Annotated in this window: 150 protein-coding genes and 1 tRNA gene (1 of these 151 cut by a window edge); 51 read left to right on the top strand and 100 right to left on the bottom strand. The window is 66.7% G+C overall.

Annotation, left to right across the window (positions count from 1 at the left end; all coding sequences use genetic code 11):
- Window positions 1–133: 133 nt before the first annotated feature.
- On the bottom strand, window positions 134–2,356 hold the full coding sequence (gene pbpC / locus CYD53_RS18100; RefSeq protein ID WP_425428317.1) for a penicillin-binding protein 1C: 2,223 nt from the start codon (window positions 2,354–2,356) through the stop codon (window positions 134–136).
- A 73-nt stretch (window positions 2,357–2,429) separates the two neighbouring features.
- Window positions 2,430–7,682 (bottom strand): alpha-2-macroglobulin, encoded by a 5,253-nt coding sequence (locus CYD53_RS18095; protein WP_103719465.1) that lies wholly within the window; start codon window positions 7,680–7,682, stop codon window positions 2,430–2,432.
- A 250-nt stretch (window positions 7,683–7,932) separates the two neighbouring features.
- On the opposite strand from CYD53_RS18095, the gene CYD53_RS18090 reads away from it, so the two are divergent.
- A complete protein-coding gene (locus CYD53_RS18090) occupies window positions 7,933–9,372 on the top strand; it encodes a S1 family peptidase (protein WP_103719464.1) in 1,440 nt (479 codons plus the stop codon).
- Window positions 9,373–9,396: 24 nt separating this feature from the next.
- Here the strand turns inward: CYD53_RS18090 and CYD53_RS18085 are convergent, their stop codons facing one another.
- The 10 genes from CYD53_RS18085 to CYD53_RS18040 all read right to left on the bottom strand — a co-directional run bounded on the left by CYD53_RS18085 (window position 9,397) and on the right by CYD53_RS18040 (window position 18,296).
- Window positions 9,397–10,602: a CaiB/BaiF CoA transferase family protein gene (locus tag CYD53_RS18085; RefSeq protein ID WP_103719463.1), complete on the bottom strand. Its 1,206-nt coding sequence runs from the start codon at window positions 10,600–10,602 to the stop codon at window positions 9,397–9,399.
- A gap of 1 nt (window position 10,603) precedes the next feature.
- On the bottom strand, window positions 10,604–11,128 hold the full coding sequence (locus CYD53_RS18080) for a GNAT family N-acetyltransferase (protein WP_245928302.1): 525 nt from the start codon (window positions 11,126–11,128) through the stop codon (window positions 10,604–10,606).
- Window positions 11,125–11,955: an IclR family transcriptional regulator gene (locus tag CYD53_RS18075; protein WP_245928301.1), complete on the bottom strand. Its 831-nt coding sequence runs from the start codon at window positions 11,953–11,955 to the stop codon at window positions 11,125–11,127. Before CYD53_RS18075 ends, CYD53_RS18080 begins: the two co-directional genes overlap by 4 nt.
- A 5-nt stretch (window positions 11,956–11,960) precedes the next feature.
- The gene (locus CYD53_RS18070) at window positions 11,961–12,719 is read right to left on the bottom strand and encodes an enoyl-CoA hydratase-related protein (RefSeq protein WP_103719462.1); all 759 of its coding nucleotides are present in this window, start codon (window positions 12,717–12,719) and stop codon (window positions 11,961–11,963) included.
- 14 nt (window positions 12,720–12,733) lie between these two features.
- On the bottom strand, window positions 12,734–13,690 hold the full coding sequence (locus CYD53_RS18065; RefSeq protein ID WP_103719461.1) for an NAD(P)H-dependent flavin oxidoreductase: 957 nt from the start codon (window positions 13,688–13,690) through the stop codon (window positions 12,734–12,736).
- Between the two features lie 11 nt (window positions 13,691–13,701).
- Complete coding sequence (locus CYD53_RS18060) at window positions 13,702–14,418, bottom strand: ABC transporter ATP-binding protein (RefSeq protein WP_103719460.1); 717 nt, start codon at window positions 14,416–14,418, stop codon at window positions 13,702–13,704.
- The gene (locus tag CYD53_RS18055; protein ID WP_103719459.1) at window positions 14,411–15,124 is read right to left on the bottom strand and encodes an ABC transporter ATP-binding protein; all 714 of its coding nucleotides are present in this window, start codon (window positions 15,122–15,124) and stop codon (window positions 14,411–14,413) included. Before CYD53_RS18055 ends, CYD53_RS18060 begins: the two co-directional genes overlap by 8 nt.
- Window positions 15,111–16,064 (bottom strand): branched-chain amino acid ABC transporter permease, encoded by a 954-nt coding sequence (locus CYD53_RS18050; protein WP_103719458.1) that lies wholly within the window; start codon window positions 16,062–16,064, stop codon window positions 15,111–15,113. Before CYD53_RS18050 ends, CYD53_RS18055 begins: the two co-directional genes overlap by 14 nt.
- Window positions 16,065–16,075: 11 nt before the next feature.
- Complete coding sequence (locus tag CYD53_RS18045; protein WP_103719457.1) at window positions 16,076–16,948, bottom strand: branched-chain amino acid ABC transporter permease; 873 nt, start codon at window positions 16,946–16,948, stop codon at window positions 16,076–16,078.
- 181 nt (window positions 16,949–17,129) lie between these two features.
- Window positions 17,130–18,296, bottom strand: coding sequence for an ABC transporter substrate-binding protein (locus tag CYD53_RS18040; RefSeq protein ID WP_103719456.1), 1,167 nt, complete (start codon window positions 18,294–18,296; stop codon window positions 17,130–17,132).
- Between the two features lie 264 nt (window positions 18,297–18,560).
- Here CYD53_RS18040 and CYD53_RS18035 point away from each other — a divergent pair, with 264 nt between their 5' ends.
- The 7 genes from CYD53_RS18035 (at window position 18,561) to CYD53_RS18005 (ending at window position 28,083) form a co-directional block, all read left to right on the top strand.
- Window positions 18,561–20,642, top strand: a complete 2,082-nt coding sequence (locus CYD53_RS18035) for a 3-hydroxyacyl-CoA dehydrogenase NAD-binding domain-containing protein (protein ID WP_103719455.1) — start codon at window positions 18,561–18,563, stop codon at window positions 20,640–20,642.
- Window positions 20,639–22,336 (top strand): AMP-binding protein, encoded by a 1,698-nt coding sequence (locus CYD53_RS18030; protein WP_103719454.1) that lies wholly within the window; start codon window positions 20,639–20,641, stop codon window positions 22,334–22,336. The genes CYD53_RS18035 and CYD53_RS18030 overlap by 4 nt, the downstream gene beginning before the upstream one ends.
- Window positions 22,337–22,350: 14 nt before the next feature.
- Window positions 22,351–23,538, top strand: coding sequence for an acetyl-CoA C-acyltransferase (locus CYD53_RS18025; RefSeq protein ID WP_103719453.1), 1,188 nt, complete (start codon window positions 22,351–22,353; stop codon window positions 23,536–23,538).
- A gap of 165 nt (window positions 23,539–23,703) precedes the next feature.
- Entirely contained in the window at window positions 23,704–24,903 is a 1,200-nt protein-coding gene (gene pimC / locus CYD53_RS18020) for a pimeloyl-CoA dehydrogenase large subunit (RefSeq protein ID WP_103719452.1), read from the top strand.
- Window positions 24,904–25,055: 152 nt separating this feature from the next.
- On the top strand, window positions 25,056–26,219 hold the full coding sequence (locus tag CYD53_RS18015; RefSeq protein WP_103719451.1) for an acyl-CoA dehydrogenase family protein: 1,164 nt from the start codon (window positions 25,056–25,058) through the stop codon (window positions 26,217–26,219).
- Window positions 26,216–27,004, top strand: a complete 789-nt coding sequence (locus tag CYD53_RS18010; protein WP_103719450.1) for a 2-keto-4-pentenoate hydratase — start codon at window positions 26,216–26,218, stop codon at window positions 27,002–27,004. The genes CYD53_RS18015 and CYD53_RS18010 overlap by 4 nt, the downstream gene beginning before the upstream one ends.
- A gap of 83 nt (window positions 27,005–27,087) precedes the next feature.
- Window positions 27,088–28,083 (top strand): DUF808 domain-containing protein, encoded by a 996-nt coding sequence (locus CYD53_RS18005; RefSeq protein WP_103719449.1) that lies wholly within the window; start codon window positions 27,088–27,090, stop codon window positions 28,081–28,083.
- A 116-nt stretch (window positions 28,084–28,199) separates the two neighbouring features.
- Here the strand turns inward: CYD53_RS18005 and CYD53_RS18000 are convergent, their stop codons facing one another.
- Window positions 28,200–28,883 carry a nitroreductase gene (locus tag CYD53_RS18000; RefSeq protein ID WP_103719448.1) on the bottom strand — a complete coding sequence of 228 codons (684 nt, stop codon included), beginning with the start codon at window positions 28,881–28,883 and terminating at the stop codon, window positions 28,200–28,202.
- Between the two features lie 115 nt (window positions 28,884–28,998).
- Window positions 28,999–30,708, bottom strand: a complete 1,710-nt coding sequence (locus tag CYD53_RS17995) for a lysine--tRNA ligase (RefSeq protein WP_103719447.1) — start codon at window positions 30,706–30,708, stop codon at window positions 28,999–29,001.
- A 167-nt stretch (window positions 30,709–30,875) separates the two neighbouring features.
- Here CYD53_RS17995 and CYD53_RS17990 point away from each other — a divergent pair, with 167 nt between their 5' ends.
- On the top strand, window positions 30,876–32,051 hold the full coding sequence (locus CYD53_RS17990) for an amidohydrolase (RefSeq protein ID WP_103719446.1): 1,176 nt from the start codon (window positions 30,876–30,878) through the stop codon (window positions 32,049–32,051).
- A gap of 80 nt (window positions 32,052–32,131) precedes the next feature.
- On the opposite strand, the gene CYD53_RS17985 is transcribed toward CYD53_RS17990, so the two are convergent.
- The 9 genes from CYD53_RS17985 to uxaC form a co-directional block, all read right to left on the bottom strand.
- Complete coding sequence (locus CYD53_RS17985; RefSeq protein WP_103719491.1) at window positions 32,132–32,965, bottom strand: transporter substrate-binding domain-containing protein; 834 nt, start codon at window positions 32,963–32,965, stop codon at window positions 32,132–32,134.
- A 132-nt stretch (window positions 32,966–33,097) separates the two neighbouring features.
- The gene (locus tag CYD53_RS17980) at window positions 33,098–34,570 is read right to left on the bottom strand and encodes a mannitol dehydrogenase family protein (RefSeq protein WP_210202368.1); all 1,473 of its coding nucleotides are present in this window, start codon (window positions 34,568–34,570) and stop codon (window positions 33,098–33,100) included.
- On the bottom strand, window positions 34,567–35,847 hold the full coding sequence (locus CYD53_RS17975) for a TRAP transporter large permease (RefSeq protein ID WP_103719444.1): 1,281 nt from the start codon (window positions 35,845–35,847) through the stop codon (window positions 34,567–34,569). Before CYD53_RS17975 ends, CYD53_RS17980 begins: the two co-directional genes overlap by 4 nt.
- Window positions 35,848–35,850: 3 nt before the next feature.
- The gene (locus CYD53_RS17970) at window positions 35,851–36,381 is read right to left on the bottom strand and encodes a TRAP transporter small permease (protein WP_103719443.1); all 531 of its coding nucleotides are present in this window, start codon (window positions 36,379–36,381) and stop codon (window positions 35,851–35,853) included.
- A gap of 160 nt (window positions 36,382–36,541) precedes the next feature.
- Window positions 36,542–37,525, bottom strand: coding sequence for a TRAP transporter substrate-binding protein (locus CYD53_RS17965; RefSeq protein ID WP_103719442.1), 984 nt, complete (start codon window positions 37,523–37,525; stop codon window positions 36,542–36,544).
- A 94-nt stretch (window positions 37,526–37,619) separates the two neighbouring features.
- Window positions 37,620–37,961: a cupin domain-containing protein gene (locus CYD53_RS17960; protein WP_103719441.1), complete on the bottom strand. Its 342-nt coding sequence runs from the start codon at window positions 37,959–37,961 to the stop codon at window positions 37,620–37,622.
- Window positions 37,958–38,722, bottom strand: a complete 765-nt coding sequence (gene kduD, locus CYD53_RS17955; protein ID WP_103719440.1) for a 2-dehydro-3-deoxy-D-gluconate 5-dehydrogenase KduD — start codon at window positions 38,720–38,722, stop codon at window positions 37,958–37,960. The genes CYD53_RS17960 and kduD overlap by 4 nt, the downstream gene beginning before the upstream one ends.
- The gene (kduI, locus tag CYD53_RS17950) at window positions 38,722–39,573 is read right to left on the bottom strand and encodes a 5-dehydro-4-deoxy-D-glucuronate isomerase (RefSeq protein ID WP_425428315.1); all 852 of its coding nucleotides are present in this window, start codon (window positions 39,571–39,573) and stop codon (window positions 38,722–38,724) included. The genes kduD and kduI overlap by 1 nt, the downstream gene beginning before the upstream one ends.
- Window positions 39,570–40,973: a glucuronate isomerase gene (gene uxaC / locus CYD53_RS17945; RefSeq protein WP_210202367.1), complete on the bottom strand. Its 1,404-nt coding sequence runs from the start codon at window positions 40,971–40,973 to the stop codon at window positions 39,570–39,572. Before uxaC ends, kduI begins: the two co-directional genes overlap by 4 nt.
- A 171-nt stretch (window positions 40,974–41,144) precedes the next feature.
- Here uxaC and CYD53_RS17940 point away from each other — a divergent pair, with 171 nt between their 5' ends.
- Together CYD53_RS17940 and CYD53_RS17935 are read left to right on the top strand one after the other, a co-directional pair.
- Complete coding sequence (locus CYD53_RS17940) at window positions 41,145–41,888, top strand: GntR family transcriptional regulator (protein ID WP_245928300.1); 744 nt, start codon at window positions 41,145–41,147, stop codon at window positions 41,886–41,888.
- 219 nt (window positions 41,889–42,107) lie between these two features.
- A complete protein-coding gene (locus CYD53_RS17935; protein ID WP_103719438.1) occupies window positions 42,108–43,493 on the top strand; it encodes an amidase in 1,386 nt (461 codons plus the stop codon).
- Window positions 43,494–43,637: 144 nt separating this feature from the next.
- Here the strand turns inward: CYD53_RS17935 and CYD53_RS17930 are convergent, their stop codons facing one another.
- The 12 genes from CYD53_RS17930 to CYD53_RS17875 form a co-directional block, all read right to left on the bottom strand.
- Complete coding sequence (locus tag CYD53_RS17930; protein WP_103719437.1) at window positions 43,638–45,035, bottom strand: FAD-dependent oxidoreductase; 1,398 nt, start codon at window positions 45,033–45,035, stop codon at window positions 43,638–43,640.
- Entirely contained in the window at window positions 45,032–45,646 is a 615-nt protein-coding gene (locus tag CYD53_RS17925) for a cysteine hydrolase family protein (RefSeq protein ID WP_103719436.1), read from the bottom strand. Before CYD53_RS17925 ends, CYD53_RS17930 begins: the two co-directional genes overlap by 4 nt.
- A gap of 3 nt (window positions 45,647–45,649) precedes the next feature.
- Complete coding sequence (locus CYD53_RS17920) at window positions 45,650–47,710, bottom strand: hydantoinase/oxoprolinase family protein (protein ID WP_103719435.1); 2,061 nt, start codon at window positions 47,708–47,710, stop codon at window positions 45,650–45,652.
- Window positions 47,707–49,401: a hydantoinase B/oxoprolinase family protein gene (locus CYD53_RS17915; RefSeq protein WP_103719434.1), complete on the bottom strand. Its 1,695-nt coding sequence runs from the start codon at window positions 49,399–49,401 to the stop codon at window positions 47,707–47,709. Before CYD53_RS17915 ends, CYD53_RS17920 begins: the two co-directional genes overlap by 4 nt.
- Window positions 49,398–50,300 (bottom strand): isocitrate lyase/PEP mutase family protein, encoded by a 903-nt coding sequence (locus CYD53_RS17910; protein ID WP_103719433.1) that lies wholly within the window; start codon window positions 50,298–50,300, stop codon window positions 49,398–49,400. The genes CYD53_RS17915 and CYD53_RS17910 overlap by 4 nt, the downstream gene beginning before the upstream one ends.
- On the bottom strand, window positions 50,297–51,739 hold the full coding sequence (locus tag CYD53_RS17905) for an MmgE/PrpD family protein (protein WP_103719432.1): 1,443 nt from the start codon (window positions 51,737–51,739) through the stop codon (window positions 50,297–50,299). Before CYD53_RS17905 ends, CYD53_RS17910 begins: the two co-directional genes overlap by 4 nt.
- A gap of 7 nt (window positions 51,740–51,746) precedes the next feature.
- On the bottom strand, window positions 51,747–52,448 hold the full coding sequence (locus tag CYD53_RS17900) for an ABC transporter ATP-binding protein (RefSeq protein ID WP_103719431.1): 702 nt from the start codon (window positions 52,446–52,448) through the stop codon (window positions 51,747–51,749).
- Window positions 52,441–53,196, bottom strand: a complete 756-nt coding sequence (locus tag CYD53_RS17895; protein WP_103719430.1) for an ABC transporter ATP-binding protein — start codon at window positions 53,194–53,196, stop codon at window positions 52,441–52,443. Before CYD53_RS17895 ends, CYD53_RS17900 begins: the two co-directional genes overlap by 8 nt.
- On the bottom strand, window positions 53,196–54,221 hold the full coding sequence (locus CYD53_RS17890) for a branched-chain amino acid ABC transporter permease (RefSeq protein ID WP_103719429.1): 1,026 nt from the start codon (window positions 54,219–54,221) through the stop codon (window positions 53,196–53,198). Before CYD53_RS17890 ends, CYD53_RS17895 begins: the two co-directional genes overlap by 1 nt.
- Window positions 54,218–55,090: a branched-chain amino acid ABC transporter permease gene (locus CYD53_RS17885; protein ID WP_103719428.1), complete on the bottom strand. Its 873-nt coding sequence runs from the start codon at window positions 55,088–55,090 to the stop codon at window positions 54,218–54,220. The genes CYD53_RS17890 and CYD53_RS17885 overlap by 4 nt, the downstream gene beginning before the upstream one ends.
- Window positions 55,091–55,327: 237 nt before the next feature.
- Window positions 55,328–56,548, bottom strand: coding sequence for an ABC transporter substrate-binding protein (locus CYD53_RS17880; protein WP_245928299.1), 1,221 nt, complete (start codon window positions 56,546–56,548; stop codon window positions 55,328–55,330).
- Window positions 56,549–56,616: 68 nt separating this feature from the next.
- Complete coding sequence (locus CYD53_RS17875; RefSeq protein WP_103719427.1) at window positions 56,617–57,390, bottom strand: GntR family transcriptional regulator; 774 nt, start codon at window positions 57,388–57,390, stop codon at window positions 56,617–56,619.
- Window positions 57,391–57,516: 126 nt separating this feature from the next.
- Between CYD53_RS17875 and leuC the strand changes: the two genes are divergently transcribed.
- Together leuC and leuD are read left to right on the top strand one after the other, a co-directional pair.
- Window positions 57,517–58,974, top strand: coding sequence for a 3-isopropylmalate dehydratase large subunit (gene leuC, locus CYD53_RS17870; protein WP_245928298.1), 1,458 nt, complete (start codon window positions 57,517–57,519; stop codon window positions 58,972–58,974).
- The gene (leuD, locus tag CYD53_RS17865) at window positions 58,971–59,591 is read left to right on the top strand and encodes a 3-isopropylmalate dehydratase small subunit (protein WP_103719425.1); all 621 of its coding nucleotides are present in this window, start codon (window positions 58,971–58,973) and stop codon (window positions 59,589–59,591) included. Before leuC ends, leuD begins: the two co-directional genes overlap by 4 nt.
- Before the next feature lie 236 nt (window positions 59,592–59,827).
- On the opposite strand, the gene CYD53_RS17860 is transcribed toward leuD, so the two are convergent.
- Together CYD53_RS17860 and CYD53_RS17855 are read right to left on the bottom strand one after the other, a co-directional pair.
- The gene (locus CYD53_RS17860; protein ID WP_103719424.1) at window positions 59,828–60,388 is read right to left on the bottom strand and encodes a DUF4337 domain-containing protein; all 561 of its coding nucleotides are present in this window, start codon (window positions 60,386–60,388) and stop codon (window positions 59,828–59,830) included.
- Between the two features lie 224 nt (window positions 60,389–60,612).
- The gene (locus CYD53_RS17855; protein ID WP_103719487.1) at window positions 60,613–61,560 is read right to left on the bottom strand and encodes a tyrosine recombinase XerC; all 948 of its coding nucleotides are present in this window, start codon (window positions 61,558–61,560) and stop codon (window positions 60,613–60,615) included.
- A 137-nt stretch (window positions 61,561–61,697) separates the two neighbouring features.
- On the opposite strand from CYD53_RS17855, the gene CYD53_RS17850 reads away from it, so the two are divergent.
- Window positions 61,698–63,884, top strand: a complete 2,187-nt coding sequence (locus tag CYD53_RS17850; protein WP_103719423.1) for a primosomal protein N' — start codon at window positions 61,698–61,700, stop codon at window positions 63,882–63,884.
- 20 nt (window positions 63,885–63,904) lie between these two features.
- Here CYD53_RS17850 and CYD53_RS17845 read toward each other — a convergent pair whose 3' ends face one another.
- Both CYD53_RS17845 and CYD53_RS17840 read right to left on the bottom strand, forming a co-directional pair.
- Window positions 63,905–64,240 carry a hypothetical protein gene (locus CYD53_RS17845; RefSeq protein WP_103719422.1) on the bottom strand — a complete coding sequence of 112 codons (336 nt, stop codon included), beginning with the start codon at window positions 64,238–64,240 and terminating at the stop codon, window positions 63,905–63,907.
- Window positions 64,241–64,399: 159 nt separating this feature from the next.
- Window positions 64,400–64,840: a hypothetical protein gene (locus CYD53_RS17840; protein WP_103719421.1), complete on the bottom strand. Its 441-nt coding sequence runs from the start codon at window positions 64,838–64,840 to the stop codon at window positions 64,400–64,402.
- A 419-nt stretch (window positions 64,841–65,259) separates the two neighbouring features.
- Here CYD53_RS17840 and CYD53_RS17835 point away from each other — a divergent pair, with 419 nt between their 5' ends.
- The 5 genes from CYD53_RS17835 to CYD53_RS17815 all read left to right on the top strand — a co-directional run bounded on the left by CYD53_RS17835 (window position 65,260) and on the right by CYD53_RS17815 (window position 70,356).
- A complete protein-coding gene (locus tag CYD53_RS17835) occupies window positions 65,260–65,832 on the top strand; it encodes a F0F1 ATP synthase subunit delta (RefSeq protein ID WP_103719420.1) in 573 nt (190 codons plus the stop codon).
- A complete protein-coding gene (atpA, locus tag CYD53_RS17830) occupies window positions 65,832–67,361 on the top strand; it encodes a F0F1 ATP synthase subunit alpha (RefSeq protein ID WP_103719419.1) in 1,530 nt (509 codons plus the stop codon). Before CYD53_RS17835 ends, atpA begins: the two co-directional genes overlap by 1 nt.
- 44 nt (window positions 67,362–67,405) lie before the next feature.
- Entirely contained in the window at window positions 67,406–68,275 is an 870-nt protein-coding gene (locus CYD53_RS17825) for a F0F1 ATP synthase subunit gamma (protein WP_103719418.1), read from the top strand.
- A gap of 73 nt (window positions 68,276–68,348) precedes the next feature.
- A complete protein-coding gene (gene atpD / locus CYD53_RS17820; RefSeq protein ID WP_103719417.1) occupies window positions 68,349–69,836 on the top strand; it encodes a F0F1 ATP synthase subunit beta in 1,488 nt (495 codons plus the stop codon).
- A 106-nt stretch (window positions 69,837–69,942) separates the two neighbouring features.
- Complete coding sequence (locus CYD53_RS17815) at window positions 69,943–70,356, top strand: F0F1 ATP synthase subunit epsilon (protein ID WP_103719416.1); 414 nt, start codon at window positions 69,943–69,945, stop codon at window positions 70,354–70,356.
- A gap of 51 nt (window positions 70,357–70,407) precedes the next feature.
- Here the strand turns inward: CYD53_RS17815 and CYD53_RS17810 are convergent, their stop codons facing one another.
- The 3 genes from CYD53_RS17810 to CYD53_RS17800 are packed head-to-tail and all read right to left on the bottom strand — an operon-like array spanning window position 70,408 to window position 71,696.
- The gene (locus CYD53_RS17810) at window positions 70,408–70,791 is read right to left on the bottom strand and encodes a VOC family protein (RefSeq protein WP_103719415.1); all 384 of its coding nucleotides are present in this window, start codon (window positions 70,789–70,791) and stop codon (window positions 70,408–70,410) included.
- 17 nt (window positions 70,792–70,808) lie between these two features.
- Window positions 70,809–71,339, bottom strand: a complete 531-nt coding sequence (locus CYD53_RS17805) for an RNA pyrophosphohydrolase (RefSeq protein ID WP_103719414.1) — start codon at window positions 71,337–71,339, stop codon at window positions 70,809–70,811.
- Window positions 71,340–71,390: 51 nt separating this feature from the next.
- Entirely contained in the window at window positions 71,391–71,696 is a 306-nt protein-coding gene (locus CYD53_RS17800) for an ArsR/SmtB family transcription factor (protein WP_103719413.1), read from the bottom strand.
- Between the two features lie 93 nt (window positions 71,697–71,789).
- Here CYD53_RS17800 and CYD53_RS17795 point away from each other — a divergent pair, with 93 nt between their 5' ends.
- Window positions 71,790–72,890 carry an NADH:flavin oxidoreductase/NADH oxidase gene (locus tag CYD53_RS17795; RefSeq protein ID WP_103719412.1) on the top strand — a complete coding sequence of 367 codons (1,101 nt, stop codon included), beginning with the start codon at window positions 71,790–71,792 and terminating at the stop codon, window positions 72,888–72,890.
- 153 nt (window positions 72,891–73,043) lie between these two features.
- Here the strand turns inward: CYD53_RS17795 and putA are convergent, their stop codons facing one another.
- Window positions 73,044–76,163 carry a bifunctional proline dehydrogenase/L-glutamate gamma-semialdehyde dehydrogenase PutA gene (gene putA, locus CYD53_RS17790; RefSeq protein ID WP_103719486.1) on the bottom strand — a complete coding sequence of 1,040 codons (3,120 nt, stop codon included), beginning with the start codon at window positions 76,161–76,163 and terminating at the stop codon, window positions 73,044–73,046.
- 131 nt (window positions 76,164–76,294) lie between these two features.
- Here putA and CYD53_RS17785 point away from each other — a divergent pair, with 131 nt between their 5' ends.
- The 3 genes from CYD53_RS17785 (at window position 76,295) to CYD53_RS17775 (ending at window position 80,090) form a co-directional block, all read left to right on the top strand.
- On the top strand, window positions 76,295–76,750 hold the full coding sequence (locus tag CYD53_RS17785) for an Lrp/AsnC ligand binding domain-containing protein (RefSeq protein WP_069693100.1): 456 nt from the start codon (window positions 76,295–76,297) through the stop codon (window positions 76,748–76,750).
- A 558-nt stretch (window positions 76,751–77,308) separates the two neighbouring features.
- Entirely contained in the window at window positions 77,309–78,373 is a 1,065-nt protein-coding gene (locus CYD53_RS17780; protein WP_181011923.1) for an ABC transporter substrate-binding protein, read from the top strand.
- 100 nt (window positions 78,374–78,473) lie between these two features.
- Window positions 78,474–80,090, top strand: a complete 1,617-nt coding sequence (locus CYD53_RS17775; protein WP_103719484.1) for an acyl-CoA synthetase — start codon at window positions 78,474–78,476, stop codon at window positions 80,088–80,090.
- Here the strand turns inward: CYD53_RS17775 and CYD53_RS17770 are convergent.
- From CYD53_RS17770 to CYD53_RS17750, 4 genes are all read right to left on the bottom strand, one after another.
- Window positions 80,059–81,201, bottom strand: coding sequence for a GNAT family N-acetyltransferase (locus tag CYD53_RS17770; protein ID WP_103719411.1), 1,143 nt, complete (start codon window positions 81,199–81,201; stop codon window positions 80,059–80,061). The genes CYD53_RS17775 and CYD53_RS17770 overlap by 32 nt on opposite strands.
- A 123-nt stretch (window positions 81,202–81,324) precedes the next feature.
- Window positions 81,325–82,458 (bottom strand): CobW family GTP-binding protein, encoded by a 1,134-nt coding sequence (locus CYD53_RS17765; RefSeq protein ID WP_103719410.1) that lies wholly within the window; start codon window positions 82,456–82,458, stop codon window positions 81,325–81,327.
- Window positions 82,459–82,476: 18 nt separating this feature from the next.
- Window positions 82,477–83,379 (bottom strand): DMT family transporter, encoded by a 903-nt coding sequence (locus CYD53_RS29975; RefSeq protein ID WP_181011922.1) that lies wholly within the window; start codon window positions 83,377–83,379, stop codon window positions 82,477–82,479.
- 10 nt (window positions 83,380–83,389) lie between these two features.
- Window positions 83,390–85,003: a D-alanyl-D-alanine carboxypeptidase family protein gene (locus CYD53_RS17750; protein ID WP_181011921.1), complete on the bottom strand. Its 1,614-nt coding sequence runs from the start codon at window positions 85,001–85,003 to the stop codon at window positions 83,390–83,392.
- Between the two features lie 187 nt (window positions 85,004–85,190).
- On the opposite strand from CYD53_RS17750, the gene CYD53_RS17745 reads away from it, so the two are divergent.
- The 3 genes from CYD53_RS17745 (at window position 85,191) to CYD53_RS17735 (ending at window position 88,756) form a co-directional block, all read left to right on the top strand.
- Window positions 85,191–86,096 (top strand): DMT family transporter, encoded by a 906-nt coding sequence (locus tag CYD53_RS17745; RefSeq protein WP_103719407.1) that lies wholly within the window; start codon window positions 85,191–85,193, stop codon window positions 86,094–86,096.
- A gap of 271 nt (window positions 86,097–86,367) precedes the next feature.
- Window positions 86,368–87,537 (top strand): acetyl-CoA acetyltransferase, encoded by a 1,170-nt coding sequence (locus CYD53_RS17740; RefSeq protein ID WP_103719406.1) that lies wholly within the window; start codon window positions 86,368–86,370, stop codon window positions 87,535–87,537.
- Between the two features lie 25 nt (window positions 87,538–87,562).
- Window positions 87,563–88,756 (top strand): MFS transporter, encoded by a 1,194-nt coding sequence (locus tag CYD53_RS17735; protein ID WP_103719405.1) that lies wholly within the window; start codon window positions 87,563–87,565, stop codon window positions 88,754–88,756.
- A gap of 33 nt (window positions 88,757–88,789) precedes the next feature.
- On the opposite strand, the gene CYD53_RS17730 is transcribed toward CYD53_RS17735, so the two are convergent.
- Window positions 88,790–89,062, bottom strand: a complete 273-nt coding sequence (locus tag CYD53_RS17730; RefSeq protein ID WP_425428314.1) for a BolA family protein — start codon at window positions 89,060–89,062, stop codon at window positions 88,790–88,792.
- Window positions 89,063–89,159: 97 nt separating this feature from the next.
- Between CYD53_RS17730 and CYD53_RS17725 the strand changes: the two genes are divergently transcribed.
- Complete coding sequence (locus tag CYD53_RS17725) at window positions 89,160–89,774, top strand: J domain-containing protein (protein WP_103719403.1); 615 nt, start codon at window positions 89,160–89,162, stop codon at window positions 89,772–89,774.
- 139 nt (window positions 89,775–89,913) lie between these two features.
- On the opposite strand, the gene CYD53_RS17720 is transcribed toward CYD53_RS17725, so the two are convergent.
- The 5 genes from CYD53_RS17720 to CYD53_RS17700 form a co-directional block, all read right to left on the bottom strand.
- A complete protein-coding gene (locus CYD53_RS17720) occupies window positions 89,914–91,923 on the bottom strand; it encodes a protein meaA (protein ID WP_103719402.1) in 2,010 nt (669 codons plus the stop codon).
- A 343-nt stretch (window positions 91,924–92,266) separates the two neighbouring features.
- The gene (locus CYD53_RS17715) at window positions 92,267–93,184 is read right to left on the bottom strand and encodes a cell wall hydrolase (RefSeq protein WP_245928297.1); all 918 of its coding nucleotides are present in this window, start codon (window positions 93,182–93,184) and stop codon (window positions 92,267–92,269) included.
- A 437-nt stretch (window positions 93,185–93,621) separates the two neighbouring features.
- Window positions 93,622–94,101 (bottom strand): DUF1178 family protein, encoded by a 480-nt coding sequence (locus CYD53_RS17710; protein WP_103719400.1) that lies wholly within the window; start codon window positions 94,099–94,101, stop codon window positions 93,622–93,624.
- 136 nt (window positions 94,102–94,237) lie between these two features.
- Entirely contained in the window at window positions 94,238–94,495 is a 258-nt protein-coding gene (gene grxC, locus CYD53_RS17705; protein ID WP_103719399.1) for a glutaredoxin 3, read from the bottom strand.
- 311 nt (window positions 94,496–94,806) lie between these two features.
- A complete protein-coding gene (locus CYD53_RS17700; RefSeq protein WP_103719398.1) occupies window positions 94,807–95,568 on the bottom strand; it encodes a ComF family protein in 762 nt (253 codons plus the stop codon).
- A 288-nt stretch (window positions 95,569–95,856) separates the two neighbouring features.
- Between CYD53_RS17700 and CYD53_RS17695 the strand changes: the two genes are divergently transcribed.
- A complete protein-coding gene (locus tag CYD53_RS17695; protein WP_103719397.1) occupies window positions 95,857–96,966 on the top strand; it encodes an alkene reductase in 1,110 nt (369 codons plus the stop codon).
- Between the two features lie 137 nt (window positions 96,967–97,103).
- A tRNA-Glu gene (locus CYD53_RS17690) sits at window positions 97,104–97,178 on the top strand.
- Window positions 97,179–97,324: 146 nt separating this feature from the next.
- Here CYD53_RS17690 and CYD53_RS17685 read toward each other — a convergent pair.
- Entirely contained in the window at window positions 97,325–98,584 is a 1,260-nt protein-coding gene (locus CYD53_RS17685) for a deoxyguanosinetriphosphate triphosphohydrolase family protein (protein WP_103719396.1), read from the bottom strand.
- Window positions 98,585–99,710: 1,126 nt separating this feature from the next.
- Between CYD53_RS17685 and CYD53_RS17680 the strand changes: the two genes are divergently transcribed.
- The 3 genes from CYD53_RS17680 (at window position 99,711) to CYD53_RS17665 (ending at window position 102,550) form a co-directional block, all read left to right on the top strand.
- A complete protein-coding gene (locus tag CYD53_RS17680; RefSeq protein ID WP_103719395.1) occupies window positions 99,711–101,456 on the top strand; it encodes an SIR2 family protein in 1,746 nt (581 codons plus the stop codon).
- Window positions 101,457–101,890: 434 nt separating this feature from the next.
- Window positions 101,891–102,112, top strand: coding sequence for a hypothetical protein (locus CYD53_RS17670; RefSeq protein ID WP_103719393.1), 222 nt, complete (start codon window positions 101,891–101,893; stop codon window positions 102,110–102,112).
- Between the two features lie 222 nt (window positions 102,113–102,334).
- Window positions 102,335–102,550, top strand: a complete 216-nt coding sequence (locus CYD53_RS17665; RefSeq protein ID WP_146055946.1) for a hypothetical protein — start codon at window positions 102,335–102,337, stop codon at window positions 102,548–102,550.
- Between the two features lie 212 nt (window positions 102,551–102,762).
- On the opposite strand, the gene CYD53_RS17660 is transcribed toward CYD53_RS17665, so the two are convergent.
- The 22 genes from CYD53_RS17660 to CYD53_RS17555 form a co-directional block, all read right to left on the bottom strand.
- Window positions 102,763–103,470, bottom strand: coding sequence for an ABC transporter ATP-binding protein (locus CYD53_RS17660; protein ID WP_103719391.1), 708 nt, complete (start codon window positions 103,468–103,470; stop codon window positions 102,763–102,765).
- Between the two features lie 10 nt (window positions 103,471–103,480).
- Entirely contained in the window at window positions 103,481–104,221 is a 741-nt protein-coding gene (locus CYD53_RS17655; RefSeq protein ID WP_103719390.1) for an ABC transporter ATP-binding protein, read from the bottom strand.
- Entirely contained in the window at window positions 104,218–105,273 is a 1,056-nt protein-coding gene (locus CYD53_RS17650; RefSeq protein ID WP_103719389.1) for a branched-chain amino acid ABC transporter permease, read from the bottom strand. The genes CYD53_RS17655 and CYD53_RS17650 overlap by 4 nt, the downstream gene beginning before the upstream one ends.
- The gene (locus tag CYD53_RS17645) at window positions 105,266–106,156 is read right to left on the bottom strand and encodes a branched-chain amino acid ABC transporter permease (protein WP_103719388.1); all 891 of its coding nucleotides are present in this window, start codon (window positions 106,154–106,156) and stop codon (window positions 105,266–105,268) included. The genes CYD53_RS17650 and CYD53_RS17645 overlap by 8 nt, the downstream gene beginning before the upstream one ends.
- 69 nt (window positions 106,157–106,225) lie before the next feature.
- Window positions 106,226–107,407 carry an ABC transporter substrate-binding protein gene (locus tag CYD53_RS17640; protein WP_245928296.1) on the bottom strand — a complete coding sequence of 394 codons (1,182 nt, stop codon included), beginning with the start codon at window positions 107,405–107,407 and terminating at the stop codon, window positions 106,226–106,228.
- An 82-nt stretch (window positions 107,408–107,489) separates the two neighbouring features.
- A complete protein-coding gene (locus tag CYD53_RS17635; protein WP_103719387.1) occupies window positions 107,490–108,293 on the bottom strand; it encodes an enoyl-CoA hydratase/isomerase family protein in 804 nt (267 codons plus the stop codon).
- A gap of 38 nt (window positions 108,294–108,331) precedes the next feature.
- Window positions 108,332–109,870 (bottom strand): AMP-binding protein, encoded by a 1,539-nt coding sequence (locus CYD53_RS17630; RefSeq protein ID WP_103719386.1) that lies wholly within the window; start codon window positions 109,868–109,870, stop codon window positions 108,332–108,334.
- Window positions 109,863–110,387 carry a (2Fe-2S)-binding protein gene (locus CYD53_RS17625; protein ID WP_103719385.1) on the bottom strand — a complete coding sequence of 175 codons (525 nt, stop codon included), beginning with the start codon at window positions 110,385–110,387 and terminating at the stop codon, window positions 109,863–109,865. Before CYD53_RS17625 ends, CYD53_RS17630 begins: the two co-directional genes overlap by 8 nt.
- Window positions 110,375–111,202: an FAD binding domain-containing protein gene (locus CYD53_RS17620; RefSeq protein WP_103719384.1), complete on the bottom strand. Its 828-nt coding sequence runs from the start codon at window positions 111,200–111,202 to the stop codon at window positions 110,375–110,377. The genes CYD53_RS17625 and CYD53_RS17620 overlap by 13 nt, the downstream gene beginning before the upstream one ends.
- Complete coding sequence (locus tag CYD53_RS17615) at window positions 111,199–114,159, bottom strand: xanthine dehydrogenase family protein molybdopterin-binding subunit (protein WP_103719383.1); 2,961 nt, start codon at window positions 114,157–114,159, stop codon at window positions 111,199–111,201. Before CYD53_RS17615 ends, CYD53_RS17620 begins: the two co-directional genes overlap by 4 nt.
- 135 nt (window positions 114,160–114,294) lie before the next feature.
- Window positions 114,295–115,140, bottom strand: coding sequence for an AraC family transcriptional regulator (locus CYD53_RS17610; protein WP_103719382.1), 846 nt, complete (start codon window positions 115,138–115,140; stop codon window positions 114,295–114,297).
- Between the two features lie 163 nt (window positions 115,141–115,303).
- Window positions 115,304–116,590 (bottom strand): Zn-dependent hydrolase, encoded by a 1,287-nt coding sequence (locus CYD53_RS17605; protein WP_103719381.1) that lies wholly within the window; start codon window positions 116,588–116,590, stop codon window positions 115,304–115,306.
- Window positions 116,591–116,656: 66 nt separating this feature from the next.
- Window positions 116,657–118,051: an amidohydrolase family protein gene (locus tag CYD53_RS17600; RefSeq protein WP_181011920.1), complete on the bottom strand. Its 1,395-nt coding sequence runs from the start codon at window positions 118,049–118,051 to the stop codon at window positions 116,657–116,659.
- Between the two features lie 28 nt (window positions 118,052–118,079).
- On the bottom strand, window positions 118,080–119,657 hold the full coding sequence (locus CYD53_RS17595; protein WP_103719379.1) for an ABC transporter substrate-binding protein: 1,578 nt from the start codon (window positions 119,655–119,657) through the stop codon (window positions 118,080–118,082).
- A gap of 210 nt (window positions 119,658–119,867) precedes the next feature.
- Complete coding sequence (locus CYD53_RS17590; protein ID WP_103719378.1) at window positions 119,868–120,767, bottom strand: LysR family transcriptional regulator; 900 nt, start codon at window positions 120,765–120,767, stop codon at window positions 119,868–119,870.
- 87 nt (window positions 120,768–120,854) lie between these two features.
- Window positions 120,855–122,285, bottom strand: a complete 1,431-nt coding sequence (locus CYD53_RS17585; protein ID WP_103719377.1) for an amidohydrolase family protein — start codon at window positions 122,283–122,285, stop codon at window positions 120,855–120,857.
- Window positions 122,286–122,525: 240 nt separating this feature from the next.
- Window positions 122,526–123,401, bottom strand: a complete 876-nt coding sequence (locus CYD53_RS17580) for a polysaccharide deacetylase family protein (protein WP_103719376.1) — start codon at window positions 123,399–123,401, stop codon at window positions 122,526–122,528.
- Entirely contained in the window at window positions 123,398–124,231 is an 834-nt protein-coding gene (locus CYD53_RS17575) for an ABC transporter permease (protein WP_103719375.1), read from the bottom strand. Before CYD53_RS17575 ends, CYD53_RS17580 begins: the two co-directional genes overlap by 4 nt.
- A complete protein-coding gene (locus tag CYD53_RS17570) occupies window positions 124,228–125,118 on the bottom strand; it encodes an ABC transporter permease (RefSeq protein ID WP_103719374.1) in 891 nt (296 codons plus the stop codon). Before CYD53_RS17570 ends, CYD53_RS17575 begins: the two co-directional genes overlap by 4 nt.
- Window positions 125,115–126,242 carry an ABC transporter substrate-binding protein gene (locus tag CYD53_RS17565; protein ID WP_181011919.1) on the bottom strand — a complete coding sequence of 376 codons (1,128 nt, stop codon included), beginning with the start codon at window positions 126,240–126,242 and terminating at the stop codon, window positions 125,115–125,117. Before CYD53_RS17565 ends, CYD53_RS17570 begins: the two co-directional genes overlap by 4 nt.
- 33 nt (window positions 126,243–126,275) lie before the next feature.
- Entirely contained in the window at window positions 126,276–127,349 is a 1,074-nt protein-coding gene (locus CYD53_RS17560) for an ABC transporter ATP-binding protein (protein WP_103719372.1), read from the bottom strand.
- Between the two features lie 190 nt (window positions 127,350–127,539).
- Complete coding sequence (locus CYD53_RS17555) at window positions 127,540–127,965, bottom strand: Lrp/AsnC family transcriptional regulator (RefSeq protein ID WP_103719482.1); 426 nt, start codon at window positions 127,963–127,965, stop codon at window positions 127,540–127,542.
- 112 nt (window positions 127,966–128,077) lie between these two features.
- Between CYD53_RS17555 and CYD53_RS17550 the strand changes: the two genes are divergently transcribed.
- Window positions 128,078–129,142: an ornithine cyclodeaminase gene (locus CYD53_RS17550; RefSeq protein ID WP_210202366.1), complete on the top strand. Its 1,065-nt coding sequence runs from the start codon at window positions 128,078–128,080 to the stop codon at window positions 129,140–129,142.
- 4 nt (window positions 129,143–129,146) lie between these two features.
- On the top strand, window positions 129,147–130,088 hold the full coding sequence (gene ctlX / locus CYD53_RS17545) for a citrulline utilization hydrolase CtlX (RefSeq protein WP_103719370.1): 942 nt from the start codon (window positions 129,147–129,149) through the stop codon (window positions 130,086–130,088).
- Between the two features lie 29 nt (window positions 130,089–130,117).
- On the opposite strand, the gene CYD53_RS17540 is transcribed toward ctlX, so the two are convergent.
- The 19 genes from CYD53_RS17540 to CYD53_RS17450 all read right to left on the bottom strand — a co-directional run bounded on the left by CYD53_RS17540 (window position 130,118) and on the right by CYD53_RS17450 (window position 151,167).
- Window positions 130,118–131,755, bottom strand: a complete 1,638-nt coding sequence (locus CYD53_RS17540; protein WP_103719369.1) for an ABC transporter ATP-binding protein — start codon at window positions 131,753–131,755, stop codon at window positions 130,118–130,120.
- A complete protein-coding gene (locus CYD53_RS17535; RefSeq protein ID WP_245928294.1) occupies window positions 131,752–132,678 on the bottom strand; it encodes an ABC transporter permease in 927 nt (308 codons plus the stop codon). Before CYD53_RS17535 ends, CYD53_RS17540 begins: the two co-directional genes overlap by 4 nt.
- Complete coding sequence (locus CYD53_RS17530) at window positions 132,675–133,616, bottom strand: ABC transporter permease (RefSeq protein WP_103719368.1); 942 nt, start codon at window positions 133,614–133,616, stop codon at window positions 132,675–132,677. Before CYD53_RS17530 ends, CYD53_RS17535 begins: the two co-directional genes overlap by 4 nt.
- Before the next feature lie 26 nt (window positions 133,617–133,642).
- Entirely contained in the window at window positions 133,643–135,226 is a 1,584-nt protein-coding gene (locus CYD53_RS17525; protein ID WP_103719367.1) for an ABC transporter substrate-binding protein, read from the bottom strand.
- Between the two features lie 193 nt (window positions 135,227–135,419).
- Window positions 135,420–136,556, bottom strand: a complete 1,137-nt coding sequence (locus tag CYD53_RS17520) for a M20/M25/M40 family metallo-hydrolase (RefSeq protein WP_103719366.1) — start codon at window positions 136,554–136,556, stop codon at window positions 135,420–135,422.
- Between the two features lie 2 nt (window positions 136,557–136,558).
- On the bottom strand, window positions 136,559–137,719 hold the full coding sequence (locus CYD53_RS17515) for a M20 aminoacylase family protein (RefSeq protein ID WP_103719365.1): 1,161 nt from the start codon (window positions 137,717–137,719) through the stop codon (window positions 136,559–136,561).
- Between the two features lie 23 nt (window positions 137,720–137,742).
- Entirely contained in the window at window positions 137,743–139,242 is a 1,500-nt protein-coding gene (locus tag CYD53_RS17510) for a M81 family metallopeptidase (RefSeq protein WP_103719364.1), read from the bottom strand.
- 228 nt (window positions 139,243–139,470) lie between these two features.
- On the bottom strand, window positions 139,471–140,706 hold the full coding sequence (locus CYD53_RS17505) for a metal-dependent hydrolase family protein (RefSeq protein ID WP_103719363.1): 1,236 nt from the start codon (window positions 140,704–140,706) through the stop codon (window positions 139,471–139,473).
- A 29-nt stretch (window positions 140,707–140,735) separates the two neighbouring features.
- Window positions 140,736–141,224 (bottom strand): GAF domain-containing protein, encoded by a 489-nt coding sequence (locus CYD53_RS17500; RefSeq protein WP_103719362.1) that lies wholly within the window; start codon window positions 141,222–141,224, stop codon window positions 140,736–140,738.
- Window positions 141,225–141,236: 12 nt separating this feature from the next.
- On the bottom strand, window positions 141,237–142,151 hold the full coding sequence (locus tag CYD53_RS17495; protein ID WP_103719361.1) for a branched-chain amino acid ABC transporter permease: 915 nt from the start codon (window positions 142,149–142,151) through the stop codon (window positions 141,237–141,239).
- Window positions 142,151–143,014 (bottom strand): branched-chain amino acid ABC transporter permease, encoded by an 864-nt coding sequence (locus CYD53_RS17490; protein ID WP_245928293.1) that lies wholly within the window; start codon window positions 143,012–143,014, stop codon window positions 142,151–142,153. The genes CYD53_RS17495 and CYD53_RS17490 overlap by 1 nt, the downstream gene beginning before the upstream one ends.
- Before the next feature lie 15 nt (window positions 143,015–143,029).
- On the bottom strand, window positions 143,030–144,235 hold the full coding sequence (locus tag CYD53_RS17485; RefSeq protein WP_103719479.1) for an ABC transporter substrate-binding protein: 1,206 nt from the start codon (window positions 144,233–144,235) through the stop codon (window positions 143,030–143,032).
- A gap of 64 nt (window positions 144,236–144,299) precedes the next feature.
- A complete protein-coding gene (locus tag CYD53_RS17480) occupies window positions 144,300–145,031 on the bottom strand; it encodes an ABC transporter ATP-binding protein (RefSeq protein ID WP_245928292.1) in 732 nt (243 codons plus the stop codon).
- Window positions 145,032–145,033: 2 nt separating this feature from the next.
- Window positions 145,034–145,798 (bottom strand): ABC transporter ATP-binding protein, encoded by a 765-nt coding sequence (locus CYD53_RS17475; protein ID WP_103719360.1) that lies wholly within the window; start codon window positions 145,796–145,798, stop codon window positions 145,034–145,036.
- Window positions 145,795–146,388 carry a TetR/AcrR family transcriptional regulator gene (locus CYD53_RS17470; RefSeq protein ID WP_103719359.1) on the bottom strand — a complete coding sequence of 198 codons (594 nt, stop codon included), beginning with the start codon at window positions 146,386–146,388 and terminating at the stop codon, window positions 145,795–145,797. The genes CYD53_RS17475 and CYD53_RS17470 overlap by 4 nt, the downstream gene beginning before the upstream one ends.
- Before the next feature lie 195 nt (window positions 146,389–146,583).
- Window positions 146,584–147,315, bottom strand: coding sequence for a maleate cis-trans isomerase family protein (locus tag CYD53_RS17465; RefSeq protein WP_103719358.1), 732 nt, complete (start codon window positions 147,313–147,315; stop codon window positions 146,584–146,586).
- Between the two features lie 147 nt (window positions 147,316–147,462).
- Window positions 147,463–148,266 carry an SDR family NAD(P)-dependent oxidoreductase gene (locus CYD53_RS17460; RefSeq protein WP_103719357.1) on the bottom strand — a complete coding sequence of 268 codons (804 nt, stop codon included), beginning with the start codon at window positions 148,264–148,266 and terminating at the stop codon, window positions 147,463–147,465.
- A complete protein-coding gene (locus CYD53_RS17455) occupies window positions 148,266–150,143 on the bottom strand; it encodes a TRAP transporter large permease (protein WP_103719356.1) in 1,878 nt (625 codons plus the stop codon). Before CYD53_RS17455 ends, CYD53_RS17460 begins: the two co-directional genes overlap by 1 nt.
- A gap of 10 nt (window positions 150,144–150,153) precedes the next feature.
- Window positions 150,154–151,167 (bottom strand): TRAP transporter substrate-binding protein, encoded by a 1,014-nt coding sequence (locus tag CYD53_RS17450; RefSeq protein ID WP_103719355.1) that lies wholly within the window; start codon window positions 151,165–151,167, stop codon window positions 150,154–150,156.
- Between the two features lie 248 nt (window positions 151,168–151,415).
- On the opposite strand from CYD53_RS17450, the gene CYD53_RS17445 reads away from it, so the two are divergent.
- Both CYD53_RS17445 and CYD53_RS17440 read left to right on the top strand, forming a co-directional pair.
- Window positions 151,416–152,294 carry an IclR family transcriptional regulator gene (locus CYD53_RS17445; RefSeq protein ID WP_103719354.1) on the top strand — a complete coding sequence of 293 codons (879 nt, stop codon included), beginning with the start codon at window positions 151,416–151,418 and terminating at the stop codon, window positions 152,292–152,294.
- A gap of 35 nt (window positions 152,295–152,329) precedes the next feature.
- A complete protein-coding gene (locus CYD53_RS17440) occupies window positions 152,330–153,967 on the top strand; it encodes an acyl-CoA synthetase (RefSeq protein WP_103719353.1) in 1,638 nt (545 codons plus the stop codon).
- A 92-nt stretch (window positions 153,968–154,059) separates the two neighbouring features.
- Here CYD53_RS17440 and CYD53_RS17435 read toward each other — a convergent pair whose 3' ends face one another.
- A complete protein-coding gene (locus CYD53_RS17435) occupies window positions 154,060–154,308 on the bottom strand; it encodes a twin-arginine translocation (Tat) (protein ID WP_103719352.1) in 249 nt (82 codons plus the stop codon).
- A 237-nt stretch (window positions 154,309–154,545) separates the two neighbouring features.
- Between CYD53_RS17435 and CYD53_RS17430 the strand changes: the two genes are divergently transcribed.
- Together CYD53_RS17430 and CYD53_RS17425 are read left to right on the top strand one after the other, a co-directional pair.
- Window positions 154,546–155,400, top strand: coding sequence for a PCC domain-containing protein (locus CYD53_RS17430; protein ID WP_103719351.1), 855 nt, complete (start codon window positions 154,546–154,548; stop codon window positions 155,398–155,400).
- A 180-nt stretch (window positions 155,401–155,580) separates the two neighbouring features.
- Window positions 155,581–156,459 carry an alpha/beta hydrolase gene (locus CYD53_RS17425; protein ID WP_181011918.1) on the top strand — a complete coding sequence of 293 codons (879 nt, stop codon included), beginning with the start codon at window positions 155,581–155,583 and terminating at the stop codon, window positions 156,457–156,459.
- 82 nt (window positions 156,460–156,541) lie between these two features.
- Here CYD53_RS17425 and CYD53_RS17420 read toward each other — a convergent pair whose 3' ends face one another.
- Window positions 156,542–158,188, bottom strand: coding sequence for an acyl-CoA synthetase (locus CYD53_RS17420; RefSeq protein WP_103719349.1), 1,647 nt, complete (start codon window positions 158,186–158,188; stop codon window positions 156,542–156,544).
- Window positions 158,188–158,637, bottom strand: coding sequence for a MaoC/PaaZ C-terminal domain-containing protein (locus tag CYD53_RS17415; protein ID WP_103719348.1), 450 nt, complete (start codon window positions 158,635–158,637; stop codon window positions 158,188–158,190). The genes CYD53_RS17420 and CYD53_RS17415 overlap by 1 nt, the downstream gene beginning before the upstream one ends.
- Before the next feature lie 208 nt (window positions 158,638–158,845).
- Between CYD53_RS17415 and CYD53_RS17410 the strand changes: the two genes are divergently transcribed.
- From CYD53_RS17410 to CYD53_RS17385, 6 genes are all read left to right on the top strand, one after another.
- Window positions 158,846–160,075 (top strand): MFS transporter, encoded by a 1,230-nt coding sequence (locus CYD53_RS17410; protein WP_103719347.1) that lies wholly within the window; start codon window positions 158,846–158,848, stop codon window positions 160,073–160,075.
- Window positions 160,076–160,143: 68 nt separating this feature from the next.
- Window positions 160,144–160,416, top strand: coding sequence for an AbrB/MazE/SpoVT family DNA-binding domain-containing protein (locus CYD53_RS17405; protein ID WP_103719477.1), 273 nt, complete (start codon window positions 160,144–160,146; stop codon window positions 160,414–160,416).
- Window positions 160,413–160,808 (top strand): type II toxin-antitoxin system death-on-curing family toxin, encoded by a 396-nt coding sequence (locus CYD53_RS17400; protein WP_103719346.1) that lies wholly within the window; start codon window positions 160,413–160,415, stop codon window positions 160,806–160,808. Before CYD53_RS17405 ends, CYD53_RS17400 begins: the two co-directional genes overlap by 4 nt.
- On the top strand, window positions 160,805–161,686 hold the full coding sequence (locus CYD53_RS17395; RefSeq protein WP_103719345.1) for a beta-keto acid cleavage family enzyme: 882 nt from the start codon (window positions 160,805–160,807) through the stop codon (window positions 161,684–161,686). Before CYD53_RS17400 ends, CYD53_RS17395 begins: the two co-directional genes overlap by 4 nt.
- Window positions 161,687–161,827: 141 nt before the next feature.
- Window positions 161,828–162,976, top strand: a complete 1,149-nt coding sequence (locus CYD53_RS17390; protein ID WP_103719344.1) for a hypothetical protein — start codon at window positions 161,828–161,830, stop codon at window positions 162,974–162,976.
- Between the two features lie 115 nt (window positions 162,977–163,091).
- Window positions 163,092–164,462 (top strand): ABC1 kinase family protein, encoded by a 1,371-nt coding sequence (locus CYD53_RS17385; protein ID WP_103719343.1) that lies wholly within the window; start codon window positions 163,092–163,094, stop codon window positions 164,460–164,462.
- Between the two features lie 136 nt (window positions 164,463–164,598).
- Here the strand turns inward: CYD53_RS17385 and CYD53_RS17380 are convergent, their stop codons facing one another.
- Window positions 164,599–165,618 (bottom strand): zinc-dependent alcohol dehydrogenase family protein, encoded by a 1,020-nt coding sequence (locus CYD53_RS17380; RefSeq protein WP_103719342.1) that lies wholly within the window; start codon window positions 165,616–165,618, stop codon window positions 164,599–164,601.
- A 92-nt stretch (window positions 165,619–165,710) separates the two neighbouring features.
- Between CYD53_RS17380 and CYD53_RS17375 the strand changes: the two genes are divergently transcribed.
- The 7 genes from CYD53_RS17375 (at window position 165,711) to CYD53_RS17345 (ending at window position 171,668) form a co-directional block, all read left to right on the top strand.
- On the top strand, window positions 165,711–166,571 hold the full coding sequence (locus tag CYD53_RS17375; protein WP_181011917.1) for a LysR family transcriptional regulator: 861 nt from the start codon (window positions 165,711–165,713) through the stop codon (window positions 166,569–166,571).
- A 302-nt stretch (window positions 166,572–166,873) separates the two neighbouring features.
- The gene (locus CYD53_RS17370; protein WP_103719340.1) at window positions 166,874–167,161 is read left to right on the top strand and encodes an aa3-type cytochrome c oxidase subunit IV; all 288 of its coding nucleotides are present in this window, start codon (window positions 166,874–166,876) and stop codon (window positions 167,159–167,161) included.
- Between the two features lie 38 nt (window positions 167,162–167,199).
- Window positions 167,200–168,339, top strand: a complete 1,140-nt coding sequence (locus CYD53_RS17365; protein WP_103719339.1) for a Re/Si-specific NAD(P)(+) transhydrogenase subunit alpha — start codon at window positions 167,200–167,202, stop codon at window positions 168,337–168,339.
- A 27-nt stretch (window positions 168,340–168,366) separates the two neighbouring features.
- Window positions 168,367–168,798: an NAD(P) transhydrogenase subunit alpha part 2 gene (locus CYD53_RS17360; protein ID WP_103719338.1), complete on the top strand. Its 432-nt coding sequence runs from the start codon at window positions 168,367–168,369 to the stop codon at window positions 168,796–168,798.
- A 6-nt stretch (window positions 168,799–168,804) separates the two neighbouring features.
- Window positions 168,805–170,211, top strand: coding sequence for an NAD(P)(+) transhydrogenase (Re/Si-specific) subunit beta (locus CYD53_RS17355; RefSeq protein ID WP_103719337.1), 1,407 nt, complete (start codon window positions 168,805–168,807; stop codon window positions 170,209–170,211).
- A 90-nt stretch (window positions 170,212–170,301) separates the two neighbouring features.
- Window positions 170,302–170,781: a GNAT family N-acetyltransferase gene (locus CYD53_RS17350; RefSeq protein WP_181011916.1), complete on the top strand. Its 480-nt coding sequence runs from the start codon at window positions 170,302–170,304 to the stop codon at window positions 170,779–170,781.
- Between the two features lie 41 nt (window positions 170,782–170,822).
- Window positions 170,823–171,668, top strand: a complete 846-nt coding sequence (locus CYD53_RS17345; protein WP_103719475.1) for an alpha/beta hydrolase — start codon at window positions 170,823–170,825, stop codon at window positions 171,666–171,668.
- Window positions 171,669–171,676: 8 nt separating this feature from the next.
- On the opposite strand, the gene CYD53_RS17340 is transcribed toward CYD53_RS17345, so the two are convergent.
- Window positions 171,677–172,192 carry the 3' portion of a tetratricopeptide repeat protein gene (locus CYD53_RS17340; RefSeq protein ID WP_245928290.1) on the bottom strand. 357 nt of this gene lie beyond the right edge of the window, so the window shows 516 of its 873 coding nt (coding positions 358–873); its start codon lies beyond the right edge, outside the window; its stop codon occupies window positions 171,677–171,679.

Genomic DNA, 172,192 nt, shown 5'->3' with positions numbered 1-172,192 from the left:
CGCACCAACAGGCCGGACACATGACCGCAAGCGACCAGATCAACCAGACGCTTCCATCTTGCAAACAACGGGCCGTCCACACATGGATTGCTTCGTCGCTTCGCTCCTCGCAATGACGAAAAGCGGCGAGCCCTTACTGCAGCCGCACCGACACACTCTCGCTCGCACCCGTTCCGTCGATCACCGAGATCCGGACGAAGCCTTTTCCGGGCGGCTGCCAGGCGGCTTCGCGGCGGCGGGTCGGCTCCAGCACGGGTGCGCCGTCGACGAGCCAGGTATAGGGCGGCGCGCCGCCCGCGACCTTGAGGTTGAGCTGGCTGCGGCCGTCGAGCGCCGAGGCTGCGAGATCGATCCGCGCGCCCTCCGGCGGGAAGGCGAGCTTCAGCACCGGCGTCGTCATCGCGGCGATCGTCTTGGGCACGTCCTGGCGCAGATGGCGCAAGGGCGGCGGCAGATGGGCCGCGGTCGCGATGATCGCATTGGGCGGTTGCGGGAAGGGGCGGGGATCGATGCCGGCCCGAGCGAAGGCGTCGAACAGGATCGGCGCTGCGACCATACGGCCGACAAGCCCCGGCACCGCGCCATTGTCGGCCCGTCCGACCCAGACGCCGATGGTGTGCTTGCGGTCGAAGCCGACCGCCCAGGCGTCGCGATAGCCATAGGATGTCCCGGTCTTGTAGGCGATGCGCCCTGGCAGGGCGTTCTGCGGCGCGGGCGCGCCAAGCAGCGTGTCGGTGACGTACCAGGCCGCGACGGGGTCGACGAGGCGGGGCGAGGGCTCGCTCGTTTGGCTCTCGGTCTTTTGGCTCTCGGTCTTCAGCCGCAGCGGCGTCATCTCGCCGCCGCGCGCGAGCCCGACATAAAGCCGGGTCAGATCCTGCAGCGTGATCCCCAGGCCGCCCAGACCGACGGCCAAGCCCGGTGCGCCGCCCTCCTTCGGCATGGCTATGGCCGCGCCGGCGTCGCGCAGGCGCGACAGGAAGCGCTGCGGCCCGAGCGCGGACAAGAGCTCGACAGCAGGCACGTTCAGCGAGAGCTGCAATGCCTTGCGAGCCGAGACCATGCCCTGGAAGCTCAGGTCGAAATTTTCCGGCACATAGATGCCGTAGCGCGCCGGCCGGTCCTCCAGCATCGTCTCGGGATGGGCGATGCCGTTGTCGAAGGCGAGCGCATAGATGAAGGGCTTCAGCGCCGAGCCGGGCGAACGCAGCGCCCGTGTCAGGTCGAGCGAGCCGGCGCGCTCGGCGGCGAAATAATCGACGCCGCCGACCGAGGCGCGGATCTCGCCGGTCTCATTGTCGGCGACGAGGATGGCGATCGAGACCTGGGGTGCGAGCCCCGCGCTGCGCTCGCGGGCGAGGTTCTCGAGATTGGCCTGGAGGCGGCCGTCGATGGTGAGCCTGTGGGCGTGTGCGTCCGGGACCTCCGCCACGACCTGCTCGGCGACATGGGGGGAGAGGTTGGGAAACGGCCTGCGCGTCGTCGGGATCGGCTCGGCCCGGGCAGCTGCGACCTCCGACGACGTCGCCAGCCCCGCCGCCTCGACACGCGCCAAGACCCGTTCGCGGGCCTTGCGGGCGGCCTCGTTGAGACGGTCGGGCCGGCGCGTCTCGGGCGATTGCGGCAAGGCGACGAGCAGTGCGGCTTCCGCTGTCGAAAGGCGCTTCGGCTCCTTGCCGAAATAGGCGAAGCTCGCGGCGCGGACGCCCTCGAGATTGCCGCCGAAGGGAGCGAGCGTCAGGTACAGGTCGAGAATGCCTGATTTGTCGAAGCGGCGCTCGAGCTCGATCGCACGGATGAGCTGGCGCAGCTTGGCGGAGAGCGAGCGCTCCTCGCGCGGTTCCAGCAGGCGCGCGACCTGCATGGTCAGGGTCGAGCCGCCGGAGATCACGCGCCCGCTCATCAGCATCTGGCCGGCGGCGCGGACAAGCCCGAGCGGGTCGATGCCCCAGTGAGTGTCGAAGCGCTTGTCCTCATAGGCCTTGAGCATGGCGAGGTAGCGCGGGTCGACATCCGCGGTGGTGACGGGGAGCTTCCAGCGCCCGTCATCGGTCAGGAAGGGCCGCAGCAGCTTGCCCTCACGGTCGAGCACGACGGTCGAGCGATCCGAGGCGGCGGCGAGGTCGAGCGGCGGCAGGGAGGTGGCGTAGGCGAGGAGGGCGGCGGTGGCGGCTGTCGCTAGGAGGCCTAGAGCGGTGGCGGCGATCTTCAGTCTGCGGAGGCGCTGCGGCGCACGCCCTTCTCCCCTCGGGGGAGAAGGTGGCAGCGCGAAGCGCTGACGGATGAGGAAAGGAAGCAAGCGGTCGAGGTGATGGCGCAGTTGGTGGAAGCGCGGAAAGGTTTCACCTTCCCTCACCCCAGCCCTCTCCCCCGAGGGGAGAGGGGGCTCTGTCGCGGCCCGTCTTTCGTCCCGCGTGCCCATGGCCAGGTTACCGCGCCGACGAAATATCCACCGTTCCGAACGCGGTCCGTCCGAAACGATCTGGCCTGTACATGTCCTCGACCACGCCCGCCGGCGCGACATAGCGGCCGGGCGAGACGGCTCGGACGATATAGGCGATGGTGAAGGCGAGCTTCTGGCTGCTCGAGCCATCGCGATCGAAGGCCGCGACATAGCGGTCGTCGCGGGCTTCCGTGTGGACCGGCGTCACCTCCTGCTTCAGCCAGTCGAGCCCGGCAACGGAAGCGCCCTCGGTCAGGTTGGCGTTCTCGATCTCGAGCCCGGCGGGCACGGGATCGACCAGCAGCACCCGGCCATAGCGCAAACTGGGTTCGGTGACGTTCAGCGCCACGACATAGCGCTCGTTCTGGCGCAAACGCGCCGGATCGGCCTTCTCGCCCTTCATGGTGTAGATCACCCGCTCCAGGCCGAAGCCCTGGTTCAGGGCCGGCTCCGCGCCGGTTGGGATGCCCGAGACGGTGATCACGGCCTGCGCCGAGGCGGCGCCTGGATTGGCGACGGTCAACGGCTTGGCCTCCAGCGCTTCGGCGGAGATGGTGCGGTAGAGCGGCCCCTTGCGCTCGGCGCCGTCGACCGTGAGCGTCATACCCTCGGCGTCCTTGGCCAGCGCCTGGGCGGCGACGACCATCCACATCTGCTCCTGCGTCGAGGTGTAGCGCGCGCTGCCGCGTGCCGTGTCGACGATCGCGGCGGCGCGGGTGATGTCGGCGCGCTCGCCATTGGCTTCGGCGATCAAGGCGAGCACGCCCGCCCCGTCGCGCAGGCGCGTGCCGTAATCGGGCCGCGACAGGCCGTCGTCGCGCGCGTCCTGCAACAGGCCGAGCGCACTGGTGAAGGCGGCGCGACCACGGCCGCGATCGCCCAGCGCCGAGAGCGCGGCGCCGATCTGCCCGCGCGCCAATGGCGTCGCGAAATCGGCCAGCTTGTTGTCGGCGAGATAGCGCAGATCGCCCATCACCGGCCGGCCGTTGCGGGCAAGCACATAGAGCGCATAGGCGATGCCGGCCGCCTCCTCCTTGTTGATCTCGCTGGTGTTGACGACCTGGTTGCGCAGGCGGTCGAGAGCGAGGTTGAAGGCGATCTGCGGCACCTGGAACTGGCGCTCGCGCGCCCGCGTCAGGAAATCCGCGACGAAGGCGTCGAGCCAGAGATCCTCGCCGCCGACGCCCCAGAGCCCGAAGGAGCCGTTGGCGCCCTGGCGGGCGAGCACGCGCTCGATCGCGCCATTGACCCGCTCATCGGCATTGGCGTCGAGCGCGAGGTTCTCCAGCGTGGCGAGCTTGTTGACCGAGAGCAGCGGCAAGGCGCGGCTCACCGTCTGCTCGGTGCAGCCATAGGGGTAGCGGTCGAGCGCCTTCAGCAGCGCCGGCACGTCGAGCGAGGCGAGCGGCGAGACCGAGACGGAGACCTGCCCGGAATTGGGCACGAGATCGGCCATCAGGTCGGATGAGACCGTGATCGAACCGCCATTGCCGGGGATCGGCCGGACGATGCGCCGCGCGATCGTATTGGCGGAGGGCTGCACGCGCACGGCCAGGTTCTGCACCGTTCCGATGCCGCCGGGTCCGGTGATGCGGACATCGAATTCGGCGCGGCCGAGACCCGCCGCCGTGACCGGGATGGTGAGCTCGCTCTTGGCGCCGGCCGCGAGCTGGAGCGTTTTGCGCGTCGCTTCGGCGGCAACCAGCACGGGGCCCCTCACATCGAGATCGACGACATAGGGGCCGGCGGGGCCCTCGACATTGCTGATCGCGAGATGGAAGCGCGATTGGTCGCCGATGGCGAGGAAACGCGGCAGTGTCGCCTGCGCGACGACCTGGTCGCGGATGATGACGTCGGCGCTGGCCTGCCCGGTGCGTCCGGCCGACCAGGCGACCGCCATGACGCGGACCGAACCGTTGAAGGCCGGCAGGTCGAAATCGACCTTGGCCATGCCGTCGGCGCCGACCTTGACCACGCCGGAATAGCGCGCGAGCGGCTCCTGCGTCGGCTTCTCGCCGCCAAGCGCAGGCGCGCCGTCGCCGCCGGTGCGGATCGCGCCGCGCACGCCCTGCATGCCGTCGATCAGATAGCCGTAGAGATCGCGCAATTCATGGCCGATCTGGCGCTGGCCGAAGAAGAACTTGCTTGGATCAGGCGATTCGAAGCGCGTCAGGTTGAGGATGCCGATATCGACGGCCGCGACCGTGACGAAGGCGTCCTCGCCCGCCCGCGCGCCGGTGACCTTGACCGGCAGCGAGAGCGTCGTCAGCGGGCGCACCAGATTGGGCGCGCCGAGATCGATGGCGAGCGTGCGGTTCTCCTTGCCGATGGCGAACCAGGACAGGCCGATGGCGCGGCCGGGCAGGCGCTGGGCGGCGGTGTCCATCGGGCGGTGCGCGAGCACGACGAGATAGGCGCTCGCGCCCCATTCAGCCTTGACGGGGATGGAAGCCGTCGAGCCGCCGGCGGCGACATCGATGGTGCGGATCTCGTTGACGCGGTCGCTGATCACGGCGAGCGTCGCCTTGCCGGCGAAGCGCGGCGCCAGGCGCACCTGCATGGTCTCGCCATCGGCATAGGCGTTCTTGTCGAGCGCGACATCGAGGACATCGGGCGTATCGGCGGTCTTGTCGGCCTCGTAGCCGACGGTGAAGGACAGAGAGCTCTCGGTGGAATCGGGGCCGTCGGCTGCGACGTCCAAGCGATAATTGCCCCATTGCACCGGGGCCGAGATCGAGGCGGCGGCATCGGCCCTGACCGCGACCTCGCCATCGGCGACGCGACGGGTCTGCTTCACGCCCTCGAAATTCCAGCGCCCGTCCTGGAAGAACCACTGATAGTTGCGGGTGACCTTGGACAAGGTCCATTTCACGCCCGGCCGCGCGAGGCGGCGGCCGTCGCCATTGGCCATGATGACCTCGAAGCCGGCGGTCTGGCCGTTGCCGAGCTCGCCATCCTTGAACAGCGGCTTGATGCCGAGCGCGGCGCCCTTGGGCACGATTGGCAGCGTCACCGAGCGGGCAATGGCGCGCCCGCCGGGTTCGCCGACGCGGATGGTGAATTCGGCCTCGAGCGGTCGGTTGGTCTCGGGCTGGGCGACCGGGTTGGAGACCGTGACCTTGCCGGAAGCGTCGGTCGTGGTGCTTTCCTCGAAATCGGTCTGGACCGGCTGGAATTCCTCGTCGGTGAGGCCGACCTGATAGCCGGCGAAGCCGGGGATCGCGCTTTGGGCGGCGGCGCGGATCGTCATCGAGCCGTTGACGTCGAGCTCGGAGCCCGGCGCGCCATAGAGATAGCGCGCATTGACGTCGATCTCGGCCGGCTCGCCCGCCTGCAGCACCGGTGCCTTGGGCGTGAGCGTCAGTTCCAGGCGCTCGGGGACATAATCCTCGACCAGGAAGGAGGCCTCGCCGATCGCGGGGCCTTTCGGGTCGGCATAGGCCTGGACACGCCAGGTGCCGGTCTGTGCGCCCGACAGCAGGGGAATCGAATGGGCCCTGCCGCCGGCGCCCTGGTCCTCGACCTGGCGGCGGCGATACTCGACGCCGTCGGGGCGCTTGACCACGATGGTCAATGGCAGGCTGGTCACGGCCGCGCCCTTGGCGTCGCGCAGGAGGCTGGTCAGGTACACCGTCTCGCCGGAGCGGTAGACGCCGCGCTCGGTGTAGAGATAGGCATCGAGGCCTGAAGGCGCGACGCGGCCCTTGACGCCGCGATCGGAGAGATCGAACGCGGTCTGCTTCAGATCGAGGAAGCCGTAATCTTCGCCCAAGAGCACCGTGACGAGGCCCGGCGCATTGCCGCCCTGGCCCTTGCCCAGGCCGGCATCGAAGCGGGCATAGCCATTGGCGTCGGAACGCACCGTCCCCAGCACCTCGTTGTTGCGGGCGAGCAGCCTGAGTTCGGCATTGGCGACGGGCGAGGCGTCGGCGAGCGAGCGCACCAGCACATGCACGCCGTCAGGGCCCGAGAAGGAGGTCAGGCCGAGATCGGAGACGACGAACCATTGCGTCGCGCGCGTCGTGCCGTCGTCATAGTCGCTGTCGGAATCGGTCTGCGGCGCTGTCGCGTTGCCGCCGGCGGGCTTGGCGAACATCACATAGACGCCGGGCTGCAGGCGGCCGACCGCCTCGATCACGGGGAAGGCCGTGATCACGTCCTTGTTCAATTCGGTCTTCACCTCCATCGAGCCGGTCCAGACGCTCTGGCCCTTGTCGCTGGCGATCTGCTTCGAGGCGTAGGAGCCGAGCTGGCCAAGGAAATCGTCGGAATGCACCGAATTGATCAGGTTGCGGTCGCCGATCCGCATGACCTCGAGGTCGAGCCGGTTGGCATTGACGGAGACGACGGGGATGCCTTGCTGGCCGGTGCGCGGTAGCACGTAATTCTTGCCGGTGAAGCGCACCGAAGGCGTGCGGTCGCGGACATAGACCTCGTAATCGGCCGATTTCAGCAGCTTCTCGTCGGGGATCGCCGAAGGCACGCCCTGGCGGATGACGAAGGCGTAGCGCTCGCCATGTCGCAGTCCGTCGACGCAGATCTGGCGCTCCTCGGCCGAAACAGCGAAATCACCTTTTCCGCCGGAGACCGCGACATAAGGCGCGAAATCGACGCGGCCGCGCGCCAGCGGCTCGGAAAACTCGAAACAGGCGCGCGGCGAGGCGGCGTCGGCATCGACCTTGTTGGAGAGGATGCGGAAGCCGCGCTTCTCGCGAAGGCTCTCATAGGCGGTGCGCAAGCCGGCATTATCGGCGAGGTCGAGGCTCAGCCGATAGGTCGTCAGGGCCGGCCGCCAGAGCTCGTTCTTCTCGAAGATGCGGGCGAGCACGCCAAGCGATGCGGCCTCCTCGGGGCGCGAGCTGGCGCGCTGATAGGCGAGATAGGCGGCCGAGATCGCGCGCTCGCGCAACTCCCAGCGCTCGCGATAGTCGCGCGGCTCGATCGCGTTGGCCGCATTCGCCATCAAGCGCCATGCGGCGGCGTTGTTGGGCTCGGCGACGACGGCGGCATTGGCCTGGGGCAAGGCGGAGCGGGCATCGCCGCGGGCGAGTGCGGAGGCGCCGATCCGCAGGGCCTCTGTCGCCTGCCTGCCGCTGACCGAAACCTCGCGCTTCAAGCGCTCCTCCAGCCGCTGCCCGTCTGCGGCGAGGTCATTGCGAACGTAGGCCTTCTGGGCCAGGGCGGGCTGCGCGGCGAGCGCCAGACCGAAAAGCAACGCGAGACGGGCGAGCATGGTCATGGTCTTACGTCCTCTTCGGTCGAGCCTGCGCGCCAATCTCGGTGCGATCCGCGTCCGCCCGATGACAGCTTTGAGCCCGCGGGCAAGCTAGCATCAGCGCTTGCCGGCGCAATACGAAAGGTGTGGGCTGCCGGATGAGGCGGGCCCTCAACCTGATCTTGCGCTTGATCCTGTTTCGCTTCGTCATCGCAGTTGCGGGCGCGCGCGATCTGACGCTCAATGCGGCCTCTTGCAGGGGCGGAGGCACGCGATGGCGAATGCGATCAGAACCCGTTTCGGGCGGGCCGTGGGGTTGCGGCTGGCTCTGGCCGCCCCTGCTTTTGCGTTCTTGCCGTCGATGGTGCTGGCGCAGGCTCCCGCGCCGGCGTCCAATCCCCAGCTTGCCGCGGCGCAGGCGAGCTTCGAGGCGCTGCCCGAGGCCGAGCGCAAGGCGATCCAGACCGACCTGATCTGGGCCGGCCTGTTCAATGCGGCGGCGAGCGGCTCTTACGGCCCGCTGACCTTCCGCGCCATCAATGCGCTGAAGGCCGGGCGCGGCGAGCCCAATGGCGTGCTCTCGCCAGCCGAGCGCGTGGCGCTTGCACAAGCGGCCCGTGGCGCGCGCGAGGCGGCGGGGTTTCGCCTGATCGACGACGCGCGCACCGGCATGCGGATCGGCATTCCTGAAAAGGTCTTGCCCAAGCGCGAGGCGACGCCGACCGGCGGCAGCCGCTGGCAGAGCGCCGACGGCAAGATCACGCTCGACGCGACCACCAGTCCGCCGGGAGAAACGCTGGACTCGGTCTTCGAGAAGGCGACCCTGGTCAATCCCAACAATCCCGGCCGCAAGATCACCTACAAGCTGCTGCGCCCGGATTTCTTCGTGGTCACCGGCGAGACCGCCACGGGCAAGTTCTACCGCCGGCTGGCATCCGGGCCGCAAGGCCTGCGCGGCTTCTCGATCGGTTACGACAAGGCGCTCTCGGCCAGCGTCGACAAGCTGGTCATCGCCATCGCTGCAAGCTTCGAGCCCTTCCCGACTGGACCCGCGCCGGCGAGCCCGGCGAGTGCGATCGCCAGTGTCGCGGGCTCCTCGCTTTCCGCTGTTCGCCCGGCCGCCCCTCCGACCGAGCGCTATGGCGTCGGGCTGCTCGTATCTGACAAGGTCGTGGCGACAGCGGCTTCCGCGATCGAGGGCTGCCGCTCGCTGCGGGTCGGCGGGCGTCCGGCGCGGCTGCGCGGCAAGGATGATGCCAGTGGGCTCGCATTGCTCGATCTCGATGGCGGGCCGGCGCTGACCGCGCTCGGGGCCCGCCCCGAGGCGCTGGGCGAGCGCGAAAACCTCGTCCTGGTGGCGTTCGGCGATGATGCCGGCAAGCGTGCCGCCCTCGCCTTGCCGGGACAAGCCGTCCGGGTCGGGGCGACCGCTGCCGTATTCGCGCCGCTCCAGCCGGGCCAGGCCGGCAGCCCGGCCTTCGACCGGCAAGGCCGCCTGGCGGGGCTGGTCACGGCCAACCCTTCCGACAAGATCCTGATCGCCGGCGTCGCGCCGCAGCGGGCCTATGCGGTAGCGGATGCGGCGACGCTCCAGGCCGTGATCGCGAAGGCGGGGCTCTCGCTTCCCGCAGCGGCTGCCGGCGGCGAGCTCAGCACCGGCAGGATCGTCGAGAAGGTCGGCAAAGCGGTGTTGCCGGTGGTGTGCGGCCTTTGATGCGCGGGACCCTAAGGCCTCGGACTACCCGATCACGCCGTTGCCCTTGAGCGTGGCGATCCGCTCCGCGCTCAGGCCGAGATCGGCCAGCACCGCGTCCGTATCCTGGCCCAATCCGGGCGGGCGGTGGCGCAGGGGCACGCGCTCGCCGTCGAGGCGGTAGGGTGGGGCGAGCACGGCGGGCGTGTCGGCATTGCCGGCGTCGTCAGAGACCATGCCGGCCTGCGTTGCGCGCGGCGAACGCAGCGCCTGGTTCAGGCCCAGCACCTCGCCACAGGGAATGCCGTTGGCGGCGAGCCGCTGCAGCAGCAGCGCGCGCGGCCTCGCCCTCAGCTCCGCCTCGATCATCGGCAGCAGCTCCGGGCGGTTCTGGGTGCGCAGCAGGTTGGTGGCGAAGCGCCCATCCTCCGCCAGATCCGGCCGCTCGATCACGGTCCGGCAGAAGCGCTCATACTGGGCGTTGTTGCCGACGGTGATGACGAGCGGGCCGTCGGCGGCGTCGAAGACGCCATAGGGCACGATCGAGGGATGCGCATTGCCGTAGCGCGGCGGGTTCTCGCCCAATGCCAGTGCTTCCAGACCGTAATAGGAGGTGACCGAGAGGCCGCAATCGAACAGCGCCATCTCGATATGTCGGCCCTTGCCGGTGCGTCCACGCTGGATCAGTGCGGCGAGCACGGCCTGGGCCGAATATTGCCCGGTGAAGAGATCGACGATGGCGACGCCGAATTTCAGCGGCGGCTGGTCGTCATTGCCGTTCATCCCCATCAGCCCGGATTCGCCCTGGATGACGAGGTCGTAGCCGGGGCGCGAGGCTTCCGGCCCATCCGAGCCGTAGCCGGCGATCGAGCAGTAGATCAGGCCGGGGTTGAGCGTGCTCAGCGCCTCATAGCCGAGGCCGAGCTTGTCGGCGCCGCCGGTCTTGAAGTTCTGGATCAGCACGTCGCTCCTGGCGGCAAGGTCGCGGACGATCGCCAGCCCCTCGGGCTTGCCGACATCGACGCCGATCGAGCGCTTGTTGCGGTTGACGCTGTTGAAATAGCAGGTGTTGCGCTCGCCCAGCCGAAAGCCCCAGTCGCGCGTGTCGTCGCCGCGCAGGGGGTGCTCGACCTTGATCACCTCGGCGCCGAGATCGGCCAGCACCTGACCGCACCAGGGGCCGGCGAGGATGCGCGAGAGATCGAGCACGCGGATGCCGGAGAGAGGGAGGTCGAGAGTGGTCATCGGCATGTCACGCTGCTTGTTGGGGCTGCTCAGGCACGAGATAAGCCATCAGATCACGGTCCTCGTAACCGTCCTCGGTCATGATCGCGTTTCGCTGGCAGCCTTCAGGCGCGAAGCCCAGCCGCGCATAGAGGGCTATGGCGCGCCGGTTGGAGCTGCGAACGGTCAATTCTATGCGCTTGAGCCCGGATGCGGCAGCGCCTGCCATCGCCTGTTGCATCAGCAAGCGACCGAGCCCCAAACCGCGATATTGCGCGAGGATGCCGATGCCGAGCGTGCCGCAGTGGCGCCGGGTCGGTCTGCTGACGTCGCGGACGATGTCGCACCAGCCGACGATCATATCGTCTACGAGCCCGACAAGATGTGTGTTTCCCGTTGCAATATTGGCTTCGACAAAAACCGCGATGCGCTCGATCGGCGGAGCCTCTTCGAAGGCCAGGTAGCGCCGCTCACGCGCAACCTCATCGAGCACCTCCCGGAAACGCGGCACGTCAGCAGCGGTGATAGGACGGGCTGTCACAACCTGCCTCACGAACCCATTACTCCCTCCAGGCTTGCTGCGAGCGCGATCAGCCTTGGCCGGACCTCGTCCATCAGGAAATTCCGGTCGAGGATCACGGTCGGCGCACCGCAATTGATCGACATCGGCGGCAGGCCGCCGCCGGGGTGGAAGGCGACCGCGATGGCGCTCACCGTCGGCTGCCATTCGCCGAAGGAGCGGGCGCAGCCCCAGGTCGCGTAGTCTTCCAGCGCCCGGTCGATGCCCTCGCGCAGGCGCGGCCAGGCCGCGTCGTCGACCGAGTGGATATCCTCCATGATCGCGCGCCGCTCGGCTTCGCTGCAGACGGCGAGATAGGCGCGGCCCATGGCGCTGCGGGCGAGCGAGAGCCTGGAGCCGGTATCCATGTTGAGCGCGATCGCGGCCTCGCCGCGGCAGCATTCGATATAGCGCATGCTGAGCCGCTCGCGCACGCCGAGCCCCACCGTGGCATTGGCGAAACCTGCGAGGTCGCGCATGCCGACCCGCGCCAGGCGACGGACATCGAGCCCGGCGAGCGCATTGGCGCCGAGCGCGATCAGCGCCGTGCCGAGCCGGTAGCTGCCGGATTCCGGAACATGGTGGAGATAACCGAGCGTGGTCAGCGTATGGGTCAGGCGCGAGACGGTCGAGCGGGCGAGGCCGCAGCGCGCGGCGATCTCGGAATTGGCGAGTGCCGCCTCGCCGCGCCTGAAGCAGGCCAGCACCTCGAGACCGCGCGCCAGCGCCGTGACGAAATGGCGGTCCTCCTTGGGACCGGCGAGATCGTCGGTGTGCGCGTCAGCGTCGGAATGGGAGCTTGCTCGCAGGATCGCCTCCACCGGCTTCAGCGCTTCAGGAAGGCGGCGAAGGCGGCCTTGGCTTCGGCCGACAGCAGCCGCTCGCCGAAGAGCCGGCCTTCGGTGGCGATCGTCTCGGCGACATGGGCCGCGTTGCCGCGCTTCAGCAGCGATTTCGTCAGCGCAACCGATTCCGGCGGCAGGGCGGCGAGCGCCCTGGCCTTCTCCAGCGCCATGGCGAGTGCGCCCCCCTCCGCGGTCACGGCGTTGACCAGACCGGCCTCAGCGGCGGTTTCAGGTCCGAAAGCCTCGCCCAGCATCAAAAGTTCGGCGGCGCGCTTGCTGCCGGCGACCAAGGGCAGGAGATAGCTCGATGCGCCTTCGGGGCTCAGGCCCAGCGCGACGAAGGGCAGGCGGAAGCTCGCGCCCTTGGCCGCGTAGGCGAGGTCGCAATGCAGCAGCATGGTGGTGCCGATGCCGACGGCAAAACCCTCGACCGCGGCGACGATCGGTTTCTTCGCGGTCGAGATCGCGTTGAGGAAATCCATGGCGACGCGCGGGCCGCTGTCGCTGACCGCGGCGAAATCCTTGATGTCGTTGCCGCTGGTGAAGCAGCCGCCGGCCCCGGTCAGCACGATCGCGCGGATCTGCGGATCGGCTTCCGCCGCCCCGATCGCATCGATCAGCCCCTGATAGCTGGCGCGGTCGAGCGCGTTCTTGCGCTCGGGCCGGTTCATCGTGATCTGAACGATGCCGGGCAAGACAGTTTGACTCAGGACGGTTTGGCTCAGGATGGTTTCGGTCATGGTCTCATCCTCGGTCAGCGGCTGCAGAGAGCGGCTTTCGCCTGCTCATATTCGGTCTTGAGGCGTTCGATCACGGTGGCGGCGGAGGGGGCGTCGTCTATCAGTCCGACCCCCTGGCCCGAGCCCCAGATGTCGCGCCAGGCCTTGGCGGTTCCCGAGCCGAAGCTCATCTTGCTCTTGTCGGCATGCGGCAGATCGTCGGGGTCGAGCCCCTGGGCCGCGATCGAGGGCTTGAGATAGTTTCCGGGCACGCCGGTGAAGAAGGGCGTATAGACGATGTCGGCGGCGGCGGCCTCGACGATCATCTCCTTATAGCCCTGTGCCGCATTGCCTTCCTCGGTGGCGATGAAGCGGGTGCCGATATAGGCAAGATCGGCGCCCATCGCCTGGGTGGCGAGGATCGCCGAGCCGGTCGCGATCGCGCCCGAAAGGATGATCGGTCCGTCGAAGAAGCGCCTGACCTCGCCGACCAGCGCGAAGGGGCTGAGCGTCCCGGCGTGGCCGCCCGCGCCGGCGCAGACCAGGATCAAGCCGTCGACACCGGCTTCGAGCGCCTTCTGGGCATGGCGGATGGTGGTGACGTCGTGGAAGACGAGTCCGCCATAGGAATGGGCGGCCTCGACGACCTCATTGGGCGCACGCAGCGAAGTGATGATGATCGGCACTTCGTGGCGGACGCAGACTTCCATGTCATGCATCAGCCGGTCGTTCGAGGCATGGACGATCTGGTTGACCGCGAAGGGCGCGATCTTTCGCGCCGGGTCGGCCGCCTTGGCGGCGGCGAGCTCTGTCTTGACCCGGGTGATCCAGAGGTCGAGCTGCTCGGCCGGGCGGGCGTTCAGCGCCGGAAAGGAGCCGACGACGCCGTTCAGGCATTGTGCGATGACGAGCTCCGGCCCCGAGACGATGAACATCGGTGAGCCGATGACCGGGAGGCTGAGCGTGTCGGCGAGTGAGGCGGGCAGGGCCATTCTGGTCTCCGTCAGAAGCTCGCCGCGCCGGTTTCGCGGGCGAGGTAAAGATCGTGCAGGCGCTCCAGATCGACCTTGTCCGCCTTCTGGCTCATGAGCAGCTTACCCGAGCGCATGAGATGGACATGGTCGGCGACCGAGAGTGCGATATGCGTGTTCTGCTCGATCAGCGCGATGGTGACGCCTTCGCTCTTGAGCCGGCGGATGATCGAGAAGACCTCTTTGACGATGACGGGAGCGAGGCCGAGCGACGGCTCGTCGATCAGCAGGATTCGCGGCTCGCTCATCATGCCGCGCCCCATCGCCACCATCTGCGCCTCGCCGCCCGAGAGCGAGCCGGCGAGCTGGCGGTGGCGCTCCCTCAGACGCGGGAAGAGATCGTAGACGCGTTCGAGATTGCGGGCGCAGGCATTGCGACAGCGGCGCGGATAGGCGCCCAGCGACAGGTTCTCCTCGACGCTCATATCCTTGAAGACCATGCGGCCCTCGGGAACCATGACGAGGCCGGCCTCCAGCAGATCCCAGGTCCGGGCCTTGAGCGCGCGCCCGTCGAGCCTGATCTCGCCCTGATGCGGGATCAGCCCCATCAGGGCGCGAAACAGCGTCGTCTTGCCGGCGCCGTTGGGACCGACGATCGCGGTGAGCTCGCCCTGGGGAAAGCCGAGCGAGACGTCCCAGAGCACGTTGATGGCGCCGTAGCCGGCGCGCAATTGCCTGACCTCAAGCATCGGCGGCTCCCGTATAGCTCTCGACCACGGCGGGGTTGCGGAAGACCTCGGCCGGCGTGCCGTCGGCGATCATCTGGCCGAAATTCAGCACAACGGCGCGCGAGCACAATGTCGAGATCGTTTCGATGTCGTGCTCGACGATGACGATGGCGAGCTTGTAGCGCTCATGCAGCTCGCGCAGCTTGTCGACGAAGCGGCGCTTGGCGTTGCTTTCCAGCCCCGCCAGAACCTCGTCGAGCAGCAGGAGCTTCGGGTTGGTGGCGAGCGCCTTGGCGATTTCGAGGCGCTTCAATTCCTGCAGCGCGAGCTCGGTCGCGGCGTTGCGCTCGGCATGCTGGCCCAGCTCCATCACCTCGAGGATCTCGTCGACGCGGGCGGTGTCGGCTTTTCCGGCGCCAAAGACCTGCGCGACCGTGAGGTTCTCGCGCACGGTGAGGTGATGCATCGGCTGCGGGATCTGGAAGGTACGTCCGAGCCCGAGCCGGGCGCGGGCATGTAGTGGCAGCCGGCCGATCTCGCGCTCTGCGAACAGGATGCGTCCGGTCTTCGGCCGGACCAGCCCGGAGATGGTGTTGAACAGCGTGGTCTTGCCGGCGCCATTGGGGCCGACGAGGCCGAGGATCTCGCCGGCGCCCATGGCGAAGGAGACATCCTTCAATGCGGTCAACCCGCCGAAGCGGACAGTGACGTCCTCAAGCCGCAGCATGGGCGGCTCCCTTGGTTGCCTTGCGCTGGAACATTCCGAAGAGCCCGTTGGGCGCAATCAGGATCATGCCGGCAAGCAGGACGCCGAGCAGGATCTCGTGGCCCACCGGCAGCAGTTCCTTGGCGATGATCTGGTCGAACAGATAGATCAGCACCGCGCCTGCGACCGGCCCCAGGATGGTGCGGTAGCCGCCGAAGATCGCGGCGATGATCGGCAGGATGCTCCAGCTTGCCGAGAAGGCGTAATCCGGCTCGAGGAAGTTGATGATGTGAGCGTTCATCGCGCCGAACAGTCCGGTGATGAAGGCCGAGAGCAGCAGCATCCAGGCTTTCAGCAAGGTTGCGTTGACGCCGACGACGCGGGTCGCATCCTCGCTCTCGGCCATGGCGCGCAAGGCCGTGCCGACATGGCTGCGCTTCACCGCAAGATAGATCGCAGCGCAAAGCGCCACCAGGACCACGAGCAGGCCGTAGCTGCCGACGCGGCTCGACAGGTCGAGCCCCAGGACTGTCGGCAGGGGCGGGAAGCGCTGGAAGCCGGCCGAGCCGCCGGTGATCGAGGTCGCCTCCGTCGCCAGGATCTTGAAGATATGGGCGTAGGCCAGGATGGCGAGCGCGAAATAGGGGCCCGACAGCCGGAGCGCCGGCAGCATCACGATCGAGCAGAGTGCGGCTCCACAGGCGCCCGCCAGCAGTGCGAGCGGTACGGGCAGGCCGAACTTCGCCGAGAGGATCGCCGAGGTATAGGCGCCGACGCCGAAGAAGGCGGCGTGGCCGAAGGAGACCATGCCGCCGAGATTGCCGAGCAGCGCCCAGGCGAGTGCGACGCCGGCGACAATCAGGGCGGAGACCATCAGCCCCATGACGTAGGAATTGCCGCCGAAGGCGATGGGCACGGCGATCGCGACGGCGAGGATCAGGAGAGCGGGAAGGCTGCGCATCTTCGGGCTCCTCAACCGCGCCTGGCACGTGCGCCGAACAGGCCGTTGGGCATGAAGAAGAGCACGAGCAGGAAGAGCACCATGCCGACGAGCTCCTGCAATGCCGAGCTTGCCAATGTCACCGTCATCGCCTCGGTGACGCCCAGCAGCAGCGCCGCGCAGAACACGCCGGGAATCGAGCCGACGCCTGCCAGCACGGCGACGATGAAGGCCTTGATGGTGAGCCCGGGCCCGAGCGCCGGCTGCACGACGCTCATCGTATAGAGCGCCACGCCCGCCACGCTGGCGAGGATGCCTGCGACGATGAAGGCCGCGAGCTCGACGCGGCGCGGATCGATGCCCATCAGCTTGGCGGCGTCGCGGTTGGAGGAGACGGCGCGTACGGCGCGGCCATACCAGCTGTTCTTCAGCCACCACCACAGGCCCGCCATCACGGCAAGGCTGATGATGAAGGCGGTGATCTCGCCCTTCATCGCGTAGACCGGGCCGAAGGAGACGGCGTCCTGCAGGAAGGGCGATCCGGTCGAGCGCACATCGCTGGCGAAGACCAGGAGGATCGCGTTGGTCAGGATGATGCCGATGGCGAAGGTCAGGATCAGCGAATTCAATTCGCGGTGCTCGCGGATGCGCTCGATCAGCAGATAGATCACGACGCTGACGATGCCGGTGAGAGCGAAGGCGAGCGGGATCGCGGCGTAAGGGTTCCAGCCCGTCCGGCTCTCGATGACATAGGCCATATAGGCCGCGAGCAGCACGAGTTCGCCATGGGCGAGGTTGATGATCTTCATCGCGCCGAAGGTCAGCGCGATGCCGAGCGCCACCAGCGCATAGACCGAGCCGACAAGCAGGCCGGAGAAGAGGGATTGCTGGAGGAGTTCGAGCATGAAGCGATTGGGGGCCTGTCGTCTTTCAGTCGTCGGCTGTTCTCCTCAGCCCTCATCCTGAGGTGCGCTCCGCAGGAGCGCGTCTCGAAGGATGGTTCCAGTTCTCGCTGGAGCATCCTTCGAGACGCCGCTTCGCGGCTCCTCAGGATGAGGGCTGAGGGATGGCGAAACTCTCGTCACATCACCAGGGCACTGCGGGGTAGGCGAGCTTGCCGGTGGCGAATTCGGCCGGCGAGACCAGCGGGATCTTGCCGTCGCGGTGCTGGCCCATGCTGAGCGCGAAATTCGGGTTGTCGCCGACTTCGTTGAAGGTGATGCGGCCGAGCGGCGAGGGCCGGTTGGTCGTCTTCATCTCGGCGAGCAGGCCCCCGCTCTTCAGCGTGCCGGCATCGGCGGAGCGGGCAAGCGCCTCGCTGAGCACCATCGTCTCGACGAAGGCGAGCGTCGAGGCGTATTCGATCTCCTTGCCGAACATCTCCTTGTAGACGGCGGCGAATTTCCGGCCCTCCTCGTCCTTCACCTCGACGGGGAAGGGCAGGAAGGTGGTGCCGATGACGTTCTGCATCAGGTCGGGGAAATCGGAATACATCTTCGGCGTCGCCAGCGACCAGGCGCCGACGATGGCCTTCACCGGGGGCTTGAGGACCTTGGCGGCACGGATGATGCCGACATAGTCGTTCTCATAGGCCGACATGAAGATGATCTCGGACTTGTCCTGAAGCTTCACCTTGTTGATGATCGGCTTGAAGTCGGTGATGGCCGGGTCGAACGGATGCAGCGTGACCTTGTAGCCCTTCTTGGCGAGGCTCTCCTCGAGCCCTTTCGCCAGCAGCATCGGCGCTTCCTTGGTGGAGGCGATGATCGAGACGCCGTTGGGCTTCACCTCCTCGATCAGACCCTCGACGCCGCGCTGGTAGCCGGCATTGTTGTTGATCCGGAAGAAGTTCTTGTTGCCGCGCTGGACCAGCTCGTCGGAGACCGCGCCGCCGGTGATGTAGACCTTGCCGAGGCGGTTGGAGGTGTCGGAGGCGGGGCCGACGATGTTGGAGCCGTAGCCGCCGATGATCGCAGCCGCGCCGTCGGAAGAGAGCTTCTCGACAGCGGTGACGGCCTTGGCCGGCTGGCTCTCGTCATCGATGACCGTGACCTTGATTCTGTGCTTGCTCTGGCTCTCGTTGAAGACCCTGAGCGCGACCTGCATGCCCTCGTTGAAGGCCTGGCCCGAGCGGGCGAGCGAACCGGTCAGCGGCATATGCGCGCCGATGGTGATGTCCTCGGCACGGGCGCTGGCGGCAAAGGCGAGGGTCGCGGCGAGGCAGGCCGTTGCAAGACAATTCCTGCGGATCATGAATTCCTCCGAAGTGCTTCTTCACCGGGCCGTTTCGCGGCATGATGTGGCGTTGCCAATGGCATGGCACGGGGTTTTGGGAGCGGTCAAGCGGCGGGCATCAATTCCGCATTGCAGCATGATGTGGGCGCGACACCGGCTCGACTTCGTTCAGCCTCGAGCCGGCATCTTGACAAAGCGGCGGCTAGCCACTTCCTAGGGACCATAAATGCAGACTGTCGTTCTGCAATGCAGAACATAAATTTCGTCTAGAGGAAAACGCTCATGGAGTTGGTCCAGCTTGCCCTTCGCGGCAGGGTCGCGGTCGCGACGATCGCCAATCCGCCGGTCAACGCGCTGAGCGCAGGCGTTCGCGCCGGGCTCGCCGAGGCCGTCGCGAAGGCCGGCTCCGACCCCGCGGTGGACGCGATCGTGATCGCGGCCGCCGGCAAGGCCTTCATCGCAGGCGCCGATATCAGCGAGTTCGGCAAGCCGCCGGCGGCGCCGATCCTGCCCGATGTGCTCGAGGCGATCGAGACCAGCGCCAAGCCGGTGGTCGCGGCGATCCAGGGCGTGGCATTGGGCGGTGGCCTGGAGGTGGCTTTGGCCTGCCATGCCCGCGTGGCCTCGCCTGCGGCCAGGCTTGGCCTGCCCGAGATCAAGCTCGGCATCATCCCGGGCGCCGGCGGCACGCAGCGCCTGCCGCGCCTGATCGGTGCGGCGAAGGCGTTTCCGATGATGCTGAGCGGCGAGCCGGTCTCGGCCGACAAGGCGGCGGAGTACGGGCTCGTCGATATGGTCGCGCTCGGCGATGTCGTCGAGGCGGCGGCGGCCCTGGCGCTGGATCTCGCGAGCAAGGGCGCACCGCCCCGGACCGCCGACCGCATGGAGGCGTTGACCCCGGCCGATCGCGAGGCTTTCGAGGCGCTGGCAGCCGACGCGACCAAGAAATCCGGCGACATGCCCAATGCGATGGCGCTGATCGAGGCCGTGCGCGGCGTGTTCACGCTGCCCTTTGCCGAGGGCATGGCGGCCGAGCGGGCCCTGTTTCGCACGCTCGTCGCCGATGAGCGCTCCAAGGCGTTGCGCTATGCCTTCTTCGCCGAGCGCGAGGCGGCCAAGGTGCCAGGGATCGAGGCGAGCGTGAAGCCGCGCCCGATCGCGAAAGCGGCCGTGATCGGCGCTGGCACGATGGGCGGCGGCATCGCCATGTGCTTCGCCAATGCCGGCATTCCCGTGACCTTGATCGAGACCGAGCAGGGGCAGATCGACAATGGCATGAACCGGGTCGCGGCGATCTACGAGATGTCGGTGACGCGCGGCTCGCTGACGGCGGAGAAGCGCGACGAGCGCATGGCGCTGATCACCGGGGCGGTCGGGCTCGCGGCCGCTCATGACGCCGATATCGTGATCGAGGCGGCCTTCGAGGAGATGGGCGTCAAGAAGCAGATTTTCGGCGCGCTCGACGGCATCGCCAAGCCCGGTGCGATCCTCGCCAGCAACACCTCCTATCTCGACATCCCGACGATCGCGGCCGCGACCAAGCGGCCGCAGGATGTGATCGGGATGCATTTCTTCAGCCCGGCCAATGTCATGAAGCTCCTGGAGGTGGTGCGGCCCGCCGGTGTCGCCGATGATGTCGTGGCGACTGCGGTTGCGCTCGGGCGTACGCTCGGCAAGGTGCCGGTCGTGGTCGGCAACTGCTTTGGTTTCGTGGGCAACCGCATGCTGGCGCAGCGCACGCGGGCGGCCGAGCGTTTGCTGATCGCCGGAGCCTTGCCCCATGAGGTCGATGCCGCCGTGACCGCTTTCGGCTTCAAGATGGGGCCCTTCGCGATGTCGGATCTCGCCGGCAACGATATCGGCTGGCGCACGCGCAAATCACTGGGGAAGAAGGCTGCGGTCGCCGACGCGCTCTGCGAAGCCGGGCGCTTCGGCCAGAAGACCGGCAAGGGCTATTATCTCTACCCGGCAGGTGCGCGCGCGGGCCAGCGCGACCCCGAGGTCGAGGCTCTGATCGCGCGCGTCTCGGCCGAGAGGGGCGTGACGCGGCGTTCCTTCACGGCCGACGAGATCGTGGCGCGCTTGATGGACCCGATGGTCAATGAAGGCGCGCGCATCCTCGAAGAGGGCATAGCGGCGCGACCCGGCGACATCGATATCATCTGGCTCAACGGCTACAACTGGCCGGCCTGGCGCGGGGGGCCGATGCATTGGGCTGATACGGTCGGGCTCGACGTGATCGTCAAGCGGCTCGAAGCTCAGGCGGCCGAGAGCGGCGACGCGACGCTCGAACCGTCGCCGCTGCTGCGCAGGCTCGCCACCGAGGGCAAGGGTTTCTCGGAGCTGAAGGCGCAGGCCGCATGAGCGCGGCCGGGAATTCCGGCCCGCGGCCGGTCTGGCAGCAACGCTTTCCCAAAGCCTGCGACTGGGAGGCGAGCGTCGAGACCGGCATCGTGCCGGATCTGCTGGCTGCCGCCGTGGCGGCGCGCCCGGATGCGCCCGCGATCGAGTTCCGCGAGCGCCGGGCGCGCTTTGCCGAATTGGACGCGATGGTCGCGCAGCTGGCGGCCGGACTGATCGCTGACGGCGTCAAGCCCGGCGACCGCGTCGCGCTGCTCTTGCCCAACACGCTGTGGCACCCGGTCGCCTTCTTCGCCATCGCGCGCTGTGGGGCGAGCGTGGTGCATCTCTCGGCGCTCGATGCGCCGCGCGAACTGGAGCACAAGCTCAAGGTGACGAAGCCGGGCCGGTTGATCACGACCAATCTGCCGGGTTTCCTGCCGAACGCGCTGAAGCTGCTGGAGGCAGGCGCCGTGCCGCGCCTGCTCGTCGGCGAGGATGGCCGCTGGGGGCCGGGCGAGGCCGCGCCGCTGGCGATCCCGAACCAGGCGAGCGTCGCCCGGCTCGACGATCTCATGGACGCGGCTCCACCGGCGTCATGGCCTGTCGTCTCGCCCGATGACGTCATGCTGCTGCAGTTCACCGGCGGCACCACCGGCCTGCCCAAGGCGGCGATGCTGAGCCATGGCAATCTCGTCTCCGCGGTGAACATCTATCGGCTCTGGACCGATGGCGAGCCGCTGGAGCCCGGCGCGCAGAAGACGATCTGCGTGTTGCCGCTGTTCCACATCTACGCGCTGACGACGCTGCTGCTGCGCCATATCCGCGACGGCAACGAGATCCTGCTGCGCCAGCGCTTCGATGTGGAGACGCTGATCGCCGATATTTCGGTGAAGCGCGCCACGCTGTTCTCCGGCGTGCCGACGATGTGGTTCGCGCTGTTGAACCGCGAAGGGGTCGAAGCTGTCGACTTCTCCTCGCTGCGCTCCTGCGTCTCCGGCGGCGCGCCGCTGCCCTTCGACGTGCAGACGAAGCTCGAAGGCATTCTCGGCGTCCGGCTCAATAATGGCTGGGGCATGACCGAGACTGCGCCGGCCGGCTCGCGCGTACCCCGCGACGCCAAACCGCGCCCGGGGCTGATCGGCGTGCCCTTGCCGGGCATCACCATGAAGATCGTCTCGCTCGAGCCCGAGCGCGACGACTTTCCGCCTGGAGAGATCGGCGAGATCGCGATCAAGGGCCCCAATGTCTTCAAGGGCTATCTCGATGACGAGGCCGCGACGCAGGAGGCCTTCCACGAGGGCTGGTTCCTGACCGGCGATCTCGGCCGGATGGACGAGGACGGGCTGTTCGAGATCGTCGACCGCCGCAAGAACATGATCATTTCAAGCGGCTACAACGTCTATCCCGTCGCGATCGAGAGCGCGATCTACGAGCACCCGGCGGTGCAGGAGGTCGTCGTGATCGGCGTCGATGACGCCTATCGCGGCCAGGCCGCCAAGGCCTTCGTCAAGCTGAAGGCCGGCCATGCGCCGTTTTCGCTGGAAGAGCTCTCCGCCTTCCTGAAGGACCGGCTCGGGCGGCACGAAATGCCGCGCGCGCTCGAATTCCGCGAGAGCCTGCCGCGCAGCGCCGCCGGCAAGCTGCTGGCCAAAGTGCTGGTGGCCGAGGAAAAACAGAAACAGGCGGCCTCGGCCGCCACCGATTCCGTCGCATAGGACAAGCTCAGCCCATGACCGAAGCCGTCATCGTCTCCACTGCCCGCACCCCGATCGGCAAGGCCTATCGCGGCGCCTTCAACCAGCTCCGCGGCGCCGATATGGCCGCCCATGCGATCCGTCACGCACTCGCCCGCGCCAAGGTCGAGCCCGAGGCGATCGAGGAGGTGGTGCTGGGCTGCGGCTATCCGGAAGCCGCGACCGGCGGCAATGTCGCACGCCATGCGGCGCTCGTCGCCGGCATCCCGGTGCAGTCGGCCGGCGTCACGGTCAGCCGCTTCTGCGCCTCGGGTCTGGAGGCGATCGCCCATGCGGCGCGGCGCGTGATCCTGGACGGCGTGCCGGTCGCGGTCGGCGGCGGCGTCGAGTCGATCAGCCTCGTGCAGCCGGTGGTCAGGCGCGACCTGACCCAGAACGACTGGCTGATGGCCAACAAGCCGACGATCTACACCTCGATGATCGAGACCGCCGATAATGTCGCGCAGCGCTACGGCATCTCGCGGGAGCGCCAGGATGAATTCTCGCTGGAGAGCCAGCGCCGCACGGCCTCGGCCCAGCAGCGCCAGCTTTTCGACGACGAGATCGTGCCGATGAGCGCGGTCATGGCGGTGACCGACAAGGCGAGCGGCGAGGTGCGCCAGGAAGAGGTGACGCTGTCCAAGGACGAGGGCAACCGGCCCGATACGACGCTGGAAGGCCTGCTCAAGCTCAAGCCCGTGCGTGGCGAGGACCAGTTCGTCACCGCCGGCAATGCCAGCCAGCTCTCGGACGGGGCCTCGGCCAGCGTGGTGATGTCGGCCAAGGAGGCGGCGCGGCGCGGTCTTGCGCCGCTCGGCACCTTCCGCGGCTTTGCCTCGGCCGGCTGCGAGCCCGACGAGATGGGCATCGGTCCGGTCTTCGCCGTGCCGCGCCTGCTGGAGCGCAACGGCCTGACCGTCTCCGACATCGATCTCTGGGAGCTGAACGAGGCCTTCGCCTCGCAGTCGCTCTATTGCCGCGATGTGCTCGGCATCGATCCCGAGAAGGTCAACGTCAATGGCGGCGCGATCGCGATCGGCCATCCCTTCGGCATGAGCGGGGCGCGCCTCGTCGGCCATGCGCTGCTGGAGGGCCGCCGCCGCAAGGCGCGCTATGCCGTCGTCACCATGTGCGTCGCGGGCGGCATGGGCTGTGCCGGCCTGTTCGAAATCAATCAGGGCTGATGAGTTTGCGCTCGAACCACGCCGTCATCCTGGGCGAGCGAAGCTCGTCCCGGGATCCATCATGGGGCTCCGTCGAGTCCTATGATGGATTCCGGAGCTGCGCGGCTTCGCCGCTTGTCCTGGATGACGGGGTGTTTCTGAGCGCAGCGACAAGAGGAAACTGAGATGGACCTTCGCTTCACGCCTGAGGAGATCGCGTTCCGCGACGAGGTGCGGCAGTTCTTCCGTACCGAAGTTCCGGCCGAGATCCGCAAGAAGGTTTCCGAAGGCCGCGGCATGACGCGCGAGGATTACATCACCTCGCAGCGCGTGCTGAACGCCAAGGGCTGGGCCGTGCCGCATTGGCCCAGGGAATGGGGCGGGCAGGACTGGACGCCGATCCAGCGCTATATCTTCACCGAGGAGATGCTGCTGGCTGCCGTGCCGCTGCCGCTGCAGTTCAACTGCTACATGGTCGGCCCGGTGATCGCCGCTTTCGGCAATCAGGCGCAGAAGGAAAAGCATCTCGCCAAGATCGCCAATCTCGATGAGTGGTGGTGCCAGGGCTTCTCCGAACCCGGCGCGGGTTCCGACCTCGCCTCGCTCAAGACCAAGGCGGTGCGCGAGGGCGACCACTACATCGTCAACGGCCAGAAGACCTGGACGACGCTTGGCCAATATGCCGACTGGATCTTCTGCCTGGTGCGCACCGACCCTGCTGCCAAGAAGCAGGCGGGCATCTCCTTCATCCTGATCGACATGAAGACGCCGGGCATCACGGTCAGGCCCATCATCACGCTCGAGGGGCGCCACGAGGTCAACGAGGTCTTCTTCGACAATGTGAAGGTGCCGGTCGAGAACCTGGTCGGCGAGGAGAACAAGGGCTGGGATTACGCCAAGTTCCTGCTGGCGAACGAGCGCACCGGCATCGCCCGCATCGGTCTGTCCAAGGAACGGCTGGCGCGGATCAAGCGCCTGGCGAAGGAGATGCCGGCGGGCGAAGGCACGCTTTGGGACGACCGCGATTTCCGCGAGCGGGTGGCCGAGGTCGAGATCGAATTGAAGGCGCTGGAGATCACGCAGATGCGGGTCGTCGCGGCGCAAGGCAAGCGCGATCCCAACAAGCCCGACCCCGCCTCCTCGATCCTGAAGATCAAGGGCTCGCAGCTCCAGCAGGCGACGACGGAGCTTTTGCTCGAGGTGGCCGGGCCCTTCGCGCTGGCTGCTCCGGTGCGCTCGGGCGACCTGACCAATGACTGGCCGTTCGACTATGACTGGGCGGATGCGGCGGCGGCGAGCTATTTCAACAACCGCAAGGTCTCGATCTATGGCGGCTCGAACGAGATCCAGAAGAATATCATCGCGAAAGCGGTGCTCGGACTGTGAGACAGCTCGATAATTCTACCAGCGAGGCCGTCTGACGCGGCCTTCTGCGCTTCCGGTGCTCACGGACACATGTCCGCTCCGTTCCGGTTCTCGAAAACCACGCCAGCCGACTCACGCTGGCGAATTCTCAAGCTATCTCACGCGGGTGCGCCATGGATTTCGATCTCTCTTCCGAACAGACGCAGCTCAAGGACGGTGTCGAGCGGCTCGTGGCTGCGACCTATGGCTCGCTCGAACAGCGCAAGGCGCAAGGCACTGGGCCGCTCGGCTTCAGCGAGAAGAGCTGGGCGCAATTCGCCGAGATGGGACTGCTCGGCATCCCCTTCACGGAGGAGGAGGGCGGCTTCGGCGGCGGGCCGGTCGAGACGCTGGTGGTGATGGAGGCGCTGGGCAGGGGGCTGGCGCTGGAGCCTTATCTCGCGACCGTCGTGCTCGGCGGCGGCGCGGTCAGGTTGGGCGGCTCGGATGAGCTCAAGCAGCGCATCATTCCCGGCATCGTCGAGGGCAGCTCGAGGCTGGCGCTGGCCTTCACCGAGAAGCAGTCGCGCTACGACCTCAACGACGTCGCGACCACGACGCGCAAAGCGGGCGACGGCTTCGTTCTGGAAGGCGCCAAGAGCGTCGTCATCAATGGCGACAGCGCCCAGCATCTCGTCGTCAGTGCCCGGACATCAGGCAACCGGCGTGACCGCGAGGGCATCAGCCTGTTCCTGGTCGCGGCCGACGCGCCCGGCGTGAAGATCCATGGCTATGCGACGCAGGATGGCGGGCGCGCGGCCGAGATCGCGCTGTCGGGCGTTCAGGTCGGGGCCGCCGAATTGATCGGTCCGCTGGACCGGGGCCTGCCGATCCTGGAGCGCGTCTGCGAATTCGCCATCGCCGCGCTCGCGGCCGAGGCTGTCGGCATCATGGAAGCCCTGCATGGGCTGACGGTGGAGTATCTCAAGACGCGCCAGCAATTCGGCGCGCCGATCGGCAATTTCCAGGTGCTGCAACACCGTGCCGTCGATATGCTGATCGCACTGGAGCAGGCGCGCTCGATGGCGGCCTATGCGGCGATGATGGTGGAGCACGACGACGCCGCCGAGCGCGGCGCGGCGCTCTCGGCCGTCAAGGTGCAGATCAACCGCTCCTGCCGCATCGTCGGCCAGGAGGCGGTGCAGCTCCATGGCGGCATCGGCATGACGATGGAGTATCTCGGCGCGCATTACTTCAAGCGCCTGACCATGATCGAGAGCCTGTTCGGCGATACCGCGCATCATCTGCGCCGAGTTGACGTAGCGGGAGGGCTGGCGGCGGGCGGGTTGGCGGCATGAGTCCGGACGACAAGCTGCCGGCGGCGACGGCTTTCCTGCTCGCGCATTGGCGCGGGGGAACGAAATGCGCGGAGATGCCGGAGGTTCTGCGCCCGGCGGATCTGCGCGAAGCCTATGGCATGCAGGCGCTGCTGGAACAGAGCAGCGCGTCGCCGCTGTTCGGCTGGAAGATCGCCGCCACCAGCAAGGCAGGACAGGCGCATATCGGTGTTGGCGGACCGCTCGCTGGACGGATTCTTGCCGAGCGTGTGCTGGCGGATGGCGCGACCACCTCGCTCAGCGGCAACGCCATGCGCGTGGCTGAACTCGAATTCGCTTTCCGGATGGGTCGCGATCTGGCGCCGCGCGAGACGGTCTATTCGCAGGACGAGGTTTTGGCGGCGGTCGAGAGCCTTCACCCCGCGATCGAGCTGCCGGATTCGCGCTTCGTAGATTTCGCCGCGGCTGGCGGCGTCCAGCTCGTTGCCGATAATGGCTGCGCCCATGAATTCGTGCTTGGGGAAAGCACGGGAGCGGCGTGGCGTGGGCTTGATCTCGCGGCATTCCGGCCGGTCGCGCGCATGCCGGGCCGGCAGGATCAGGAAGGACTTGGCGCCAATGTGCTGGGCGATCCACGCATCGCGCTGACCTGGCTGGTCAACGAACTCTCCGCCCTTCGCGTGGTGCTGAAAGCAGGCGAGGTGGTGACGACGGGAACCTGCCTCGTGCCGATCGCGATTTCACCCGGAGACAGGCTCGACGCCGATTTCGGCGTGCTTGGGCGGGTTGCGGTGGCTTTCTCCTAACCGATCTTACCCCGGCGCTGTCATATCAGGGCCATTCGTGCTTGTTTCGCTGCATTGCGGCAGAAGCGGCATGGGAGGCCTCCGTGAGTTCAGGTCTGTTTGCCCTGCTCGACGATATCACTGGATTGGCGAATGTCGCGGCGGCTTCGCTCGACGATGCCGCCTCCCAGGCTGCCAAGGCCTCGGCCAAGGCGGCCGGCATCGTCATCGACGATGCGGCCGTGACGCCGCGCTATGCGGTCGGTTTCGCGGCCGATCGCGAATTGCCGATCATCTGGCGGATCGCACTCGGTTCGCTCAAGAACAAGCTCCTGATCCTGCTGCCCGCGGCGCTGGTGCTGACGCTCGTCGCGCCCTGGGCAATTCCGCCGCTGCTGATGATCGGCGGCGTCTATCTCTGCTATGAGGGCGCGGAAAAGCTGATCGAGCGCGTCCTGCCGCATGCCGGGCATGGCGAAGCGGCGGCGGATGGCGAACCGCTCGACCCCAAGGCGCTTGAGAACCAGAAGATCAGCGGCGCGATCAAGACCGATCTCATCCTCTCCGCCGAGATCATGGCGATCACGCTCGCCAGCGTCTCGGAAGCGTCGTTTGGGACGCAGGCGGTGGTGATGGCCGTAGTCGGCCTCGGCATGACCGCCTTCGTCTATGGCATCGTCGCGCTGATCGTGAAGGCGGACGATGTCGGCGTGGCGCTGGCGAAGCGGCGCCTTGCGCCCGTGCGCCTGCTGGGGCGCGGCCTCGTCGTCGGCATGCCGTATTTCCTCAACCTCCTCGGCGCGGTCGGCACGATCGCCATGCTCTGGGTCGGCGGAGGCATCATCGTTCACGGCTTTGCCGGCTATGGGCTGACTGGCCTCGAACACGTCATCCACGATCTCGCGACGGCCGGTGGCCGTGTCGTGACCATGTTCGCGGCTGCGGTCGAATGGCTGGTGACGGCGGGGCTTTCGGCGGTGTTTGGATTGCTGATCGGCGCGGTCGCGGTCCTTGCGACGCATTTTGGTGTCGCGCCGCTCCTGAAGAGCATCAGGAAGAGCACGCCGAAGGCTTCGCTCGATGGCCGGCCCGGCGCCTGAGCCTGCTCAGATCCCGTTGCATTCGGAGGGAACCGTCCGAATGCAACGGGATCGACTCTTAAAGTTTGAGAGCATTGCTCACGCGAAAACCGGTACCCACTTTTTCGCGCAATGCTCTAAGCGAGCCAGGTCGTGAAAGCCTCGACCGGTTCACGCTCCGGCACGAGGGCATTGGCGGGAGCGTCGGGATCGACCTTGCCGATGGCGATGCCGCAGACCACCACCTCGTTCTCGGGGATGGCAAGTTCGCGCCGCACCACCGGGTGGAAGCGAGCGAAGATCGCCTGCGGGCAGGAGTTCAGCCCATGCCCCTGTGCCGCGATCAGGATGTTCTGGACGAACATGCCGAGATCGAGCCAGGAGCCGATTTCGAGATCGCGGTCGATCGTCACCATCAGCGCGACCGGCGCGTCGAAGAAACGTAAGTTTGCCGCGGTCTGGCGCCGCATGCCCGCGACATCGCCCTTCTTGACGCCGAGCAGGCCGTAGAGATCCCAGCCGACCTTGCGGCGCCGCGAGAGATAGGGCTCGCGGAAGCTCTCGGGATAATAGCGATACTCCTCCGCCGCCGGCAGATCCGGCGAATCCAGCGCTGCGAGCAGGGCGGCCTCCAGCCGGGCGCGGCTGTCGGGGCCGATCACCCGAACCTTCCAGGGCTGCATGTTGGTGCCGCTCGGCGCCTGCGCCGCGACCGCCAGGATGCGCCGGACGAGTTTGGGCTCGACAGGATCGGGCAGGAAGGCGCGGACGGCGCGGCGGGAGGCAATGGCGCGTTCGACGGCTTCGGCGGCGTCGCTCATTCAAGGTCCTCCCGCTGCACTGCTTTCGTCATTGCGAGAAGCGACAGCGACGAAGCAATCCAAGGCTGGGCGAACCTTCCTGGAATGCTTCGGCTCACGCTCGCAATGTCGAATGTCACCCCGCCTTGCGCGCCTCGACGAAGGCCGCATGTTCGCTCACCAATTCGCCGGCAAGCGCCTTGGCGATCAGCGCGCGCGTCTCGGGAATGCCGTAGATCGCCACGAATGAGCCGAAGCGCGGGCCCTGATCCTCACCGAACAGCACCTGGTAGATCGCCTTCCACCAGTCGCCGCTGACGCCGGGCCGCTCGGGCGTCGCGCCCTTGGCGGTGAGGTTCTGGTAGCGCGGAACCGCGCGGGCGACGTCGAGCGCCGTGTCCTGGACCATTTCGGCGGTGGCGTCCGGCGGCAGGGCTGCGAGCGCAGCGTCGAGCGCGAGGAAGGCCGCGCGTTCGGTCTCGTCGGCGGCGCGGTAGCTCTTCGCCGGCTTCACGAAATCGCGGAAATAGGCGATCGCGTAGCCGACCAGCGCGTCGAGGCGCGGATGGGTGGCAGGCGAGATCGCAGGCGAATAGCGCTGCAGGAAGCCCCAGAGCACGCCCTTGTCCTCGGAATTCGCGACCGCGACGAGGTTCATCAGCAGGCCGAAGGTAATCTGCGTCCTGGTCGCGTTCTCGCCTTCGCCGGTGGCGATGATTTCCGGCTGGGGAGGCTCGCCATTGTGGATGTGCCAGACCGGGTTGCCGAGGCGATTTTTCCAGTCCTGGCGCTCATAGCCGCCGAGGAACTGCAGATATTCGTCGACCGCGCGCGGAATGACGTCGAAATGCAGCTTCTTGGCCTCGCGCGGACGCGAATACATGAACAGCGACAGGCTCTCGGGGCTGGCATAGGTCAGCCACTCGTCGATGGTCAGGCCGTTGCCCTTCGACTTCGAGATCTTCTGGCCCTGCTCGTCGAGGAAGAGCTCGTAGTTGAAGCCCTCGGGCGGGGTTGCATCGAGCGCGCGCGTGATCGCCGAGGAGACCTTGACCGAGTCGATCAGATCCTTGCCGGCCATCTCGTAATCGATGCCGAGCGCGGTCCAGCGCATCGCCCAATCCGGCTTCCATTGCAGCTTGACATGGCCGCCGGTGACGGGCGTCACGAAGCGCTCGCCCGTGGCCGGATCGGCCCAGGCGATGGTACCGGCAGCGACATCGACCTCGTCGATCGGCACCTGCATGACGACGCGGGTCCTGGGGTGGATCGGCAGGAAGGGCGAATAAGTCGCGGCGCGCTCCTCGCGCAATGTCGCCAGCATGATCTTCATCACCGCATCGTAGCGGGCGAGGATCTTCAGCAGCGTCGCGTCGAACTCGCCGGCCCTGTAGGCATCGGTCGAGGACTTGAACTCGTAATCGAAGCCGAACTGGTCGAGAAAGGCGCGCAGGCGGGCATTGTTGTGGCGCCCGAACGAGTCATGCGTGCCGAAGGGGTCGGGCACCTCGGTGAGCGGCTTGCCGAGATTGGCGGCGAGCAGCTCCTTGTTGGGCATATTGTCGGGCACCTTGCGCAGCCCGTCCATGTCGTCGGAGAAGGCGATCAGGCGCGTGGGAACGGAATCGCCCGTCAGCACGCGGAAGGCATGGCGCACCATCGAGGTGCGCGCGACCTCGCCGAAAGTGCCGATATGCGGCAGGCCCGACGGGCCGTAGCCAGTTTCGAACAGCACCTCTTTCTTGCCCGATTTCTCGATCCGCGCGACGAGCTTGCGTGCTTCCTCGAACGGCCAGGCGGCCGAACGCTGGGCGGCGTCAACAAGAGCGGGGTCGAAGGCGGGCATGATCAGGGCGGTCCTCTCCAGGAATTGGAAAAATGAGCCTCGGGCTTTGGCAGATCGCCAAGGGGGGCGTCAATGCATGTCGCTGGGACGGGGCATCCGCTGCGGCGGCTTGTCGATGCCCCGAGCGGGTATAGGCTAACACCTGCTTCGCCTGAAAGGACACCGCCTTGGATCGTGATCTCCTCGACAAGCTGACCGCATGGCGGCGCCATCTGCATGCGCATCCCGAGCTTTCGCTCCAGGAAAGCGCAACCAGCGCCTTCGTGCAGGCGAAGCTCACCGAGCTCGGCGTGCCATTCACCGCCGGTGTCGGCGGCAATGGCGTGGTGGCGACGCTGACGCGTGGAACCTCCGACCGCTCGGTCGGCCTGCGCGCCGATATGGATGCGCTGCCGATCAACGAGGCGAACGACCTGCCTTACAAATCGGGCACCGCGAATGTCATGCATGCCTGCGGCCATGACGGCCACACCGTCTCGTTGCTCGGCGCGGCCGCCCTGCTGGCGAAGGACGAAAGCTGGAGCGGCACGGTGCAGTTCCTGTTCCAGCCCTCGGAGGAGAACGGCCAGGGGGCGCGCGCAATGATCGCCGACGGCGTCTTCGAGCGCTTCCCGATGGAGCGCGTCTTCGGCCTGCACAACTGGCCAGGGCTGGAGGCGGGCGCGGTCGCGGTGCATCGCGGCCCGGTGATGGCCGAGCCCGGGCGCTTCAAGATCACGCTGCACGGGGTCGCCGGCCACGCCGCCAAGCCTGATCTGACGCGCGATCCCATCACCGCCATGGGCCATCTCATCGTGGCACTGCAGACCATCGTGGCGCGCAATGTCGATCCGATGGATTCGGCCGTGGTCTCGATCGGGCAGGTGCATGGCGGCCTGGCGTCGAACCAGATCCCGACCAGCGTCTGGATCGAGGGCACCTACCGCACCTTCAAGCCGGCGGTGCGCGACCGGGTCGTGCAGCGCCTGCGCGATATCTCCGCGAACATTGCCGCAACCTATGAGATGACGGCGGAGGCTACCTTCATCACTGGCGGGCTCGCGACCATCAACACGCCGCTGGAGGAGGAGATCGCCGCCACCGCCGGCAAGGCTGCCGGCCTGACCGTCCGGCGCGACATGCCGGCCAGCACGACGGGCGAGGACTTCACCTATTTCCTGCAGCACCGGCCCGGCGCCTATGTCTGGGTCGGCAACGGCCCGGCCAGGGATGGCGGCGAACTGCACAATGATCGCTACGACTTCAACGATGCCATCCTGCCGGCGACGGCCGGATGGCTGGCGGCGGTCGCGAAGCAGTCGCTGGAGGGCGAACTCTCCAACGCGCCGGTCAGTCGAACCTGACCAGGTTGTGGATCGGCAGCGGGCCGCCAGGGAAACTGGACAAGGTGCGCGCCGAGCGCGAGTTGGCCGGGTAGAGCCTGTCAAAACGGGCTCACCGGGAAGAACCGGAGATAGAGCCTCGCATAGGTGCCGTCGTCCCAGAGCGATTGCAGCGCGTAGTCGAGGCCGCGCTTCAGAGCGAGGTCGTCCTTGCGCGTGAGGAAGCCTACGCCCTCGCCGAAATAGCGGCTTTCCAGAAATGGGCTGCCGGTGAAAGCGAGTTCGGCGCCGCCGGTCCCGGCCAGCAGGAGCGAGAGCGCGATGCCGTCGGCGAAGACGAATTCGGCCTCGCCGCTGCGCAGCGCAGCGATCGCGCCGGCAAGCGTGCCGGTCTCGCGGCGCTGCACGAAGGGCAGGAGCCGCTCGAGGAAGGCCTGATGTGCGGTGCCGCCGACGACCGCGACGCGCTTGCCCTGAAGCGTGCGCGGATCGAGATCGGCCCGGGCGTTGCCGCGCGTGGTGACGAGGCGGGCGGTGCTGCGGAAATAGAGATGGCTGGCGGCGAAGCGGCTGCGCAGCTGCGGGGTGAGGTTGAGTGCCGCCGCCAGCACGTCGCCACGTCCCTCAGCCAGTGAATCGAGCAGGGTGTCGAAGCGGCGCGCCTGCACGGTGCAGGTCCAGCCGAGCTTTTCGCAGGCGGCGCGCGCGAGTTCGACCGAGAAGCCGGTCAGCGTGCCGTCGGCCGCGGAAAAATGCAGTGGCGGGTAGTCGTCGTCGGTGAGGAAGCGGACGATGCGGGGCGGACCGGGCTCGGGCCGATCGAGCCTGATGCGCTGATCCCAGAAGTTGGGCACGACGACGCGCGATTGCGCTACAGCCTGGCCTGCGACCAGGTTCGAAATGGCAAGAGCGAGGATGGCGAACAGGCGCATCATCGGCACATCTGGCGCGAGCTTGGCGGCGCGAGCAAGTCTCTTTCGGAGCAGCGGATGCTCGCACCGATGCACGCCGTCATCCTGGGCGAAGCGCAGCTTCGTCCCGGGACGCTGTGGTTCCGTGTGAACCTGTCAGCGCGCCAGCGCGGCCGCCGTCGCCCTGGCGCCATGCTCGAACAGTTTCGCAAGCTGAGCCTCGACCGCTTGGGTGAAGGCGGCTTCGCGTGGCAGTTCCGTGCCGAAGATGCTCTCGATCCCGAGCAGCGCCCCGCTCAGAGCCTTTGCGTCGCGGCCGGCCGAAGCGGCGCGCTTGGCGAACTCGGTGGAGAGCGGGTCGCGCACGTCGATCGCGCCGCCCTTTTCGTCGGTGCCGGTGACGTAGCGCATCCAGGCCGCGACGCCTAGCGCGAGATGGTCGATCGGCGCGCCGGCCTTCAGCCGGTCGCGGATCGTGCCGAGCAGGCGCTGCGGCAGCTTCTGCGAGCCGTCCATGGCGATCTGCCAGGTGCGGTGGCGGATCGCCGGATTCTGGAAGCGCGCGAGCAGGGCCGAGGCGTAATCGGCGAGCACGACGCCTTGCGGCGCCGGCACGGTCGGGATGACCTCGCTCCAGAGGCCCTGCAGGAAGCGGGCGAGGACAGCATCGCCGCTGGCTTGCGCTACCGTCTCATGCCCGGCGAGATAGCCGAGATAGGCCAGGCTCGAATGCGCGCCGTTGAGCATGCGCAGCTTCATGAATTCGAAGGGCGCGACCTCAGAGACTGGCTGCGCGCCGACCTCGCCCCAGTCCGGGCGGCCGATAGTGAAGACGTCTTCAATCGCCCATTGCCGGAAGGGCTCGCCGATAACGGGGGCGGCGTCGTGCAATCCGAGCAGGCTCTCGACCTCGGCGATGTCGGCTTCGGTGGTCGCAGGCACGATGCGGTCGACCATGGTCGAGGGGAAGGCACCGTTGGCCTCGATCCATCGGGCGAGCGCGTCATCGCGCAAGGCAGCGAAGTCACGGATGAGGCCGCGCAGCACCTTGCCGTTATGGGGGAGGTTGTCGCAGCTCATCGCGGTGAAGGGAGCAAGGCCTTCCTTCTTGCGGATCGCAAGCGCGGCGGTGATCAGGCCGATGGCCGAGCGCGGCGCATCGGGATGGTCGAGATCGTGCAGGATGTCGGGATGATCCTCCCGGAGCCGGCCGGTCGCGGGATCGTGGCAATAGCCCTTCTCGGTGATTGTCAGCGAGACGATGCGCGTTTCGGCGGAGGCCATGCGGGCAATAAGGGTAGCAGGATTCTCGGGCGCGACGAGCACGTCGAGGACGGAACCGATGACGCGCAGCTCCGGACCGGCAGCGGCGCGCTTCAGGAAGCTGTAGAGCCCGTCCTGCGGTTTCAGCCGGTCGCGCTGGTCGGGCCGCTGCAGGCTGGCTCCGATGATGCCCCAGTCGCCGAAAACCCGCTCGATCGCGTCTTCGGTATAGTCGGCAAGATGGGCGCGGGCGAAGGCGCCGAGACCCAGATGGACGATGCCGGGCTTGAGCTGCGAGCGATCATAGGCCGGGCGGCGAATGCTCGCGGACAGGCCGGCGAGGCTTGTGGTCGTCAGTCTCGTCAACGGAATACACCCGGCAGCCAGAGGGACACGGCCGGGACATAGGTCACCAGCATCAGCACGGCAATGCTTGCGCCGTAGAAGGGCCAGATCGTCTTCATCGACTGCCCGATCGAGATGCGCCCGATGGCGCAGGCGACGAACTGCACCGAGCCGACAGGCGGGGTGTTCAGGCCGATGCCGGCATTGAGGATCAGGATCACGCCGAAATGGACGGGGTCGACACCGAAGGCCTTGACCACGGGCAGGAAGATCGGCGTGCAGATGATGATCATCGGCGCCATGTCCATGAAGGTGCCGAGCACCAGCAGGATGAGGTTGATCATCAGCAGGACAACGATGGGATTATCGGAGATCGCCTTCATCGCGCCGATCGTCGCCTGCGGCACCTGCAGAAAGGCCATCAGCCAGCCGAAGGAGCCGGCCGTGCCGATCACGAGCAGCACCATTGCGGTGGTGCGCACGGCGCCCAGCGTCGCCTCGACGAAGCCGTTCCAGCTGAGCTGCCGGTAGACCAGGACGGTGACGAGGAGGGCGTAGACCACGGCCACGCAAGAGGACTCTGTCGCGGTGAAGACGCCCGAGCGCACGCCGCCGAAGATGATGCCGATCAGCAGGATGCCGGGCAGCGCCAGCACGACATAGCGGCCGACCGCCCTGAAGCCCGGAAAGGCCTCGGCGGGATAACCACGCCGGACCGCCACCGCCCAGGCCGTCACCATCAGCGTCAGGCACAGCATCAGACCTGGGATAACGCCGGCAGTGAAGAGGTCGGCGATGGACAGATTGCCGCCGGCCGAGAGCGCATAGATGATCATGTTGTGCGAGGGCGGGATCAGAAGCGCGATGATGGCGGCGTTGGCCGTGACGTTCACCGCATAGTCGGCGTCATAGCCGCGCTTGACCATTTGCGGGATCATCAGCCCGCCGATGGCGGAGGCGTCAGCCACTGCCGAGCCCGATATGCCCCCGAAAAGCGTGCAGGTGACGACGTTGACCTGGCCGAGGCCGCCGCGCAGATGGCCGACCATGCTGGAGGCCATCTGGACGAGCTTCTCGGCGATGCCGCCGCGGATCATCAGGTCGCCCGCGAAGATGAAGAACGGGATCGCCATCATGGCGAAGGCGCCCATTCCCGAGCTCATCTGCTGGAAAACCACCACCGGCGGCAGGCCCATATAGACCACCGTGGCGAGCGAGGCGATGCCGAGACTGAAGGCAACCGGAGTGCCGACGAGCAGGAAGAGGCTGAAGACGCCGAACAGGATCCAGAGTTCCACGGGTCACTCCTGCGCGGCGGCGAAATGGGAAAAGCCGATCGAAGCGCGACGCTCGCCGGTCAGGAACAGCATCAGTTTCTCAAAGGAAAAGATCGCGATCAGCGCCCCGCCGGCCGCGATCGGGACATAGTCCCAGCCGCGCGAGATGCCGATGATCGGCATGCGGTCGCTCCAGGTGCCGGCGGCGAGCTGCCAGCCATAGCCGAGCATGGCCAGCCCGAAGAGCAGCACGGTGACCTCGGTCAGGATGATCAGCGCCTTGCGCAGCAATGGCGGCGACATGGCAAGGCCGACCTCAAAACCGAGATGGTCGCTCTCGCGCACGCCGACGGCCGAGCCGAGCAGGATGAACCAGGCCATGAGGAAGAGCGAGCCGGCCTCGACCCAGATCGGCGTGTCGTTCAACACGTAGCGGCCGAAGACACCCCAGGCGACCATGACGGTCATCAGGACGAGCCCGGCGCCCGCGAGCAGGAGCGCGGCGATGCAGAGCTTGGCTCCCAGGCGCGTCAGGATTTGTGTGAAGGCGTGCATCGGGGCTCCGGGCGTCTGTTTCGCGGGCAGGCTGGATCGTCATGGCGGGCGAATCGAAGCAATCCGGGAGGATTCACGCGACGGCTCCTGGACCGCTTCGTCGCTTCGGCTCCCCGCAATGATGGGTTTTGCGTCCGATCCGGAGATCGGACGCAGGGCCTCACTTCACCGCCTGGATCGCCGCGACCATGTCCTTCAGCTTCGCGTCGGTGACGAATTTGTCGTAGACCGGCTTCATCGCGTCGATGAAGGGCTGCTTCTCCAGCGTGTTCACCTGGGCGCCGCCAGCTTTCACCTTGGCTTCCGATTCCTTCTCGCGCGCATCCCAGAGCTCGCGCATCTTGAGGACGGAGTCCTTGGCGGCGACGCGGATCAGCTTCTGGTCCTCGGGCGAGAACTTGGCGAAGCTGCGCTTCGACATCACCAGAACCTCGGGCGAGAGCGAGTGTTCGGTGATGGAGTAGAATTTCGAGACCTCGAAATGCCGCGTCGATTCATAAGACGGCCAGTTGTTCTCGGCTCCGTCGATGACGCCGGTCTGGAGCGCCGAATAGACTTCGCCGAAGGGCATCGGAGTGGCGTTGGCGCCGAGCGCCGAGACCAGGGCGACGAACATGTCCGACTGCTGGACGCGGATCTTCATGCCCTTCATGTCGGCGGGCGTCTTGATGGCGCGCTTGGAGTTGTAGAAGGAGCGCGAGCCGGAGTCGTAGAAAGCGAGCCCGATCAGGTCGTGCTTGTCGAATTCGGAGAGCAGATTGTCGCCGATCGGTCCGTCCATGACCTTCCGCATGTGGTCGACGGAGCGGAAGATGAAGGGCAGGGATGGCACATTGGTCGCCGGGATCAGATTGTTGAACGGCGCCATGTTGATGCGGTTCATGTCGATCACGCCGAAGCGGGTCTGGTCGATCGTGTCCTTCTCCTGACCGAGCTGGGCGGAATGGAAGACGTTGATCTTGATGCGGCCGTTGCTGCGCTGATCGAGCAACTGGCCCATATACTTGACCGCTTCGATCGTCGGGTAACCGTCGGGGTGGATGTCGGTCGAGCGCAGGGTGACGTTCTGGGCGCTTGCAGCGCCGGTGACGGCGGCGAACATGGCCGCGCCGGCCAAGGCCGCGAAGGTGCGTTTGGTCAACATTGTCGATTTCCTCTCCCATTGTCGTACGCCGGTTTTCCCCGGTCGTTCTTGCCCGTGATGGGCGGCCAGCCGGCCCCTGCCGGTCAGGCGAAGATCAAAGAAACTCCTCTCGCATCGGCGTGAAGGAATCGACGAGTTGCCCGGCCTCGACCGCGACGACGCCATGGACGAGATCGGCCGGCACGAAGAAAGTGTCGCCTGCGATCAGGCGCTCGGTCCGGCCGTCGATGGTGACGTCGAAGACGCCGCTCTCGACATAGGACGCCTGCCGGTGTGGGTGGCTGTGCGCCTTGCCGACCGCGCCGGCGTCAAAAGCGACGCGTACGACCATCAGATCGGGGCCATAGGCCATGATCTTGCGCTTCACGCCGGGTTCGGTCGGCTCCCAGGCCAGGGCGGCGTCGTGCTGGAAGAAGGAATTGAGACGGTTCGTCATCGCGCCAGCCAGCCTCCGTCGACGGGAAGGATCGCGCCATGCATGTAGGTCGCTGCATCGCTCGCCAGGAACACCGCCGCACCGCCGATGTCCGAGGGCTGGCCCCAGCGCGCGGCGGGAATGCGGGCGAGGATCGCGGTGCTGCGCTCCGGGTCGGCGCGCAGAGCCTGGGTGTTGTTGGTTTCGATATAGCCGGGTGCGATCGCGTTGACGTTGATGCCTTTGGCCGCCCATTCGCAGGCGAGCAGTTTGGTCAGCCCGGCAAGCCCGCTCTTGCTCGCGGTGTAGGAGGCGACGCGGATGCCGCCCTGGAAGGAGAGCAGCGAGGCGATGTTGACGATGCGGGCGCCGCGACCGGCGGCAAGAGCCGCCTTGGCGAAGGCCTGGCTGAGGAAGAACGCCGCCTTGAGATTGAGGTTCATCACCTCGTCCCAGTCGGCTTCGCTGAACTCGAGCGCATCCGAGCGGCGGATGATGCCGGCATTGTTGACCAGGATGTCGAGCGGGCCGGCAGCAGCCACTGCGCCTGCGATTGCCTCGGCTGCGACGCCGGGCTGCTGCAGATCGAGTTGAAGCGGTACGGCGTTTGCGCCCGCCGCCTCGATCAGCCCCAGCGTCTCGCCCATATCCGAGCGCCCTGCCGCGACGATCGTCGCTCCCGCCTCAGCCAGCGCCAGCGCGATGCCCTGGCCGATGCCGGTATTGGCGCCGGTGACCAGCGCGGTACGGCCTTCGAGCGAGAAGGGCGAGCGGCGGGCCATCAGCGCAGCATCTCCACCGGGGCCGGATCCATGTCAGTGAACTCGACATTGTCGCCGGCCATGGCCCAGACGAAGGCGTAGTTCGAGGTGCCGCAGCCGCAATGGATCGACCAGTTCGGTGAAATCACCGCCTGTTCATTGGCGACCAGGAGGTGGCGGGTCTCCTGCGGCTCGCCCATGAAATGGAAGACGCGGTGGGCGGGGTCGAGGTTGAAGTAGAGATAGGCCTCCATGCGCCTCGTATGGGTGTGGCAAGGCATGGAGTTCCAGACCGAGCCCGGCTCGAGCGCCGTCATGCCCATCACCAGCTGGTTGGTGCCGGTGGTGTTGGGCATGATGTATTGCCGGATGGTGCGCTTGTTCGATGTCTCGGCCGAGCCGAGATGGATGGTGTTGGCGTCGCTCTTCCGGATCAATTGATGCGGCGCCTCACGATGCGCCGGCGCGCTGGTCAGGTAGAATTTCGCCGGGTTGGCGGCGTCCGCGCTGGCGAAGGAGACCTCCTTCGCGCCGAGCCCGACATAGAGCGCGTCGAGATTGGGGATGTCGAAGCGCTGGCCGTCGACGGTGACGCTGCCGGCGCCGCCGAGATTGATCACGCCGAGTTCGCGCCGCGCCAGGAAGAACGGCGTGCCCGTCGGCGCGAAGGGCTCGAGCGTCAGCGGCTTTGCCGCAGGCGTCGCGCCGCCGACGATCATGCGGTCGTAATGGCTGTAGGTCAGCGTGACCTCGCCGGGCACGAAGATGCGCTCGATCAGGAAGTCGTCGCGCAGGGCTTGCGTCTCATAGCGCTTCACGTCGCGCGGATGGGCCGCCTGGCGTTCGTCGATCGTCTTCGTCGCGGAGGTCACAGCTTGTAGGCCTCCTTGGCCAGGCGGTAGGCGAGGTCATGGGCGACTTCGGCAGCCTCGTCCTCGTCGAGCCGGTGTTCGGCGACGAGCTTGGCGAGATAGGTGCAGTCGCAGCGGCGGGCGACGTCGTGGCGCGCCGGGATCGAGAGATAGGCGCGGGTGTCGTCGTTGAAGCCGACGGTGTTGTAGAAGCCGGCGGTCTCGGTGGTCAGCTCGCGGAAGCGCAGCATCGCCTCTGGTGCATCGAGGAACCACCAGCCAGGTCCGAGCTTCAGCGCCGGGTAATGCCCGGCGAGCGGCGCGAGCTCGCGCGAATAGCTGGTCTCGTCGAGCGTGAAGGCGATGACGGTGAGGTTGGGCTCGTTGCCGACAGCGTCGAGCAGCGGTTTCAGCGCCGTGACATAGTCGGTCTGGCGCGGAATGTCGGCGCCCATGTCGCGGCCGAACGCCGCGAACAGGCTGGCGTTGTGGTTGCGGAAGGAGCCGGGGTGGATCTGCAGGACAAGCCCGTCATCGAGGCTCATCTTGGCCATCTCGGTCAGCATCTGGCCGCGGAAGAGGTCGGCATCCTCGGCCGAGGCCTTGCCCTTGGCAACCTTGGCGAAGAGCTTCTCGGCTTCGGCCTGCGAGAGGTTGGCGGTGCGCGCCGTGGCATGGCCGTGGTCCGAGGAGGTCGCGCCGCGCTCCTTGAAATAGGCCCGGCGCTTGCGATGGGCCTCGAGATAGCCGGTCCAGGCGAAGACGTCCTCGCCGGTCAATTCGCCGAGGCTGGCGAGGTTCTCGGCAAAGCCCTCGAATTCGGGATCGACGACGCTGTCGGGCCTGTAGGCGGTGACGACCTTGCCGCCCCAGCCGGAGGCGCGGATCATGTCGTGCCATTTCAGATCGTCGAGCGCGCCTTCGGTGGTCGAGATCGCCTCGATGTTGAAGCGCTCGAACAGGGCGCGCGGCCTGAATTCCGGCTGGTCGAGCTTCCCGGCGATGATGTCGTAGATCGCGTCGGCATTGGCGGGAGTAAGCCGCTCGTTGACGCCGAAGATGCTGGAAACGGCGTGCTCGAACCACAGCCGCGTCGGCGTGCCGCGGAACAAGTGCCAGTGGCTGGCGAAGAGCTTCCAGACGGCGCGCGGATCGCTCTTGGCCGGCTTGCCGCCCTTGCGGGCGATGCCGAGCTGCTCCAGCCGGACGCCTTGCGAATAGAGCATGCGGAAGATGTAATGGTCCGGCTTGACGAAGAGAGTCGCGGGATCGGGAAAGGCCTTGTTCTCGGCGAACCAGCGTGGATCGGTATGGCCATGCGGCGAGATGATCGGCAGATCGCGAATGCCCGCATAGAGCCGCCGCGCGATGCCGCGCGTCACCGGATCGGCAGGAAAGAGGCGATCATCGTTCAACAACATCAAGCAGGACTCCAGCACGCACCGGCCAGGACAAGCCGAGCAGCGTCGGATAAATATACTAATATACTAGCGTGTCAAACCGCATCATGTTATCGCGATTGAATGCCGCGCCAAGATTGCCGCGGCTCTGTGCAAAGGGGAGTTTCGCCGGGCGTGGATGAGACGAGGGCGATGTCGGAGATAGCGAGTGCGCCGGCGGCGGTGGTCGATGCCACGCGCCGCGAGCGCCGGCCGATGCGCGGCACCGGGACATCCTCCGGCCGCTCGACGGCGGCCTCGCTGGTGCAGGATGAGATGCGGCGCGCCATTCTCGCCATGCAGATCGTGCCGGGCGCGGCTCTCGTCGAGAAGGAGCTGACGGCCCGTTTCGGCATCAGCCGCACGCCGGTGCGCGAGGCGCTGATCAAGCTGAAGGAGGAGGGGCTGGTCGAGGTCTTTCCCCAGGCCGGCACCTTCGTGGCGCGGATCCCGATCGAGGCGATTCCGGAAGCCGTGTTCATCCGGCAGGCACTTGAATGCGCCACCGTCGACCTTGTCGCCGGCATCGCGACTCCGGAGATCGTGGCGCGGCTCGATGCGGTGATCGCGCGCCAGCATGAGGCCTTCGACGAGGGTGACCAGGAGCGCTTCCACCTGTTCGACGAGGCTTTCCACGAGACCATCGCGATCTGCGCCGGCTATCCCGGCATCTGGAAGCTGGCGCATGCTGCCAAGAGCCAGATCGACCGCTGCCGGCGCATGACGCTGCCAGTGCCGGGCCGGATGGAGATGGTGATCCGCGAGCATCTCTCGATCGTCGATGCGGTACGGCGGAAGGACGGCCCGGCGGCACAGGCGGCCATGCGTAAGCATCTCGGCACATTGCTGCCGGACCTCGTCCATCTGCGTGCGACGCATCCCGACTATTTCGTCTGACCGCCCTGCGCGGCGCGGAGCTTGCTAGAGGCGGGGATGACGCGCGACGCTAGAGCCGGATGATTTCAAATGGGCTCACGAAGTGATCCCATCTGAAATCTGAATCCGTCTCTCATCTAAAAGTGAGAGCAGGATCAATGCGAAAAACCGGTTCCCACTTTTTCGCATCCTGCTCTTGCGTCGCCTGTCGAAGCCAAATCCAGGACGAGGACTCCCCCGATGACCAACCCCGCCGATCTGAGCGCGGCCGATCTGCTCGATGCCTATCGCGCCAAGACGCTCTCTCCCGTCGAAGTGACGGAGGCCGTGATCGCCCGGATCGATGCGTATGAGCCCAAACTTAGGGCGCTCTATGCCTATGATCCGACTTCGGCCCTTGCCGCCGCCAGGGCTTCCGAGGCGCGCTGGTTCAAGGGCGAGGCGCTGCCGCTCGACGGCGTGCCGGGTACGATCAAGGAGAACATTGCGACCAGGGGCGTGCCGATGCCGATCGGGACGGCGGCGCGCGATCTCGTGCCGGCGACAGAGGACGCACCGGTCGCGGCCCGGCTGAACGAGGCGGGCTTCATCACGCTCGCCAAGACGACCATGCCCGATTACGGCATGCTCTCTTCCGGACTCTCCAGCTTTCACGAACTCGCCCGCAATCCCTGGAACCTGGCGATGAACCCCGGCGGCTCCTCGGCTGGCGCGGGAGCAGCGGGGGCCGCAGGTTACGGCCCCCTGCATGTCGGCACGGACATCGGCGGTTCGATCAGGCTGCCGGCCGGCTGGTGCGGGCTCGTCGGCCTGAAGCCCAGTTTTGGGCGGGTGCCGATCGATCCGAGCTATTACGGCCGCGTCGCCGGCCCGATGACGCGCACGGTGACCGACACGGCGCTGATGATGCGGGAATTGTCCAAGCCCGATGCGCGCGACGGCATGAGTTTGCCACCGCAAGAGATCGACTGGCTGTCGCTCGATATCGATTTGAAGGGTCTGCGGATCGGCCTGCAGCTCGACCCCGGCATCGGCATCGAAGTCGAGCCGGAGACGAAGGCCGCGATCGAGGCGGCGGGCAAGGCCTTCGAGGCTGCAGGCGCGATCGTGACCTCCGCTCCGGCCTTCATGACGCGCACCATGCTCGACGGGCTCGACGATTTCTGGAGCCAGCGCGCCTGGGCCGATATCGGCGCGCTGACGCCGGAGAAGCAGGCCAAGGTGCTGCCCTATATCTTCCAATGGGCGGAACGCGGAAAGGCGCTCTCGGGCGAACGCGTTTATCGCGGCATGAGCCAGATGCTGGCGATCAAGGACGCGGCGCTGAAGCAGAGCGCGCCGTTCGATTTCGTGCTGTCGCCGGTTTCGCCGGTGCCGAGCTATCCCGCCGAACTCGCCTCGCCGATCCATGATCCGGATCGGCCCTTCGAGCATATCTGCTTCACGCTGCCCGCCAACATGTCCGACCAGCCTTCGATTTCGGTGCATGCCGCAATGACCAAGGGCGGTTTGCCGATCGGCTTGCAGATTACCGGGCGGCGCTTCGACGATCTCGGCGTGCTGCGGATGGCGAAGGCCTGGGAGGAGATGCGCGCGCCGATGCCGGCCTGGCCGTCGTTTTCCTAAGGTTTTCCCTGCGGAAACATACCGTCATCCTGGGCGACCGCAGGTCGACCCGGGATCCATCGGAGGGCGCTGAACTCTACGATGGATCCCGGCGCTCCGCTTCGCTACGGCCAGGATGACGGCGGCGGTTCTCGAACTCGATCGTCAGGCGGAGGCCATTGCCGCCACCCTGCCTGCGATCTCGCCCAGCGCGACGGCGGTCAGCAGGCCGTTGCCGGAGAGGTAGCCAGAGGCCTGCGCGCCGGAGACGCCGACCGCCGCGCCGCCGCAGGCGTGGAGATTGGGGAAGGCCCAGCCGTTCTTATCCAGGACGCGGGCGGCATCATCGACGCGCAGCCCACCCTGGGTATGGAATAGTGCGCCAGTGACGCGAACCGCATGGAATGGCGCTGCCAGGGGCGGCACATTTGAGAAGTCGCGGCCGAAGCGATCCTGTCTCTCGCCACGCTTCAGCGCCGCGACCTCGATTGCAGTGGCCGCGAGTGCGGCTTCCGGCAGGCCAGTCTTTGCTGCGAGGCCTTCGATCGAATCTGCACTGACGATTGCGCCCTGCGCCTCGGCGTTCTGGAAATCCTCGAACTGACGGGCGATGCCGGCGATGCGGGCATCGAAGATCGTCCAGGCCTTGCCTTCGGGTTGGCGCAGGACGGTGGCGGCCTGTTCGGAATAGCCCTGGCTCTCGTCGGAAAAGCGCTCACCCAGGGCGTTGACCTGAAAACCGCCCTCCATGATCGTCGCCCAGCTGATCAGGATGCCATGCGGCTGGGCGACCGAGCCATGGCCCTGATGGCCCGACATATCGACAAGCTCCGCGCCGAGCTGCTCGCCCCAGAGCACGGCGTCGCCTTCATTGCCGGAATGGCCGAACCAGAGTGCGTCAGCCATTCGCGGGATGTGGCGCGCCACCAGAGCGCGGTTGCCGCCATAACCGTTGCAGGCGAGCACGAGCGCCTTGCAGCCGATCCTCTCCTCGCCGCCATCGGGGCGCGTGCCGGCAATGCCCGCGATTAGGCCGTCCACGGCCCGGAACAGGGTGGTGGCGCGAAACCCGGTCAGGATCGGGATCTCCTGGGCCTCCACGGCCTCGCGCAAACGGTCGACCAGCTCCGAGCCGGTGCGCTTGGGCAGGCCGTGCATGCGCCTGGCGGAATGGCCGGGATAGGAGAAGTTGGTGATGACGTCGAACGGCAGGCCATGACGGTCGGCGAGCCATTCGAGCACCGGGCCGATGCGCTCGACCAAATGCTCGACCATGGCGGGATCGGGCTCGTGATGCGCCTTTTCGAGGATGTCCTGGGCGAACAGAGCCGGGCTGTCCTCGATACCGGCCTGCCGCTGGAAGCGCGTGCCCGCGGCCGGGATGAGCCCGGCCGAAAGCGCAGTCGAGCCCGAGGGCACTGCGTCGCGCTCGACGATGACGACCTCGGCACCGGCCTCCTTCGCGGCGAGCGCGGCGACGAGCCCAGCTGCCCCCGCGCCGATGATCAGGACATCGGCCTCCGCCTCGAAGGCGATGCCGTCGACTGGGCGGACAGCGTTCATGGCGCGGCGATCTCCGCCATCACGCCGGCGATCGTGGCGATACGGGCGACGGGCTTGAGCGCTGCGATGGCCTCTGCATGCATGGCCTCGGTCGGGGCGGCGCAGCCATCTTCCAGCACAGTCACGTCGATGTCGCGGACATGGGCGTCGCGCACGGTGGATGCGACGCCGCCATTGGTGACGATGCCGCAGACGATCAGGTGCTCGATGGCGAGCTTGCGCAACAGCCATTCCAGCCTGGTCTGGTAGAAGGCGGAATAGGCGATCTTCTCAACCGCGATATCGATGGGCTGCAGGGTGTCCACCACCTGGTGGCCCCAGCCGCCGGGCAGGAAATCGCCCTTGCGCAGGAAGGGCCGCATCTGCAGCAGATGCGGCGAGATCAGCGGCTCGCCGCCGCGCCCCGGCACCAGGGTGAACTGGGTGGCGGCGACGAGCCCGCCCTTGGCGCGGATGAGCTCGGCCAGCGGCTTGAGCCTGACCGGCAGCGCCTGTGCCTGCGGGGAGGCGGCCTTGCCGCGCGCATAGGCGCCGTCGGGATGGATGAAGTCGTTCTGCAGATCGACGATCAGCAAGGCGGTGTGGGCGATCGAGGCGATGGAAGCCGCCATGGCTCAGCTCCTGAGGATCACGAGGTTGCCCAGCGCATCGACCTCCGCCGTCAGGCCGGGATCGAGCAGGATCGTGGCGTCGGATTGCTCCAGCATCGCCGGCCCCTCGATCCTGGCGCCGGCCGGCAGATCGAGCCGCGACCAGATCGCCGTCTCGCGCCACTGGCCCTCGAGATAGACCTGGCGGCTGCCACGCCGCGCTGCTTCCAATGTTGCCCCAGTGGCAGGTGCCAGCGCCGTCAGGTCGAAGGCCGGGCGGCGGCCGATCGCGGCCGTGCGCAGCGTGACGATGCGAACGGGAATGCCCGGCAGCAGCCTGCTGAAGGCAGCGCCATAGGCCTTGTCGAAGGCCTCGCGGATGATGGCGCCGGTCACACCGGTGCGCCCCTCAGAGAGCGTCACCGGCAAGGGTACCGCGACCGTGTGGGTCTGCCCGAGATAATGCATGTCGAGCTCGTAGAGCACGTCGATGCGCTCGACGCTTAAACCGGCATCGCTGACGATCGCATGGGCTTCTGCGCCCGCCTCGACCATGCGGGCGTCGAGCGCGGAGGCATCGAGACCGTCGAGCATCAAATTCACCGTCTGCACGCCGTCATGGCGAATATCGGCGATGACGCAGCCGAGTGCCGAGGTGACGCCCGGAAAGCGTGGCACCAGCGCACCACGCAGGCCGACCTCCTTGATCAGCGCGCCTGCATGGAGCGCGCCGCCGCCGCCGAAGGGCATGGCCAGGAATTTTGCCGGATCATGGCCGCGCTCGATCGAGACCAGCCGGATCGCGCCGGCCATGCGGGCATTGGCGATCTTCACGATCGCTTCCGCCGCCGTCATCACGTCGAGGCCGAGCGGCTCGGCGATCTTGAGGCGGATCGCCTCGCGCGCCGCCGCGACATCCAGGCTCTGCAAGGTGCCGAGCGGCTTCGAGCCGTCGATGCGGCCGAGCACGAGATTGGCGTCGGTCAGGGTCGGGCGGTCATTGCCCCCGCCATAGCAGACCGGGCCGGGGCGCGAGCCGGCACTTTCCGGCCCCACTTCGAGCAGGCCGCCGGCATCGACGCGGGCGATCGAGCCGCCGCCGGCGCCGATGGTGGTGATCTCGATCATCGGCGTGCGGATCACCATGCCGAAATCGATCGTGCTCTGGGCGGCGAGTGCGGCCTCTCCGCCCGCGATCAGCGAGACGTCGAAGGAGGTGCCGCCGAGATCGCCGGTGATGACATCGGGGAAGCCGGCGGCGCGCGCGATCGCGGCGGCGGCGATGACGCCCGCCGCCGGGCCCGAGAGCGCGGTACGGACGGGGAGCTTGCGGGCGGTCGTGGTCGACATCACGCCGCCATTGCTCTGGACAATGTGGAAGCGGCCGGTGAAGCCGTCCCCCGCTAGTGCAGCCTCCAGCCGGCCGAGATAGGAGCCGACCAAAGGCTGCAATGTGGCATTGAGCGCGGTCGTCGAGGCGCGCTCGAATTCGCGGATCTCGGGCAGGATCGCGCTGGAGCAGGCGAGGTGCTCGTTCGGCCAGACCGCACGGGCCGCCTCCAGCGCAGCGCGTTCATTGGCGGGGTTGGCGTAGGCGTTGATGAAGATGATCGCCAGCGCCTCGCAGCCTTGCGCGGCAAGGGTGCGGGCAGCCTCGCGCACGGCGTCGAGATCGACAGCCGTGCGGATCGTGCCGTCGGCAAGCGTCCGCTCGGGCACCTCCAGCCGGTTCTCGCGGCTGGCGGCGGGTGTGAAATCGCCCCACAGCCCCCAGGTCTGGCGGCGGTCGCGGCGGCGCATTTCCAGTACATCGCGGAAGCCCGGCGTGGTGATAACGCCGACCTTGGCGCCCTTGCGCTCGAGCAAGGCGTTGGTGCCGACGGTGGTGCCATGGACGATCGAGGCGAGGCTGGAGACGGGGCCGAAGGTGGTGAGGCCGGCGATGAAGCCCTTGGCCTCGTCGCCACGCTGCGACGGCACTTTCGCGACGCGGAAGCGCTTTTCCGCCTCGTCGAACCAGAACAGATCGGTGAAGGTGCCGCCGACATCGACGCCGACGACGGCTTTGGGGGAGGGGGAGTTCATCGTCCGGCCTCCAAATCCAGGCCATACTGTGCTTGCGCGGCCTCCGCACTCACATATCCGTTGGCCACATCGCGCCGCACCGCGGCCGCATCGCGCTCCCTTGGCTCGCCATAGCCGCCGCCGCCGGGGCTTTCGAGCCGGACGCGCTGGCCCTTGGCGATGTGGATGTCGGTGATCTTGGTGACGAGCGGCGGCGATCTCGGGCCGTCCGGGCCGTCATAGATGAAGCGGTTCATCGCGGCCGGGCCGCCCCCGGCGACGCCGAAGGGCGGGAATTTGCCGCGCTCGCCGAGCAGGAAGACGTCGGCGCCCGACTGCGCCAGCGCCTCGATCTCGTAGATCGCGCCGCAGCCGCCGCGATGACGGCCGGCTCCGCCGGAATCGGGCCTGAGCGCCCATTGCGTGAACATCACGGGATAGGCGGCCTCCAAGATTTCGGCCGGCGGGATCGTCGCGGTCGAGATCGGATTGTTGCCGTGGTTGAGGCCGTCGCCTTCGGGATTGCCGCCCAAGCCGCCGCCGAAGAAGGAGAACATCACGAAGCGCGAGCCGTCGTCGCGGTGGCCCGCCAGCGAGAGCGCGTTGATCGTGGCATAGGGCGAGCCGTTGGAGCGCTCGGGCGCGATCTGGGCGAAGACGCCGAAGACGGTGTCGATGACGCGCAGGATCGTCTCGGTATAGCCGCCGACGGGCTTGGGCGCCTTGACGCCGAGCAGCGTCGTGTCGGGGATGATGAAGCTGATCGGCTTGAGGACGCCGGCATTGGCCGGGACATGCGGGAAGATGTGCTTCAGCGCGACATAGCAGCAGGCGACCGCGGTGGAATAGGCGATGTTGAGCGGGCCCTGGCAGGGCGGGGCGGAGCGCGAGAAATCGAGCGTCATCGCGTCGCCCGCGATCGTCAGGTCGAGCGCGATCCTGAGCGGGGTGTCAGTGATGCCGTCATTGTCGAGGAAATCGTCGAAGGAATAGCGGCCATCCGGGAGGGCTGCGATTTCGGCGCGCATCAGCGCCTCGGCGCGGGCGCTGAAGGCGTCGAGCGCGGCATCGACTGTCGGCACGCCATAGTCCGCCAGCAGCGCATCGAGGCGCTGCTCGCCGAGATCGAGCGCGTTCAACTGGCCGTTGAGATCGCCCCAGTTCGATTGCGGCAGGCGCGAATTGGCATTCAGGATCTCGACGATGTCGTGCTGGAACTCGCCCTTGCGCACGAGCTTCACCGGCGGGATGCGGAAGCCCTCCTGAAAGCTTTCCGTCGCCTTCGCGTTGAAATTGCCGGGCACATTGCCGCCGACATCGAGCCAGTGGCCGACCGAGGCCAGCCAGCAGAACAATTTGCCGTCGCGGAAGATCGGCCGCACCAGGCGCATGTCGTTGAGATGCGTGCCGCCCTCATAGGGATCGTTGAAGAGCCAGGTGTCGCCGGGGTCGTTGGCGGCGCCGGCCTCGACCCGGTCGATCACGGCCTTCACCGCGAAGGCCATGGCGCCGACGAAGATCGGCAGGCCGGACGTGCCCTGCACCAGGGTCGCGCCGGTTGTGGCGTGGTAGAGGCCGTGGCAGGCGTCATGCGCCTCGGCGATGATCGGGTTGAAGGCGGAGCGGTAGAGCGTCGCGTCCATCTCGTTGGCGATCTGCTCCAGCCGGCCCTTCAGCACGGCGAGCGTGACGGGATCGAGCGTCATCGTCATGCCCGCTTGCTCTTTTCTGCCGCCGCGATGATCTGCTCGGCTTCATAGCTCCGGCCGGCTGCGATCATCTGCGGCGTGCCGATCACGGCGTTGAGCTGGTCGAAATCGAACATCTGGTTGCGGAAGGCGTCGGTCGAGCCGTCGCGCTTCAGCGTGCCGTAGAAATCCTGGGCGGCGCGGGCGAGCGCCCGGACGATGCCGCCGGGGAAGATGACGAGCGAGAAACCGAGCGCCTCCAACTCCTTTGCCGATTTGATCGGCGTGCGCCCGCCCTCGACCATATTGGCCATCAGCGGAGCCAGGCCCTTCAGCTCGGCGGTGACGCGGCCCAGCTCGTCGGCGGAACCCGGCGCCTCCACGAAGAGCATGTCCGCGCCGGCCTGGGCGTAGAGATGGGCGCGTTCGAGCGCGGCTTCGAAGCCCTCCACCGCGATGGCGTCGGTGCGGGCGATGATCAGTGTTTCCTGCGAGGCGCGGGCATCGGCGGCGGCCTTGATCTTGCCGACCATCTCGGCGGCCGGGATCACGCTCTTGTCGGCGAGATGGCCGCAGCGCTTGGGAAAGCTCTGGTCCTCGATCTGCAGGGCGTTGGCGCCGGCGCGCTCGAACAGGCGCATGGTGCGCTGCATGTTGAGCGCATTGCCATAGCCGGTATCGGCATCGACGATCAGCGGCGTCGCGATGCGGTCTCGGATCATGGTGATGGTGTCGGCGACCTCTGCCATCGAGACCAGCCCGATATCGGGCCGGCCGAGGCGGGTATAGGCGATCGAGGCGCCGGAGACGTAGAGGGCCTCGAAGCCGGCTGCCTCAGCCAGCGAAGCGGTCAGTGCGTCATAGACGCCCGGCGCCAGCACGATCTCCGCCTGAGCGAAGCGTGCCTTCAGGGAGAGGGTCATGATTGGTGTCCGTTCAGGGTAGCGGGCGCGGCGGCGAGCAGGGCGTTCAGCGCGTCGAGTGTTCCGGCCTGCGGCAGGGCGTCGGTTTGGGCGAGGATCGCGGCGGCATGAGCCTCTCCCCAGACCGGGCCGGCGAGATCGAAGAATTTCTCGCGGATCTCGGCTTCGCTATAGGGATCCTCGGTGTCGCCGCGATTGGTCAGCGCTTCCGCTTCCAGCACGCGGCCATCGGCCAGGGTGATCGTGACCTTGGCCGGGCGCAGCGCCGGCAGTTTGGCTGTCGCGGCCTCGTCCTCGCGGACGAAAACGCGGCGCGCGAGGTCGCGGGTGACGGGTTCGAGCCGCGCCGGCTCGCGGAAGGCTTCGACGGTCGCCGCGCCGTGGACGATCGTGGTCGCGATCGAGAAGGGCAGCGAGAACTTCGCCGCCAGCATGTTGTGCGGCTCCTGGCCGGCCAGCTGCGCCGCCCAGATATAGGTGCCGACATCGATGCGGTCGATCTGCTCCGGGGCGATCCGGCCGCCCTCGCCGGCCACGATCCGGCTGAGCGCATCGAGCGCGCCGTGATTATAGCGGCAGCAGGCATGGCGCTTGAAATAATTGCGTGCGATTTCCCAGCGCTGCCCCAGCGCCTCGACCATGACGTCAGGCTGCCAATGATCGGCGATAACCGAGCCATAGACGGTGCCCAACCCGTCGGCCTCGCCGGTGAAGCCCGAGGCGACCAGGCCGTCGACCATCAGGCCGATCTGGTTGGAGAAGCCCGCGAATGTGTTGCGGACCGTGCCCCCCTCCAGCATCGTCCGGCGGCTGGTGGTGAGGCCGAGCGAGGAGGCGACGTTGATCGTCTCGATCATCGCCTTGGCGTCGCGCCTGTGCAGCCAGGCGATGGCGACGGCAGCGCCGACCGTGCCCCAGGTGCCGTGCGGATGCATGGTGATGCGCAGTTTCGAGGCGATGCCGATGCGGGCACCGATCTCATAGCCGAGCGCGATGGCGGTGATCACATCCTTGCCGCTCGCCTTGGCCTGGACAGCAGCTGCGAGCACGGCCGGCACGACATGGATGCCGGGATGGCCGCGGGCGAACTGGTTGCCCTCGTCGAGCTCCAGCATGGTGCCCGCCGTGCCGTTGAGAAAAGCGGCGAGGCTCGGCGTCGCCTTGCGGCCGCTGCCGATGACGGCGGCGCCCAAGGCGTCGTCGGAGGGGGCGAGCCGGTTGGAGAGCGCGATCGTCTCCGGCTCCTGTGCGCCGGCGGCGATGGCGGCGACCGAGTCGGCAAGGACCTGAACGGTGCGTGAAACGACCTCGGGCGGCAGATGCTCGAAGCGCAGATCGGCGCAGAAGGTGGCGAGCTCGCTGAGCCAGCCCGGCGTGGCGGGGCGCTGCATCACGGGTTCGGCGCGGGGCTCGGCGCTGACGGCGGCGTTTGCGTTCATGACGGCCTCACAATCCGAGATAGGCGTGTTTCAGGGCCGGGTCGGCGGCGATCCGGCTGGAGGGGCCGGCAACGACGATGCGGCCGTTTTCGAGCACATAGGCGCGAGCAGCGAGTTCGAGCGACTGCACGACGTTCTGCTCGACCAGCAGTACGGCCAGGCCCTCGCCGGCGATGCGGGCGATCAGCGCAAACATCTCCTCGACCAGGAGCGGGGAGAGGCCGAGCGACGGCTCATCCAGGATCAGGAGCTTGGGCTCGCCCATCAGCCCGCGCCCGATGGCAAGCATCTGCTGCTCGCCGCCCGAGAGCGTACCGGCGGCTTGCGTTGCGCGTTCGCGCAGGCGCGGAAAGAGCTGGAACATGCGCTCCAGATTGGCCTCGCGCGCCGGTTTGCCACGCCGGTAGCTGCCGAGCACGAGATTGTCGCGCACGCTCATATTGGGAAAGATCCGGCGCCCCTCCGGCACATGGATCAGCCCGGCGGCGACGATGGCCGAAGCCTTGAGGCCGGCGATCTCCTGGCCCAGGAAGCGGATCGTGCCGGAGCGCGGCTTTATCAGGCCGGACAAGGCCCGGTTCAGCGTCGTCTTGCCGACGCCGTTGGCGCCGAGCACCGCGACGATCTCGCCTGGTTTTACCTCCAGGCCGATGCCGCGCAGGACATCTGCGCCGCCATAGCCGGCGATCAGGTTCTCGACCTCAAGCATGGTTTTCTCCCATGCCCGCCGACCTCTGCAGCCGCTTGGCCGCGCCCTGGCCGAGATAGGCCTCGATCACCGCGGGATCGCCGGCGATCTCGCTCGGCGTTCCCTGCGCGATGATGCGGCCCTGGGCCAGCACATGGATGTCCTCGCACAGGCTCATCACGGCTTGCATGACATGCTCGACCATCAGGATCGTGACGCCCTGGTCGCGGATCTGGCGGATGACCGGGATCATGTCGCGGATTTCCGAGGGGTTGAGCCCGGCGAGCACCTCGTCGAGCAGCAGAAGCTTGGGCTCGGTCGCCAGGGCGCGCGCCAGTTCGAGCCGCTTGCGGCCGGAGACCGTGAGCGAGGAGGCAGGCTGATCGAGCATGGCGCCGAGGCCGACGAGGCTTGCGACCTCGCGCGCCCGGCCTTGCGCCTCGGCGCGCGCCGGATGGCGCAGATAGGCGCCGACGGCGATGTTCTCGACGACGCTGAGGCCGGCGAAGGGCTGGACGATCTGGAAGGTGCGGGCGATGCCGGCCTGGGCCCGCAGATGCGCGGGCTCAGCCGTGATGTCCTGGCCGGCAAAGAGGATGCGGCCTTCGCTGGCCTTCTCGAAGCCGGCGATGACGGCGAACAAAGTGGTCTTGCCGGCGCCGTTGGGGCCGATTAACCCCGTGATCGAGCCGGCATTGACCTTGAGGCTTGCAGCATTGACCGCGATGAGCCCGCCGAAGCGCTTGGTGATGGTCTCGACGGCGAGCATCAGGCAGCTCCTTCCGTCCTGGCGCCGGTGGTTTTGGCGTCTGTCGTCGTGGATGCGGTCGTGTTGGGCGTGACCTTGCCGCGGCCCAACCGCTGCAACAGCCCCATCATGCCGTCGGGGGCGAAGGCGATCGCGGCGACGAGCAGCGCGCCATAGATCACGAGATCGATGCCGGGGATGCCGCCGGCGAAGAGCTTCGTCAGTTCGCCCAGGCCATGCAGCGTCACCGCGCCGACGATCGGTCCAAGCGGCGTGCCGATGCCGCCGATGATCGGGGCGATCAGCGCCTCGATCGAGATCCAGGAGCCATAGGCGATGTTGGCGTCGAGATAGAGGTAATATTGCACATAAAGCGCGCCGGCCGCGCCGGTGATGCCGGCCGAGAGCGTGATCGCCTTGAGCTTCACGGCAAGCGTGTCGACGCCGAGTGCGCGCGCCGCGTCCTCGTTTTCGCGCACGGCGGCAAACCAGGCGCCGAGGCGCGAGCGGGTGATTGCCGTCGTCAGCAGCAAGGTGAAGCCGACGAGCGCAAGCGCGATCCAGACGAAGGCGGCGCGGCTGGCGAACTGGAAATTCTCGGGCCGGATATCGAGCTTGATCAGCGTGCCGGCCGCCCCGCCGGTGAAGGCCGAGGCATTGGCGAGGATGCGGAAGACCTCGGCGAAGGCGAGCGTCACCAGGGCGAAATAGGAGCCGCGCAGCCCCGAGCGGAAGCTGAGATAACCGATGATCCAGCCGACCAGCGCCGCGAATGCGATGGCGGCGGTGAAGGCTGCCCAGGCGTTGACGCCATAGCGCGCCTGCAGCAGTGCGGCCGCATAGGCGCCGCTGCCGAAGAAGGCGGCGTGGCCGAAGGAGAACTGGCCGCAGAGCCCGCCGAGCAGATTCCAGCCCTGGGCCGCCAGCGCGATGATCAGCGTGAAGACGATGAAGTTCAGCACCGTGTTGGCGGTGACGAAGACCGGGATCAGCGCCGCCAGCAGGAGTAGGACGAGCGCGGGGGCAAAGGCGCGCGAAGGGCTCATGCGCGCGCACCGAACAGGCCGGTGGGCCGCACCAGCAGCACCAGGATGAAGATCAGGAAGATGCCGATCTGGCCCAGGCTCTCGCCGAAGAACAAACCGCACAGACTCTCGACGACCCCGATGAAGAGGGCGCCCAGGAGTGCGCCGGGGATCGAGCCCATGCCGCCGAGCACGACGATGGTGAAGGCGACCAGCACGAAGGCGTTGCCGGCGCGGGGCGTGACATAGAAGGTGGGCATCAAGAGGCAGGCGGCGATCGCCACGCAGGCCGCGCCCAGGCCGAAGGTGACGGCGTAGATATGGGCTACGTCGATGCCGGCCAGAGCCGCCCCGGTCTTCTCGCGGGCAACGGCGCGGATCGCCTTGCCGGTGTCGGTGCGGGTGAGCAGGAGGCCCAGCAGCAGCGCGACCAGCAACGCCACGCCGAAGGCGAGCACGCGTGGCAGCGCCAGAAAGGTGAAGCCGAGATCGATCGAGGAGAAGGCGTAGGGCACATCGATCGAGCGGGTATCGGAGCGGAAGATCGCGAGCATGGCGTTCTCGATCAGGATCGAGAGGCCCAGCGTCACCAGCAGGATGTTGCGGTCTTCGCCATGGCTGGCCGGGCCGATGATGAAGCGCTGCACGCCGTAGCCCAGCCCGAAGAACAGCGGCGTGACGATGAAGAGCGCGATGTAGGGATCGAGCTTGAAGACGGTGTGCGCGACATAGACGGCGAACATCGCCGCCGTCAGCGTCGCGCCATGGGCGAAATTGATGATGTGCAGCACGCCATAGACCAGCGTCAGGCCCAGCGCGATCAGCGCATAGACCGAGCCGGTCATCAGGCCGTTCAGCACGGCTGCGAAGATGATGTCTGGTGCGAACATGAGGTCTCCCCTTCTCCCCTCGTGGGAGAAGGCGGCGCGAAGCGCCGGATGAGGGGGCGCCGTGCCCTTTGACATGCGAGGATGTGGAAAGCGCACGGCGCCCCCTCATCCGTCTCGGCTGCACCGAGCCAGCTTCTCCCCGTCAAAGTCGGCTGTTGCCGACTTTGACGCTCTGGGTTGCCCATCTCGGGCGAGCCCGAGATGGGTGGGGAGAAGGGAAGCTGCGGCCGCAACGCTTCACGCCGGCACGGGGAAGATCGGCTTGGCGTCGGCGAAATCCGTCGGGAAGATCACCTTGATGTCGGCGCCCTGCACCTGCGTGTTGACCGGCGCGCCGCCCTCGTTCTGGCCGTTGACGAACTTGGTCGGGCCATAGGGCATGATGTGGCCGGCGAAGGTCGAGGCCATGAGTGCCTCGGTCAGCTTGGCCTTGTCGCCGGAGCCCGCCCTCTCCAGCGCGTCGGCGAGAAGCAGGACGCAGGAGTAGTTGAGCGGGATGTTGTAGGTCCAGAACTTGCCCGACGCCTCGACCTGCTTGCGCAGAGCCTCGGCGACAGGCTTGCGCGGATCATGCCAGTGGTTGCAGTCCATCACGTACTGGGCGGCGTCCTGGAATTCCTTGACGAAGCGGAAATTCGAGGCCGCGCCGTTGAGCACGGCATAGATGCCCTTCGGGCGGATGCGCTGCTGCTGCATGGTGCGGGCGAGCAGGGCGAATTCGCCGTAATAGCTCGAGGGAATCACGAGGTCGGGGTTCTTGGCGCGGATCTGGAGCGCGACGTTCGACATGTCGCGCGACGGCGTCGGATGGGCGATCGTGTCCAGCACCTCGAAGCCGCGCTTGGGCAGTTCTGCCTGCATCAGCTTGGCCATGCCCGAGCCGAAGAGCCCGTCCTCATGCACCAGCACCACGGTCTTCGCCGGCTTGCCGGCGGCGTCGTTGAGCTTGGAGAGATTGTCGAGCGCGGTCCTGGTCACCGTGCCGAAGCCGGGGCCGAAGCGGAAGGTGTTCTTCAGGCCCCGCGTGACGATCGAATCGGCGACGCCGACATCGACGATATAGGGCAGGTCGTAGCGCGCGGCGGCCTGAGAGGCGGCAAGGCAGATCGGCGAGGCGAAGCCGCCGACGATCGCGACCACGCCCTCGGCCTGCATGCGCTCGACCTCGGCCGTGCCGCCTTCGGGCGTCGAGCGAGCGTCGCCGAAGACCATCTGGAGTTTGGCGCCGCCCATCGACTTGATGCCGCCGGCCTCGTTGATCGCCTTGATCGCGGCCTCCGCGCCGATCTGGCCCTGCTGGCCGTCATAGGCGAGAGCGCCGGTGACGGGCTGCAGGATGCCGACCTTGATGGCGGGGGCCTGTGCGCGCAGCAGGCCGGGCATGGCGATGGTCGCCGCTCCGCCGATCGCCGCTGTCGTTAAAAGCGTGCGGCGGGAAAGCTCGGTTGTCTTGGTCACGTCACGTTCTCCTCTGTTCTGTTTGCAGTGCGTCGGGCCCGGTCTCGCGCCGGGCTTGTCTCGAGCGATCAGCCGGCCTTGGCCGGCACGGGCGACCAGCGCCTCTCGCCGGCCTCGCCGGCGCGGTGGAGTTCCATCTGGAAGGAGTAGCGGTCGGGCCGATAGAGCGCATGCAGATGCTCGACGCCGCTGCCGTCAGGCCCGAGGACGACGCGCGTCAGGGACAGGAGCGGCGAGCCGATCTCAAGGCCGAGCGCCTCGGCGACATCGGGGCCGGCCAGGGTCGCGCTGATCGCCTGGCTGGCGCGCTCGACCAAGGCGCCGGAGCGTTCGAGCAGCGTCAGCAGCGGCACGGTCGCGAGATCGGCTTCCGAATAGGTCAGGCCGATGCGCTCGGGCACATGCGTCGTCAGATAGGAGAAGGGCTTGCCGTCGATCAGGCGGACGCGGACCGAGCGCTGGGTGCGCTCGCCCGAGCCAAGCGCGAGCGCCTGGGCCACGGCCTCGGGCGGCTGGACATAGGAGAAGGCGAGCAGGCGCACGCCGGTGCGGCGACCCATCTCGACCAGATGGGTCAGCATGTTCGAGAAATCCGCAACGATCGGCCGGGGCGCCTCGGGCTCGCGCACGAAGGTGCCGGCGCCGACGCGACGATCGATCAGGCCGTCCGTCGCGAGGCTGTCGAGCGCGCGACGGATGGTGACGCGCGAGACACCGTGCTGCAGTGCCAGGGCGGGCTCGCTCGCCAGGCGGGTGCCGGGCGAAATCTCGCCGCTGGCGATGCGCTCACGCAGCAGCAGATAGATGCGTCGCGCCTTGAGGGGTTCGAGCGAAGCGTCCACGCGCGGCCTTTCAATGGCGAATGATCTGACTGCCCATCAGGACATCTAGCTGTATAGCGTATAGGACAACTTGCTTGCGTCAAGCGTCGTGTGGCCGCTATCATCGGCGTGGAGAGGGTGGGTCCGATGACAGCCGCAACCATGACCGCGGGAACGCCTGGGAGCGTAAGCAGGTCCGAAGCCGGACCGCGTACGCTGTTCGACAAGCTCTGGGACGCCCATGTCGTCGTCGAGCGGCCGTCAGGCGATGCGCTGATCTGGATCGATCGGCATTTCGTGCATGAAGGTTCGTTTCACGCCTTTGCGCAAGTCGCGGGCCGCAACGGGGTGGTGGCCGAGCCCGGCCTGACCTTCGGCATCGCCGACCACTACGTGCCGACGCGCGGCCGCGATCACATCGCCAATCCTGAGATCGCCCGGATGATCGACGATCTGGAGGCGAATACGGCGCGCCATGACGTGACGCTCTTCGGGCTGAACGATCCGCGCCAGGGCATCGTCCATGTCGTCGGCCCCGAGCAGGGGCTGACGCTGCCGGGGCTGACCATGGTCTGTGGCGACAGCCATACCTCGACCCATGGCGCCTTCGGGGCCTATGCCTTCGGCATCGGCGCCTCGGAGGTCGCGCATGTGCTGATGACGCAGACGCTCTGGCAGAAGAAGCCGCGGCGCATGCGCATCAGCATAGACGGCACACCTGCTCCCGGCGTCGGCGCCAAGGACTTCATCCTCAGCATCATCGCGAAGATCGGCGCGGACGGGGCGCGCGGCCATGCTGTCGAATATGCCGGCGAGGCGGTGCGGGCGCTCTCGATGGCGGGCCGCATGACCATGTGCAACATGTCGATCGAGGCAGGCGCACGCTGCGGGCTGATCGCGCCCGACGAGACGACTTTCCGCTGGATCGCGGGCAAGCCTTACGCACCCAAGGGAGCAGCGCTGGAAGCTGGCATCGGCGCGTGGCGCGAGCTGCCGAGCGATGCGGATGCCGTCTTCGATCACGAGATCAGGATCGATGCAGGCGCGATCGCCCCCATCGTCACCTGGGGGACGAGCCCGGAGGATGCGCTGCCGATCGGCGCCAGCGTGCCCGATCCCGCTGCGCTCGCCGATGACGGTCGCGCCGCCGCCATGCGCGATGCACTCGCCTATATGGGGTTGCGGCCGGGGCAGAAGCTGAGCGAGATCGCGGTCGACCGCGTCTTCATCGGCTCCTGCACCAATGCCCGCATCGAGGATCTGCGCGCGGCGGCAAGCGTGCTCGCGGGCCGCAAGGCGCGCGTGCCGGGCTTGGTCTCGCCGGGCTCGAGCCAAGTGAAGCGGCAGGCCGAAGAGGAGGGGCTCGATCGCATCTTCATCGCGGCCGGGCTCGAATGGGTCGAATCCGGCTGCTCGATGTGCGTCGGCATGAACGGCGACAGCGTGCCCTCCGGCGAGCGCTGCGCCTCGACGACGAACCGTAATTTCCGCGGCCGGCAAGGGCCGGGCGCCCGCACCCATCTGATGTCGCCGGCCATGGTTGCCGCTGCGGCGGTGACCGGGCATCTCACCGATGTCCGGCCGATGCTGGAGGGCCGGTCGTGAAGCCCCTGACCCAGGTCAGCGGCCCCGCTTGCCCGCTCGGCCTCGCCGGCGTCGATACCGACCAATTGATCCCGGCCCGTTTCATGAAGCGGCCGCGTTCGGAGGGCTATGGCGGCTTTCTGCTGCACGACCTGCGTCGCGACGAGGCCGGGGTCGAGAAACCCGATTTTCCCCTCAACCGTCCGGTCTGGCGCGGTGCCGAGATCGTGGTGGCGCGGCGCAATTTCGGCTCGGGCTCGTCGCGGGAGGCCGCCGTCTATGCGCTGGCCGACCATGGCGTCCGCGTCGTGCTGGCGCCGACCTTCGGCGACATCTTCGCGTCCAATGCGGTCAAGAACGGGCTTTTGCCGGCTGTGCTCGACGAGGCCGATATCGAGGATCTGCTGGCGGCCCTGAGCGCGACGCCAGACCTGCCGGTCAGCGTCGATCTCGCGGAGCAGACGGTTGCCTGGGGCAATCGCGCGGTCACCTTCGCGATCGACCCGGTCTGGCGCGAGCAATTGCTCAATGGCTGGGACGATATCGACGTGACGCGGTCTTTTGCTGGTGAGATCGCGCGATTTCGCGACGCCGACGGCGCCAAGCGGCCATGGGCGCGGCCGTCAGCGAAAGCCTGAACCCGGTGGAAATACGCCGTCATTCCGGACAAGTGCGAAGCCGCGCCGATCCGGGATCCATCGCAGAGCGTCATTCTCGGGCTTGTCCCGAGAATCTCATGACCAGAGTGCTCTGGTTTACGAGATGGTCGGGTCAAGCCCGACCGGGACGCGCTTCAGATCCCGGGTCTCCGCGGAGTTTATCCCCCGAGGGCTCCGCCCAGGATGCCGGCGCGGATGGGCGGTGAAACTCTGCCTCAGAACAGCAGATGCGGGGCGAACATCGCCAGGCCCATGAAGCCAAGGGCCAGGGCGCCGAGGCCGCCGCCGACGAAGGCGAGGATGACGACTCCGGTGATGATCGAGGCCGAGGCGACGACGATGCCGATCTGCAGCAGGCCCGAGGCGATCTCGAAATTCTCGTTGCGCGCCTTCAGATTGTCGCGCTCGTGCTCGGCAGCCTTGGCGCGGACCGTCAGCTCCTTTCGGCCTTCATTGGTCGAGGGCTCGCTGTCATAGCGCGCGACCGTCTTCTTCCAGTCATCGATGCGCTTTTGCATGCGCTCGCGCATGGCCGCATCCGTCGCGGCGGCGAGGTCTATCTCCATCGCGTCGGCCGCCGTGCTCAAGGTGGTGCTGCGGATCGTCTTGGCCTGGAAGAAGGACCACAGATTCGAGGCCTCGATGTTCTTGGCGACGGCTTCGTTCTCGGCCTGCTTGCCGCCGATTTCGGCCAGCGCCAGCATGAGCGCGAGCACTGCGATCAGCAGCGCGACCTTCTTGTTGCCGCCTTCCGGCGGCTCGAAATGCTCAGACATGAATTATCCCCCGCGTCCCGCGATTCGCGGTTGAACGCCATGTCCTTCCTCCAAGGCGATAGGTGAATGTCGGCTGAACGGCTTCGCGCTTTTTCCGCGTCAGAACCGTATGATTTCAGAAGGGGTCACTTCGTGATCCCGTCTGAAATCTGAATCCGGCTCTCATCCAAGAGTTAGAGCCGGATCAATGCGAAAAACCGGTTCCCATTTTTGCGCATCCTGCTCTAGCGCCCGGCGCGGGGATGGGCGGCGTCATAAGCCGCCATCAATCGCGTCGAGTCGATGCGGGTGTAGATCTGCGTCGTCGAGAGCGAGGCGTGGCCGAGCAGCTCCTGGATGGCGCGCAGATCGCCGCCGCGACCCAGCAGATGGGTCGCGAAGGAGTGGCGCAGGGAATGCGGCGTCGCCGAGGAGGGCAGGCCGAGTGCGCCGCGCAGACCCTCGACCGCGAGCTGGATGATGCGGGGCGAGAGCGGCCCACCCTTGACGCCGAGGAAGAGCGGACCATCCGGCGGCAAGCGCCAGGGACACAGCGCGATGTATTCGGCGATGGCCGTGACCACGACCGGGAGCACGGGCACCATGCGGGTCTTCTGGCCCTTGCCGATGACCGTCAGGGTGTCGCCGGCACTCGTCGGTGCCTGGGCGCGGGTCAGCGACAGCGCCTCCGAGATGCGCAGGCCGCAGCCATAGAGCAGCGACAGCACGGCGGCGTCGCGCGCCAGCACCCAGGCCTCGCGTTCCTCGCCGGCACGGATATCGACCTGGGTCACGGCCTTGGCGGCGCGGGCGTCGAGCGGGCGCGGCAGCGATTTGCCGATGCGCGGCCCGCGCGTTGCGGCGAAGGCTGCGGCTTTCAGCTTGCCGGTGCGCTCGCCGAAGCGGGCGAAGGAGCGCAAGCTCGCGAGTTGGCGCATCAATGTGCGATTGCCGACATTCTCGCGCCTGCGCTGGCCGAGGAAGGCGCGCAGGTCGAAGGGCTTCAGCGCCGCGATGTCGGTCAGCGAGGCCGGGCCGCCGAGATGGCCTTCCAGAAAGGCGGAGAACTGGCCGAGATCGCGGCCATAGGCCTCGAGCGTCTTGGGCGAGAGCCGGCGCTCATTCGCCAGATGGGCGAGCCAGTCGCGGCGCAGGGTGTCGAAATCGCTCACGTCTTCAAGCCTTGCCGTCATGGTCGGGCCTGGCCCGACCATCCGCGTCTTTTGAACCCCGCCTATTCCGTCGAAAGGCAAAACGTGGAGGCTCGCCACAAGGGCGAGCATGACGCTCCCGCCTTAACAGGTTGCGAATCGATGCTAGACACGCGGCCATGAATGACGAGCCAAACAGCGGGGAAGGCGGCGGCACGGTCGACGTGCTGATCCCGCTCGGGCTCGACCAGGCCTATAGCTATGCGGTGCCGGAGGGGCTCGCGCTCAGACCCGGCGATGTCGTGCAGGTTCCGCTCGGCCCGCGCGAGACCGTGGGCGTGGTCTGGAGCCTGGGCTCCGGCCGCGGTGGCAATCTCAAGCGAGTGACGGGCCGGGTCGATATGCCGCCGCTCGATCCCGCCTTGATGAAGCTGGTCGACTGGGTCGCCTGGTACACGCTCGCCCCCAAGGGCTCGGTACTGGCGCTGGCGCTGCGTCGGCAGCCCGACGATACGCCGGAGCGGCCCAAGCTCGGCGTCCGCCTCGTCGGCGCGCCGCCCGCCCGCATGACGCCTGCCCGAGCCCGCGCCATCGCCGCCGCCGAGGGCGGCCTGCTGACGGGCAAGGCAGCACTGGCGGAGGCAGCCTCGGTCAGCATGGCGGTGATCGATTCATTGGTCGATGCCGGCACCTTCAGCGTCGAGGCGCTGCCGCGTGACGCTGTTGCGGCGATGCCCGATCCCGATCACGCGCAGCCGGTCCTGTCGGAGGGGCAGGCGGCGGCGGCCAAAGAGCTCGTGGCGTCGGTTCAGGCTGCGGCTTACGGCGTGACCCTGCTCGAGGGGGTCACCGGCTCGGGCAAGACCGAGGTCTATTTCGAGGCGGTGGCGCAAGCGATCCGGCAGGGCCGCCAGAGCCTGATCCTGATGCCGGAGATCGCGCTGACGGCGCAGTTCATCGACCGTTTTGAGGCGCGCTTCGGGGTCAGGCCTGGCCTCTGGCATTCGGCCGTGACGGGCCGCAAGCGCGAGCGGTTGCAGGCGGCGATCGCGAGCGGCGAGGCCAGGGTGGTGGCGGGTGCACGCTCGGCCCTGTTCCTGCCCTATCGCGATCTCGGCCTGATCGTCGTCGATGAGGAGCACGAGGCGGCCTATAAGCAGGAAGACGGCGTCAGCTATCATGCCCGCGACATGGCTGTGGTGCGCGGGCGCATCGAGAACGCGCCGGTGATCCTGACCTCGGCGACGCCTTCGCTGGAGACGCGCGTCAATGCCGAGCGCGGGCGCTACACGCATCTCAAGCTGCCCGAGCGCTTCGGCGGGCGCGAATTGCCGACGCTGGGGCTGGTCGATCTGCGCCAAGACAAGCCCGAGCGCGGGCGCTGGATCTCGGCGGCGCTGATCAAGGCGATCGGGGATAATCTGGAGGCCAAGGAGCAATCGCTGCTCTTCCTCAACCGTCGCGGCTATGCGCCGCTGACGCTGTGCCGCGATTGCGGACACCGTTTTCAATGCCCCAACTGCTCGGCCTGGCTGGTCGACCATCGCTTCCGGCGCGCGCTGGTCTGCCATCATTGCGGCCATGTCGAGCGCCGGCCGCATGAATGCCCGGCCTGCCATGCGACTGAGAGCCTCTCGGCCTGCGGGCCGGGTGTCGAGCGCCTGGCCGAGGAGGTCGCGACGCTGTTTCCGCAGGCGCGGGGCATCGTGCTCTCCAGCGATTTTCCCGGCGGTACCGAGCGCTTGAAGCAGGAGCTGATGGCGGTCGCATCGGGCGAGTTCGATATCGTCATCGGCACGCAGCTCGTCGCCAAGGGCCACAACTTTCCGGGCATGACCCTGGTCGGCGTGGTCGATGCCGATCTCGGCCTGACCTCGGGCGATCCGCGTGCGGCCGAGCGGACCTTCCAGGTGCTGCGGCAGGTGACGGGCAGGGCCGGGCGCGGCGAACGGCCCGGCCGCGCCCTGCTGCAGACGCATGATCCCGGGCACCCCGTGCTGAAGGCGCTGATCTCGGGCGATCCGGAGCGGTTCTACGCCGCCGAGACCGCGTCACGCGAGGCGGCTGGCCTGCCGCCTTTCGGAAGGCTCGCCGGCTTGATCGTGTCGGCCAATACGGCAGCGGAGGCGGAAGGGCATGCGCGTGCGCTGGCGCGCTGTGCCGATGCGCCCGATGGTGTCTCGGTGCTGGGGCCGGCGGAAGCACCGCTCGCAGTGCTGCGCGGGCGCCACCGCGTGCGGCTGATCGTCAAGACGACGCGCGAGGTCAATCTGCAGGATTATCTGCGGGCCTGGCTCAAGCGCGGGCCGAAGCCGAAAGGCTCGGTCAGGGTTGCGGTCGATGTCGATCCGCAGAGCTTTCTGTAAGGAAAGGCCGCAAACTCGGTCTACTGAACGTTCAAATGCACCCGAATTTGCGCATTGCCGCCCCAATAAATAAAGGCCTCATCTGGCCCCCTGTAGCCTGGATGACGCGTGTAATCAGCGACCACGGCCCTCTGCGTTCGATTTCCGCAGCGATACTGCGTCACTTGCCTTGTGCTGATCGAGCCATGCGAGGCAGTACCCGACACGGCTTGGATGGCATCGGTTTGACAGTTGAAGAAACTGCGTATGGGTGTCGCCTTGCCGGCGTTGACGTTAAGGCGCGGCTGCACGAACTGCGCTTGCGCAAGCTGTGCTCCGGCCAAGAGCAGCATGAGCGCGTAAATAGCTTTGATCATCGAAATCCCCCGGCTGATGCCGCAGAGAACGCTACCTTTACCCTAGGTTGAGTCAAGCGAGGGCAAGCCTGTTTCAAATCATGAGAGCCCGGCGGGTGAGCGGCCGAGACAGGTCAGGGCTCGGCGCGATCCGCTGAGCCCCCTGGCGCGGCCCAGCCCCTATCTTAGCGGCGTGATATTGAGGATGAGGTCGCCATAGTTCGGCACGCCGCCGGTCACCGTGCGCAGATAGAGCTTGTGGCCGATCTTGAAGAAGACCGAGGCGCGGGAGGAGGCGTCCTCCATCGTCACATAGAGGGTGTTGCCGTAGCGGACCTCCCATTTGCCTCGCGTCGGCTTCTTGCCGCCCGATTCATAGAAGCCGACATGGAGCGGGCCGGAGATGGTGTAGTCGTGGTTCTTGTAGAGCGAGATCACGGTCTTGTCGCGGAAGGTGAGCCGCCTGCCGCCGACGGTCTCGTCACTCAATTGCATGTAGCGGATTTCCGCTCCGCCCTGGGCGAAGGCCGGTGGCGGCGCGAGCAGCCAGGCTGCGGCAAATGCGCCGACCAGGACATGAAGGCCCGTGACGAGCCCGAGACCGATCCTGTTCCTCGCCATCTCGATCTCCGTATCCCGGCTTGAGCCGATGCTTCGGCCGGCATCGGGCGGGCGGGATCGATCCAGCCCGTGTCGAGGGCCGATACATTCGATCCTCCGGCGAAGTTAGAGCATGGCGTCGAAAAGTGGAAACCGGTTCTCGCTTGGTGACGGGCTCCAATTCGGGAGGGAGAGTCGACGGATGGTTGATCGCGGGGAGGCGAAAGCCCGCCCGGCGCCATCCCCAGATTGAGACCGAACTGTGGCGTTCTTCGGGTTGCGCACCCCCGGATCGCATGCTAGTGCACCGCCGCATTCTCGGTGTTAAGTGCGCTTGCCAGCGCGCATTTCGCCTGATCGATACATCGCAGCGCTAGGACGATGCACTCCGCCCTCGCAGGGGGTCGCCGGTGTGGTCCTTTGAACGAGAGACGTGACGCGTGGCTGAAGGCGGATCGCAGGATCGAGTACTGGTTTCGGGCGTCGCCGGGCGCTACGCCACGGCGCTCTTCGAGCTGGCGAGCGAGGCCAATGCCATCGACGCCGTTTCCGCCGACCTTTCCAGCTTCACCGCGATGCTGGCCGAGAGCGCCGATCTGCGCCGGCTGGTCGAGAGCCCGGCCTTCTCGGCCGAGGACCAGGTCGCCGCAATCAAGGCGATCCTCGCCAAGGCGGGCATCTCCGGCATCGCCGGGAACTTCATCGGGCTGGTCGCCAGCAAGCGCCGCCTGTTCACGCTGCCGGGCATGATCCAGGGCTATCGCAACCTCGTCGCCGAGGCCAAGGGCATCGTCAGCGCCGAGGTCACGGTTGCCGAACAGCCCACGGCCAAGCGCGTCGAGGAAATCCGGTCCGCCCTCAAGGGCGTCGCCGGCAAGGATGTCGATGTCGCGATCAAGATCGATCCGACGCTGATCGGCGGGCTCATCGTCAAGATGGGCTCCCGCATGGTCGACGCCTCGCTGAAAACCAAACTCAATTCAATTCGTCTTGCCATGAAAGAGGTCGGCTGATGGAAATCCGCCCCGCTGAAATCTCCGCGATCCTGAAGGCCCAGATTTCCAACTTTGGGTCCGAAGCCTCCGTCACCGAGGTCGGCCAGGTTCTCTCTGTCGGCGACGGCATCGCCCGCGTCTACGGCCTCGACAAGGTCCAGGCCGGCGAGATGGTCGAGTTCGAGAGCGGCGTGCGCGGCATGGCGCTCAACCTCGAGAGCGACAATGTCGGCGTCGTGATCTTCGGTTCCGACCGCGAGATCAAGGAAGGCCAGACGGTCAAGCGCACCGGCGCGATCGTCGACGTGCCGGTCGGCAAGGAGCTGCTCGGCCGCGTCGTCGATGCACTCGGCAACCCGATCGACGGCAAGGGCCCGATCAAGGCCAAGGCCCGCGCCCGCGTCGACGTGAAGGCCCCCGGCATCATTCCGCGCAAGTCGGTGCATGAGCCGATGGCGACCGGCCTCAAGGCGATCGACGCCCTGATCCCGATCGGCCGCGGCCAGCGCGAGCTGATCATCGGCGACCGCCAGACCGGCAAGACCGCCGTGGCGCTCGACACGATCCTGAACCAGAAGGCCAACAACGAAGGTACGGATGAGAGCCAGAAGCTCTACTGCGTCTATGTCGCCATCGGCCAGAAGCGTTCCACCGTCGCCCAGTTCGTGAAGGTGCTCGAAGAGCGCGGCGCGCTGGAATATTCGATCATCGTCGCCGCGACCGCGTCCGACGCTGCCCCGATGCAGTTCCTGGCGCCCTTTGCCGGCTGCGCCATGGGCGAGTATTTCCGCGACAACGGCATGCATGCCGTCATCATCTATGACGACCTGTCGAAGCAGGCCGTCGCCTACCGCCAGATGTCGCTCCTGCTGCGCCGCCCGCCGGGCCGCGAAGCCTATCCCGGCGACGTGTTCTATCTCCACTCCCGCCTGCTCGAGCGCGCCGCCAAGATGGGTGATGCTGCCGGCAACGGTTCGCTGACGGCGCTGCCGGTCATCGAGACCCAGGCCAACGACGTTTCGGCCTATATCCCGACCAATGTGATCTCGATCACCGACGGCCAGATCTTCCTCGAGACCGACCTGTTCTACCAGGGCATCCGTCCCGCCGTGAACGTCGGCCTCTCCGTCAGCCGCGTCGGTTCGGCCGCGCAGACCAAGGCGACCAAGAAGGTTGCCGGCAAGATCAAAGGCGAGCTCGCGCAGTATCGCGAGATGGCCGCCTTCGCGCAGTTCGGCTCCGACCTCGACGCGGTCACCCAGCGCCTGCTCAACCGCGGCGCCCGCCTGACCGAGCTCCTGAAGCAGGCGCAGTTCTCGCCGCTGAAGATGGAAGAGCAGACGGTCGTGATCTATGCCGGCGTCAACGGCTATCTCGACCCGCTGCCGGTCAACAAGGTCCGCGCTTTCGAGGACGGGCTGCTGGCGCTGGTGCGCGGCAAGCATATCGACCTGCTCAACGCAATCCGCGACAGCAAGGATCTTTCGGACGCGAATGCCGCGAAGCTGAAGGATCTCGTCACGGACTACGCCAAGTCGTTCGCCTGAGGCCGCGCGGGGCGCTCAGCGCTTCGCCAATATGAGGATCGTCGATGCCTTCCTTGAAGGATCTACGAAACCGCATCGCCTCCGTGAAGGCGACGCAGAAGATCACCAAGGCCATGCAGATGGTCGCGGCCGCGAAGCTGCGCCGGGCGCAGGCCGCGGCCGAGGCGGCGCGTCCCTATGCCGAGCGCATGGAGACGGTGCTGGCCAATCTGGCCTCCGGCGTCTCGGGTTCGAGCGCGCCGAAGCTGATTGCCGGCACAGGCGCCGACAAGGTGCACCTGTTGGTGGTCTGCACGGCCGAGCGCGGGCTTTGCGGGGCCTTCAACTCCTCGATCGCGCGCCTGGCGCGCGACAAGGCGAATGCGCTCAAGGCCGAAGGCAAGACGGTCAAGATCATGTGCGTCGGCAAGAAGGGCCATGACGTCCTGAAGCGCCAGTTCGAGAAGGACATCATCGAGCTGATCGACCTGCGCGCCTTCAAGCAGGTCGGCTTCGTCAATGCCGAGGCGATCGCCCAGAACATCCTGGCGCGCTTCGCCGAGGGCGAGTTCGACGTCGCGACGCTGTTCTTCTCGAAGTTCAAGTCGGTGATCTCGCAGATCCCGACGGCGCAGCGCATCATTCCCGCCGAGATCCCGGCCGGTACGAAGGCGACCGAGGCCGTCTACGACTACGAGCCCGACGAAGGCGAGATCCTGGAAACGCTGCTGCCGCGCAACCTCACGGTGCAGGTGCTGCGCGCGATCCTGGAGAACGCAGCCTCCGAGCAGGGCGCGCGCATGTCGGCGATGGATTCCGCCACGCGCAATGCCGGCGAAATGATCAAGAAGCAGACGCAGCTCTACAACCGCTCGCGTCAGGCGATGATCACCAAGGAACTGATCGAAATCATCTCCGGCGCGGAAGCGCTATAACCGCCTGAAAGGCCTGTGCGGCTCAAAGCCCGCAGGCTCGTCCGACAAGCTGAACGCGCATCGAGGTTTCACCATGGCCAAAGCCGCAACCAAGACCACCAAGACCAAGACCGACGAGAAGCCCGCCAACACCGGCACGGGCCGCGTCGCGCAGGTCATCGGCGCCGTCGTCGACGTGCAGTTCGATGGTGCTCTGCCGGAGATCCTGAACGCGCTCGAGACGGACAACCTTGGCAACCGCCTGGTTCTCGAAGTCGCCCAGCATCTCGGCGAGAATACGGTTCGCGCCATCGCGATGGACTCGACCGAGGGTCTGGTTCGCGGCCAGTCGGTCACCGATACAGGCGCGCCGATCTCGGTGCCGGTCGGCGACGAGTGCCTCGGCCGCATCATGAACGTCATCGGCGAGCCGGTTGACGAACTCGGCCCGATCGGCGCGGCCACCACGCGCGGCATTCACCAGCCGGCTCCGTCTTATTCCGAGCAGTCGACCGAGGCGCAGATCCTCGTCACCGGCATCAAGGTCGTCGACCTGCTGGCGCCTTACGCCAGGGGCGGCAAGATCGGCCTGTTCGGCGGCGCCGGCGTCGGCAAGACCGTGCTGATCATGGAGCTGATCAACAACGTCGCGAAGGCCCATGGCGGCTATTCGGTGTTCGCCGGCGTCGGTGAGCGCACCCGCGAAGGCAACGATCTCTATCACGAGATGATCGAGTCCAAGGTCAACGTCGATCCGAAGGAACATGGCGGTTCGGCGAAGGGCTCGAAATGCGCTCTGGTTTACGGCCAGATGAACGAGCCTCCGGGCGCCCGCATGCGCGTCGCCTTGTCGGGCCTGACCGTCGCCGAGCATTTCCGCGACCAGGGCCAGGACGTGCTGTTCTTCGTCGACAACATCTTCCGCTTCACGCAGGCAGGCTCGGAAGTGTCGGCTCTGCTCGGCCGCATTCCTTCGGCGGTGGGTTACCAGCCGACGCTGGCGACCGACATGGGCAACCTGCAGGAGCGCATCACCACCACCAACAAGGGCTCGATCACCTCGGTGCAGGCGATCTACGTGCCCGCCGACGACTTGACCGACCCGGCGCCCGCGACCTCCTTCGCTCACCTTGACGCCACGACCGTGCTCTCGCGCTCGATCGCGGAAAAGGGCATCTATCCGGCGGTCGACCCGCTCGACTCGACCTCGCGCATGCTTTCGGCCGCGATCGTCGGCGAGGAGCATTACGCCATCGCCCGCCAGGTCCAGCAGATTCTCCAGCGCTACAAGGCGCTGCAGGACATCATCGCGATCCTGGGCATGGACGAGCTCTCGGAAGAGGACAAGATCTCGGTCGCCCGCGCCCGCAAGATCGAGCGCTTCCTGTCGCAGCCGTTCCACGTCGCGGAAATCTTCACCGGCTCGCCGGGCAAGCTGGTTGCGCTCGAGGACACGATCAAGGGCTTCAAGGGCCTGGTCGAGGGCAAGTACGACCACCTGCCGGAAGCCGCCTTCTACATGGTCGGCTCGATCGACGAAGCGATCGAGAAGGCGCAGCGCCTGGCCGCCGAAGCGGCGTAAGGGGCGTCAGTCTCGGGCTCGTCCCGAGAAACTCTGGACGAGTGCACACTGGTTTTCGAGATGGTCGGGTCAAGCCCGGCCATGACGAGCCCGGAAGAGAGTAGCAATGGCAACCTTCAAGTTCGAACTCGTCTCGCCTGAGCGCATCCTGTTTTCGGGCGACGTCGTCAGCGTCATCGTTCCGTCCGTCGAGGGCGAGATCACCGTGCTCGCAGGCCATGCGCCGCTGGTCGCGACATTGAAGGCGGGTATCGTCTTCGTCCAGACGACGGACAGCAACGGCAAGGAATTCTTCGTCAATGGCGGCCTCGTCGAGGTCAACCAGGCTGCGACGACGATCCTGGCCGAGCACGGCCGCTTCATCGAGGACGTCGATTCGGCCGTCCTCGATCAGGAAATCCTGACGGCCGAGATGAAGTATACCGGCTCGCATAACGACGACGAGAAGAAGCGCCTGCACGACACGCTCGTCCAGCTCCGCGAGTTCAAGCACGTCTTCGAGCAGCGTAAGGCGGCGTAGGCGTCAGCCTTTACCTCAGAGGCTGTCGAAAGGCCGCGCTAGCGGCCTTTTTCATGCGGAGTAGCTGATGAACTCCAGCAGCGAGCCGTCGGGATCGCGGAAATAGACGCTGGTTCCCGGGCCGCCACGGCCGAAGCGCGGAACCGGGCCGAGTTCGATCGCGACCTTCCGTGTCTCCAGATGCGCGATGGCGTCGGTGATCGGCCCAGCCCAGGTGAAGCAGAGATCGCTGCCGCCGGGCGGCACGGGCAGGCGCGCGACCGGGGTCGGGTTCAGGCCCGGCCCATGGCAGTTCAATTGCGCTGCGCCGATGCGATAGACGAAGCCCGCGCCGTTGCGCAGAATCTCGGCTCCGATGACGTCGCGGTAAAAGGCATTCGAACGCTCCCAGTCCGAGACGTGAATGACGCAATGGTCGAAGCTGATCGGGCTCATCGCAGTCTCCTGGGCGGTCAGAGTGATGTCGGGACACCTGGCGTGGCAAAATGATGGGGCGTCGCGAAGCGCGAGAAGGCCTGCACGACCCGCTCATAGACCGGGCGCTTGAACGGCACGATGCGCCGCGGCATCTCGGTTAGCGGCAGCCAGGCCCACTCGCTGAACTCGGCCGGTTCGTCGCCATTGGGGCGCGTGATGTCGATCTCGCTGTCCGGCCCTTTGAGGCGGAAGGCGACCCAGCGCTGCCGCTGGCCCCGGAAGGCGCAGAGCTTATGGGCCGGGCCGTGATAGGGCGGGAAGTCGTAGGTCCACCAATCCTCGGTCACCGCAAGGACCGTGGTGCTCGTCACGCCTGTCTCCTCAGCGAGCTCGCGGCGCGCTGCCGCGATGATGTCCTCGTCGGGATCGATGCCGCCTTGCGGCATCTGCCAGTCGAAGCCGGGCTGCACGATTTCGGGGCCGGCGCTGCGCGAGCGGCCGGCGAAAACCAGCCCGTCGGCATTGAACAGGGCGATGCCGACATTGGGGCGGTAAGGGAGATCCATCCGGTGAGCTTAGGACACCGTGTCTGCGAACGAAACGGGCGGGCGCGAACCTCAGGAGTTGCGGGCCGAGAGAACACAGGACAGCAGCCCTGGGAAACGGCGGTCGATGTCCTCCCGACGCAATGCGTTCATCCGTGTCGCGCCTTCATTGCGTGTCCGGATCAGCCCGGCCTCGCGCAGGACGCGGAAGTGATGGGAGACGCTGGATTTCGGACGGTCGCCTTCGAGCGCCTGGCAGCTCGCCTCGCCTTCGACTGCCAGCCTGCGGACAATCTCCAGCCGAAACGGATCGCTCAGCGCGTGAAAGACGTCCTCGATCGCGATCTCTTCGGAAGCAGGCAGGCGGGCATGTCGCATGGCGAAGAGCCTATCACAGTGTTTTGATATTGCCAAAGTTCGAAAAATATCGAACTATCGAATAATAGAATCCCTTTAGCGCGGAGCCGCTCAATGCCCGGTCTTTTCGACCCCTTCAGCCTCAAGAACGTCACGCTGCGCAACCGCATCGTGACCTCGCCGATGTGCCAGTATTCGGCGCAGGACGGCGTCGCCAACGAATGGCACAGCGCCCATCTCGCCGGGCTGGCGCGGGGCGGTGCCGGCCTCGTCGTCATCGAGGCGACGGGCGTCTCTCCCGAAGGGCGGATCACGCCCGCCTGCCTCGGATTGTGGAATGACGCGCAGGCCGAGGCGCTAGCGCCGATCGTCGCCGAGATGCGCAAGGCCGGTGCGGTCGCCGGCATCCAGATCGGCCATGCCGGCCGCAAGGCGAGCGCCAACCTTCCCTGGGAAGGCGACGACCATATCGCGGTAGGCGATCCGCGCGGCTGGGAGACGATCGCGCCGTCCGCGGTGGCTCAGGGCGGCGGCCTCTGGCGTGTGCCGCGGTCCATGACGCTGGCCGAAATCGAGCGCGTGCGCGGCGACTTCGTCGCGGCGGCGGAGCGGGCTCGCGATATCGGCATGCAGTGGCTGAAACTGCATTTCGCCCATGGCTATCTGGCGCAGAGCTTCCTGTCGCGCCACGCCAACAAGCGCGACGACGCCTATGGCGGCAGCTTCGAGAACCGCGCCCGCTTCCTGATCGAGACGCTCGTGGCGGTCCGCAAGGTCTGGCCGGAGGATCGCCCGCTTTCGGCCCGGCTCGGCGTCATCGAATATGACGGGCAGGACGAGGAGACGCTGGCCGAGGCGATCGAACTGGTGAAGCGCCTCAAGGCCGAGGGGCTCGACTTCATCGATGTCAGCCTCGGCTTCTCGACCAACGAGGCCAAGATTCCGTGGGGGCCGGCCTTCCTGGCGCCCGTTGCCGAGCGCGTGCGGCGCGAGAGCGGCCTGCCGGCCTCGACGAGCTGGTACATCAGCCAGCCCGAGCAGGCCGATGCGCTGGTGCGCGAAGGCAAGGTCGATCTCGTCACGCTCGGCCGGCCGCTGCTGGCCGACCCGCACTGGCCCTATGCGGCGGCGAAGGCGCTGGGCATCGAGGACGCGGCCTGGAAGACGCTGCCGGCACCCTACGCCCACTGGCTGTCGCGCTACCGCGCGGTGTGATGCAAGGGCATGTCTGCGCTTCTCCGAAGCGCGGACATGCTCTTGCGCCTTGTTCCATCGGGTTTTCTCCGCGCAAACGCTTTGCGTTTATCGAGGGGGAACGGATGTCCACTTCGCTCGAAAACGCTCTGGAGGGGCCTGTGGCCCCTCCGATCATTCCCCCATGGCGATCAAGCTGGCATTGCCGCCGGCGGCGGCCGTGTTCACCGTCACGGTCTGCTCGGAGGCAAAGCGCATCAGGTAGTGCGGGCCGCCGGCCTTGGGGCCGGTGCCGGAGAGGCCATGACCGCCGAAGGGCTGCACGCCGACGACCGCGCCGATGATGTTGCGGTTGACATAGATGTTGCCGGTCGAGAGGCGGCTGACGACCTCCTCGACCGTGGTCTCGATGCGCGAATGCACGCCCAGCGTCAGGCCGTAGCCGGTCGCCTCGATCGCTTCGATGACCTTGTCGAGCTGACCCGATTTCCAGCGCACGACATGCAGGATCGGGCCGAAATGTTCGCGATCGAGCTCCGCGATGCTGTTCAGCGCGACGACATGGGGAGCCACGAAGGTGCCGCCCAGCGCTGGCGTTTCGCCGGCCCAGACGATGCGGCCGAGCTTGCGCATCGCCTCGACATGGCTGTCCAGCCGCTGCTTGGCGGCGGCGTCGATGACCGGGCCGATATGGGTCTCGATCCGGCGCGGATCGCCGAGCTTCAATTCGCTGCCGGCGCCGGTGATCATCTCGACCATCTTGTCGGCGACGTCCTCCTGCACCACGAGCAGGCGCAGGGCCGAGCAGCGCTGGCCGGCGGAGCGGAAGGCCGACATCACGACGTCGTCGGCAACCTGCTCGGACAGCGCCGTCGCGTCGACGATCATGGCGTTCAGGCCGCCGGTCTCGGCGATGAGCGGGACGATCGGCCCGTCCTTGGCGGCGAGAGCGCGGTTGATGGCGCGGGCGGTGGCGGTCGAGCCGGTAAAGGCGACGCCGGCGACAGCGGGATGCGCGACCAGCGCCGCGCCGAGCGCGCCGTCGCCAGGGGTCAGGTGCAAGGCCGAAACAGGCACGCCGGCCTCGTGCAGCAGGCGCACGGTCACAGCGGCGATCAGCGGCGTCTGCGGGGCCGGCTTGGCGACGACGCTGTTGCCGGCGACGAGCGCCGCCGCGACTTGCCCGGCGAAGATGGCGAGCGGGAAGTTCCACGGCGCGATGCAGAGGAACGGACCGCGCCCGCGCAGGATCAGGCGGTTTTCCTCGCCGGTCGGGCCGGGGAGGATGATAGGTGCCGCGAATTTAGCCTCGGCCTCGGCTGCATAATAACGGCAGAAATCGACGGCCTCGCGGACCTCGGAGATGGCGTCGTCGAGCGTCTTGCCCGCCTCGGCCTGGAGCAAGGCGAGCAGCAGGCCGCGCTTTGCCTCCATCAGGTCGGCGGCCTTGCGCAAAGCCGCGGCGCGTGTGCGGGCGGGCGTGCGGTTCCACTCGTCGAAGCCGGCCTTGGCGGCGAGCATGGCGCGACCGGCCAAGGCGGCGTCGGCTTCCGCGACAGTGCCGATCGCCTTGCCGTCGATCGGCGAGAGCACCGGGCGGGGCGTGCCGCCCGCTGCCTTGCCGTCGATGATCGGGCTGGCGTCCGGGAACGGCTTGGCGGTGGCTGCCGCGATCTCGGCCAGCAGGGCGTCCAGGCTCTCGGCATGGCCGAGCTCGACGCCGGCCGAGTTTTTCCGCGACGGGCCGTAGAGGTCGGCCGGCAATGGGATGCGGCGATGCCGGGCGGCGCCCGCATTGCCGATCAGGTCGGCGGGCGGCACCAGCAGTTGCGCGACAGGCACGTCGGGATCGCCGGAGATGCTGACGAAGGAGGAGTTGGCCCCGTTTTCGAGCAGGCGGCGCACGAGATAGGCGAGCAGATCCTGATGGCCGCCGACCGGCGCGTAGGTGCGGCAGGCATAGCCCGCCTTGTCCGCCAGCAGCTTCTCATAGAGCACCTCGCCCATGCCGTGCAGGCGCTGGAACTCGAAATTCTCGGCATTGCCCGCCATCTCGGCGACGCTTGCAACCGTCAGCGCGTTATGCGTCGCGAATTGCGGGATGATGCGCGGCCGCAGACGCAGCAATTGCGCGGCGCAGGCCTCGTAATTCAGATCGGTCATCGCCTTGCGGGTGAAGACGGGATAGTCGGGCAGACCGCGCTCCTGGGCGCGCTTCAACTCGGTGTCCCAATAGGCGCCCTTGACGAGGCGCACCATCATGCGACGGCCATGGGCCTCGGCCAGCGCCGCGACATGGTCGATCACGGCCGAGGCACGCTTCTGATAGGCTTGGATGGCGAGGCCGAAGCCGTCCCAGCCGGCGAGCGAGGCATCGGCCACCACGGCGTCGATGACGTCGAGCGAGAGTTCGAGCCGGTCGGCCTCCTCCGCGTCGATGGTGAAGTTGAGATCGTAGGATTTGGCCTGCTGCGCGAGCTTGATGACCTTGGGCGTCAGTTCGGCCAGCACGCGCTCGCGATTGGTCGCGTCATAGCGCGGATGCAGGGCCGAGAGCTTGACCGAGATGCCCGGCCGGTTCGGCAGCGGCTCATTGCCGGCCGAGCGGCCGATGGCGTCGATCGCGGCGCTGTAGGAGGCGAGATAGCGGTCGGCGTCGGCTTGCGTGCGCGCGCCTTCGCCCAGCATGTCGAAGGAATAGCGATAGAGCTTGCCAGTCTTCGAACCGGCGCGCTTCAGCGCCTCCTCGATGGTCTGGCCGAGCACGAAATGATTGCCCATCACGCGCATGGCCTGGCGCGTCGCGGTGCGCACGGTCGGCACGCCGAGGCGCTTGGCGAGGCTGCCGATGATGCCGGTGGGCGTTTCACCGGGCTGGATGACGCGTGCGGTGATGCCGAGCGCCCAGGCCGAAGCCGAGACCAGGAAGGCGTCCGATTTCGACTCGTGATGGGCGAAGTCGCCCTGGCCGAGCTTGTCCTCGATCAGCCGGTCGGCGGTCGCCGCGTCGGGCACGCGCAGCAGCGCCTCGGCCAGCACCATCAGGGCCAGCCCCTCCTTGGTCGAAAGCGAATATTCGCGCAGCAACTCCTCGATGCCGCCCAGCCCGACCTTGCGGGTGCGGATCGCCTCGATCAGTTCGGTGGCGCGGGCGTCGATGCGCGCCTTGGCGGCGGGTTCGCGCCGCGCCCCGGCCAGCAGCGTCGCGGCGATCGCGCCATCGTCTTCCGCATAGGGAACGCGGAAAGCGGACAGGGCTGGCGCTTCGACGAAACGCGGGGCGACGGTGGCCATGAAACGGCTCCAGATGAGCGAGGCGGGATGATCTGAAGGATCGGGCCTCTTGGGCCGCATATCAATTGGCTATTTTCCGATATCATCCGTATTAGTATCGCATATTGGCGTTGATTATAGAGAATAATCCCGTGCTGGATCGTACTGACCGCCGTATCCTCTCTCTCCTGCAATCCGATGGCCGTATTGCCGGCGTCGAGCTTGCCGAAAAGGTCGGGCTCTCGCCGACGGCGGTGGGCGAACGGCTCAAGCGCCTGTCGCGCGAGGGCTACATCACCGGCTATCGCGCGACGCTCGATCCGCTGAAGCTCGGGCTCAACCTGCTGGTCTTCGTCGAGGTCTATTTGGACAAGACGACGCCCGACGCATTCGAGCGCTTCGCGGCGGCCGTGAAGCGTGCGCCCGAGGTGCTGGAGTGCCACATGGTCGCCGGCGGCTTCGACTATCTGGTCAAGACGCGCGTCGCCGACATGAATGCCTATCGCCGTTTCCTCGGCGAGGTTCTGCTCGCCCTGCCGGCGGTGCGCGAGACGCGCACCTATGCGGTGATGGAGGAGGTCAAGACCGACGGGGCGCTACCGCTTTGATCCTTTCAGAGCCTTGCGTGAAAAAGTGGCTACAGGTTTTTCGTCGGAGCAATGCTCTCAATTTTTAGAAGTGATCAGGCTTTTCGCATTCGGACGATGCCGTCCGAATGCGAAAAGCCTGATCGAGCGGAACGCCGCTTTTTTCTTCGCGTTCTGCTTGCGCAAAGGGCGCTTTGTACTTGACCTGTCGTGTGGCTCGGCCAGTTTGGAGGCATGATCGTTCGGCCCGCCGGTCGCTGGTTCGATCTCTATGTTCAGCTAGAGGCTGTTATGATCCATGGGGTCGATTTGACGCAGGCGATTTTGCGCGAGTGCCAGGAGTTCGAGGACGCAAGCCTTCCGGCTTGCTACGAAGAACGACGCCGCAGTCGCGCAAAAGCGCCGCGCCCTGCGGGTGAGGTGAAAACGGCGGAGCTGCAGCGTCGCATCGCTTGCCGATACCCATGGTATCGCCTGCGCAATGCTCCTCCCATCTCCGCCGTTTTGACCTCATCACATCGGCCCCATGGATCATAACAGCCTCTAGGTCCGCACCCGTCCGTTCCTCCGGAGTTCGAGATGCCCAACCCTTCGCATGCCCCGGCCGTGGCGCTGTCCCGGCGTGGCATCGCCCGCCTCGGTGCAGCTTTCCTGCTCGCGGCGACCGCGCCCATGGCGATGATCGGACCAGCCCGGGCGCAGACAACCGTGCGCTTCACGCTGGACTGGCGGTTCGACGGGCCGGCCGCTCTGTTCCTGATGGGGATCGAGAAGGGGTATTTCAAAGCCGAGGGGCTCGATGTCGCGATCGAGCCCGGAAACGGCTCGCGCGAAGCGGTCCCGCGTGTGGCCTCGGGCGCCTATGATGTCGGTTTCGGCGACGTGAATTCGCTGATCCGCTACCGCGACGAGAACCCCAGCGTCGATCTCAAGGCCGTGATGATGGTCTATGACAAGCCGCCTTTCGCGATAGTCGGGCGCAAGAGCCGGGGCGTGAGCGCCGATGTGAAGAGCCTGGAAGGCCGCAAGTTCGGCGCGCCCGCGGCTGACGCGGCTTTCGCGCAATGGCCGATCTTCAAGACGATCAACAAGCTCGACGACAGCAAGATCCGGCTGGAGAATGTCGGCTTCCCCGTGCGCGAGCCGATGCTGGCCTCGGGCGAGGTCGACGCCGTGTTCGGCTACGCCAACTCGTCCTATATCAACCTGAAGTCGCGCGGCGTCCCGGTCGACGACATCGTCGTCCTGCTGATGGCCGATTACGGCGTCGAGCTCTACGGCAACGCCATCATGGTCTCGCCCAAATTCCTGGCGGAGAAGCCCGAGGCGGTGCGCGGACTGCTGCGGGCGCTCGCCAGGAGCTTCAGGGATACGGTCGCCGATCCCGATCTCGGCGCGCAACTGGTGATCACGCGCAACGACGTCGCCAGGGTCGAGGTCGAGCTGGAGCGCCTGAAGATGACGCTCGACCAGAATGTGGTGACGCCCTTCGCCAAGGCGAACGGGTTCGGCGGCATCGACAGGGCGCGCTGGGAGCGCGCACTTGACCAGACCAGCCTGACCTACAGCTTCAAGGACAAGGCAAGGGCGGGCGATGCGTTCACGGACGCGTTCCTGCCGCCGGTCGCGGAGCGGCATTTCTGAGCAGTCCTTGCCGTGGTAACCGGCTGACCTAGCGCCATGGTGACAGAGCAAGGCGCTCTGCCTATCGTGCCGCGCCTTTTCGCCGGACCCCATCGCCTTGATACTGCCCGATCTGCGCGACTTTGACGGCTTGCGTGCGGCCTTCCGCTGGCGCATCCCGGCTCGCTACAACATCGCCGTCGACATCTGCGACCGCTGGGCGCAGGCCGAGCCGCAGCGTACGGCGATCATCGAGGTCTCACAGGACTGGCGCGTGAGCCCCGTGAGCTTCGGGCATCTGCGCGAGCAGTCGAACCGGCTTGCCAATGCGCTGCGGGCACGCGGCGTCGAACGGGGCGACCGGATCGCGATCCTGCTGCCGCAGGGGCGCAGCGTCCTGACTGCCCATCTCGCCGCCTACAAGCTCGGCGCCATCGCGGTGCCATTGGCGGCCCTGTTCGGGGTCGATGCGCTGGCCTATCGGCTGGGCGATGCCGCCGCCAAGGTCCTGATCACCGATGCGGCCGGGCTCATCAAGCTCGGGCAGATCGCCGAGCCGCTGCCCGAACTCGGCCTGGTGATCTCGACCGATGGCGCGCAGGGGGCTGCGCAGGATTGGGGAAGCCTGCTGGCCAGGGCGAGCCCTGACTTCAGAGCCGTCGATACCGGTCCCGACGACCCGGCCCTGATGATCTACACCTCCGGCACCACCGGCAATCCCAAGGGCGCGCTGCATGGCCACCGGGTCCTGCCGGGCCATCTGCCGGGCGTGCAGATGCCGCACGAGTTCCTGCCCCAACCAGGCGATCTCGCCTGGACCCCGGCCGATTGGGCCTGGGCCGGCGGGTTGCTCAACATGCTGCTGCCCAGCTTGCATTTCGGCGTCGCCGTGGTGGCGCGGCCGGTGACGCGCTTCGAGCCGGAGGAAGCCTATCGCCTGATCGCCGATCTCGGCATCCGAAACGCCTTCGTGCCGCCGACCGCGCTCAGGATGCTGCGCAGCGTCGACAGGCCGCGCGAGCGCTTCGCGCTCAAGCTGCGCACGATCGCCTCGGCCGGGGAGGCGCTGGGCGCCGAGACCCTGGCCTGGGGACGCGAGGCGCTGGGGCTCACCGTCAACGAGGCCTATGGCCAGACAGAGTGCAATCTCGTGCTCGCCTCCTGCGCTGCGATCGGCGTCAGCAGGCCGGGCAGCATCGGCAAGGCGGTGCCGGGCCATGAGGTCGCGATCATCCGCCCCGACGGTTCGATCTGCGCGGCTGACGAGGAGGGGCAGATCGCGGTCAGGCGGCCCGACCCGGTGATGTTCCTGGGCTATTGGCGCAAGCCCGATGCGACGGCGGAAAAATTCATCGGCGACTGGATGACGACCGGCGATCAGGGCGTGCAGGATGCAGACGGCTATGTCCGCTTCATCGGCCGCGACGACGACGTCATCACCTCGTCGGGCTATCGCATCGGACCGGGCGAGATCGAGGATTGCCTGCTGAAGCATGAGGCGGTGTCGCTTGCGGCCGTCGTCGGCAAGCCCGATGCGCTGAGGACCGAGATCGTCAAGGCCTTCGTCGTGCTGAAAGCCGGCCGCGAGCCGTCCGAGGCGCTTGCCGCCGAGCTTCAGGCCTTCGTGCGCAAGCGGCTCTCCGCGCATGAATATCCGCGCGAGATCGCATTTCGCGACGAGTTGCCGCTCACCACCACCGGCAAGATCATCCGGCGGCTCTTGCGGGCGGAAGCCTGAGGCCGCGCCGCAGCGCCGCGCGCGCCCGGCCGGCAAGATCGCGCGGCTTGCGCGCGACACGCGGCGCAAGCCGTACTTCGCCAAAACCGACGGCGGCCGGTCCGCTGGCTGGCGGCAGCGGTTGCAGGATCGTCCGCTCCGGCGCCGCCTGCTGCATCAATGCGAGCAACACCTGCCCGGGGAAGAAGGGCGCTTCGCTCTCGTCCCGCGCGGTCATGTAGAGCAAACCGTCTTTCGCCCGCCCGATGACCAGCGCCCCGGCGATCGGCCGCCCATCCAGCGTCAGCAGGGCGACGCGGGTTCGCCTGGAACGGGCGAGCGCCCGCGTCATCGCGCGCAGGAAGCCGACCTCGCGCGTGTCCTGCAAGACCGCCTTGCCGGCGCGGCCTGCCGGGCCGGAGGCTTCCATCGCCAGCAGGATCTCGACGGCGTCGCGCAGTTCCGCGCGCGATGTGGCCTCGACCAGTTCGAGTTTGCCGCGCCGCGCCAAAGCGTGCTGCATCGCCTCGATATCACTGGGCGTTGCTGCGCCATGTCGCCGTGGAAGCGGCAGGTTCGCAGGGCTCAACGTCGCGTTCAGCCTGAGCGCTTCGGCCGCACGCCGGATCGGAGCGATCAGGGGGCTCGCCATGTCGATCCGGCGCAGAACAAGCCCGCGCCCCTCGAGCACCCAGCCCTGGCGCAGGCTCAGCACGGCGGCGAGGACGGCTTGCGCCTGCGCGGCATCGAGCAGGGGCGCGCCGTTCAAGATGCGCGGGTCGGAGAAGCCGATCAATTCGTCGGGCACGAATAGCCGGTTGCGCGGAAAGCAGGGGATCAGGCCGAGCAGGCGGCGCTGCGGGGAGCCGGCTGGTCCCTGCCAGGCGAGCAGAACCGCGACGTCGCGGAAGGCGATGAGGTGTTGCGCTGCCGCGAGCGCAAAATCCGGCTCGAAGAACAGATTGGGCTCGATCGCCCGCGCGGCGAGCTCCGTCCAGGCCTGCCGGATCTCGCCGCAGGCGGAGAGCGGGCGGATCTCGGTCGTGATGGCCGCGTCCCGGGTTCGGCTCGGCGCGGCATAGGCTGTGGAGCTGCCTGGGGAGACGCCCTTCAAAGCGATGATCTGGTTCATCCGATCCTGCCCGTCGCTGTGCTGGATCGTTCCGGAGCGGGCTTGTACCGGAACGGCACGGCGCGACGTCGGGAGCGATCCCTGGCAGGGAGGACTTCAAGAACGGGGCCGGGCGCCCTCGTTTCAGGCCGTGAGTTTGTGGCTGGGGGCAGCAGCCTTGGCGTGGGGTGTCTGTCCGAGAAAGGCGGCCCAGAGCCGCTCCACCACGCTTGGGTCGATATCTTTGACGATGAGCACAAGCCGGGAGCGATGGTCGGCGTCCGGCCAGGCCTCGAGCAGGAGCGGCGGGTGCAGGATCTGCTGGACGGCATGGACCAGCAAAGGCTGCCCGGGATGCTCGGCGAGGTTCACCAGCGCCTTCAATCGCAGGAGCTTGGGGCCATGCGTCGAGCGCAGCAGGGTCCAGAACAGATCGAAGGTCGCCTGTGCGATCGGTGCATCGGCGGTGAGCGCGAAGGCGCGGATGCTGGCGTCGTGCCGGTTCACGTCGTGATGATCGTGCCCGTGATGATGATGGCCGTGCCCGTGATGGCCGTCATGAGCATGGTCGTGGCCATGATGGTGATCGACCTCGTCCAGAGCCTCATCGGCGAGCCATTGCCGCAGCATCTGAGGGCGTTCGGCGAGATCGTAGAGCCCGGAGCCGACGAGTGCTTCGGCCGCCGCATCCGGCTGCAGCAGGATGATGCCGGGGTTGAGCGCAGCCAGCCTGTCGCGCAGCGGTGCGAGCCCGGCCTCGTCGGCGACGAGGTCGGCCTTGGTCAGGATGAGGCGGTCGGCCGCGACGACCTGCTTCACCGCCTCCTCATGGGCATCGAGCGTCGCCATGCCGTTGACGGCGTCGACCAGCGTCACCACGCCGTCGAGCTTGAAGCGCATGGCGAGATAGGGGTGGTTGATCAGCACGTTCAGGATGGGCGCGGGGTCGGCAAGGCCTGTCGTCTCGATCACCACGCGCTGGAACGGCGCGATCCGGCCATTGTCGCGGCGGCGCAGCAGATCCTCCAGCGTGACGATGAGGTCGTCGCGGATCGTGCAGCAGAGGCAGCCGGAGGCGAGCAGGATCATGTTCTCCTCGACGCCCTCGATCATCAGATGGTCGAGGCCGACCTCGCCGAATTCATTGACGATGACGACGGTCTCGGCGAGCGCCGGGTCCTTGAGCAGGCGGTTCAGCAGCGTCGTCTTGCCGGCCCCGAGGAAGCCGGTCAGCAGGGTCAGCGGGATTGGCGTGGGTCTGGTGTCGGGGCCGGTCATGCGTCTGGACTTCTGGCTTCAGGCCGGCGCCAGGAGGCGTCGCTTTTGTTCTAGTATTACATTAGCCATGATCGCCGCCACGACAAGGGCGCCGCCGGCATATTGCAAGGCGCCGAGGCGCTCGCCGAGCATGAGGGAGGCGACCGCGACGGCAAAGACCGGCTCGGCGCAGAAGGCAAGGCCGGCATTTCCGGGTGCGACACGCATCAGGGCCAGGACCTGGAGCAGGAAGCCGATCAGGTAGCCGCCGATCGTCACCGCGATCGCGCCGGGCGCCAGCGCCAGCGCGCCGGGCGGCAGGAATCCGCCCATCAGGACAAGGATGCCGGCGGCGATCGGCAGGATCATCAGATGTGACCAGAACAGCCTGGGTAGCAGCGGGGTCGTGGGGCTGGCGTTGGCAGCGAAGAACTGCGTCGCGGCGAGCACGCTTGCCGCCAGTGCGAGCATGAGCCCGCGCGGGTCGAGGCCGTGCAGGTCCGGCCCAACCACCATCGCGACCCCGGCAAAGGCGAGCAACGCCACCGCAAGCCGGTCCGGGCTGAAGCGGGCCGAGGTGAGCAGGGGCTCGGCCAGGATGATCAGGATCGGGAAGGTGTAGAAGACGACGGCGGCGACGCTGACCGGGACGAAGGCGACCGAGGAGAGATAGGCGCAGCCGACCCCGGCGCTGGCGAAGCCGAACAGGGCCAGGGCCCGGCGCTCGCCGCGTGGCACGAAGAGCGAGGCGCGCCAGAGCAGGGCGGCCAGGCTGGCGAGCGCCAGCATCAGGAAGACGCGGTAGAACACCAGCAAGGGCCCGCTGAGGCCGGCTTGCCCCGCGATCTGGGCGCTGACGATATTGGTGCCGTACGCGGCCGCCGAGCCGAGGGCAAAGAGGAACCCGTGCTGCCTGGCGGCGCGGTCGCGATCGGCGGTCAAGGCATCCGGCTCAGGCGTCGTCGTTGGGCTTGGACTTGGGCGCAGGCGTGGCCTTGGTCTTCGCCGGCGGCCTGGCGGGCTGGAGCTTGGCTGCGGTCGGGCCGGGCTTGGCCTTCTCCGCCGCGCTCTTGGAATCAGTCTTGCTGTCGCTTTTGGATTTGGCGAGCAGGGGCTTGGCCGGCGGGCGGGCTGCGGGCTTGATGCCGGCAGCCGCACCGGGGCGCAGGCTCGCGGCCGTCGCCTTGCCCGGCTGCACGGCGCCCTGGAGCTTGAGAGGTCCGGCCTCGAAGGCATCGGCCGACGGTTGCGCCGCGCCACCCGTCGGCGCGAAGGCGGTGGTCGCGCCCGGAATGCCGCCATTGCCGGAGGCCGTGCGCGGCCGTGAGTCGCTGAACAGGCCCGGCGTGCCGCCGCCGAACAGGCTGGCGGTGACAGGCTTGTCGGGCGCGATCACCGGTGCCGCGCCGCGCGCGAACTGGCTGTCGGCCCGGCCCGTGGCATTGGCCGCAAGCGGGGCGGAAGCCGAGCCTGCCGTGCGGCCGAAGGCGACGGGAACGGGCGTGGTCTCGGCGCGCGGACCCAGCACGATGCGGCCCGACGGCGCGCGCGACAGCATGGCCCCGGTCGCGCGCGGCTGCGGGCTCATGGCCACGAAGCGGTCGCCGGCGCCATCGGCATTGCCGCCGACCCCGCCCGCCGTCGTCAGGGCCGAGATCGACCCGGACACATCGACGTCGTCGGCGAGCGCAGCCCCGCCGCCCTTGCGGCGGACATCGTCGCAGATATTGGGGGCGCGGGTGCCGCTGGCGGGAAGGGAGGCGACGTCGTAGCCGAGGCCGCCCCATTTGCCGAAGCCTTCATCCAGCAGCTGGGCGGCCTTTACGGTGCGCTCGGCGCCCGAGAGCGCGCCCAGCACGACTGCGATCAAGGTGCGACCGCCGCGCGTCGCGGTTGCGACCACATTGAAGCCCGAGGCGCAGACGAAGCCGGTCTTCATGCCGTTGATGCCGGAATAGCGGCCGACGAGTCCGTTGGTGTTGTTCAGCACCTGCTTGCCGAGCTGGACCGAGGCCGTGTTCCAGTAGTCGGCGTAATCCGGGAATTCGCGCATCAGCGCCATGGCGAGAATGGCGAGATCGCGCGCGCTGACCTGCTGGTCGGGGTGGTGCCAGCCATTGGGATTGACGAAATGGGTGTCGCGCATGCCCAGCCGCGCGGCTTCCGCATTCATCATGCCGACAAAGGTCTCGACATTGCCGCCGACGCCCTCGGCGATGACATAGGCGATGTCGTTGGCCGACTTGACCAGCATGATGCGCAAGGCGTTGTCGAGCGTGATCTCCTGCCCGGCCTTGATATAGACCTTGACGCGCGGTTGGCTGGCCGCAAGCTTCGAGACCGGGATCGCGGTCTCCAGGCCGAGCCGACGCTCGCGCACCGCCTTCAGGGCGAGATAGGTCGTCATCATCTTCGTCGTCGAAGCCGGGTGCCAGGCCTGGCTCGGATTCTCGGCGGAGAGAACCGCGCCGCTCGAGGCGTCGATCACGAGGCTGGTGCCAGCCGCGGCGGGGCCGGCGAGAACAAGGCCAAAGGCGAGGACGGCGGCAAGGCGGGATGAGATCATCGTGCGGTCTTGAACCTGTGGGGACGCGGAGACGGAAGCTGGCGGGTTCAACGCGACGCGTGCGGCATTTTCGAGACGGCGGACGTTTTTGTCCGCCCGCAGACGCATACCTACCCGGAGCGGAGCGATTTGCCTAGTCGCGGCCTGGGGTCCAAAAGGCCTCTGCCCTTGTGATGGATTACGCCGCGTGAGCCTCGCCCTTCTCTGGATTCCCGCGACGATCGCGGCCTCGCTCCTGCAGACCGCGCGCAACCTGACGCAGCGCTCGCTGACCGACATCATCGGCGTGGTCGGCGCAACGCAGGTGCGCTTCCTGTTCGGCCTGCCCTTTGCGCTCTTGTTCCTGGCCCTGGTCTGCCTCGTCACGGCGCGTTTGCCGCCGGCGATCGACGGCAAGGTGCTTGCCTTCGCGCTCGGCGGCGCGCTGGCGCAGATCGCCGCGACCGCGCTGATGCTGGCGGCGATGCGCACGCATTCCTTCGCCGTGACCACCGCCTACACCAAGACAGAGCCGGTGCAGGTCGCGATCTTCGGGGCGCTGCTGCTGGGCGATCCGCTCGGCTGGGGAAAATTCGCGGCGATCATCGTCGCGACGATCGGCGTCATCGTCGTGTCCTGGAAGCCCGGCCAGAAACTGACGGCTGCCGGCATGCGCCCGGCCGTGCTCGGCATCGGGTCGGGAGCCTTCTTCGCACTGTCGGCGATCGGCTTCCGCGGCGCGATCCAGGCCTTGCCGGAAGGTGGCTTCTTCATCCGCGCCACGACGATCCTGGCGCTTGGCCTGACGCTCCAGACCGTGCTGCTGACGGTCTACATGCTAGCCGCGAACCGCCCGGCCCTGGTCATGAGCCTGCGCAACTGGCGCCGCTCGCTCTCGGCGGGCTTCCTGGGCGCTGCCGCCTCGCAATGCTGGTTCCTCGGCTTCTCGCTGACCAGCGCCGCGAATGTGCGCACGCTCGCGCTGATCGAGGTGCCTCTGGCGCAGATCGCCTCGCGCCGCATCTTCGCGGAAGGCACGAGCCGGCGCGAGCTGGTGGGAATGGCGCTGATCGTTCTCGGCGTCGGCGCGTTGCTGCTGCTGGCGATTTCCTAAGGCGCTGCCGCAGCCGGTTTCGATCGGCAATGAGACGGGAAAACCCGCGGCTGGAGCAGTTTCCGATCCAATTGGATCGGAAACTGCTCCAGCTCTTTATTTTGACGCGTTTTCTTCACGCGAACCGGTGCCCACTTCGCTCGAAAACCCGTCTGAAGGTCCGCATCGTGGCCCCTCTTTCCGCGCACGGTAGAAATGCGCTTCTGCCGGCTTGCAGGGTGCGCTTGCGAAGCGCAATTAGACTGAAAAGCTGGTTTTCAGGGAGAACGTCATGAGCGCTGCGATCGTCGGCTGGGCCCACACGCCGTTCGGCAAGCAGGATGCCGAGACCATCGAAAGCCTGATCGTGCGGGTCGCCACCGATGCGCTGGTCGATGCCGGGATCACGGCCGACCAGGTCGATGAGATCGTGCTCGGGCACTACAATGCCGGCTTCTCCGCACAGGACTTCACCGCCTCGCTCGTGCTGCAGGCCGATCCGGCGCTGCGCTTCAAGCCGACCACCCGAGTCGAGAACGCCTGCGCCACCGGTTCTGCCGCCGTGCATCAGGGCGCGCGCGCGATCAAGGCGGGCGATGCCAAGATCGTGCTCGTCGTCGGCGTCGAGCAGATGACCAAGACGCCCTCCGCCGATATCGGCAGGTTCCTGCTCAAGGCCTCCTATCTCAAGGAGGAGGGCGAGACGACCGGCGGCTTCGCCGGCGTCTTCGGCCAGATCGCGGCCGCTTATTTCCAGCGCCATGGCGACCAGTCGGACGCGCTGGCGATGATCGCCGCCAAGAATCACAGGAACGGCGTCGACAACCCCTATGCGCAGATGCGCAAGGATTTGGGCTATGCCTTCTGCCGCGAGGAGAGCGAGAAGAACCCCTACGTTGCCGGCCCGCTGAAGCGCACGGACTGCTCGCTGGTTTCCGACGGCGCGGCAGCCATCGTGCTGGCCGATACGGAAACCGCGATGGGCATGCGCCGCGCCGTCGGCTTCCGCGGCATGGCCCATGTCCAGGACTTCCTGCCGCTGTCGCGGCGCGACATCCTGAAATTCGAAGGCTGCACCCTGGCCTGGAAGCAGGCGCTGGAGCAGGCCGGCGTCACGCTCGACGATCTCTCCTTCGTCGAGACGCATGACTGCTTCACCATCGCCGAGCTCATCGAATATGAGGCGATGGGCCTGACCCGGGAAGGCGACGGCGCGCGCGCGATCAAGGAAGGCTGGACCCAGAAGGACGGCAAGCTGCCGGTCAACGTCTCCGGCGGCCTCAAGGCCAAGGGCCATCCGATCGGCGCGACCGGCGTCTCCATGCATGTGCTGAGCGCGATGCAGCTCGTCGGCGAGGCGCCGGAGGGCATGCAGGTGCAGGACGCCAGGCTCGGCGGCATCTTCAACATGGGCGGGGCGGCGGTCGCCAACTACGTCTCGGTGCTCGAGCGGATCAAGTGATTCAGCCGATGCGCCGGTTCGCCCTGTGACCGTCTTCTTCGCGCTGCTGCCGGCCTATTTCCTCTCGATCTTCTACCGGTCGTTCCTCAGCGTCATCGCCAACCCGGTGATGGCGGATCTGGGGATAGGGCCGCGCGAGCTCGGTTTTCTCGGCGCGGCCTGGTTCATCGCCTTCGCCGTCTCGCAATTCCCGATCGGCTGGGCTCTCGACCGGCTCGGGCCGCGGCGAACGGTTTCGGTCGCGATGGCGGTCGGTTCGGTCGGCGCCTTTCTCTTCGCCATGGCGAGCAATGCCCTGGCGGGGACGTTTGCCATGGCGCTGATCGGCATCGGCTGTGCGCCGATCTTCATGGCCTCGCTGTTCCTGTTCGCACGAACGGCGGAGCCGGCGCGCTTCGCCTTCCTGACCTCGGTGCTGATCGGCCTCGGCTCGCTCGGCAATATCCTCGCGGCCGGGCCGCTGGCGCTGGCTTCGGCGCATTATGGCTGGCGGTCGGCGATGCTGGCGATGGCGGCATGCTTCCTGGTCGCGACGCTGCTGGCCGCCGTTCTGCTGCGCGATCCGCCACGGGCCGAAAGCGCTTCCGGCAAGGCTGAAGGCCTGGTCGAGGGGCTCGCCAGCATCCTGCGATTGCGGCCGCTCTGGCTGCTCGCGCCGATCACCTTGGTCGGCTACGCCATCGTGGCGACGGCGCGCGGCTTGTGGATCGCTCCCTTCATGGGCGACGTCCATGGCCTCGACGCCATCACCGCCGGCAATGCCGCGACCGCGATGGCGCTTGCGATGGTCGGCGGCGCTTTCCTTTATGGCGGGCTCGAGAAATTTGTCGGCCGGGTCAAGCCGCTGGTGCTCTGGGGCACGGTCGCGACGGCGGTCGCCTTCGCCTTGCTGGCGCTGAGGGGAGGCTCCTCGGCGGCGCTGGCCGTGGTGCTGTTCTCGGTGATCGGAGCCGTCGGCTTCACCTATGCGGTGCTGATGGCGCATGCGCGCATCTTCTTCCCGGCCCATCTGCTCGGGCGCGGCATGACGGCGGTGAACTTCCTGTTCATCTCGGGCGCTGCTCTGCTCCAGTCCGGCTCGGGCTGGTTCATCGCGACGCAGCGCGCCTCAGGTTTCGATGCGGCCGCGACCTTCGCCAACCTGCATTGGGGTTTTGCGGCGTTGCTGCTGGGAGCGGCGGTGATCTATGCGTTCACACCGGAGCGGGCGGAGGGGTAAGGGTCTTGGACCCGCGTTGCGCCGTGAGCGGGCTCAGCTCTCTCCGGGACCGCGCGCCACGATCGCCAGCGCATGCACGCCATCCGCCAGTTCCTGCGCCAGCGCGGCGTTGACCATGCGGTGACGCTCCAATCGGCTCTTGCCGGAAAAGGCTTCCGATACGATATCAACCCTGAAATGCGTCTCGCCGCCTTCGCGCCAACCCCCATGGCCCTGATGCTGGTGCGACTCATCGATCACCTTCAAGCGCTGCGGCGACAAGGCGCTTTCCAGCTTCTTGGTAATCCGTTCAGCCATTGCGGTCATGATCGCGACATTCTTCCGGTCGTCATAGGGGGGATCGGCTGGTGCATGTTGCGCCGCACTTGCCGGTTCCGATTGCGCGTCTCATAACCATTCGAGCATGAACTTCAACTCACGCCTTTTCGACCGTATCAGGATCGGCCCTTCCGAGGCGGAAGCGGTCGAGGAATCCGATGCGCCCCGCTGCGACCATGCCGGCTGTGCCCGGCTGGGCGAATTCCGCGCGCCGCAGGGGCGTGGCCGCGAGGGCAAGTTCTTCCTGTTCTGCATGGAGCATGTGAAGGCCTACAACGCGACCTATAATTATTTCGCCGGCATGGACGACGCGGCGCTGGCCGCCTACGCCAAGCAGGAGGAGATCGGCCATCGGCCGACCTGGAAGCTCGGCGTCAACTCCAAGGCGGCGCGGATGGCGCAGCGCGGGCGCGTGGCGGGTGGTGGAGAGGCCGACGTACAGGACGGCTTCAACATCTTCGGCTCCCGCCGCACCCAGGAGGCGGCCAATCCGGAGCCGCGCGTCGGCGTCGTTGCCCGCAAGGCGCTCGAAGCTCTCAATCTCGACATCACGGCCGATTCCGCAGCGATCAAGGCGCGCTACAAGGAACTGGTGAAGCGCTTCCATCCTGACGCCAATGGCGGCGACCGCTCGCGCGAAGGCACGCTCCAGGAGATCCTGAAGGCCTATCAGCAGCTGAAGAGCGTGGGGATGGTGTGACCTGTCATTCCGGGGCGGCCCGTAGGGCCGAACCCGGAACCCACGACAGGGTGCGGCCTTCTATACCCAGTCGATCGCGCTCACCCGGTCGTGGGTTCCGGGTTCTTCGCTGCGCGAAGCCCCGGAATGACGCTGCGGCTCAGCCTCGCCCCTTCGCCGCCAATCCCGCGACATCGGCGATAATGCCGTCGAGCGCGAAATCCTTCGGCGTGTAGACCGCGGCCACCCCCATATTGCGCAGGGCGTTCTCGTCGTCGGGCGGGATGATGCCGCCGACCACGACGGGCGTGGTCATGCCGGCGACGCGCAGGCGCGCGGTGACGTCACGCACCAGCGGCAGATGCGAGCCCGAGAGGATCGACAGGCCGATGATGTCGGCGTCGGTCTCCCGGGCCTGCGCCACGATCTCCTCGGGCGTCTGGCGGATGCCGCCATAGCTCACCGCCATGCCTGCGTCGCGGGCGCGCACGGAGATCTGCTCGGCGCCGTTGGAATGGCCGTCGAGCCCCGGCTTGCCGACAAGGAAGCGCGGCGGGCGGCCGAGCTTTTCGGTGGCGCGGGCGACCGCTGCCTTCACCGTGGCCAGGCCCGCATCGTCACCGAGCTTGGTCGTGTCCACGCCTGTGGGGGCGCGGTACTCGCCAAAGATCTCGCGCAGGGTCTGGGCCCATTCGCCGGTGGTGACGCCGGCCTTGGCGCAGGCGATCGAGGCCGGCATGACATTGCGCGTTTCCTTCGCCGCGGAGGCGAGCTCCGCCAGCGCGGCTTCCGCGGCCTTGGCATCGCGGACCGAGCGCCAGGCCTTGAGTCGGCCGACGGCTTCCAATTCGACCGAATCCGGCACGGTCACGACATTGCCTTCGCCGGCCGAGAGCGGGGAGGGCTCGCTATTGGTGAATTTGTTGACGCCGATGACGATCTGCTCGCCGCGCTCGATCGCCTCGATCCGGCGGGCGCCGTTCTCGACCAGCGCCTGCTTCATATAGCCGGTCTCGATCGCCGCCAGCGCACCGCCCATATCGGCGATCTTCGCCAGCTCCTCCAGCGCGGCGGCCTTGAGATCGGCGACCTTGGCGTCGATCACCGTGGAGCCGTCGAAGATGTCGCCGAATTCGAGCAGATCGGTCTCATAGGCCAGCACCTGCTGCATGCGCAGCGACCATTGCTGGTCGAAGGGGCGCGGCAATCCCAGCGCCTCGTTCCAGGCCGGGAGCTGGACGGCTCGGGCGCGCGCCTTCTTGGAGAGCGTCACCGCCAGCATCTCGATCAGGATGCGATAGACATTGTTCTCGGGCTGGGGCTCGGTCAGCCCCAGCGAATTGACCTGCACGCCATAACGGAAGCGGCGCATCGCCTCATCCGCGACGCCATAGCGGCCAAGCGTGATCTCGTCCCAGAGCTCGACGAAAGCCCGCATCTTGCAGAGCTCGGTGACGAAGCGCATGCCGGCATTGACGAAGAAGGAAATGCGCCCGACGACCTCGGGGAACTCCGCGGCCGAGACCTCCGGCCGGGCCCGGATCGAATCCAGCAGCGCGATCGCGGTCGCCAACGCGAAGGAGAGCTCCTGCACAGGCGAGGCGCCGGCTTCCTGCAGATGATAGGAGCAGACATTGGTCGGGTTCCATTTCGGCAATTCGCGAGCCGTGAACACGACGATGTCGGTGGTGAGCGCCATCGAGGGGCGCGGCGGGAAGACATAGGTGCCGCGCGAGAGGTATTCCTTGACGAGGTCGTTCTGGGTCGTGCCCTGCAGCGCGTTGCGCGGTGCGCCCTGCTCATCGGCCACCGCGATGTAGAGCGAGAGCAGCCAGGCCGCCGTCGCGTTGATCGTCATCGAGGTGTTCATCTGGGCGAGAGGGATATCGGCGAAGAGAGCCCGCATGTCGCCGAGATGGCTCACGGGCACGCCGACCTTGCCGACCTCGCCGCGCGCCAGCACATGGTCGGGATCGTAGCCGGTCTGCGTCGGCAGGTCGAAGGCGACGGAGAGGCCGGTCTGCCCCTTGGCGAGGTTGTTGCGATAGAGCCTGTTGGATTCCGAGGCATCGGAATGGCCCGCATAGGTGCGGAAGATCCAAGGCTTGTCGCGGGGCGTGGGCTTGTCGCGCTGCGCCGTCTGCTGGCCGTCGGGCTTGGTCGCGGTCATGGCGTTTCCCCGTATTGCAGAGCAATCTGAATGTTGCACTGCGGCGAAGATAGCGCCAGAGCCGCGGCGATGTCCCCCTCGACGTTAGGCTGACGAAAACGCGGCGCGAGCGCGCCCGGTTCTCATGGACACGCGGAATCTCCCGGTGTCCCAAGATCCGCGCCGGCCGGATGTCGAGCGCTTGGACATCGTTTGGAAACTCCAGCCCTCATCCTGAGGAGCTGCGAAGCAGCGTCTCGAAGGATGCTCCAGATGGTTCCCGAGCCTCCTGGAGCATCCTTCGAGACCCGCTCCTACGGAGCGCTCCTCAGGATGAGGGCTGTAGGAATTCCCAAACGAGCGCTTATCGCGGCGAAAGGCTGCCCCTGATCTCGGTGGATGACGGGAAAAGCGCCGCCAGGCGCCGGTCGACCTTGGGCGGAGCAACGAAAGCGCGCTTGACCTTGGGCAGATCGAGATCGAGCGGCCGGTCCGGCGGCAGCCGCACATTCCTGACCAGCATCACCGCGGGGGTGTCGAGCGCGAGCGTCTTGGGCGCGGGCGTCTCGAAGGCAGGCGTCTGGGGCGCGAAGGCCAGCGGTGCAGATGCGAAGGAGGCGGAGGCGACGGGCGAGACCGCTGCAACAGGCGCCGGCGCGGCGGCTTCCGCCACCTGGAATGCCGGCTCCTCGATGCGCCGCCGCTCGGGCCGCTCGCCCTTCACATAGAAGGCGTTGCCGCCGGCGACCGTCATGTAGTGCATATTGGTGTAGCCGAAGCGCAGCCCGGCCGTGTGGAAATGCTTGGCCGGTCCGATCGTCTCGTTGCGGCGGCCGTTGAGGATGTCCTCGGCAATCGCCTCGATCTTCGGCAGGGTCTTCTCGGTCATCGGGCGCGTCAGGACGCCGGAAGCGAACTGGCGGGGCGCTCCGACGACGCCGCAGATCGTCTCGGGATATTTGGGGGCTTCGACCCGGTTCATCACGACCGTGCCGACGCTGAGCAGTCCCGCTTCGCTCGACCGGTTCGACTCGAAATACATCGCGCGAACCAGGCATTCCTTTTCCCGGGGGTCGGCCTTCGCCAGGGCGACGGCGCGCTTGCGCGCGGCGGTCGGCTCCTTCGTCGCCGGTGCGGAGACCGCGGCCGTCTGGACGGGCGAGACGCTGCACGCCCCCAGAGCCGGCGCCAGCAGCGACATCAGAAGCGGGATCGATCTACTGCCGCGGCGGGCAACTCCGTTGGAACGGAGACCATGGGCAGCGATCACGAGCCGCTTCATGCGGTAACCTCCTGGGTTCGGGATCCCGAATTGCCGTGTGCGGCGCGGCGGGATCGCGGGCAAGGAAACCCATAACCCTTAACAGAAAGTTAATCCGGAAAGGAAGGGCAGGAGCCGGAAAGGGAGCTCCGGCGGATGTTTCCGCCCGGCGACGCCTCGGGCAAGGCATTGTTCTATAAAGGAAAATAAGTAAGCGTCGGGCGACGGAATTTCGCCTGGGAGGCCACGAATGCCCCGTTGGAAAGGCGTGTCATTCCGGTCGAAGCGGAACGCCGAGCCGGATTCCAGGGCTGGTGCTTCGCCGAAAACGCCCCGGGCTTTGTGCGAAAGACAGCGTGCCGGTTCTTCACGCGAGCCATGCTCTGGGGGAGTGATTTAGCCTGGACCGCAGCGTGATGGCAGGCCTGCTGCGCGCGCTCCTGGCCATGAAGAGCGTTTCAATTCCCTGCGCGAGGCAGGCGGGGCAGGGGCATGAAGGCGACGCCCTCCTCCTGCAGCATCTTGGCGTCGTCGGGCGTGGCCTCGCCATAGATGGCGCGGCTGTCGCTCTCGCCGTGATGGATCTTGATCGCCTCCTCGGCGAAGCGCTTGCCGACATTCTCGGCGTTCTCGGCGACATGCTTGTGCAGGGCCACCAGCATCTCCCGGAAGGCGATCTCCTTCTCGCCCATCAGGGCGACAGGCGCCGGCACGGCCGGGACCAGCGCGGCTGCCTCCGCTCCGGTCTCGGCCGGAGCGGCCCGCTCGCGATCGGTGCGTGCGACATTGGGCGCCATGATCGCGCGCTCGACCTTGGCGCTGCCGCAGAAGGGGCAGGTCACCAGGCCGCGCCCGGCCTGCTCCTCGAAGCTCGCCGAGGTCGAGAACCAGCTCTCGAAATCGTGGGCGTTGTCGCAGATGAGGGCGTAGCGGATCATTTCAAATCAAGGTTCGGGGCCGCAGGACATCAATCCAACAGGTAAGTCCTGACGAAAGCTTTGCAAGGCAAAGGATTTCCCGAAAACGTGGCTCGGTGACCGCCCGAAGGATCCGGCCTTGCCGGCCGGAGGAGCCTCAGGCCGCCAGCAGCTTGTCGAGCTCGCCGCGCGAGTCGAGCGCGTGCAGGTCGTCGGAGCCGCCGACATGGGTGGCGCCGATGAAGATCTGCGGCACCGAGGTGCGTCCGCGCGCCTTGGCCGTCATCGCCTGGCGCAGCTCCGGCTTGCCGTCGACATCGATTTCCTCGAAGGCGACGCCCTTCTTGCTCAGCAGCGCCTTTGCCGACTGGCAATAGGGGCACCAGGAGGTGGTGTAGATCGTGACGGGAGGCATGGAGTGACCTTCGTGGATAATGCGCTGCGCTTTATTTAGTGCATCGGCCCGAAATGTGGAGTCCGGCTTTCGGAAGAAGCCGATGCAAAATCAAGGAGCTACGGCATCGGGCTGAATACGGTATTCGGTTCGATGCTGTAGCGCGCTCAGAGCCCGTTTGGAAACTTCGCGAGCCCTCATCCTGAGGAGCCATTCCCCTGGGAATGGCGTCTCGAAGGATGCTCCAGGAGGCTCCCGAACCATCTGGAGCATCCTTCGAGACGCTGCTTCGCAGCTCCTCAGGATGAGGGCTGGGGTTTCCAAACGGGCTCTCAGGCATCCGTCACCACCCGGGCGAAGGTCAGCACGTCGACCTGGGCAGCACCGGCGCGCAGCAGGGCGCGGGCCGAGGCGTTGGCGGTCGAGCCTGTGGTCAGCACGTCGTCGATCAGCAGGATGCGCCGCCCCTCGATCCGCGGTCGCGCCGCGAGCGGAACCTTGAACGCGCCCTGCAGATTGTCGCTGCGCTGCGCCCGCGTCAGCCCGACCTGCTGCTTCGTGCGCTTGACCCGCGCCAGCAGGCCAGGCGCGAGCGGGACCCGGCTCTGCCTGGCGACGACCTGGGCCAGCGCCGCGGCCTGGTTGAAGCGCCGGCTCCAGAGCCGGGTGCGATGCAGCGGCACCGGCACGATCATCTCGGCCTCCCACAGCAATTCGCGCCCGGCCTGCGTCATCATCCGGCCCAGTGTCAGCGCCAGTTCGAGCCGGTCGTCATATTTCAGCCTGTGCACCAGTTCGCGCGCAGCGCCCTCGAACCGGCAGACCGCGCGCGCCCTGCGGAAGACCGGTGGATCGGCGATCGCGGCCGGCGAGAGCAGGCCCGCGCCGAGATCGACCGCAAAGGGCGTGCCGAGCCGCTCGCAGAAGGGGCGCTCGATGAAGCCGATGCCGGCCCAGCAGGCGGGGCAGAGCGCCTGCGCCTCCCCGGTCGCGGCATGGCAGGCGATGCAGCTCGGCGGATAGACGATGCCGAGCGCGGCGTTGAGCCCGGCGCGCAGCGCATGGCGGCCTCCAGCGAGAAGGCGGGTGTGCAATCCCGGTCTCCCCGAGGCGGGCTCGGCAGTATCGATCGTCTCCAATCAGGCCTCCGCGGAGGGCATCCTTTCGGGCATGGCCGAGGCGCTCCCCACGCCCCTGCCATTCCATTGTGTCATGCCTATCTGAGCCTTGTCGAATGCCGATGCCGCCGGGCGCAGACGCGCTGCCGGGCGTTCGCTGGCTTTTGTCTGAACGCGTTTTCCTCGCGCGAACCGGTGTCCACTTCGCCCGAAAACGCTCTTGTCAATCATGCGGCGCCAGCCGCGATCCTGAGGATCACTCCCATGAGCCAATCCAGCTCTGCCAAGCCTGCCCTGTTCACGCCGTTTCGCCTCGGCGATATCGAACTCAGGAACCGCGTCGTCATGGCGCCGTTGACGCGCAATCGCGCGACGCGCGGCAATGACGCCCCCAATGCCCTGAATGTCGAATATTACCGCCAGCGCGCCGGCGCCGGGCTGATCATCACCGAGGGCACGCAGGTGTCGCAGCAGGGCCAGGGCTATGTCTGGACGCCGGGCCTCTACAGCGACGCGCAGATCGCCGGCTGGAAGGCCGTGACCGACGCCGTCCATGCGGAGGGCGGCAAGATCATCGCCCAGCTCTGGCATGTCGGCCGCGTCAGCCATGTCTCGCTGCAGCCGGGCGGCCAGGCCCCGGTCAGCCCGTCGCCGATCACCGCCAAGACCAAGACCTATATCGAAAGCGGTTTTGCCGAGGTCTCGCCCCCGCGCGAACTGGCGCTGGCGGAAATCCCCGCGATCATCGGCGAGTTCGTCACCGCCGCCGAGAACGCCAAGGCCGCCGGCTTCGACGGCGTCGAACTGCATGGCGCCCATGGCTATCTGATCGACCAGTTCCTGCGCGACGATTCCAACAAGCGCAGCGATGCCTATGGCGGCTCGATCGAGAACCGCGTGCGTTTCGCGCTCGAGGTTGTCGCCGCTGTGTCGAAGGTGTTCGGCAAGGGCCGCGTCGGCATCCGCATCTCGCCGGTGAGCCCGGCCAATGATGCGCGCGATTCCGATCCGCAGGCGCCGTTCACCCATCTGGTGACGAAGCTCAGCGAGCAGGGCATCGCCTTCATCCATGTCGTCGAGGGCGCGACGCGCGAGGCGCGCGACTATCTGCCCTTCGACTATGGCGCGCTACGCCGTGCCTTCAAGGGCGCCTATATCGCCAATAACGGCTTCAACCGCGAGCTCGCCATCGAGACGGTCGATAAGGGCGAGGCCGACGCCATCGCCTTCGGCCGGCTCTTCATCGCCAATCCCGACCTGGTCGCACGATTGGAGCGCAACGCCCCGCTGAACGAGCCGGATGTCGCGACCTTCTATGGCGGCGATGCCAAGGGCTATACCGACTATCCCGCCCTGGCCGACAAGGCGGCCTGAGCCGCCGGGCTTCGCGGCTTCTAATGTGGTGCTGCGGCGACGGCCTTCGGCTGTCGCCGCGAATTCCTTGCGGGCTTTGCGCAAAAAGCTGTTGCAGAGCGGCCGCAGCCCGATTACACAGCAGCCCTTGCCGCGCTGCTCCCATCGTCTAGCGGTTAGGACGTCGCCCTCTCACGGCGAAAACTGGGGTTCGATTCCCCATGGGAGCGCCATTTTTATTCAACTAGATCAACGGTTTAGCGCGTCGACCCGAGTGGGGCGTGTAATATCCGTGTAATAAGACCTCTATGAACGTTGGTGGATGGTCGCGCCAGGCAGCGCGCGCCTCATGCTTTTCCGGCCGAATCGGATGGCAGGGCTAGCGCACAATTGGATCGAGCACCGATCCACTGGCAACTCCCCGGAGCCTCGCGTGCAAAGCAACGGCCTCGCCTTCCGTTAGGCTTGCGATACAATCCGATACGATACGCGCAGGAGTCGAGTCGAATTCATAAAGATAGCTTAGGCGTTGCGGCAAGTAATTTGGAGGGGACCCGCTCTTCGTATCGCTAAGTAAATCTTCGAACAGCTCTCGAATTATCCGTTCTTGGCCCTTCTGTTGAGCTGCTAGAGAAGGGTTGCTTATTATGTAGTCGCGGGTTATTTGCTTTAGGACTAGCACCTGATCTGACGCGTCCGGCTCAATGTGCAAGCATTTCCCCTCTGCGTCAGGCTCTCTCAGTTCGGCGGCCCTGATGTATCGTCCGATTAGACCGGAGGTTAGGTTGCGGAGTTCCTGCCTCTGATTTCGAGCGCCGACATAAGGCTCGTTTATTATGCTACCGAACGAGCCCTCGATAAAGTCATTGAGGCTGCGCATGGCTTCACGCAATCGGCCGGTCGCATCCGGCGGTGCGTCAAACCATTTTGCCGCTGCCCGCTGAATGATCTGGTCGCTCTGATCGCCCTTTGGTAAAATGCGGCGCCATGGGATTAATCCGCAGCGATGAAAATCCTCAAGGTCATGGACGGAATAAGCGATGTCGTCCGCCCAATCCATAAGATCGGCTTCTGGGGTCTTGGCGTTGTGATCCAACCCCTGCCGAGCGAATGCAAAGTCGTCAGCTTCGGCTCGATAAGCATTCCATTTGGTGCTGCGAGCAGGGATACTTTTGTCCCGCATCCACGGGTATTTCAGCGTCGCGGCCAACGTCGCTCTGGTCAAGTCGAGCCCGACACATTCCTCAAAACGGACGGCGAGTTTTGTTATAATTCGAAAGGTTTGCGCATTCCCCTCATAGCCATCAGGGTCGCCGGCCTGCTCAACAAGGTCGTTCAGCGCATACTCGCCCCTATGCCCAAAGGGTGGGTGTCCTAGGTCGTGTGCAAGGCACGCCGCTTCGACCACATCCGGGATAAATCCGATTGCAGCTGCGAGCTTTTGATTTGCTTTGTAGCATTTTTCGGCGAGGCGACGGCCGATCTGTGCGACCTTGAACGTGTGCTGTTGGCGAGTGTGAAACACATCGGCTTCACCGGCGCGCACGATTTGCGTTATTCCTGCAAGCCTACGGAAGGCGGAGGAATATAGAATGCGATCCGCATCCCGCTGAGCCGGGTTGCGCTGATCGTCGGCCATGACGGCATGACGACGACTGAGCCGATCTTTGTCGCTCAAAGCCAATTACGTTGATTGCGACTGTTAAGCTGCGGCCATCTCGCGTACAACATAAAGCCTCAGTTTAGGCCCGAGTTCTAAGCGGTTCGCGTTCAACGCACGTTGGATTGCTCGCTGCACGTCGTGAGCGGGATAACGCTCTTCGCTTGTGAAGTGCTTCAGCAAATCGAGCGCTGACATGCCATCGGCTTGATTGCTAACAACTGCAATAAGTTCGCTCTCGGTGGGCCGACCGTCTTGCGAGTGCGGTTGCACGTTGTGCTCCTGATGTGATTTGCGAATGTTCCGACTGCGTGCTCGGATTATCACCTGCAGTCACCGTGCCTCATTCAAATCCGGTTAGCAATTCCTATGCAGCGCTTGCTGCAAAAAATGCTGACGGTCATTAACGCTCCTTGCGAGTTAATGATCCGTGCAACGCCTTGCAGGTGTCTGCAAATAAGTTGTTGCACGATCAAGCTGCGCGTCAAAACGGCGCAGCCCTACGCACATTGTTTTGCGCTTAACGACGAGCGGGAGGGTTGAACCGCAATCGACGTGCCTCACTCGCCAACGAGAACAGCGCGTTCTCGGAAGCATCGCGGCATCCCAGGTCGTAGACAGCTTCGGGTCCTTGGCCACCAAGTGGTCGCCGAATGCCACCGCACGCCGCAGATCGTCCATGCCCTTGGGCTGCCGCTCGAAGAACCACCGGACCTCGACCAGCGGCCTCAATGCCGGCTTCGCCCTGGCTGATGGCGCTGGCCGCCGCGAAGGCGCGCGGCGCGAAGCTTGGTGGCCACCGGGGCTCAGTTCTATCGGAAGCCGCTCGAAAGCTGGGAATCGAAACCCGCGCGCTCGCCGCCAACGGTAGGGCGGCCGGCCTCGTTTCAGCGATCGACGCCGTGCGGGCAGACACCGGCGCATCATCGGCTGGTGCCATCGCGCGCGAGGTATCCAATCGCCGCGTGCCGACACCTTCAGCGGGTTCTTCGCCGCGCTTAATTCGATTGCGTTCCCAAGGATAGCGGCATTTGAATCATGCACGCACAGCGAGCGTAGGGAATCGTGATAGCCCTATTCGAAGTGTTCTTCGCAGGGTGCCACCATGATTGAGCTTCCGCCGTTCGATGCTCTTGCTCTCTCGCTCCATCATAGTCCCGGCGTTCACGCCATCCTTGTTGGCTCCGGCCTGTCACGGGCGGCCGGCATTCCCACCGGCTGGGAAATCACGCTCGACCTGATCCGCCGCTTAGCCGCCCTTGACGGCGCGACCGAGCGTGAAGGCTGGGCGACGTGGTACCGCGACAAGTATGGCAAAGAGCCAAGTTATTCGGAAATTCTGGACGCGCTTGCCTCAACGCAGGCTGAGCGGCGCGCCATCCTTCACGGCTATATCGAGCCGGCTGAAGGCGAAGAAGCGCGCAAGCCGACGAAAGCACACCACGCCATCGCCCAATTGGTCGTATCAGGTGCTGTGCGCCTGGTCATCACGACGAACTTCGACCGGCTGATAGAGAACGCACTTCGCGAAGCCGGCATTGAGCCTACCGTGATTGCCGGCGATGACGCCATCGCGGGTGCAACGCCGCTGGTCCATGCGAAATGCACCGTCATCAAGGTCCATGGCGACTATCTCGACGCCCGGATCAAGAACACCGATGCAGAGCTGGAGGGCTACTCGCCCGCCATGAATACGCTGCTGGATCAGGTCTTCGATAATTTCGGACTGCTATCGGTCGGCTGGTCTGGCGAGTGGGATACGGCATTGCGGTCAGCCATTCTTCGCGCTCCGTCCCGGCGATATCCCTTCTACTGGGCAGCGCGGGGCAAGGCGGGCGGGCTGGCGCAAGATCTTCTGGACCAGCGCGGCGGGCGGAGCTTTTCGATCACTGATGCCGACAGCTTTTTCGTGAAGCTCGCCGAAACGCTAGAGGCGCTAAATCAGGCATCCCGGCCGCACCCGCAGAGCGTCGAAATGGCCGTCGCCTTGGCAAAACGGTACTGCCGCGACGACAAGTTCGCCATGGAGTGGGCCGAGTTCCTGCATGCCGAAGTCGAGAAGGTGCGGCGCTATGTGACCGGCCCTGACTACCCCAACGACGGAAGGCCAGGCGAGCCACTGAACGATACCATGAACGCGATCGTCAGTGACCTCATGGCCAGGACGGAGATTATCCGGAGGGCAGTCTTGGTTTGCGGACGCTGGGGGACGACGGCCGCAAATCGAGCGGTAGTCCGGGCAATACAGGAGTTAAGTTCCGCCGGGGACGCCAGGAGCGGAACGGTACAGCTTTTGTCGTTGCGGGATTTTGGCGCGAGTATCTGCTTCTATTGGAACCTGGCTGGTCTGCTAGACCTAGGCGACTGGTCAATGGCCAAAGCGCTGTTGCACGCCGAGATCAAGGGAGGCCATTCAGTTGAGCCGATGTTCAATGCGCTTCCATTTGTATCATATGAGCACGTCGACTGGAAATTTCTGAAAGGCCTCGGCGATAAGATAGTTCCCATTAGTGAGTTTCTCTTCGACGCATTTAAACGCGAAGCTCGTGACATAGCCCTGATGATGGATAGATCTGACGAATTATTCGATGCAACGGAGTTCGCTGCTGCGCTTGAGTTCGCGAATTATCGCGCCCATGGCGGCGGAAGCTGGTTTTGGATGCCGGCCGGGCGGTTCATCTGGAAGAGGCGAGGCCAGTTCCTGAAAGATACTTTTGCAGAAATCGAACGCCGTGACGACAGTCATCCGGCTTTCAAGGCCGGATTGGTTGGTGGCAGCAAGGCCAAAGCGACGATCACGCTGAAGGCGGCGGGCGAGTTCGTGGAGAAGCATTTTAGCCGCTACCACTGATGGCAGGCTGACCAGGGTGGGACGGCTCGGCGCGCAGGCTCGCGAACCGAAGGGGACGGGCAAATGGTTGCAATCATCATGGCCGGGCTGACATGCATCACCGGATGCGTTTCCGCCTGGCTCTGGTTCGCCGCGAGCCGAGTGCAGATCATTCCGACATGGGCACAAGGCACTAGGCCGTTCGAGCCCGTAGATCAGCAGCAAGCCCAAGCCGGCTGGACGGTTGGCATACTCCAGGCTGCAGAGCGAGGAGCGCGGCTCAACGCGCGGGCCGCTCTGTGGTCCGGGATTACCGCGCTACTCTCAGCGCTCTCCGTCTTTGTCGGGAGCCTGACGGGCTGAGGCGCGCTATAGCGAGGCGTGTTGCCCACGCTCGCGGATGGTCGGGCGCCGGTGACCGTGCTACCGCGCCCCCTCAGCGATGGGGGACGGGAATGAGTTTGATAAAAGCATTTCAGATCGAAGTGACCTCGACCACTCAGACCTTGAAGCAGGTCTTCTTTGTCGAAGCGGACTCGGAAGACGCTGCGGTCCAGGCCCTGGCTGCCCATTCGGGCTTGCCGCCAGATCCGGTCTTCAAATTGCAGCGGCGCCTGAGCGATTCAGAACTTGATCTGCACCAGATCGGCCCTGGCACAATCAGTCAGTGGATTTAGGCTAGCTGCGGTGTGGGTGGATTAGGCTTGCCGCCGGCCAGAGCCGGCCGCGGCCTGCAGTGCCGAGCCAACAGCCCTGCTGACGCAGCCTCTGGTGCAGCCGACCCGTGGCCACCATCTACCGTCCGAGGGCGCCATCGCGTCCGTGGGCGGGTGTGTGCGATGTGTGAGGGACTCTCCGATTCTGAACTGCAACGGCTCGGGCAGTTGATCTATCTTGAGATGGCCAAGCAGCTCGGTCGCGATGCGCGCAGCATGATCGACGCCGATCACGATCTCCGCGCTGTTGTCGTCGATGGCTCTGTCGATCTGGTCAAGGTCGCGGCCGTGGTGGCCAAAAGGTGCTGTGTGAGCTTGCCTGACGCCGAGATCGTCGCGGACGAGGCGCCGGTTGCGAGCCCGCGCGAGCGTCGCTCAAGAGCAGCGGGAGCCGCGTGAGCACCGGCGATGGATCCCGGTGCCGTGCACCATCGCGCTGAGCCGCTCGTCCGGCCTGAGCCATCCGATCCAACGTCTCCCGGGGGAAGCGCCCGTTTCTCCTTTTCGATAGGGCTTGCCCTGTTCTCGAAGCCGGCAGTCGCCGTAGTCTCGCTTCCTGCTTTATCGCATCGTCTTCACGCGAACCGGTGCCCACTTCGCTCGAATAGGCTCTAGACGGCGATGAGCCGCAGCAGTTGCTCGCGATCCGGCTGGGACTCGGCTTCGCCGCTGAAGACGATCCGGCCGCGCTCGACGACGTGGAAACGGTCGGCGACGGACAGCGCTTCATGCAGGTTCTGCTCGACCAGCAGGATGATCGCGCCCTGGTCGCGCAGTTCGCGCACGATCGCGAAGATCTCGGCGACGATCATCGGGGCGAGGCCCTCGCTCGGCTCGTCGATCAGGACGAGGCGCGGCTTGCCGACCATCACCCGGGCCATGGCCAGCATCTGCTGCTCGCCGCCCGAGAGGGTCGTGCCGAGCTGGTGGCGCCGTTCGCCCAGCCGATGAAACCGGTCATAGATGCCCTCGATCGTCCGCTTCTCCTCCTTCGACGAGCGGTTCCTGACCTGGAGCAGGCCGAGAGAGAGATTTTCCTCCACGGTCAGCCCGGGAAAGATGCGCCGGTCTTCCGGCACGAAGCCGACGCCGGCATGGCAGATGCGGTCGGGCGTCAGGCCCGCCAGCGTCGCGCCGTCGAGCATGATCGCGCCTTCGCTGGGGCGCACCCAGCCTGCGATGGTCTTGAGCAGCGTCGTCTTGCCGACGCCGTTGCGGCCGAAGATGCCGATGACCTCGCCCGGGCCCGCCGTGATATCGACGCCCTGGATGATGTGGCTATGGCCGTAATGGCTGTGCAGTCCGCTGATGGCGAGCATGGCCGGTTCCTCAAGCATGTCCGAAATAGGCGGCCTGGACGGCAGGATCGGCCCGCACCAGATCGGGTGGGCCTTCGGCCAGCTTGCGGCCCTGATGCATGACCACGACATGGTCCGACAAGTCCATGACGAGGCCGATATCGTGCTCGATCAGGAGTATGGTGACGTCGTCGGTCAGGCTGCGCACGAGCCTGGCCGTCTGCGCCGTGTCGCCATGGCTCATGCCCTGCGTCGGCTCGTCGAGCAGCAGGATCTTCGGTTCCGAGGCGAGGCAGACCGCGATCTCGAGCCGGCGCTGGTCGCCATGAGAGAGGTTGCCGGCGAGATCGTCGCGCTTATGGGCGAGCTGGAAGCGCTCCAGCATCTGGCCGGTCCTGGCCAGCGCCTGCGTCGAGCGGCCGACAGGCAGAAAGGCGCGCCCGGTCGGCTCCAGCACCTGCGCCGCCAGCCTGAGGTTCTCCGCGACGGTGAGCTCCGGAAACAGGCTGGTGATCTGGAAGGAGCGCGAAAGCCCGGCCGCCTTGGTGCGCTCGGGTGCGGCGCCCGTCATGTCGACGCCGTCGATCAGGACCTGGCCGCGATGGGGCTTGAGCGCCCCGCTGATCAGGTTGAACAAAGTCGATTTGCCGGCGCCGTTGGGGCCGATCACGGTCGTGATCCTGTGGCGCTGCGCCTGGAAGCTGACCTGATCGACCGCCTTGAGGCCGCCGAAGGAGATGCCGAGGTCGCGGATATCGAGAACCGGCTTCATCGGGAGGTCCTCGCGGTTTCGGCGATGATCGCGGGCAGGTCGGCGGGGTCCGCCGCCGCGACGGGGGCAGGGCGCCGGCGCGAGAGCCAGGTCTCGATGGCGGGACGCACCACGCCCACCAGCCCCCTGGGCAGGAACATCACGCACAGCATGAAGAGCAGGCCGATGACGATGAGGTGGTGCTCGGTCCAGCTGCCGATGATCGATTTGAGGATGACGAGCAGGACCGATCCGTAGATCGCGCCGATCAGCGTGCCGACGCCGCCGAGCACCACCGAGATCACCGCATTGCCGGATGTCGCGAAGAACATCAGCTCCGGCGAGACGAAGCCGCGCAGCATCGGATAAAGCGCCCCCGACAGCCCCGCGATCACGCCGGCCAGCACATAGGCGGCCATGCGCGCGCGCCAGACCGAGTAACCGAGGAAGGGCACGCGCTTCTCGTTTGCCTTCAGCGCGGTGAGGACGCGCCCGAACGGCGTATCGAGCAGATAGGCGGTCAGCGCATAGAGCCCCATGATCACGGCAAGCACGATCAGGAAGAAGCCGACGGGACTGCCCGCCGAGACGGAGAACGGCCCGAAGCCGATCTCGATCACCGGGATGCCGATCATCCCGTCGGAGGCGCCCAGTTCGCGGGTGTTGTAGACGACCTTGGCCATGACCTGGGCAAGGCCGAAGGTGATCAGCGCGAAATAGACGCCGCGCACCCGGTTGGCGATCAGTCCACCGATGATGGAGGCGATCAGCGTCGCCAGGAAGGCTGCGGCCATGGCGAGCCAGAAGGAGGGCAGCTTCATCAGCGTCAGAGCCGAGACATAGGCGCCGATGCCGAAATAGAGCGCCTGGCCGAGCGAGAGCGCGCCGGAATAGCCGAGCAGCAGATCGACGGACAGGGCGAGCCCCGCGAAGATCAGCGCCTCCGTGCCGAGCCGCAGATAGAAAGTGTCGCCGGTTGCGGCGCCCATGGCCGCAAGGCCGAGCGCGGCGAGGACGAAGAGCAGCGCGAGCAGATGGCTCGCGCGCATGGATTGCGTCAGCCGGTCATGCATGGCCGAGCCTCCCGAACAGGCCCTGCGGGCGGAAAACCAGAAAGGCGACCATGGTCCCGAACACGATCGGATCGGTCCAGACCGGCGAGATCACGAGGCTTGCCAGCGCCTGGACCTGCGTCAGCAGCAGGCCGGCGACGACCGCGCCCCAGATCGAGCCCATGCCGCCGACGATGACGACCGTGAAGGCAAGCAGGATGAAGTCGCGCCCCATGGTCGGGAAGACCGAATAGATCGGCGCGAGCAGCACGCCGGCGAGCCCGGCAAGGCTGACGCCGAAGGCGAAGGTGCCGGCATAGACCAGCGAGACCGGCACGCCGAGCGATGCCGCCATGTTGCGGTCGAAGGCCGCGGCGCGGACCATCGCCCCCAGCCGCGTCTTGTAGACGACAAAGGCCACGCCGAGCACGATCGCCGCGCCGACCAGAATGAGGAAGATCCGGTAGTTCGGCAGGATGATGCCGAGGATCTCGGTCGCGCCGGGGATCGGGGTCGGCGGGCGCTGGGTGTTGGCGCCGAAGACGATCTTCAGCACGTCCTCGACGATGAGGCCGAGGCCGAAGGTGACGAGCAGGGTGGTGACGTGGCGGTCCCGGGTGTCGAAGACCGGCCGGATCAGCAGCCGTTCCACGGCCATGCCGAGCGGGATCATCAGGATGGGCACGAGCACCAGCAGGAACCAGAAGCCGATGCCGGCCGCGCCGAGTGCCAGCGCCGCATAGGCGCCGATCGCGTAGAACTCGCCATGGCTCATGTTGATGACGTCGAGCATGCCGAAGATGATGGTCAGCCCCAGCGCCACCAGCACGACCGCGACCCCGAGCGCGAGCCCGTTCACGACCTGCGGGGCAAGGACGAATTGAAGATAGTCGACGGGGGTCATGGCGAAGCCTCGATGTAGGGCAAAGCGCGCTCCCCTCCCCATGAGGGGGAGGGGGCGTGCCGTGGCGGCTCAGAACCGCGTGCAGGCGTCGGGGCCGATGGCGTTTTCCGAGGAGACGTTGTCGATGATGTCGAACTTGCCCTTGGTCACGCGCACCACATACATCGGCTGCATGGCCTGGTGGTCGCCGGCGCGGATGGTCTTGGTGCCCTGCGGCGTCTGCCAGCTCAGCCCGCGCAAGGCCTCGCGCACCTTGTCGGTCTCGGTCGAGCCCGCCTTCTCGACGGCTGCCTTGTAGGCGAAGAGCAGGCCATAGCTGTCGGCGCCATAGAGATCGGGATCGGTCTTGTTGGCGGCGCGGAAGGCCGCGACGAAGGTCTTGTTCGCGGGGCTGTCGATCTGCGGGGAATAGCCGACGCCGGTGGCGAAGCCCTCCGCGGCGGCGCCGATCGCCGTGATGTTCTGCGAGGTCACGGTGCCGGATGCGCCCACCACGGTCAGGCCCGAGAGCAGCCCGAAATCCTGCAATTGCGTCAGCAGGCGCACCGTGTCGTTGCCGGCGACGGAGGTGTAGAGCACCTGCGGGCGGGTCGCGCGAATCTGGCCGAAATACTGCGTGTAATCCTTGGAATCGAGCGGCGCGAAGACCTCGCCACCGCTCTGCGCCCCGCCCTTCTCAGCGCTCGACTTGAACGCGGCGACGGTTGAGCGACCCATCTCGTAGTCGGGCCCGAGATAGTAGACCTTGGCCTTGGGCTTCTCCTTGGCGAGCCATGCCGCGAGCGCGACCGATTGCTGCTCGGCACGCGCGTTCACCCGGAACATGTTGGGCGAGCATTTGTCTGTGGTGATCGAGTCGGCGAAGGAGACCGTCGTCGCCGCCAACTTGGCATTGCGCTCGGCGAGCTGGGCGACGGCGAGCGTCGAGCCGGAATTGACGGTGCCGGTCAGGAAGTCGACCTTTTCGACCTGGAACAGCTTCTCGGCCTTCTGCACGGCAACCGACGGGTTCGCCTCCTCGTCCTCGAACAGCAGATTGACCTGCCGCCCGGCGATGCCGCCGGCTGCATTGATTTCCTTGGCTGCGAGCTCGAGCCCCCAGCGGACCTGCTGGCCGATCGGCGTGTAGGTGCCCGAGAGCGGCGTGACGACGCCGATCTTGATCGGGCCCGACTGGGCGAATGCACTCCCGCTCAGGGCTGTCGCGGCAAGCAGGCCGGCGGCGAACATCGTGATGGCTGCGGTCTTCATGGTCGTCTCCCTCAGGTTTGTCTTGTTCTGGCTGGACAGCTTCAGGCGGCCGCGCGGCGTGTCCTTCGCCGCGCGGATGGGCTCAACGCCCGCTGAATTTCGGGGCGCGCTTGGCGTGGAAGGCCTCGACACCCTCGCGGAAGTCGTCGGACTGGCGCAGGCGGCTGTAGCAATGCCCCTCCAGTTCGATGGCGATGGCGAGCGTCGAATCCTCGGTGTCGTTGAGCAGCTTCTTGGCGGTGCGCTGGGCGATCGGCGAGAAGCCGCGCAGCTCGTCGACCAGCCGGTCGGTCGCCGCTTCCAGCTCGGCGTCGGGCACGCATTCGGTGGCGACGCCCCAGTCATAGGCCTGCCGCCCGGAGATGCGCTTCGAGCGCATCACGATGTCCTTGGTCCGGGTGATGCCCACCATCTTCTGCAGCCGGGCGGAGCCGCCGGAGCCTGGAATCTGGCCGAGTTTCTGCTCGGGCAGTGCGTATTGGCAGGTCTCCGAGACGATGCGGAAATCGCAGGCGAGCGAGATCTCGAAGCCGACGCCGAAGGCATAGCCGCGATTGGCGACGATCACCGGCTTGGTGCAGCGCGCCGGGGCGGCGATGTTCCAGGCGAGCCTGGAGACATGTTCGGGCGAGGCTTCGAGAAAGCCCTTGATATAGCCGCCGGAGGAGAAGTTCTCGCCGATGGCGCGCAGCACGATGACGCGGACGCGATCGTCCTCGTCCAGCGCCTCGAACACCTTCCGCAACTGGTCGCGCTGCGGCATCGAGATGACGTTCATCGGCGGGCGGCCGAGGATGATGTCGGCGCGCTCGCGGGCGGCATCGATCTCGACGCTGAAGCCGTCCAGATCGGCCAAGGCGGGATGAAGCGGGGTCGGGGCGTTCATAGGGTTGGTCTTTCGCTCGTTGTGAAGGGAGACGGTCATCAGGCGATGGCGGGCTGGTCGGGTTCGTACTCGCCGGCCACGAGTTGGCGGCGCAGCAGCTTGCCGACGGGCGATTTCGGGATGGCCTTGATGAATTCGAAGCGGCGCGGGCGCTTGAAATTGGCGAGCCCGGCTGTCTTGCAATGCTGGTCGAGTTCATCGGCGGTGACCGGGCCCGCGCGCTGGACGAAGGCGACGACGATCTTGCCCCAGCGTTCGTCGGGCAGGCCGACGACGGCGACCTCGGACACGCCCGGATGCAGCGAGAGGCAGCTTTCGATCTCGACCGGGGAGACGTTCTCGCCGCCGGTGATGATCATGTCATCGACGCGGCCCGAGACGTAAAGGTCGCCGTCGCCGTCGAAATAGCCGGTGTCGCCGGTGAAGTACCACCCGTCGCGCAGGGATTTGGCGTCTGCCTCGGGGCGCTTCCAGTAGCCCTCGAAGGCCTCGTCGCTGGCCGCCAGCGCGACGATCTCGCCCTCTTCGCCGGCAACCGCAAGCTCATGCGCCGAGGCCGCGCCGAGCTTCACCACGCGGATGAGCTGGTTCAGCCCGGCCCTGCCGGCGCAACCCGGCTTGTCGGCGGCCTTCTGGTTGATCGTGAAGGTGTAGATTTCCGAAGAGCCGTAGTGATTGACGAAGAGCTCCGGGGAAAAGGCCTCGGTCAGCTTGGCGAGCAGCCCGTCGGTCATCGGCGCGCCGGCGAAGCCGAGCTTGCGCACGCTGGTCACGTCAGTCTGTGCGAAGCGCGGATGGTGGACGACGTCGTGGTAAAGCGTCGGCACAAGGTAGAGATTGGTGATCGCCTCGGCCTCGATCAGCGCCAGCGCCTGGCCGACATCGAAGCGCGGCAGGCAGACGAAGACGCCGCCGATCAGCGACATGGCGATGAGCGAGCGCACGCCCATGGTGTGATAGAGCGGCATGACGCCGAGCGTGCGTTCGCCGTTCGCATAGAGGTTCTGGGCGACATGGGCGAGGCCCGCCATGCGCTCGGCCCGGTGCCGGCGCGGCACGCCTTTCGGCTTGGCCGTGGTCCCGGAGGTGTAGAGCATCAGCGACCAGGCATCGGCAGCGACGCGCGGAACGGCCGTGGCGGCAGGCTCCGCCACCATCTCGGCGAAGCTCTGCTCGGCCTGGCCCGCATCGGCACCCACAGCGATGCGCGGAATGGATGAGCCGAGCCGGCTCCCGCCGATCGCCGACCCGGCGACGGCCTCGAACGCGATCGCACGGGCGCCGCAATTCTCGATGACGAAATCGATCTCGTCGGCTTTGGCGCGCCAGTTGATCGGTACGATGGTCAGGCCCGCGAACTGGCAGGCCCAGTGCAGGGTCGCAGCCTCCCAGCGGTTCTGCAGCACGGTGACGAGATGCTCGCCGGCCTTGAGGCCCATGGCGTCGAAGGCTGCGACCAGCGACGAGATCCGCACGAGCCATTGCGCATAGCTCAGCCGGACATCGCCATCGACGATCGCGAGCGCATCGGGATCGCGCGCGACGCTGGCCATGAAGCTGGTGCCGAGATCAAACATGGGCAGGTTCCGGGAGAGGTGGCGCATCCAGCAACTGGGCGGCGGCTTCGAGCGCGGCCCGGATGATCGGCGTGTAGCCGGTGCAGCGGCAGAGATGGCCGCCAACGACCTCGCGCAGCTCATCCTCGGTCGGATGAGGCTGCTCGCGCAGGAAAGCGTCGAGCGAGATCAGGATGCCGGCGGTGCAGAAGCCGCATTGCAGAGCGTGGTGGCGGCGGAAGGCGGCCTGCATCACCGACAGCCTGTCGGCAGCGGGGCTCAGACCTTCCACCGTCCTGACATCGCGGCCTTCGAGCTGCACCGCCAGCGTCAGGCAGGCCCGCGCGGGCGCACCGTCGATCTGGATGGTGCAGGCCCCGCAGACGCCGTGTTCGCAGCCGACATGGGTCCCGGTGGCGCCAAGGCCATGACGCAGCGCATCGGTCGCGAGCAGGCGCGGCTCGGCCTCCAGCGAAACCGGTCTGCCGTTCAGGGTGAAGGCGACGCGGTGGCGCGCCGTGGCGCTCAGGCGCGGCATGACAGGGCCTCCGCTATCGTGTCGCGGCCGAGCGAGCGCACCAGGTCGCGGCGCAGCCGGGCGGTCGCGTGGAAATCGTCGCGTGCGTCGAGATCCCAGGCGAAGGCGTTGAGCGCGTCCGACAGGGCCGATCCGTCCAGCAAGGGAAAGCTGCGGCGCTCCGGCTTGTCGGCGACGCCCGCGACGGCGAGGTGAATCGCATCCGCCGTCACCACCGCCGCACAGCCGACGATGGCGAAATCGCCGTGGCGGCGCGCGACCTCCTTGAAGGCATGGCCGGTTCCGGGTCTGGCGACCGGGAAGACGACCGCTTCGATCAGCTCGTCGTCGGCCTTGTCGGTCACCATCATGCCGGCAAAGAAATCGCCGGCTTTCACGGTTCGGCTTTTCCTGCGCGAGCGCAGCCTGATCTCGCCGTCGAGCGCCACGAGGCAAAGCGGGATCTCGGCGCTCGGATCGGCATGGGCGGCCGAACCGCAGACGGTGCCGCGCGCCCGCGTCTGGTAATGGCCGAGCCAGGGCAGCGCGGCCGCCAGCAGCGGCTGTTCGGCGCTGAGCTCGGGCCGGCGCATCAATGCGGCCTGCCGCACGCCGGCGGGCACGATGATGGCATCGCCCGCGCGCCGAACCTTGTCCAGCCCGGGGATGGCCATCACGTCGATCAGCACGGTGGGCTTGGCCAGCCGCATGTTGAGCATCGGCAGCAGCGATTGGCCGCCGGCGATGATGCGGGCATCCGATCCATGCCGGGCGAGCGCGTCGAGCGCCTCGGACAGGTCGCCGGCACGGATATAGTCGAAAGCCGCGGGCTTCATCCGCGCCTCCCCAACAAGCGGGCGAAGAAGCCGGTCCTGGCGCCTGCAGGGGCGGCCTTGCGTGCAAGCGCCGCGAAGAACTGCGCGATGATGGCCTTGGCCGCGCCGTCGAGCAGGCGTCCGCCGATGGCCGCGACCTTGCCGCCCACGGCGGCCTCGTAGCTATAGGAGATGACGGTGAGCCCGTCTTCGCCAGCCGACAGGATCACGCGGCCGGACCCGCCGCCGGTGCCGAGCGCGCCGGAGACCGAACCGGTCAGCGTCGCGGCCTTCGGCCCATCAAGGTCCGAGAGCCGGATCTCGGCCTTGTAGCGCCCCTTCACCGGGCCGACGCCGAGCGTCACATCGGCCTTGAAATGCGTCTCCGACAGCTTCCTGACGCCGTGGCAGCCGGGGATGATCGATGCCAGTTGCTCGGCGTCGAGCAGCATCGCCCAGATCGCTTCGGGCGTGGCCGCGACCTTGGCCTGTCCTTCCCCGCGCAGTGTGCGGTCGCCGGGCCTGGCAGCGCCCAGCTCGGCCGCCCGGCCGCCATCCGATGCCGGCCTGGCCGGCTCGGCGGCGGCGACGAGCGCGGCGATCCGCGCCGGCGTCAGCGGCAGATCGAGTTCCGCGACCCCGATTGCGTCGGCCACGGCATTGGCAAGGCAGACCGGCGTCGACATGCAGTTGCCTTCGCCCACACCCTTGGCGCCGAGCGGCGTGAAGGGCGATGGCGTCTCGATGTGCAGGATCGCGATATCGGGCGTCTCGGTCGCGGTCGGCAGCAGGTAGTCGGCGAAGGTGCCGGTCAGGAAAGCGCCGTCATAGGCATAGGCGAGTTCCTCGTAGAAGGTCGCGCCAAGGGCCTGGGCGAAGCCGCCCCTGATCTGCCCCTCGACCATGCCGGGATGCAGCACGCGCCCGCAATCATGCATGGTGACATAGCGGTCGATGCGAACCTTGCCGGTGTCGACATCGACCTCGACGCCCGCCATGTCGAAGATGAAGCCGTGGCAGAGCGAGGAGTTGACCTGGTCATCCTCCGTGGGCGCGGCGAGCTCCGGCGGCGTCCAGAAGGCGGTCTCCCGGATCGCCTGATCGACTCCGTCGGGCAGCAGCGCCGGCGACCAGTGCGAGAGCGCGGCGACGCGGCCGAAGGGCAGTGTTTTGGTCGCGTCGCCCGTCGCGAAGACGGCGCCGCCCGCAAACCCGATCTGTGCGGGTGCGACATCGAGCTGGCTCGCGGCGATCGCAGCCAGCTTGTCGCGCAGGCGGGTGGCGGCCAGATGCGCCGTGCCGGCGACTGCAGCCGCAAAGCGGCTGGAATAATTGCCCGATGCGATCGACCAGGCGTCCTTGCCCGTATCGAGATCGACGACGACGCTGATGGCCTCGCGTGACAGGCCGAAGACATCAGCCACCACCTGCGCCAGCACCGTGCGATGACCCTGCCCCTGCGGCACGGAAGCGACATGGACGCTGACCGAGCCGACGGGATCGAGCGACACCGTCGCCGTCGCCTGCGCGCCGTTCTTGGGGCCGGCCTTCTGCCGCTCGGCTGCGGTGAGGACCGAGGTGATGTAGCCCATATTGGAGACGCTGGGCTCGACGGCGGCCGCAAAGCCGATGCCGTAGCGCCTGCCGGCGGCGCGGGCCTCATTGCGGCGCCTCTCCAGTTCGGCGAGCCTGCCGTCTGCCACGGCGAGGTCGATTGCCTTCGCATAGTCGCCGGAATCGTAGAGCGCGCCGGAGGCCGTGCGGTAGGGAAATTGCCCGCGCTGAATGAGGTTGGCGCGGATCACGGCCAGCGGATCGAGCCCGAGCGTGACGGCGATGCGCTGCATCAGCCGCTCCAGCGCATAATAGACCTGCGGGCCGCCGAAGCCGCGCACGAGGCCGGTCGGCGCCTTGTTGGTCAGCACGACACGGTTGCGGATGGCGAGATTGGCGATGTCGTAGGCGCCGGTCATGTTGCCATGCATGCGGTAGAGCGTGGCGGGCTCGGGCGCGCGCGGATAGGCGCCGCAATCCTCGACCTGGTCCCAGTCCAGCGCCGTGATGCGGCCCTCGCTGGTGACGGCGGCCTTCAGCGTCGTGACGCGGTTCGTCGCCGCCACGGCGGCGCTCAGATGCTCGAGCCGATCCTCGATCCATTTGACCGGGGCGCGGGCCAACCGCGCCGCCACGCCGATCAGCACCGCATAGGGCGCCACGCCCTGCTTGACGCCGAAGCTGCCGCCCGAATCCGGCGGCATGCGCAAGCGCAGCCGGTTGCCCGGGACTTTCAGGCAGCGCGCCATCACCGCATGGATGCTGAACGGTCCCTGGAAATTGGCGAGGATCTCGTAGGCGTCCTCATGCGGGTCGTAGTCGGCGACGACGCCGAAGGTCTCCATCGGCGCGCCGGTGTTGCGCGGATAGGCGATGGAAACTTCGAGGCGGTGCGCTGCTTGTGCGAAAGCGGCCTCCGGCTCGCCATAGCGAAAGCAACGGTCGCTGACGAGGTTGGCGCCGGCCTTGTCGTGGAGGACCGGGGCATCGGCCCCGAGGCTCGCAAGCGGATCGACGACGCAGGGGCGCGGAGCGTATTCGATCTCGATCGCGTCCAGCGCATCCTCGGCAAGATACCGGTCCTGCGCGACGACGATCGCGACCGGCTCGCCGACATAGCGCACGCGCTCGACGGCCATCGGCCAGTTCTCTACCGCGACCTTGAGCCCGGCGACCATCGGCGTCGTCAGCCTCGCGAGGTCACGGCCCGTGACGATCGCGGCGACGCCGGGCATGGCGGCGGCGGCTGTGCTGTCGATGGAAAGGATATCGGCATGGGCATGGGGCGAGCGCAGGATGGCGGCATGGAGCGTGCCGGGCCTGACGCCGAGATCATCGATGAAACGGCCACGGCCGGTCAGCAGGGCCGCGTCCTCGACGCGCTCCACCGATTGTCCCGTCCATGAGATGGTCTCTGGCCGCACCGACGCCTGCTCCCGATGACGCGCTCTGATGGGCGTCTGGGGTGGGAGGCTCGGCGATCAGCGGTCGTGGCGCGATCCCGCAGGGTCTCGCGACTTACCGAAAAGTCTCAAAATGACTCGGCAGCGGAAGGCTTCCTACCGGCCCAGTCGCGCCACCTGCCTGAAGGCGCTCGGCGCGACGCTGCAGTGATCGCGGAAGAAGCGGGTGAAATGGGCGGGCACGCTGAAGCCGAGCCGGTCCGAAATCGCCGAGAATGTCTCCTCGCCCTCGACGATCGCACCGACAGCCATCTCGACCTTGACGACGTTGAGGAAGACATGCGGCGTCACGCCGGTCGAGGTCTCGAAGACCCGGAAGAAATGCGCGCGTGACAGACCTGCTTCCTTCGCCAGCTTGTCGACGCTGGGCGAGGCCGCCGGATCGCCCCGCATCAGCGAGATCGCACGGCCGACGCGCCAGTCGACCGCATTGGCGCGCGCGATCTCGCGCAGGGAGGCGCCGATGGTGCGCCAGGGCGTGAAACGCTCGATCACCGCGATCATCAGCTCCGAGAGCAGGCTCTCCTGTCGATGCGAGGCGCCGGGCTCGTGAACCATCTCTGCGGCAAGGTCGAGCGCGGTCTGGCGGATATGCGCCGTGACCTCGCCGGCCGAATGCTCGAAGAACCCCGGAGCGCCGCTCGCCGCCCAGTTCGGCCTGAAGCTGCGCAGCCAGTCCGGCTCGATATACAGCGCCAGGATCAGCGCGTTCTTGCGGCGCGAATCGTGAATATAGGCGTGGCTCTCCCAGGCATTGACCAGCACCGCGAGATCATCGGTCAGGGGCGCGACATGGTCGCCGACGAGGAACTGGGTATCGTCGCCATCGACCTTGAGCAGGACATGACAATGGGGATGCGCGTGCCGGACCAGGCTTCGGTCCATGTCGAGCAACGCCACCCGCCCGAAGGCTCCATGCGCTATGCGCAAGGCATCCGACATGCCGTTTCCTCGCTCCGGCTGATTTCCAGCTCTTGATCCCTGTCCTCATACAGTAGCGGTCGCCTTGCCGGCACCGCAAGCATCGTTCCTGCACGGGTCTTCGCTTCGTGATTAAGCGGGGACCTCGGTCAGGGAGCGTCGCAAAGCGATTGTCCGGTGAGTTCTAGGCGGCCTGATCGGCGACCCAGCTCGTCAGCACGGCGCAGGCGTCGAGGAAATCGTCGATCTCCATCGCTTCATGGGGATTGTGACTGCCGTTTTCGTTGCGCACGAAGATCATGCCGACGGGGACGCCTGCTGCCGCGAAGGCGGCCGCATCATGCGAGGCGGGGCTTCCCATCATCGTGCCGGGCAGGCCCTGGCTCTGTGCCGCTGCCTGGAGCTGGGACGCGATTGCGGGGTCGACCATGCCGACGCTGGCGGAGGCGCGCGGGCCCAGGGCAAAGCTGACATTCCGCCGCGCCTCGATTTCGCCAATGATCGCGAGCATGCGCGCCTCGAGATGCGACAGCACGGCAGGGTCATAGGCGCGCACATCGAGACTGAAATCGAAGGCGCCGGGCACCGTGGTCAAACCATGCATGGCAGGATCGGTGTGAAAGCGGCCGAAGGTGATGGCGAGCGGGATGCCGGCCGCCTCCTGCTCTGCCCAGAGCCGGTCGAGCGCCATCGCCAGCTCTGCGCCGGCCATCGCGGCGTCGCGGCGGAAGCGGCGCGGCGTGCCGACATGGTCGTGGCGTCCATTGATGCGTGCGTTGGGATAACGGAAATTGCCGGGGATGCCGCTGCAGATGGCGAGCGGCAGGCCGGCCTCGGCCAGGCTCGGGGCCTGCTCGATATGGACTTCGAGGAAGGCGCGGATCGTTGCGGGATCGAGCTCCCGGCGGCCTTGCCGGAGCGCCTCGACATCGCCGCCGCATGCGGCGATGTGGCTGGCGAGATCGCGCCCGGTGTCGATCCTTTTCGCGTCGAGGGCGCCGTTGGGCAATGTGCCCAGCGCCGAGCGGCTGCCGATATAGGAGACCTCGAACCAGACGCTCTCCTCGGCGCGCACGCCCATCACGGTGATGTCGCAGCGTGGGCGCAGTCCCAGCGCCTTCATGGCGGCGATGACCGTCAGCCCCGCGACGACGCCGGCCGCGCCGTCGAAATTGCCGCCATGGGGCACGCTGTCGAGATGCGAGCCGAGCAGGATGCGCGGCGCGCCCTGCTCGCTGCCCGGCCAGGTCAGATAGGTGTTGGCGGCGGCGTCGCGACGGATCTGCAGGCCTTGATCCGCGCCATGGCTGGCGATGAGCTCATGCGCGAAATTCTCGCCCGCGCCATAGGTGTCGCGCATGATGCCGGGCTCGCCCTGGCTGCCTTGCGCCAGGCGGTCGAACAGGCTTTCGACGACCGGGCGCTGGGCGGCGATCGCTGTCCTGACGGCTTCGGGCGAGATGGGCTTCATGGGCATTGTCCGGCTTGGGTCTGGTCGGCTTCGGGCCTGGTCGTGTTTGGCGGTGAGGGGTGTCGCTCACGCGTCGAGCCAGCGCAATTCGCCTTGCGGTGGCGCGATGTCGGGATTGGCGGCGATCATCCGCTCCCAGACACGCTGGGTGACGGCCTGGGCTTCGTCGAGCAGGGCCTGTTCGTCGAGCGTCAGCACCTTGCGGTCGCGCATCACGAATTCGCCGTCGACGATGACGGAATGAACGATGCCGGGATGGCCGTAATGCACGAGATTGGAGACCAGGCGGATCAGCGGCCGCATCACCGGCTGATTGAGGTCGATGATGGTGAGATCGGCCTTCTTGCCGGTTTCCAGCGAACCGATCTGGTCCTGCGCGCCGACTGAGCGGGCGCCGTTGCGCGTGATCATGTCGAGCATGTCCTGCGGCTGCGGATCGATACCGCCTTCGGTGTCGCGGCCGCGCCCGCCGCGATGCAGGATCAGGCCGATCTTGAGGGCGTGGAACAGATCCTCGGTCATGTTGTCGGTGCCGAGCGCGATGTTGACGCCGGCGTCGCGGATCAGGCCGATGGCGACGGTGTGCGGGCCCTTGCGCGAGGAGTTGGCCGGGTTGTGCGCCATCTGGACGCCGCGCTCGGCGAGCAGCGCGATGTCGGCGGGCGTGCAATAGGTCCAGTGGGCGCAGGTCAGGTCCGGGCCGAGGAAGCCCTCGCGGTCGAGATAGCCGGCAGGCGTCAGGCCATGGGCCGCCTTGACGGCTGCGATCTCGCCCGGGCTCTGCGCCAGATGGCAGGTGCGGGTGAGGCCGTGATGCCCGGCCATGTCCTTGAGCCTGCGCAGCATGGCGGGCGAGCAGTTGTCGGGGGCATGCGCCGCGATCTGGCAGTTGACGCGGCCGTTGCGGGCGCCGTTCCAGCCCTCGATCAGCATCTGCGTGCGGTCGAGGAAGCCCTGTCCGAAGGCCTCGTCGATGCCGTATTCGCCGAAGCGGATTTTTCGCGTGTCGATATCGGCGCAGCTTTCCGAGAGCCAGAGCCTCAAGCCGGTATCGGCCATCGCGCCGGCATAGGAGGGGACGTGGCGGAACGGGTCGACCAGCGTCGTCGCGCCGCTGCGGATCGCCTCCAGGCAGCCGAGCGAGGCCATCACCGCCCGCTCATGGTCGCTCATCGTATAGGAGACCGGCGACATGTAGCGGTAGATGATCTCGCCATCCCAATCCTCGACCGTGCCGCGCAGCGCGGTCAGGACGGTGTGGGTATGGGCGTTGATGAAGCCCGGCAGCACGGCGAGCCCGCGCCCGGAGATGCGCTCGCAATCCGGATAGGCCTGCTCCAGCGCAGCCGTCTCGCCGATCGCGGCGATGCGGTCGCCGATGATGGCGATCGCGCCGCGCTCGATGATGCGCCGCTCGTCGTCGCAGGTGACGACGGTCGTGTCCTTGATCAGCAGGTTCATCGCGCGCATCCCATCAGGCAGCTCCCGGTCAGTTGCGCTTCACATTCCAGAACACGGCGGTGCCGTTCATGATGCCGCCAAGGTCGGTGCGGAAGAGGGTCGGCTGCTTGTACTGGCCGATCGGGTAATACGGCACTTCCTCGAAGGCGGTCTTCTGGATTTCGTCGCAGATGCGCTTCTGCCCGGCATCGTCGCCGGTCGAAAGCCATTGCGCGCGCAGCGCTTCGATCTTCGGACTGGAGACCCAGCCGGGGAAGGCGCCGTCGCCGCGCAAAGTCGAATGCACCAGCGGGTTGAGCCAGTCCATGCCCTGCCAGTTGCCGACAAAAGCGTTCCAGCCGCCCTGGTCGGCCGGGCCCTTGTTGACGCGGCGCTTGAGCACCGAGCCGAAATCGAGCGCGGTGTATTCGACATTCATGCCGGCCTGTTTCATCACATCGGCCGCGATGTCGCCGAGCGGCTTCTGCGCCAGCGAATCGGCGGGCACGAGCAGCACGACCTTCTCGCCGGCATAGCCCGCCGCCTTGAGGTCGCGCTTGACCTTGTCGTAGTCGCGCGGACCGCGGAAGATATCGAGCCCGACCTCGCTACCCATCGGGGTGCCCGGCGTGAAATAACCGAGCGGGCTATGACGGAAGGCGGGATCGTCGCCCGCGACCGCGATCATGAAGGCCTCCTGGTCGATCGCGCCGAGCAGGGCGCGGCGGATCGCCGGATTGTCGAAGGGCGGCTGCAGATGGTTGACCCGCATCTGGCAGGTGAAGCCGAGCGGATCGAGCACCGCGGTGCGGACGGATTTGCTGCGGGCGACGATGGGCAAGAGGTCGTGCGGCATCGCCTCCTGCCAGTCCTGCTCGCCGGCCTGCACGGCCGAGGTGCCGGTCGCGGCATCCGGCATGGTCGTCCATTCCACGCGGTCGAAATTCACGATCTTGGGGCCAGACGTCCAGTCCGGCGTGCCCTCGCGCGGCTTGTAGCCGGCGAAGCGCTCATAGACGTTGCGCGCACCGGGCACCCGCTCGTCGGCCTTGTAGCGGAAGGGGCCCGAGCCGATCACCTCGGGAATGAGCTTGAACGGATCGGTGTTGGCGAGCCGCTCCGGCATCATGAAGCAGACCGGCGCCGAGACCTTGCCGAGCGCATAGGGCAGATAGGGGAAGGGCGCCTTGAGACGGAAGCGGATCGTCCTGTCGTCGGGGGCGGAGAGTTCGTCGGTCGCCTGCATCAAGGCGTCGCCGGCCGCATCCCGCTTGGCCCAGCGCCTGATGCTGGCGACGCAATCGCGCGCCGTGACCTTCTCGCCGTCATGCCAGGCGAGGCCGTCGCGCAGGGTCAGGTTCCAGAGCTTGCCGTCATTCTCGACCGTGTGGCCCTCGACCATCTGCGGCGAGATCTCGAGCCTGGTGTTCATGCCGTAGAGCGTGTCGAACACCATGAAGCCATGGGTGCGGGAGACCTGGGCGGTCGCGTAGATCGGGTCGGTGAAGGCGAGGTCGATTACCGGGATGAATTTCAGCGTCGTCACTGAGGCGGCCCGCACCAGAGCTGGGCGCGAGACGAGGCCCGTTGCGGCCGTGCCTGCGAGGAAGTGGCGGCGATTCAGCATTATGGGTCTCTCGATGATGGCGGCATGGGCGCAAGCCTTGCCCGAGCGAGCACGCTGATGCGGATCGCAAGGGGCCGGTGCGGCAGGGACTGTGGAATGCCCGGCGCTGCCGGGATGATGTGCGCAGCGAGACTGTGGGGCAGGCATTGTGGCCGGGCAATGCCCGCGCCTATGCTTTATTCGGGGCCGCCATTTGCCGGGCGAATACCGTCAGGCGAGCTTGCCCGCGACCTCGCCGACAACGACGCGCACCTCACGCAGGAAGGCTTCGGCAGCGCGCGACAGGGGCCGCTTGCGCGAGCTCACCACGGAGGCGGAAACCTGCACGGCGGGCTCAAAAGCCCGGATGGCGAGGTTGTAATGGCCGCTGAACAGCGGCGACAGCGGATCGACCACCGCGACGCCGACGCCGTTTTCGGCGAGCACGCAGGCCGTGTTGCAATAGCGGACCTCGACGGCGAAATTGAAGGGCTCCCCGGCCTCGGTGAAGGCCTGGCGCACGATGGTGCCCATCCTGCTGCCGCGCTCGAGCGCGATGAAGGGCACGCTCCTGAGGTCGCTGGGATAGATCGTGTTCTTCCCGGCGAGCGGGTGGTCGGGCCGCATCACGCAGACCATGCGCTCGGAGAAGAAGACCTCGGCATTGAGCGCGCGGTTTTCGTTCAGCCCCATGACGAAGCCCAATTCGGCGACGCCGTTCTCGACGCTGTCGATGACGTTCTCGAAGCGGCGGACATCGAAGAATACCCGCATCTTGGGCCGCTTGGCGAGGAAGCTGCCGAGCGCGCGGGGAATGACGCTGTAGCCCAGCGGCGGCGTGGCGATGAGCCGGACATGCCCGGCCCGGTTCTCCTTCAGATCCTGGACCCTGGCTTCCAGGGCGGCGTGCATCTGGAAGATCGGATCGGAGTCCTGGTAGATCGCCCGCGCCTCGGCCGTCGGGAACAGGCGGTTGTTGACCCGCTCGAACAGCGGGAAGCCGACCTGGCCTTCCAGATGCTTGATCGCATTGCTGACGGCGGGCTGGGACAGGCCCAATTCCTGGGCGGCCCTCACCGTCGTCTCGCATCGCATGACGGCACGCAACAGCTCGATCTGACGCAGGTTCATATTCTTGCTCTGAATAGTGTCGGGGTGACCCTATTTCAGGAGCAAATCATATGCCAGCTCGGTCGTGGGGTCGCGGCGGGACGCCGTTCAGGTCCAGCGCAGGCTGGGCGGCGAGAGTTCGTCGACCGAACGGCCGGCCCAATCCAGCGAGGAGGCTTTCGCCAGCGCGCGTCGCTGGGCCTCTTCCAGCCCGGCGGAAGCCGCCTGGTAATCCATGGTCACGACCTTGCCGTCTTGCACCACTTGCCGGCCGGCGACGAAGACATGGGCGACCGCGCGCTCGGCGGCGGCGTTGATCAGGCTCTTCAGCGGGTCGCGGGTCGGGCGCATCATCGGATGCGTCAGGTCGACCATGACGAGATCGGCCTGGGCGCCGGTCGCGAGACGGCCGATATCGGCGCGTCCGAGCAGTTTTGCGCCGCCCAGCGTCGCGGCGCGGACGACCTGGCCGGTTGTGACGACGGCATGGCTTTCGCCGGTGATGCGGGCATAGACACCGGCGTGGCGCAGCTCTTCCAACATGTTGTGGGGGAAGGTGTCGGTGCCGATGCCGATATTGACGCCGGCGGACAGATAGCGGCCGAGATCGCGCAGCGTAAAACCGCGCCGGCCGAAGACGGTCGGGCAATGCGCGACCGAGGTGCCGGTTTCGGCGAGGCGCGCCAGGTCGGTGCGGGTCGGCCAGCGCACCCAGGGATGGTCGTCGAGGAAGATGGCATGGGCGATCGACGCGTTCGGGCCGAGAAAGCCGATGCTGTCGAGCCACTGGACCGGCGAGAGCCCGCTGCGGCGGACCATCTCGTGGAATTCGCTGATCGACTGCCCCGCATGGGTCTGGATCGGGATGTTGCGCTCGGCCGCGCCGGCGATCGAGGCGCGAAACAGCTCCTGCGTGCAGGTGTCGATCTGGGCCGGGCAGGCGAGGCCCGACAGCCGACCGGATTCATGCGCCAGGGCCGCGTCGATGATCCCGAAGGCCTCGTCCATCGCCTTGCGCCCGGCGGCATCGTCGAGCTCGTATTCGACGGTGTAGCCATTGCGGGTGAACCAACGGCCGTTGCGGTACATCGGCGCCATGACCATGCGCAGGCCCGAAGCCGCGGCGCGGTCGAGCCAGCCATCGCTGGGGAAGGAGAGGTCGACCAGGGTGGTGACGCCCGACATCAGCAGTTCCGACCAGGCGACATGGTTGAGATGCGGGATGCCTTCCGCGTCGGCACGGAACAGCCAGAGGAATTCGTAGAGCGAGGAATTGTAGAGTTTCGGGCTGCCGACCTCGTCGGTCATGCCCTTGTTGCCGGGCTCGCTCGACGGGTGCGAATGGATGTCGACGAGCCCCGGCATGACCATGAAGCCGCGCCCGTCGATCTCGCGGTCGACCGGTCCGCCCCAGCCCTCGCCGAGATGGAGGATGCCGCTCTCGTCGAAGACGACGTCGCAGTCGCGGCGATAGACGTGGTCGTCGGCCTCGCCGTCATAGGCGATGACGACATCGGCGCGGGAGATGCGGGTGGTCATGGTCAGTCTCGTTTCTTCGGGGGCATAGCGAGCCGGTCCTGCTCCGTCATTCCGGGGCTTCGCCCTCGGGTCCGACCTTTGGTCGGCCCAAGGATAAACTCCGCGAAGAGCCCGGAACCCAGAACCGATGAGGAGCAGAAAGCGGCTCTCTAACACCAGAGCATTTGCGACAAGGCGCATCGGTTCTGGGTTCCGGGCTCGGCCCTGCGGGCCGCCCCGGAATGACGGAGGTGTTTCTGCTCAGAGGCCCGCCGCCTTTTCCTGCTCGATATAGTGGGCGGCGATCTCCTGGCCGGTGGCGATCCAGACGTCCCCGTAGCTTCTGGCCCGCGTGATGAAGTCGCGCAGGATGCCCAGCCGCATCGGCCGGCCGGTGACTTGGGGATGCATGACCATGGAGACGAGGCCGCCCCATTCACGGGTCTGCTCGAGCTCGCCATTCCAGATCGACAGCACATGCTCCTTGGGGAACATCGGGCGCGGGCTGAAGCGCTGGCTCAGCCCATAGAGCCAATCGTCGAAGGAGACGTTGACGGGCAGTTCGACGGGGCCGCGCGAACCGTCGCGCAGCTTGTGGCGGTAGGGGCGGATGTCGTCGCGGAAGGACGAGGAATACAGGATGCCGCGATCGCGCAGATAGCCCAGCAGCTCGTGATAATTCTCGCCCGAGGGCGCCCGGTAGCCGACCGGCGTGACGCCTAGCACGCGCTTGAGCGAGTCGAGCGCCTTGTCGATCTCCTCCTTGTCCTCGGCGAAATCGGCGGGGTCGGGCCGCTTGTGCAGATAGCCGTGATGGCCGACCTCATGCCCGTCCTTGACGATGCTCTCGCACATCTTCGGATGGGCATCGACGACCCAGCCCGGGATGTAGAAGGTCGCCTTGATCTCTTCGGCGCGCAGATAGTCGAGGATCTTGGGAATGCCGACGCGCTCCTCATAGGCGCCGAAGGACATCGTCACGAGGCGGTCGACGTTCTTGAAGTCGTATTGCAGCCAGGCCGTCTCGGCATCGACGTCGAAAGCCGGAAAGACAGCGCAGCTCGCTCCATTGGGCCAGGGGAACTCGGGAGCGGGATCCGAGAGGTTGGCTGAGATGGTCGGGATGTCGGGGATCATGGGGCTTCCTTTGCTTGGCGTTGGATGCGGCTGCGGCGCGCGAGCTCGACAAGGAGGAGCGCGGCGATCGAGACGATGATCAGGATGGTGGACACTGCCGTCAGCGACGGGTCGAGTTCGAACTTGACCGATTCCCAGATCTTTTTTGGCAGCGTCGTGGTCCGCGGGCCACCGAGGAACAGGGTCAGCACCACCTCGTCGAAAGAGGTCAGGAAGGCGAAGGCCCCGGCCGAGATCAAAGCGGGGCGAACAGCCGGCAGCACGATATGCCAGAAGGCGCGCGGGAACGAGGCTCCGCAGGAGCGCGCCGCCAGTTCGATGGAGCCGTCGAGCCTGCGGAAGGCCGCGCCGACGATGACGATGACCACCGGCAGGGCAAGCAAGGTATGGGCGAGGAAGAGGCTTGTGGGCGTACCGATCAGCCCCAGCTTCGAGAACAGCATGTAGAGCCCGAGCGCCAGCACGATGACTGGCACCACCATCGGCGAGATCAGCAGAGCCTCGGCGAGCCGGCGACCGCGAAAGCGGCCCTTCGCCAGCCCATAGGCCGCCGGCACGCCGATCAAGAGCGAAGCCAGTGCGACCAGGCTCGCGAGCCAGAGCGAGAACCAGCCGGCCTCGCGCCAGGCGCGGCTCTCCCAGAGCGCATGATACCAGCGCAGCGACCAGCGCGAGGGCGGAAAGCTGAACAGCGTCGTGTCGTTGAAGGAGACGAAGATGATGACGGCGATCGGCGCCAGCAGGAACAGCATGGTCAGCCCCGCAAGGAGCCATAAGGCGGAGCGCCCGGCATTGATGCGGGGCGGCGGCGCTGCGGAGGACAGGCTCATCGCCCCTCCATTCCGGCGATGCGGCCGGCCCCTGCGAAGGCGGCGCCGCAAGCGAAGACCAGCGCGACGAGCCCGAGCAGCGCCAGGCTCAGCATGGCGCCGAACGGCCAGTCCAGCAGGTCGCGCACCACCATCTCGATCAGCGAGGCGATGGTGAGGTCGTCGGGGCCCCCGAGCAAAGCCGGCGTGATGTAGAAACCGATGGCGAACATGAACACCAGCGTCGCGCCGGCGGCGAGGCCGGGCAGCGACAAAGGCAAGGTGACATGGATGAAGGCCGCTGCAGGCGAAGCGCCCAGCGAACGGGCCGCACGCGGCAGGCCCGGATCGAGGCGCGAGAGGATCGACCAGATCGGTAGCACCATGAAGGGCAGCAGGACATGGACCATGCCGATCTGCACGCCGATGCTGTTGAACAGCAGGGCGGCCGGCCGCTCCAGCAGGCCCCATCCGGTCAGCCACTCGTTCACGATACCCTTGCGGCCGAGCAGGATCATCCAGGCGAGGCTGCGGGCCAGCACGCTGGTCCAGAACGGGATCATCACGGCCGCGGTCAGCAGCATCGCCAGGCGCGGCCCCGTCGTCGCCATCAGATAGGCGTAAGGGTATCCGATCAGCGCACAGATCAGGGTGGTGATCGCCGCGATCTTGAAGGTGGTGAAGAAGGCATAGTGATAGGTGTCGTCGCCGATCAATCGCGAGAGCTGGGCAAGGCTCGCTCCGGAGCCGGCCGGTCCCTGGAAGGCCCAGCCGAACAGCGAGAGCATCGGGATGAGATAGACGATCGCGCAGAAGGCCAGCGCCCCGGCGATCATCAATCCCGGCCGCGCACGCCAGGCGCGCGCGGCCTTCACCGAGGGAAGGATACTGGCAGTGACCAGCGTCATCCGCGCTTGACCATCCAGCGGGCGTAGCGCTCGATCTGGTTCTCGTTATTAGTCTTGCCGTTCTCGGCAGTCTTTCCCCACCAGTCGATATCGGTCCAGAACTGCTTGGCGAGGTTGTCGGGCGAGGTGTTGAGCTCCTTCGCCTGCGCCTCGCTCAGATGCGCGAAGGCGTCCTGCGAGGACGGGCCGTAGGGGATGCGCTTGGCGAGCTCGGCCTGGACCTTGCCGTCGATGACGAAGTTCAGGAACTGGTAGACGGCCTCGGCATTGCGCGAGCCTTTGACGATCGCCCAGTTGTCGGGGGCAAGCTTGCCGCCGGCGAATTCGACATCGATCGGGGCGCCGTCCTTCTTTGCCACCAGCCCGCGCGGGCCGATGGTGCAGCAGATGTCGATCTCGCCGCTGGAGAGCAGCTGGATCGCCTCGGCGTGGTTGGCGTACCACTTCGTCACCAGCGGCCTGAGCTTGTCATGCGAGGCCCAGGCGCGCTCGATGTCGAGCGGATAGACCTTGTCGGCCGGCACGCCATCGGCGATCGCGGCGAATTCGAGCTGCGGCGAGAGCCCGCCGCGGAAGGGGAAGGAGCGGGCGCCCTTGAACTTCACCCCGTCCCAAACGTCGGCCCAGGTCTTGGGCTGCGTCCCGTTCGGGAAGGCCTTGGTGTTGTAGACGATGTTGAACGAGTAGATCAGGTGCCCAAGCCCGTAGGGATGGTGCAGCACGGACGGGATCTTGCCGAGCCTGGCCTTGTCGAGCTTGGAATAGTCGATCGGCTCGAGCAGCTTGGCGTTGACCATGGCCAGGATCGCCGGGATGTCGGTGTCGAGGATGTCCCAGGTGACGTTGCCGCTGTCGACCATCGCCTTGACCTTGGCGGCCTCCGGCGGTCCGTCATCGCGCACGCGGATCCCGGTCGCCTTTTCGAAGGGCGTGAACATCACCTCGCGCATCGCCGTGGTGCGCGAGCCGCCCCAGCCCGCGACGACGATCTCGCCCTTGTCGGCGCGCGCCGGCGTGACATGGACGAAGGGGCTGGCGATGGTGACCGAAGCGCCGGCGCCGCCGAGAAGGACGGAGCGTCGGGATAGGCCAGGGTGTCGGGATAGGCCTGGGCGATCAGTCATGATGGTCTCCCCTTGTTGTGAATCCATGGCGTTTCAGGCGGCAAGCAGCACGGCGTCGTCAGGGGCCCAATCGATCTTCACGGCCTCCCCGATCCTGGCCTGATAGGCATCGGCCCGGTTGGGCTGCTTGATCGTGAGCTCGGGGCCACCATCGAGTCGCAGGGTGAGGCGGGAGATCTCGCCGACATAGACGATGTCCTGAACGGTCGCGCGCAGGCCGCTGCCGGGGGCGTCGGCCGCCGACAGGCTGGCCTTTTCCGGCCGCAGCAGGAAGGTCGCCGTATCTCCTTCGCGCAGCGCGCCCGGCCGGGCCGGCAAAGGCGGGCCGCCGGCCGCCGGCAGCAGGGCCTGGCCGGCCTCGCCATCGCGCACGACCTTGCCGCCGATCATCGTGCTCTCGCCGATGAAGCCCGCGACGAAGGCGTTGACGGGGCGCTCATAGAGGTCGGTCGCGCTGCCGATCTGGACGATCCTGCCGCGATCCATCAGAGCGATCCGGTCCGACAGCGTCAGCGCCTCCTCCTGATCATGCGTGACATAGACGATGGTGATGCCGAGCTGGCGGTGCAGTCGCCGGATCTCCGTCTTCATCGTCTCGCGCAGGGAGCGGTCCAGCGCCCCCAGCGGCTCGTCCATCAGCAAGAGGCCGGGCTCGTAGACCAGGGCGCGGGCGAGCGCGACGCGCTGCTGCTGGCCGCCCGAGAGCTGCGCCGGCAGGCGCTCACCGAGGCCGGCGAGCCCGACCCGCGCCAGCGCTTCCGTGACGCGGCGGGCGGTGTCCGCTGCGGAAACGCGGCGCATCTTCAAGGGGAAGCCGACATTGCGCGCGACATTCATATGTGGAAACAGCGCGTAGTTCTGGAACACCACGCCGATGCCGCGCCGCTCCGGCGGCAGATGCGTGATCGGCTGGCCGTCGAGCACGATCTCGCCGGCATCGGGCGGGGTGAAGCCCGCGATCATCATCAGCGTCGTGGTCTTGCCGGAACCTGAGGCGCCGAGCAGGCTGACGAACTCGCCGGCTGCGATATCGAGCGAGACGGAGGCGACGGCCTGCGAGGGGCCGTAGCTCTTGCCCAGGCTGTTGATCTGCAAGCTCGCGCCCATCGCCGCTCCCCGTCAGCCTATGGGTTCCGAAGCGTCATCACGCCGGGCCGGGCCAATCTGCCTGGAGCATAACAAACAACCGGGCCGCGACGAGCCGGCGGCGATTTGTCGAGCTATCATTTATCGCGCTGGCCTATTCGCGGGCTTTATAAGCTCGCGCGGGCCCCAACGCGCTCCGGCCTTGTGGCAGTCACACCGAGCTGAGCAGGATGCTGGTCTCGCTGTTGAGAATGCCGTCGATGGTGCGCACTTCGCGCAGCACCCGATCGAAGTCGCTGAGGCTGTCGGCGCGGATCTCGGCGATCAGATCCCAGCTTCCGTTGGTGGTGTGCAAGGCATGCAGTTCGGGCAGGCCGCGCAATTGTCGGATCACGGCCGTGGTCGAACGGCCCACGACCTCGATCATCATGATCGCCCGAATGGCCTTGGCGTCATAATCCTGCCGGAAGCGCACGGTGAAGCCGAGCACCGCGCCGGATTCGATCAAGCGGTCGAGCCGGCTCTGCACGGTGGCGCGCGAGACGCCGAGAATGGCGCCGAGCTTGGAGATCGGCGCCCGCCCGTCCTCGCGCAGCGCCGCGATCAGGCGACGATCCAGTTCGTCGAAAACATGCATGGCAATCTGCTTGGTCGAAGTGAGCAGTTTGATCAGAAGAATGATCATAAACGAACTTGTTCGCAATTCTCTATACAAATTGCCTTGGCCTAGACTCCCGTATCGCAATTGCATGCACGGGAGGTGCGCCATGGTTCAGTATGTCGGCGTCGAGAACATGGTTCGCCTGATCGGTTCGATCGGTATCGAGCCCTATCTGATTGGCCTCGCCGGTTATATCGAGGCGGATTTCCGGCGCTGGCCCTCCTTCGAGAAGGCGCCGCGCGTCGCCAGCCATTCCCGCGACGGCGTGATCGAGCTGATGCCGACCAGCGATGGCGAGCTTTACGGCTTCAAATATGTCAACGGCCACCCGAAGAACACGCGCGCCGGCCTGCAGACGGTGACCGCCTTCGGCGTGCTCTCCGATGTCGAGACCGGCTATCCGCGTCTGCTCTCGGAGATGACGATCACCACGGCCTTGCGGACGGCGGCGACCTCGGCGCTGGCGGCGCGATATCTTGCCCGCGAGGACGCCAGCGTCATGGCGATCATCGGGCTCGGCTCGCAATCGGAGTTCCAGGCGCTTGCCTTCAAGGCCCTGCTCGGCATCGACAAGCTGCGCGTCTTCGACATCGATCCGGCCGCGACCGCCAAGTTCCTGGCCAATCTCGCTCCGCACGGTTTCGAGATCATGGTCGCGGCCAGTGCGCAGGAGGCCGTGATCGGCGCCGACATCATCACGACGGTGACCGCCGACAAGCTCAACGCGACGATCCTCTCCGACAACATGGTCGGGGCGGGGGTCCATATCAACGCGGTCGGCGGCGACTGCCCGGGCAAGACCGAGCTGCAGCGCGACATCCTCCTGCGCGCCGATGTCTTCGTCGAGTTTCCCGAGCAGACCCGGATCGAGGGCGAGATCCAGCAGATGGCGGGGGATTTTCCCGTCACCGAGCTCTGGCGGGTGATCACCGGCGCAACCGCCGGCCGCTGCGCCCGCGACCAGATCACCATCTTCGATTCCGTCGGCTTCGCCACCGAGGATTTTTCGGCGCTGCGCTATCTGCGCGACCAGGTCGAGGGCACGACCTATTACGACAACATCGACCTTCTCACCGCGCCGGAAGACCCGCGCAACCTGTTCGGGCTGCTCGGCCGGCCCGCCGCTTCGTCGCGCGTCGCGCTGGGAGCCTGACGGCATGCAGAAGCTTTCCGTCCAGGCGCCCAGAAGCGTCGTGATGATCCGCCCGCATCATTTCAGCCCCAACCCGGCGACGGCCGCGGACAATGCCTTCCAGGCCAATGACGCGCAGCGGACCGCCGCGGCGATCGCCGCTGCGGCGCATGGCGAGGTCAGCAGGGCGGCGCAGCGGCTGGAGGCTGCGGGCATCCGGGTCCATCTTTTCGAGGATGAGGGGACCGCGACGCCCGACTCGGTTTTCCCGAACAACTGGTTCTCGACCCATTCGGGCGGGCATGTCGCGCTCTATCCGATGTTCTCGCCGAGCAGGCGGCGGGAGCGCCGGCAGGATATCGTCGAGATGCTGAAGCAGCGCTATCGCGTGCAGGATGTGATCGATTATTCCGGGCTGGAGCAGGACGGCGTCTATCTCGAAGGCACGGGCGCGATGGTGCTCGATCATATCGAGCGGGTCGCCTATGCCGCGCGCTCGAACCGCACAAATGAGGTGGCGCTGGAGCGCTTCTGCACGCATTTCAACTTCGAGCCGGTGATGTTCGATGCTGTCGATGCGCAGGGCCGGGCGATCTATCACACCAATGTCCTGATGTGCATCGGCACCGATTTCTGCCTGATCGGGCTGTCCACCATCCGCGATGCGGCGCGGCGCGAGGAGATCGCCGGGCGCCTGGCCGAGACCGGCCGGACCGTCATCGACCTCGATCATGAGCAGATTAGCGGCTTTGCCGGCAATGCCATCGAATTGCAGGGCCGGGACGGGCGGGTCGTGGCCTTGTCGTCGCGCGCGCTCGCGGCGCTGCGGCCGGACCAGCTCGTGACCCTGGAGCGGTCGGTGGCTCTGCTGCCGCTCGACGTCCCCACCGTCGAGCTCGCCGGCGGGTCGGTGCGCTGCATGCTGGCGGGCATCCATCTGGCGGCGCGCAGCCCTGTCGCGGGCTGAGCCGTTTTCCCCGACGCAACAGCAAGTTCTCAGGCTTCGCCGACGCTGAACTCGCGGCCCGGGGCTGCGTCGATCAGGGCGCGCGTATAGGCGTGGGCGGGGGCTGAGAAGACCTGGGCGGTCGCGCCCTGCTCGACGACAACACCCTTCTCCATCACGACGATGCGGTCGCAGATCTGGGCCGCGACGCGCAGGTCGTGCGTGATGAACAGGATGGCGAGGTTGAAGCGCTCCTGCACGTCGGCGAGCAGCGCCAGAACCTGTTTCTGCACGGAGACGTCGAGCGCCGAGACGGCCTCGTCCGCAATCAGGATCTCAGGCTCCATGGCGAGCGCGCGGGCGATCGCGACGCGCTGGCGCTGGCCGCCGGAGAACTGGTGCGGGTAGCGGTCGAGCGCGCTCGGCTGCAGGCCGACCAGCGCCATCAGGTCGCGGGCGCGCGCCATCGCTTCGTCCGGCTTCAGGCCGAAATTGCACGGCCCCTCGATGATGGAATCGCCAACCGTGCGGCGCGGATTGAGCGAGCGGTAAGGGTCCTGGAACACGACCTGGATTTTGCGGCGGTAAGCCCGCAGGCGCCGCTCCGGCAGCATCGCGATGTCGATGTCGGGGACGAGGATCGCACCGCGCGTCGGCGGCATCAGTCGGGCGATGCAGCGCGCCACCGTGGTCTTGCCCGAGCCGGATTCGCCGACGATCCCGACCGTCTCGCCGCGATGGATCTTGATGTCGACATCGCGCGCGGCGTGGACGACCTGCTCCTTCTTGAACAGGCTCTTGGAGCTGTAGGTCTTGCCGAGACCGACGGCTTCGAGCGCGATCGGCCCCGTCACGGCCTTGCGCCGCGCGGGCTTCAGGCTCGGCACCGCGCCGATCAGCATGCGGGTATAGGGGTGCTGCGGGTTGGTCAGCACCTGCGCGGCCGGGCCCTGCTCGACGACGAAGCCCTTCTCCATCACCACGACCTTGTCGGCGATCTCGGCGACGACGCCAAAATCATGGGTGATGAACAGCACGCCCGTGCCACGCCGGCCCTGGAGCTCTTTGATCAGTCGCAGAATCTGGGCCTGGGTGGTCACGTCGAGCGCGGTCGTCGGCTCGTCGGCGATGAGGAGCGCCGGATCGAGCACGAGGGCAGCCGCGATCATCACGCGCTGGCGCTGCCCGCCGGAGATCTGGTGCGGATAGGAGGCGTGGATGCGCTCCGGATCGGGCAGGCGCATCGCCGCCATGATGCCGAGCACCTTTGCGCGCCGCTCGGCCGCATCGAGTTCTGTGTGGATGCGCAGCACCTCCTCGATCTGGTCGCCGATCGTCAGGACCGGGTTCAGCGCCGTCATCGGCTCCTGGAAGACCATGCCCATGCGGTCGCCGCGCAAAGCGCGCAGTCGCTGGGGGGAGGCTGCGAGCACGTCCTCGCCCTCGAGCAGGATCTGCCCCGCGACGGGCTTCAGCAGCTTCGGCAGCAACCCCATCACCGAGAAGGCGGTGACGGATTTGCCGGAGCCGGACTCGCCGACGACGCAGGTGATCTCGCCCGCGCCGACATCGAAGGAGACGTTCTCGACGGCATGGGCCCGGTCGCCGCCGCCGGGCAGGCGGATGCTCAGGCCCTTGATCTGGAGGACGGGCATGGTCTGTGAGACAGGTTTGAGAGCTTCGCTCATCGGCCGGCCATCTTGGGATCGAGCGTGTCGCGCAGGCCATCGCCGAGCATGTTCACCGCCAGCACGGTGAGGCCGAGGAAGATGCCGGGATAGAGGATGTTGTGCGGGAAGACGCGGAAGACATTGCGGCCCTCGGCCATGATGTTGCCCCAGGTCGGCGTCTCCGGCGGAATGCCGATGCCGAGGAAGGACAGGATCGCCTCGACCAGGATGGCCGAGGCCGCGATGAAGGTGCCCTGGACGATCAGCGGGGCGATGGTGTTGGGCAGGATGTGGCGCACCATCAGCAGCGGCAGCCTAGTGCCCTGCATGATCGCGGCTTCGACATAGGGCTCCTCGCGCACCGAGAGCACGATCGAGCGCACGAGACGCACGACGCGCGGGATTTCGGGCACGATGATCGCGACGATGACCGCGATGAGGCCGGCCCGGAACAGCGAGACCACGGCGATGGCGAGCAGGATTGCCGGGATCGCCATCAGCCCGTCCATGAAGCGCATGATCACGGCGTCGAGCGGGCGGATATAGCCGGCGATCAAACCGAGGATGAGGCCGATCGAGATGCTGACAGCGGCGACAGAGACCGCGATCATCAGCGAGACCCGCGCGCCGTAGACGACGCGGCTATAGACGTCGCGGCCGAGCGAATCCGTGCCCATCCGATGCTTGAAGACCGTGGTCGAGCCGTCGTCGGCGCGGATCGTGCGCTCGACGCCGGGCACCCGGTTGCGCGCGCTCGGGTTGATGGCGGCGGGGTCGATCGTGCCCAGGAACGGGGCGAGCAGGCCCATCAGCGCCATGACGAGGAGCACGGTGCCGCCGATCAGCACGGCCGGATTGCGGACGAGCCGGCGCAGGGCGTTGGCGTTGGGACGACCCGCATCGGGCAAGGCGGGCGCGATCAGGCTGGGTTCGGCGGTCAATATTTGATCCTCGGATCGAAGAGGCAGTAGGCCAGGTCGATGCCGAGATTGATCGCGACATAAACGACGGAGAACAGCAGGATCACGGCCTGGATCGTGGGGTAGTCGCGCGCGAGCACCGCATCGACGGTGAGGCGCCCCAGACCCGGTATCGCGAACACGCTCTCGGTGACCACCACGCCTCCGATGAGGAGCGCGATGCCGATGCCGACCACGGTGACGATCGGCACGGCGGCGTTCTTGAGCGCGTGCCGGAACAGGATCTTGCGCTCGACCTGGCCCTTGGCGCGGGCGGTACGGATATAGTCCTCGCTCAGCACTTCCAGCACGCTGGCGCGCGTCATCCGGGCGATGAGGGCGATATAGATAACCGACAGCGTCACCGACGGCAGGATCAAGCGCTGGATGAAGCCACCGAAGCCGCCCGAGATCGGCTGATAGCCCTGGACGGGAAGCCAGCCCAGCGTGATCGCGAAGACGTAGATCAGCAGGTAGCCGATGACGAAGACCGGCACCGAGAAGCCGAGCACCGAGAAACCCATCACGATCCGGTCGATCCAGGAACCGTGCTTGTAGGCGGCGAGCACGCCGAGCGGAATCGCGACGCAGACCGCGATCAGCATGGTGGCGACGGCGAGCGAAAGCGTCGGCTCGATGCGGCCCAGGATCAATTCGCCGATGGTCTTCTTGAAGAAGAAGCTCTCGCCGAGATTGCCGTGCAGCAGATTACCGGCCCAGATGCCGAACTGGGTGATGATCGGCTGGTCGAGGCCGAGCTTGGCGCGGATCGCCTCGATCTGCGCGGTCGTTGCGTTGTCGCCGGCGATGACCGCGGCGGGGTCGCCCGGCGTCAGGCGCAGCATCAGGAAGACCAGCACGGCGACGATCCCCAGAACGGGAATCGTCGCGAGCAGGCGGCGCAGGATGTAGCCGAACATGAAGCTAGCCTGTCAGTTCGGACGCCTCACTTCTTCTCGACGTTCCAGAACACCGGCGCTGCCGCCGTCAGGATTCCGCTGATGTTGGGGCGGGTCGCGATCGGCACCGTGTACTGGCCGAGATGGACATGGGTCACAACCTCGCGCCAACGCATTTGCACGGCCTCGACGATCGCCTTCTGCTTGGCCGGGTCGGTCTCGCGAGCGAAATCGTCGCGCAGCTTCTCCATCCGCTCGTCGCAGGGCCAGCCGAAGGCGGCCTTGTCGCAGCTCGCATTGAAGAAGCCGGCCATCACCGGGTTGAGCACGTCGGCCGAGACCCAAGCGGTCAGCATGGCATTCCACCCGCCATCCGCCACGGGGGTCTTGCGCACGCGGCGGGCGACCACCGACTGCCAGTCCGAGGACTGCATGTCGACCTTGAAGCCGCCCTTCTCCATCAACTGCTTGGCGACGGGTGCCAGGTTGGTCAGCGACTGCAGATCGGTCGAATGCAACAGCACCACCGGCGTGCCGTCATAGCCGGCCTCCTTCAGGAGCTCCTGCGATTTCTTGAAGTTGGACTCCAGCAATCCGTCCATCCCGGCTTCCGTCGCCAGAGGCGAGCCGCAGATGAACATGGCCTTGCAGGTCTTATAGTAGTCGGGGTTGCCGACGACGGCCTCGAGGAAATCCTTCTGGTTCAGCGCATAGGTCAGCGCCTGCCGGATCTTGGGATTGTCGAAGGGCTTGATCGTGTGGTTGGGCCGCAGCGTGTATTGCAGGCCGAGCGGATTATAATCGATCAGCTTGATCGACTTGTCGCTCTTGAGCAGCGGAATCAGGTCGAAGGAGGGCTGCTCGATCATGTCGATCTCGCCGGCGAGCAGGGCGTTGACCGCCTGCTGCTGGTCGGAGATCGCCAGCCATTCGACGCGATCGAGCTTGGCGACCTTGCCGCCCGCCAGCCCAGAAGCGGGTTCGGAGCGCGGCTTGTAGTCCTTGAACTTGGTGTAGACGATCTTGTCGCCCGGCTTCCATTCGTCGGTCTTCAGGACGAAGGGGCCCGAGCCGATGAATTCCGAGATCTGCGTGTTGGGGTCGGTCTCCGCGACGCGCTTGGGCATCATGAACGGCACGTTCGAGGACGGCTTGCCGAGCCCGAAGATCAACAGGCCGGTCGGCGACTTCAGCTTCACGGTGAAGCTCTTGGCGTCGTCGACCGCCATCGCGTCGATGAAGGACATCAGCTTCTGGCCGATGGGGTCCCGCGCCGCCCAGCGCTTGATCGAGGCGACGCAATCTTCCGCCGTGACCGGCTTGCCGTCATGCCAGAGCAGGCCGTCGCGCAGCGTGAACTTGTAGGTCAGCTTGTCCGGCGACTCCGTGTAGGTGTCGACCATCTGCGGCTTGACATCGCCCTTCTCGTCGAGCGCGAAGAGGGTGTCGTAGATCATGTAGCCGTGGTTGCGGACGATATAGGCCGTGGTCCAGATCGGATCGACGATCTTCACGTCGGAATGCATGACGACTTTCAGCGTCTGTGCCTGGGCCGAGAGGCCTCCGGAGAGAACACTGCTTCCGGCCAGCAGCGCGGCGGCTGCCGTGACGATCTTCCAACGCGACATCATGCACTGATCTCCCCTCTGGCCCATTCGGGCGGCTATTTCGCTGATCGTGATCTGGCTGGCCGTGACGTGGTGCGTTTGTGACTTGGTGCGTTCGTGTTCTTGTGCGTCCCGATCCGTCGGCCCGCCTATGCAGGGGCCATGCCATGGGCAGGTCAGGAAGCTCCCGCGAAACGGGAGCCTCTGTCAATCGCGCTCAAGCCGAAAGCCGCGTCAGCAGCCCGGCCATCAGGCGGCTGCGCTGGGCCAGGCTGTCGACCTCGATATGCTCTTCGAGCGTGTGGTAACCGGCGCCGAGCAGGCCTAATCCATCGAGCGAGGGAATGCCGGCCGCCCCGGTGAAATTCGCATCCGAGCCGCCGCCGGCCGAGCCATGCTCGAGGTCCCAGCCGAGCTCGCCGGCGATCTTGCGCGCAAGCTCGTAGAGCTTCAGCGTTCCCGCGTCCGGCTCCCAGACGGGCCGGGTGACGCCGCGCGTGACGGTGAAGCGCGTGCCGTCGGCATTCTCGCTCGAGAGCGCCAGCATGCGCTCGACGCCACGGTCGAGATCGGATTGCCTTTTGGCCATGCTGAGCGCCTCGGCCCGGCAGGTCGTCGGCACGCAATTGACCCATTGCCCGCCCGAGATCACGCCGACGCTGAAGGTGCAGTCGTCGCCCGTCATCTCCTCGATGGCGATGAGCTGGCGCGCCATCATGTTGACGGCGGAGCGGCCGTCCTTCAGGCGCGAACCGGCATGGCTCGGCCGACCTTCGGCGAGCAGGTTGAACCTGGCGATGGCGTAGCGGCCGGTGACGACGCCATTGCCGGGGCGGCCGGGCTCGGGAACCAGGATGTAACGGTGCTGGCCGGCATGCTGCATGATCAGCTCGCGCGTGCCCGGGCTGCCGATCTCCTCGTCGCTGGTATAGAGCACGCTGACCGGCAGGGGCGTCTCGATGCCGGCCTTCGCCAGCGCCACGATCGCCTGCAGGCCGGCATAGGCGCCGCCCTTCATGTCGAGGATGCCCGGCCCGTAGCAGCGCGTGCCTTCGCGCCGGAAGGGCAGGGCCTTCAGCGTTCCCACCGGATGGACGGTGTCGAGATGCGACATCACCAGGATGCCGGGTTCGCCGCGCCTGGGATGGTGAAAGTCGCCGCGCACGCAATCGCCCAGGCCCGGCGGGCCGGGAATGCGGGTCACGGTCGCGCCGACGGCCGCGAGATCGTTGGCGACGAGATCCATCATCCGGTTCACGGCCGCGGCATCGAAGGTCGGGCTCTCGCACTCGATCCAGCGCTTCAGGCCGGCGAGCATCGCGTCGGTGTCGAAGGTCAGCGTGTCGAAGGACATGGTCAGGCGGCCAGACGGGTTTCGACGAGGCGCGCAAGCAGGCTCGCGCCCACCGGCAGGATGCCGTCGTCGAGGATGAAGGAGGGGTTGTGCACCGGCACGGTGCCGGCATGGCCGACCCAGCAATAGGCACCGGGCACTGCACGCAGCATGTCGGCGAAATCCTCGCTGCCCATGATCGGCTTGACCTCGGTCAGCACATTGTCGGCGCCGACGATCTCGGCGGCGACCTTGGCTGCGGCTTCGGCCTGCGGGCCGTGATTGACCAGCACGTCGAAGATGTCGCGGATATCGACATCGATCTGGACGCCGAAGGTCAGCGCCATGCCGGCCGCGATCTCGCGCATGCGCTCGCGGATCAGCTTGGCGATGTCGGGCGAGAAAGTGCGGATCGTGCCGGCGAGTGCCGCTTCCTCGGGGATGACGTTATAGGCAGAGCCGGCATGGATCTGCGTGATCGAGAGCACGGCGGCCTCTCGCGGGTCGGCATTGCGGCTGACGATGGTCTGCAGCGCCGCCGCGAGCGAGATGGCGACGATGACCGGATCGCGCCCGACATGGGGCATGGCGCCATGACTGCCCCGGCCGGTGATCTTGATGTCGAAGAAGTCGGCGCCGGCCATGGCAGGGCCGGGAAAGACCGCGATCTGGCCGGGGTCGAGATTGGGCGCGTTGTGCAGCCCGTAGATCTCGTCGCAGGGAAAGCGCTCGAACAGCTTGTCGGCGAGCATGGCGCGGGCGCCGCCCAGGCCTTCCTCGGCCGGCTGGAACACGAACACCGCGGTGCCGGTGAAATCGCGATTCTCCGAGAGATAGCGCGCTGCGCCGAGCAGCATCGTGGTGTGGCCGTCATGGCCGCAGCCATGGAAGCGGCCCGGAATGGTCGAGCGGAAGGGCAGGTTGGTGGTCTCGTCCATCGGCAGCGCGTCCATGTCGGCGCGCAGGCCGATGCGCCTGCCCGGTCCGCCCTTGCCCTGGAGGATACCGACAACACCGGTCTTGCCGACGCCGGGATGCACCTCGATGCCCCAGGATGCGAGCTTCTCGGCGACGATGCCGGAGGTGCGGACCTCCTCGAAGCCGATCTCGGGATGGGCGTGGATATCGCGGCGGATCGCGACGAGGTCGTCCTTGAAGGCTTCGATCTGGGGCAAGGTGGGCATGAACTAACTCCGAAGGACGAGGATCAGCCGAAGACGGGGCCGAGCGGCGCGGTGCGGATGCCGGGGCGCAGATGCTTCCACGGCAGGACCGAGGGATCGACCGGCATCGGGCCGGGCGCGGCGCAGACCAGGATCGTCTGTGCGATCGGCTCGAAATCGGCGCGGAAATGCACCGAGCTCTTATTGACCAGGATCGCCTGCTCGGTCGGCTCGATGCCGACCTGGCGATACATCGCCTGGTCGGCCATCTGCGCCTTGCGCGAGCCGACGACGATGCGCACGCCGCCGATGCGCAGCGCCGCGCAGGGGCCCAGATTGATGCGCGAGCCGCCATAGAACGGGCCCGGCGCAACGAAGCGCCCTTCGGAGAGCTGCTCGACCACGAACTCGCCCTCGAGCGGGAGATCGCCGGGGATGCCGGACTTGGCGCCGAGCGAGAGCGTGATGGTGGCGCCGACGCCGGCCTTGTGCGCTGCGGCGGCTGCCGCGGGATCGACGATCACACCGATCGCCGCGCGCTGCGCGCCATTGCGCACCAGCGCGCGCGCCATCCCCATCGTGTCGGAATCGCCGCCGGCGCCGGGATTGTCCTGCGTGTCGGCGATGACGATCGGTTTCGAGGCTCCCTCAGCCAGCCGCATCGCCTCCAGCACGCCCTCATCGGGCTGGAAGACCTTGCCCTTGAAGGCGGCTTCGCTCGCCATCACCCGGGCGAAGACGGTATCCGCCGCGCGGTCGGCATCGGCTTGCGTCGCGCCATAAGCCAGCACGGTGGCGCCGCAATCGGCGAAATCGGCAGCGGGGAAGCCGGGCAGGAAGGAGAGCGTCGGCACGCTCTCGCCTTCGAGCGCCGCGAGCTCGGCATAGATCGTCTTGCAGGGCTCCATCGCCGTCGCCTGCCAGGCGATCGGGATCAGATAGGGCACCTGGCGGAAGGCTTTGGCATGGCGCGTCCTGGTGCCGATCAGCTTTGCCAGGTAGGTCGTGGCGCGGCTGCCGGTCTCGGCCATGTCGATATGCGGATAGGTACGGTAGGCGACGAGCCCGTCGGCTGAATCCATCATCAGCTGTGTGATGTTGCCGTGCAGGTCGAGGCTGGCGACGAGCGGAACGTCGGGGCCGATCGCGGCGCGCACCCGGCGCAGGGTTTCGCCCTCGCCATCGGGATAGGCCTCGCTGACCATGGCGCCATGCAAGTCGAGATAGACCCCGTCAAGAGGCAATGCGGCGCTGATGCGTTCGACCAGTTCGTTCAGCAGGGCCTCGAAGGTCTCTGCCGTGACATGGGCCGAGGGGCTGGCCGCGCACCACAGCGTCGGCACCATCTCCCAGCCGAGCGCCTTGGCCTTCCCAACGAAACCGGCCGCGCCGACATTGACGTTGTGCACGGCGGCGAAGATGTCGTCGCCCCGCGCAAGCGAGGGCCAGCCGCCGCCCTGGATGAAATGTTCGATGGAAGCCTTGCTCGGCGCGAAGGTGTTGGTCTCGTGCAGGAAACCGCCAAAGGCGATACGTGGCGACATGACGGTTCCTCGATCGTTGCAGCGAGGCGGCAGGTAAGCACGCAAGGCCCATGGGGGCCAAGGTTCAATTCTGGTCAGATGCCTGCGCGATTATGCATGGGGTCGCCGCTTTAGCAGGCAGGACCGCCGTCATTGCGAGGAGCGTAGCGACGAAGCAATCCAGAGGCTTGCGTGTCAGCCTCTCTGGATTGCTTCGCTGCGCTCGCAATGACGGCGAGCGGGGGCGCTTCAGTTCAAGCTGGCGCGCTTCACGAAGGCGCCGCCCTTCATGATCAAGGGCATGTGCTTGCCCTGGCGGGTCAGCAGCGAGAGATCCTTGAGCGGGTCGCCATCGACGACGATCAGGTCGGCATAAGCGCCTGCCGCCACCGTGCCGATCTTGCCCTCGAGCTTAAGCAGCTTGGCGGCGATATGGGTCGCCGAGGCGATCACCTCATGGGCCGGCAAGGCACGCCCGCGGATGACGAACTCTTCCGACTGGTAGCGATGCATCTCGCCGAGCAGGTCGCTGCCATAGGCCATGGCGAGGCCGGCCTTCTTCATGATCGCGAGCGATTCCATGCCGGCGGAGCGGACGACATCGACCTTGGCGACGGAATCGGGCGGGAAGCCGAGCTTGGGGCCGTCGCTGACGAGCTTGTCATAGGTCACCAGCGTCGGCACGGCGACCGCGCCCTTCGAGGCTGCGAGCTTGGCGGTTTCTGCCTGGATCAGGTTGCAGTGCTCAAGCGAATGCACGCCGGCCTCGACGCAGCGGCGGATCGCCTCGTCGGTATAGACATGGGCGGAGACGTAAGTGCCCGCCATCCTGGCCTCCTCGACGATGGCCTCGAGTTCGCTGACGGAGAAGCCGAGGAAATGGATCGGGTCGGTCGGCGAGGCGCAGCCGCCATTGGCCATGATCTTGATGAAGTCGGCCCCGCCCTTCATTTCCTCGCGCGCGGCGCGGCGAACCTGGTCGAGCCCGTCGCAGATGCGCCCGAGCGCGCCGAGGCGGTGGCGGTCGCTCACCGCAGCGCGGTCGTCATAGCGGCCGCGGAAATCGGCGTGGCCGCCGGTCTGGCTCAGCGCCTTGCCGGAGATGACGAGGCGTGGCGTTGGGAAATGGCCTTCCTCGGTCGCCTGCTTCAGGCCGAAATCGGCGCCGCCGACATCGCGCACAGTGGTGAAACCGCGCAGCAGCATCTCGCGCATGATCACGAAGGAGCGTGCGGTGACGAGCGAATCCGGCAGCAGGGCGTTCTTGCCGAGATCGGCGACGCCGGCGACGACATGGACATGGGCGTCGATCAGGCCGGGCATCAGGGTCTTGCCCTTGAGGTCGACAACCTTGGCCTTGGCCGAGGTCACGGATTTGCCGACCTCGCGGATGGTGTTGCCCTCGACGAGGACGCTGACGGGAGCGCCCGCTTCGGGCGCGGTGCCGTCGACGATGCGGGCATTGATGAAGAGGGTGGAAGCCACGGGTGTTCTCCGCTGGAGCAGGATGGGTATCAAAGCGCGCGCGCGGCGGCGCGGGCGGCCAGGAAGCCGGGCACGATCATCGGCGCGAGACGCTCGATGGGAGCAACGTGCTCCTCGCGATAATGGCCCTCGGGCGCGAGCAGGTTGATCGTGCCGATGACCTTGCCGTCATAGATCGCGGGCACGTTGATGACGGAGCCGAGCCCCATGCTCTCGATCAGTTCATGGTCGAAGAAGGCCCAGCGGATGCCGGCCTTGTCCTTGCCGAGATAGGGCTTCTGGCCCTCCATGACATGCTTGCCCCAGGGCGTCGGGCCCATCGGCTTGCGGCCGGAGACGGGATATTCGGCCGGTCGGTTGGAATAGATGCGCGCGACCTCGGAGCCGTCGACATAGAGCAGCGTGAACAGCTCGTGGCCGACAAGGCGCTTGGCGATGGCGTCGAACGCCTTGAACACGGTGTCGGGCTGACCCGGCTCCTTGAGCAGGGCCGCGAGGGTGGCGAGATCGTCTGACATGATGGGCTGCTTTCAGGCGCTGGGCGTGGGTTGGCGAGGAGCCTTGGGAATTCGCTCGGGCATGATGCCTTGCGGGCGTAGATGCAGCACGAGGATCAGCGCGACGCCGATCATCATCTCGCGCATGGCGGCGATCTGGACGGGCTGGAGGCCGGGCAGCCATTCCGTGGCGAAGCGCGTTGCTTCCAGGAAGATCACGACGAGATAGGCGCCAAGCACCGCTCCGCTGGGACGGCCGACGCCGCCGGCGGTGACGGCGAGGAAGATGTAGATCGTGATCAGTGGCTGGAAATGGTCCGGTGAGATATAGGATTGGAAATGCGCGTAGAGCGCGCCCGACAGCGCAGCGATCGCGGCCGAGAGCGCGAAGGCCTGGAGCTTGAAGCGCAGCACGGTCTTGCCGGCGAAGGCGGCGAGCTGCTGATCCTCGCGGATCGCCTTCATGGTGCGTCCGTAAGGGGAGAGATCGAGCCGCCGCAGCAGCGCCCAGACCACGAGCACGATCAGCGTGACGAGGCCGAGATAGAAGATGCTGAAACCCTGCAGGCCGAGTTCGGCCTTGAGCGGCGCCTTGATGCCGGAGATGCCGTCCGAACCCTTAGTCAGCCAGCGCTCGTTCAGCGCGACGAGGCGGATGACCTCGGCGAAGCCCAGCGTCACGATGGCGAGATAGTCGTCGCGCAGGCGCAAGGTGGCGAAGGTGACGACGAGGCCGACGACCGCGCCGACCACGAGCGCAGCTCCCCAGCCGATCAGGACGGGCGCACCGGCTCCCGTCGCGATCGCGGAGGCGTAGGCGCCGACCGCGAAGAAGCCGGCGAGGCCGAGATTGACGAGGCCGACCCCGCCCCAGATCAGGTTGAGGCTGAGCGCGAGCAGGGCGTAGATGCCGCAGAGCGTCAGGGTGAAGATGACATAAGACAGCATCAGGCCGCCCTTTCGCCCAGGATGCCGCGCGGGCGGAAGGTCAGCATGATCAGGATCGCCACAAACCCGACGGCGGTGCGATAGGTCGCCGGCACCGCGATCAAGGCGAGCTCCTCGGCGATGCCGAGCGCGAGCGCGCCGACCACCGCTCCGGGAATCGAGCCGAGCCCGCCGAGCACGGCGGCGGCGAAGACCGAGAGCAACACGCGGTAGCCGGTGAGCGGGTCGATCGAGGTGTCGAGCCCGATCAGCACGCCGCCGACGCCAGACAGTCCGGCACCGAGAAAGACCGTGACGATCGCGATCCTGGCCGGGTCGATGCCCTTCAGGCGGGCGAGATCGGGGTTGTCGGCGACTGCGCGCATCGCCTTGCCGAAGCGGGTGTAGCGCAGGAACAGGAACATCGCCGCCATGATCACGACGGAGAGGGCAAGGCTCTGGAGCTGCTGCGGGCCGATGCGCAATTCGCCGAAGCGCAGGTCGCGCGCCAGCGGCAAGTCATAGCCCTTCATGTCGTTGCCGAAGATGAAGCGGACGATGTTCTCGAGCACGAGGTTGAGCGCGATCGAGGCGATGGCCACGATCAGCGCGCCATTGTCGCGCAGGCGCTTCAGCGAGGTCTCCTCCGCCACGACGCCGACCACGCCCGTCACCGCAAAGGCGATGGCGAGCGCCGGTATGATGGGCAGCCCCGCCACCGCATTGGCCCACCAGGCGGCGAAGGCGCCGATGGTGGCGTAGGAGGCGATGGCGAAGTTCGGATAGCGCAGCACCGCGAAGATCGCGGAGAAGCCGATCGCCGGAACGGCGATCAGCGCCCCGGTCATCAGCCCGTTGATGAGCGCCTGGAGGAGGAGGGTCACTGAGCCGGGTCCCGATCAGGCGATCTTGACCAGGGCGATCTTGCCGGACTGGACCTGCTCGTAGCGGAACTTGGAGTCGCTGATGTCGCCGATCTCGGTGAAGTCGCAGGGGCCGCTGGCGCCGTCATAATCGACCGCCTGCTTGGCGGCGATCGCCTTCAGCCCGTCGACGGCATTATCGATCTTGGCGCCGCCGGGAGCCTGGCTGACCTTGCGGATATTGTCCTTGATCGCGCTGCCCGAAGCGTCGCCCGCGATCGCGATCGCCATTAGCACGAGGTTGATGTGGTCATAGATCTGGGTGGTGTAGGGATCGGGTGAGGCGACGCCGATGAGCTTCACCAGCTTCTCATAGGCCTTGGAGCCTTCGGCCGGCGAGGGCGAGATCATGAAGGTCTTGTCGACGACCTCGGCGGGGACGCTCTCGATCAGCTTCTGGTTGACCGAATAGCCGAAGGCGATCTTCAGGCCCTTGAAATCGGCCCGGTAGAGATCCTTCAGCATCACGGCGGTGTCGGGGGTGTAGCCGCCGAAGACGATGGCGTCGGGCTTGAAGCGCAGCACCTCGTCGATCTCGGTGCGGTAGGCCGGCTTCTTGTCGTCATAGATCAGGGAGGCGGTCTCGCCGCCGGCCTTCTTCACGGCCTCGGTGATGTTGTCGAACTGGCTCTTGGCGAAGGGCGTCTGCGGCGAGAGGAAGAAGACGCGCTTGGCGCCCTGGGCGATCGCGAACTCGCCGAATTTGCGACCCTGCAGCGTCGTCGTCGGCTGGGTGCGGATCAGATAGCCCTGATGCGGCAGGGCGGTGATCGAATCCGCGCCGGAGGTGGTGCAGAGGAAGGTCTTCGATTCCCAGCAGAGCGGGGCGACGGCGGTCGTCACCGAGGAAGCCCAGGTGCCCAGGATCGCCGAGACCTTGTCGACGTCGATCAGCTTGCGCGCGGCGCGCACGCCGGCTTCCGGATTGGTCTGGTCGTCTTCCGAGACGAGCTCGACCTTGCGTCCCAGCACGCCGCCGGCGGCGTTGACCTCGTCGATAACCGCCTTCACGGCCTTGACCATCAGCGGACCATAGGGGCCGCCCGAACCGGTCAGTGGCGTCAGCGTGCCGATCCTGATCGGTGCACCTTGCGCCAAAGCGAGCTTCGGCAAGGCGGAGAGGCCGGCAAGCGCGGCAGCGCCGCCGAGCAGCGTGCGGCGGTCGGTCAGGAATTCGGTCATGGTCATCCCCTGTTATGATTGCTGGTTTCTTGGTCGGTCGGCTTGGATCAGGTCGGCATCGTGATCAGCCGCCGAGGAAGAGGCGGCGGATTTCTGGGTCGGCGGCGAGTGCGGGGCCTGAGCCCTCGCGGCTGTTGCGCCCGGAGACGAGGACATAGCCGCGCGTCGAGATCTCGAGGGCTTCGAGCGCATGCTGCTCGACCATCAGGATCGGCAGGCCGCCCTTGTTCAGCGCCACGATCGCCTCGAACAGCTCCTCGGCGGCCTTGGGCGAGAGGCCGGCCGTCGGCTCGTCGAGCAGGAGCAGGGCGGGCGCATTCATCAGGCCCATCGCCATGGCGAGGATCTGGCGCTGGCCGCCCGAGAGCGTGCGGGCGAGCGCGCGCCTCTTGCCCGCCAGCATCGGGTAGCGGGCATAAAGTTCCTCGCTGCGCTCGCGCATCTTGCCGGGCTCCTGGAAGCCGCTGATCTCGAGGTTCTCGGCAACCGTCATCGCGCCAAAGACATTGCGCTCCTGCGGCACGAAGCCGATGCCGTGCCTGGCGCGGCCGAGCGCGCCCTCGCCGGTTACGTCGGCTCCGTTCAGGACGATCGCGCCCTCGCGCGCAGAGACCAGCCCGGCGATCGTTTTCAGCAGCGTCGACTTGCCGGCTCCATTGGGGCCGATGATCGAGACGATCTCGCCGGCTCCGACCCGCAGCGAGCATCCCTTCAGGATCTGTTCGGCCGCGCCATAGCCGGCGACGACCCCATCGACGGCGAGCAGGCCGTCCTTCGCCAGGTCGCCCTGCGCCATGCTCAATGCCGCCTCCCGAGATAGGCTTCCTGCACGCGGATGTCGGAGGCGACCTCGTCGAAGCTGCCTTGCGTCAGGGTCTTGCCCTCGGCCATCACGATGACGGGCGCGCAGAGCCGCTTGATCAGCGCCATGTCATGCTCGATCAGGCAGATGGTCAGCCCGTCCCGGTTCAGCGCGACGAGGTGATCGGCGATCTGTTCGGTGAGGCTCGGATTGACGCCGGCCATCGGCTCGTCGAGCAGCAGGATCTTGGGGTCCGCCATCAAGGCGCGCCCGATCTCGACCAGCTTCTTCTGCCCGCCCGAGAGCGCCGTCACCGGATTGTCCAGCACATGGTCGAGCTTGAGCCGCCGCGCGATGCCGAAAGCGCGCTCGGTGAGCTCCTGCTCCCGTCGCCGCGCTGCAGCCGAGCGCAGCATCGCCGCCAGCAGGTTCTCGCCAGGCTGCCCGGCGCCATAGAGCATCAGGTGCTGGAAGACGCTGAGCTTGGGAAAGCCGCGCGCAAGCTGGAATGAGCGCACCAGCCCGGCCGCAACGAGCTTTTCAGGGGGCAGGCCGGTGGTCTCGGCTTGGCCGAGCCGGACCGAGCCGGCCTTGGGGCGGTAGAGCCCGGAGACGGCGTTGAACAAGGTCGATTTGCCGGCGCCATTGGGGCCGATCAGCCCGGTGAAGGAGCCGGCGGGAACGGTGAAGTCGACGCCGCGCAGCACATGCACGCCATAGAAGTCGAGCTTCAGCCCGTCGATGGTCAGGGCAGCCGTCATCGTGTGCCCGCCTTGCGCCTGGACTCCTGCGAGGAAGCGGCCTCGATCGGGAATTGCTGGCGGACCTGCTGCTTCCAGAAGGCCAGCATCTCCTGATAATAGGCGGGATCGTTGGGGCGCAGCACCGTCTGGCTGATCATGCCGCGGACGAGGCACATCGTCGCGTTCATGACGATGCGGGTGTGATCGGGGTCGACGCCGGTGCGGGCCGCAAGCGCCGTCCAGATCGCATCGAGACCGGCGTGGAAATCGCGCACTGTGGGGATGAGTTCGGCTCTGAAGTCGGGATTGTGCCGGGCTTCGGGCAGATACTCCATCGTCACGTAGAACAGCCGATCGTCCATCATCTGCCAGATATAGTCGACGATCTCGTCGCTGGAGCCGCCGCGGGCGATGAAATCCTCGGCGAAGCGGTGCAGGTCGCGCGTGGTCTGGCTGAGCATGTCCGCGACGGAGACGCTGATGATCGCCTCGCGGGTGGTGAAATGATGCGTCAGCGCGCCGCGTGAGACACCGGCCTGGCGGGCGATCTCCGGGGTGGTGGTGCGGGCGAGGCCCCGATCATGCAGCAGGTCGATCGTCGCGTTCATCAGCCGCGTCGAGGTTTCCGCGCTGCGTTCCTTTTGGGATCGTCTTTTACCGGTTCCGCTCACGCCAAGCCTCGACCCCACAGGACGATCGAAAGCTGCGACTCCTTTTGCAAACAGTCAAGCATGTTTCTTATGCGTCGATTGCCTGGATCGGAGGCGGGCGTGAAATGTCAGGGAGCTGGCTGTTCCCGGTGGTCAGAGGCTGAAAATTCGGCCCCAACTTGCGACGGCCCGGCTCGTCTCGACGCCGGCTGCCCTGAGCGCGGCCCAGGAGCCGGCTGCGGCCGAATCGATCACGGGCAAACCGGTCTGCGCCTCGAGCATGGCTGCGACGGGAGCGCCGTTGAAATTGGTGCAGAAGATGACGATCGCCTCGGCAGAGCCCTCCGCCACGGCCGCCCGCGCCATCGCGGCGATCTCGACTGGCGGCACCGCGCCATAGGAGAGATTGTCGCTCAGGCCGGCATGGCGCTCGGCGACGACGGCGAAGCCCTTGGCGGTGAAATTGGCGATGCCTCGGGCGTGGGCGGCGGCGGTGTAGGGCGTGATCAGCGCGATGCGCTGTGCATCTAGCCGTCGCAGCAAAGTGAGCGTCGCCAAGGCCGAGGTCACTGCGGGCAGTCCGGTCCGCGCGGCGATGTCGGCGCAAAGCCGTTCGTCGATGTCGAAGCCGTAATCTCCGCCCTTCGAGCCGTTCCAGCAGATCGCGGCGGGCTCGGCATGGCTCAGCAAGTCCGCCGCCTGCAGCATCGCCGGCCAGTCATAGGGGTTGGCCGCGGCCTGGTCGGGGCTGGTGTTGCCGAAGACGGGGATGCGCGTGAACAGGGGCGTCACGCCTTGCAGCGTGGCGCAGATCGCTTGCGTCACGCGCTCGACCGTGCGGTTGCCCGAGGGCGTGATCGTGCCGATGGCGATGTCGGTTTGCATGGATTCCCGGCAGCAAGATGCAGGCCAGCCGCCCGAGAGGATGCTTAGAGCGGTTGAACGACCCAATTGGATCGTTCAACAGCTCTAAGCTCTTTGTCTCGATGCGTTTTCTTCACGCGAATCGGTCCCACTACGCTTGAAAACGCTCTAGCCCAGCGGGGCTACGGCACAGCTCTGGCCGCCATCGACCGGCAGGCAGACGCCGGTGATGAACTGGGCTTCGTCGGAAGCGAGGAAGACGGCCGCGTTGGCGATATCCCAGGCGGTGCCCATCTTGCCGAGCGGCACGGCGGCGTTGCGGGCCGCGACCATCTCCTCGACCGAGGCGTATTGGCCGGAAATCTGCTTGTAGATCAATGGCGTGTCGATCATGCCGGGCATGATGCAATTGGCGCGGATGCCTTGCCTTGCATATTGCATGGCGAGGCCGAGCGTCGCTTGGTTCACCGCCGCCTTGGTCGCGTAATAGGCGAAATATGGGTAGCCGGTCCAACGGATCGCCGCGAGCGAGGAAATGTTGACGATCGCGCCGCCGCCTGCCTTCAGCATATGTGGGATCACCGCCTTGGAGCAGCGGAAGACCGGGCCGAGATTGAGGTCGACCGCCGCCTTGAACTGCTCTTCGCTAAGTTCGACCGGGCCGCCCATATGGGTGACGCCGACATTGTTGTGCAGGATGTCGATGCGGCCGAAACGGGTCATGGTCGCAGTGACGGCTGCGTCGATCGAGCCCTGCTGCGTCACATCGGCGGCAAGCGCAATGGCGACGCCGCCTTCCCCGGCGATGATGCCGGCGGTCTCGTCGGCGGCGGCCTGGCTGACGTCGATGCAGGCGACGCGGGCGCCCTCGCGGGCGAAGGCGACGGCCGCGGCCTTGCCGTTGCCCCAGCCCGGCCCCGACGAGCCGGCGCCGAAGACGATGGCGATCTTGCTCTTCAGACGGTCGGCCATCACAGGAACCCGATCGAGAACCAGGGCACCGCCGCAACGATGATCAGGCCGATCAGCAGCGCCAGCATATAGCCCCAGATCGGGCCGATGCCTTCGTCGGGATTGACCTTGCCGATGGCGCAGGCCGCGTAATAGCCGACGCCGAAGGGCGGCGCGAACAGGCCGAGCCCCATGGCGAGCACCACGACCATGGCATAGTGCACCTCGTGGATGCCGACGAGCTTGGCGATCGGGAACAGGAGCGGGCCGAACAGAACGATGGCGGGGATGCCTTCGAGCACGCTGCCCAGGATGATGAAGGCAAGGATCGATACGGCCATGAAGCCGATCGCGCCGCCGGGCAGATGGGTCATGATCTCGACCAGCGTCCGGGAGAAGCCCGATTGCGTCAGGCCCCAGGCCATGGCGGACGCCGCCCCGATGATGATCAGGATGGCGCCGGAGAGCGAGGCGGTGTCGATCAGGATCTGCCCGAGGCGGGACCAGTCGAACTGGCGGTAGACCAGAAGCCCGATGATCAGCGAATAGACGATGCCGATGGTCGAGACCTCGGTGGCGGTGGAAACGCCCTCGACGACGGCGGCGCGGATCAGGAAGGGCAATGCCAGGGCCGGCAGCGCGATGATGAAGGTCTTGCCGATTTCGGGCCATTTCGCCTTTACGACATGGCTGAGATCGTCATGGCGATAGCGCCGCGCCACGACGAAGCAGAGCCCGATCGCCAGGACGACGCCGGGCAGCAGGCCGCCGGTGAACAGCGCCGCGATCGAGACGCCCGTCACGGAGCCGATGGTGATCAGCACGATCGAAGGCGGGATGGTCTCGGTCTGCGCGCCCGTGGCCGAGAGCAGGGCGACGAGGTCGCCGGGCTTGGCGCCGCGCGCCTTCATCTCTGGAAACAAGGCCGGCGCGACCGCGGCCATGTCGGCCGCCTTGGAGCCCGAAATGCCGGAGACGAGGTACATCGCGCCGATCAGCACATAGGAGAGGCCGCCGCGGACATGGCCGAGCAGGCTCGCCAGGAAGCGCACCATCGCCTTGGCCATGCCGCACATCTCGATGAGCAGGCCGAGGAAGACGAAGAGCGGTACGGCGAGCAGGATGAGATGGCTCATGCCTTCGTCCATGCGCCCGACCAGCGTCATCGTCGGCACGCGCGTGGTCAATGCGAGATAGCCGAAGGTTGCGAGCGCGAAGGAGAAGACGATCGGCACGCCGGAGAAGACGCAAAACCCGACGACGCCGACGAAGAAGATGATCAGGTTGAGGTTGCCCAGCGTCTTGAGCATGGGGCCGAGCCACCAGAAGCCGGCGACCGCGAGAGCGACCAAAGCCAGCGCCAGCAAAGCCTGCGGTACGCCCGAGCGCATGGTCAGGCGCAGCAGCGAAAAGGCGATCATCAGCCCGACGCCGACGGGGAAGGCGGCCGCGCGCCAGACATTGGAGATTTCCATCGCCGGGGTGGTGATGAAGGCCTCTTCCTCGGCCCAGCGGAAGGCGGGGCCGATGATCAGGAGCAGGAAGCCGAGGCCGGCCGCCACGCCCAGCGCGTCGAAGAAGTTGCGCCATTCCGGCGTGCAACGCGAGACCAGCGCGGTCATGCGCATATGCTCGCCGCGCCGGAGCGCGACGACGGCGCCAAGCATGGCGAGCCAGAGGAACAGGGTCGAGGCGAGTTCGTCCGACCAGGTCAGCGGCGTGTGCAGGAGATAGCGGGCGACAATGCCCGAAAACAGCACGACCACTTCTGCGACCACGAGGATCGCCGCGGGGATCTCGACGATGACGCCGAGGACGCGGTCGATCTTCGCGGCAAGCGGCCGGCGTGGCGCCGCCGCTGTCGCGGGCGGCGTCGCGAATTCGGACACGGTGTCCATGGTGCGGCGATCAGCTCAGCGAGCCGACGGCGGCCTCGAGGGTCGCCCAGGCTTCCTTGCCGAACTTGGCTTCCCATTCCTTGTAGAAACCGGCGCTCTTGAGCTTGTCGCGGAAGAGAGCGGCGTCGACCGTGTTGAACTTCATGCCCTTGGCGGACAATTCGGCCTGCAGGTTCACCGTCAGCGCCGCGACGTCGGCGCGCTCGGCGATGCCGGCTGCGTTGAGGTGCTTGGCGACGATGGTTTGGATGTCCTTGGGCAGGGCGTCCCAGTTCGCCTTGTTGGCCAGGAGCCAGAAGCCGTCCCACATATGGTTGGTCAGCGAGCAGAAGCTCTGGACCTCATAGAGCTTGGCCGTCTCGATGATCGCGAGCGGGTTTTCCTGCGCGTCGACGATCTTCGACTGCAGGGCGCTGTAGACCTCGTTGAAGTTGATCGTCGTCGGGGCCGCGCCGAAGCCCTTGTACATGGAGGTCCAGAGCGGAGCAGGCGGGACGCGGATCTTGAGGTTGTTCAGATCGGCCGGGGTGACGATCGGCTTGCCCGAGCTCGTGGTCTGGCGGAAGCCGTTGTCCCAGATCTTCTCCATCGCGAAGATCGAACGGCTCTTGGCGATCTCGGCGCGGACATAGTCGCCCAGCTTGCCGTCCATCGCCTTCCAGACCGTGTCATAGTCCTTGAAGGCGAAGCCGACGCCGTTGATCGCGGCGGCCGGCACCAGGGTCGAAAGGATCAGCCCCGAGAGGGTGAAGAAATCGACCGCGCCGGAGCGGATCTGGCCGAGCGTGTCGGTGTCGGAGCCGAGCTGGCTCGAGGGGAAGATCTGCAACTCGAAGCGGCCGCCGGTCTCTTCCTTGATCTTGCTGGCGGCTTCCTGCGCGCGCTTGTTGAGCGGGTGCGTCAGCGCCAGGTTGTTGGCGAATTTATAGGTGAATTCGGCCGCCCGGGCCCGGCCGATGGAAAAGCCGGTCACGGCGAGAGCGCCCGTGCCGGCGGCAAAGCTGCGGCGTGTCAATTTCGTCATCTGGTATCCTCCCAAGTCTTCAGGCCGGACTCTCCGCGGGTTTGCCCGCGCGAGAGCTGTAATCGCAGCGACAGCCTTCGCTCCGGTTTCGGAAGGCCGCGTAACCCTAGGCCTCGACCCCTTGGCCGCCAGCCTGCTCGAAGCGTTCCATATCGTGGATCGCTCGAAGCCAGTATTCTTTATCCTTGACGAAATACAAGCGATGAAAGAGTTGTCAACGCAATAAGGACGTCAAAAGGGTCCACGATATGGATCGTCCAAATCTTGCTGTGCGGGAGGCCAGCTCCGAACCGACCGGTGCGCAAAGCATCGGGAGGGCGGCTGCCTTGTTGCGGCTGGTCGCATCGAGCCGCACGCGCGGCGCCAGCCTGAGCGAACTCGTCGACGGCTCGCGGCTGCAGAAGCCGACATGCCGCCGCATCCTGGTGGCGTTGATCGAGGCCGGGCTGATCGAGCAGGAGGCGGCGACACGGCGCTATTTCCTCGGGCCTGAATCCTTCATCCTTGGCACCATTGCAGCGGATCGTTTCGGAATCCATCGGCTTGCGCAGGAGGGCGTCGTGCGTCTGGCGCAGGCGACGGGAGATGCCGCCTTCCTGCAGGTCAGGCGGGACTGGACGGTCGTCTGCCTGCAACGCGAGGACGGCGATTATCCGATCCGCTCGCATGTGCTCGCCCCCAGCGACAGGCATCTGCTCGGGGCCGGCGTCGGCGGCATCGCGCTTTTGGCCGCGCTCGACGATGAAGGTATCGAGCAGGCGATGGCGGCCAATGCCGCGCAATTTCCGCTGCGCTACCCGATGCTGTCGCGGGCGATCGTGGACGAACTCGTCGCGGAGGCGCGCGAGCGCGGCTATGCGATGAATCGCGGGCTGCTCTTTCCCGGCTCCTGGGGCATGGCGATGGTCGTGCGCGATGCGCAGGGACGGGCCGATGCCTGCCTCTCGCTGGCCGCGATCGAGAGCCGGATGCAGCCGGACCGCGAAGCCTTCCTCGCGCAATTGCTGCGCGACGAGGTCGCCAGGCTCGAGGCCAGGCTGCGCGAATTCCGCATCCAGGACGAATCCCAGCTGGCACAGCCGGGCGCACCCGTGCCGCTGCGCCGTCGCGCCGGTGAACGGAGATGAACCATGACGATCCGCCGCGACAAGGAGAGCGCAGCATGACCGAGACCGCGCTGAAAACCGGCATCGCGCCCAAGGGCGGCGTTGTTCCCATGTCAAAACGTGTGATGAACCTGGCCCATCTCGCGACGCAGAATGCCCGCCGTTTCGGGGAGCGGGCCGGCTTCATCTGGGGCGAACGGACATGGAGCTGGGGCGAGATCGATGCGCAGGTCTCGGCCTTGGCTGCCGGCCTTCGCCAGCGCGGCATCGGCAAGGGCGACCGCATCCTGGTCCATTCCAAGAATTGCGACGCGATGTTCGTCTCGATGTTCGCCGCTTTCCGCCTGGGCGCTGTCTGGGTGCCGACGAATTTCCGCCTGCTGCCCGACGAGGTCGGCTATCTCGGCACCTCCTCGGGCGCCAAGGCCTTCATCTGCCATGGCGATTTTCCCGCCCATGCGGCGGCTGTTGCGGCCTCGGATCCGGCGCCAGCCTTCATCTGGCGGATCGGGCCGGGCGAGTTCGGCGAGGCCGAGATCGGCGAGGTGATCGCGCTCCATCTCGGCGAGCAGGTCGCCAATACCGCGGTCGAGCATGACGATCCGTGCTGGTTCTTCTTCACGTCCGGCACGACCGGCCGCTCGAAGGCGGCTGTGCTGACCCATGGCCAGATGGGCTTCGTCGTGACGAACCATCTCGCCGATCTGGTGCCGGGCTCGACCGAGGCCGACGCTTCGCTCGTCGTCGCCCCGCTCTCGCATGGGGCAGGCGTGCACCAGCTTGTGCTGTCCTCGCGCGGCGCGGCGACGATCCTGCTGCCGACCGAGCGCTTCGACATCGACGAGGCCTATCGCCTGATCGAGCGGTACAAGATCACCAACATCTTCACCGTGCCGACCATCCTGAAGATGCTGGTCGAGCATCCGGCCGTCGACCAGCACGACCATTCCAGCCTGCGCCACATCATCTATGCGGGGGCGCCGATGTATCGCAAGGACCAGAAGGCCGCGCTCGCCAAGCTCGGCAAGGTGCTGGTGCAGTATTTCGGGCTGGGTGAGGTCACCGGCAACATCACGGTGCTGCCGCCGGCCCTGCATGAAGAGCAGGACGGTCCCGATGCGCGCATCGGCACCTGCGGCTACGAGCGCAGCGGCATGGAGGTCCAGATCCAGGACGATGCCGGCAATGCAGTTGCGCCGGGCGTGCAGGGCGAGATCTGCGTGATCGGACCCGCAGTCTTTGCCGGCTATTACGACAATCCGGAAGCCAACGCGAAATCCTTCCGCGACGGCTGGTTCCGCACCGGCGATCTCGGCCATATGGACGAGCAGGGTTTTGTCTACATCACCGGCCGCGCCTCCGACATGTACATCTCCGGCGGTTCGAACATCTATCCGCGCGAGATCGAGGAGAAGATCCTGACCCATCCGGCGATCGCGGAGGTCGCGGTGCTCGGCCTGCCTGATCCGGTCTGGGGCGAGATCGGCGTTGCGGTCTGCGTGGCGCGCGCAGGTGCAAGCGCGACCGAGGCCGAAATGGTGGAGTATCTCGCCGCGAAGATCGCCCGCTACAAGATGCCCAAGCGCTTCTTCTTCTGGGAGGCCTTGCCGAAATCGGGTTATGGCAAGGTGCCCAAGCGCCTGGTCAAGGACGAACTCGAGGCGCGGGGCGAATTGGACTGGCTGCGCTCGTGACGGCCGCAGCTATGGATGGCTTCAGCCAGCGAACAGGCCCCATGACGACCGAAGCAAGGTCGCCAAGGAGCCCGGGAACGCGCTGGCGCCGATCAGCGGCGGTAGTAGCGGCGGTGACGGCGGTAATGCCGACGATAGTGCCTGCGATGATAACGCCGGTGATAGCGGCTGAACTCGGCGTCGGCATCGTCGAGCGATCGGGCCGCTTGCGGCTCGGCCGGCTTTGCGTCCACGGGCTCCGGAGCGAGCATCACCGGCGCGGCTTGCGCCATCGCGACAGCGCCGGCGCTGGCGGCCGCCGCCCCGCCAATCAGGCTCAGGATAAATGAGCGTCTATCCATCAGGTTATCCTCTCGTGATCGTTGATGGCCTTTCCAGGTCGAACCGGCCGGGAAGGGACTGAGCGAAAACATCTGGCGGGGCCGTCGGTTCCGCCGCCACGCTGAAACGAGGTTGCCATTGCCCTGCCAGTACGTGCCGGTTTTGCCGTTCGGCTCCGTGTTCGATCCGCATGACCGCTTTGTGCCCGACCGCGATCCCGCCATGATGCGCCCAGATTTTCCTTGGAGGACGAGGTCATGAGGCGCATCGAGCAGCCCGGTCCCGCGGCGCCCGAGCGCGTCGAATGGGCTGAAAGCCATGGTTTGCGTTTCGAGATGACGCTGCAACCCGGCTTGCCCTTGCTGGAGGCGGTGCGGCGCAGCTTTGCCGCGGCGGGCTTCACCTCTGGCGTCGCGCGGATCGACGGCGCGGCCCTGTCCTCCTTCACCTATGTCATGCCGGCCTTGTCGCAGACGCCGGAGCACGCGGCCTTCTACAGCGAGATCTTCCGGCCGCCGGGCGTCGCTCGGATCGAGACCGGCGCTCTGACCTTTGGCCTGCGTGACGGCGCGCCCTTCTTCCATTGCCATGCGCTCTGGCAGGAAGCGGGCGGCAAGCGTAGCGGCGGCCATATCCTGCCCGACGAGACACTGGTGGCCGAGGCGATCACGCTCCCGGCCGTCGGCATCGATGGCGCAGGTTTTGCGGCCTATGTCGATGCCGAGACCAATTTCAAGCTGTTCGGCCCCACGACCGTGCCCCTGCTGGGCGCGACGCGGGAGGGGCGCTTCTTCGCCTTGCGCGTGCGCCCGAATATCGACCTTGCCGGTGCGCTGGAGGCGTTCTGTGCCGAGCACGGCGTCAGGCGCGCGACGATCCATGGCGGTGTCGGCTCGACGATCGGGGCGCGCTTCGAGGATGGCCGGGTAGTCGAGAACTTCGCCACCGAGATCGCGATCAAATCCGGCCGGGTCTGGAGCGAGGGGCAGCGCATGATGTCGGAAATCGACGTGGCGCTGGTCGACTACACCGGGGCGATGGCGCAGGGCCGCCTGACGCGTGGCGACAACCCGGTGCTGATGACCTTCGAGCTGGTGCTGGAGGCGGGCTAAGGGTTTGGCGCCGATGCTTCGGCGCAGGCCGAAGTGATTGCGCGCGACCTGTCCGACGCACGGATGCATGCTTCCGTCTGACTGACGAGACGGAAGACAATCGTGAATCACATCACTGTATGCGGACCGGAAACGGCTGGAGACGTTACATATCTGAGTGGGCGGGATGGCGAGCCGACCTTGCTCCTGCGCCGCATCGCCGGGACCGGACCGAGCCTGGTCTATGTCCATGGCGCGACATTTCCATCGGCGCTTTCGGTGGCTTATCGCTTCGGCGGCCTGTCCTGGATGGACGATCTTGCGGCCCGCGGGTTTGACGTCTGGGCCTTCGATTTTGCCGGTTTCGGCGGCTCGGACCGCCCACTTGTCTTCGAACACGCCGCATCCGAGAGCCCGCCCTATGGCCGCGCATGCGATGCGGAGCTGCAGCTCGCGCGGGTTCTGGCCCATGTCAGGCTGGTCACAGGCCGTTCCAGGCTGTCGTTGATCGCGCATTCCTGGGGCACGATCGTGGCCGGGCTGCATGCATCGCTCCAACCCGGGACCATCGAACGTCTGGTCTTCTTTGGGCCGATTGCGCAGCGAGAAGGACAGCGCGTGGCGACGGGCGAAAGCCCCGAAGGCTGGCAGCTGGTTTCGATCGCCCAGCAACTCGCGCGCTTCGTCGAGGATGTGCCCGCAGGCCATCCCGCGGTGTTGATCGAACCCGGGCTGGCCTCCTGGGCTCCGGCCTACCTCGCAAGCGATCCAGGGGCGGCGGCCAGGCAGCCCGTTCCCGCCGTCCGGATTCCAGCCGGACCAGCCGCCGACATCAAGGCAGCCTGGGCCGGAAGCCTTGCCTATGAGCCCGTACAAATTCTGGCGCCGACGCTGATCGTGCGGGGCGCCTGGGACGGCCTGTGCACGGACGATGATGCGCTCTGGTTGCGCGGGCGGCTGGGCGCGGCCGAGACACGCGACGTCAAAATCACTGAGGGCACGCATCTCATGCATCTCGAACATGCGCGCCTTGGCCTGTTCGAGGCGACGGGAGCTTTTCTGATGAAAACCTGGTTCTAGATTTTCGTTCCAACGCGTTTTCTTCACGCGAACCGGCATCCGCTTCGCTCGAGAAGGCTCTGACACTGGCGAACTCGGACTTTCATCGGTCGCCGCCAGATTTCTTCCGCGCCACCTCCAGGTCGCGCAAATCCTTGCGCCGGATCTTGCCGGTCGCGGTCATCGGCAGTTCGGTGACGAATTCGATTTCGCGGGGATATTGATAGGCGGCGAGCCGCTTCCGGACGAAGGCCTGGATTTCGGCCGCCAAAGCATCCGAAGGGGCAAAGCCCGGTTTCGGCAACACGAAGGCCTTGACCACCTCGGTGCGCAGCGGATCGGGGCTGCCGACGACGGCGACCATCAGCACGGCCGGATGGCGGATGACGCAGTCCTCGATGTCGCCGGGTCCGATGCGGTAGGCGCCGCTGGAGATGATGTCGTCGTCGCGGCCCTGGAACCAGAAATAGCCCTCGGCGTCGCAGGCGCCGGTATCGCCGGTGACGAGCCAATCGCCGACGAATTTGGCTGCCGTCGCCTCGGGCTGGCGCCAGTATTCCAGCATCATCACCGGGTCGGGCCTTGCCACCGCGATCAGCCCCTGCTCGCCGGCCGGCAGCTTCTCGCCCTCGGGCGAAATCACCGCGACGCGGTGGCCGGGCACGGCGCGGCCCATCGAGCCGGGCACGATCGGGAACAGGCTGGCGCAGTTCGAGACGATCAGATTCGCCTCGGTCTGGCCGTAGAACTCATTGACCGGAAAGCCGAAGGTCTCCTCGCTCCAGGCCAGCATGTCGGCGCCCAGTGTCTCGCCGCCGGTGCCGATCGAGCGCATCGCATAGCCGAAGCGCTGCGGCCTCTCGACCTGCCGCATCAGCTTCAGCGCCGTCGGCGGTAGGAAGGCGTTGCGGACCTTGTGCCGGGCCATCAGGGCGAAGGCGGCTTCCGGATCGAACTTCCGAGCGCGCGAGGCCAGCACCGGCACGCCGAAATAGAGGCTCGGCAGCAATACGTCGAGCAGGCCGCCGGCCCAGGCCCAGTCGGCCGGCGTCCAGAACAGGTCGCCGGCTTGCGGGAAGAACTCCTGCGGCAGTTGCACGCCGGGCAGATGGCCGAGCAGGACGCGATGGGCATGCAGCGCGCCCTTGGGCTTTCCCGTCGTGCCGGAGGTGTAGATGATCAGAGCTGGATCATCGGCCCGCGTATCGACAGGCGCAAAGCCATCGGAGGCCTTCGCCAACTCCACATCGAAATCGAGATGGGCTGCGATCGTTGCTCTCTCGCCGATGACGAAGATGCGCTTGAGGTCGGGCAAGGCGGCGCGAATCGTCTCGATCTTGCCGATGTTCTCGGCATCAGTGATCAGCGCTGCCGCGCCGCTATGCTGCAAACGGTGTTCGAGCGCGTCCGGCCCGAACTGGGTGAAGAGCGGCAGCGCGATCGCGCCCATCTTGTAGATGGCGAGATGGGCCATCGCCGTCTCCGGCCGTTGCGGCAGCAGGATGCCGACGCGCTCGCCCGGCCTGATGCCATGGCCGCGCAGCATATTGGCGAGGCGGTTGGAGCCCTGTTTCAGTGCGTCGAAGCTGACGGTTGCGACGCCGTGATCCTGATCCTCATAGATCAGCGCCGGCTTGCCGCTGCCATCGGCATGGCGGTCGCAGCAGGCGATGCCGATGTTGAAGCGCTCCGGGATATCCCAGCGGAAAGCCTCGACAGTGTCCCGGTAGCTTGCCGCCCGCTTCAGCATCAGCCTTGCCCCGGCAGGCGCTTCATCAAAAGCTTGAGATGACCGGTCTGAACCTGCTCGCCGCGCTGGTTGAAGACATCGAGCCTGAGGGTGACGACACCGCGATCGGGCTTGCGCGAGGGCTTGCGATCCACGGTCGTGACCACGGCATGGACGGTGTCGCCGATCCTGACCGGCCCGGCGAAGCTCCAGTGCAGGTCGAGCAGACCCATGGTGGTGGCGTCGACCAGGTTCTGCTGCGAGACCAGGCCGATCGCCATGGCAAGCGTCAGCGGGCCATGGGCGATGCGCTCGCCGAACGGGGTCGTGGCGCAATATTCGCTGTCGACATGCAGCGGGTTGAAATCGCCCGAGAGCCCGGAAAACAGCGTGATGTCGCCTTCGCCGACGGTGCGGCCGCGCGTGACGACGCGCAGATCCTCGCCAAATTCCTCGAAATAGAGACCCATCGTTTCCGTTCCCGATCGTCGTTTTGGCGATTAGGCGCGCGAAGGGGGCGGGCTGACAAGGCCGGGCCTTGCCGCTTTTGCACACGGCGGGATTGCGGAGATGGCTTGGCCGGCCAAGTCGTTGGCGCTGCGCGCACGGTGGATTGGCGGAACAATCCGTGGAGGCTGACGTTGGCTCGCCGGTTCGTCGGCCTTGGAGACCATTGGCATGTCCCTTCCCGCGCTCAATGGGCTCAATTTCTTCATGGCGGACGTCCGGGATGGGCTGGGGCCATTCCTCGGGGTCTATCTGCAGGAACGCGGCTGGGGTCCGCAGGATATCGGATTGGTGATGACGGTCGGCGGGCTCGCCGGCATGATGGCGACGACGCCGCTCGGCGCTGTCGTCGATGCCACCAAGGCAAAGCGGGCGGTGATGATCATCGCGTCCATCGCCATCATCGTCACCTCGCTGACGATGCTCTATGTGCCGAATCTGGCTGTCACGATCGGCGCGCAGGTCGTGCAGGGCGTGGCCGGCGCAGTCATCGGGCCTGCGATTGCCGCGATAACCCTTGGATTGGTGAAGCAGGCAGGCTTTGCCCGGCAACTCGGCCAGAACGAGGCCTTCAACCATGGGGGCACCATGTTCGCCGCGCTTGCCGGCGGCGGGCTCGGCTACGTCTTCGGCCTGCAAGCGGTGTTCTGGTTCATGGCCGCCATGGCGGTCTTCGCCATCGCCTCCGCCCTGCTGATCCCGGCGGAAGCGATCGATCATGAGGCGGCGCGCGGGGGCGAAGCCGGATCGGCAGCGTCCGGCGGACGGTCACGCTCGGCGCTGCTGCTGACCTCCGCCCCGCTGCTTGTGTTGGCGAGCGTGCTGATGCTGTTCCATCTCGGCAATGGCGCGATGCTGCCGCTGCTTGGCCAGGCGATGGTGGCGCGTGGCAATGGCGATCCGAGCGCCGCGACCGCGCTGACGGTTGTCGTGGCGCAGTTGACGATGATCCCGATGGCGCTGCTCGCGGCGAAGCTGGCCCAGACGCGCGGCTACTGGATCGTCTTCGTGCTGGCTCTGCTGGCGCTGCCCCTGCGAGGGCTGATCGCCGCATCGCTTCCGGGTTTCTGGGTTCTCGTGCCCGTGCAGATTCTCGATGGCGTCGGGGCAGGGCTCCTGGGTGTCGCCGTACCCGGCCTGGTGGCGCAGATCCTGCGCGGCTCCGGGCATTTCAATCTCGGGCTGGGGGCGGTGATGACCGTGCAAGGCATCGGCGCATCGCTCAGCCCGACGCTGGGAGGCTGGGTCGCGCAGTCCTACGGCTATGGCGCGGCCTTCATGGTCCTGGGCGGGGTTGCCTTGGTCGCACTGATGCTCTGGCTGGTCGCCACGATGCTGTTCGACGGAGCGTGGGCAGGGCGTGAGAGGGGGAAGGATGTCGTGCCTATTGGCGCGGCGTGATGCGGTGTCGCTGACATGGCCGCATCGCTATGTTATACAGATCGTATAACGCAACCTGGATGTTCGTCATGAACAAGCCCGACCTGACGACGAAGACCGGCGCCACCGATAGCGTCAACGTGCTGCAAATCCGCAAGATCGGCAATTCGCTGGGGCTGATCCTGCCGCGCGAGATGCTGGCACGGCTCAAGCTCAAGGAAGGTGATGCCTTGCACGTCGTCGAACAGCCCAATGGCGCTTTTCGGCTCGTCAAGCAGAAGCCGGACTTCGACAAAGCCATGGAAGCGGCGCGCCGAGGCATGAAAATCTATCATGATGCCTTGGCTGAGCTTGCCAAATGACCGAGCCGAACTGGCTGTCGGAGGAGATCGTCACAGCCATCCATGACGAGCAACTCGCCGTTCATGGCGGGGGGATTGGTCTGCGCGAAGCGGGCATGCTCGCATCCGCGTTGGAGCGCCCTGTCAACAAATGGGCTTATGAGGCGGCGGAGCTGCCGGAACTGGCGGCCGCCTACGCGTTCGAGCTGGCCAAGAACCATCCGTTCATCGACGGCAACAAGCGCACCGCGCTCCTGGCTCTCTACACATTCCTCTTCATCAACGATGTGGAGTTCATCGTTCCCCAGGCCGACGCCGCAGCGATGATTCTCGCACTCGCGGCCGGAGAGGCCGGCGAGGACGGGTTGACCCGCTGGATTCGCGACAACTGGCCCAAGGATGCATCTGCATGACCATCCCCATCTGGATCGAAGCCGCGATCAACGGGCCCTGGGGCAAGGAGCGCCAGCCCGGCATTCCGGTCGCCATTCCCGACATCGTTGCTGACGGCATCGCGGTTGTCGAGGCGGGGGCGGCGATCGTGCATCTGCATGTCTACGACGTCGAGACCGGCCGCCAGCGCGACGATTGGCAGCTCTATGCCCGGGCGATCGAAGGCATCCGCGCCAAGGTCGATGCCATCGTCTATCCGACCATCCCGATCCTCGGCTCGGGCTATGCCGGCGATATGATCGGCTCGGGCCGCTACACCCATCTGGAGGAGTTGGCGAAGCGCGGCCTCGTCGAATGGGGTGTGCTCGATCCCGGCTCCTGCAACTGGACGACCTTCGCCGGCATTCCCGGCGGCGAGCCCGGCTTCATCTACCAGAACCCGGGCGAGCATATCCGCGAGGGGATGGCGGTCGCCCATGCCCACAGGATCCATCCGAGCTATGCGATCTATGAGCCCGGCTTCACGCGATTGGGCGCGGCGCTGGCCAGGGCCTATCCGGGGCTGCCGACGCCGATCTATCGCCTGATGTTCTCCGATGCCTTCGCCTGGGGCTTTCCGCCGAAGGCTTACGCGCTCGACGCCCATCTCGCCTTGCTCGCCGAGGATGCGCCCGGCGCTCCGGTGATGATCGCGGGGCTCGGTGTCGATCTTTCCGGGCTGATCGGGCCGGCCGTGGCGCGCGGCGTCCATGTCCGGGCGGGGCTCGAGGATGCGCATTTCGGATGCGCGAGGACGAATGCGGAACTGGTGGGGGACACGCTGAAGCTGGTCGAGGCGGCCGGCGGGCGTGCCGCGAGCGTTGCCGAGGTCAGGGCTGATCTCGCGGCGCGGTGCTAGCGTGAAGGCAGACCAGCAGTTTTTGCCGGGCAGGGGTAATTCCTGCCTGGGTCGCCTGATGGCGTCTCCATAGTTATCAAGACCTTAAAGCTGGCACAGTCCCTGCTCCGGAGCGTCTAACGCCATCTCCAGAGAGCCGCGATGTCCACGACCATCGGCGCCAGTGCCTCCTTGCTCCTGAATTACACCCGCAGCGGGCAGGCTGTGCTCGACGCCCAGCCCTCGCTCGCGCAGCTGCTTAGCGAGGATGCGACGACGGGCTCGCAACTCCCCGCATCGGCGACGGTCGCCCTGTCCGACGAAGCCAAGGCCTATCTCGCCCGGACCTCCGCGGCGGCCGCGACCGATTCCGGCACGAGCCTGGCCACGCGCGCTGCGAATGCGCGGCAATGGTTCGATCAGCAATATCAAGCGCTCGGGATTTCCTCGGCGCTGATCGACGGCAAGGTCGCGGTCGATCTGACCGGCCAGAGCCGCGCCACCCTGTCGGCCGTTGCTGCCAATGCCCAGGGGCTTTTCTCCAAGGACGAGAGTGCGGCCGCGGCGACGGCGCTGCAATCACGCTTCGATGCTGCGCTGACCCCCTATGCCGTTGTCGCCCGGCACACCGGGAACTATGTCGGCCTTTACGATGCCGCGCTGAGCTATGTGAATGCGGCTGGGCCCGACGAGCAGGCGACGAAAGCCTGGCAGGACCAGAAACAAGCTCTGGTCGACGGCGCTGCCGTGGCACGCGCGAACCCCGGCAAAGCGCCCGTGACCAAGAATGCGGCCGATCCCGTCCAGGCCCTGCTCGGCAAGGCCTCGGCCGGCGGGACCGGCACGCCGCAGACCAGCATCGCAGCTGTGGCCGCCAATGCGCGGGCGCTGCTCGATGCGCAGGCCGACAGCGCCAAGGACAAGGGAACCAAGCTGGTCTTCGACGATTCGGACAAGACTGGGCAGCAGGTCGATTTCAGCGCTTTCGACAACCGTTCGCTGGCGGCAATCGCGCTCAACCAGGGCTCGGCCTTCTCGGCGGGCGAAATCCGTACCGCCATGACCGAACTCGACCAGCGCAACCGCGCAAGCGTGCTCGATACGCTGAAGGCGACGTCCGGCGGCAGCGACGGCGCGAGCGCGAGCCTCGCCCTCGTCAACCGATACGCCGCCATGAGCACCGAGGAGAAAGCCGCGCTCGGGGTCAGCGACCGCTTCACCAGCCAGCTCGTCCAGACCTATCAGAGCATCCAGGCGACGCAGGGGCGGCTGGGCGGCAATGCCTCGCAGGGGCTGGTCGGCTATCTCTGATCGGTGGGTGCATCCGAGCTGCGCCTCTCGCGGCTGAGACGATCGGCTGCACTGGCGTTCGCGCCGCGCCGGCCTACATGGGGATGACAACCACCAGAACGGTCCGTCACGCCCCATGTCCGACTACGATAGCGAAGCCAACCGCTTTTCCGCCCGCGCTGCGCGCTATGCCCGTGTCGGGGCCAATGTCGGCGGGGTCGCGGCGCGCATCGCCGGTACGCGGTTGTTCGGGCTGGATGGCCGCAACGCCAGCAATGCCGAGGCCTTGGCCAAGGCGCTGGGCGGGCTGAAGGGCCCGATCATGAAGGTGGCTCAGCTCGTCGCCACGATTCCCGATGTGGTGCCGCCGGAATACGCCGCCGAATTGCAGAAGCTGCAATCGCAGGCGCCGCCGATGGGAGCTGCCTTCGTCAAGCGCCGGATGATGGCCGAGCTTGGGCTGCAATGGCGCGAGCGCTTCGCCGAGTTCGACCTGAAGCCGGCCGCCGCGGCCTCGCTGGGGCAAGTGCATCGTGCGACGACGCTGGAGGGTGTGCCGCTCGCCTGCAAGCTGCAATATCCCGACATGGAGTCGGCTGTGGAGGCCGACATCTCCCAGCTCGACATCCTGTTCGCCCTGCACCGGCGCATGGACCCGGTGATCGACACGACCGAGATCGCCAAGGAGATCGGCGCCAGGGTGCGCGAAGAGCTCGATTACATTCGCGAGGCGAAGCATATCGCGCTTTATCAGGAGATCCTGGCTGACACGCCGGAGGTGCGGGTGCCCCGGCTCGAAGCCTCATTGTCGACGCGCAGGCTCCTGACCATGCATTGGCTCGAGGGCAGCCCGATCCTGTCCCATAAGCAGGACGACCAGGGCGCGCGCGACCGCATCTCGACCGCGATGTTCAAGGCCTGGTGGCGGCCTTTCAGCCATCACGGCGTCATCCATGGCGATCCGCATCTGGGCAACTACACGGTCTTCTCGGAAGGCGGCGCGGCGCAGGGCATCAACCTGCTCGACTATGGCTGCATCCGCATCTTCCCGCCGAGCTTCGTCGGCGGCGTGGTCGATCTCTATCGCGGCCTGCTGGAGGGCGATACCGCCCGCGTCGTCCACGCCTATGAGACCTGGGGCTTCAAGGGGCTGACCAAGGATCTCGTCGACACGCTGAACATCTGGGCGCGCTTTATCTACGGGCCGCTGCTGGAGGACCGGACGCGCCGCATCGCCGAAGACGTCAGCCCGGCCGAGTATGGCCGCAAGCAGGCCTTCCAGGTGCATCAGGCCCTGAAGCGGCGCGGGCCGGTGACGGTGCCGCGCGAATTCGTCTTCATGGACCGCGCCGCGATCGGGCTCGGGGGCGTCTTCCTGCATCTCGACGCGGAACTGAATTTCCATCGCCTGTTCGAGGCGGAGATCGAGGATTTCGACCTGGCGCGGGTGACGGAAGTCCAGCGGGCGGCGCTCCAGAGCGCCGGGCTCCAAGGCGCAGATGTGTAGTGGCAGACGCTGATGCCGGATGCGCGGCTTTCAGCGAAGCGATCGTTCGTGACGCCTCGCGCCTGATGCAAGCGCTGGATGCGAAAAAGTGGAAACCCGTTTTTCACATTGATCCGGCTCCAGGTGACTCACCCGATCACGAGTCGGGGAATTCGAGCACGACCTTGCCGAAATGGGTGCCGCTCTCGAGGAAGGCCAGCGCCTCGGCGATGTCCATCCAGTCAAAGCGGCGAGCGATGACGGGCGTCAGCCTGGTTGCCGAGATTGCCCGGTTCATCGCCTCGAACGACGCGCGCGAACCGACCGGGATGCCGCGGACCCGCAACTGCCGGCGGAAGATGTCGAGCGGATTGATCGCCCCTTCGGTGCCACCGAGATATCCGATGATGCTGATCTGGCCGCCGCGCCGCGTGGCATGCAGCGATTGCGCGAAGCTCTGCGGGCCGCCGACCTCGACGACCTGGTCGACACCCTGCCCTCCGGTCAGTTCAAGGACGGCTTCCGCCCAGTTCGGCGAGCGCCGGTAGTTGATGCCGGCGAAGGCGCCGAGCGTTCGGGCTTGGGCGAGCTTCTCGTCGCTGCTGGACGTCGCGATCACGCGCGCTCCCGCCGCAAGAGCAAATTGCAGGGCAAACAGCGAGACGCCTCCCGTGCCCTGGACGAGGACGGTGTCGCCAGGCTTCAGCGCACCCTCCGTGACGAGCGAGTGCCAGGCGGTGACGGCGGCGCAGGGCAGGGTCGCTGCCTCGGCGTGACTGAGATGGGCGGGCGCGGGTACCACGCCCTGCTCGTCGAGACAGGCATATTCGCGCAGCATGCCGTCAAGCGGGCCGCCGAGCTGATAGGCCGCTTGCGCCATCTCGAAACCGCCGGCGACCCAGCGCTGCCAGAAGGTCCCGCAGACGCGGTCGCCGACCTTGACCCGCGTCACGTCGCTGCCGATCGCGACGACCTCGCCGACACCATCGGAAAGCGGGACGAGAGGGGTTGGAAAGCTGGTGTGGTAGCTGCCGCGTGCGATCTCGACATCGCGGTAATTGAGTGAAGCCGCCTTGACACGAATGACGACCTGCTGCCGCGCCGGCTCGGGGATTGGCCGCTGGACGCATCGCAAGCGCTCGAGACCGGTGCCGTCGTCCAAAATGATCGCTTTCATGCCGTCCTCCTTGATGAGGTCGGAGCATGGGCTTGCCGCGCCTTGATCTCAAATTCATAATATTCAGGATAATCATGCACGCGAGAGAAGCTATGCTCGACGAGATGCGAACCTTTGTGCTGCTGGCGGAAGAGGGCTCGATTCAGAAGGTCGCACAGCGCCTGCCTCTGACCCAGCCGGCCGTGACGCGGCAGATACAGCGCCTGGAACAAGCGCTCGGCGCGGAGCTGCTCGACCGTCGGCAGAAGCCGCCGGGCCTCACGCCGGCCGGAGCTGAGGCGTTGCGGCGCTGCCGGGATATCCTCGCCGCCTATGCCGACATGCGGCAGGTGACGGCACGAGGCGAGCCGGAAGGCGTTCTGCGCCTCGGTCTGACCCATGGGCTGGCCGATCGCGATTTCGCGGCCATCGCAGCGGAGGCCGCGCGGCGCTTTCCGCGGGTGACGCTTCGGCTGACGACGGGGTGGAGCGAGCCCTTGCGCGAACGACTGCATCGCGGGCAGCTCGACGCCGTGCTCGTTCTGTCGGATCCGCAGGCCGCGGGGCAGGCCGGCCTGCTCTGCGACGAGGAACTGAGAGTTGTCGCAGCGCCGGAGCGTGCCGAGACAGATCTTGCAAACGCGGCATGGATATTGAGCCCCGAACCCTGCGATGCTCGCCGTGCCTTGGCGGCCGCGCTGAGCCGGCGCGGCTGGCAATTGCGGATCGTTGCCGAGGTACAGGATGCAACCCTGCAGCTGGCGCTCGTGCGGGAAGGATTAGGCTTCGGCCTGATGCCGCAGCGCCGCCTTGGCGAAAAACCGCCGGCGGGAATCGTCGTGGTCGGCGGCGCGGAGCTCACAATCAAGCTGTCGTTGGAGGTGCTGTGCTCTCCCCATCTTCGCGGCCTCACCGACGTCGTGGATCTGATCGTGGGACAATTGAAAGCAGCCGTGAATGGGCGCTCCATCTGAGCAGCTCGTAAGGCGAATTCCAGGCATCGGCTTTTATTCTGCGGCTTCGAAGCCCTCGCGGCCAATGCCGTTCGTAGCTGGACCCGAGGTAAGGCTTTGGCCTGCACCAAGCTCATTGCGTCGTCAGTTTGACCGCGGCTGTGGTCTTTCAATCGATTAGATTCGACCATTCTCGCAATTTTATGTCGTGAAGTCCGGAAATCCGCCTAATAAACAGGCTCATTTCCGGTGACGATGCGTTGCCGACCCATCGCGGGTGCGCTACAGGGCAAGAGGATTTTCTTCAATCTCGGGAACCACCCATGGCCGATCACGGGCATCACGCCGCCGACATTCCGCAGATGGACTACGCCGAGCATGAGCGGACCTATCACGGCTTCCTGCATTTCGCCGAAGTCGGCACCGTCGCTTGCTTCGCCGTCGTCGCGGCGCTGGCGGTGGGCGGCACCAAGCATGCCTGGGGCGTCGCCCTCATCGGTACGCTGCTGACGCTGGTCGGCACGGCTGTCGGGATCGCGTCGAGGTCGCTCGCCTGGAAGGCTCCGGCCGTTCCCTTCGCGCTGATGATGGTCGCGCTCGTCCTCCTGTAAGATCCGCCTCCGCCAAGCCTGAAAGGCCTCGCCCTGCCATGCGCATTGCTGTGCCAGCCGAAACGCAAGGGGCGGAAACCCGCGTCGCCGTGACGCCGGAGACCGTCCGCAAGTTCATCGGCCTCGGGGCCGAAATCGTGGTCGAGAAAGGCGCCGGGCTCGCTTCCGGCATCAATGACGCCGATTACGAGGCGGCGGGCGCAACCATTGCCAAGAACGCCAAGGAGGCGCTCAAGGGCGCGGCGATCGTGCTCAAGGTGCGCCGTCCGGCCGAATCGGAAATCGCCGGCCTGCCGTCCGGCGCACTCGTCGTCGGGATCATGGACCCCTATGGCAACGAGGCTGCGGTCGAGGCCCTGGCCAAGGCCAAGGTCGCGGCCTTCGCGATGGAGTTCATGCCGCGCATCACCCGCGCCCAGGTCATGGACGTGCTTTCCTCGCAGGCGAATCTCGCCGGCTATCGCGCCGTGATCGACGGCGCGGCCGAATATGGCCGGGCGCTGCCGATGATGATGACGGCGGCCGGTACTGTCCCTGCTGCGCGCATCTTCATCATGGGTGTCGGCGTCGCCGGCCTGCAGGCGATCGCGACGGCGCGGCGTCTCGGCGCGATCGTGACTGCGACCGATGTGCGCCCCGCCACCAAGGAGCAGGTCGAATCGCTCGGCGCGAAATTCCTGGCCGTCGAGGACGACGAGTTCAAGCAGGCGCAGACGGCTGGCGGCTACGCCAAGGAAATGTCCAAGGAATACCAGGCCAAGCAGGCCGAGCTGACGGCGAGCCACATCGCCAAGCAGGATATCGTCATCACCACCGCGCTGATCCCCGGCCGGCCCGCGCCGAAGCTGATCTCGGCTGCGATGGTCGAGAGCATGAAGGCCGGTTCCGTGATCGTCGATCTCGCGGTCGAGCGCGGCGGCAATTGCGAGCTTGCCAAACCTGGTGAAGTCGCGGTCACGGCCAATGGCGTCAAGATCGTCGGTCATCTCAACGTGCCCGGCCGCCTCGCCGCGACCTCGTCGCAGCTCTACGCCAAGAACCTCTTCGCCTTCGTCGAGACGCTGATCGACAAGAGCGCGAAGGCGCTTGCGGTGAACTGGGACGACGAACTGGTCAAGGCGACCGCCCTGACCAAGGACGGCGCGGTGATCCATCCGAATTTTGTGCCGAAGGCCTGAGCGAAAGCCCGAGGGGAGTCCGACACCATGGCTAATCCGACACCCGAACAAGCGCTCGAACAGGCCCGCTCCGCCGCCGCGCTGGCGAAGCAGGCGGCCGAGCTCGCCGAGAAATACGCCGAGCAGGCCGCCGCCGCGGCAGGCGTCGCAACCGGGGTCGACCCGACGGTGTTTCGCCTCGCGATCTTCGTGCTCGCCGTCTTCGTCGGCTATTACGTGGTCTGGTCGGTGACGCCGGCGCTGCACACGCCGCTGATGTCGGTCACCAATGCCATCTCCTCGGTTATTGTCGTCGGCGCGCTGCTCGCGGTCGGCGTCCAGGCCGCCCCGGCGCTGGGCGACGGTCCGGTCTGGGCCAAGCTCTTCGGCTTCGTCGCGCTGATCCTGGCTTCGGTGAACATCTTCGGCGGCTTCCTCGTCACCGAGCGCATGCTTTCGATGTACAAGAAGAAGGGCTGAGCGCCGATGGCCGCCAATCTCTCCGCCCTGCTCTACGTCGTCTCCGGCGTCCTGTTCATCATGGCCCTGCGGGGCCTGTCGCACCCGACAACGTCCCGCCAGGGCAATTTCTACGGCATGGTCGGGATGGGCATCGCCATCCTGACGACCGTGGTGTTCTTCCCGCCATCGGGCTTCTCCGGCTGGTTCCTGGTCGTGCTGGGCATCGCCATCGGCGGCGGCATCGGCGCGTATATGGCCCGGCGCGTGCAGATGACGCAGATGCCGCAGCTCGTGGCCTTCTTCCACTCACTGGTGGGTCTGGCGGCGGTGCTGGTCGCTGCGGCTGCGCTCTATGCGCCGAGCGCCTTCGGCATCGGCGAGGTCGGTCATATCCATGGCGGCAGCCTGTTCGAGATGGGGCTCGGCGTCGCCATCGGCGCGATCACCTTCACGGGCTCTATCATCGCCTTCCTCAAGCTCGACGGGCGCATGAGCGGCAAGCCGATCATGCTGCCGCAGCGCCATGGCATCAATATCGGGCTCGGCGTCGCGCTCGTCGTGCTGCTGCTGGTCTTCATCAAGACCGAGAGCCATGTCGTGTTCTGGCTGATCGTGCTGGTCTCCTTCGCACTCGGCGTGCTCCTGATCATCCCGATCGGCGGCGCGGACATGCCCGTCGTCGTCTCGATGCTGAACTCCTATTCCGGTTGGGCTGCTGCAGGTATCGGCTTCACGCTCGGCAACATGGCGCTGATCATCACCGGCGCGCTGGTCGGCTCGTCGGGCGCGATCCTGTCCTACATCATGTGCAAGGCGATGAACCGGAGCTTCATCTCCGTCATCCTCGGCGGTTTCGGTGGCGACGATGCCGCGGCTGGCGCGGCCGGGGCGGTCGAAGCGCGGCCGGTCAAGCAGGGTTCTGCCGACGACGCCGCCTACATCATGAAGAACGCCGCCAAGGTCATCATCGTGCCGGGCTACGGCATGGCGGTGGCTCAGGCCCAGCACACGCTGCGCGAGATGGCCGATCTGCTGAAGAAGGAGGGCGTCGAGGTGAAGTACGCCATCCATCCGGTGGCGGGCCGCATGCCTGGCCATATGAACGTGCTGCTGGCCGAAGCCAATGTGCCTTATGACGAGGTCTTCGAGCTCGAGGACATCAACTCGGAATTCGGCCAGGCCGACGTCGCCTTCGTCATCGGCGCCAACGACGTGACTAACCCCGCCGCCAAGACCGACAAGTCCTCGCCGATCTACGGCATGCCGATCCTCGATGTCGAGAAGGCCAAGACAGTGCTCTTCATCAAACGCGGCATGGCGGCTGGCTATGCCGGCGTCGAGAACGAATTGTTCTTCAGGCCCAACACGATGATGCTGTTCGGCGATGCCAAGAAGGTCACCGACGATATCGTCAAGGCGATGGCGCACTGACGTAGCCGCGCGGGCATCACAATGCTGCAATGGGCCGGCTTCATGCCGGCCCTTTTCGTATGGAGTTCTCGTTTCGATGGGGATCTTGCCGTGACACTCTCCATCCGCCTGATGCTGGCTAGCGACCGACCGGCCGTACTGGCGCTGCTGCTCGAACTGACGGCCCATGAGGCGATGTTGAGCGCGGAGCGCGCGACTGGCCCCGCTGCCGCCGCTGCCTGCCTCACTGATGATGCGGAGAAGGCCGCCGAGCATGGCGGGGCCCAGTTCGTCGCCCAGCAGGGGGGTGAGGTCGTCGGCTATCTGGCGCTGCGGCTCGGGCGCATCGGCCCCTTCGTGCACGAGCATCTGCGCGACCACGTCTATATCGAGAACATCGTGGTCGCCGCCGCTTGCCGGGGAACCGGGATCGGGCAGCTTCTGCTGGCGGAAGCCGAACGCTTCGCTCGCGAGGTTGGCTGCAAGGTGCTCCATCTGAGCGTCCTTGAGGGCAATGACGTGGCGCTGATCGCCTATCGCCGCGCCGGCTTCGGCAGTTTCGCGCTGGAAATGGCCAAGGTTCTCGACTGAGCGTCGCGAGATCGCCATGGTGGCGGGGGAGGATGATCGGCATGAAACTGCTCGGCCGCTTCCTGCTTGTCGCCTGCGCGCTCTATCTCGCCGGCCTGGGCGTCCTCTTCGTCAGGCAGCGCGACCTGATGTATCCGCGCGATCCGGCGCGTGCCGATATCGCTTCGGCGAAGCTGCCGGGTGCGGTGGAGGTTCCGCTGACGACGGCCGATGGCGAGCGGCTGGTGGCCTGGCTCGTGCCGCCGCGCGCGGGCAAGCCCGTGCTGCTGTTCTTCCACGGCAATGCCGGCAATTTCGACAGGCCCGTCCGCCAGGCCCGCTTCCGGGCGCTGACGGAGGACGGCACCGGCCTCTTCGCAGTCAATTATCGCGGCTATGGCGGCTCGAGCGGCAGCCCGACGGAGGCAGGCCTCCATCTCGATGCGCGCGCCGCCTATGGCGAGGCGGTGGAGCGCTTCGGTGCGGCGCGGCTGGTCGGCTATGGCGAATCGCTGGGCACCGGCGTCGTGCTGCAGCTAGCGGCAGAGGTCCCGCTCGCGGCGGTCATCCTGGAGGCGCCCTATCTCTCGACGGCCGCGGTGGCGCAGGAGATCTACCCTTACATGCCGATCCGGCTCGTGATGCTGGATCAGTTCCGCTCGGAGGCGGCGATCGGGCGGTTGCGCGCGCCGCTGCTCGTGCTGCATGGCGAGCGCGACGGGGTGATCCCGTTCAGGCAGGGGCAGGCGCTTTACGAGATGGCGAACCCGCCCAAGCGCTTCATCCGCTTTCCGGCGGGCCACCATGAGGACCTGCCGGCCCAGGGCTCGGTGCCGGAGGTCAGGCGCTTCCTCGCGCATATGGCGAGCGGCGCTCTGGCAGGCGCTGAGAGCCGCACGGTCGAATAGGGGGCGGCTCAGCTCCGGAACAGGCCGCCGCCCAGCCCGCCGCCGCCGAGGCGCGACTGGCCGGCGCGGGCGGTCGCGTTGTTACCGTCGAGGCTCAGCGCGCGCTGATAGCTCTCGCTGGCTTCCGCCTTCTTGCCAAGCTTCTCATAGGCCAGTCCGCGCCCGGCCCAGGCCTCGGCGTTGCGGTTGTCGACATTGAGCGAGGCGGTGAAGTCCTCGAGCGCCGCATCATATTTGCCGACCGCGATCAGGCTCTGGCCGCGCGCGGTGTAGGGCGGGGCGTTGTAGGGGTTGCGGTCGATCACCGAATCGAAATCGGAGATCGCGTGCTGATGCTGGCCTTCCTTCTGGTAGACCAGCCCGCGCGCATGGAAGGCCTCGGCGGATTCGGGGTTCAGACGGATCGCGGTGTTGAGATCGGCCAGCGCCTGCTGGCTGTTGCCCTGAAGGCGCAGCAGGTTGGCGCGCCCGACATAGGCCGGCCCGTAATTCGGATTGGCGGTGGTGGCGCGGTTGAAATCGGC

Origin of the sequence: Allobosea psychrotolerans (assembly GCF_002917105.1) — a bacterium.
Classification (GTDB): Bacteria; Pseudomonadota; Alphaproteobacteria; order Rhizobiales; family Beijerinckiaceae; genus Allobosea; species Allobosea psychrotolerans.
The sequence above is the reverse complement of the archived record's forward strand: the minus strand, read 5'-3'. Positions and strand labels throughout refer to the sequence as shown.

What these genes read in the sequence shown, in the direction of transcription:
- CYD53_RS18045 (WP_103719457.1), bottom strand. Translation starts at nt 16,948, where the DNA reads ATGCTCGAACTCCTCCAGCAATCCCTCTTCTCCGGCCTGCTTGTCGGC.
- CYD53_RS17685 (WP_103719396.1), bottom strand. Translation starts at nt 98,584, where the DNA reads ATGGCCGACGATCAGCGCAACCCGGCTCAGCGGGATGCGGATCGCATT.
- CYD53_RS17360 (WP_103719338.1), top strand. Translation starts at nt 168,367, where the DNA reads ATGGCTAATCCGACACCCGAACAAGCGCTCGAACAGGCCCGCTCCGCC.
- CYD53_RS17345 (WP_103719475.1), top strand. Translation starts at nt 170,823, where the DNA reads ATGAAACTGCTCGGCCGCTTCCTGCTTGTCGCCTGCGCGCTCTATCTC.
- CYD53_RS18030 (WP_103719454.1), top strand. Translation starts at nt 20,639, where the DNA reads ATGAGCGCGGCCGGGAATTCCGGCCCGCGGCCGGTCTGGCAGCAACGC.
- CYD53_RS17605 (WP_103719381.1), bottom strand. Translation starts at nt 116,590, where the DNA reads ATGAAGCCCATCTCGCCCGAAGCCGTCAGGACAGCGATCGCCGCCCAG.
- CYD53_RS17455 (WP_103719356.1), bottom strand. Translation starts at nt 150,143, where the DNA reads ATGGACACCGTGTCCGAATTCGCGACGCCGCCCGCGACAGCGGCGGCG.
- CYD53_RS17905 (WP_103719432.1), bottom strand. Translation starts at nt 51,739, where the DNA reads ATGAACGCAAACGCCGCCGTCAGCGCCGAGCCCCGCGCCGAACCCGTG.
- CYD53_RS17380 (WP_103719342.1), bottom strand. Translation starts at nt 165,618, where the DNA reads ATGAAAGCGATCATTTTGGACGACGGCACCGGTCTCGAGCGCTTGCGA.
- CYD53_RS17750 (WP_181011921.1), bottom strand. Translation starts at nt 85,003, where the DNA reads ATGATCTCATCCCGCCTTGCCGCCGTCCTCGCCTTTGGCCTTGTTCTC.
- CYD53_RS17710 (WP_103719400.1), bottom strand. Translation starts at nt 94,101, where the DNA reads ATGATCCGCTACGCCCTCATCTGCGACAACGCCCACGATTTCGAGAGC.
- CYD53_RS17650 (WP_103719389.1), bottom strand. Translation starts at nt 105,273, where the DNA reads ATGCATGACCGGCTGACGCAATCCATGCGCGCGAGCCATCTGCTCGCG.
- CYD53_RS17985 (WP_103719491.1), bottom strand. Translation starts at nt 32,965, where the DNA reads ATGATGCGCCTGTTCGCCATCCTCGCTCTTGCCATTTCGAACCTGGTC.
- CYD53_RS17740 (WP_103719406.1), top strand. Translation starts at nt 86,368, where the DNA reads ATGAGCGCTGCGATCGTCGGCTGGGCCCACACGCCGTTCGGCAAGCAG.
- CYD53_RS17825 (WP_103719418.1), top strand. Translation starts at nt 67,406, where the DNA reads ATGCCTTCCTTGAAGGATCTACGAAACCGCATCGCCTCCGTGAAGGCG.
- CYD53_RS17940 (WP_245928300.1), top strand. Translation starts at nt 41,145, where the DNA reads ATGTCGGAGATAGCGAGTGCGCCGGCGGCGGTGGTCGATGCCACGCGC.
- CYD53_RS17645 (WP_103719388.1), bottom strand. Translation starts at nt 106,156, where the DNA reads ATGACCCCCGTCGACTATCTTCAATTCGTCCTTGCCCCGCAGGTCGTG.
- CYD53_RS17475 (WP_103719360.1), bottom strand. Translation starts at nt 145,798, where the DNA reads ATGACGGCTGCCCTGACCATCGACGGGCTGAAGCTCGACTTCTATGGC.
- CYD53_RS17630 (WP_103719386.1), bottom strand. Translation starts at nt 109,870, where the DNA reads ATGTTTGATCTCGGCACCAGCTTCATGGCCAGCGTCGCGCGCGATCCC.
- putA (WP_103719486.1), bottom strand. Translation starts at nt 76,163, where the DNA reads ATGGCCACCGTCGCCCCGCGTTTCGTCGAAGCGCCAGCCCTGTCCGCT.
- CYD53_RS17355 (WP_103719337.1), top strand. Translation starts at nt 168,805, where the DNA reads ATGGCCGCCAATCTCTCCGCCCTGCTCTACGTCGTCTCCGGCGTCCTG.
- CYD53_RS17460 (WP_103719357.1), bottom strand. Translation starts at nt 148,266, where the DNA reads ATGGCCGACCGTCTGAAGAGCAAGATCGCCATCGTCTTCGGCGCCGGC.
- CYD53_RS18015 (WP_103719451.1), top strand. Translation starts at nt 25,056, where the DNA reads ATGGATTTCGATCTCTCTTCCGAACAGACGCAGCTCAAGGACGGTGTC.
- CYD53_RS17585 (WP_103719377.1), bottom strand. Translation starts at nt 122,285, where the DNA reads ATGACCACCCGCATCTCCCGCGCCGATGTCGTCATCGCCTATGACGGC.
- CYD53_RS17450 (WP_103719355.1), bottom strand. Translation starts at nt 151,167, where the DNA reads ATGACGAAATTGACACGCCGCAGCTTTGCCGCCGGCACGGGCGCTCTC.
- CYD53_RS17890 (WP_103719429.1), bottom strand. Translation starts at nt 54,221, where the DNA reads ATGAGCCCTTCGCGCGCCTTTGCCCCCGCGCTCGTCCTACTCCTGCTG.
- CYD53_RS17435 (WP_103719352.1), bottom strand. Translation starts at nt 154,308, where the DNA reads ATGGATAGACGCTCATTTATCCTGAGCCTGATTGGCGGGGCGGCGGCC.
- CYD53_RS17500 (WP_103719362.1), bottom strand. Translation starts at nt 141,224, where the DNA reads ATGTCAGACGATCTCGCCACCCTCGCGGCCCTGCTCAAGGAGCCGGGT.
- CYD53_RS18035 (WP_103719455.1), top strand. Translation starts at nt 18,561, where the DNA reads ATGGAGTTGGTCCAGCTTGCCCTTCGCGGCAGGGTCGCGGTCGCGACG.
- CYD53_RS17470 (WP_103719359.1), bottom strand. Translation starts at nt 146,388, where the DNA reads ATGAACGCGACGATCGACCTGCTGCATGATCGGGGCCTCGCCCGCACC.
- CYD53_RS17385 (WP_103719343.1), top strand. Translation starts at nt 163,092, where the DNA reads ATGTCCGACTACGATAGCGAAGCCAACCGCTTTTCCGCCCGCGCTGCG.
- CYD53_RS18055 (WP_103719459.1), bottom strand. Translation starts at nt 15,124, where the DNA reads ATGCTGCGGCTTGAGGACGTCACTGTCCGCTTCGGCGGGTTGACCGCA.
- CYD53_RS17770 (WP_103719411.1), bottom strand. Translation starts at nt 81,201, where the DNA reads ATGAACCAGATCATCGCTTTGAAGGGCGTCTCCCCAGGCAGCTCCACA.
- pimC (WP_103719452.1), top strand. Translation starts at nt 23,704, where the DNA reads ATGGACCTTCGCTTCACGCCTGAGGAGATCGCGTTCCGCGACGAGGTG.
- CYD53_RS17560 (WP_103719372.1), bottom strand. Translation starts at nt 127,349, where the DNA reads ATGGGCGCGAGCTTGCAGATCAACAGCCTGGGCAAGAGCTACGGCCCC.
- CYD53_RS17420 (WP_103719349.1), bottom strand. Translation starts at nt 158,188, where the DNA reads ATGCTGAAGCGGGCGGCAAGCTACCGGGACACTGTCGAGGCTTTCCGC.
- CYD53_RS17765 (WP_103719410.1), bottom strand. Translation starts at nt 82,458, where the DNA reads ATGACCGGCCCCGACACCAGACCCACGCCAATCCCGCTGACCCTGCTG.
- CYD53_RS17780 (WP_181011923.1), top strand. Translation starts at nt 77,309, where the DNA reads ATGCCCAACCCTTCGCATGCCCCGGCCGTGGCGCTGTCCCGGCGTGGC.
- CYD53_RS17465 (WP_103719358.1), bottom strand. Translation starts at nt 147,315, where the DNA reads ATGCAAACCGACATCGCCATCGGCACGATCACGCCCTCGGGCAACCGC.
- CYD53_RS17445 (WP_103719354.1), top strand. Translation starts at nt 151,416, where the DNA reads ATGGATCGTCCAAATCTTGCTGTGCGGGAGGCCAGCTCCGAACCGACC.
- CYD53_RS17670 (WP_103719393.1), top strand. Translation starts at nt 101,891, where the DNA reads ATGAGTTTGATAAAAGCATTTCAGATCGAAGTGACCTCGACCACTCAG.
- CYD53_RS17415 (WP_103719348.1), bottom strand. Translation starts at nt 158,637, where the DNA reads ATGGGTCTCTATTTCGAGGAATTTGGCGAGGATCTGCGCGTCGTCACG.
- CYD53_RS17885 (WP_103719428.1), bottom strand. Translation starts at nt 55,090, where the DNA reads ATGTTCGCACCAGACATCATCTTCGCAGCCGTGCTGAACGGCCTGATG.
- CYD53_RS17620 (WP_103719384.1), bottom strand. Translation starts at nt 111,202, where the DNA reads ATGAAGCCCGCGGCTTTCGACTATATCCGTGCCGGCGACCTGTCCGAG.
- CYD53_RS17390 (WP_103719344.1), top strand. Translation starts at nt 161,828, where the DNA reads ATGTCCACGACCATCGGCGCCAGTGCCTCCTTGCTCCTGAATTACACC.
- CYD53_RS18000 (WP_103719448.1), bottom strand. Translation starts at nt 28,883, where the DNA reads ATGAGCGACGCCGCCGAAGCCGTCGAACGCGCCATTGCCTCCCGCCGC.
- atpA (WP_103719419.1), top strand. Translation starts at nt 65,832, where the DNA reads ATGGAAATCCGCCCCGCTGAAATCTCCGCGATCCTGAAGGCCCAGATT.
- CYD53_RS18040 (WP_103719456.1), bottom strand. Translation starts at nt 18,296, where the DNA reads ATGATCCGCAGGAATTGTCTTGCAACGGCCTGCCTCGCCGCGACCCTC.
- ctlX (WP_103719370.1), top strand. Translation starts at nt 129,147, where the DNA reads ATGCAGAAGCTTTCCGTCCAGGCGCCCAGAAGCGTCGTGATGATCCGC.
- CYD53_RS17960 (WP_103719441.1), bottom strand. Translation starts at nt 37,961, where the DNA reads ATGACGAACCGTCTCAATTCCTTCTTCCAGCACGACGCCGCCCTGGCC.
- CYD53_RS17655 (WP_103719390.1), bottom strand. Translation starts at nt 104,221, where the DNA reads ATGAAGCCGGTTCTCGATATCCGCGACCTCGGCATCTCCTTCGGCGGC.
- CYD53_RS18025 (WP_103719453.1), top strand. Translation starts at nt 22,351, where the DNA reads ATGACCGAAGCCGTCATCGTCTCCACTGCCCGCACCCCGATCGGCAAG.
- CYD53_RS17520 (WP_103719366.1), bottom strand. Translation starts at nt 136,556, where the DNA reads ATGTCCTTCGACACGCTGACCTTCGACACCGACGCGATGCTCGCCGGC.
- CYD53_RS17850 (WP_103719423.1), top strand. Translation starts at nt 61,698, where the DNA reads ATGAATGACGAGCCAAACAGCGGGGAAGGCGGCGGCACGGTCGACGTG.
- CYD53_RS17590 (WP_103719378.1), bottom strand. Translation starts at nt 120,767, where the DNA reads ATGAACCTGCGTCAGATCGAGCTGTTGCGTGCCGTCATGCGATGCGAG.
- CYD53_RS17720 (WP_103719402.1), bottom strand. Translation starts at nt 91,923, where the DNA reads ATGACCGCGACCAAGCCCGACGGCCAGCAGACGGCGCAGCGCGACAAG.
- CYD53_RS17695 (WP_103719397.1), top strand. Translation starts at nt 95,857, where the DNA reads ATGAGCCAATCCAGCTCTGCCAAGCCTGCCCTGTTCACGCCGTTTCGC.
- CYD53_RS17440 (WP_103719353.1), top strand. Translation starts at nt 152,330, where the DNA reads ATGACCGAGACCGCGCTGAAAACCGGCATCGCGCCCAAGGGCGGCGTT.
- CYD53_RS17935 (WP_103719438.1), top strand. Translation starts at nt 42,108, where the DNA reads ATGACCAACCCCGCCGATCTGAGCGCGGCCGATCTGCTCGATGCCTAT.
- CYD53_RS17525 (WP_103719367.1), bottom strand. Translation starts at nt 135,226, where the DNA reads ATGATGTCGCGTTGGAAGATCGTCACGGCAGCCGCCGCGCTGCTGGCC.
- CYD53_RS17495 (WP_103719361.1), bottom strand. Translation starts at nt 142,151, where the DNA reads ATGCTGTCTTATGTCATCTTCACCCTGACGCTCTGCGGCATCTACGCC.
- CYD53_RS18010 (WP_103719450.1), top strand. Translation starts at nt 26,216, where the DNA reads ATGAGTCCGGACGACAAGCTGCCGGCGGCGACGGCTTTCCTGCTCGCG.
- CYD53_RS18095 (WP_103719465.1), bottom strand. Translation starts at nt 7,682, where the DNA reads ATGACCATGCTCGCCCGTCTCGCGTTGCTTTTCGGTCTGGCGCTCGCC.
- CYD53_RS17680 (WP_103719395.1), top strand. Translation starts at nt 99,711, where the DNA reads ATGATTGAGCTTCCGCCGTTCGATGCTCTTGCTCTCTCGCTCCATCAT.
- CYD53_RS17510 (WP_103719364.1), bottom strand. Translation starts at nt 139,242, where the DNA reads ATGTCGCCACGTATCGCCTTTGGCGGTTTCCTGCACGAGACCAACACC.
- CYD53_RS17840 (WP_103719421.1), bottom strand. Translation starts at nt 64,840, where the DNA reads ATGGCGAGGAACAGGATCGGTCTCGGGCTCGTCACGGGCCTTCATGTC.
- CYD53_RS17575 (WP_103719375.1), bottom strand. Translation starts at nt 124,231, where the DNA reads ATGAGCCTGTCCTCCGCAGCGCCGCCGCCCCGCATCAATGCCGGGCGC.
- CYD53_RS17640 (WP_245928296.1), bottom strand. Translation starts at nt 107,407, where the DNA reads ATGAAGACCGCAGCCATCACGATGTTCGCCGCCGGCCTGCTTGCCGCG.
- CYD53_RS17595 (WP_103719379.1), bottom strand. Translation starts at nt 119,657, where the DNA reads ATGCTGAATCGCCGCCACTTCCTCGCAGGCACGGCCGCAACGGGCCTC.
- CYD53_RS17925 (WP_103719436.1), bottom strand. Translation starts at nt 45,646, where the DNA reads ATGGCGGCTTCCATCGCCTCGATCGCCCACACCGCCTTGCTGATCGTC.
- CYD53_RS17410 (WP_103719347.1), top strand. Translation starts at nt 158,846, where the DNA reads ATGTCCCTTCCCGCGCTCAATGGGCTCAATTTCTTCATGGCGGACGTC.
- CYD53_RS17930 (WP_103719437.1), bottom strand. Translation starts at nt 45,035, where the DNA reads ATGAACGCTGTCCGCCCAGTCGACGGCATCGCCTTCGAGGCGGAGGCC.
- CYD53_RS17715 (WP_245928297.1), bottom strand. Translation starts at nt 93,184, where the DNA reads ATGAAGCGGCTCGTGATCGCTGCCCATGGTCTCCGTTCCAACGGAGTT.
- CYD53_RS17515 (WP_103719365.1), bottom strand. Translation starts at nt 137,719, where the DNA reads ATGCCCACCTTGCCCCAGATCGAAGCCTTCAAGGACGACCTCGTCGCG.
- CYD53_RS17550 (WP_210202366.1), top strand. Translation starts at nt 128,078, where the DNA reads ATGCACGGGAGGTGCGCCATGGTTCAGTATGTCGGCGTCGAGAACATG.
- CYD53_RS17915 (WP_103719434.1), bottom strand. Translation starts at nt 49,401, where the DNA reads ATGACGATGACGCTCGATCCCGTCACGCTCGCCGTGCTGAAGGGCCGG.
- CYD53_RS18070 (WP_103719462.1), bottom strand. Translation starts at nt 12,719, where the DNA reads ATGACCGAAACCATCCTGAGCCAAACCGTCCTGAGTCAAACTGTCTTG.
- CYD53_RS17855 (WP_103719487.1), bottom strand. Translation starts at nt 61,560, where the DNA reads ATGACGGCAAGGCTTGAAGACGTGAGCGATTTCGACACCCTGCGCCGC.
- uxaC (WP_210202367.1), bottom strand. Translation starts at nt 40,973, where the DNA reads ATGTTGTTGAACGATGATCGCCTCTTTCCTGCCGATCCGGTGACGCGC.
- CYD53_RS17555 (WP_103719482.1), bottom strand. Translation starts at nt 127,965, where the DNA reads ATGCATGTTTTCGACGAACTGGATCGTCGCCTGATCGCGGCGCTGCGC.
- CYD53_RS17860 (WP_103719424.1), bottom strand. Translation starts at nt 60,388, where the DNA reads ATGTCTGAGCATTTCGAGCCGCCGGAAGGCGGCAACAAGAAGGTCGCG.
- CYD53_RS18050 (WP_103719458.1), bottom strand. Translation starts at nt 16,064, where the DNA reads ATGCGCAGCCTTCCCGCTCTCCTGATCCTCGCCGTCGCGATCGCCGTG.
- CYD53_RS17810 (WP_103719415.1), bottom strand. Translation starts at nt 70,791, where the DNA reads ATGAGCCCGATCAGCTTCGACCATTGCGTCATTCACGTCTCGGACTGG.
- CYD53_RS17665 (WP_146055946.1), top strand. Translation starts at nt 102,335, where the DNA reads ATGGCCAAGCAGCTCGGTCGCGATGCGCGCAGCATGATCGACGCCGAT.
- CYD53_RS17800 (WP_103719413.1), bottom strand. Translation starts at nt 71,696, where the DNA reads ATGCGACATGCCCGCCTGCCTGCTTCCGAAGAGATCGCGATCGAGGAC.
- CYD53_RS17565 (WP_181011919.1), bottom strand. Translation starts at nt 126,242, where the DNA reads ATGACTGATCGCCCAGGCCTATCCCGACACCCTGGCCTATCCCGACGC.
- CYD53_RS17395 (WP_103719345.1), top strand. Translation starts at nt 160,805, where the DNA reads ATGACCATCCCCATCTGGATCGAAGCCGCGATCAACGGGCCCTGGGGC.
- atpD (WP_103719417.1), top strand. Translation starts at nt 68,349, where the DNA reads ATGGCCAAAGCCGCAACCAAGACCACCAAGACCAAGACCGACGAGAAG.
- CYD53_RS17530 (WP_103719368.1), bottom strand. Translation starts at nt 133,616, where the DNA reads ATGTTCGGCTACATCCTGCGCCGCCTGCTCGCGACGATTCCCGTTCTG.
- leuC (WP_245928298.1), top strand. Translation starts at nt 57,517, where the DNA reads ATGACAGCCGCAACCATGACCGCGGGAACGCCTGGGAGCGTAAGCAGG.
- CYD53_RS17635 (WP_103719387.1), bottom strand. Translation starts at nt 108,293, where the DNA reads ATGAACGCCCCGACCCCGCTTCATCCCGCCTTGGCCGATCTGGACGGC.
- kduD (WP_103719440.1), bottom strand. Translation starts at nt 38,722, where the DNA reads ATGGCCCGCCGCTCGCCCTTCTCGCTCGAAGGCCGTACCGCGCTGGTC.
- CYD53_RS17580 (WP_103719376.1), bottom strand. Translation starts at nt 123,401, where the DNA reads ATGATCCCCGACATCCCGACCATCTCAGCCAACCTCTCGGATCCCGCT.
- CYD53_RS17540 (WP_103719369.1), bottom strand. Translation starts at nt 131,755, where the DNA reads ATGAGCGAAGCTCTCAAACCTGTCTCACAGACCATGCCCGTCCTCCAG.
- CYD53_RS17365 (WP_103719339.1), top strand. Translation starts at nt 167,200, where the DNA reads ATGCGCATTGCTGTGCCAGCCGAAACGCAAGGGGCGGAAACCCGCGTC.
- CYD53_RS18085 (WP_103719463.1), bottom strand. Translation starts at nt 10,602, where the DNA reads ATGCCGATGACCACTCTCGACCTCCCTCTCTCCGGCATCCGCGTGCTC.
- CYD53_RS17600 (WP_181011920.1), bottom strand. Translation starts at nt 118,051, where the DNA reads ATGAACCTGCTGATCAAGGACACGACCGTCGTCACCTGCGACGACGAG.
- CYD53_RS17895 (WP_103719430.1), bottom strand. Translation starts at nt 53,196, where the DNA reads ATGCTCGCCGTCGAGACCATCACCAAGCGCTTCGGCGGGCTCATCGCG.
- CYD53_RS17965 (WP_103719442.1), bottom strand. Translation starts at nt 37,525, where the DNA reads ATGTTGACCAAACGCACCTTCGCGGCCTTGGCCGGCGCGGCCATGTTC.
- CYD53_RS18065 (WP_103719461.1), bottom strand. Translation starts at nt 13,690, where the DNA reads ATGGCCCTGCCCGCCTCACTCGCCGACACGCTCAGCCTCCCGGTCATC.
- CYD53_RS17815 (WP_103719416.1), top strand. Translation starts at nt 69,943, where the DNA reads ATGGCAACCTTCAAGTTCGAACTCGTCTCGCCTGAGCGCATCCTGTTT.
- CYD53_RS17845 (WP_103719422.1), bottom strand. Translation starts at nt 64,240, where the DNA reads ATGATCAAAGCTATTTACGCGCTCATGCTGCTCTTGGCCGGAGCACAG.
- CYD53_RS17405 (WP_103719477.1), top strand. Translation starts at nt 160,144, where the DNA reads ATGAACAAGCCCGACCTGACGACGAAGACCGGCGCCACCGATAGCGTC.
- CYD53_RS17570 (WP_103719374.1), bottom strand. Translation starts at nt 125,118, where the DNA reads ATGACGCTGGTCACTGCCAGTATCCTTCCCTCGGTGAAGGCCGCGCGC.
- CYD53_RS17400 (WP_103719346.1), top strand. Translation starts at nt 160,413, where the DNA reads ATGACCGAGCCGAACTGGCTGTCGGAGGAGATCGTCACAGCCATCCAT.
- CYD53_RS17795 (WP_103719412.1), top strand. Translation starts at nt 71,790, where the DNA reads ATGCCCGGTCTTTTCGACCCCTTCAGCCTCAAGAACGTCACGCTGCGC.
- CYD53_RS17660 (WP_103719391.1), bottom strand. Translation starts at nt 103,470, where the DNA reads ATGCTCGCCATCAGCGGACTGCACAGCCATTACGGCCATAGCCACATC.
- CYD53_RS17995 (WP_103719447.1), bottom strand. Translation starts at nt 30,708, where the DNA reads ATGCCCGCCTTCGACCCCGCTCTTGTTGACGCCGCCCAGCGTTCGGCC.
- CYD53_RS17625 (WP_103719385.1), bottom strand. Translation starts at nt 110,387, where the DNA reads ATGCCGCGCCTGAGCGCCACGGCGCGCCACCGCGTCGCCTTCACCCTG.
- CYD53_RS17730 (WP_425428314.1), bottom strand. Translation starts at nt 89,062, where the DNA reads ATGACCGCAATGGCTGAACGGATTACCAAGAAGCTGGAAAGCGCCTTG.
- CYD53_RS17805 (WP_103719414.1), bottom strand. Translation starts at nt 71,339, where the DNA reads ATGGATCTCCCTTACCGCCCCAATGTCGGCATCGCCCTGTTCAATGCC.
- CYD53_RS17375 (WP_181011917.1), top strand. Translation starts at nt 165,711, where the DNA reads ATGCTCGACGAGATGCGAACCTTTGTGCTGCTGGCGGAAGAGGGCTCG.
- CYD53_RS17900 (WP_103719431.1), bottom strand. Translation starts at nt 52,448, where the DNA reads ATGCTTGAGGTCGAGAACCTGATCGCCGGCTATGGCGGCGCAGATGTC.
- CYD53_RS17910 (WP_103719433.1), bottom strand. Translation starts at nt 50,300, where the DNA reads ATGACCCTCTCCCTGAAGGCACGCTTCGCTCAGGCGGAGATCGTGCTG.
- CYD53_RS17610 (WP_103719382.1), bottom strand. Translation starts at nt 115,140, where the DNA reads ATGTCGGATGCCTTGCGCATAGCGCATGGAGCCTTCGGGCGGGTGGCG.
- CYD53_RS17970 (WP_103719443.1), bottom strand. Translation starts at nt 36,381, where the DNA reads ATGCACGCCTTCACACAAATCCTGACGCGCCTGGGAGCCAAGCTCTGC.
- grxC (WP_103719399.1), bottom strand. Translation starts at nt 94,495, where the DNA reads ATGCCTCCCGTCACGATCTACACCACCTCCTGGTGCCCCTATTGCCAG.
- CYD53_RS17920 (WP_103719435.1), bottom strand. Translation starts at nt 47,710, where the DNA reads ATGAACTCCCCCTCCCCCAAAGCCGTCGTCGGCGTCGATGTCGGCGGC.
- CYD53_RS17485 (WP_103719479.1), bottom strand. Translation starts at nt 144,235, where the DNA reads ATGACCGAATTCCTGACCGACCGCCGCACGCTGCTCGGCGGCGCTGCC.
- CYD53_RS17370 (WP_103719340.1), top strand. Translation starts at nt 166,874, where the DNA reads ATGGCCGATCACGGGCATCACGCCGCCGACATTCCGCAGATGGACTAC.
- CYD53_RS18090 (WP_103719464.1), top strand. Translation starts at nt 7,933, where the DNA reads ATGGCGAATGCGATCAGAACCCGTTTCGGGCGGGCCGTGGGGTTGCGG.
- CYD53_RS17430 (WP_103719351.1), top strand. Translation starts at nt 154,546, where the DNA reads ATGAGGCGCATCGAGCAGCCCGGTCCCGCGGCGCCCGAGCGCGTCGAA.
- CYD53_RS17725 (WP_103719403.1), top strand. Translation starts at nt 89,160, where the DNA reads ATGAACTTCAACTCACGCCTTTTCGACCGTATCAGGATCGGCCCTTCC.
- CYD53_RS17480 (WP_245928292.1), bottom strand. Translation starts at nt 145,031, where the DNA reads ATGGCGCAGGGCGACCTGGCGAAGGACGGCCTGCTCGCCGTCGATGGG.
- CYD53_RS18060 (WP_103719460.1), bottom strand. Translation starts at nt 14,418, where the DNA reads ATGCTTGAGGTCAGGCAATTGCGCGCCGGCTACGGCGCCATCAACGTG.